Annotated in this window: 222 protein-coding genes, 3 tRNA genes, 2 pseudogenes and 1 other annotated feature (1 of these 228 cut by a window edge); of the genes and pseudogenes, 114 read left to right on the top strand and 113 right to left on the bottom strand. The window is 59.3% G+C overall.

Going from position 1 to position 229,389, the window contains the following annotated elements; all coding sequences use genetic code 11:
* Positions 1-34 precede the first annotated feature (34 nt).
* The 4 genes from hupB to clpP all read right to left on the bottom strand — a co-directional run bounded on the left by hupB (position 35) and on the right by clpP (position 5,632).
* A complete protein-coding gene (hupB, locus tag GSF67_RS04835; RefSeq protein WP_006312721.1) occupies positions 35-310 on the bottom strand; it encodes a DNA-binding protein HupB in 276 nt (91 codons plus the stop codon).
* A gap of 289 nt (positions 311-599) precedes the next feature.
* Positions 600-3,017 carry an endopeptidase La gene (gene lon, locus GSF67_RS04830; RefSeq protein ID WP_006312722.1) on the bottom strand — a complete coding sequence of 806 codons (2,418 nt, stop codon included), beginning with the start codon at positions 3,015-3,017 and terminating at the stop codon, positions 600-602.
* Between the two features lie 413 nt (positions 3,018-3,430).
* Positions 3,431-4,708: an ATP-dependent Clp protease ATP-binding subunit ClpX gene (clpX, locus tag GSF67_RS04825; RefSeq protein WP_006312723.1), complete on the bottom strand. Its 1,278-nt coding sequence runs from the start codon at positions 4,706-4,708 to the stop codon at positions 3,431-3,433.
* A 291-nt stretch (positions 4,709-4,999) separates the two neighbouring features.
* The gene (clpP, locus tag GSF67_RS04820; RefSeq protein ID WP_003496491.1) at positions 5,000-5,632 is read right to left on the bottom strand and encodes an ATP-dependent Clp endopeptidase proteolytic subunit ClpP; all 633 of its coding nucleotides are present in this window, start codon (positions 5,630-5,632) and stop codon (positions 5,000-5,002) included.
* Between the two features lie 451 nt (positions 5,633-6,083).
* Here clpP and GSF67_RS04815 point away from each other — a divergent pair, with 451 nt between their 5' ends.
* Together GSF67_RS04815 and GSF67_RS04810 are read left to right on the top strand one after the other, a co-directional pair.
* On the top strand, positions 6,084-7,331 hold the full coding sequence (locus GSF67_RS04815) for a diguanylate cyclase (protein ID WP_006312728.1): 1,248 nt from the start codon (positions 6,084-6,086) through the stop codon (positions 7,329-7,331).
* 89 nt (positions 7,332-7,420) lie between these two features.
* The gene (locus GSF67_RS04810; RefSeq protein WP_006312729.1) at positions 7,421-8,668 is read left to right on the top strand and encodes a cytochrome P450; all 1,248 of its coding nucleotides are present in this window, start codon (positions 7,421-7,423) and stop codon (positions 8,666-8,668) included.
* A 23-nt stretch (positions 8,669-8,691) separates the two neighbouring features.
* On the opposite strand, the gene GSF67_RS04805 is transcribed toward GSF67_RS04810, so the two are convergent.
* Positions 8,692-9,462 (bottom strand): SDR family NAD(P)-dependent oxidoreductase, encoded by a 771-nt coding sequence (locus tag GSF67_RS04805; RefSeq protein ID WP_006312730.1) that lies wholly within the window; start codon positions 9,460-9,462, stop codon positions 8,692-8,694.
* Between the two features lie 90 nt (positions 9,463-9,552).
* Here GSF67_RS04805 and GSF67_RS04800 point away from each other — a divergent pair, with 90 nt between their 5' ends.
* A complete protein-coding gene (locus GSF67_RS04800; RefSeq protein WP_006312731.1) occupies positions 9,553-9,867 on the top strand; it encodes a transcriptional regulator in 315 nt (104 codons plus the stop codon).
* Between the two features lie 23 nt (positions 9,868-9,890).
* Here GSF67_RS04800 and GSF67_RS04795 read toward each other — a convergent pair whose 3' ends face one another.
* The 4 genes from GSF67_RS04795 to GSF67_RS04780 form a co-directional block, all read right to left on the bottom strand.
* On the bottom strand, positions 9,891-10,232 hold the full coding sequence (locus GSF67_RS04795) for a cupin domain-containing protein (RefSeq protein WP_006312732.1): 342 nt from the start codon (positions 10,230-10,232) through the stop codon (positions 9,891-9,893).
* Between the two features lie 175 nt (positions 10,233-10,407).
* A complete protein-coding gene (locus GSF67_RS04790; RefSeq protein WP_006312733.1) occupies positions 10,408-10,923 on the bottom strand; it encodes a hypothetical protein in 516 nt (171 codons plus the stop codon).
* A 223-nt stretch (positions 10,924-11,146) separates the two neighbouring features.
* Complete coding sequence (locus tag GSF67_RS04785) at positions 11,147-12,430, bottom strand: O-acetylhomoserine aminocarboxypropyltransferase (protein ID WP_006312734.1); 1,284 nt, start codon at positions 12,428-12,430, stop codon at positions 11,147-11,149.
* A gap of 73 nt (positions 12,431-12,503) precedes the next feature.
* Positions 12,504-12,938 (bottom strand): CoA-binding protein, encoded by a 435-nt coding sequence (locus GSF67_RS04780; RefSeq protein WP_006312735.1) that lies wholly within the window; start codon positions 12,936-12,938, stop codon positions 12,504-12,506.
* A gap of 903 nt (positions 12,939-13,841) precedes the next feature.
* Here GSF67_RS04780 and GSF67_RS04775 point away from each other — a divergent pair.
* From GSF67_RS04775 to GSF67_RS04740, 8 genes are all read left to right on the top strand, one after another.
* Positions 13,842-14,678: an EamA family transporter gene (locus tag GSF67_RS04775; RefSeq protein WP_006312737.1), complete on the top strand. Its 837-nt coding sequence runs from the start codon at positions 13,842-13,844 to the stop codon at positions 14,676-14,678.
* 252 nt (positions 14,679-14,930) lie between these two features.
* Complete coding sequence (gene rplM / locus GSF67_RS04770) at positions 14,931-15,395, top strand: 50S ribosomal protein L13 (RefSeq protein ID WP_006312738.1); 465 nt, start codon at positions 14,931-14,933, stop codon at positions 15,393-15,395.
* A 2-nt stretch (positions 15,396-15,397) separates the two neighbouring features.
* Positions 15,398-15,865, top strand: a complete 468-nt coding sequence (gene rpsI / locus GSF67_RS04765) for a 30S ribosomal protein S9 (RefSeq protein WP_006312739.1) — start codon at positions 15,398-15,400, stop codon at positions 15,863-15,865.
* A 116-nt stretch (positions 15,866-15,981) separates the two neighbouring features.
* Complete coding sequence (locus GSF67_RS04760; protein WP_006312740.1) at positions 15,982-16,347, top strand: type II toxin-antitoxin system RelE/ParE family toxin; 366 nt, start codon at positions 15,982-15,984, stop codon at positions 16,345-16,347.
* On the top strand, positions 16,337-16,669 hold the full coding sequence (locus tag GSF67_RS04755) for an XRE family transcriptional regulator (RefSeq protein ID WP_006312741.1): 333 nt from the start codon (positions 16,337-16,339) through the stop codon (positions 16,667-16,669). Before GSF67_RS04760 ends, GSF67_RS04755 begins: the two co-directional genes overlap by 11 nt.
* Entirely contained in the window at positions 16,669-17,622 is a 954-nt protein-coding gene (gene speB, locus GSF67_RS04750; protein ID WP_006312742.1) for an agmatinase, read from the top strand. The genes GSF67_RS04755 and speB overlap by 1 nt, the downstream gene beginning before the upstream one ends.
* A gap of 70 nt (positions 17,623-17,692) precedes the next feature.
* On the top strand, positions 17,693-18,625 hold the full coding sequence (gene argC, locus GSF67_RS04745; protein WP_035215213.1) for an N-acetyl-gamma-glutamyl-phosphate reductase: 933 nt from the start codon (positions 17,693-17,695) through the stop codon (positions 18,623-18,625).
* Positions 18,622-19,467, top strand: coding sequence for an aminoglycoside phosphotransferase family protein (locus GSF67_RS04740; protein WP_006312744.1), 846 nt, complete (start codon positions 18,622-18,624; stop codon positions 19,465-19,467). Before argC ends, GSF67_RS04740 begins: the two co-directional genes overlap by 4 nt.
* Positions 19,468-19,473: 6 nt before the next feature.
* On the opposite strand, the gene GSF67_RS04735 is transcribed toward GSF67_RS04740, so the two are convergent.
* On the bottom strand, positions 19,474-20,577 hold the full coding sequence (locus tag GSF67_RS04735; RefSeq protein ID WP_162854810.1) for a COX15/CtaA family protein: 1,104 nt from the start codon (positions 20,575-20,577) through the stop codon (positions 19,474-19,476).
* Between the two features lie 142 nt (positions 20,578-20,719).
* Here GSF67_RS04735 and GSF67_RS04730 point away from each other — a divergent pair, with 142 nt between their 5' ends.
* Positions 20,720-20,932 (top strand): DUF2842 domain-containing protein, encoded by a 213-nt coding sequence (locus GSF67_RS04730; protein WP_006312746.1) that lies wholly within the window; start codon positions 20,720-20,722, stop codon positions 20,930-20,932.
* 97 nt (positions 20,933-21,029) lie between these two features.
* The gene (gene uppA, locus GSF67_RS04725) at positions 21,030-22,259 is read left to right on the top strand and encodes a polysaccharide biosynthesis GNAT family N-acetyltransferase UppA (protein ID WP_006312747.1); all 1,230 of its coding nucleotides are present in this window, start codon (positions 21,030-21,032) and stop codon (positions 22,257-22,259) included.
* 18 nt (positions 22,260-22,277) lie between these two features.
* Here uppA and uppB read toward each other — a convergent pair whose 3' ends face one another.
* On the bottom strand, positions 22,278-24,539 hold the full coding sequence (gene uppB / locus GSF67_RS04720; protein ID WP_006312748.1) for a polysaccharide biosynthesis protein UppB: 2,262 nt from the start codon (positions 24,537-24,539) through the stop codon (positions 22,278-22,280).
* A 210-nt stretch (positions 24,540-24,749) separates the two neighbouring features.
* On the opposite strand from uppB, the gene uppC reads away from it, so the two are divergent.
* From uppC to GSF67_RS04690, 6 genes are all read left to right on the top strand, one after another.
* On the top strand, positions 24,750-25,322 hold the full coding sequence (uppC, locus tag GSF67_RS04715; protein WP_006312749.1) for a polysaccharide export protein UppC: 573 nt from the start codon (positions 24,750-24,752) through the stop codon (positions 25,320-25,322).
* A gap of 16 nt (positions 25,323-25,338) precedes the next feature.
* On the top strand, positions 25,339-26,481 hold the full coding sequence (uppD, locus tag GSF67_RS04710; RefSeq protein ID WP_035215232.1) for a polysaccharide biosynthesis type 4 glycosyltransferase UppD: 1,143 nt from the start codon (positions 25,339-25,341) through the stop codon (positions 26,479-26,481).
* A 223-nt stretch (positions 26,482-26,704) separates the two neighbouring features.
* Positions 26,705-28,258 carry a polysaccharide biosynthesis glycosyltransferase UppE gene (gene uppE / locus GSF67_RS04705; protein ID WP_006312752.1) on the top strand — a complete coding sequence of 518 codons (1,554 nt, stop codon included), beginning with the start codon at positions 26,705-26,707 and terminating at the stop codon, positions 28,256-28,258.
* Complete coding sequence (gene uppF, locus GSF67_RS04700; protein WP_006312753.1) at positions 28,255-29,496, top strand: polysaccharide biosynthesis O-antigen ligase family protein UppF; 1,242 nt, start codon at positions 28,255-28,257, stop codon at positions 29,494-29,496. The genes uppE and uppF overlap by 4 nt, the downstream gene beginning before the upstream one ends.
* A 77-nt stretch (positions 29,497-29,573) precedes the next feature.
* On the top strand, positions 29,574-29,723 hold the full coding sequence (locus GSF67_RS04695) for a hypothetical protein (RefSeq protein ID WP_003496532.1): 150 nt from the start codon (positions 29,574-29,576) through the stop codon (positions 29,721-29,723).
* Positions 29,724-29,858: 135 nt separating this feature from the next.
* Positions 29,859-30,536, top strand: coding sequence for a hypothetical protein (locus GSF67_RS04690; RefSeq protein ID WP_006312754.1), 678 nt, complete (start codon positions 29,859-29,861; stop codon positions 30,534-30,536).
* A gap of 73 nt (positions 30,537-30,609) precedes the next feature.
* Here the strand turns inward: GSF67_RS04690 and GSF67_RS04685 are convergent, their stop codons facing one another.
* Positions 30,610-31,146: a DUF1269 domain-containing protein gene (locus GSF67_RS04685; RefSeq protein ID WP_006312755.1), complete on the bottom strand. Its 537-nt coding sequence runs from the start codon at positions 31,144-31,146 to the stop codon at positions 30,610-30,612.
* A 228-nt stretch (positions 31,147-31,374) separates the two neighbouring features.
* On the opposite strand from GSF67_RS04685, the gene GSF67_RS04680 reads away from it, so the two are divergent.
* The 3 genes from GSF67_RS04680 (at position 31,375) to GSF67_RS04670 (ending at position 32,266) form a co-directional block, all read left to right on the top strand.
* Positions 31,375-31,451 (top strand) — tRNA-Pro (locus GSF67_RS04680).
* A gap of 138 nt (positions 31,452-31,589) precedes the next feature.
* A complete protein-coding gene (locus tag GSF67_RS04675; RefSeq protein WP_006312756.1) occupies positions 31,590-31,850 on the top strand; it encodes a hypothetical protein in 261 nt (86 codons plus the stop codon).
* A gap of 212 nt (positions 31,851-32,062) precedes the next feature.
* Positions 32,063-32,266: a hypothetical protein gene (locus tag GSF67_RS04670; protein ID WP_006312757.1), complete on the top strand. Its 204-nt coding sequence runs from the start codon at positions 32,063-32,065 to the stop codon at positions 32,264-32,266.
* Positions 32,267-32,477: 211 nt separating this feature from the next.
* Here GSF67_RS04670 and GSF67_RS04665 read toward each other — a convergent pair whose 3' ends face one another.
* Positions 32,478-33,032, bottom strand: a complete 555-nt coding sequence (locus GSF67_RS04665) for a dual specificity protein phosphatase family protein (RefSeq protein WP_006312761.1) — start codon at positions 33,030-33,032, stop codon at positions 32,478-32,480.
* Between the two features lie 138 nt (positions 33,033-33,170).
* Positions 33,171-33,758: a YqaA family protein gene (locus GSF67_RS04660; RefSeq protein ID WP_006312762.1), complete on the bottom strand. Its 588-nt coding sequence runs from the start codon at positions 33,756-33,758 to the stop codon at positions 33,171-33,173.
* A 508-nt stretch (positions 33,759-34,266) separates the two neighbouring features.
* On the opposite strand from GSF67_RS04660, the gene GSF67_RS04655 reads away from it, so the two are divergent.
* Complete coding sequence (locus GSF67_RS04655; RefSeq protein ID WP_006312763.1) at positions 34,267-34,911, top strand: exopolysaccharide biosynthesis protein; 645 nt, start codon at positions 34,267-34,269, stop codon at positions 34,909-34,911.
* Between the two features lie 5 nt (positions 34,912-34,916).
* Here GSF67_RS04655 and GSF67_RS04650 read toward each other — a convergent pair whose 3' ends face one another.
* Entirely contained in the window at positions 34,917-35,192 is a 276-nt protein-coding gene (locus GSF67_RS04650) for a hypothetical protein (protein ID WP_006312764.1), read from the bottom strand.
* A 176-nt stretch (positions 35,193-35,368) separates the two neighbouring features.
* On the opposite strand from GSF67_RS04650, the gene GSF67_RS04645 reads away from it, so the two are divergent.
* Positions 35,369-35,443 (top strand) — tRNA-Asn (locus tag GSF67_RS04645).
* Positions 35,444-36,413: 970 nt separating this feature from the next.
* On the opposite strand, the gene GSF67_RS04640 is transcribed toward GSF67_RS04645, so the two are convergent.
* Positions 36,414-36,818 (bottom strand): DUF2934 domain-containing protein, encoded by a 405-nt coding sequence (locus tag GSF67_RS04640; RefSeq protein WP_006312766.1) that lies wholly within the window; start codon positions 36,816-36,818, stop codon positions 36,414-36,416.
* Positions 36,819-36,986: 168 nt separating this feature from the next.
* On the opposite strand from GSF67_RS04640, the gene GSF67_RS04635 reads away from it, so the two are divergent.
* The gene (locus tag GSF67_RS04635; protein ID WP_006312767.1) at positions 36,987-37,226 is read left to right on the top strand and encodes a hypothetical protein; all 240 of its coding nucleotides are present in this window, start codon (positions 36,987-36,989) and stop codon (positions 37,224-37,226) included.
* Between the two features lie 66 nt (positions 37,227-37,292).
* Here GSF67_RS04635 and GSF67_RS04630 read toward each other — a convergent pair whose 3' ends face one another.
* The 3 genes from GSF67_RS04630 to GSF67_RS04620 all read right to left on the bottom strand — a co-directional run bounded on the left by GSF67_RS04630 (position 37,293) and on the right by GSF67_RS04620 (position 38,838).
* Entirely contained in the window at positions 37,293-37,736 is a 444-nt protein-coding gene (locus GSF67_RS04630) for a TIGR02594 family protein (protein WP_035215217.1), read from the bottom strand.
* 113 nt (positions 37,737-37,849) lie between these two features.
* Complete coding sequence (locus GSF67_RS04625) at positions 37,850-38,407, bottom strand: methylated-DNA--[protein]-cysteine S-methyltransferase (RefSeq protein ID WP_035215237.1); 558 nt, start codon at positions 38,405-38,407, stop codon at positions 37,850-37,852.
* Between the two features lie 149 nt (positions 38,408-38,556).
* The gene (locus tag GSF67_RS04620; RefSeq protein ID WP_006312770.1) at positions 38,557-38,838 is read right to left on the bottom strand and encodes a DUF982 domain-containing protein; all 282 of its coding nucleotides are present in this window, start codon (positions 38,836-38,838) and stop codon (positions 38,557-38,559) included.
* 188 nt (positions 38,839-39,026) lie between these two features.
* Here GSF67_RS04620 and GSF67_RS04615 point away from each other — a divergent pair, with 188 nt between their 5' ends.
* The 4 genes from GSF67_RS04615 (at position 39,027) to sseA (ending at position 43,814) form a co-directional block, all read left to right on the top strand.
* On the top strand, positions 39,027-40,466 hold the full coding sequence (locus tag GSF67_RS04615) for a deoxyribodipyrimidine photo-lyase (protein ID WP_006312771.1): 1,440 nt from the start codon (positions 39,027-39,029) through the stop codon (positions 40,464-40,466).
* A 122-nt stretch (positions 40,467-40,588) separates the two neighbouring features.
* Positions 40,589-41,626 (top strand): cysteine synthase A, encoded by a 1,038-nt coding sequence (locus tag GSF67_RS04610; protein ID WP_006312773.1) that lies wholly within the window; start codon positions 40,589-40,591, stop codon positions 41,624-41,626.
* A gap of 12 nt (positions 41,627-41,638) precedes the next feature.
* Positions 41,639-42,376, top strand: coding sequence for an alanyl-tRNA editing protein (locus tag GSF67_RS04605; protein ID WP_006312774.1), 738 nt, complete (start codon positions 41,639-41,641; stop codon positions 42,374-42,376).
* A gap of 16 nt (positions 42,377-42,392) precedes the next feature.
* Positions 42,393-43,814, top strand: coding sequence for a 3-mercaptopyruvate sulfurtransferase (gene sseA / locus GSF67_RS04600; RefSeq protein ID WP_006312775.1), 1,422 nt, complete (start codon positions 42,393-42,395; stop codon positions 43,812-43,814).
* 134 nt (positions 43,815-43,948) lie between these two features.
* On the opposite strand, the gene GSF67_RS04595 is transcribed toward sseA, so the two are convergent.
* Together GSF67_RS04595 and GSF67_RS04590 are read right to left on the bottom strand one after the other, a co-directional pair.
* Entirely contained in the window at positions 43,949-44,593 is a 645-nt protein-coding gene (locus tag GSF67_RS04595; RefSeq protein WP_035215248.1) for a dihydrofolate reductase family protein, read from the bottom strand.
* 51 nt (positions 44,594-44,644) lie between these two features.
* Positions 44,645-45,529: a DUF4344 domain-containing metallopeptidase gene (locus tag GSF67_RS04590; protein ID WP_006312777.1), complete on the bottom strand. Its 885-nt coding sequence runs from the start codon at positions 45,527-45,529 to the stop codon at positions 44,645-44,647.
* Positions 45,530-45,692: 163 nt separating this feature from the next.
* Here GSF67_RS04590 and GSF67_RS04585 point away from each other — a divergent pair, with 163 nt between their 5' ends.
* The 3 genes from GSF67_RS04585 to GSF67_RS04575 all read left to right on the top strand — a co-directional run bounded on the left by GSF67_RS04585 (position 45,693) and on the right by GSF67_RS04575 (position 48,768).
* Positions 45,693-46,160, top strand: a complete 468-nt coding sequence (locus GSF67_RS04585; protein ID WP_006312778.1) for a DUF1203 domain-containing protein — start codon at positions 45,693-45,695, stop codon at positions 46,158-46,160.
* Positions 46,161-46,259: 99 nt separating this feature from the next.
* Positions 46,260-46,595: a PilZ domain-containing protein gene (locus GSF67_RS04580; RefSeq protein ID WP_010972652.1), complete on the top strand. Its 336-nt coding sequence runs from the start codon at positions 46,260-46,262 to the stop codon at positions 46,593-46,595.
* 184 nt (positions 46,596-46,779) lie between these two features.
* Entirely contained in the window at positions 46,780-48,768 is a 1,989-nt protein-coding gene (locus tag GSF67_RS04575; RefSeq protein WP_006312780.1) for a bifunctional 2',3'-cyclic-nucleotide 2'-phosphodiesterase/3'-nucleotidase, read from the top strand.
* A gap of 195 nt (positions 48,769-48,963) precedes the next feature.
* On the opposite strand, the gene GSF67_RS04570 is transcribed toward GSF67_RS04575, so the two are convergent.
* Positions 48,964-49,932: a LysR family transcriptional regulator gene (locus tag GSF67_RS04570; protein ID WP_006312781.1), complete on the bottom strand. Its 969-nt coding sequence runs from the start codon at positions 49,930-49,932 to the stop codon at positions 48,964-48,966.
* Positions 49,933-50,082: 150 nt separating this feature from the next.
* Here GSF67_RS04570 and GSF67_RS04565 point away from each other — a divergent pair, with 150 nt between their 5' ends.
* The gene (locus GSF67_RS04565) at positions 50,083-50,700 is read left to right on the top strand and encodes an FMN-dependent NADH-azoreductase (protein WP_006312782.1); all 618 of its coding nucleotides are present in this window, start codon (positions 50,083-50,085) and stop codon (positions 50,698-50,700) included.
* Positions 50,701-50,739: 39 nt separating this feature from the next.
* Here the strand turns inward: GSF67_RS04565 and GSF67_RS04560 are convergent, their stop codons facing one another.
* The 3 genes from GSF67_RS04560 to ilvA all read right to left on the bottom strand — a co-directional run bounded on the left by GSF67_RS04560 (position 50,740) and on the right by ilvA (position 53,883).
* Entirely contained in the window at positions 50,740-52,005 is a 1,266-nt protein-coding gene (locus tag GSF67_RS04560; RefSeq protein WP_006312783.1) for a diguanylate cyclase, read from the bottom strand.
* A gap of 217 nt (positions 52,006-52,222) precedes the next feature.
* Positions 52,223-52,534, bottom strand: a complete 312-nt coding sequence (locus tag GSF67_RS04555; RefSeq protein WP_006312784.1) for an HlyU family transcriptional regulator — start codon at positions 52,532-52,534, stop codon at positions 52,223-52,225.
* 74 nt (positions 52,535-52,608) lie between these two features.
* A complete protein-coding gene (gene ilvA / locus GSF67_RS04550; protein WP_006312785.1) occupies positions 52,609-53,883 on the bottom strand; it encodes a threonine ammonia-lyase in 1,275 nt (424 codons plus the stop codon).
* Positions 53,884-53,963: 80 nt separating this feature from the next.
* On the opposite strand from ilvA, the gene GSF67_RS04545 reads away from it, so the two are divergent.
* Positions 53,964-55,421, top strand: a complete 1,458-nt coding sequence (locus GSF67_RS04545; RefSeq protein WP_006312789.1) for a TrkH family potassium uptake protein — start codon at positions 53,964-53,966, stop codon at positions 55,419-55,421.
* 107 nt (positions 55,422-55,528) lie between these two features.
* The gene (locus GSF67_RS04540) at positions 55,529-55,783 is read left to right on the top strand and encodes a heavy-metal-associated domain-containing protein (RefSeq protein ID WP_006312790.1); all 255 of its coding nucleotides are present in this window, start codon (positions 55,529-55,531) and stop codon (positions 55,781-55,783) included.
* 332 nt (positions 55,784-56,115) lie between these two features.
* Here the strand turns inward: GSF67_RS04540 and GSF67_RS04535 are convergent, their stop codons facing one another.
* From GSF67_RS04535 to GSF67_RS04460, 16 genes are all read right to left on the bottom strand, one after another.
* Complete coding sequence (locus GSF67_RS04535) at positions 56,116-57,609, bottom strand: ABC transporter substrate-binding protein (protein WP_006312794.1); 1,494 nt, start codon at positions 57,607-57,609, stop codon at positions 56,116-56,118.
* A gap of 237 nt (positions 57,610-57,846) precedes the next feature.
* On the bottom strand, positions 57,847-58,857 hold the full coding sequence (locus GSF67_RS04530; RefSeq protein WP_035215251.1) for an ABC transporter ATP-binding protein: 1,011 nt from the start codon (positions 58,855-58,857) through the stop codon (positions 57,847-57,849).
* 11 nt (positions 58,858-58,868) lie between these two features.
* Positions 58,869-59,936 (bottom strand): ABC transporter ATP-binding protein, encoded by a 1,068-nt coding sequence (locus tag GSF67_RS04525; RefSeq protein WP_006312797.1) that lies wholly within the window; start codon positions 59,934-59,936, stop codon positions 58,869-58,871.
* Positions 59,937-60,073: 137 nt separating this feature from the next.
* Positions 60,074-60,979 carry an ABC transporter permease gene (locus GSF67_RS04520; RefSeq protein WP_006312798.1) on the bottom strand — a complete coding sequence of 302 codons (906 nt, stop codon included), beginning with the start codon at positions 60,977-60,979 and terminating at the stop codon, positions 60,074-60,076.
* Positions 60,969-61,913: an ABC transporter permease gene (locus tag GSF67_RS04515; protein ID WP_006312799.1), complete on the bottom strand. Its 945-nt coding sequence runs from the start codon at positions 61,911-61,913 to the stop codon at positions 60,969-60,971. Before GSF67_RS04515 ends, GSF67_RS04520 begins: the two co-directional genes overlap by 11 nt.
* Positions 61,914-61,987: 74 nt before the next feature.
* The gene (gene cueR, locus GSF67_RS04510) at positions 61,988-62,476 is read right to left on the bottom strand and encodes a Cu(I)-responsive transcriptional regulator (protein ID WP_006312800.1); all 489 of its coding nucleotides are present in this window, start codon (positions 62,474-62,476) and stop codon (positions 61,988-61,990) included.
* Positions 62,477-62,487: 11 nt separating this feature from the next.
* Positions 62,488-63,498: a 2Fe-2S iron-sulfur cluster-binding protein gene (locus GSF67_RS04505; RefSeq protein ID WP_035215258.1), complete on the bottom strand. Its 1,011-nt coding sequence runs from the start codon at positions 63,496-63,498 to the stop codon at positions 62,488-62,490.
* Positions 63,499-63,510: 12 nt separating this feature from the next.
* On the bottom strand, positions 63,511-66,015 hold the full coding sequence (locus tag GSF67_RS04500) for a heavy metal translocating P-type ATPase (RefSeq protein ID WP_035215260.1): 2,505 nt from the start codon (positions 66,013-66,015) through the stop codon (positions 63,511-63,513).
* A 227-nt stretch (positions 66,016-66,242) separates the two neighbouring features.
* Positions 66,243-66,328: transfer RNA gene (locus GSF67_RS04495), tRNA-Leu, on the bottom strand.
* 126 nt (positions 66,329-66,454) lie between these two features.
* A complete protein-coding gene (locus GSF67_RS04490) occupies positions 66,455-67,183 on the bottom strand; it encodes a thermonuclease family protein (RefSeq protein WP_006312803.1) in 729 nt (242 codons plus the stop codon).
* An 85-nt stretch (positions 67,184-67,268) separates the two neighbouring features.
* Positions 67,269-67,802: a MerR family transcriptional regulator gene (locus GSF67_RS04485; protein WP_010971449.1), complete on the bottom strand. Its 534-nt coding sequence runs from the start codon at positions 67,800-67,802 to the stop codon at positions 67,269-67,271.
* 274 nt (positions 67,803-68,076) lie between these two features.
* A complete protein-coding gene (locus GSF67_RS04480) occupies positions 68,077-68,415 on the bottom strand; it encodes an integration host factor subunit alpha (RefSeq protein ID WP_006312805.1) in 339 nt (112 codons plus the stop codon).
* Between the two features lie 242 nt (positions 68,416-68,657).
* The gene (locus tag GSF67_RS04475) at positions 68,658-69,629 is read right to left on the bottom strand and encodes a beta-ketoacyl-ACP synthase III (RefSeq protein ID WP_003512529.1); all 972 of its coding nucleotides are present in this window, start codon (positions 69,627-69,629) and stop codon (positions 68,658-68,660) included.
* Positions 69,630-69,633: 4 nt separating this feature from the next.
* Positions 69,634-70,695 carry a phosphate acyltransferase PlsX gene (plsX, locus tag GSF67_RS04470; protein ID WP_006312806.1) on the bottom strand — a complete coding sequence of 354 codons (1,062 nt, stop codon included), beginning with the start codon at positions 70,693-70,695 and terminating at the stop codon, positions 69,634-69,636.
* Between the two features lie 99 nt (positions 70,696-70,794).
* Positions 70,795-71,358: a DUF177 domain-containing protein gene (locus GSF67_RS04465; RefSeq protein ID WP_035215262.1), complete on the bottom strand. Its 564-nt coding sequence runs from the start codon at positions 71,356-71,358 to the stop codon at positions 70,795-70,797.
* 11 nt (positions 71,359-71,369) lie between these two features.
* Positions 71,370-71,906: a ubiquinol-cytochrome C chaperone family protein gene (locus GSF67_RS04460; RefSeq protein ID WP_006312818.1), complete on the bottom strand. Its 537-nt coding sequence runs from the start codon at positions 71,904-71,906 to the stop codon at positions 71,370-71,372.
* Between the two features lie 271 nt (positions 71,907-72,177).
* Between GSF67_RS04460 and GSF67_RS04455 the strand changes: the two genes are divergently transcribed.
* Positions 72,178-72,711: an outer membrane protein assembly factor BamE gene (locus GSF67_RS04455; RefSeq protein ID WP_006312820.1), complete on the top strand. Its 534-nt coding sequence runs from the start codon at positions 72,178-72,180 to the stop codon at positions 72,709-72,711.
* Positions 72,712-72,785: 74 nt separating this feature from the next.
* Here the strand turns inward: GSF67_RS04455 and GSF67_RS04450 are convergent, their stop codons facing one another.
* The 12 genes from GSF67_RS04450 to GSF67_RS04395 all read right to left on the bottom strand — a co-directional run bounded on the left by GSF67_RS04450 (position 72,786) and on the right by GSF67_RS04395 (position 85,212).
* Positions 72,786-74,924, bottom strand: coding sequence for a sodium-translocating pyrophosphatase (locus tag GSF67_RS04450; protein WP_006312821.1), 2,139 nt, complete (start codon positions 74,922-74,924; stop codon positions 72,786-72,788).
* Positions 74,925-75,143: 219 nt separating this feature from the next.
* A complete protein-coding gene (locus tag GSF67_RS04445; RefSeq protein ID WP_006312822.1) occupies positions 75,144-76,367 on the bottom strand; it encodes an MFS transporter in 1,224 nt (407 codons plus the stop codon).
* 21 nt (positions 76,368-76,388) lie between these two features.
* Positions 76,389-76,886, bottom strand: coding sequence for a transcription antitermination factor NusB (nusB, locus tag GSF67_RS04440; protein ID WP_010971444.1), 498 nt, complete (start codon positions 76,884-76,886; stop codon positions 76,389-76,391).
* 4 nt (positions 76,887-76,890) lie between these two features.
* A complete protein-coding gene (locus tag GSF67_RS04435) occupies positions 76,891-77,337 on the bottom strand; it encodes a 6,7-dimethyl-8-ribityllumazine synthase (RefSeq protein WP_006312824.1) in 447 nt (148 codons plus the stop codon).
* Between the two features lie 176 nt (positions 77,338-77,513).
* A complete protein-coding gene (locus tag GSF67_RS04430; protein ID WP_006312825.1) occupies positions 77,514-78,146 on the bottom strand; it encodes a LysE family translocator in 633 nt (210 codons plus the stop codon).
* Between the two features lie 293 nt (positions 78,147-78,439).
* A complete protein-coding gene (locus GSF67_RS04425) occupies positions 78,440-79,051 on the bottom strand; it encodes a riboflavin synthase (RefSeq protein WP_006312826.1) in 612 nt (203 codons plus the stop codon).
* Positions 79,051-80,187: a bifunctional diaminohydroxyphosphoribosylaminopyrimidine deaminase/5-amino-6-(5-phosphoribosylamino)uracil reductase RibD gene (ribD, locus tag GSF67_RS04420; RefSeq protein WP_006312827.1), complete on the bottom strand. Its 1,137-nt coding sequence runs from the start codon at positions 80,185-80,187 to the stop codon at positions 79,051-79,053. Before ribD ends, GSF67_RS04425 begins: the two co-directional genes overlap by 1 nt.
* Before the next feature lie 2 nt (positions 80,188-80,189).
* On the bottom strand, positions 80,190-80,669 hold the full coding sequence (gene nrdR / locus GSF67_RS04415; protein ID WP_006312828.1) for a transcriptional regulator NrdR: 480 nt from the start codon (positions 80,667-80,669) through the stop codon (positions 80,190-80,192).
* Between the two features lie 12 nt (positions 80,670-80,681).
* Positions 80,682-81,971 carry a serine hydroxymethyltransferase gene (gene glyA / locus GSF67_RS04410; RefSeq protein WP_006312829.1) on the bottom strand — a complete coding sequence of 430 codons (1,290 nt, stop codon included), beginning with the start codon at positions 81,969-81,971 and terminating at the stop codon, positions 80,682-80,684.
* A 354-nt stretch (positions 81,972-82,325) separates the two neighbouring features.
* Positions 82,326-83,657, bottom strand: a complete 1,332-nt coding sequence (locus tag GSF67_RS04405) for a murein L,D-transpeptidase (RefSeq protein ID WP_006312830.1) — start codon at positions 83,655-83,657, stop codon at positions 82,326-82,328.
* A gap of 373 nt (positions 83,658-84,030) precedes the next feature.
* The gene (ldtR, locus tag GSF67_RS04400) at positions 84,031-84,540 is read right to left on the bottom strand and encodes a transcriptional regulator LdtR (RefSeq protein WP_169539083.1); all 510 of its coding nucleotides are present in this window, start codon (positions 84,538-84,540) and stop codon (positions 84,031-84,033) included.
* Positions 84,541-84,774: 234 nt separating this feature from the next.
* Complete coding sequence (locus GSF67_RS04395; protein ID WP_006312832.1) at positions 84,775-85,212, bottom strand: DUF6163 family protein; 438 nt, start codon at positions 85,210-85,212, stop codon at positions 84,775-84,777.
* A 173-nt stretch (positions 85,213-85,385) separates the two neighbouring features.
* Here GSF67_RS04395 and hemB point away from each other — a divergent pair, with 173 nt between their 5' ends.
* The 4 genes from hemB to GSF67_RS04375 all read left to right on the top strand — a co-directional run bounded on the left by hemB (position 85,386) and on the right by GSF67_RS04375 (position 88,193).
* A complete protein-coding gene (gene hemB, locus GSF67_RS04390; protein WP_006312833.1) occupies positions 85,386-86,399 on the top strand; it encodes a porphobilinogen synthase in 1,014 nt (337 codons plus the stop codon).
* A 97-nt stretch (positions 86,400-86,496) separates the two neighbouring features.
* Positions 86,497-86,955, top strand: a complete 459-nt coding sequence (locus GSF67_RS04385; RefSeq protein WP_006312834.1) for an RDD family protein — start codon at positions 86,497-86,499, stop codon at positions 86,953-86,955.
* 177 nt (positions 86,956-87,132) lie between these two features.
* Entirely contained in the window at positions 87,133-87,891 is a 759-nt protein-coding gene (locus GSF67_RS04380) for an arginyltransferase (RefSeq protein ID WP_006312836.1), read from the top strand.
* Between the two features lie 59 nt (positions 87,892-87,950).
* Positions 87,951-88,193, top strand: coding sequence for a hypothetical protein (locus tag GSF67_RS04375; protein WP_006312837.1), 243 nt, complete (start codon positions 87,951-87,953; stop codon positions 88,191-88,193).
* A gap of 74 nt (positions 88,194-88,267) precedes the next feature.
* Here the strand turns inward: GSF67_RS04375 and parC are convergent, their stop codons facing one another.
* Entirely contained in the window at positions 88,268-90,520 is a 2,253-nt protein-coding gene (gene parC, locus GSF67_RS04370; protein ID WP_006312838.1) for a DNA topoisomerase IV subunit A, read from the bottom strand.
* A 229-nt stretch (positions 90,521-90,749) separates the two neighbouring features.
* Here parC and GSF67_RS04365 point away from each other — a divergent pair, with 229 nt between their 5' ends.
* Positions 90,750-91,889, top strand: a complete 1,140-nt coding sequence (locus tag GSF67_RS04365; RefSeq protein ID WP_050813481.1) for a hypothetical protein — start codon at positions 90,750-90,752, stop codon at positions 91,887-91,889.
* Here GSF67_RS04365 and GSF67_RS04360 read toward each other — a convergent pair.
* From GSF67_RS04360 to aspS, 4 genes are all read right to left on the bottom strand, one after another.
* Positions 91,828-93,291, bottom strand: coding sequence for a SulP family inorganic anion transporter (locus GSF67_RS04360; protein ID WP_006312843.1), 1,464 nt, complete (start codon positions 93,289-93,291; stop codon positions 91,828-91,830). The two genes, GSF67_RS04365 and GSF67_RS04360, sit on opposite strands and share 62 nt — an antisense overlap.
* A gap of 74 nt (positions 93,292-93,365) precedes the next feature.
* Positions 93,366-93,421 (bottom strand) — a sequence feature (sul1 is cis-regulatory element that is thought to sense ions involved in sulfur or methionine metabolism; They are found in Alphaproteobacteria).
* 78 nt (positions 93,422-93,499) lie between these two features.
* Positions 93,500-94,942, bottom strand: a complete 1,443-nt coding sequence (gene creD / locus GSF67_RS04355) for a cell envelope integrity protein CreD (RefSeq protein ID WP_006312844.1) — start codon at positions 94,940-94,942, stop codon at positions 93,500-93,502.
* Positions 94,943-95,172: 230 nt separating this feature from the next.
* Positions 95,173-95,649 (bottom strand): FUSC family protein, encoded by a 477-nt coding sequence (locus GSF67_RS04350; protein WP_006312845.1) that lies wholly within the window; start codon positions 95,647-95,649, stop codon positions 95,173-95,175.
* Positions 95,650-95,651: 2 nt separating this feature from the next.
* A complete protein-coding gene (aspS, locus tag GSF67_RS04345; protein ID WP_003512477.1) occupies positions 95,652-97,439 on the bottom strand; it encodes an aspartate--tRNA ligase in 1,788 nt (595 codons plus the stop codon).
* Positions 97,440-97,619: 180 nt separating this feature from the next.
* Here aspS and GSF67_RS04340 point away from each other — a divergent pair, with 180 nt between their 5' ends.
* The 8 genes from GSF67_RS04340 to GSF67_RS04305 all read left to right on the top strand — a co-directional run bounded on the left by GSF67_RS04340 (position 97,620) and on the right by GSF67_RS04305 (position 105,439).
* Positions 97,620-98,909, top strand: a complete 1,290-nt coding sequence (locus tag GSF67_RS04340; protein ID WP_006312847.1) for an MFS transporter — start codon at positions 97,620-97,622, stop codon at positions 98,907-98,909.
* A gap of 82 nt (positions 98,910-98,991) precedes the next feature.
* Positions 98,992-100,158, top strand: coding sequence for a ribonuclease D (gene rnd / locus GSF67_RS04335; RefSeq protein ID WP_006312848.1), 1,167 nt, complete (start codon positions 98,992-98,994; stop codon positions 100,156-100,158).
* Positions 100,159-100,239: 81 nt separating this feature from the next.
* Complete coding sequence (locus GSF67_RS04330; RefSeq protein ID WP_006312849.1) at positions 100,240-100,845, top strand: hypothetical protein; 606 nt, start codon at positions 100,240-100,242, stop codon at positions 100,843-100,845.
* A 180-nt stretch (positions 100,846-101,025) separates the two neighbouring features.
* On the top strand, positions 101,026-102,054 hold the full coding sequence (locus tag GSF67_RS04325) for an adenylate/guanylate cyclase domain-containing protein (RefSeq protein ID WP_006312850.1): 1,029 nt from the start codon (positions 101,026-101,028) through the stop codon (positions 102,052-102,054).
* 143 nt (positions 102,055-102,197) lie between these two features.
* Positions 102,198-103,556, top strand: a complete 1,359-nt coding sequence (locus GSF67_RS04320; RefSeq protein ID WP_006312851.1) for an esterase-like activity of phytase family protein — start codon at positions 102,198-102,200, stop codon at positions 103,554-103,556.
* A 238-nt stretch (positions 103,557-103,794) separates the two neighbouring features.
* Positions 103,795-104,142 carry a hypothetical protein gene (locus GSF67_RS04315; protein WP_006312852.1) on the top strand — a complete coding sequence of 116 codons (348 nt, stop codon included), beginning with the start codon at positions 103,795-103,797 and terminating at the stop codon, positions 104,140-104,142.
* Positions 104,143-104,310: 168 nt separating this feature from the next.
* Complete coding sequence (locus GSF67_RS04310) at positions 104,311-104,658, top strand: hypothetical protein (protein ID WP_006312853.1); 348 nt, start codon at positions 104,311-104,313, stop codon at positions 104,656-104,658.
* A gap of 148 nt (positions 104,659-104,806) precedes the next feature.
* Positions 104,807-105,439 carry a DapH/DapD/GlmU-related protein gene (locus GSF67_RS04305; RefSeq protein WP_006312854.1) on the top strand — a complete coding sequence of 211 codons (633 nt, stop codon included), beginning with the start codon at positions 104,807-104,809 and terminating at the stop codon, positions 105,437-105,439.
* A 31-nt stretch (positions 105,440-105,470) separates the two neighbouring features.
* On the opposite strand, the gene ppx is transcribed toward GSF67_RS04305, so the two are convergent.
* From ppx to GSF67_RS04285, 4 genes are read right to left on the bottom strand one after another with little or no spacing between them, the layout of a single operon-like run.
* A complete protein-coding gene (gene ppx / locus GSF67_RS04300; protein WP_006312855.1) occupies positions 105,471-106,994 on the bottom strand; it encodes an exopolyphosphatase in 1,524 nt (507 codons plus the stop codon).
* Positions 106,991-109,294 (bottom strand): RNA degradosome polyphosphate kinase, encoded by a 2,304-nt coding sequence (locus GSF67_RS04295; protein ID WP_371814441.1) that lies wholly within the window; start codon positions 109,292-109,294, stop codon positions 106,991-106,993. The genes ppx and GSF67_RS04295 overlap by 4 nt, the downstream gene beginning before the upstream one ends.
* Positions 109,291-110,019, bottom strand: coding sequence for a DnaA regulatory inactivator HdaA (hdaA, locus tag GSF67_RS04290; RefSeq protein WP_006312857.1), 729 nt, complete (start codon positions 110,017-110,019; stop codon positions 109,291-109,293). Before hdaA ends, GSF67_RS04295 begins: the two co-directional genes overlap by 4 nt.
* Before the next feature lie 2 nt (positions 110,020-110,021).
* Complete coding sequence (locus GSF67_RS04285; protein ID WP_006312858.1) at positions 110,022-111,179, bottom strand: AI-2E family transporter; 1,158 nt, start codon at positions 111,177-111,179, stop codon at positions 110,022-110,024.
* Between the two features lie 283 nt (positions 111,180-111,462).
* Between GSF67_RS04285 and purM the strand changes: the two genes are divergently transcribed.
* The 3 genes from purM to GSF67_RS04270 all read left to right on the top strand — a co-directional run bounded on the left by purM (position 111,463) and on the right by GSF67_RS04270 (position 114,277).
* A complete protein-coding gene (purM, locus tag GSF67_RS04280) occupies positions 111,463-112,536 on the top strand; it encodes a phosphoribosylformylglycinamidine cyclo-ligase (RefSeq protein WP_006312859.1) in 1,074 nt (357 codons plus the stop codon).
* Complete coding sequence (purN, locus tag GSF67_RS04275) at positions 112,533-113,207, top strand: phosphoribosylglycinamide formyltransferase (RefSeq protein WP_006312861.1); 675 nt, start codon at positions 112,533-112,535, stop codon at positions 113,205-113,207. The genes purM and purN overlap by 4 nt, the downstream gene beginning before the upstream one ends.
* 134 nt (positions 113,208-113,341) lie before the next feature.
* Positions 113,342-114,277 (top strand): omptin family outer membrane protease, encoded by a 936-nt coding sequence (locus GSF67_RS04270; RefSeq protein ID WP_035215220.1) that lies wholly within the window; start codon positions 113,342-113,344, stop codon positions 114,275-114,277.
* A gap of 254 nt (positions 114,278-114,531) precedes the next feature.
* On the opposite strand, the gene GSF67_RS04265 is transcribed toward GSF67_RS04270, so the two are convergent.
* Positions 114,532-115,155: an NUDIX domain-containing protein gene (locus GSF67_RS04265; protein WP_006312864.1), complete on the bottom strand. Its 624-nt coding sequence runs from the start codon at positions 115,153-115,155 to the stop codon at positions 114,532-114,534.
* A gap of 58 nt (positions 115,156-115,213) precedes the next feature.
* On the bottom strand, positions 115,214-117,436 hold the full coding sequence (locus GSF67_RS04260) for a molybdopterin-dependent oxidoreductase (RefSeq protein WP_006312865.1): 2,223 nt from the start codon (positions 117,434-117,436) through the stop codon (positions 115,214-115,216).
* Positions 117,437-117,477: 41 nt separating this feature from the next.
* On the opposite strand from GSF67_RS04260, the gene GSF67_RS04255 reads away from it, so the two are divergent.
* The gene (locus GSF67_RS04255) at positions 117,478-118,341 is read left to right on the top strand and encodes a 23S rRNA (adenine(2030)-N(6))-methyltransferase RlmJ (RefSeq protein WP_006312866.1); all 864 of its coding nucleotides are present in this window, start codon (positions 117,478-117,480) and stop codon (positions 118,339-118,341) included.
* Between the two features lie 4 nt (positions 118,342-118,345).
* Here the strand turns inward: GSF67_RS04255 and GSF67_RS04250 are convergent, their stop codons facing one another.
* Positions 118,346-119,293: a lysylphosphatidylglycerol synthase domain-containing protein gene (locus GSF67_RS04250; protein ID WP_006312867.1), complete on the bottom strand. Its 948-nt coding sequence runs from the start codon at positions 119,291-119,293 to the stop codon at positions 118,346-118,348.
* Between the two features lie 198 nt (positions 119,294-119,491).
* On the opposite strand from GSF67_RS04250, the gene GSF67_RS04245 reads away from it, so the two are divergent.
* Both GSF67_RS04245 and GSF67_RS04240 read left to right on the top strand, forming a co-directional pair.
* On the top strand, positions 119,492-120,250 hold the full coding sequence (locus GSF67_RS04245; RefSeq protein ID WP_006312869.1) for a ribonuclease: 759 nt from the start codon (positions 119,492-119,494) through the stop codon (positions 120,248-120,250).
* A 31-nt stretch (positions 120,251-120,281) separates the two neighbouring features.
* A complete protein-coding gene (locus GSF67_RS04240) occupies positions 120,282-120,878 on the top strand; it encodes a glutathione S-transferase (protein ID WP_006312870.1) in 597 nt (198 codons plus the stop codon).
* 116 nt (positions 120,879-120,994) lie between these two features.
* Here the strand turns inward: GSF67_RS04240 and GSF67_RS04235 are convergent, their stop codons facing one another.
* A complete protein-coding gene (locus GSF67_RS04235; protein WP_006312871.1) occupies positions 120,995-121,651 on the bottom strand; it encodes an outer membrane protein in 657 nt (218 codons plus the stop codon).
* A 349-nt stretch (positions 121,652-122,000) separates the two neighbouring features.
* On the opposite strand from GSF67_RS04235, the gene GSF67_RS04230 reads away from it, so the two are divergent.
* From GSF67_RS04230 to GSF67_RS04210, 5 genes are all read left to right on the top strand, one after another.
* On the top strand, positions 122,001-122,789 hold the full coding sequence (locus tag GSF67_RS04230) for an SDR family oxidoreductase (RefSeq protein WP_006312872.1): 789 nt from the start codon (positions 122,001-122,003) through the stop codon (positions 122,787-122,789).
* A complete protein-coding gene (gene uvrC / locus GSF67_RS04225) occupies positions 122,786-124,831 on the top strand; it encodes an excinuclease ABC subunit UvrC (RefSeq protein WP_006312873.1) in 2,046 nt (681 codons plus the stop codon). The genes GSF67_RS04230 and uvrC overlap by 4 nt, the downstream gene beginning before the upstream one ends.
* A 103-nt stretch (positions 124,832-124,934) precedes the next feature.
* Positions 124,935-125,522, top strand: a complete 588-nt coding sequence (gene pgsA / locus GSF67_RS04220; RefSeq protein ID WP_006312874.1) for a CDP-diacylglycerol--glycerol-3-phosphate 3-phosphatidyltransferase — start codon at positions 124,935-124,937, stop codon at positions 125,520-125,522.
* The gene (moaD, locus tag GSF67_RS04215) at positions 125,522-125,776 is read left to right on the top strand and encodes a molybdopterin converting factor subunit 1 (protein ID WP_035215222.1); all 255 of its coding nucleotides are present in this window, start codon (positions 125,522-125,524) and stop codon (positions 125,774-125,776) included. Before pgsA ends, moaD begins: the two co-directional genes overlap by 1 nt.
* A gap of 4 nt (positions 125,777-125,780) precedes the next feature.
* A complete protein-coding gene (locus GSF67_RS04210) occupies positions 125,781-126,245 on the top strand; it encodes a molybdenum cofactor biosynthesis protein MoaE (protein WP_006312876.1) in 465 nt (154 codons plus the stop codon).
* A 52-nt stretch (positions 126,246-126,297) separates the two neighbouring features.
* On the opposite strand, the gene GSF67_RS04205 is transcribed toward GSF67_RS04210, so the two are convergent.
* Positions 126,298-127,194, bottom strand: a complete 897-nt coding sequence (locus GSF67_RS04205; protein ID WP_006312877.1) for a branched-chain amino acid ABC transporter permease — start codon at positions 127,192-127,194, stop codon at positions 126,298-126,300.
* Between the two features lie 60 nt (positions 127,195-127,254).
* On the opposite strand from GSF67_RS04205, the gene GSF67_RS04200 reads away from it, so the two are divergent.
* Together GSF67_RS04200 and GSF67_RS04195 are read left to right on the top strand one after the other, a co-directional pair.
* Positions 127,255-127,806, top strand: coding sequence for a CGNR zinc finger domain-containing protein (locus GSF67_RS04200; RefSeq protein ID WP_035215273.1), 552 nt, complete (start codon positions 127,255-127,257; stop codon positions 127,804-127,806).
* Positions 127,803-128,312, top strand: a complete 510-nt coding sequence (locus tag GSF67_RS04195) for a hypothetical protein (RefSeq protein WP_128821986.1) — start codon at positions 127,803-127,805, stop codon at positions 128,310-128,312. Before GSF67_RS04200 ends, GSF67_RS04195 begins: the two co-directional genes overlap by 4 nt.
* Positions 128,313-128,436: 124 nt before the next feature.
* Here the strand turns inward: GSF67_RS04195 and ndk are convergent, their stop codons facing one another.
* Together ndk and GSF67_RS04185 are read right to left on the bottom strand one after the other, a co-directional pair.
* Positions 128,437-128,859 carry a nucleoside-diphosphate kinase gene (gene ndk / locus GSF67_RS04190; protein ID WP_003502118.1) on the bottom strand — a complete coding sequence of 141 codons (423 nt, stop codon included), beginning with the start codon at positions 128,857-128,859 and terminating at the stop codon, positions 128,437-128,439.
* 103 nt (positions 128,860-128,962) lie between these two features.
* A complete protein-coding gene (locus GSF67_RS04185; RefSeq protein WP_006314611.1) occupies positions 128,963-129,658 on the bottom strand; it encodes a glutathione S-transferase family protein in 696 nt (231 codons plus the stop codon).
* Between the two features lie 255 nt (positions 129,659-129,913).
* Between GSF67_RS04185 and GSF67_RS04180 the strand changes: the two genes are divergently transcribed.
* Positions 129,914-130,960: a GGDEF domain-containing protein gene (locus GSF67_RS04180; protein WP_006314610.1), complete on the top strand. Its 1,047-nt coding sequence runs from the start codon at positions 129,914-129,916 to the stop codon at positions 130,958-130,960.
* Positions 130,961-131,029: 69 nt separating this feature from the next.
* The gene (locus GSF67_RS04175) at positions 131,030-132,913 is read left to right on the top strand and encodes an ABC-F family ATP-binding cassette domain-containing protein (protein ID WP_035216094.1); all 1,884 of its coding nucleotides are present in this window, start codon (positions 131,030-131,032) and stop codon (positions 132,911-132,913) included.
* A 58-nt stretch (positions 132,914-132,971) separates the two neighbouring features.
* On the opposite strand, the gene GSF67_RS04170 is transcribed toward GSF67_RS04175, so the two are convergent.
* The 4 genes from GSF67_RS04170 to GSF67_RS04155 form a co-directional block, all read right to left on the bottom strand.
* Positions 132,972-133,454, bottom strand: coding sequence for a heme-binding protein (locus GSF67_RS04170; protein WP_006314608.1), 483 nt, complete (start codon positions 133,452-133,454; stop codon positions 132,972-132,974).
* Between the two features lie 89 nt (positions 133,455-133,543).
* Entirely contained in the window at positions 133,544-134,152 is a 609-nt protein-coding gene (locus GSF67_RS04165; protein WP_006314607.1) for a response regulator transcription factor, read from the bottom strand.
* Positions 134,149-135,810, bottom strand: coding sequence for a sensor histidine kinase (locus GSF67_RS04160; protein WP_006314605.1), 1,662 nt, complete (start codon positions 135,808-135,810; stop codon positions 134,149-134,151). The genes GSF67_RS04165 and GSF67_RS04160 overlap by 4 nt, the downstream gene beginning before the upstream one ends.
* Before the next feature lie 84 nt (positions 135,811-135,894).
* Positions 135,895-137,832 carry a GGDEF domain-containing phosphodiesterase gene (locus GSF67_RS04155; RefSeq protein WP_035216091.1) on the bottom strand — a complete coding sequence of 646 codons (1,938 nt, stop codon included), beginning with the start codon at positions 137,830-137,832 and terminating at the stop codon, positions 135,895-135,897.
* A 460-nt stretch (positions 137,833-138,292) separates the two neighbouring features.
* Between GSF67_RS04155 and GSF67_RS04150 the strand changes: the two genes are divergently transcribed.
* A complete protein-coding gene (locus GSF67_RS04150; protein ID WP_006314601.1) occupies positions 138,293-139,219 on the top strand; it encodes a Gfo/Idh/MocA family protein in 927 nt (308 codons plus the stop codon).
* 30 nt (positions 139,220-139,249) lie between these two features.
* On the opposite strand, the gene GSF67_RS04145 is transcribed toward GSF67_RS04150, so the two are convergent.
* The 3 genes from GSF67_RS04145 to GSF67_RS04135 form a co-directional block, all read right to left on the bottom strand.
* Positions 139,250-140,278, bottom strand: coding sequence for a diguanylate cyclase (locus GSF67_RS04145; protein WP_006314599.1), 1,029 nt, complete (start codon positions 140,276-140,278; stop codon positions 139,250-139,252).
* Positions 140,279-140,432: 154 nt separating this feature from the next.
* Complete coding sequence (locus GSF67_RS04140) at positions 140,433-140,882, bottom strand: DNA polymerase III subunit chi (protein WP_006314598.1); 450 nt, start codon at positions 140,880-140,882, stop codon at positions 140,433-140,435.
* Between the two features lie 25 nt (positions 140,883-140,907).
* Positions 140,908-142,401, bottom strand: a complete 1,494-nt coding sequence (locus GSF67_RS04135; protein WP_035216088.1) for a leucyl aminopeptidase — start codon at positions 142,399-142,401, stop codon at positions 140,908-140,910.
* 297 nt (positions 142,402-142,698) lie between these two features.
* Between GSF67_RS04135 and GSF67_RS04130 the strand changes: the two genes are divergently transcribed.
* From GSF67_RS04130 to GSF67_RS04100, 7 genes are all read left to right on the top strand, one after another.
* Positions 142,699-143,868: an LptF/LptG family permease gene (locus tag GSF67_RS04130; protein ID WP_006314591.1), complete on the top strand. Its 1,170-nt coding sequence runs from the start codon at positions 142,699-142,701 to the stop codon at positions 143,866-143,868.
* Entirely contained in the window at positions 143,865-144,953 is a 1,089-nt protein-coding gene (lptG, locus tag GSF67_RS04125; protein ID WP_006314590.1) for an LPS export ABC transporter permease LptG, read from the top strand. Before GSF67_RS04130 ends, lptG begins: the two co-directional genes overlap by 4 nt.
* Positions 144,953-147,334, top strand: a complete 2,382-nt coding sequence (locus GSF67_RS04120) for an LPS-assembly protein LptD (RefSeq protein ID WP_006314589.1) — start codon at positions 144,953-144,955, stop codon at positions 147,332-147,334. Before lptG ends, GSF67_RS04120 begins: the two co-directional genes overlap by 1 nt.
* A 295-nt stretch (positions 147,335-147,629) precedes the next feature.
* Entirely contained in the window at positions 147,630-148,577 is a 948-nt protein-coding gene (locus GSF67_RS04115) for a peptidylprolyl isomerase (protein ID WP_006314587.1), read from the top strand.
* Between the two features lie 26 nt (positions 148,578-148,603).
* The gene (gene pdxA, locus GSF67_RS04110; RefSeq protein WP_006314586.1) at positions 148,604-149,626 is read left to right on the top strand and encodes a 4-hydroxythreonine-4-phosphate dehydrogenase PdxA; all 1,023 of its coding nucleotides are present in this window, start codon (positions 148,604-148,606) and stop codon (positions 149,624-149,626) included.
* Complete coding sequence (rsmA, locus tag GSF67_RS04105) at positions 149,626-150,456, top strand: 16S rRNA (adenine(1518)-N(6)/adenine(1519)-N(6))-dimethyltransferase RsmA (protein ID WP_006314585.1); 831 nt, start codon at positions 149,626-149,628, stop codon at positions 150,454-150,456. Before pdxA ends, rsmA begins: the two co-directional genes overlap by 1 nt.
* 71 nt (positions 150,457-150,527) lie before the next feature.
* Positions 150,528-151,151 (top strand): alpha/beta hydrolase, encoded by a 624-nt coding sequence (locus GSF67_RS04100; RefSeq protein WP_006314584.1) that lies wholly within the window; start codon positions 150,528-150,530, stop codon positions 151,149-151,151.
* Between the two features lies 1 nt (position 151,152).
* On the opposite strand, the gene gmk is transcribed toward GSF67_RS04100, so the two are convergent.
* The 7 genes from gmk to fabD all read right to left on the bottom strand — a co-directional run bounded on the left by gmk (position 151,153) and on the right by fabD (position 158,222).
* A complete protein-coding gene (gene gmk / locus GSF67_RS04095) occupies positions 151,153-151,815 on the bottom strand; it encodes a guanylate kinase (protein ID WP_006314583.1) in 663 nt (220 codons plus the stop codon).
* 5 nt (positions 151,816-151,820) lie between these two features.
* A complete protein-coding gene (locus GSF67_RS04090; protein WP_006314582.1) occupies positions 151,821-152,708 on the bottom strand; it encodes a YicC/YloC family endoribonuclease in 888 nt (295 codons plus the stop codon).
* Between the two features lie 66 nt (positions 152,709-152,774).
* Complete coding sequence (mltG, locus tag GSF67_RS04085) at positions 152,775-153,995, bottom strand: endolytic transglycosylase MltG (protein ID WP_006314581.1); 1,221 nt, start codon at positions 153,993-153,995, stop codon at positions 152,775-152,777.
* A 364-nt stretch (positions 153,996-154,359) separates the two neighbouring features.
* Positions 154,360-155,622 (bottom strand): beta-ketoacyl-ACP synthase II, encoded by a 1,263-nt coding sequence (gene fabF / locus GSF67_RS04080; protein ID WP_006314579.1) that lies wholly within the window; start codon positions 155,620-155,622, stop codon positions 154,360-154,362.
* A gap of 251 nt (positions 155,623-155,873) precedes the next feature.
* A complete protein-coding gene (locus tag GSF67_RS04075) occupies positions 155,874-156,110 on the bottom strand; it encodes an acyl carrier protein (protein ID WP_003502080.1) in 237 nt (78 codons plus the stop codon).
* A gap of 351 nt (positions 156,111-156,461) precedes the next feature.
* On the bottom strand, positions 156,462-157,199 hold the full coding sequence (gene fabG, locus GSF67_RS04070) for a 3-oxoacyl-[acyl-carrier-protein] reductase (protein ID WP_006314577.1): 738 nt from the start codon (positions 157,197-157,199) through the stop codon (positions 156,462-156,464).
* A 78-nt stretch (positions 157,200-157,277) separates the two neighbouring features.
* Positions 157,278-158,222, bottom strand: a complete 945-nt coding sequence (fabD, locus tag GSF67_RS04065) for an ACP S-malonyltransferase (protein WP_006314576.1) — start codon at positions 158,220-158,222, stop codon at positions 157,278-157,280.
* Positions 158,223-158,442: 220 nt separating this feature from the next.
* Between fabD and GSF67_RS04060 the strand changes: the two genes are divergently transcribed.
* The 5 genes from GSF67_RS04060 (at position 158,443) to rplI (ending at position 162,249) form a co-directional block, all read left to right on the top strand.
* Complete coding sequence (locus tag GSF67_RS04060; RefSeq protein ID WP_006314575.1) at positions 158,443-159,486, top strand: aldo/keto reductase; 1,044 nt, start codon at positions 158,443-158,445, stop codon at positions 159,484-159,486.
* A gap of 291 nt (positions 159,487-159,777) precedes the next feature.
* A complete protein-coding gene (gene rpsF / locus GSF67_RS04055) occupies positions 159,778-160,239 on the top strand; it encodes a 30S ribosomal protein S6 (RefSeq protein WP_006314574.1) in 462 nt (153 codons plus the stop codon).
* 13 nt (positions 160,240-160,252) lie between these two features.
* The gene (rpsR, locus tag GSF67_RS04050) at positions 160,253-160,501 is read left to right on the top strand and encodes a 30S ribosomal protein S18 (protein ID WP_003496832.1); all 249 of its coding nucleotides are present in this window, start codon (positions 160,253-160,255) and stop codon (positions 160,499-160,501) included.
* 183 nt (positions 160,502-160,684) lie between these two features.
* Positions 160,685-161,659 carry a DUF2232 domain-containing protein gene (locus tag GSF67_RS04045; protein WP_006314573.1) on the top strand — a complete coding sequence of 325 codons (975 nt, stop codon included), beginning with the start codon at positions 160,685-160,687 and terminating at the stop codon, positions 161,657-161,659.
* 14 nt (positions 161,660-161,673) lie between these two features.
* Positions 161,674-162,249, top strand: coding sequence for a 50S ribosomal protein L9 (rplI, locus tag GSF67_RS04040; protein ID WP_006314572.1), 576 nt, complete (start codon positions 161,674-161,676; stop codon positions 162,247-162,249).
* 268 nt (positions 162,250-162,517) lie between these two features.
* Here the strand turns inward: rplI and GSF67_RS04035 are convergent, their stop codons facing one another.
* Genes GSF67_RS04035 through GSF67_RS04025 form a run of 3 tightly spaced genes read right to left on the bottom strand, consistent with a single transcriptional unit; the run spans position 162,518 to position 165,808 of the window.
* Positions 162,518-163,585, bottom strand: coding sequence for an HlyD family secretion protein (locus GSF67_RS04035; RefSeq protein WP_006314571.1), 1,068 nt, complete (start codon positions 163,583-163,585; stop codon positions 162,518-162,520).
* A gap of 19 nt (positions 163,586-163,604) precedes the next feature.
* Positions 163,605-165,356: an MFS transporter gene (locus GSF67_RS04030; RefSeq protein WP_006314570.1), complete on the bottom strand. Its 1,752-nt coding sequence runs from the start codon at positions 165,354-165,356 to the stop codon at positions 163,605-163,607.
* Positions 165,353-165,808, bottom strand: a complete 456-nt coding sequence (locus GSF67_RS04025) for a MarR family winged helix-turn-helix transcriptional regulator (RefSeq protein WP_006314569.1) — start codon at positions 165,806-165,808, stop codon at positions 165,353-165,355. The genes GSF67_RS04030 and GSF67_RS04025 overlap by 4 nt, the downstream gene beginning before the upstream one ends.
* Positions 165,809-166,120: 312 nt before the next feature.
* Between GSF67_RS04025 and GSF67_RS04020 the strand changes: the two genes are divergently transcribed.
* Positions 166,121-167,617, top strand: a complete 1,497-nt coding sequence (locus GSF67_RS04020; RefSeq protein ID WP_006314568.1) for a replicative DNA helicase — start codon at positions 166,121-166,123, stop codon at positions 167,615-167,617.
* A 185-nt stretch (positions 167,618-167,802) separates the two neighbouring features.
* Here the strand turns inward: GSF67_RS04020 and GSF67_RS04015 are convergent, their stop codons facing one another.
* The 4 genes and pseudogenes from GSF67_RS04015 to GSF67_RS04000 form a co-directional block, all read right to left on the bottom strand.
* A complete protein-coding gene (locus GSF67_RS04015; RefSeq protein ID WP_006314567.1) occupies positions 167,803-169,488 on the bottom strand; it encodes an ABC transporter ATP-binding protein in 1,686 nt (561 codons plus the stop codon).
* 189 nt (positions 169,489-169,677) lie between these two features.
* On the bottom strand, positions 169,678-169,980 hold the full coding sequence (locus GSF67_RS04010) for an AzlD family protein (protein ID WP_006314566.1): 303 nt from the start codon (positions 169,978-169,980) through the stop codon (positions 169,678-169,680).
* Positions 169,977-170,681 carry an AzlC family ABC transporter permease gene (locus tag GSF67_RS04005; protein WP_006314565.1) on the bottom strand — a complete coding sequence of 235 codons (705 nt, stop codon included), beginning with the start codon at positions 170,679-170,681 and terminating at the stop codon, positions 169,977-169,979. Before GSF67_RS04005 ends, GSF67_RS04010 begins: the two co-directional genes overlap by 4 nt.
* A gap of 98 nt (positions 170,682-170,779) precedes the next feature.
* A pseudogene (locus tag GSF67_RS04000) lies at positions 170,780-171,636 on the bottom strand (AraC family transcriptional regulator).
* A gap of 86 nt (positions 171,637-171,722) precedes the next feature.
* On the opposite strand from GSF67_RS04000, the gene alr reads away from it, so the two are divergent.
* From alr to rarD, 13 genes are all read left to right on the top strand, one after another.
* Complete coding sequence (alr, locus tag GSF67_RS03995; RefSeq protein WP_006314562.1) at positions 171,723-172,898, top strand: alanine racemase; 1,176 nt, start codon at positions 171,723-171,725, stop codon at positions 172,896-172,898.
* A gap of 65 nt (positions 172,899-172,963) precedes the next feature.
* The gene (locus tag GSF67_RS03990; RefSeq protein ID WP_006314561.1) at positions 172,964-173,233 is read left to right on the top strand and encodes a type II toxin-antitoxin system ParD family antitoxin; all 270 of its coding nucleotides are present in this window, start codon (positions 172,964-172,966) and stop codon (positions 173,231-173,233) included.
* On the top strand, positions 173,187-173,540 hold the full coding sequence (locus tag GSF67_RS03985; RefSeq protein ID WP_338143285.1) for a type II toxin-antitoxin system RelE/ParE family toxin: 354 nt from the start codon (positions 173,187-173,189) through the stop codon (positions 173,538-173,540). Before GSF67_RS03990 ends, GSF67_RS03985 begins: the two co-directional genes overlap by 47 nt.
* 6 nt (positions 173,541-173,546) lie before the next feature.
* Complete coding sequence (radA, locus tag GSF67_RS03980) at positions 173,547-174,953, top strand: DNA repair protein RadA (protein ID WP_006314560.1); 1,407 nt, start codon at positions 173,547-173,549, stop codon at positions 174,951-174,953.
* Positions 174,954-175,042: 89 nt separating this feature from the next.
* Positions 175,043-175,630: a CvpA family protein gene (locus tag GSF67_RS03975; protein ID WP_006314559.1), complete on the top strand. Its 588-nt coding sequence runs from the start codon at positions 175,043-175,045 to the stop codon at positions 175,628-175,630.
* A gap of 138 nt (positions 175,631-175,768) precedes the next feature.
* Entirely contained in the window at positions 175,769-177,277 is a 1,509-nt protein-coding gene (purF, locus tag GSF67_RS03970) for an amidophosphoribosyltransferase (protein WP_006314558.1), read from the top strand.
* Positions 177,278-177,422: 145 nt separating this feature from the next.
* A complete protein-coding gene (locus tag GSF67_RS03965; protein ID WP_006314557.1) occupies positions 177,423-178,163 on the top strand; it encodes an SDR family NAD(P)-dependent oxidoreductase in 741 nt (246 codons plus the stop codon).
* Between the two features lie 212 nt (positions 178,164-178,375).
* Positions 178,376-179,761: a cysteine--tRNA ligase gene (gene cysS, locus GSF67_RS03960; RefSeq protein WP_006314554.1), complete on the top strand. Its 1,386-nt coding sequence runs from the start codon at positions 178,376-178,378 to the stop codon at positions 179,759-179,761.
* A 258-nt stretch (positions 179,762-180,019) separates the two neighbouring features.
* Positions 180,020-180,388, top strand: a complete 369-nt coding sequence (locus GSF67_RS03955; protein WP_006314553.1) for an endonuclease domain-containing protein — start codon at positions 180,020-180,022, stop codon at positions 180,386-180,388.
* Positions 180,385-180,858, top strand: coding sequence for a GFA family protein (locus tag GSF67_RS03950; RefSeq protein WP_006314552.1), 474 nt, complete (start codon positions 180,385-180,387; stop codon positions 180,856-180,858). The genes GSF67_RS03955 and GSF67_RS03950 overlap by 4 nt, the downstream gene beginning before the upstream one ends.
* The gene (locus GSF67_RS03945) at positions 180,858-181,316 is read left to right on the top strand and encodes a GFA family protein (RefSeq protein WP_006314551.1); all 459 of its coding nucleotides are present in this window, start codon (positions 180,858-180,860) and stop codon (positions 181,314-181,316) included. The genes GSF67_RS03950 and GSF67_RS03945 overlap by 1 nt, the downstream gene beginning before the upstream one ends.
* A 3-nt stretch (positions 181,317-181,319) precedes the next feature.
* Positions 181,320-182,276: a prolyl aminopeptidase gene (gene pip / locus GSF67_RS03940; RefSeq protein ID WP_006314550.1), complete on the top strand. Its 957-nt coding sequence runs from the start codon at positions 181,320-181,322 to the stop codon at positions 182,274-182,276.
* Positions 182,277-182,502: 226 nt separating this feature from the next.
* The gene (gene rarD, locus GSF67_RS03935; RefSeq protein ID WP_010971374.1) at positions 182,503-183,411 is read left to right on the top strand and encodes an EamA family transporter RarD; all 909 of its coding nucleotides are present in this window, start codon (positions 182,503-182,505) and stop codon (positions 183,409-183,411) included.
* A gap of 36 nt (positions 183,412-183,447) precedes the next feature.
* On the opposite strand, the pseudogene GSF67_RS03930 reads toward rarD, so the two are convergent.
* Together GSF67_RS03930 and GSF67_RS03925 are read right to left on the bottom strand one after the other, a co-directional pair.
* A pseudogene (locus tag GSF67_RS03930) lies at positions 183,448-185,207 on the bottom strand (peptidoglycan D,D-transpeptidase FtsI family protein).
* 261 nt (positions 185,208-185,468) lie between these two features.
* Entirely contained in the window at positions 185,469-186,089 is a 621-nt protein-coding gene (locus tag GSF67_RS03925) for a TIGR00730 family Rossman fold protein (RefSeq protein WP_080817300.1), read from the bottom strand.
* A 156-nt stretch (positions 186,090-186,245) separates the two neighbouring features.
* Here GSF67_RS03925 and GSF67_RS03920 point away from each other — a divergent pair, with 156 nt between their 5' ends.
* From GSF67_RS03920 to GSF67_RS03900, 6 genes are all read left to right on the top strand, one after another.
* Entirely contained in the window at positions 186,246-188,270 is a 2,025-nt protein-coding gene (locus tag GSF67_RS03920) for a LysM peptidoglycan-binding domain-containing protein (RefSeq protein ID WP_006314546.1), read from the top strand.
* Between the two features lie 111 nt (positions 188,271-188,381).
* A complete protein-coding gene (locus GSF67_RS03915) occupies positions 188,382-190,268 on the top strand; it encodes an ABC transporter ATP-binding protein/permease (RefSeq protein ID WP_010971371.1) in 1,887 nt (628 codons plus the stop codon).
* A gap of 175 nt (positions 190,269-190,443) precedes the next feature.
* Complete coding sequence (locus GSF67_RS03910) at positions 190,444-191,142, top strand: phosphatidylserine decarboxylase (protein ID WP_010971370.1); 699 nt, start codon at positions 190,444-190,446, stop codon at positions 191,140-191,142.
* Between the two features lie 23 nt (positions 191,143-191,165).
* On the top strand, positions 191,166-192,032 hold the full coding sequence (gene pssA / locus GSF67_RS03905; RefSeq protein ID WP_035216083.1) for a CDP-diacylglycerol--serine O-phosphatidyltransferase: 867 nt from the start codon (positions 191,166-191,168) through the stop codon (positions 192,030-192,032).
* A gap of 171 nt (positions 192,033-192,203) precedes the next feature.
* Complete coding sequence (locus GSF67_RS26210) at positions 192,204-192,335, top strand: hypothetical protein (RefSeq protein ID WP_006314540.1); 132 nt, start codon at positions 192,204-192,206, stop codon at positions 192,333-192,335.
* A gap of 386 nt (positions 192,336-192,721) precedes the next feature.
* Positions 192,722-194,014 (top strand): PleD family two-component system response regulator, encoded by a 1,293-nt coding sequence (locus tag GSF67_RS03900; protein WP_006314533.1) that lies wholly within the window; start codon positions 192,722-192,724, stop codon positions 194,012-194,014.
* Positions 194,015-194,060: 46 nt separating this feature from the next.
* Here the strand turns inward: GSF67_RS03900 and GSF67_RS03895 are convergent, their stop codons facing one another.
* Both GSF67_RS03895 and GSF67_RS03890 read right to left on the bottom strand, forming a co-directional pair.
* Complete coding sequence (locus GSF67_RS03895) at positions 194,061-194,822, bottom strand: SOS response-associated peptidase (RefSeq protein ID WP_006314531.1); 762 nt, start codon at positions 194,820-194,822, stop codon at positions 194,061-194,063.
* A gap of 10 nt (positions 194,823-194,832) precedes the next feature.
* Positions 194,833-195,156, bottom strand: coding sequence for a YnfA family protein (locus GSF67_RS03890; protein WP_035216073.1), 324 nt, complete (start codon positions 195,154-195,156; stop codon positions 194,833-194,835).
* Positions 195,157-195,289: 133 nt separating this feature from the next.
* Between GSF67_RS03890 and GSF67_RS03885 the strand changes: the two genes are divergently transcribed.
* The 9 genes from GSF67_RS03885 (at position 195,290) to GSF67_RS03845 (ending at position 201,262) form a co-directional block, all read left to right on the top strand.
* The gene (locus GSF67_RS03885) at positions 195,290-195,706 is read left to right on the top strand and encodes an NUDIX hydrolase (RefSeq protein WP_006314525.1); all 417 of its coding nucleotides are present in this window, start codon (positions 195,290-195,292) and stop codon (positions 195,704-195,706) included.
* Between the two features lie 98 nt (positions 195,707-195,804).
* On the top strand, positions 195,805-196,242 hold the full coding sequence (locus tag GSF67_RS03880) for a TIGR02301 family protein (RefSeq protein ID WP_006314523.1): 438 nt from the start codon (positions 195,805-195,807) through the stop codon (positions 196,240-196,242).
* Between the two features lie 105 nt (positions 196,243-196,347).
* Positions 196,348-196,605 carry a hypothetical protein gene (locus tag GSF67_RS03875; protein WP_006314521.1) on the top strand — a complete coding sequence of 86 codons (258 nt, stop codon included), beginning with the start codon at positions 196,348-196,350 and terminating at the stop codon, positions 196,603-196,605.
* Positions 196,606-196,619: 14 nt separating this feature from the next.
* Entirely contained in the window at positions 196,620-197,387 is a 768-nt protein-coding gene (locus GSF67_RS03870; RefSeq protein ID WP_006314519.1) for a hypothetical protein, read from the top strand.
* A 122-nt stretch (positions 197,388-197,509) separates the two neighbouring features.
* Positions 197,510-198,358 (top strand): folate-binding protein YgfZ, encoded by an 849-nt coding sequence (locus GSF67_RS03865; RefSeq protein WP_006314517.1) that lies wholly within the window; start codon positions 197,510-197,512, stop codon positions 198,356-198,358.
* Positions 198,359-198,360: 2 nt separating this feature from the next.
* Complete coding sequence (locus GSF67_RS03860) at positions 198,361-198,984, top strand: YfbR-like 5'-deoxynucleotidase (RefSeq protein ID WP_006314515.1); 624 nt, start codon at positions 198,361-198,363, stop codon at positions 198,982-198,984.
* Positions 198,981-199,499, top strand: coding sequence for a tyrosine phosphatase family protein (locus GSF67_RS03855; protein ID WP_006314512.1), 519 nt, complete (start codon positions 198,981-198,983; stop codon positions 199,497-199,499). Before GSF67_RS03860 ends, GSF67_RS03855 begins: the two co-directional genes overlap by 4 nt.
* 77 nt (positions 199,500-199,576) lie before the next feature.
* Positions 199,577-200,398, top strand: coding sequence for a mechanosensitive ion channel family protein (locus GSF67_RS03850; RefSeq protein ID WP_006314510.1), 822 nt, complete (start codon positions 199,577-199,579; stop codon positions 200,396-200,398).
* Between the two features lie 180 nt (positions 200,399-200,578).
* Positions 200,579-201,262, top strand: a complete 684-nt coding sequence (locus GSF67_RS03845) for a metal-binding protein ZinT (RefSeq protein WP_006314508.1) — start codon at positions 200,579-200,581, stop codon at positions 201,260-201,262.
* Positions 201,263-201,313: 51 nt separating this feature from the next.
* On the opposite strand, the gene GSF67_RS03840 is transcribed toward GSF67_RS03845, so the two are convergent.
* The 3 genes from GSF67_RS03840 to GSF67_RS03830 all read right to left on the bottom strand — a co-directional run bounded on the left by GSF67_RS03840 (position 201,314) and on the right by GSF67_RS03830 (position 204,211).
* Positions 201,314-202,132: an ABC transporter permease gene (locus tag GSF67_RS03840; RefSeq protein WP_006314506.1), complete on the bottom strand. Its 819-nt coding sequence runs from the start codon at positions 202,130-202,132 to the stop codon at positions 201,314-201,316.
* A complete protein-coding gene (locus GSF67_RS03835) occupies positions 202,129-202,917 on the bottom strand; it encodes an ABC transporter ATP-binding protein (RefSeq protein WP_035216069.1) in 789 nt (262 codons plus the stop codon). The genes GSF67_RS03840 and GSF67_RS03835 overlap by 4 nt, the downstream gene beginning before the upstream one ends.
* 250 nt (positions 202,918-203,167) lie before the next feature.
* Complete coding sequence (locus GSF67_RS03830; RefSeq protein WP_035214837.1) at positions 203,168-204,211, bottom strand: ABC transporter substrate-binding protein; 1,044 nt, start codon at positions 204,209-204,211, stop codon at positions 203,168-203,170.
* A 291-nt stretch (positions 204,212-204,502) separates the two neighbouring features.
* Here GSF67_RS03830 and GSF67_RS03825 point away from each other — a divergent pair, with 291 nt between their 5' ends.
* From GSF67_RS03825 to GSF67_RS03810, 4 genes are all read left to right on the top strand, one after another.
* Positions 204,503-206,062: a VOC family protein gene (locus tag GSF67_RS03825; RefSeq protein ID WP_006311558.1), complete on the top strand. Its 1,560-nt coding sequence runs from the start codon at positions 204,503-204,505 to the stop codon at positions 206,060-206,062.
* Positions 206,063-206,194: 132 nt separating this feature from the next.
* Positions 206,195-208,963, top strand: a complete 2,769-nt coding sequence (locus GSF67_RS03820) for a DUF2339 domain-containing protein (protein WP_006311559.1) — start codon at positions 206,195-206,197, stop codon at positions 208,961-208,963.
* Positions 208,960-209,604 carry an HD domain-containing protein gene (locus GSF67_RS03815; RefSeq protein WP_006311560.1) on the top strand — a complete coding sequence of 215 codons (645 nt, stop codon included), beginning with the start codon at positions 208,960-208,962 and terminating at the stop codon, positions 209,602-209,604. The genes GSF67_RS03820 and GSF67_RS03815 overlap by 4 nt, the downstream gene beginning before the upstream one ends.
* Positions 209,605-209,615: 11 nt before the next feature.
* A complete protein-coding gene (locus GSF67_RS03810; protein ID WP_006311561.1) occupies positions 209,616-210,458 on the top strand; it encodes an MOSC domain-containing protein in 843 nt (280 codons plus the stop codon).
* 284 nt (positions 210,459-210,742) lie between these two features.
* On the opposite strand, the gene GSF67_RS03805 is transcribed toward GSF67_RS03810, so the two are convergent.
* Positions 210,743-211,477: a bifunctional 2-polyprenyl-6-hydroxyphenol methylase/3-demethylubiquinol 3-O-methyltransferase UbiG gene (locus GSF67_RS03805; RefSeq protein WP_006311543.1), complete on the bottom strand. Its 735-nt coding sequence runs from the start codon at positions 211,475-211,477 to the stop codon at positions 210,743-210,745.
* Positions 211,478-211,641: 164 nt separating this feature from the next.
* On the opposite strand from GSF67_RS03805, the gene GSF67_RS03800 reads away from it, so the two are divergent.
* The gene (locus GSF67_RS03800) at positions 211,642-212,856 is read left to right on the top strand and encodes an MFS transporter (RefSeq protein ID WP_035214829.1); all 1,215 of its coding nucleotides are present in this window, start codon (positions 211,642-211,644) and stop codon (positions 212,854-212,856) included.
* A gap of 54 nt (positions 212,857-212,910) precedes the next feature.
* On the opposite strand, the gene recO is transcribed toward GSF67_RS03800, so the two are convergent.
* From recO to rpoZ, 11 genes are all read right to left on the bottom strand, one after another.
* Positions 212,911-213,675, bottom strand: a complete 765-nt coding sequence (recO, locus tag GSF67_RS03795) for a DNA repair protein RecO (protein WP_006311541.1) — start codon at positions 213,673-213,675, stop codon at positions 212,911-212,913.
* 56 nt (positions 213,676-213,731) lie between these two features.
* A complete protein-coding gene (locus tag GSF67_RS03790; protein ID WP_006311540.1) occupies positions 213,732-214,109 on the bottom strand; it encodes a response regulator in 378 nt (125 codons plus the stop codon).
* Between the two features lie 134 nt (positions 214,110-214,243).
* Positions 214,244-214,996 carry a Crp/Fnr family transcriptional regulator gene (locus GSF67_RS03785; protein WP_006311539.1) on the bottom strand — a complete coding sequence of 251 codons (753 nt, stop codon included), beginning with the start codon at positions 214,994-214,996 and terminating at the stop codon, positions 214,244-214,246.
* A gap of 148 nt (positions 214,997-215,144) precedes the next feature.
* Complete coding sequence (era, locus tag GSF67_RS03780; RefSeq protein ID WP_006311538.1) at positions 215,145-216,095, bottom strand: GTPase Era; 951 nt, start codon at positions 216,093-216,095, stop codon at positions 215,145-215,147.
* A 74-nt stretch (positions 216,096-216,169) separates the two neighbouring features.
* Positions 216,170-216,889, bottom strand: a complete 720-nt coding sequence (gene rnc, locus GSF67_RS03775; RefSeq protein ID WP_006311537.1) for a ribonuclease III — start codon at positions 216,887-216,889, stop codon at positions 216,170-216,172.
* A complete protein-coding gene (gene lepB, locus GSF67_RS03770) occupies positions 216,886-217,632 on the bottom strand; it encodes a signal peptidase I (RefSeq protein ID WP_006311536.1) in 747 nt (248 codons plus the stop codon). The genes rnc and lepB overlap by 4 nt, the downstream gene beginning before the upstream one ends.
* A gap of 206 nt (positions 217,633-217,838) precedes the next feature.
* Positions 217,839-218,243, bottom strand: coding sequence for a holo-ACP synthase (acpS, locus tag GSF67_RS03765; protein ID WP_006311535.1), 405 nt, complete (start codon positions 218,241-218,243; stop codon positions 217,839-217,841).
* Positions 218,240-218,818 (bottom strand): DUF2062 domain-containing protein, encoded by a 579-nt coding sequence (locus GSF67_RS03760; RefSeq protein WP_006311533.1) that lies wholly within the window; start codon positions 218,816-218,818, stop codon positions 218,240-218,242. Before GSF67_RS03760 ends, acpS begins: the two co-directional genes overlap by 4 nt.
* A 267-nt stretch (positions 218,819-219,085) precedes the next feature.
* Positions 219,086-219,232 carry a hypothetical protein gene (locus GSF67_RS03755; protein ID WP_035214828.1) on the bottom strand — a complete coding sequence of 49 codons (147 nt, stop codon included), beginning with the start codon at positions 219,230-219,232 and terminating at the stop codon, positions 219,086-219,088.
* A gap of 196 nt (positions 219,233-219,428) precedes the next feature.
* Complete coding sequence (locus tag GSF67_RS03750) at positions 219,429-221,663, bottom strand: bifunctional (p)ppGpp synthetase/guanosine-3',5'-bis(diphosphate) 3'-pyrophosphohydrolase (RefSeq protein WP_010971343.1); 2,235 nt, start codon at positions 221,661-221,663, stop codon at positions 219,429-219,431.
* A 132-nt stretch (positions 221,664-221,795) separates the two neighbouring features.
* Complete coding sequence (gene rpoZ, locus GSF67_RS03745) at positions 221,796-222,185, bottom strand: DNA-directed RNA polymerase subunit omega (RefSeq protein ID WP_006311530.1); 390 nt, start codon at positions 222,183-222,185, stop codon at positions 221,796-221,798.
* Between the two features lie 392 nt (positions 222,186-222,577).
* Here rpoZ and GSF67_RS03740 point away from each other — a divergent pair, with 392 nt between their 5' ends.
* Positions 222,578-223,147, top strand: a complete 570-nt coding sequence (locus tag GSF67_RS03740; protein ID WP_006311529.1) for an NYN domain-containing protein — start codon at positions 222,578-222,580, stop codon at positions 223,145-223,147.
* A gap of 217 nt (positions 223,148-223,364) precedes the next feature.
* Positions 223,365-224,864: a methyl-accepting chemotaxis protein gene (locus GSF67_RS03735; RefSeq protein WP_006311528.1), complete on the top strand. Its 1,500-nt coding sequence runs from the start codon at positions 223,365-223,367 to the stop codon at positions 224,862-224,864.
* Positions 224,865-225,014: 150 nt separating this feature from the next.
* On the opposite strand, the gene smpB is transcribed toward GSF67_RS03735, so the two are convergent.
* The 3 genes from smpB to GSF67_RS03720 form a co-directional block, all read right to left on the bottom strand.
* The gene (gene smpB / locus GSF67_RS03730) at positions 225,015-225,497 is read right to left on the bottom strand and encodes an SsrA-binding protein SmpB (protein WP_006311527.1); all 483 of its coding nucleotides are present in this window, start codon (positions 225,495-225,497) and stop codon (positions 225,015-225,017) included.
* A 163-nt stretch (positions 225,498-225,660) separates the two neighbouring features.
* Positions 225,661-226,545 (bottom strand): 4-hydroxy-tetrahydrodipicolinate synthase, encoded by an 885-nt coding sequence (gene dapA, locus GSF67_RS03725; RefSeq protein WP_006311526.1) that lies wholly within the window; start codon positions 226,543-226,545, stop codon positions 225,661-225,663.
* A gap of 64 nt (positions 226,546-226,609) precedes the next feature.
* The gene (locus GSF67_RS03720) at positions 226,610-226,906 is read right to left on the bottom strand and encodes a hypothetical protein (RefSeq protein ID WP_006311524.1); all 297 of its coding nucleotides are present in this window, start codon (positions 226,904-226,906) and stop codon (positions 226,610-226,612) included.
* On the opposite strand from GSF67_RS03720, the gene GSF67_RS03715 reads away from it, so the two are divergent.
* Complete coding sequence (locus GSF67_RS03715; protein WP_006311525.1) at positions 226,905-228,977, top strand: lytic transglycosylase domain-containing protein; 2,073 nt, start codon at positions 226,905-226,907, stop codon at positions 228,975-228,977. The genes GSF67_RS03720 and GSF67_RS03715 overlap by 2 nt on opposite strands.
* A gap of 157 nt (positions 228,978-229,134) precedes the next feature.
* Here the strand turns inward: GSF67_RS03715 and GSF67_RS03710 are convergent, their stop codons facing one another.
* Positions 229,135-229,389, bottom strand: the 3' portion of a protein-coding gene (locus GSF67_RS03710) for a porin (RefSeq protein ID WP_006311520.1). Its footprint extends 840 nt past the window's final position; the window shows 255 of its 1,095 coding nt (coding positions 841-1,095); the start codon falls outside the window, past its right edge; it ends in the stop codon at positions 229,135-229,137.

The raw sequence follows: 229,389 nt of genomic DNA, 5'->3' as shown, positions 1-229,389 counted from the left end.
GCCCGCCGCCGGACATCGCAACTTTCCGGAAACCTTACGAGTTGACGGCGTCCTTCAGGCCCTTGCCTGCGGAGAACTTCGGCACGTTGCGAGCCGGGATATCGACTTCAGCACCCGTGGAAGGGTTACGGCCCTTGGAGGCTTCACGACGGCTTACGGAGAAGCTGCCGAAGCCGGCGAGACGGATGTCGCCACCGTTCTTCAGTTCGCCCTGTACGGTTTCGAATACGGCATCAACAGCGGAAGCAGCATCTGCCTTCGTGAGACCAGCCTTTTCGGCAACAGCAGAGACGAGCTCGTTCTTGTTCATGTTTCCACCCCTTTCAATGGTTTGAAACGACTAAAATTAAGCCGGCGCAGAATACATTCGCATCCGCGCACAGCAACTCAAAAGCGCTGGAATCGCCTGAAAAACAAGGGGTCTGAGATTTTTTTCACAAAAAAGGCCGACATTTCTGCCGGCCTTCCACATATTCGTGCCAATTTGGCATCAGTTGCGCGGAGCTGAGCGCCGCGCACGCGCTCTGACACCTAACGCATTGATTCTATGCACTGCCCATCGCGAAAGGCGATTCTCGCCCCCGCGACGATGCGCACCATCAATGCGCGATCGTCTGGTTGCCGTCGTCGACACCTTCGACCGTTGCAATAACAGGCGTCTCGATGCTGCCATCCCACTCGATGGGTTCCGGCTGGCGAATAAGGGCGTGCTTGATAACCTCGCCCATGCGCGACACCGGAATGATTTCCATCTCGTTCTTCACATTGTCCGGAATCTCCGCCAGATCCTTGGCATTTTCTTCCGGAATCAGCACCTTCTTGATGCCGCCGCGCAGAGCCGCAAGCAGCTTTTCCTTCAGGCCGCCGATCGGCAGCACGCGACCACGAAGTGTGATCTCGCCCGTCATCGCCACATCCTTCGAGACCGGAATACCGGTCATGATGGAGACGATGGCGGTTGCCATGGCAACACCGGCGGACGGACCGTCCTTCGGGGTTGCCCCTTCTGGAACGTGGACGTGGATGTCGCTCTTGTCGAAGCGCGGCGGTTCGATGCCGAAGTCCACGGCGCGCGAACGGACATAGGATGCCGCCGCGGAAATGGATTCCTTCATCACTTCCTTGAGGTTGCCGGTGACCGTCATGCGGCCCTTGCCCGGCATCATCACGCCTTCGATGGTGAGCAGCTCACCGCCGACTTCCGTCCACGCCAGACCGGTGACGACACCAACCTGATCCTCGCGTTCGGCCTCGCCGTGTCGGAACCGCGGAATGCCCAGATAATCCTCGATGTTTGCAGCGGTGACCGCAACCGACGTGGATTTACCCTTGATGATCTCGGTCACCGCCTTGCGGGCAAGCTTCATCAGTTCGCGTTCAAAATTACGAACACCGGCTTCACGGGTGTACTGCTGGCTGATGGCCATCAGGGCATCGTCGCTGACCGAGAACTCTTCCGGACGCAGGGCATGTTCCTTGATCGCCTTTGGCAACAGATGACGCTTGGCGATTTCGCGCTTTTCGTCTTCGGTGTAGCCGGCGATGCGGATCACTTCCATACGGTCCATCAGGGGACCCGGAATGTTCAGCGTGTTGGCCGTGGTCACGAACATCACGTCGGACAGGTCGTACTCCACTTCAAGGTAGTGGTCCATGAAGGTGGAGTTCTGTTCCGGATCGAGAACCTCCAGAAGCGCAGATGACGGGTCGCCACGGAAATCCATGCCCATCTTGTCGATTTCATCGAGCAGGAAGAGCGGGTTCGCCTTCTTGGCCTTCTTCATCGACTGGACAATCTTGCCCGGCATGGAGCCGATATAGGTGCGACGGTGACCACGGATTTCCGCTTCGTCACGCACGCCACCGAGCGCCATACGCACATATTCGCGGCCGGTCGCCTTGGCGATCGACTTGGCGAGCGAGGTCTTGCCGACGCCGGGAGGACCAACGAGGCACAGGATAGGTCCGCGAATCTTGGTAGCGCGCGCCTGGACCGCCAGATACTCGACGATTCGTTCCTTGACCTTGTCCAGACCGAAGTGATCCTGATCGAGGATCGTCTCGGCGGCATTGAGATCGGTCTTGATCTTCGACTTCTTGCCCCAGGGCAGGCCAAGCAACCAGTCCAGATAGTTGCGCACGACGGTCGCTTCGGCGGACATCGGGCTCATCTGGCGCAGTTTCTTCATTTCCGCGTCGGCCTTTTCCTTGGCCTCCTTGGAAAGCTTGGTCTTGGCGATGCGCTCTTCCAGTTCGGCCATCTCGTCACGGCCGTCTTCGCCGTCGCCGAGTTCCTTCTGGATCGCCTTCATCTGCTCGTTCAGGTAATATTCGCGCTGGGTCTTCTCCATCTGGCGCTTGACGCGCGAGCGGATGCGCTTTTCGACCTGAAGCACGGAAATTTCGCCTTCCATGAAGCCGAGCGCCTTTTCAAGCCGCTGCTTCACGCTGACGGTTTCAAGCATTTCCTGCTTTTCGGTGATCTTGATCGACAGGTGCGAAGCAACCGTATCGGCAAGCTTCGAATAATCGTCGATCTGACCGGCAGCGCCGACAACCTCGGGCGAAATCTTCTTGTTGAGCTTCACATAGCTCTCGAATTCCGAAACGACCGAACGCGACAGCGCCTCGATCTCGACCGGATCTTCAGCGGGTTCCTGCAGCGGTGTAGCGGAGGCTTCGTAGAAATCCTCGCGGCCGGTATAGCTGTCGATCTGGGCGCGGCCCTTGCCTTCCACCAGCACCTTCACGGTGCCATCAGGAAGCTTCAGAAGCTGCAGCACATTGGCGACCGTGCCAACCTTGTGGATGGCCTCGGGAGCCGGATCGTCATCGCTGGCGTTGATCTGGGTGACAAGCATGATCTGCTTGTCCGAGCCCATGACTTCCTCGAGCGCACGAATGGATTTTTCCCGCCCGACGAACAGGGGAACGATCATATGCGGGAAAACGACAATGTCGCGCAGGGGAAGTACCGGATAGGTACCGCCAGATGCCGCAGACGTGATGTTCGTCATATCATTTCCTTTCCTGGTCCCTTTCGGGACACTTTGCCGGACATCTTGGGGGCATCCGGCACATTCATTTCTCGAGACTGAAAGTGGAGTTTCGAAACACCGATTTCAAGTCGCCGGAAGAGACGGTCCCGCCCACCGGCAGAACCGTGAAATTCAACAAAACCCAGCGCCGGCTATACTCCCGACATTTCCGGTTATCCTTGAAGGCCAGGAACCGGGTCGCCGACGGTAATTCACATTTCCGTCATATCGCGCTGCAAATCAGTTGTAAGACTTTATCAGCAAAGCGCAATCCGCTCCAAACGCAAAATCGGATAACGCCAAGTTAGGCGCAAGTTTCGCAACCGGACATAATAAAAAAGGCCCGCACGGATGCGGGCCTTCGAAATTCGTCAACGCGGCGGATCAGCCGATCAGGCCGAAACGTTGGCCTTTTCTTCCTGACGATCCGCATAGATGTAGAGCGGACGAGCGACGCCGCTGACGACATCGTTGGAGATCACCACTTCGCGTACGCCTTCCAGCGTCGGCAGTTCGAACATGGTATCCAGAAGGATCTTTTCCATGATCGAGCGCAGACCGCGGGCACCCGTCTTGCGGGTGATCGCCCGGCGGGCAATCTCGCGCAGCGCGTCCTCGTGGAATGTCAGCTCCACATCTTCCATCTCGAACAGGCGCTGATACTGCTTGACCAGCGCATTCTTCGGCTCAGACAGAATCTGGATCAGCGCATCTTCATCAAGGTCTTCCAGCGTCGCGAGAACGGGCAGACGGCCGATGAATTCCGGAATAAGACCGAACTTCACCAAATCTTCCGGCTCCAGCTCGCGCAGCACCTCGCCCACACGACGGTCGTCTTCCGCCTTGACGGTCGCACCGAAGCCGATCGAGGTCTTTTCACCACGGGCCGAGATGATCTTGTCGAGGCCGGCAAACGCGCCGCCGCAGATGAACAGAATGTTGGTCGTATCCACCTGCAGGAATTCCTGCTGCGGATGCTTGCGACCGCCCTGCGGCGGAACGGAAGCGACCGTACCTTCCATGATCTTCAGAAGCGCCTGCTGAACGCCCTCGCCCGACACGTCACGCGTGATGGACGGGTTGTCCGACTTGCGGGAAATCTTGTCGACTTCGTCGATATAGACGATGCCGCGCTGGGCGCGCTCGACATTGTAATCCGCAGCCTGCAACAGCTTCAGGATGATGTTTTCCACGTCCTCGCCGACATAACCGGCTTCGGTCAGCGTCGTTGCGTCTGCCATGGTGAAGGGAACGTCGATGATGCGGGCGAGCGTCTGGGCAAGATAAGTCTTGCCGCAACCCGTCGGACCCACGAGCATGATGTTCGACTTCGCAAGCTCGACATCGCCGTTCTTGGAGGCGTGCGCGAGGCGCTTGTAATGGTTGTGAACGGCCACCGACAGGATTTTCTTCGCCTGCTTCTGACCGATGACATATTCGTCGAGGATCTTGATGATGTCCTGCGGGGTGGGAACACCCTCACGCGACTTCACCATCGACGTCTTGTTCTCCTCGCGGATGATGTCCATGCACAATTCGACGCATTCATCGCAGATGAATACCGTCGGTCCGGCAATGAGTTTCCGGACTTCGTGCTGGCTCTTGCCGCAGAATGAACAATAGAGTGTATTCTTAGAGTCGCCGCCGTTGCTGCCGCTGACTTTGCTCATATCACTTTCCTTCCAGCACGCCGCAGGTCCGCCAAACGGATCGCGGTCAACTTACCGCCCGCCGATACGGCTCGCCTTGGGGTGCATCGCCGTATCCGCCTCGTTTCCCGGGGTACTAACCGGTATCAGATACATGAGCTGACCACCGGCTGCAACGAATTCCCCATCAAACAAGGCTACGTCATAAAAACTCAACATAGCCTTTATATATACTAATATCGCTTTCTGTTGCGGTTGAAAGCCCCGAAATTACTTTTGCGGGGTCAAACAAACGTCAGAGAGCGGCGCGCCTCAATTCGCGGCGGCGCCTTCCATTTCCTGGCGCGAGGTCAGGATCTTGTCGATCACGCCCCAGTCCTTCGCCTCGTCTGCATCCATGAAATGGTCGCGATCAAGGGTTTTTTCAACCTCTTCGAGCGTGCGGCCGGTGTGCTTCACGTAGACTTCATTGAGGCGACGCTTCATCTTGATGATGTCACGAGCGTGACGTTCGATATCCGAAGCCTGCCCCTGGAAACCGCCGGAAGGCTGGTGCACCATGATGCGGGCGTTCGGGGTGGCGAAACGCATGCCCTTTTCACCGGCGGCCAGAAGCAGCGAACCCATCGATGCGGCCTGACCGACGCACAGCGTCGAAACCGCGGGGCGGATGAACTGCATCGTATCGTAGATCGCCATGCCGGCGGTCACGACGCCACCCGGCGAATTGATGTAAAGCGCGATTTCCTTCTTCGGGTTTTCAGCCTCGAGGAAAAGCAGCTGCGCGCAGACGAGCGAGGCCATCTGGTCTTCCACCGGTCCGGTGAGGAAAATGATGCGTTCCTTGAGAAGACGGGAAAATATGTCGTAGGAGCGTTCGCCGCGATTGGTCTGCTCAACGACCATCGGCACCAGAGCCATGGCGGTATCAACTGGATTTTTCATGTCCGTCCTTTGTCAACTCTGCCCTTCGCGGATAACCGCTCCGGAATCACTTCTAACCTTCATTCTCCCTACATAGAGTGTCCCTGCCCCGCACTTCAAGACACGAAGCCGCATATCCTTAACGGCTCAACAGCGTTTGCAGGCCGTCGAGCCCGGCGTGGCAAGGGTTTTGAACCGGACGAGGCCTGCCGAGGCCCTTTCACCTGCCGCCACCATTTTTTTACTATGCCGGGCAACGACGGCAAAAATTGCCTGCCATGCACAGATATAACTTCTCACCGGCAAGAACTCGTTAGGTATTTGCTGCTGATATTGCCCGGCGAATTTCCGGTTCCCGTCAGGGAATGGGCCCTTCCGGGCGAAATGGCAGCTCAACAATTCCAGCGGGCATAACGCACCTCGTGCGAAAGGTCCCGCTTTTACCGCATGATGGCGCAGATAGGATTTTGCAATGCTGGATGCAAAGACGAGCACGCTACTGTGGGCGGCGGAGACGTTCACCCTTGCCGTGCTTTTGGGAACGCTGTGGCTGCACCGCCCTTCGCGCCGGCATAATCTCTATTTCGCAGCCGGTTTCCTCGCCACAGGATTCGGTACCGTCATGGTGGCGCTTCGCGGGGATATTTCGAGTTTTCTGTCCATTCAGGTCGGCAATACGCTTGCACTTTCCGCCTTCGGTTTCTGGCTCGCGGGCCTGCTATCTCTGGAGCAGCGCAAACTCGGCGGCTGGATCGCCATTCCGGCGCTATTGTGGATCGCCGGAATGTTCGTGCCATCAGTGCCTGAAGACATGGTCGCTCGCATCCTCCTTTATCATGCCAGCGCGGCCACGGGATATTTCATGCTCGCCGGCGTGCTTCTGGGCAGCAGGGCACGTGCTTCACGCAGCCGAAAGGTGCTGGCCACGATCCTGATCCTGCAGGCCTTTGCCGGAGCGATCGTCGCCTCCATCGTCATCCCGGCCAATGCCGCGATTCCCAACGCCATCCCCATGACCTCGGCGCTCTCCATTTCCGGCATGCTCGGCTTCACCGCCATCATCATGATCAGCGCCAAGATCATCATGGAAGACACGGAAATCCGCCTTCACCGGCTCGCTATGACCGATCATCTGACCGGTGTCCTCAACCGGCGCGGTCTGCTGGAGGAGTTCGACCGCATCAAGAAGCGCTCGCACGGCTCCGACCGCTACGTGGCGCTGGTTCTCTTCGACATCGACCATTTCAAGAAGATCAATGACAGATACGGACATCAGTCCGGCGATGCCGTGCTTGTGCATTTCTGCAATATCGCACAACGCGTGATCGGCGAGCGCGGCCTTTTCGTCCGGATGGGCGGCGAGGAATTTGCGCTGGTGGCCGAAGTCGAGAGCCCGTCCAGCACCGTCACACTTGCGGAGGCCATCCGTAGCAATCTGCGCCTCTCGAAGATCACCGCACGCAACGAAGCCATCAAGGTGACGACCAGCGTCGGCATTTCCGAAGCAATGATCAAGGACGCCGACCTGAGCGTGATGATGACCGAGGCCGACCGCGCACTTTATGCCGCCAAGAAAGCGGGGCGCAACCGGACCGTCATCCATGTGAATTCGGCCAATGTCGTCGTGCCCGCCCCGGACCGGGACGAAAACCCGATGGACAACAATGCAGACCGGCAGGTCGCGGCGCTGAACCGGATATCCGCCATCGCCAGCCGGTGAGGATGTCACCGTACAGCGACAGATGACGGCGAACGCACTGGCCATTTCCCGCCCTTTTCAAAGCACCACACGCGGACTAAACCATCAGCATGACAGCGACATTTCCCTTTCTCAAAATCGACCCCGCCACCCGCCGCGTTTCCCTTGATGCCCGAGATCCGGCCTTCTACAACGATCCGAACCCGGTTTATGCCGCCCTGCACGCGCAATGTCCCACCTTCTACTGGGAAGAGCAGCGGCAATGGTTTTTCACCTCCTATGACCATGTCAGCACCCTGCTGCGCGATCGCCGGTTCGGGCGGCAGATATTGCATGTCGCAAGTCGTGAAGAGATCGGCTTGCCGGAGCCGCTTGAGCATGTGAAGCATTTCGACCTGGCCGAGCAGCATTCGCTCCTGGAGCTGGAGCCGCCGGAGCACACGCGGCTGCGCACGCTGATCAACCGCGCGTTCGTTTCGCGGCATGTCGACAAGATGAAGCCGGAAATCGAGGAACTCGCCAACCGCCTGATCGAGGCCTTTGAAGCGAATGGCGAGACGGAGCTGCTCTCCTCGTATGCCGACATCATTCCGGTGACGATGATCGCCCGCATGATCGGCATTCCCGAAGAGATGGGGCCACAGCTTTTGAAGTGGTCGCATGCCTATGTCGGCATGTACATGTTCAAGCGCACGCCCGAAGACGAGCTTCTGGCCGACAAGGCCGCGCAGGAATTTTCAGATTATGTGCGCAGCGTCATCGCCGAGCGGCGTGCGGAGCCCAAGGACGATCTGCTGAGCCACATGATCCATACGGAGCACAAGGGCCAATACCTGACAGACGACGAGCTGGTCTCCACCACCATCGTGTTGTTGAATGCCGGTCATGAGGCGACGGTGCACCAGATCGGTAATTCCGTGCGCATCATTCTGGAAAGCGGCCTCGACCCCGAGACCCTGTTCCATGACGAGACCGCCACGGAACGCACGGTCGAGGAAACGCTTCGCATCTGCGCGCCGGTCCACATCTTCCAGCGCTGGGTTCTCGAACCGGTCGAGATCGACGGCGTGCAGTTCAAGCGTGGCGATAAAGTCAGTCTCATCCTGGCCGCTGCCAACCTCGATCCGGCGAAATTTTCCGATCCTCTGGCCTTCCAGCCGGATCGGAACGAGGGCGCCAACGTCTCCTTCGGCGCCGGCATCCATTTCTGCATCGGCGCGCCGCTTGCAAGACTGGAGCTTAATCTCGCCCTGCCCCTGCTTTTCAAACGTCTGCCGGGCCTGAAGATTGCCGAGCCGCCCAAGGTGAAGGACGTCTATCATTTCCATGGTCTGGAGCGGCTCGATCTGGCGTGGTAGATCGGGGTAACGAAGCTTCGCCTTTAGATCTGCGCCAGCCCACCATCGACGGAAAGTTCCACACCGGTAATATAGCTGGCCTTGGAAGACGCCAGAAACAGCACCGCCTCGGCAATTTCGTCGGGGTCGGCCATCCGGCCGATCGGTGCCGCATCCTTCAGATAGGCCTTGAAACCGGCGATCTTTTCATCGTCCATCTTCAGTCCATTTTCCATGATCGGCGTGCGGGTAACACCCGGGCTGACCGTATTGACGCGGATGCCACGCCCCTTCAGGTCATTGGCAAAGCTGCGGGCGAATGACCGAACCGCCGCTTTCGAGGCATTGTAAGCACTCAGCCTTTCCATGCCCTTGTTGCCGACGATCGACCCCGTCAATACGATCGAACCGCCGTCGCGCAGCACGGGCAACAAAGTCTGCACCGTGTAGAATACGCCCTTCACGTTGATATCGAAGATCCGGTCGTAAAGTGCCTCGTGGGTCTCGCCAAGATCGTTATTCTCCGCGATGCCGGCGTTGGCGACCAGTACATCCACTTTCCGCCCGTCTGCTTCTAAGCGGCTCTTGAGCTGCTCCAGGTCGGAGAGCTTCGCAACGTCGGAAACGAAGCCGATTGCCCCCTTCCCAAGTTTGGCGACAGCGGCATCGAGATTGGCCGAATTGCGGCCCGTCACATAGACCGTAGACGCCCCACCTTCCAGAAACAATTTGGCGACTGAAAAGCCGATGCCGGTCGATCCGCCCGTGACGACGACCACTTGCCCGCTGAATATTCCAGACATTAAAAACTCCATAAAATATCTAAATTTCCGAATAACCGTAATTCGGTATTTCGGTTTTATTGAAATATTGAAGCGTGTCAATCCATATGCTAGAGCCGAGCCATGGTTCAGTTTTTTCATCCCGCTCGCGAGGACATATCGCTCACGGCCGTGCTGGCTGCCCTCGGCGAGCCGGCACGAATGGGCATCATCCGCAAATTATGGGGGTCCGAGTCCGGGCAAAATTGCGGCGCGGCAGCGCCCTGTCAGGATATGCCGCGCTCAACCCTCTCCAGCCATATGCGAATTCTGCGTGAGGCCGGATTGATCCGCACCCACAAACAGGGCGTCGAAAATATCAGCGTCGTCCGTCTCGAGGATATGGAAGCCCGCTTTCCCGGGCTCCTTCCATCAATTCTCAAATTCGATGGGCAATAGCAGCTTCAAACAGTCATCCCGCCTCAAAGCCGGATGACGTAATCCTTCCGCGTGGTTTCCAAAACTTCCCAGGTGCCGGTGAAGCCCGGGCGCAGGACCACCCTGTCACCCGGCCTCAGATCGCGCGGTGCGCCGCCGTCTTCGGTCAGGATGGAATGGCCTTCGAGAATGCTGAAATATTCCCATTCATCATAGACCACCCGCCATTTTCCAGGCGTGGACTGCCAGATGCCGGCATAGATACCACCGGAAGCCTCTTCGAGATTCCATGTCGTGAATCTGGGATCACCGGAAATCAGTCTTTCCGGCGCGGGTGCGCCGTGCTCCACTGCGGTGACATCATCAAAAGACAGAAAATTCGTCATGGTATCCCGGTCCGTCAGATGTGGTTGGTCCCATAGCTTTGCGCGATTGTGAGCGCTTCGTCAAACGGCTTCAACCCAATATACAACTTAAAATTGCTTTTCAACTTGACAACGATGAATGCTTGCCTGGCATCCCTTGCCCCGGCGGGCTATCGCAGCCGGGAAAAGATGCGGCTTACTCCATCTTGGTCCAGCCAAACACCAGCCATTTGTATTTCGACTTCTTGTCGGGTTCGGCGGTGTAGGTCATCTGCATATCGCCGCCCTTCGCATAGATATCGAGCCTCGGCGCGGTATCCAGCTTGAGCCATAAGGAACTCTTATTAAACGACCATGTCCCGCACCAGACGCATGCGGCGGACGGTGGATCACCGGCTTGATGGAAATTGTAACGTCCGTCCGCCGTGATCTCCAGATAGTCGAAGGCGGAGTAAAAAGTCGTTACCGTTTCCTGAAACTGCGTGGCGTCCGCTTCCTGCTGGGCCGTTGGCGCCGTCTTCATATCCCGCGGCGGGCGGCTGGTCGCACCGGTGAGCTTCCATTTCCCGACAAAATCCTGCTGGGTCGGGAGATATTCCGCCTCGGCCTGCGCCTTCGGGACCGGGGCAATGCCCGGCACGTCGGCCATAGCAGCAATTCCGAACGCAAGGAAAAAGCTGACAATTCGAAGCAGTCCGGTTCGGTTTTCCATATTGCACGTCTTTCGTGATGGGAATGCGAGAGCGTCTGTCTTAGGCGGATTCGGCGCTTGAAGCGACTATGCGCAACCTCAATTTCCCGCCAATTTCGCAATCATAATGAACAGGAAGAGCACGGTCGCAGCTGCCGAAAACACCTTGTTTTCAAGGGGCTTTCCGGCGGCTGCGTGGTTACAAGTCGGCCGTCACGCGGGTAGACGTGCGTGACGAAACTCCTCACACCTTGGCAAATGACTGTTCGAGATCGGCGATGATGTCCTTGACGTCTTCGATGCCGATCGACAGGCGCACCACGTCTGGCCCGGCGCCGGCTGCCGTCTGCTGTTCCGGTGTCAGCTGGGCGTGGGTGGTGGAGGCCGGATGGATGACGAGCGAGCGCGTATCGCCGATATTGGCCAGATGGGAGAAAAGCTGCAGCCCCTCCACCAGCGCCTTGCCGGCGGCATAACCGCCCTTGACGCCGAAGGTAAAGACGGAGCCCGCCCCCTTCGGCGAATAATGCTGCTGGATGGCGTGGTTGTCGCTGTCCTCCAGGCCCGCATAATGCACCCAGCCGACCTTTGGATGTGCCTTCAGCCATTTCGCGACGGCGAGTGCATTGTCGGAATGGCGCTGAACGCGCAGCGGCAGCGTCTCGATGCCGGTCAGGATAAGGAAGGCGTTGAAGGGCGAGATTGCCGGGCCGAGATCACGCAATCCCAGAACGCGGCAGGCGATGGCAAAGGCGAAATTGCCGAAGGTCTGGTGCAACAGGACGCCGGAATATTCCGGCCGCGGCTGCGACAGCGCCGGAAATCTGTCTGTCGCCGACCAGTCGAAGGTGCCGCCATCGACAATGATGCCACCCATGGAATTGCCGTGTCCGCCAAGGAATTTCGTCAGCGAATGCAGCACGATGTCAGCGCCGTGTTCCAGCGGCCGCAGCAGATAGGGGCTCGCCATGGTATTGTCGACGATAAGCGGCAGGCCGTGACGATGGGCGACATCGGCAATCGCGGCAATATCGACGAAGGTGCCGCCGGGATTGGCGAGGCTTTCGATGAAGATGGCGCGCGTGCGCTCATTGATCTGCGCCTCGAAGCTCGCCGGGTCTGCCGCGTCCGCCCAGCGCACCTGCCAGTCGAAACCCTTGAAGGCGTGGCCGAACTGGTTGATCGAGCCGCCATAAAGCTGGCGGGCCGCGACGAAATTATCACCGGATTGCATGAGCGTATGGAAAACCAGCAATTGTGCTGCGTGACCGGAAGCGACAGCGAGCGCCGCCGTGCCGCCTTCGAGCGCCGCCACGCGCTCCTCCAGAACTGCCTGGGTGGGGTTCATGATGCGGGTGTAGATATTGCCGAACTCTTTCAATCCGAACAAAGCGGCGGCGTGATCGGCATCGCGGAAAGCATAGGCCGTCGTCTGATAAATCGGCGTCGCGCGCGCGCCGGTGGTCGGATCAGGCTGCGCACCGGCGTGAACGGCCAACGTCGAAAATCCGGGATTGTTGCTCGACATTATGTTTCCTCCATTGGAATTTTGGAGGGATCATAATGCCTTGGCGTCAAATGATAAGTGCAATCCGTACCAACTATCGCGCAATATTGAGACGCGGATACTCAATTGCCGGGCAACGGTCCATCACCACGTCCATGCCATAGGCTTCCGCCTTGGCGGCGGCATTGTCGTCACGAACCGAAAGCTGGCCCCAGATCACCGATGGTCGGTCGGGCAGCAATATCGCCTCTTCGACAATGGCCGACAAATATTCCGGCGCGCGGAAAACATCGATCATGTCGATCGCCTCAGGGATATCGGCAAGCCTGGCATAGACCTTCTGCCCTAATATCTCCTTGCCCGCCTGGCCGGGATTGACCGGAAACACGCGATACCCCTTGGACAGCAGAAAGCGCATCACGCCGTGGCTCGGCCTGTCGGGATTGGGTGAAGCACCGAGCAGGGCGATGGTTTTGACGTCAGTCAGAATTTTTCTGAGATAGTCGGGCTCGTAAGTATCATGCTGCATGTCAACTTATCCCTTCTGGAACGTCACCTGGTTTGAAGAATGCCAGCGCAAGTTCGCCATCCGAAAGCCCCGCCAGGATAGCGTCTCCTGCATGATTTCGCGAACACATCCCTGACGCCGGCGATTGCGCCCACCCTTCCCATCTAGGAAGCCTCTCCGTTCTCTTGAACCCCTGCCCGGCCAAAAATCGCTGCCACGGAAAGTTCATCGTCCTGCAGCGGTCGCTTTTTGTCCACGCAAAATGATTTCACCAAACACGGGAATTCGGATTTTATTGACTATTTCTGTCCAGTTTTTAAAAGCGGTGGAGACAGGCCTGGATATCGGCGCAAACAACATTGACGTGCAATTCATGCGCCGTTCGTCTCCTGTTTGTTTTCATTCCGTTCGCAGTTGAATTAGACATATCTAATTTTCAAGAAGTTATGTCGTAAACCAATCAATATACCGATCTGCAACGTTATAGTTAGTCATTATATGAATCTGTGAAATTTATTTTCAAAGATGTCATCTGCGAATTGATACACCTTCGCTCAAATACTCATAGAGGATCAGCGGGAACATTTAGTGAAACAGTTCATGCTTCCGGCCCAAAATGCACCCCTTGACGGAACGACGAGCCGTGCATCCAGCACTGGTGCCCGCGCCCGACAGATGAAATCCTGAGCAGAACCCTGCATCGAGCCCGCGCAAAATCATTCCGCCTTCCGACGACATGAACAAAGCGCAAATTTTACGCGTGTAGCAATATCTGCAGCAGACGCATCCCACTCGCATGGTTCGCGCGGTCGAAAATCGTGTGCATGGGCAATCGGAAAAGGCTTGTTGCCCGCGGGAAATCGATTCCGGTTTGCAAACCAATGGTATAGGTTGCCCAAATTAGCCGGCGAGCGAGTCTCTATCGTGACATTTGACATTCTTCTTCTGGTGCTCCTGGGCGCGGTGCTGCATGCCGGATGGAATGCGCTGGTCAAATCCGGATCCGACAAATCGCTGGACGCCTCGCTGATTGCGGCAGGGGCTGCGGCCTGCTCCTTGCCCTTTCTGCCTTTCCTGCCCTTTCCCGCGCCGGTGGCCATTCCTTTTCTGATTGCCTCGGCGGTTCTGCAATTCGCCTATTTCCGCCTTGTCGCCGCCGCCTATACGATCGGCGATATCGGCCTCGTTTATCCCGTCATGCGCGGTGTGGCGCCTTTGATCGTTGCCGCAACGAGCAGCCTGTTCCTCAGCGAGGCGTTAAGCCCGCTCGCACTCGCCGGCATCGCCGTCATTTCCGGCGGCATCCTGACGCTGGCTTTCGAAGCGCGGCGCGGCGGCGGAAAGGCGATCCTGGTCGCTCTTCTCAATGCCTTCGTGATCGCCTCCTACACCTTCGTCGATGGTGTCGGCGCCCGGCTTTCCGGCAATGCGATCTCCTATACGCTGTGGATGTCGCTTCTGCCGCCGGTGCTGCTGTTCGGTTTTGCCTTTTACCAGCGTGGCGTCGGCCCGGTCGCGCGGCATGTGCAACGCAACTGGTGGCGCGGCCTGATTGGCGGCGGCGGCTCCATTCTGTCCTACGGTCTGGCGCTCTATGCCATGACCAAGGCTCCCGTCGCCGTCGTCGCTGCACTCCGGGAAACCTCCATTCTCTTTGCGCTGGTGATCTCCGTCGTCATCCTGAAGGAACGCGCCAGCATTTGGCGTTATCTCGCCGGCGGTATCATTGCAGCGGGTGTTCTGGTGATGCGGCTCGGCTAAAAAGGGTCAACTTGATGGGGTAAAATAATACCACATATCTAACATGCTGTTTTTATTTATTTATTTTTACGGTCAGCGAAATCAGTCATATTGACGCTTTCACGCACACACCGTATAAGCGCGCCAGATCGGATTCCAGCCGGAATAGGGTCATTTACGGTTGCCTCTAACGGCAACCAAATCAAGCAACAAGAAACGCCCGTATACTCTTTAATCAAGAGTGTGACGGGTCCACGTTAGAAAGTGAAATCCATGTCTACTTTCGTTCAGAAGCCCGCTGAGGTGGAGAAGAAGTGGATCATCATCGACGCCGAAGGCCTCGTTGTTGGTCGCCTCGCCACCATCGTTGCAACCCGCCTGCGCGGCAAGCACAAGGCTACCTTTACCCCCCACGTTGATGATGGCGACAACGTCATCGTTATCAATGCGGAAAAGGTTGCCTTCACCGGCAAGAAGTATTCCGACAAGAAGTATTACTGGCACACCGGTCACCCGGGTGGCATCAAGGAGCGCACCGCTCGCCAGATCATCGAAGGCCGCTTCCCGGAGCGCGTCGTTGAAAAGGCTATCGAGCGCATGATCCCGCGCGGCCCGCTCGGCCGTCGCCAGATGAAGAACCTGCGCGTTTACGCCGGCTCGAACCACCCGCACGAAGCACAGCAGCCCACCGTTCTCGACGTGGCCGCGCTTAACAAGAAGAACGTAAGGAGCGCCTGATAATGGCCGATCTTTCCTCTCTGAAAGACCTCGCCCCGGCATCGGAAGCTTCGGCTCCCGTGCACGTCCGCAAGGTTGATACCCTCGGCCGCTCCTACGCGACCGGCAAGCGCAAGAACGCCGTAGCCCGCGTATGGGTGAAGGCCGGTTCTGGCAAGATCATCATCAACGGCCGCGATTTCACCACGTATTTCGCACGTCCGGTTCTGCAGATGATCCTCCAGCAGCCGCTGGTCGCAGCTGCCCGCGCCGGTCAGTTCGACATTATTGCAACGGTTGCAGGCGGCGGTCTTTCCGGCCAGGCCGGTGCCGTTCGTCACGGTGTTTCCAAGGCTCTCACCTACTTCGAACCGGGCCTTCGCCCCGTTCTGAAGAAGGGTGGCTTCCTGACCCGCGACAGCCGCGTTGTCGAGCGTAAGAAGTACGGTAAGGCCAAGGCGCGCCGTTCGTTCCAGTTCTCCAAGCGTTAATCGCTTATCGGAACAGTTCGTTCAGAACTTCAAAAGGCGGGGCTTCGGCTCCGCCTTTTTTATTTTGATGATTGGCGACGGCTTGAATTATTCCCCCAAGGGAATAATATTGCTTTATGAGCTATCTCGTCGAGTATACGAATGAATTCGGAACATGGTGGGAGGCGCTTGACGAGAGCGAGCACATCAGTATCGACGCCTATGTGCAGAAACTCGAACAACGCGGCCCTCACCTTCCGTTCCCTTACTCGAGCGGCATTCATGGCTCGCGGCATGCGCATATGCGAGAATTACGTATCCAAAGCGGCGGCAAGCCGTTGCGGATTTTTTATGCCTTCGATCTCCGTCGAGCGGCAATCCTGCTGATCGGCGGCGACAAGACGGGCGACAAGCGGTTTTACGACCGTATGATCCCGATTGCCGACGGCCTTTATGACGAGCATCTCGCTGAGCTTGAAAAGGAAAAACACAATGAGCGGTAGACACAGTTTTGCGCAGTTACGCAACCGGATGTCGGGCGACGCGCGTGTTAAGTCGAAAGCCGATGCAGATCGTCTGGAAGAAGAAATGAACCTTGCGGATGTTCGCCGGGCGCTGAAACTCTCGCAGGACGAAATAGCGCAGGCGCTGGATATCGGTCAAAGCTCTGTCGCCAAATTGGAAAAGCGTGCCGATATGTATGTCGGTACGTTACGCCGGTTCATCGAGGCGATGGGCGGCGAACTGGAAATCATCGCACGCTTCGATGGCCGCTCGATCAAAATTCGCAATTTCTCAGATCTCGCCGAGAAGGCCGATAAGTAATGCCTAGCAAAACAATCGACCATGCCTTTACCGCGACAACGCTGACTTCGGCCGCAACCGACCCAACCCATGCGGGCGTCCTCTCCTTCATGCGACGCAAGTATACAAAGAACCTCAAGGGCGTTTCGACGGCGATCTGGGGTATTCCGTTTGACGCGGCAACCTCCAACCGGCCGGGTGCGCGCTTCGGGCCGCAGGCGATCCGCCGCGCGTCCGCGATCTTCGACAATGATCCGCAATATCCCTTCGCGCGCGATCTTTTCGCCCATATGCCGACCATCGATTATGGCGACTGCCTGCTCGACTACGGCAACCATTGGAAAACGCCTGACACGATCGAAAAGGAAGCGCGCAGGATCATCTCCAAGACGGATTATCTGCTGACGCTCGGCGGTGATCACTTCATCACCTGGCCATTGCTGAAAGCGCATGTGGCCAAGCACGGGCGTCTGGCGCTAGTGCAGTTCGACGCGCATCAGGATACATGGTTCGATGATGGCAAGCGCATCGACCACGGCTCCTTCGTGGCGCGCGCCGTGCGCGACGGACTGATAGATCCTGACCGTTCGATCCAGATCGGTATTCGCACCCATGCGCCCGACGATTTCGGCATCCGTATTCTCCACGGTTACGAGGTGGAGGATATGCGGGCGAGCGATATTGCCTCGCTGATCGTCAAGCACACGGGCGGCATGCCTGCTTACCTCACCTTCGATATCGATTGCCTCGATCCCGCTTTCGCACCGGGAACCGGCACACCCGTCGCCGGCGGACCGACCAGCGCCAAGATTCTCTCGGTTCTGCGCGGGCTCGGCCGGCTTGATATTCGCGGCTCTGACGTGGTGGAGGTGGCACCCGCTTACGACCATGCGGATATTACCGCCATTGCCGGGGCCACCGTTGCAATGTATATGCTTGGCCTGCGTGCCGAAAGGCTGGCGAAGGCTGGCTGACGAATAAAACGGCACTTGCCGAACTGATTCCGAATACCCTCACAACCCTTTGAAAAGGCAGGACAAGGACATGACAGCGAAGATCTTCATCGATGGCGAACACGGCACCACGGGTCTGCAGATCCGCACGCGCCTTGCCGGTCGCCGCGATATCGAGCTGCTGTCCATTCCAGAGGCCGAGCGCCGCAACGCGGCGATGCGCGAGGATATGCTCAACAACGCCGACATTTCGATCCTCTGCCTGCCGGATGATGCCTCGAAGGAGGCTGTCTCCATGGTGGCCGGCAACAACAATGTCCGCATCATCGACACCTCCACCGCCTATCGCGTCCATCAGGACTGGGCTTACGGTTTTGCCGAAATGGACCGAGACCAGGGCGACAAGGTTCGCTCGGCCCGTTTCGTCGCCAATCCGGGCTGCTATCCGACCGGCGCAATAGGCCTCATCCGTCCGCTGCGCGCCGCGGGCATCCTGCCCGACGGTTATCCGGTCAGCGTCAATGCGGTCTCCGGTTACACCGGAGGTGGAAAGCAGATGATCGCGCAGATGGAAGACCAGAGCCGCGACGATGCGATCAGCGCCAATAATTTCCTGTATGGCCTGACGCTGAAGCACAAGCACGTGCCGGAAATGACCATTCACGGTCAGCTCGACCGCGCACCGCTGTTTGCGCCCTCCGTTGGGCGTTTCCCGCAGGGCATGATCGTGCAGGTTCCGCTGTTTGCAGCGGACCTTGCGGAAGGCACCACGATCGAAACCATCCATGCGGCGCTAACCGCCCATTATGCGGGCCAGGACATCGTCAGCGTCGTGCCGCTTGCCGAAAGCAAGGGGATTTCCCGCATCGACGCTGAGGAGCTGGCGGGCAAGGACACGATGAAGCTCTTCGTTTTCGGTACGCCGGGCGGTGAGCATATCAATCTCGTGGCGCTGCTCGACAATCTCGGCAAGGGTGCCTCCGGCGCTGCGGTACAGAACATGGAATTGATGCTCTCGGCATGATCAGCAATACGCCGTCTTTTCCGGCCTCGTGGAATATCGAGGCCGCAAAACGCATCGCCGATACACCGGCCGGCATCGTTTACGAACTGACGCGCAAGGACGGCTCCCTTGCCATTGCCAAGGTTCTGAAAAAGAAGGTGCTGAAAGACAGCCTTCGCGGCGCGGATTTCATCGCATGGCGCGCGGGTATCGGTTGCGTCGAACTGCTCGACCAGTCCGACAATATTCTGCTAATGGAACATGCCGGCACGGAGACCCTTCGCGACCTGCTGTTCCGCGATGGCAACGACGATGCCACCACGGAAATCGCCGCCGAGGTTCTGCTTAGATATCACCAGCCACCGGAGCAGTCGCCGCCGTCCAGCCTGCTGACGCTGCCGCTCTATTTCGAAAGCCTGTTCCGCAAGGCCGAACAGGATCGTTCCGACGGCGTCGACAGCCCCTTTGTCGAGGCAGCAAGGCTTGCGCAGACGCTGATTGACCAACAGCGGGATATCAAGCCGCTGCATGGCGACCTGCACCATGAGAATATCATGCACAGCGATCGCGGCTGGATCATCATCGATCCGGCCGGCCTGATCGGCGATGCGGCGCTTGATGTCGCCAACATGTTCTCCAATCCGCTCGACCGTTTCGACCTCACCCGCAGCGAAGCCCGCATCGCCTCCATGGCAGCGATCTTTTCAAGGGCGCTGCAACGGGACGAACGGCTATTGCTGCAATATGCCTTCGCCTATGGCTGCCTTTCGGCCACGTGGCACGAAGAGGACGGCAATGCGGAAGAACGCGACAACGAACTCGCCGTCGCGGCAACCATCAAGGCAGTCCTGAAACATTTTTGAGCGGGGTCAGTCCCTGACTTCGACAGCAACGGGCGCCGGATATTCACCGATGAAACCGCGCCAATGGGCGACCGAAAAGCCGAGCAGGATCAGTGCCATGCCCTGATGGGCGAGCGCCACATGGATATCGACATGCATCAGCAGCGTGGTGATGCCTAGCCCCGCCTGAACGGAGATGAGCACAAAGAACAGGACCGCGCGGCGGGCATGTGGCGTGCCGGGCAAGGCGCGGGCCATCGACACCATATGCCACAGCGTGGCGGCAAACAGCGTGTAGGCACCCAGGCGATGGACGAATTGCACCGTCTTCGGGTTTTCGAACAGGTTTATCCACCAGGGCTGTTGCAGGAAGAGATCACCCGGCACCAGCGAACCATCCATCAGCGGCCAGGTATTATAGGAAAGGCCGGCATTCAGCCCCGCCACCAGTGCGCCGAGATAGATCTGGAACAGACAGAGCACCGTCAGCAGCGCGGCAAAGCCCCTGCCAGTCCGCTCATCCGCCGCATCAGGCGAATGATGCGACAGGCCTCGCAATATCCACATGCAGCCCGCGAAGATGAGGCAGGCGATCGTCAAATGGGTGGCGAGGCGATATTGCGAAACATCCGTGCGGTTGACGAGGCCTGATGACACCATCCACCAGCCGACGAAGCCCTGAAAACCGCCAAGCGCCAGAAGGCCGACGAGCGGCAGGCGCAGGCGCTTTTCGACCCGGCCGGTGAGCCAGAAGAAGGCAAGCGGCAGGGCGAAGACGAGGCCAATGGTGCGGGCGAGCAGGCGATGGGCCCATTCCCACCAGAAAATCGTCTTGAACTCATCAAGCGACATGCCCTTGTTGATTTCCTGATATTGGGGAATGCGCTTGTAGAGCTGGAATTCCTCTTCCCACTCTGCGACGGAAAGTGGCGGAATGGCGCCGTGGATCGGCTTCCATTCCGTGATCGACAGGCCGGATTCGGTGAGCCGCGTGGCGCCGCCGACGAGGACCAGACAGAACAGTGTGAAAAGTACGACGCGCAGCCAGATGCGCAGCAGGCGGCGGTCCTTTTCCTGTTTCTGCAGGGCGGCCTCTACCACCATGTCCACAGAACCATTTGCCATCGTCATGCCGTTCGAACGCATCTTTCAGGTCTCCCTCATACAGTCATGTTGATTAGCCTCAACCGGCACTACAAAACAAGGCCTCAGGGTTTGCGGCATGGGGTCGCGGCGCTATAGTCGCGCCACATGTTCAATTACGGAAGATTTCATGCACCCTCGCCTCAGATCGCTCATCGGCACCGTCGTCATTATCTGCCTCGTCGTCATTTACGCCGTCGCGGCGACGGCCATTGCATCGGCGACGCTGGCGCAATCGCCGTGGTGGGTGCATCTCGCCTATTTCGTGCTGAGCGGGGTCCTGTGGATCCTGCCGGCGATGCTGATCATCAAATGGATGGCCGGTTCAAAAAAACAGGGCTAAGCGCAGTCGGCTACAGGACACCCTGAGGTCGCAATTTTATAAACAGATTGTTTGCTGCTCAACGATATAGTCCGACCGAAACAACCGGAGAGAGTGGATGGTGGCTGAGGGGCCGGTCACAATCAGCGAGGATAAAGCGCCGACCGCCGTGCACAACGAGCGGCGCGGTGCCGATCGTCTGGTGATCGACCTCGTCGATGATGCCACGACCATTCGCTCCGGCTGGGAACAGCTGGAAAACGACCCGCTCAATTCGCTGCATCAGGGATTCGGCTGGTGTTCCATCTGGGCGCAAACCCAGGAGAGCGCCCTTCTGACCCTGCGCGGCCGGCAGGATGGCAGGACCATCTTCCTGCTGCCGCTCGAAATCGTGCAGGAGGGCGGCATCCGCAAGGCGCGTTTTCCCGGTGGCCGTTTCAACAACATCAATACCGGGCTTTTCGAACCGGCATTTGCCGCGCGCGCCGGCCAGGAAATCGCCGCCGCGATTGCCCGCGAGGCGCGCAAGCTGCTTGATGGCCGGGCCGATATTCTCGCGCTGCAGAACATCCCCCTGATCTGGCGCGGCAGGACCAGTCCACTCTCCTATCTGGCTTCCGTCGAAAACCAGAACCCGGCCTTCCAGCTTCCGCTGCTCGACAGTTTCGAGGCCACGCTTCGGCAGGTCAATGCCAAGAGACGCCGGAAGAAATTTCGCATCCAGAGCCGTAGGGCCGAGGAAATGGGTGGCTACAGCCATGTGATCGCCCGATCCCCGAAAGAAAAATGCGAATTATTGCAGACATTCTTCCGGCAAAAGGCCAACCGTTTTGCCTCGCAGCGCATTCCCGATGTGTTTCGTGACCAATCGGTGAAAGACTTCTTCTACGATCTCGCCAATTTTCCGGAAACCGGGACGGACACACTGCTGGAGCTGCATGCCATTCGCCTGCATGGCGTCCATGAAGGCATCATCGCTGCCGTGGCCGGTCTGTCGCGCAAGCAGGATCACATCATCTGCCAGTTCGGTTCGATCGATGAATCTTTTTCAGAACTCAGCCCCGGCGAATTGCTGTTCTGGCTGATGATCGAAAGGGCATGTCGCGAAAAGGCGGCGATTTTCGATTTCGGTGTGGGTGACCAGCTCTACAAACGCAGCTGGTGCCCGCTTTTCACCGCGCAGCACGATATATTCCTGCCGGTAACGTTGAAGGGCCGGGCAGCGGCTTCCGCCTATGCCGCCATCGCCCGGACAAAGAGCCTGATCAAATCCAATCCGGCGCTTTATGCATTGATCCAGCGTTTTCGCGCCGGACGGCCAAGAGCGGAAGCCTCGGCCGCCGACTGAGCGGGGTTTCGCGGCCAGTCAGGCGGCGCTCAGATGATCCGGCTTGCGCATACCCGTCATCGGTAACGCCTGCTTATAGCCCTGTGCTACAAGGTCATCGAGCGTCTTTTCCAGCATCTCACCATCCCGGCCGGGAACGGAAACGATGATTTCCGCCGGCAGATTGCGCAGCATTTTCTCAAGACTCGCAATCTGTACCGCGCCGCATTCGACGAGAACCGTATCGTAGGCGTCCGACAACGCGCTGAGGATCATCGTCAGGCGGTCTATGGCGCGCATGGCCTCACGCGGCTGGGCATTGCCGCGCGGTACGATATGGGCGTCGGACAGGCGGTCTCCGTGAATGGTTTCACCAAAGGCGGCCGCACCGGCCAGAAGGTCCATGACACCGGGAAGCCCGGCTTCGGGTGCCATCAGCCGCGTCGGACAACCGGACGCCGTCATATCGACGAGAACGACCGATCGGCCCATTTCGGACAAGGCGCGCGCCAGCATCACGGTTGAGGTTGAACCGCTATCACCGGCCGGGGACACGACGGCGGCGACCGGTTTGGCAAGCCGCGTGGTCAGGAAACCCGCAACGGCATCGATCGAAAAATCGTCTGACGTGTCGACGTCCTCTTCTGCCGCCACCTCTTGAGCTGTAACCACCTCTTCTTTTGGCAAGGCCGGTATCGCAGCCATGGCCGCGACGGGCATCTGCCGCTCCTCCTCGGCGACCTTATGGTGCGCCGCGACCGGAATGGCCTGGGGAGCTGGCTGGATTGCCTCGTGACGCGCAGTAACGGGCTGTTCCGGCACATCCGTGGCCCCATCCGTCTCGACCCGCGCGCGTGTCGGTGGCGGATCGGAGAGCGGCGGAACCTGGCTCCGGCCCACTGGCTTCAGAGCCCGGCCGGTGAAGAGTTCCACCAGCATGACGACAATACAGGAGAGCAGAAAGGCTGCGAGCGTCACGACGATGGTGATGGCGCCGGTTTTCGGGAAATAGGGTTCGCGCGGCTCAACCGCCGCCGAAATGACACGCGCATCGGCCGGCGTGGAATCCACCGAACCTGCCCGCGACGTCGCTTCGCGATAACGGGCGAGATAGGTTTCGAGGAGCTGCCGCTGGGCCGAGGCCTCGCGCTCGAGATCGTTGAGGCCCACCTGCTGTTCGCCGGCGCGCACGCTTTCCGATTTCAGCACGTTCAGTTGCTGAACGAGTTGCCGCTCGCGCAGGCGCGATAGGTTTGCCTCGTTTTCAAGGCTTGCGAGTACCTTGCGGGTCTCTTCCTGAATCTGCCGCTCTATGCCGGCAAGCTGGTTGCGCAGCGCCCTGATGCGCGGATGGCCTTCCAGCAACGAGGAGGTGAGATCGGAAATCTGGCTGCGGATCGACGTTTCGTTTTCCTTCAGCCTCTGGATCGTCGGGGAGGCAACGACATCGGGGAAGGTATCGAGCGCGCGGCCGCTTGCCAGCGCATTACGCACGCCTTCGGCCCGGGCTTCCGCATTGGCGCGCTCGCCACGGATACGGCCGAGTTCGGTAGAGATATCGCTGAGCTGGCGGGTGGCGAGCGTTTCGCCCTGCCCAGCCGAGAGAAGGTCGGACGAGGCGCGATAATCCGCGACTTTTCTGTCCGCATCGCGCACCTTCTCGCGCAGACTGGCGATTTCCGGCTCCAGCCAGCGTGCCGCTTCTGTGCTGGTGCCCAGCTTCGCGCCGCTCTGCAACGCAATATAGGCCTTCATCATCTCATTGGGGATGGCGGCGGCGAGCTTCGGATCCTTCGAGGAGAATTCGACCGTGATGACGCGCGAGCTTTCGACCTGATAGACCTGCAGCTTCTCCCGGAAAGCCGTCAAGACACGCTCCTCGGGCAGCACCTGCAGCGGATCCTTTTTGAGACCGACCCCGACCAGTAGCTGCGAGACGAAGGAAGGATGGGCTTCGGGATCGAACTCATCAAGCTCATAAAGCTTCATGTCTTTCGCGACCTGCTTGATGAGGTCGACCGATTGCAGGATCTGCACCTGGCTGGAAACGGTCAATTCATCGAGCACGGGTTCGGCGGGCGCATTTGACTGCTGCGACGCGCCGAAAGAGGCCGCACGGGATTCGATGAGCACGCGCGCCTCGCCCTTATAGGCAGGCGACATCATGCTGGCAGCCACAAAGGCGGCGCCTCCGGAGAGAAGGGTGATCGCCGCGATCCGCCCCCTGCGTCGCCATATCGCCGCAACAAGTTGCGCAAGGTCGATATCCACATCCCTGTCGTCAATACGATCGCCGTTCATGCAAGCTCCGTAACCGAGACAAACCTCGGGCGCTCAAATATAGATGGCCAATTTTCGCGAAGTTTAAGTCTTGCCGGTAACACAACCGTTAATCTCGGAGAATCCGACGAAATAAAGCCGATATTACCATCGCTCGCGCCTGATGTTTACCGGCCATTAACCCTAACAGAACGATAAGAATGGTCAAAGATCGACTCGGAGCCAGATGAGATGCCGCTCGCCGGATCACGACATGTCACCGCACTGACGCTAGCCGTTTTAACGGCCCTTTCCGGTTGCGCGGCATATCAACCCGCACCGCGCTCATTTAATGAGGCCGCGCTGCAATCCTATCACGTCGATAGCGGCGACAGGCTGCGCATCAACGTTTTCGAACAGGTCGGGCTGACCAATACCTATACCGTCGATCAGGCGGGTTACGTCGCCTTCCCGCTTGTCGGCCAGGTTCCCGCCCGCGGCAAGACGCTGCCGCAGCTCGAAGCCGCGATCGCTGCGAAGCTCCGGCAGGGGTATCTGCGCGATCCCGACGTGACCATCGAAATCGACCGTTACCGTCCCGTTTTCATCATGGGTGAAGTCGGTCGCCCCGGCCAATATTCCTATGTGCCGGGCATGACCGTGCAAAACGCCATCGCCATTGCCGGCGGTTTTTCCCCGCGCGCCAACCAGGCGGATGTCGACATTACCCGCAAGATCAATGCCGAGGTGATGACTGGCCGCATCGGGATCAGCGCGCCAATTCTGGCGGGCGATACCGTCTATGTACGCGAACGCTTCTTCTGAAAACGGAGCGGTGAACGTGTCGGATGACGGCCCTCCCCTGCGCATCATTCATTGTTTCCGCTCCCCGGTGGGCGGCGTTTTCCGCCATGTGCGCGATCTGATCGAGGAACATGTCAGGCAAGGCCACAAGGTCGGCATCGTCTGCGACAGCTCTACCGGCGGTGCGCATGAGGAACGGCTTTTCGCACAGATCACCCCTATGCTGGAGCTTGGCCTCACCCGCCTGCCCATCCGGCGGTCGATCAGCCCCGGCGATCTCCTGGCGCTGTGGAAATCCTACAAGCACATCAAAAGTTTGCGGCCGGACATTCTGCACGGGCACAGCGCCAAGGGTGGCGCTCTTGCCCGGCTGATCGGCTCACTCCTGCGGGCGAACAGGTATCGCGTAGCCCGCCTCTACTCACCGCATGGCGGCAGCCTGCATTATGCCCGAAACAGCCTGAAAGGGCAGCTCTTCCTGCGGCTGGAGCGGTTTCAGGAGCATTTCACCGATGCGCTCTGTTTCGTCTGCAATTTCGAGCAGGAGACTTACGAAACCAAGGTCGGCAAACCGCGCACCCGCACCGCGATGATCTATAACGGCGTTCAGGAGAGCGAATTCGAAACCGTCCCTCCCCGCGAAGGTGCCGCCCGTTTCCTCTATATCGGCATGCTGCGTGACCTTAAGGGGCCGGATGTCTTTATCAGAGCCTTCGCAAAAATGGAGCGCAGCATCGGCCAGCCCATGTCCGGCGTCATCGTCGGCGACGGACCCGACAGGGACAAATATGCGGCGATGATCGCCACGTCCGGGCTTTCCCGGCGGATTTCCATGCATGCGGCGATGCCCGCCAGACAGGCCTTCGAACTCGCCACCACGGTGGTGGTGCCTTCGCGCGCCGAAGCCATGCCCTATATCGTTCTGGAAGCGCTTGCGGCGGGGAAAACCGTCATCGCCTCGCATGTTGGCGGCATTCCAGAGGTTCTTGGAGAAGACAGCGAGGCGCTTGTTCCGGCCGGCGACGCCGATGCGCTGGCGCGGACCATGGTCAAGGATGCGGAGGATGCCGACTGGGCGCAGCGGGTCATGCCGCATCCCGACAGCTTCAAGGCGAAATTTTCAACCCCTGTTATGGCCGATGAGATGATGAAACTCTATCGTGACCTGCTGACGACCTAAAGTCATTTCAAAAACACGATTTTTAATTGTATATTCCAGCCGTCCTGTAGAAATCCATCATAAACGTTTCTTAGCATGTTTCGGCTAGTTTCCAGCTCGTAGAGCGCCCTTTCGACCATCCAGACGTGACCGGGAGGCTCTACCACTTAGAAGTTGCGTATCGTCCGGTCGAAAATCGAATGCGAGTTTCGGGCCGATGCGCTAGAGGGTGCGGACCAAAGCAATGACCAAGACTGACAAGGACAGACTGCAATTCGATCTGGCGTCATTGCGCAAGAAACTCTCCGACTACGAAGCCGGGGGTGCTGCGGCATCCGAAACCATCGTTCTCAATCCGCTTGCACGGCAAATTGCCAACCAGCTTCGCGCCGGTAACCATTCACCTAACATGGTGATCGGGCAATTGCGGCTTCTCGAATTCACGATGCTCGTGATCATAGCTGCCGTCGTCAACGGTATTGCAGCCGATCGCGGCCTTGAAACCTTCCTGAAGGTTTTCAGCGGCGGCGTGCTGGGTGCGGCACTCTGCGTCTTCCTGCTGCAGGCAGGTGATTGCTATCAGCTTCCCACGCTGCGCACGCCGCTGAAAATGTTTGCCCGCATTCAGGGAGCCGTCTGCCTTTCCTTCGTGGGAATTGCCTGTTTCCTTCTCATCTTCTTCCCGGAAACGCTGCAGTCCTGGCAGGCCTTCGCCATCTGGTATGCAACGGGCGCGATCGCGATTTTCGCCGGTCGGTTGATCCTTGGCTTTGCCATCCGCCACTGGGGCCGCAACGGCGTGATGGAACGCCGCGCCGTCATCGTCGGCGGCGGCGATGCCGCGAGAGACCTTATCCGTTCGCTGGAGCAGCAGTCCGACAACGACATCCGCATCTGCGGTATTTTCGACGACCGGAAAAGCGAGCGGTCTCCCGAAGTTGTCGCCGGTTATCCCAAGCTCGGCACCTTTGCGGAACTGGTGGAATTCGCCCGCCTGACGAAGCTCGACATGCTGATCATCGCCCTGCCGCTCAGCGCCGAGGCGCGCATTCTCCAGCTTCTGCGCAAGCTGTGGGTTTTGCCGGTCGATATCCGCATTGCCGCCCATGCCAATAAATTGCGCTTCCGCCCGCGCGCCTATTCCCATGTCGGCAAGGTGCCGATGCTCGATGTGTTCGACAAGCCGATCCGCGACTGGGATTCGGTGGCGAAACGGCTATTCGACATCACCTTCAGCCTCATGGGGATCGCCCTTTTCTGGCCGGTGATGCTGGCTGCGGGAATTGCCGTGAAAGCGACCTCCAAAGGTCCGGTCCTCTTCAAGCAGAAGCGCCACGGCTTCAACAATGAGACCATCAACGTCTGGAAGTTCCGTTCCATGTATACGGAACTCAGCGATCCCACGGCGAAAAAGGCCGTCACGAAGAACGATCCGCGCGTCACGCCGGTCGGCCGCTTCCTGCGCAAATCCTCGATGGACGAGTTGCCGCAGCTCTTCAACGTTCTCTACGGCGACCTCTCTTTGGTCGGTCCGCGCCCGCACGCCGTTCACGCGCAGACGGGCGATCTGAAATATACCGAGGTGGTGGAACATTATTTCGCCCGCCACAAGGTCAAGCCCGGGGTGACCGGCTGGGCACAGATCAATGGCTGGCGCGGCGAGATCGACCACGGCGACAAGATCAAGTTTCGAACCGAATATGATCTCTATTATATCGAGAACTGGTCGCTGTTTCTCGATCTGAAGATTCTGTTCCTCACGCCGATCCGGCTGCTCAAATCGGAAAATGCCTATTGACCCATACCGGTTACCAGCACACGGCAGATTTTGACGCACCCTTGGCCACCATGCGGCTCATCGGCGCGTTCTTCATCGCGTTTGGGGTGTTTCTCTCCGGTTTCGTCATTTCCGAACCGGCGCCTTACGAGCTGATGATGGTGGGACAGGTGGCCTTGTGGTTCCTGCTCGGCCTTCGCCTTTCGCGCACCGTCGTCCTGCTTTTATGCCTGCTGCTTGCCTTCAACGTCGGCGGTTATCTTTCGCTCACCACGATGGCCGATCTGGATGAGGGACCGCTTTATCTCGCCGTCTCGACCTTTCTGGCGCTGACCTCGGTGTTTTATGCGGCGATCGTGGAGGACAAATACCAGCGGCTGCTGCTGATTTTCCGGGCCTGGCTGACGGCAGCGCTCATCACCGCGCTGCTTGGCATCATCGGTTATTTCCACGCGATTCCGGGCTTCGAGGTCTTCACCCTTTACGATCGTGCCAAAGGTGCCTTCCAGGACCCCAACGTCTTTGGTCCCTTCCTGGTGACACCGTCGCTTTACCTTATCTATGGGCTTCTCACCGGCAAGGCGATGCATGCGCCCTGGCGCATTCTCGGGCTGCTCATTCTCGCGCTTGGCATCTTCCTGTCGTTTTCACGCGCGGCCTGGGGCCTTTTTCTGTTCGCCACCATTCTCCTCGTCTTTGTCATGCTCCTGAAGGAGCGGACGGCGGCATTTCGCCTGAAAATCCTTGTGTTGTTCCTCGTCGCGGCTGGCCTGATGGTCGCAGCTGTCATCATCGCGCTGCAGTTCAAGCAGGTGGCGGATCTGTTCTCCAGCCGTGCATCGGCGGTGCAATCCTATGATGGCGGGCATCTCGGGCGTTTTGCCCGCCACTATCTCGGCTTCCTGCTTGCCATGGAACATCCGCTCGGCATCGGCCCGATGGTGTTCGACGATATCTTTCCCGCCGCCGAACATAATATCTGGCTGAAAAGCCTGACTACCCATGGCTGGTTTGGTTTCGTCATCTATCTCACCCTCATCTGCTGGACGATCGCCGCCGGTTTCCGACATCTGCTGCGGCCACGCCCCTGGCAGTCGTTCCTGATCATTTCCTGGGTGACCTTCGTCGGGCATGTGATGATCGGCGCCGTCATCGATACCGACCACTGGCGGCATTTCTTCCTGCTGCTCGGCATATTGTGGGGATGCATGGCGCTGGAAAAACGTGAAAGCCTGCGCCGCCGCCCGCGCGCCGCATAAAGTCCTTCCCTTACGGAACCTTACACCATTTCATGCGTTTAGCCCCCGATTCTGATCGTCAAACGGGGAGACATCTTATGACGCAGACCAATAATCTCTATCTCATCATCGGCGCACTCCTTGTGGTCCTCGTTGGCCTTGGAGCCTATGTCTGGCATGAGGAAAGCAAGCCGAAGGGGATCGAGATGAATATCGGCCCGAACGGCGTTTCCGTTCAGGAGAATTAAGCCGCAAGCGTCGCGCAAAGTCCGGCCTTTAAGACCGGGTGCATCCCAAGCCGAAATATGGCCTGGATGCACCCGGTCTTCTTATGAGAGGAGACGAAAGGCGGGATCGATTTCCGCCGAGCCGGTTCGGTACGAATGATGCGTATCGCCCGATCATGGACACAGCTCGTTATGGTCTCCTCCATCGACCTTTCCACCCGCCTCACCGCCACCAGACTGGCCCTCAAAGCCATCAAGGAGCAGGAAGACAATTCCGTCGCCCAATCGTCTTCGACGCGGACGGCCCTTCTCGGCTCCTATGGGCTCGACAGCTCTTCTTCCACCAATACCAGGCTGACACAGCTTCTGGCACAATATAGCCAGGCCTCCGGCGACGACACACAGACCGAGGTCACGGATACGCAGCCTTCTTCCGGCGACATCACCAAGGCCGATTTCATGAAAGGGCTGAAGGGGATGCTGGAGGAGCTGAGCAAGGATCCGGACAAGGCATCGCAGGCCAACGCCATGCTGGAGGCTTTGAAGGCCGGCACGCTGACGGTCTCCGATCCCGCCGAGGGTTTACAGATCAAGGCCTGGGATGTGGCATCCGATACAGAAACCACCTCCAAACCTTCGATTGAGATAACCACGACCGGATGGAGCGAATTTCTGAAGGACCATCTGAAACGCGATGGCTCGACCTATGCCAAGGGCGCCAGCGGTGCCTATGTCGACACCGTCTCCGGCGACAATGCGTTTTTCGGCAGTGTCGGTAGCCGTTATTATTATCTCACCTGGCCACAGGCGAAAAACGGCAGCCTGACTATCTAGTCCATGGCTCCGGCACCCCGAACGAAACACTGCGGCATGGAGGACCATGCCGCAGTGTTGTTGGTGTGCTCCTTCAGACCGCTGGCGCGGCAGCCGGTTCGCCTCCGCCGGACAGCGCCTTTTGCAGCTGTGCCTCCTGCTCCGGCGACAGCGAGGTCTTGATGACGCGCCCACGCAGGCCTTCCAGTTCGGCCAGCACCTTTTCCGGCTGCACCTTGCGGATCAGCACGAAGAGCGCCGAGGAGCCATTCGGAATGGTCTCACCCAGCGACTTGATGAAATCGTCATCGATGCCGAAATCCGTAAGCGACCCCGCCAGTGCGCCCGTGCCGGCGCCAATCGCCCCGCCAATGGCAAAGCCCGCCAGCGGATTGAGGAATAGCAGGCCGACGAGACCGCCCCACAGGCCGCCGGACAGGAAACCGGAGCTTGCGCCGATTGCCGTCAGATTGACGCTCTGTTTCAGATGCACCTTGCCGTTTTCATCACGGACGACGACCACGGCATCTTCCAGATCGACCAGATATTCCTTTTTCAGACCTGCAAGCTTCAGAAGGACCCGATCGGCCTCTTCCGTTCCGTCAAAACCAACAACGACGAGTTCGGACATGGTTGTCTCCCTGAGTTTCAATTCCGTTGCGATTGAACGCCAAACAAGGTGGCTTGTTCCGGCCATGATGGGAAGAGGATATGTCAAGCGTTTGACGGTTGTTCATCTGGAGGAGGCATTGCCCGTTTCCGGCCTCCCCGGCCATCCACACCCTTTGATCCTTTTTTTATGAAAAGACCATTTTCCACTTGCGCCCTAACAGGCTTATATATAAACGGCTTTCAGGTTCGGAGCGTAGCGCAGCCCGGTAGCGCACTTGACTGGGGGTCAAGGGGTCGTGGGTTCGAATCCCGCCGCTCCGACCATTAAAATCAGATAGATAGCCAGTTCCCCCAGAGCTGGCTATATTTGTTTCAGCTATCTGTAGACGGCGCTATGCGCGAATTGAAAAGACCCGTTTCGGGTGTGCATTTGTCCAAGCCTTGATAATCAGGTGTGCTGAGATGGCAAAAGAACCAAAAATAGAACACTCGGAATTCTCGGGCGAGTTTGAGGATGACGGTATCACCGTTCTCGTTGATATCTACCGGCCCGCCGGCACCCAGCAGGACTGGACGCTCGAGGTTATCAGCGAGCACGACGACGTCACCACCTGGGACGAGCCTTTCGCGACCGACAAGGACGCCTGGGAAGAATTCCTGGCCACCTGCGAGAAAGATGGGATTCGCAGCTTTCTGGATGGCGAGGATCCATCGGTGCATTGACGGGAATCGGTGACACTAAACCTTGGAGTTTGGGCTCAAGTCCCCCGCTGGCCATTGGCTCCATCGTCCTTTGCTCAGGCGTTCTCCGGTTAAATCCCCGAAAATATGAGCTCAATTTCAACCTGGCCGACCGTGGAAGGACGGCGCACATTGCCTTGTTGACTCTCTGCTAAAATTAGAACATTTAGTGAACAAAAGAGAGGTCACCCAATATGCCCGACGCTGAAAAAATCATCCCCATCAGGCCTGACGACATCGCGGGATACGTTATCCAGTGTCACGACGGCGATGCGAAGGCGGCCATCGAGGCCCTTCTCGGCGAAATCGAGCATTTGCAGGAACAACTTTCCCTTGCCGTCGCCATCATGGGAAAAGGATATACACGCGGATGGAAGCCCGGCACGGGGCGAGATTAAAATTACCATCTTCGCAGGCGGCCCCTGGCAGGCGCCCCTGACGCAGGCAAGCCTGCATGATGGAGCCGTTACGCATTCAGGCAAAAGCCCCCGCCCTGTCGACGTTAGACCACAGGACGAAGGGGCAATTTCAGGGCAACATAGCCGCTAATTGGATTTAGGGATAAAGAAGGGCGACGGCATCCGCTGCGACGCAGGCCTGAAGCCGTGCTCAATATTCGTTGGATGCGATGGCGAAGTCGTCAGTGATCGGCATTTTTTCCGCATTTTCCCAGGTGCGGTCCATGGCGTAAGCTGCGGAAAGGTAGGGAATGCTGACATGTCCATAACGAATGGAAAGTTGGCTCTCCGCTTCCTCTTCACCGAGACGTGCGACGCGGCTAAGATAGAGCGCCGTCGCAAGCCCGGTTCTGTCCGCGCCCGACTTGCAATGGATGAGAATGGGTTTAGGCGCATCGCGCATGATGGCAACCAACTGGTTGACCTGATTCATGTCCAGCTCCCGGCTGGCCGACATGCCGAAATCGATGTGGTTCAGGCCGAGCTTCTTCGACGTTTCCACCTCGTCGCGATACCAGCTCTCCGCTTCGTTGGAACCGCGCAGATTGATCACGGTCTTTATTCCGTGATCCTCGGTATAACGAACCAGCTCTTCACTGCTGGGCTGGTTGGAGCGATAAAACTGTCCCGCGACAACCTCGTGAAAATTACCGAGGAGCTGGATTGCGTAGAGGTAACCGCCTGCCGCAAGCACAACAAAACCCATGCCCCAAAGCGAGCACTTCCAGAATCTTCGCATAATAAAACGGTTCCCTCATTGGACGAGAGAACGGATACATGTAGATTCTGACAGTAAGCTGAAAGATATGCGACAGTATTGTAAGAGTGAAAAAATTGCGTTTGATCAACGCACGAAAACGTAAACCGCATAGATGGCGATGAGGGCAGCAGCGGCGGCGGCAGTTATGGCACCGAGACGTTTTTCGATGAAGTGGCGCACCGATTCCCCGTATCGCTGCAGCAATCCGGCGAGGATGAAAAAGCGGGCACCGCGTGCGACGATGGCCGAAAGAATGAACAGGCCGAGGCTGATATTGGCCGCGCCGGAGAGGATCGTCACGACCTTGATGGGCGGCAGATGCGCGAGCCCCGAGGTCACCAGCAGAAGAACGATGGTTTCGTAGTTCACCGAGTTTTTCAATTGCTCGAAGCTGTCGAGCTTGCCGTAAAATTCAAGAATGGGCCGGGCGATGCTTTCAAAGGCATAGTGGCCGAGAAACCAGCCGGCAATGCCGCCGAGAACCGAAGCGACGGTGGCCACGAGCGCATAAAACATCGCCTTTTTCGGCTTGGCCAGCACCATGGGCAGGAAAAGCACATCCGCAGGCACGACGAAAACCGAGCTTTCCACGAAAGCGACGATTGCCAGCCACCACACGGCGGTTTTGCGCGCGGCGAGCGCCATCGTCCAGGCATAGATGTTTTTCAGCATTTAGTGTCCCCGGAAAGAATGTTGCGAAGGGAGGCAGGCATATCGGTGGTGCTTCACGCGGCTTGTCGATCGCAAACCGAAGGCCAGCGCGCCCGGCTTGCGGATGAGGATTAGACACAACGCAACAGAATGGCAAATGTTGGAAAATTTATTTTTGCATCGCAAAAAATCATAAAGCCAAGCATTTCCAGCTCCCAGCAAAGCCGGTTGCTGCAATGCGAAATTTCAGCCTGCGGTAGATTAACTCGCCCTTTTGCCGTAGAATGAGAGGTGGAGGAATGAGGAGGAAGTTATCATGGAATATGTAAGCTTCGTTACATCAATCAATCCGGTCATACTTGTCATACTGCTGGTGGTTCTTCTCGCAGGCGCCTACAGCAGCTGGGTTTCGCACTGATCTTACCGGGATCACTCGACCAAATGTGAAGGCTGCGTTTCTATCGGTGATAGGCATTGGGCCGGATGAATGTTATCAACCCCGGAGGTAAAACAACTCCCGGGAAGTCGCATGACGAACGAATTCGCATTCACTGACACGTCTGAAAAGCTCAGCACGACGCTTGAAAAGCTGATAGCAAAACTGCAGGGCCAGACGATCACGTTGCGCGAGTTGATGGAAGCGATCGGCGAACAGGGCCTTTTGCTTATCTGCGCGATCGCGTCGCTGCCATTTCTCATTCCGGTTTCCATTCCGGGCGTCAGCACGGTCTTTGGTGCGGCAATCATCCTTGTCAGCCTGGCAATCACGCTGAACCGCATGCCATGGCTGCCGGCAAAAATCCTCGACCGCGAGATGGAAACGGCAAAGCTTGTTCCCGCGCTGCAGAAAGGCGTCGCGATCGTCTCCAAGCTCGATGGTTATATCCGCCCGCGCATTCCAGCCCTGACGACAGGCGTCGTCACAAATCGGATAAACGGGCTCGCGCTGATGACGGCGGGTGTGCTGCTGATGATGCCGCTTGGCTTCATTCCCTTTTCCAACACATTGCCTGGCGTCGCGATCCTGCTTCTTTCGGCCGGCATGATCCAGAGGGATGGCGTCACCGTGCTCGGCGGTTATCTGTTTCTGGGACTGACGGTGATTTATTTTACCGCGCTCGCATATGCCGCTTTCTGGGCCGGACAGGGCATCAGCAGCTCTATCGGCAGCTAAGCCCTTCAGCGGTCCCTGTTGCGGGTCTCGCGGCGGTTCTGCCGCGATGCCCACCACACCGTCAGCCGCCGCCGCCTGCGTCGCACCGCCGGCAGATCATGCGAGAGTACGATGAGACCGAGCGGAATCATCCAGAAACCGAGGATGGGCAAAAACCCAAGCGTTCCGCCAACCACCAGAGCGGAACCGGTGGCGATCCTGCCGACGCGCGAGCGCGGCATGGCAAGGCTCCATTTTCCGACGTTGAGGCGACCCGTCCTGTGGTCCATACCGAATTTCATTCCCTGCTGCCCTTTTTGATCTGGCCTGTGGATAATTTTTTCAGTGCCGATAAGCCCGGAAAATCGGGACTCCGGCGAGATAAAACAAGAGGAATGCGTTTTTTTTGAAAAAACCGCTTGGCAAATCGGAAAAGCATTTGTATTACCCCGCTCACACCGCGCCAAGCGGCGTACGTTCCCTGGTAGCTCAGCGGTAGAGCATTCGACTGTTAATCGACAGGTCGCCGGTTCGAATCCGGCCCGGGGAGCCACTTTTCTACGAATGAGAAAAGTAACATACCGCTCATTATCCCATCGCAATAATCCACTGACCTAGCACATACTCGCGAGACGGTGTCTTTCACCAATTCTGTTGCTGCTATTTCAGATACTTTTTGGCTACATTTCCGTTTACACGTGGGAAACGGACGAAGTCGGAAGATGTTTCAAAATAGGTGCTGAAAGATTCATTGCGCGGTATCTGGCAGGACCGACGGTAGATTTCTGGTGACCTTTTCCAGCATCATTGCCTTCATATGCTCCGCAACAACCGCGGGCCGGTTTGGCATAGACCAGCCGCCCTCCTCGCCAAAAACATAGGGTCGAGAACGGAGGAAAGCGTTCCCGAGCCATGTTGTCCTCCTGATTGTGGTTATGGCGCTGTGTTGCGCTAATCGCGGAAGTAAATTTGTTCAGCCGCGGTTCAGCACGACAGTCCCACTCTCAGGGCAATGGAACTGAGCAGATCAGGGCGCGTTAAAGTCGCTCATTGGGAGACGAGATCATGAAGCTTCTAACCGCAGCAATCTGCCTTGTATCAGTCGGCATCCTGAGCGGATGCGTTGACGACAGTGGATACCGGACGGGCGGGTATTACTCGTCTGGCATCTCTTATCGTTCCTATGATCGAGACAGATATTATCGCGACTATGACCGCCGAGACTGGCGACACCAGAGAGAATGGCGCGATCGCCGAGATTACCGCGGTGATTATCGTTACCGTCCCCGCGGGCCCTCTGACACTCAGATGTACGGCGTGATTGTCCGTTAACGACCGCACCGTTAGTTTTGGCCGGCCCAAGTGACCGGCCGAGCCGTAGATGCGCTTCGCGGCAGGAACTGAGTGACTGTCGGCCAATGACGCCAGCTGCGCGTATCTCGTTGAACACGCCGCACAGCCGCAATTTGTCCGATCCTACCCGGGGATCTTTGTCTCTGCCCAGTCAAACGCCGGTCAGACGATCAGCTTTTCTTGACCGCCCGTTTCGTCGCCTTCGCGGCGTTGGTCAGCGCTGGCGGATCACTGGCAGGAAAGCTCTCCTCAAGGCTCTCGGTCAGATCGTCTTCCTTGTTGTTTTTCCCAGACTTCTGTTCCTTCTCAAGCGATTTCACCGCCGGGGATTTGGCTTTTGCTGCGGGCGCCTTTTTCGCTGGCGTCTTCTTTGCGGGCGCCTTCTCCGTCGAAGTCTTCGCGGCAGCGGATTTCTTCACGCCATTCCCGCTTTTAGACTTTGCTGCTTCCGCTTCTGCGGAGAGCTGCCGTTCCGCCTCTATCCAGTGTCTTTCATGATGCCCGTCGGGTCTTCCTTCCCTCTCCCATATTGCGCGCGCTTTTTCACGGATTGCGGCTTCGCGGTCATGGCTCATAACGGACCTCCTCTTCCTGTTGCACCGGTTTCGATTGTGCCACTGAAAAAACAGAAAAAGCCAGAGTTTGTTCCGCACAGGCCCCCAACGAATGCGCATTTCCGCGTGAAGGGAACCGTCATCGACCTGGGATCGTTTGTCCTGCAGAAACCCGCAGGAGATAATTTCATGACCACCCCGAAAAAGCCTGAAACCGAACCGCTCGACATTCGCGATGAGGACGTGGCACGCTTCGAGACAGACAGTGAACTGAAGGGCAAGGACGGAGAGATTTATCCGGATGAATCGATGAACCTGCGCGCCCGCCGGCAGGCAGCTAGACAGCACGAGGATGCCTTCATCGTCGCCACGGACCTTGAGGACGACGACCAGCGCGAGGCGGCACCTGGCGTCAGGGAGCAGCCATAAGCGTCTTGAAATGAATAAGGCGGGTCAGAGCCCGCCTTTATCAGAAAATATGCTGCTGCCGCGTCTTTAGCGGCGGACAGAAACGATGGCCTTGCGGTTGAAATTGGAGACCTGCACCCGGCCGGACTGGTTGCCGCCGAGTATCTGGGCCGTCTTGCCGCTCATGCTCTTCAGAATGCCGGCATGATAACCACGGCCGTTGCGAATGACGACGACATCGCCGGGTTTGGCCTGGTTGACCGGAACGGCATAACCGAAAGATGTCCAGGATTTCGCAAATCCAAAGGATTTGGGAGACTGCCGGCCTGCCTTGCTAGCGACGGCATGAAGGAAAAGGCCACACCAAGGGGTGCTGCGCGGATTTGCGCCAAGAATATTCTTGAGGCTCTTATTGTTCTTGGACTCATGCAGTCCGGTGTATTTTTCTGCCTGGTTCAGCATGCCTGCCGAGGCTGATGCCACGACTGTAAAAGACAAAGCAACGGATAGAATTAACACGGATACTCTCAAACGTCTCGCCCTTGTGTTAGAGGGCGCTCGTGTATTGTGACAATTTAGCGACAATTTGACGAGAAATGGGCAAAAATCAGACGCCTATTCATGCGCACTGATCTGTCATTGCTTTAAAACAGGCTGCCCTGCGCCTCATCGGCGCGGCTGCGGCCGGAATTTTCAAGATCGAGCATCCGCAATTTGGTGGTGGTTCCGCCCGGTGCGGAGAAGCCGCCGAGCCTGCCGCCGGCGGCCAGAACACGGTGGCAGGGAATGATGAGCGGCACCGGATTTTTCGCCATGGCCTGACCGACATCGCGGGCTTTTTCCATGCTGAGGCCGAGGTCTTTCACGATGCCGCCATAGGTCGTCGTGCGGCCCCAGCCGATCTGCCGCGCAACCGCGTAGACATCGAGGAAGAAGCGCTCCTGCCCGGCCAGATCGAGCTCCACGGTGGTGAAATCGATCGCCTCGCCGCCGAAATAACGGGTGACCATCGCGATCACTTCGCGCGTGCGTGTTTCCGGCACCGCAATCGTGGATGACGGCAGACGTCGCAGGAGAAGCTTTTCGGTTTCGCCGGCGTCGGCGCTAGGCAATTGCAGACGGGCGATGCCACGCCTTCCCCATGCGAGGCCGCAATGGCCGAGCGCTGTGGGAAAAACAATATAGCCGTAATGGTTGGTCATCGCATTCATCATCCGTTTTCGGGCGCACACGATGCCATATCCTGCGTCCGAAACAACCCGTTTCCTGATCTCCCAAAAAGCCTATCTCAAAAAAATAAGGCCACCCGATTTTGCCGGGTGGCCTTCCAGTGCATCGGTCGTGAATACGTTCAGGATGCGATCGTATTCGGTGCCTCCGCATTGTCCTCCATCAGGCAATGCGCCTGCCGGCTGGCGGCGACAAAGGCGGTGCGGGCGATTTCACCCGCCACGTCGCCCATCAGCGAGGCGCGGCACAGGCGCAACGCCTGCTCATGCGCCCTGTCGCCGCGCGCAGGCCATTCGTGCTGGAGAAAATCGAAGGCTTCGTAAACGCCGTTGAAAATCCGGGGAGCACCGTTTTGAAGGGATATGGTAACGGGCTTTTCCCACTTAACATCATTCAGCAACATTGATTGCACTTCCATGCTTCATTAACCCGCGACAAACGCCGGCTCCTCCAGTTGGTTCCCTCCGCCTGTGGTTTCAAGAGCGAAAAAATAACCCTCGAAAAACCATGTGCCCCGTCTTCTCATTGTAGCCGATTTGCGGAACAAAGCGGTTCAACACTCGTTCAAGCGGAAGTGAACCGGGACCTCTCATGTCGCTAAAAACCGCCCCCGTCATCGTCTGGTTCCGCAAGGATCTGCGTCTTTCTGACAATCTTGCTTTGCTCGCCGCAGTGGAGCATGGCGGGCCAGTTATTCCGGTCTACATCAGGGAAAAATCCGCCGGTCCCTTAGGGGGTGCGCAGGAATGGTGGCTCCACCATTCGCTTGCCGCTCTCTCCTCCTCGCTTGAAAAAGCCGGCGGCCGCCTGGTGCTCGCAAGCGGCGATGCAGAGAGGATACTGCGTGACCTGATATCCGAAACCGGGGCAGACACCGTGGTCTGGAACCGCCGTTATGATCCGACCGGCATGGCCACCGACAAGGCGTTCAAACAGAAGCTGCGGGACGACGGGCTGACGGTTCAAAGCTTCTCCGGCCAACTGCTGCATGAGCCATCGCGGCTGCAGACGAAATCGGGCGGGCCTTACCGCGTCTATACGCCATTCCGGCGGGCGCTGGAGGGGGGCGAAGAGCCCCATGCGCCGGCGGATGCGCCCAAGAGCCTCAAGGCGCCAGAGGTGTGGCCGAAGTCCGAGAAACTCGCCGACTGGAAGCTGCTACCCACCAAGCCGGACTGGGCAAAGGATTTCAGTGATATCTGGACCCCCGGCGAGAACGGTGCGAAGGACAAACTCGACGATTTCATCGATGGTGCCCTGAAAGGTTATGAAGAAGGCCGGGATTTTCCGGCAAAACCCGCGACGTCGCTGCTTTCATCGCATCTTGCCGCGGGTGAGATATCGCCGGCGGCCGTCTGGCACGCCACGAAAGGGCTTTCGCGACATATCGCCTCCAACGATATCAGCCGTTTCCGCAAGGAAATCGTCTGGCGGGAATTCTGCTACCATCTGCTGTTCCATTTCCCGGAGCTGGACGAGAAGAACTGGAACGACAGTTTCGACGCATTTCCATGGCGGGATGATGAGACGTCCTTCAAGGCGTGGACGCGCGGCATGACGGGTTACCCGATCGTCGATGCCGGCATGCGACAATTGTGGCAACATGGCATCATGCATAACCGGGTGCGCATGATCGTGGCGTCCTTCCTCATCAAACACCTGCTGATCGACTGGCGGAAGGGCGAGAAGTGGTTCCGCGACACGCTCGTTGACGCCGATCCCGCCTCCAACGCCGCCAACTGGCAATGGGTGGCAGGTTCGGGGGCGGATGCCTCGCCGTTCTTCCGTATCTTCAACCCCATATTGCAGGGAGAGAAATTCGACGGCGATGGTGATTATGTGCGCCGGTTCGTGCCCGAGCTTGAAAAGCTCGAGCGGAAATACATCCACAAGCCGTTCGAAGCGCCCAAAGATGTGCTCAAAAAGGCGGGCGTCGAACTCGGCAAGACCTATCCGCTACCGATCGTTGACCATGGAAAAGCGCGGGAAAGAGCGCTTGCCGCCTATGCCGCAGTGAAGAAGACCACATAAAACTGGGTATCGGCAAAATTTTGCGTGGCTAAGCCGAAGCCGGGAAGATAATTTCTTGCCTTGAGGCGGTTGTAACAGGACATAACGGCACCTAATTTCCGCTCAGACAAGAAGGCTCGATCATGACCATTCATTCCTCTGCGCTCAGTGCAATCGGCAACACGCCGCTCATCCGTCTGAAGGCTGCCTCTGAAGCGACGGGGTGCGAAATCCTCGGCAAGGCGGAATTCCTCAATCCCGGCCAGTCGGTGAAGGATCGTGCAGCGCTCTACATCATCCGCGACGCCGAACGGCGCGGCCAATTGCGCCCGGGCGGCACCATCGTGGAAGGCACGGCCGGAAATACCGGCATCGGCCTGTCGCTGGTCGCCAATGCGCTCGGCTACAAGACGGTGATCGTCATTCCCGAGACGCAGAGCCAGGAGAAGAAGGACGCGCTGAAGCTTCTCGGCGCCAAGCTGGTCGAAGTGCCGGCCGCTCCCTATTCCAACCCGAACAATTACGTAAAGGTCTCCGGCCGGCTTGCAAAACAGCTTGCGGCAACCGATGAGAACGGCGCGATCTGGGCCAACCAGTTCGACAATATCGCCAACCGGCAGGCGCATATCGAAACGACGGCGCCCGAAATCTGGGACCAGACGGATGGCAAAGTCGATGGTTTTATTTGCTCGGTCGGTTCGGGCGGAACACTGGCCGGCGTCGCCGACGGCCTGCGCGATTTCAACCCTGATATCAAGATCGGCCTTGCTGACCCCGAAGGTGCCGCCCTTTATGAATTTTACAAACACGGCGTCCTGAAGTCCGAAGGCTCCTCCATTACCGAAGGCATCGGACAGGGGCGCATCACCGCCAATCTGGAAGGGTTCGCACCGGATTTCTCCTATCGTATTTCGGATGCGGAAGCGCTGCCGGTGCTGTTCGATCTGGTCACGAAAGAAGGCCTGTGCCTAGGTGGGTCTTCAGGCATCAACATTGCCGGCGCAATCCGCCTTGCCCGTGAGCTCGGTCCGGGGCATACAATCGTGACGATACTGTGCGACTACGGTAATCGTTATCAGTCGAAGCTCTTCAATCCGGATTTCCTGCGCTCCAAGGGGCTTCCCGTGCCGCAGTGGCTGGCGACCAAGAGCGAGATTCCGGTTCCCTACGAAACCGTTTGAGGACATGCCGAAATGCCTGTGAATGCCCTGTTCCGTGACGATTTTTATCTTTCTACCGCAGAAGCGATCGTCACGGCGGTGCATGAGGATGGCGGCATCGAACTGGACCAGACCTGCTTTTACGCCACATCCGGCGGCCAGCCCGGCGATAGCGGCTTTCTCGAGCGGGCAGACGGTTCCCGCATCGAGCTTGGCATCACCAGAAACGGTGCCGACAAGAGCGTGATCGTCCATGTGCCACTCGAAGGCCAGCCTTCCCCCGAGATCGGCGAGAAGCTGACCCTGCATGTGGACTGGCCGCGTCGCTACAAGCTGATGCGCATGCACACTGCCTGCCATTTGCTCTCCGTTGTCTGCCAGTGGCCGATCACCGGTGCGGCGGTCGGCGAGGACGAATCGCGTGTCGATTTCGACATGTCGGAGACCATCGACAAGGATGAAGTGACGGCCAAGCTGATGGAGCTGGTGAAAGCCAACCATCCGGTTTTCCTGCAATGGATCACCGACGAGGAGTTGCAGGCCAATCCGGGCATCGTCAAATCCAAGAATGTGCGCCCGCCAATGGGCCTCGGCCGGGTCAGCCTCGTGTGCATCGGCGAGAATTCCAGCATCGACAGCCAGCCCTGCGGCGGCACCCATGTTTCCGAAACGCAGGAAGTCGGCGATATTCACATTGCCAAGATAGAAAAGAAGGGCAAGGAGAACAGGCGGTTCCGCATTCGTTTCGGCGCGCCTGAAGCTGCTGCCTGAAATCAGGAGAGACATCGTGAGCACGGATAAGAGCCGTTTCGTCGTTTCGGCGGACTGGGTGGAAAAACAACTCGGCACGGCCGGGTTTCGTGTCGTTGATGCGTCCTGGTATCTGCCGGCGCACAAGCGCAATGGCGCGGAGGAATATGCCGCCGGCCACCTGCCGGGTGCCGTGTTCTTCGACCAGGACAAGATCGCCGATCACACGACCGGCCTGCCGCATTCCCTGCCCTCGCCGGAATTCTTTGCGCAAGAGGCCGGCGAACTTGGTCTTAGCGAGAATGATACGATCGTGGTCTATGACGGCCCCGGTTTCTTCTCCGCGCCGCGTGTGTGGTGGATGCTGCGGGTGATGGGCGTGCGCAAGGCCTATGTGCTGGATGGCGGCCTCGACGGCTGGAAACGCGAAGGCCGGCCGCTTGAAACCGGCACGCCGGAGATCGAACCCGCCACCTTCACACCCGATTTCAACGACAAGCGCGTGACCTCGCTATCGACCATGCGCGGTATCGTCGACAGCGGTGAAAAGCAGATTGCCGATGCCCGGGGCGCCGGACGTTTCACCGGCGACGAGGCCGAACCGCGTGCCGGCATGCGCTCCGGCCACATGCCGGGCGCGCGCAGCCTGCCTGCGACGGCCTTTTCCGAAAACGGTCACTTCAAGGATCTGACCGCCATCCGCAAGATGGTCACCGATGCCGGCATCGATCTTTCCAAGCCCGTGGTCACAAGCTGCGGCTCGGGCGTCACCGCCGCCGTCGTTACGCTGGCGCTGGAATCGCTTGGTCATCACGATAATTCGCTCTATGACGGCTCCTGGTCGGAATGGGGTGGGCTGGAAGATACGCCCGTCGTCACCGGCGCTGCCGATCCCCTGCCCGTCATTTCCCATGGCCCGCTGAAGGCGCATGTGACACAGCTGGAAATGACCGCACCGCCAAAGGTCAGCCTGCCGATCCCGGTCAACCTCCAGACGGCGCTGATGCGGGTCAACAATATCCCCCTGCACTTCTACCGCTATCTCTACTGGCGGGTGGGGAAACGCTGGCATTGGCAGAAGCGCATGCGCATGAGCGATGCCGAGCTTTCCGCCATCCTGCGCGATCCGAAAAACAGCGTCACGGTTCTCTATATGAACGGCGCGCCCGCCGGTTTCTTCGAACTGAACAAGGCGAGCGACGAAGTGACCGAGCTTTCCTATTTCGGGCTGCTCGAAGAGGCGATCGGCGCCGGCGTCGGCAAATGGTTCCTTCTGCAGGCGCTTTACGCCGCCTGGCAGGACAATCCGCAGCGGGTGACGGTGACCACGAATACGCTCGACCATCCGCGCGCATTGCAGCTTTACCAGATGATGGGCTTCTCGCCCGTCGGCACCTATGAGGCCTGGGTGGAACCGCTTGCCGATACGGAGCTTCTGGAAATTTCGCTGCGTAACTGAGGGTGTAGCTCTCCCAGCCTGCCGCATATACCGCTCTCAATTAGGGTGCGCCCGACCCCACTCCCTCATTCCTGTGCTCGTCACAGGAATGAGGGTGGACGGAAACCTCAGCACGTAAAGCCTATGAGCAGCAATCAAACCTTCTCGATAATCAGATGCGTTGCGCCCTCACCCGCCACCGTTCCCGTACAGCGATAACCGAGTGCTGGCAAATCCAGCCCTTCGAAAAGCTGCTCTCCCTTGCCGAGAAACACCGGTGCAAGCGCCAGATGCAACTCATCGATCATGCCCGCCGCCATATATTGCCGGATGGTCGAGACGCCGCCGCCAATGCGGACATCCTTGCCATTCGCCGCCGTGAGCGCCCGATCGAGCGCTGCCTCGATGCCATCGGTGACGAAATGGAATTCCGTGCCGCCCTTCATGGTGAAGGAAGAGCGCGCATGGTGGGTGAGAACGAAGACTGGGACATGATAAGGCGGTTCCTCGCCCCACCAGCCCTTCCAGCTATCATCCGGCCATGCACCGCGCACAGGGCCGAACATGTTACGTCCTAGAACCCAGGCGCCGATATTCTCGAAGCTCTTTTCGGAAAAATTCTCGTCCGTCCCGGTCGAGCCACCCTCCTTGCCGAACATGCGGTGGAAGGTGCGGGTCTTGAAGGCCCATTGGTGCAGCTCTTCGCCCTTAACGCCCAAGGGGTTCTGCAGGCTCTGGTCTGGTCCTGCGCCATATCCGTCAAGCGAAATGGCGAAATTGCGAACGACGACCTTCGGCATGGCATTCTCCTCCATCAGCGAGGCCAGCTCACCAGCGTCCGGCAACCGACCTCAGATTTCGCGTTCCAGATTGACGGCCGTGGGGATCTGCCCACCGGCCGCGCCCTTGTCTTCCGTGACACTGTTCAGGAGATGATCGGCGATCAGCTCCGCCTGGAATTTACCAAGCTCGTAGCAATAGGTGATTTCGCGCTTTTCGGCCGACCAGTAGACATCGGGGCGGCCGCAGGACTTGGCCGTCAGCTTCACATCGCCCTTCAGGCCATAACCACCGAAACTACGGCTGATGAGATCGAGAACCTTCGATTCCTTGACCATGATGGCATAAGGCTCGAGTTCCGGATCGCGCGGCGGTACGTAGCTGACGGAAAATTTCGAGGGTGTCTGGCTGCGGTGAGGAGCGAGGAAATTCTCCCAGGCCGAGGCTACACTCGGATAGGCGGCAACACATTTGTCGAATTCGGTATTGGGAAGCCCCATCATCGCGGCCAGATCGCCATAACCGTCCTTGTCGCGGCCCACCATCAGGCAGGCCATGTTGCGATCCCGGCTCCTGTCCGGCACCAGCGCGGAAAAAACGGGGGCCTCATGCTCGGGCAAGGTCTCCGCCTCGCGCGCCAGATACCAGCTGTCGGTGGCATTGACGAGTGCGGTATCGAGCCATTCCTCGTTCGCCTGGAGAATCAGCGTGCCGGCCAGCTGATCGGCCGGCGACTGGACGCTTGCGGTCTCCGCCGTCCCGAAATCCGAAATCAGCATGCGCGCACCCTCATGATAGAGCGAGAAGATCGCGTTGCCGATGACGAAATTGACCGACTGCTGCAGTTGATCGTCTGAGAGGCCATCAAGACCGGAGGCAACCTGCGCGCCCGCCTCGATCGGAAGCGTCAATGAGACGAAAGCCAGCGGAACGGCGGCCAGAAAACGACGCAACATAAAATCAGACCTTCCGGAAACGAGGAGCGCCACTGATTCCCGAAGCTAACGAGTCACGCAATGGGCTGGTTGCATCACTTGTCAAGAATCGGGTGGATAGTGCTCCATTTCGGGATCATAGCTGCAAACAAGCAACGCCGATCCCAATCCAAGAGGCCCCGCCATGACCGATCTCGTCTTCACTGCAATGCCGGCTAAGGAAGCTGAGGCCTTCCGGGCGGGTGCTCCCGACGCCTATGGCCTCATGCCGGAAAAGGCCGTTTCGCCGGGCGGCATGCCCTGCCGCCACTGCCTGTCGCAGATCGGTGAAGGCGAAGCGATGCTGATCCTCGCCTACCGGCCCTTTCACTCGCTTCAACCCTATGCGGAAACCGGGCCGGTCTTTCTGCATGCGCAAGCATGTAAGCGTTATCCGCAGACGGCGGCCGTTCCGCCGATGCTGGACAGCCCGGATTATATCGTGCGCGGATATGGAGCCGACGACCGCATCGTCTACGGCACCGGCGCGGTGACTGCGACGGGTGAGATCGTGTCGCGGGCGCGGCATCTTCTTGAGCGTGCGGATGTCGCTTATGTACATGTGCGCTCCGCCCGCAACAATTGCTATCAGTGCCGTATCGATACAGCATAATCGGCAATTACCTGCAATTTTAACTGAAGAACTAAATGGCTCTCAAGCTTTCCGCAGCATGATGCATGGTATCGGAAACAAATTGATTTGAGCAGCAACATGACAAACAACCTCAATATGGCGACCCGCAGTGCAGCCCGCAGCAAGACGAGGATCTTCGCGACGGTGTTTTATTTCAGCCAGTCCACCCGCGGCCGTGTGGTTGATCTTTCCGCCACCGGCATGGCACTCGAACTGGACGGACCTTTCGCCGCCGCCAAGGGCAGCCGGGTCAAGGTGCAGAGCGACGATCTGGGCTTCATCGAGGGTGTGGTGCAGTGGCAGCACCAGAACCGCCTCGGCCTGCAGCTGAAGCTTTCCACCAACACGCTGGCGCAACTCACCTCCTATTTCCGCTTCTTCCACGAAGAAGTGAAACCGACCCTCGCCCGCTGATCGCTTGGTGCCGAAACCAGAATGCGCCGACATGTCCGTCGCGCTTCCCTGACAAAAAAATTTATCAAACGGTTGAAAACAGGCCCGACTGTCACGGGCTTGTCATTTTGGTGATGGACTCCTCGGCGATTGCTTCTACCCTGTCGTTTTCCTGACAGAGCAAGCTTCATCCGAAGGAGTTCCCATGTCGTCGCTTCTCGCTCTCCACCCCATCACCCGCCGTTCGCTTCTCGGCGGCATTGCGGCCTCTTCGGCACTGGTGTTGCTGCATCCCTTTGCCGCACGCGCAGCGGCCAATCAGGCGCATCTGCGCATCATGGAAACGACTGACATCCATGTTCACGTCTTTCCCTATGATTATTACGCCGACAAGCCGAACGACACGATGGGACTTTCGCGCACCGCCTCGATCATCGACAAGATCCGCGCCGAGGCCGGAAACTCGATGCTGGTGGATAATGGCGACTTTCTGCAGGGCAACCCGCTCGGCGACTATATCGCCTATGAGCGCGGCATGAAGGCCGGCGACAAGCATCCGGTCATCAACGCCATGAACGTGCTGGGCTATGATTGCGGCACGCTTGGCAACCACGAATTCAATTACGGTCTCGACTATATGTCGAACACGCTGGCGGGCGCCGGTTTCCCCTATGTCTGCGCCAACCTCACCAAGGGCCAGCTCGCTTCCGATCCAAAAAACGACGAGCTGTTCTTCAAGCCCTATGTCATTCTGGAAAAGCAGATCCGCGATGGCGGCGGCGTGACGAGCCCGGTCAAGGTCGGCATCATTGGCTTCGTGCCGCCGCAGATCATGATGTGGGATTCCAAGAATCTCGAGGGCAAGGCCCAGACGCGCGACATCGTCGAGGCGGCGAAAGCCTGGGTGCCTGTCATGAAGGAAGAAGGCGCCGATATCATCATCGCCCTTTCCCATTCCGGTATCGACGGCAAGGGCCAGACGGAGCGCATGGAAAACGCCTCGCTTTATCTGGCCGCCGTCGAAGGCATCGATGCCATCTTCACCGGCCACCAGCATCTTGTCTTCCCCGGTCCGAAGACCTGGGACGGCATCGAGGGTGCTGATGCGGTCAAGGGCACGCTGATGGGCAAGCCGGCGGTCATGGCCGGTTTCTGGGGCTCGCATATGGGCCTCATCGACCTCTTGCTCGAAAAGGATGGCAAGAGCTGGAAGATCGTCGACTTCACCTCTGAGGCCCGGCCGATCTATCACCGCGATGACAGTCGCAAGGTCGTCGCCGATTTCACTGACAAGCAGGAGGTTCTCGCCGCCGCCAAGGCTGACCACGAGGCAGCGCTTGCCTATGTGCGCCGTCCCGTCGGCAAGACGTCCGCGCCGCTCTACTCCTATTTCGCGCTGGTGGCTGATGATCCGTCCGTGCAGATCGTCTCCAACGCCCAGACCTGGTACATCAAGGATATGCTGAAGGAAGGGCAATATAAGGATCTGCCGGTGCTCTCCGCAGCAGCGCCCTTCAAGTCTGGCGGTCGCGGCGGCGCGGATTATTATACCGATGTCCCCGCCGGTGACATCGCCATCAAGAACGTCGCCGACCTCTATCTCTATCCCAACACGGTGCAGGCGGTGCTGATCAACGGCGCGCAGGTGAAGAACTGGCTGGAAATGTCGGCCGGCATGTTCAACACGGTGGAGGCCGGTGCCAAGGACGCGCCGTTGCTCAACGCCGACTTCCCGTCCTATAATTTCGATGTGATCGACGGTGTCACCTATCAGATCGACATTTCCAAACCGGCGAAATTCGACAAGGACGGCAAGGCGGTCAATCCCGACAGCAACCGCATCGTGAACCTCCAGTTCAACGGCAAGCCGATCGATCCCGAGCAGAAATTCGTGGTGGCCACCAATAATTACCGCGCGAGCGGCGGCGGTAAATTCCCCGACATCGCCGGCGACAAGGTGATCTTCGTAGCGCCCGATACCAACCGCGACGTGATCGTGCGCTATATCATCGATCAGGGCACCATCAATCCGTCCGCGGATGCCAACTGGTCGTTTGCACCGGTGGCCAATACCACGGCAATCTTCGAGACCGGTCCCAAAGGCCGCCACTATGCGGCGGAAATCAAGGGCGCGAAAATCGAGGATGCTGGTGACGGTGCGGAAGGTTTCGCGAAGTTCCGTCTGGTTCTCTAGGGAACACGGCTCTCCCGGTGATATATCGGCGGGAGAGCGCTTCTTCAGAACCGATGCGCCAGACCGACTATCGCCGTGCGGTGATCGCGCCGAGGCAAGGGCCCTACGCCGCCGCTTGTTCCATCTCCCTGCCGGGGAGGAGAAGCAAGCGGCACCTTCTCGATCCAGATATAACGGTTGTGGCTGCAGCCAATGTCACTCTGCGGCGACAGCCATTGTTCTCTGCTTGCTCGCCTCCAGCATCCCGTTGAAATCCTTGTGGTTCGGGCAGGCCGACAGGCGCTCTTGGAAAGCTTGCGCGAGCCATTGGCCGGCGGGTCCCGCCGGTGAATCGACGCGCCGCAGCGTGAAGAGCGGATATTCGCCCTGCTCATAGGCTTCGAGTTCAAGCGCCTTCAGGCTGCCATTGGTGAGATCATTACGCACGATCGAGGCAGGCAGACCGCCCCAGCCGAGGCCACCCTTGATGAGCTGGTATTTGGTGGCGATGTCGCTGACGCGCCATGTCTTGTAGGACAGCACGTTGAAATCCCGTCCCTTGGTCAGGCCCGAGGCATCCGTCACCACGAGTTGAACTTCCTCGCGCACATCAGCGAGAACCAGTGGCCGTTCGATCTGCGCCAGCGGGTGATCGGCCGCAACCACCGGCAACATGAAGGAATGGCCAACCTTTTCCATGACGAGGTCATCGTCCTGGCGCAACACCGCCCCGCCGATGCCGATGCCGGCCTTTCGGGAAAGCACCATATCCATGACCATGCCCAGCTCGCCGACATTGAGGCTGAGCGTGACGGTGGGGAACTGTTCGCGAAAATCCCGCAACACGGCGACGACTGCCTCAGCCGGCACCATGGTGCTGATGGCGACGGAAAGCTCCGCTTCAAGGCCCTGCTTCAGCCCCTTGGCGCGCGCACGCATTTCCTGCAAACCGGCAACGATGCGCCTTGCATCCTCCAGCATGGCGCGGCCCTCATCGGTCAGCTTGGGCTGGCGCACGCCGTTGCGCTCGAACAGAACCACCTCAAGCTGTGCCTCAAGATTGGCGATGGTGTAGCTGACAACCGACTGGGCGCGATTGAGCGCTCGTGCGGCAGCAGAAAAACTTCCGGTCTCGGCAACCGTCAAAAACACCTGCAATTGATCGAGCGTCGGGTTCGCGTCCATGTGCCATCCATTTCATCGATAGATTGCTTCCACATTATCACGGTTTTCTTGATGGCAGTAATTTTTCATATAGAGCGCAAAGGCAGGGCATCGTGCTCTCCCGCCCTCCCAAGGCGCCCGTCAATTCATCGCATAAGCAAGGAAAAGACCATGTCCAACATTCTGCTCATCACCTCCAGCCCGCGCGGCGACGAGTCCGTTTCGAACAAGTTCGCCGGTGAACTGGCTGGCAAGCTGAAGGCCAAGTCGGCTTCCAACACCCTTGTCCACCGCGATCTCGCCGCTGATCCGATCCCGCATCTCGACACCGTCAAGACCGCCGCGATCCGCAAGCCCGCCGACCAGCGCACGGCCGAAGAATCGGTTGCTGCCGATTACTCCGACAAGCTCGTCACCGAGCTTCTGGCCGCCGACACGGTCGTCATCGGCACCGGCCTCATCAACTTCAACATCTATTCCGGCTTGAAGTCGTGGATCGACAATGTCGCCCGCGCCGGACAGACCTTCAAATACACCGAAACCGGCCCGGTTGGCCTCGCCACTGGCAAGAAGGTCTATATCGTGCTTGCTGCTGCCGGCGTTTATTCCGAAGGCCCGGCCGTTTCGATGAACCACGCCGTTCCCTACCTCAAGACCGTTCTTGGCTTCATGGGCATGACTGACGTGGAAGTCATCTATGTCGAAGGCCTGGCGTTCGGCCCGGAAGCCGTCGAAAAGGCCGTTGCTGCTGCCGAAGCCAAGGTCGAAGAACTGGCGCAGGCCGCCTGATTCCCGTTGAATGAAGGCTGATGCGGGCTATCGCCTGTATCAGCCGACCCACATGCCATGACGGCCGTGGACCTGGTCCCGGCCGTTATTTTTTGCCGCGTAGAGCCGCGCATCGGCCTCCGATAAAAGCGCGCGGAAAAGCTGCCCATCCTCGAAGGCGGTAGCGACGCCGATACTGACAGTCAGCGGCGAACCGTCCGGCCGTTGCAGCTCCGCGAGGACCGCCACCCGGAGACTGGCCGAAAATGCGAGCGCTGTTTCATGCGTCATCGCCGGCAGGAGCGCTACGAATTCCTCGCCGCCGAAACGGTAAAGATGTCCCAGCGGCTGCACAGCGCGTTTCAGTACAGCGGCGAATTCCCGCAAGATCTCATCGCCCTGCAGGTGCCCGAACGTGTCGTTGACGGTCTTGAAATGGTCGATATCGACGATCAGCACGCTGACCGGCCGCCGCTTCTCCAGGCACTCCACGACGAGGGAGGGCGCATCAAGTTCCATGCGGGCGCGGTCCGATACGCCGGTCAGCATATCGCGTCCCGAGCGGGACAAAAGCTCCTCATAGCGTTCCCGGAAGGTCAAGTCGTTGAAGACATCGGCAACACTGCGGCGTGTCAGAAAGCGGCCCTTGGCCGCTGTCAGCCAGAGATAGGTGGCAAAGAGCAGCGAATAGATGCCGACCGCCGCCATCTTCGCCTTCCAGCCATCGTAAAAGACATCAACAGGTGCGTTGAACAACAACCGCAGCGCCCCATAAAAACCCGCCTGATCGAAGCTCAGGATAACGACGCCGCAGATCGCGAAGCGCAGCACGATATGGCGCTGCAGATAACGTCCGAGCTTCTCGTAAAACAGGATGATGGCGATGGCATCGATGTAGAGAAGGCTGGTTCCCCAGACCATCAGGATGCCCATCTCATCGAGAAAGCCGGTACTGACCGACTGGCCGGGAACGATCGCCACCGTTTGGTGAAAACGGATGATCTGCGCCATGATGACGGTCACTATATTGCCGAGAAACAGGCCGTATATCGGCTGTCGAACCACGGCGGCATCCTCGCGCATATAGAGCATGAGGATCATCATCAGCTTGCCGGCAAAAAGGATCGAGGAGCCGGGCGATGCCACGCCAAAGGGCAGCTGCACGTAAAAAACGGCGGCGAGATAGGTTTCAAGGAAATGCATGACGCCCAGCGCGGTGAGAAAAACACCGATGCCGAGAATATGCCGGTAATGAAGGAATGCCGTCATTACCGAAAAATAGACGATGGCCTCCGTCAGAAAGAGGGCCAGATTTGCCCATTGCATCGGCACACGCCCTATCGATCCATATCGCGCTGGTTGATTGACGCGACTCCACGCCCTCTAGAGCAATTGCTGTGAACGCGGTTCACCGGAATTGCTCTAACTCTTTGTTCTGCGCATTTCCGGACGCAAAACCGAGTACACTTTTGCTGGAAATGCTCTAGAAACGATAGGCCGAAGCAAACAACGGAATCTTAATGTCCGGAGCAAGAAAACGTCATCATTTTCCTGGGAAAAGTGATGCGCCGTTCTGATCGATGATGAGTTTCGCCTTGCGGATCGTGAACTCCACCGCATCGTCCAGGCTGGTGAAGACATCGGCGCGCACGAATTCATGCACCAGCACTTCGTCACCGGCCTTTTTTTCGATACGGCCCGCCAGGCGGAACTGGCCGCCTTCCTTGATCGGGGTCGCATAGATCAGATAGTCGCCATGCGCATGCGGCTCGGCCTGCGCCACCTTCTGCGGCGCGTCGGAAGACGGCTGGCCGGAGCCGAAGGCCGAGAGGATTTTGGAAAAAAACGATGCCATGGCTTTCACTCCCTCAATCAATATCACGTTTGAAGGGCGGAGGTGATCTGCCCTTCCCTGTCATCCGTTCCCGATCAGATGATCAGGTTCGACAGGATGTCGTTTTCGGTAATATCCTCATAGCCGAGACCGGCTGCCTCGAAGCGCTCCAGAAGCCCCGCGAAGTTTTCCTGCGCATTGGTTTCGATGCCGATCAGGATCGAGCCGAAATTGCGGGCGGATTTCTTCAGATATTCGAAACGGGCGATATCGTCGTCCGGACCGAGCAGGTTGAGGAAATCGCGCAGCGCGCCGGGGCGCTGCGGCAGGCGCAGGATGAAGTACTTCTTCACGCCGGTGTAACGCATGGCGCGTTCCTTGACGTCCGGCAGGCGCTCGAAATCGAAATTACCGCCGGAGACCACGGCGATGACCGTCTTGCCTTCCAGCCTCTCGCGGCCGAGCCTTTCCAGCGCGGCGATGGACAGGGCGCCCGCAGGCTCCAGCACCACGCCTTCTAAGTTCAGCATCTCGATGATCGTCACGCAGATCGCATTTTCCGGGATGAGCATCACCTGCTCGGCCGGAAAATCCTTCAGCGCCTTGAAGTTCAGGTCGCCGATGCGGGCAACGGCGGCACCATCGACAAAATTGTCGACCTTGTTCAGCGTCACCGGTTCGCCACGTTCCAGGCTCTTCTTCAGGCTGGGCGCGCCTTCCGGCTCGCAGAACACGAAGTTCTCCTTCTTCACCGTGCCGGCCAGAAACCCGGTGAGGCCGGCCGAAAGACCGCCACCACCGACAGGCATCACGACGATGTCAGGTTTGGTGCCTTCGGGCAGCTGGTCCATGATCTCGGCGGCGACCGTCGCCTGGCCTTCGATAATATCCTGATGGTCAAAGGGCGGAACCATGTAGCCGTCATTGTCCTGCACATGCTGACGCGCAGCGGCGTAACACTGGTCGAAGATATCGCCCACCAGACGGATCTTGATGAACTCTCCGCCAAAGATGCGGGTTTTTTCGATCTTCTGCTGCGGTGTCGTCACCGGCATGAAAACCACGCCGTGAACGCCGAAATGGCGGCAGGCGAAAGCAAAGCCCTGGGCGTGGTTGCCGGCGGACGCGCAGACGAAAACCTTGTCTTTGCCAGCCTTGGCCACCGCCTTGCGGAGAAAATTGAATGCGCCTCTAATCTTGTAGGAACGAACCGGGGACAGATCCTCACGCTTCAGCCAAATCGACGCGCCATACCGACGGCTGAGATGTTCATTCAACTGCAGCGGCGTTTCCGGGAATATTTCCCGCACTTCCCGCCGCGCTGCTTCCACAAGCTGCTTGTCCACGATAGTCAATCCATTGAAATTCATAATGGCACCCGCTATGCCATAGGAAGGCGTCGGAGACAAAGACTCATTTCAGCGCGGCCACGAACTCTGGGTTTCATTTCTTGAACAGCAACCTCCTGCGCTCCGTCATCTATGTGGCGTCCATCTTCGGGCTCTACCTTGCAACGGCCATGTTCCTGCCGGCGCTGACCGATCTTTATTACGGCAATGACGACTGGATGGTGTTTGCGCTTTCGGGTTTCATGTGCGGCGGCTTCTCGCTGGCCTGCGCGCTCGCCACCCGCGGCCCCATCACCTCCTTCAACAAACGTTTCGGTTTCCTGCTCGTCAACCTGCTGTGGCTGGTGTTTTCCATCGTCGGCGCGGTGCCGCTTTACCTGTCCGAACTTGGTCTGACGCCCGGTCAGGCGCTCTTTGAATCCGTTTCCGCCATCACCACGACAGGATCGACCGCCATATCCGGGCTAGACCACGCGCCGCAGGGCATTCTCCTCTGGCGGTCGCTGCTCTGCTGGCTCGGCGGCATCGGTATCGTCGCACTCGGTCTCTTCATCCTGCCGCTCCTGCGTGTGGGCGGCATGACCTTCTTCCGTATGGAGTCTTCCGATACCGGCAACGACCGGCCCTTCGCGCGGCTGGCAAGCTTTACACGGGCTTTCGTGGCGATCTACATCATCATGACGCTCGCCTGCACCATGGCCTATGACTTTGCCGGCATGTCACATTTCGATGCGCTGAACCATGCAATGTCGACGGTCGCGACCGGTGGGTTTTCCACCCACGACGCCTCCTTTGCCTATTTCAACAATACCGCCCTGCTGTGGATCGCCACCATCTTCCTGATCTTCGGCAGCCTGCCCTTCTCAGTCATGATCCTGCTTGCGGTGCGCCGCCGGCTGGAGACGCTGCGTGACCCGCAGATCGCCGTCTTCCTTGGTTATCTCTGCGCTATCTCGATTGCGGTCGGCGTTTATCATCATTTCAGGAACGGCGTGCCGCTGGACGACGCGCTCAGCCATTCCTTCTTCAACATGACCTCGATCCTCTCGACCGGCGGTTTTGCGAGCGATGACTATACGCTCTGGGGTCCCTTCGTCGTCGTCGTGGCCTTCTTCGCGACCTTCATGGGCGGCTGTTCCGGCTCGACGGCGGGCGGCATCAAGGCCTATCGTTTTCTCATCATGTTCAACGTGGTGCGGGCCGGCCTCAAAAAACTGATCTATCCGAACGCCGTCTATTCCGTGCGTTACGGCCAGCAGGTGGTCGATCCAGACACGATCCGTACGATCTTCCTTTTTGTCAGTTGTTTTATCGCCCTGTGGATCGCCGGTAGCCTTGCCATGAGCCTGATGGGTTATGATTTTCTCACCGCCACCTCGGCCGTTGCGACCTCGCTTGCCAATGTCGGCCCGGGTATCGGCCCGATCATCGGCCCGGCCGGCAATTTCTCGACCATCAGCGAACCGGCGCTCTATCTCCTGTCCGTCCTGATGCTGCTCGGGCGCCTGGAAATCCTGACGGTGCTCGTGCTGCTGATGCCGATTTTCTGGCGCAGCTGATCCGGCGAAACAGATGTTGCGCAGGGGCGAATAAAGCACTTGACCTTCCCACGTTGGAATAGTCCAGGCTCCGTCCTGTTAGAATTCCAAACCATGGAGAACCGCCTATGTGCACCGCTCATCAGCATCATGCCGAAACCACCACCGCACCTGATAATGCAGGCCTTTCTTTCCACGTTGAAGACATGACCTGCGGTCACTGCGCCGGCGTGATCAAGGGCGCGATCGAAAAGACCGTTCCCGGTGTTGCTGTGCATGCAGACCCTGCAAGCCGCACGGTCGTGGTCGGCGGCGTCTCCGACGCGGCACACATTGCTGAAATCATCACCGCCGCTGGTTATACGCCGGAAGCGCGCGCCTGATCCGAAGAGATACCGGCGGCGGCTTTTCCATGCGGCCGTCGGTTTGCCCTGTGCCCGAGTGCACGCTCCATTTGCGTGGCGCCGTTGGATGCCTTCAACGATCGCTCCATCCTTCCCGGCAGATATCTTCTCCTCTTCATCGGACAAGACGGCAGAACGTTGCGCCAATCCAAAAGGTGCCGCCGCGTAATATCGGTCGTGACAAAACCCCGCGCTTGCTGCCGGGCTTATGCGCGTGCAAGAGCGGGGAACATTGATCGGGTTTTCAAAGTCCGGACTACGTCTTTGTGGAACCCGGCTCCTGGAAGCCGGGTCTTTTTCATAACGTCGATCTACTTGATCGACAGTTCCTTCGTCAGCACGAAATAGTTGATCGGGTGCGGTCGGAAATTTTCGAGTTTCTCGGAATAGGCATCGAACACGGTCTCGTGGACGAGGAAGACCGAGACGGCATCGTCATAGATCTTCTTCGCTATCTGACCATAGATCGTGTAACGCTTTGCTGGCTCGACTTCGGCATAGGCGGCCTTGATCAACTTGTCCGTTTCTTCATTGCAATAATGCGAGATGTTGTACGTTCCGGTGCAGGAATAGTCGGCGTTGAGATATCCAGCCGGCTCGATGACATCCGTAGCGTAACCGCGGGAGAGCAACACCATGTCGAAGTTGCCGGCGAGAAGGTCGGGCTCGATCGCGCTATATTCTGCGACGCGGACATCGGCCTTGATACCGATCTCCTCCAACTGCGCCTGAATAATCGCAGCCACATCTTTCAATTCGGTCTTCATCGTGTAAGCAAGAATGGTGACTTTCAGGCTGCCCGGCGCGATGCCGGCTTCCTTGAGGAGAGACTTTGCCTTTGCCACGTCATAGGTCGATGTGGGCTCTTCCGCCGCCCAGGGCTGCCCAGGCGCAAACGGCATGCTCGCGCTTTTGACCTTCTCTTCGTAAATGCTGCTGGCGATGCCGGCGGCGTCGATTGCCGCACGCACGGCCTCACGAACTTTTTTATCGTTGAACGGTGGCCTGGAATTGTTCAGCAGCAACTCTGTAATGCGCGGCACTGAAATAGCGGCGACCTTGACACCCTTTGTGGATTCGATGGTTTTGATCGACCATGGGGGCACCAGACGAGAAATCTGCACTTCGCCCGTCCTTATCTGGGTGGCGCGAGTGTCGGCGTCGGGAACGAAATTGACGCGACCACCGTCCAGTTTCGGCATGCCACCCCAGTATCCGTGGTTGGCCTTCATGACCATATATTGGTTGGGATCGACCTCCGTGATCTCGAACGGTCCAGTGCAGGTACCGATCGGATTGATCTTGCCGTCTTTATAGGCCGATGGCGCAAGGATGGCGGTGGCGGGGCTTGCCAACTGCGCGGGCAACAGCACCGATGGTTCGATCGTCGTTACCTTCACAACATCATCGCCAACGGCTTCCACCCCAGCGATCTGTTTCGGCGAAAAGGCACGGGCAGGAACAGATGCCTTCAGAAGAAGGGTGAGGGCATTAACGGCCGCAGCGGCATTAAGGTCTTCGCCGTTCTGGAATTTAACGCCCTTGCGCAGCTTGAACTCCCACACCTTCGGTTCCGTTTGCTTCCAGGATTCCGCAAGTGATGCCTCCAGCCTCATGTCGAAGCCAATTCGGACCAGGCCTTCGTAACACCCCACGCGCATGCCGAGAGTAGAGTCATCTGACGCCATCTGCCACGCAGCTTTCACGGCGTAGTTATCGTCATAAGTTACGGTGCCGGCATTTGCGGCATTAGCCCCAAAAGCGCCAGCAATGGCGCAGGTGGTTAAAAGTGCGTGCTTTATCATTGGATATTCCCCTTTTATTTTTGATGGTAACGCTCTCAATTCACATATCTTACGAATTTTCACTCAATACTTGCAATAATTCAATAGACAAAAATAATACCCATGGATATCTTTCGATAATCCATCTGAATATTATTCATTTTATGTTTTTATACTCGGAATTTTATTCCGATATTAATCCGCAAACACACAATTCATCTGTTTTTACCGCAACAGAAAACTGTAACTGCGTTGCCCTCAGCCCAATTCCCGCCAGCGGTGGCAGCGCGCGAAATGCTCCCCGGAAACGCCTTCCAGGACCGGCTCCACCTCACCGCAGATCGCGGTCGCATATTTGCATCGGGTGTGAAACTTGCAGCCACCCGGAGGGTTAAGCGGGCTCGGCAGATCGCCGTCGAGAAGCATTTCGGGCGCATATAGTCCGGTCTCGTCAAGCATCGACGAGGCGATGAGAGCTTTGGTATAGGGGTGCTTGGGCGCCCGGAAAAGCTCTTCGCGATCAGCGATTTCAACGATGCGTCCGAGGTACATCACCGCGATGCGATCACAGAGATAACGCACGACGCGCAAGTCATGGGAAATCATCAGAACCGTCAGGCCGTGACGGCGCTTCATGTCCATCAGGAGGTTCAGAATCTGCGTCCGCATCGAGGCGTCGAGTGCCGATGTCGGTTCGTCACAGACAAGGAAACTCGGATTGAGAAGAAGCGCGCGGCCGATGACGACGCGCTGCAACTGGCCGCCGGAGCACTGGCTCGGATACCGATCATAGAAGGAACCGTCCAGACCGACTTCCTCCAGCATGCGGAAGACACGCGCCGTGCGCTCCGCGCGGGTGCCGATACCATGCTGGGCAAGCGGCGCTTCCATGCTCTGGCCAATGCGCATACGCGGATCGAGCGCGGAATAGGGATCCTGAAACACCAGTTGCACGACCCGGCGCACGCGCCGCAACGCTTCGCCCTGCATATGCAATATGTCGTGATCCCCGATGCTGACCTCACCCCGCGTCGCGTGCGTCAGGCGCGTGATCAATCCGGCAACAGTGCTTTTGCCGCATCCGGATTCACCGACGAGGCCCAGCACCTCCCCCTCGCCGATCGTCAGGGAAAGATCATCGACGGATTTCACCACGCGGTGACCGAGGCCCGATATGGGATAATATTTGCAGAGGTTCTTCGCGACCACATAGGGCCGGCTGCCGTTCTCCGCCGATGGCGGCGTCTGTGTCATTGGTTTGGAAAACATCATCGCCTCCTTCAACAAACCGCGTGACTGGAATGGTCGTGATCGGCATGGTCGTCGCCGACTGCCCAGCACCGCGCCTTGCGCCCTTCAGGCAAGGCGTTCAAAGCCGGTTCGGTCGCCATGCAGCGACCTCCCATGCCTGCTGACTTGGCAAGCGCGCAGCGCGGATGAAACCGGCAGCCGCAGGACATGTCATGGGCCTGTGCGCTTGAGCCGGGGATCGTCAGCAACTGTCCCTCGCTGTCCGTGGTCAGCAGGGAACAACTGATGAGCGCCTTGGTATAGGGGTGCTGCGGCGCCTTCAGGATCGCCTGCGTTGGCCCCTCCTCGACGATGCGGCCGGCATACATGACCGCGATCCGGTCCGCGAAAGCGGCGACGACCGAGAGATCGTGGGTGATGAGTAGCGTTGCCAGCCGGCGCTTGCGACGTTCATCGTCCAGCAGGCGCAGGATTTGTGCCTGCACGGTGACATCGAGCGCCGTCGTCGGCTCATCGGCGATCAACAGCTGCGGATTGCCCGACAATGCTGCGGCAATCATCACGCGTTGCGCCATGCCGCCGGAAAGCTCATGCGCGAAACATTGCGCCCGCGCCGAGGGGTCGGGAATGCCGACATCGGACAGGAGACCGACGACCCGGTTCAGCGCCGCGCTTCGGCTCATCTTGCGATGGATCCAGAGCGGCTCGGCCACTTGCGTCCTCACCCGGCTGGTCGGGTCCAGCATGGCCTGCGGCTGCTGGAACAGCATGCTGATATCGGCGCCGCGCAGCGCATCGAGTTCGGAGGATGAAAGAGCGAGAATGTCGCGTCCGGCAAAGGAAATACGGCCGGAATCGATTTCCACGCCCTGCGGCAGAAGCCGCATCAGCGACAGAGCCGTCATGCTCTTTCCCGATCCGGATTCGCCGACAAGAGCGACGACTTCACCGGCATTGACGGAAAGCGTCAGGCCCGAAATAACAAACTTGCGGCCATTTGGCGTCGGCACCGAAACGTGCAGATCCTCGATTTCCAGAAGCGGTGCGCGCTCGGGAGACAGGGCCGTGTTGGCAAGCGTTTGCCCTTCGATATTCATAAGAGTTCCCCTTATTTTTATTGAATCGGAGGCATTTGCGTATTCATGCGGCTTCAGACGATATTACTCTCCTTCCGGCCCTGCGGCCTCATCTATGTTTGACATTAGTCAAATCTGTCCTTGCCTGTTTGCAGACATCAATGATTGTTCGTTTTCTTCGTTTCCAGGTTGAGGCCATGGCCGATCCACGTCACGCTGAGTGCCGACAGGAAGATCGCGAGACCCGGTGCGATGACGAGAATTGGCATGCGCTCGGCATAGGCCTGTGCATCTGACAGCATCAGCGCCCAGTCGGCGGCCGGCGGCTGCACGCCGAGCCCCAGGAATGACAAACCGCCTACTGTGATCAGCTTGTGGCCAAATCGCAGGAACGCCACGGCCGCGATCGGCCAGATCGTATTGGGAATGATATGCCGGAAGATGATGAAGCGCCGCGTGCAGCCCAGCACCTCGGCGGCGCGGATATATTCGCGGGAATTGATCGCGAGCGTCAGTCCCCGCGCCAGCCGCGCAAAAGGCGTCCAGCCGACGATCGTTAGCGACGCGATCAACGTTCCGTATCCGGGACCAAAGATGGCGACCAGGAAAATCGCAATCACCACATCGGGTATGGCGATAAGCAGATCGACCACGCGCATCAGCACTTCATCGAGGATACCGCGGCTGCGGCCGCTGATGATGCCGATGAAGGTTCCAATACCGACCGACAGAATGACAGTGATAGCGGCGATCGTGACTGTGAAACGGCCGCCGATCAAGAGCCGGCTCAGGACATCGCGACCGAGATGATCTGTTCCAAGCCAATAGGTGGCGCTCGGCGCATTCAGCCTGAGGCGAAGGTTCTGCTGTGCCGGATTATAGGGCGAAATCCAGGGCGCGATCACCAGGAGCAGGACGATGGCGAGAAAAATTGCCGATCCCGCATAGAAGGTCCAGTGCCGCCGGCGGATGAAATCCGTGAACCGGGAGAGTGTCGACGGGCGTGTGGGCAAGGTCATGGGCATGGCGGCGGCAGGCGCGCTCGGGAAAAGACTAGTGGTCATGTTGACCTCGCATGGCTGGATTGATCAGAACATAGAAGCTGTCGGCCAGGGTATTGACCAGGATGGACAGGGCCACGATGCAGATGAAACCGCCCTGCAGCATCGGGATGTCGCGATTGATCACGGCGTCGTAGAGGAGCCGGCCCATGCCGGGAATGGCGAAGATCACTTCCACCACCACCGATCCGCCAAGCAGGCCCGCAAGCCAAAGCGCAAAGAAGGTGACCACCGGCAACGAGCCGTTGCGGATGCCGTGGCGCATGACCGTGCCATGCATGCCGAGGCCGCGGCTGCGTGCCGCCGTGATATAGGGCGCGCGCAAGACCTCGGCCATGGCGGCACGGGTGACCTGGGTGAAATAGGCGAGCGGCCGCAGTGTCAGGGTCAGCGCAGGCAGCACCAGCGAACGCCAGCTGTCCCATCCGGCCGAGGGCAACCAGCCGAGATAAAGCGCAAAGACCAGCGCCGACATGGGTGCAAACCAGTATTCCGGTGTCGCGACGAAGGTCTGGATCATCAGCGTCGCGAAATTGTCGAGCCGTCCGCCCGGACGCATGGCCGCCAGCGTGCCGAGCGGCAGCGCCACGGCGACCGCGACGGCCAATGCCGTCAGCGCCAGGGTCACCGATACGCCGAGAGAGCGCAAAAGCTCGTTGGCGACAGGCTGACTGCTGGTGAAGGAAAAACCGAGATCACCGCGCAGTGCATTCCACAGCCACGTGAAATATTGCACGTAAAGCGGCCGGTCGAGCCCAAGACTGACCCTCAACGCCTCCACCGCATGCGGATCGAGCGCGGTATCGTGCATGCGCGAGAAGAGGATCGTGCGTGCCGGATCCCCGCCCGTCATATAGGGCAACAGAAACGCGATGATGGAGACAATGGCCAGCATCAGGCACAGAATAAAGAAGCGCTGTATTATCTGTATCCACATGGCCTGCTCTCCTTCATCAAGATTGGCAGTTTACACTGCATTCGGTGCCCGCTCCCAAAAAGGGAACCGGCGGCTTATTTCGCCTGGCGCTGTAAATCCATCGCCGGGCCTGATGTCCCCTTCAGCATGCCGGTGCGTTTGGGCACGACGGCAACCGTCGAAAATTCGAGGTCTTCCGCATGGGCGAGGTCATGAATGATCGGGCACTCCGGCTCACCATTGTCAGGGCAATAGGTCGCGAGGTTCCGGAGGGTATCGGCCATTTCCCGCAGCGTATCCATCTTCGCTTCCAGGTCGATGACATGTTCCATGACGATGCGTTTGACATCGCAGGAGGCGCCGCCCGGATCGCGCCAGAGGGTCATGAGTTGCCTGATCTTTTCGATGGAAAAACCGAGATCGCGTCCGCGCCGGATAAAGCGCAGCGTTTCCAGATCATTGGCCGTATAGACCCTGTAGCCGGAATCCGTGCGGTTTGCCGATTTGATCAGGCCGATCATCTCGTAATGCCTGATCATCTTTGCAGAAACACCGGAGGCGGTGGCGGCTGTGCCAATGTTCATCGATCCTGCTCCTATCTTTCCGGGGTGAAAAATACATCCGCATGAATGTCGGCCGTCCGCATGCCGCGCGCCAGCAGCTGCGGCACCGTTGCCTCGATCATGGCCGGCGGGCCGGCAATATAGGCTTTCCAGCCATCGAGATCGTCGAAATCATCCGCCACCGCGGCGCCGACATAACCGCGACGGATATTGGCATGGTCCTCATTCGACAGAACCGGAACGAAGCTCAGATTGCCGTGCCGAGTGGTGAGGTCCTGAAAACGGTCGAGCATATAAAGGTCGCGCTCGGCGCGGGCGCCGAAATAGACGTGAACCGGGCGTTCACGGCCGGTTGCGAGCGCCGCTTCGACCACGGCCTTCACGGGGGCAAGCCCCGAGCCGCCGGCAATACCGAGGATCGGTCCGCAATGTTTTTCCCGCAGGAAGGAGGAGCCAAAAGGCCCCACGATCGCGACGGGATCACCCGCCCTGGCGAGCGAGAAGATGCGGCCGCTCGTCATACCGCCGGGAACATGCCGGATGTGAAATTCAATCAGCTCCTCGTCCACCCTGCTCGCGATCGAATAATCGCGCGGCGAACAGTCCGGATAAAGCAGGCGCACATATTGCCCGGGTTTGAAGGTGAACTGCGCGCGATCCTCGAGCCTGATGCGGATGAGCTTGATATCATGGGTCGCATCCAACGCTTCCTCAACCACACCCTCGAAACGGCCGGTCGGGATATCGGCAAATTCATCCTCGCCGTCGAGCCAGCCGATCGTCACGTCGCTCGCGGGCACAGCGCGGCAGGCAAGTGTAAGGCCTTCAGCCTTTTCCTCTTCGGTCAATGAGAACGGTGTATGCTTGAGAAGATCGATCTCACCGGAGATGAGGTGCGATTTACAGGCCCCGCAGCGGCCCATGCGACAGCCATGCGGATAGGCAATTCCGGCGGCGAGCGCGGCCTGAAGCACGGTCTCACCCTCAGCCGCCATGATGCTGCGGCCGATCTGTGGCAGATAGATTGTGTTGCCAGGCATCACCACATCCGCCTCCTATTCCGCCGCTGCGAGCTGCAGGTCGGACGATCTGTCCACCAGCGGTGCACGGAAGCTTTTAAGACGCAGCGCATTCGTCAATACGAAGACGCTGGAAAGCGCCATGGCTCCGGCAGCAAGGACTGGCGACAGCAGAACGCCGTTGACAGGATACAATATGCCGGCCGCCACGGGAACAAGCGCGGCATTGTAAGCGAAGGCCCAGAAGAGATTCTGGCGGATATTGCGGATCGTCGCCTTGGAGAGAGCAATCGCGTTGGCAACACCGCGCAGATCGCCGGACATCAGCACCAAGTCGGCACTTTCAATCGCGACATCCGTGCCCGTGCCGATGGCAAGCCCGACATCGGCTGCGGCAAGCGCCGGCGCATCATTGATGCCGTCCCCGACAAAGGCGACCCGTCGCCCGCCGGCGGCTAGCCTCTTGACCGCCTCAACCTTGCCGTCGGGCAACACTTCGGCCACCACCTCGTCAATGCCGAGGCGACGGGCAATGGCTTCCGCCGTGCGGCGATTGTCACCCGTGATCATCGTGACCTTGAGGCCCAGCGCATGCAGCGCCGCAATCGCCTCAGGTGTCGTCTGCTTGATGGGATCGGCAACGGCGATGATCGCGGCCAGCCGGCCATCGACGGCGGCATAAAGCGGCGACTGCCCTTCCCTGCCCATCCGCTCGGCATCCGTGGCAAAGGCCCCGACATCATAACCGAGTTTCACCATGAACCGGTCAGCACCCGCCTCTACCCTGCGACCATCGACCGTCGCCGCGACACCGAAGCCGGGGGTCGCCTCGAAAGCTTCAGCTTCGGCAAGCGTCAGGCCACCATGTTTTGCAGCCTCGACGATCGCCTCGGCAATCGGATGTTCAGACCGGTTCTCAAGCGAGGCGACGAGCCGCAGCACCTCATCCGCATCGAAACCCTGGGTCGTATTAAAATGCACCAGTTTCGGCTTGCCGAGTGTCAGCGTGCCGGTCTTGTCGACCGCGATGACGTCGGCGTCACGCAGCGTCTGGAGCGCATCGCCGCGCCGGAACAGCACGCCCATTTCAGCCGCGCGACCGGTGCCGACCATGATCGACGTCGGCGTGGCGAGGCCCATGGCGCAGGGACAGGCGATGATGAGAACCGCAACCGCGTTGATAAGCGCGAAGGTCAAGGCCGGATCGGGTCCGAAGACGAACCAGACGGCGAAGGTGACAAGTGCCGCCAGCATGACGGCCGGCACGAACCAGTTGGTCACCTTGTCCACCAGCGCCTGAATGGGCAGCTTGTCGGCCTGCGCTTCTTCCACCATGCGGATGATCTGCGCGATCAGCGTATCGCTACCGACCTTGGTGGCGCGGAAGGTGAAGGAGCCATTGCGGTTCACCGTGCCACCGACGACCACGGAACGCTCCGTCTTGGTAACCGGAACCGGCTCACCCGTGATCATCGATTCATCGACATAAGAAGAGCCGCTGAGAACCAGACCATCGACCGGCACTTTCTCGCCGGGGCGAACGACGATCACATCGCCCGTTCGCACACCCTGAAGAGGCACGTCGATGGTTTCACCATCGCGCAGCACGCGGGCCGACTTGGCCTGCAGGCCGACGAGCCGCTTTATCGCCTCGCTGGTGCGGCCTTTGGCGCGCGCTTCAAGGAAACGGCCGAGCAGGATAAGCGTGACGATGACCGCCGCGGCCTCATAATAGACATTGGCCGTGCCGCGCGGCAGGATTTCGGGCAGGAAGGTCGCGACCACCGAAAATCCCCAGGCGGCGGCAGTGCCCAGCACCACAAGCGAATTCATGTCCGGCGCGAGCCGCATAAGGGCGGGTATGCCCTTCTTGAAAAAGCGCAGGCCGGGGCCAAACAGGACCAGCGTCGTCAGCACGAATTGCAGATACCAGCTTTCCCGCATGCCAACCGTTTCCATGACGAAATCATGGATGGCAGGCACCAGGTGCGAACCCATTTCCAGCACGAAGACCGGCAATGTCAGGACAACAGCGACGGCAAGGCTGATTTTCAGGCTACGCATGTCCGCTGCGCGCCTATTCTGTTCAGCATCGCCGGCTTTGTCGGCGACGATCTCTTTCACCTGATAGCCCGCCCGCTTGATCGCCTCCGCCAGGGTGGCGGCGGAAGCGGCATTGCCCGCCACACGAATGGTGGCGCGCTCGGTCGCGAGATTGACGCTTGCATCGGAAACGCCGGAAACAGCCTTCAGCGCCTTTTCGACACGTCCGACGCAGGAGGCGCAGGTCATGCCTTCAATATCGAGCTCGACGGTTTTTTCTTCGACGCCATAACCCGCATGACGGACCGCGGCAATCACCGCGGGCACATCGGGCGGCCCGGAAAAGGCGATATCGGCGCGCTCCGTCGCAAGGTTGACCGAGGCCTTGAGAACGCCCGGCACCTTGGCAATCGCCTTCTCCACACGACCCACACAGGAGGCGCAGGTCATGCCGTCGATCGCAATCTGATGACTGGCCCGGATCTCCATTTGTGACATGCGCATGACCCCTCTTTTCTTGTGTTAAAAAAAAGATAGGGCTTCCCATCGTGGCAAGGTCAAGAGGTTCTTTTGGGTGATTTTCGAAGAAATGTGCCGCTTGATTGAGCAGGCTTATTTTTTGGGCGCCGCATTGGGAGTGAAGGCAACTGAAGCCCGAATAGCAATCACGCCCTAGCGATCTGTCCTCGCCGCATCTGCGTTGAACGGGCGCACTCTGTTGAAGGTGGTGCGGACGGCGGGACTTGAACCCGCAAGACCAATGGTCGGCAGATTTTAAGTCTGCTGCGTCTACCGATTTCGCCACGTCCGCATTACCGCGCCTTACGACCAAGGCACTGCAAAAAGCCGTCATCCCCAGGGCGCCCGGCCAGACGGCCGATCCCAAACGCGACGGAGCCTCATCTACACAGGCAGGGCGGTTTCGGTCAACGGGGCCTCAGCCACACCAGGACTGATTTTTTACCGAGGCCGGATGCGCGAGCCCCTCCCGCACGAGCTGATCGGCAAAAGAAACACCCGAACGTGAAAGCCGTTTGCGTTCCAGGGCTTGTCCCCCAGCTTCGCCGGAGGACGCCACATCGAAGGTGCCGGCATTCAACATGTCGCGAAGCCTGACCTTTGCAATGAAACCACGCTGGCGCTCTTCCATGCAGCGCGCCCGGTCGATCTGCGGGACATCGATGCCGGCGAGTTGCATCTTCACGCCCTTCATCCAGAAAGTATTGCCATCGGCCACACAATTATTGAGGCCGGAGCGGCCGCAGAAGGCAAAGGCACCGCTTTTTTCGCCGAGCGAGATTTTTTCGACCGAGGGACGCGTTTCCGGCAGGATGCCGGCAACCTGGCTTGGCGGTGCGACGGATGGCATGGCGATCGAACGCGGCGGCACAGGGCCGTTGCCGGGCAGAACGGGTGATGCGGGGCGAATGGATGCCACTTTCTCGGTGGTGACGGTATCACGCCTGGCGGCTGTCGCGACTTTCGGGGAATTTGTGGCTGACGACGTCGCCTTCGCAGCATGCCGTTGCGGCAGAAGGCTGTCACGATATTCGTAAGCCTGAATGCCGCCGGCAACGACGCCCAGCATCAGCACCCAGGGCCAAACGCTGCCGCCGTTCGATTTCTTCGCCGTGCGGCGTCGTGCTGTCGATTTTCGGTTGCTCACGATCGGACTCCTTTCAACGGAGCCGCATTATCGGCCAAAGGAGTTTCCGAAAGGTTGGCATTTCAAAACAGCTGTGGATAAACCTTCAGCGGACCTGATCGAGCAGACGCTTGCATTCGAGCAGGTCGAACAGCGCTTCCTGCAACAGCGCCTGGTCGTCCTTGCCGATGCTAGACTTGCCCACCGATATTTCGGCATCGCTGTTGCCGCCACCGAAGCCGAAAAAACGGCCGCTCGGCCTGGCCTTCGGACGGCCAACGACCTCGTCCCCGTCCGGATCGACGACGCGCGGTTCGGCGACTTCCTTTTCGCCGCTCGCCGCCATGATGGCTTCCATGGTTGCCAGATCGCCGGAAGCGATTGCCGCCACGAAACGGTTGCCATTGGTTTTCAGAAGCTTCTGCACACCCTTGATGGTGTAGCCATGGTCATAAAGAAGGTGACGGATGCCCTTCAGAAGGTCGATATCGTCAGGACGGTAATAACGGCGGCCCCCGCCCCGTTTCATCGGCTTGATCTGCGGAAAGCGCGTTTCCCAGAAACGCAGCACGTGCTGCGGCAGGTTCAGCTCATCCGCCACTTCACTGATCGTCCGAAACGCGTCGGGGCTTTTGTCCAAATTTCCACTCCCATCCGAACTGAGGCGCCATGCATCCGGCCGGACACTGAACGAGAACGCTTTACACTCACCGGTCAAATACCACGCGCAAGTCCATCAGACCCTCGCGCCGGCGCCATTGCGGCGAGATACAAATCACTAAAATTGATTATGATGTGAGTCGACCGGATTTCAACGGCTTGCACGTTGAAATTCAAGTATGTTCACAGGAAGAATGGATAAAAAGGCTTGCGATACGGCAAAAAGCGCGTGTCGCGGCGGCTTCAAGTCCGGCTTATACCCCGGCCTTCTGGCCCTTCTGCTTGGCCTTGCGGGCCGTATGGGCCTTGAGAATACGCTGTTTCAGCACATTCGAAGCCTTGAAGGTCATGACTCGGCGCGGCGAAATCGGAACTTCCTCACCCGTCTTCGGGTTGCGGCCGATACGCTCGTTCTTTTCCCGGATCTGGAAAGTTGCGAAGGACGAAAGCTTGACCACCTCACCGCGGGTGATCGCATTGCAAATCTCGTCGATGATCGTTTCGACCAGTTCGGCGGATTCGGTGCGGGACAGCCCGACTTTACGAAACACAGATTCTGCAAGATCTGCGCGTGTCACTGTCTTCCCGGCCATTTTTCCCCACAAACCGTGTCTGAATTTTTCTCTAGGAGCCGCCGAGATTATTTCCCTTGTGGCGACCGGTCAAGGGATTGTTCCAGATTCATTTTAGGCTTTCGGCAATCAGTGCAAGGGCTTAGAGCAGCCGGTACCGTTTTGCCACAGGCTGGTGCCGCTTGGAGCCATCTGAGCGGGGCGTGAGCGCGAAAAACATAACCGATTTCGCGCCTGCACCCGTCAGTGACGGGAATACGCCGTTACCAGCGCAGCAGCACTGCACCCCAGGTGAAACCGCCGCCCATGGCCTCCAGCATCACCAGATCGCCCTTCTTGATACGGCCGTCACTGGCCGCGACGGCAAGCGCCAGCGGAATGGATGCGGCCGAGGTATTGCCGTGTTTGTCGACGGTGATGACGACCTTTTCCGGATCGATATTGAGCTTCTTCGCCGATCCGTCGATGATGCGCTTGTTGGCCTGATGCGGAACGAGCCAGTCGAGATCGTCCGCCGTCGTGCCCGTCGCCTCGAAGGCCTGCTCGATGACGTCGGTGATCATGCCGACAGCATGCTTGAACACTTCCCGGCCTTCCATGCGCAGATGGCCGACCGTGCCAGTCGTGGACGGTCCGCCATCGACGTAGAGCTTGTCCTTGTGCGAACCGTCGGAGCGCAGCTGCGAGGTGAGGATGCCGCGATCGCTGGAAGTGCCCTCGCCTTCCCCGGCCTCGATAACGAGTGCGCCAGCGCCATCACCGAACAGAACGCAGGTGGTGCGATCCTTCCAGTCGAGAATGCGCGAGAAGGTCTCGGCGCCGATTACCAGCACGCGCTTGGCCATTCCGCCGCGAATATAGAGATCGGCGGTCGCCACGGCGTAAACGAAACCGGAGCAGACGGCCTGCATGTCGAAGGCGAAACCATGTGTCATGCCAAGACGGTTCTGTATGTTCACCGCTGTTGCCGGAAAGGTGTTGTCCGGGGTCGAGGTGGCCAGAATGATGAGGTCGATATCGTCGGGCGTTAGACCGGCATTGTCGAGCGCCGCACGCGCCGCCGCCTCGCCGAGAGACGCGGTGGTTTCACCTTCGCCGGCGATATAGCGTTGCCTGATGCCCGTGCGCTGCACGATCCATTCATCGGAGGTCTCGACGACCCCTTCGATTTCACTGTTGGTCATGACACGCTTCGGCAGCGCTGCCCCGAAACCACGGACTATAGAGCGGATCATTCCCTTATTCCTCGTCAGCCACGAGAGCTTCGGGCGCCGGGGGCGGAAGCCGTCTTGCGTGGTAAATTTTCAGATCATTTTCAATTTTTGCCGTCAGTCCGTTGTGGACCATGTCGTAGCCGACATCGACGGCGGAGGCAAAACCGATGGCATCCGTGCCGCCGTGGCTCTTGATGACGATGCCGTTCAGGCCGAGAAAGACGCCGCCATTGACCTTGCGCGGGTCCATCTTTTCCCTGAGCACATCAAAGGCGCTTTTTGCGAGAATATAACCGATCTTGGCGAAGAAGCTGCGGGAGATCGCCTCACGCAGAAGCGTGGTGATCTGGCGCGCCGTACCTTCGGCGGCTTTCAGCGCGATGTTGCCGGTGAACCCTTCCGTCACCACGACATCCACTGTGCCCTTGCCGATATCGTCGCCTTCGACGAAACCGCGATAATCGATGGTGCCGAGATCGGCCTCGCGGATCAGGCGTCCGGCCTCACGCACCTCTTCCTGACCCTTGACCTCCTCAACGCCGACATTGAGCAGGCCGACGGTCGGACGGTCGATATCGAAAAGTGCGCGCGCCATGGCGCCGCCCATCAGGGCGAAATCGAGAAGCTGCTGGGAATCGGCACCGATGGTGGCGCCAACATCCAACACGATGCTTTCGCCCTTCAGAGTCGGCCAGATGCCGGCAATCGCCGGGCGTTCCACCCGCGCCATGGTGCGCAAACAGAACTTCGCCATGGCCATCAACGCGCCGGTATTGCCGGCGGAAACCGCAACATCCGCCTCGCCGAGTTTCACCGCCTCGATGGCGCGCCACATGCTGGAGACATAGCGGCCACGGCGAAGCGCCTGGCTCGGCTTTTCGTCCATGCTGACCGAAACTTCACAATCGTGAAAGACCGACTTTTCCCGAAGGGCGGGATATTGTGCCAGAATGGGGTCGCATTTGCTCTTCTGCCCATAGAGCAGAAAAGTTACATCGTTGTGCCGTTCAAGCGCCTTGGCGGCACCGGGTATGGCAACATCTGGGCCGAAATCGCCACCCATGACGTCAATTGCAATTCTGATCACTCGTCCCTTATCCTTCTTGCCGCCAATCAAGCGGATTTCGCGCGAAAATACCTTTTCCGGCTCTTGTTACAATAAAATTATTTCAGCCCGGCTGGCCATTCAGTCTTTTTTCCAATCTTTCAACACGGCAAAGGGCGATGGCGGCCTGTCATCGTCGATTTCTTTTTCAGCCTTTTCGGCAAACTCCACGTCCGGCTTGCGCGGATAAGGGTCGATGGCAAGGGCCGCAAATTCGGCAACCACGGCACCGACATCGATGCTGTCGCCGGTGAACTGGTCGGGAATGTCAGGGCCATCGGGATCGAGTACGATCTCGCCTTCTTCATTCGTCACCATCCGCGCCAGCTTCGATCCTTCCGGCACGAAAATATGTTCCACGGTCTCGTCGATCTTGCTGGAAACCGGTTCCAGCGTGACGACGCAGGATTGAGTGACCGCCGCATGCACCTCGCCCTTGATCTTGATGCCATCCCTCTTCCAGCGGGTAACCTGCAGCTCCGCCTTCAGATATTCGACGGAGACCACATCCCAAAATTTCGCCAGCGCCTTCAGCTCCTCGGCACTGGCTTCGAGACCAATCCTGACCGGATTGGCGGAAATATGGCCTACCTTGACGGGATAGGAAAAAGGCAGGTCGTCATTTGCGGCGTGTCGCGCGTTCATCGTGAACCTCATCATATAGGCAGGGGCAGCGTCAGGCTTCCGGTTGCTATCGTCTCTTCGGACTGGGCGGCAAGGGCATCGGATGTTTCCATCATCCAGCCCGCCAGCCCCTCCATCTCGGGAGCCTCGTCGTCTACCTGCGGATATATATTGCGCCGGAGCGCTGCGGCAAGAGCGGCGCAGTCGGATGCATCCAGTGCAGCCGCATAGGATTCGAGCCGCCCATAGAACATGCCGGCGAATTTCTTCATGCGTTTCGGCACGCCCTGATCACCTATCCCCAATTCACGGATGGAGTGATCGATATCCTGGAAAAAGGCATCGACGATCTCCTGGGCGATCTCCTGCCCGCTGACACCTGATGATTTGGTGCGGCGGAAATAGAGAATCATGATGACCGAGAGCATCTCGAAACGGCCCATGACGGTATCGGGAACACCTAGATCGAGATAAAAGGCGGGCGTGCGCGCAGCCGCCGTCAAGGTCGCATATTGCCGGTCGACTATGGCGCGGTTGTTGTTTTTCTTCTTGAACAGCCCGAATATCATCGTTTTTTTTCCGAAGGGGACGGGTGAATGCGCTTACCGCCCATCGCACTTGTTGCATGATCGTTAAAGCTGGTTTACCGAAGCATCCACGAATTGCAATGCTGTCACGGTCACGTTCGTCTTTTGGCTGAAACAGTCGAAGAGAACCGGAGGAGTTCCAAAAGGCCGGGAAAGCATTGAATTTGGGGGGTGATCGGGATTTTCCGTCCCCGGATTGACACAATCATGTGCACAGACACTGTGCACCACGCAATGCCGGAAGGTGCCATTCATGATCGCAGTCGGGGAAAAGCAGTTGAGCAAGCAGAAATCCGCAAGTCACGGCAAAATTCTGAGCAAAACCGCCATCGCAATCGTGCTCGCATCCGGCCTGCTTTCCGCCTGCACCAGCACGACAGATGTGTTCCACAATGGTTACGTCATGGACGATCAGTCGCTGCAGCTGATCCCGGAAGGCTCGAGCCGTGAGCAGGTTCTCCTGACCATGGGCACGCCCTCCACCACCGCGACTTTCGGTAACGAGGTGTTCTATTACATCTCGCAGAAGCGCGTGCGCCGCGCGGCCTTCCTGAAGCCGTCGCTGGTCGAGCAGAACATTCTCGCGATCTATTTCAACAAGGACGGCGTCATCGAGCGCAAGGCCAATTATACGCTGCAGGACGGCAAGGTCTTCGACTCGATTTCGCGTACCACGCCGACCGGCGGCAAGGATCTCACCTTCCTGCAGCAGCTGCTCTCCGGTGGCACCTCGGGCGCCAATATCGCCAAGAGCATTCTCGGCCAGGGCGGCAACAACGCCCCCTGACCGCAGCAGGAACGGAAAGTTCAAAGGCCCGGGGATCACTCCCCGGGCCTTTTCATTTGTTGGAACCGTAGCCTTCAGTGGGCAAGAACTGCCAGCAGCAGCAGCGCCACGATATTGGTGATCTTGATGGCCGGGTTGACGGCTGGACCCGCGGTATCCTTGTAGGGATCGCCGACCGTGTCGCCCGTTACCGATGCCTTGTGCGCCTCGGAACCCTTGACGTGGCGCACGCCGTCCTTGTCGATGAAGCCATCTTCGAAGCTCTTCTTGGCGTTGTCCCAGGCGCCACCACCCGACGTCATGGAAATTGCCACGAACAGCCCGTTGATGATGACACCCAGCAAGGAGGCACCCAGCGCGGCAAAGGCCGACGCCTTTGAGCCCGAGATAAGCAGCACGCCGAAATAAACCACGAGCGGCGCCAGAACCGGCAGAAGCGACGGGATGACCATTTCCCTGATTGCCGCCTTGGTCAGCAGGTCCACGGCCCTGCCGTAGTCAGGTTTTTCCGTGCCGGCCATGATGCCGGGCTTTTCGCGGAACTGGCGGCGGACTTCCTCAACGATGGCGCTTGCTGCCTTACCCACCGCCGTCATGGCGATGCCGCCGAAGAGGTAGGGGATGAGACCGCCGAACAGCAGACCGGCAACCACGTAAGGATTGGCGAGGCTGAAGGAGATTTCTCCGATATCCTTGAAGTAAGGATAGGTATCGCCATTGGCGGCGAAATAGGACAGGTCGTTGGCATAGGCCGCAAACAGCACCAATGCGCCGAGACCGGCCGAACCGATGGCATAACCCTTGGTCACCGCCTTGGTGGTGTTGCCGACGGCATCCAGCGCGTCGGTCGCCTTGCGCACATCAGGATCGAGACCCGCCATTTCGGCGATGCCACCGGCATTATCCGTGACCGGGCCGAAGGCGTCGAGCGCGACGATCATGCCCGCCAGCCCGAGCATGGCGGTCACGGCGATGCCGGTGCCGAACAGGCCGCCGAGCTGGTAGGTGCCGATGATACCGCCGACGATGACGATGGCCGGCAGCGCGGTCGATTCCAGCGAGACCGCAAGACCCTGAATGACGTTGGTGCCGTGGCCGGTAACCGATGCCTGGGCGATGGAATTGACCGGCCGCTTGTTGGTGCCGGTATAATATTCGGTGATGACGACGATCAGCGCCGTCACGACAAGGCCAACCAATCCGCAGAAGAAGAGGTTGGTGCCGGTGATCTCCATGCCGGCAACCGTGCCGATCGTTCCCCAGCCGACCGTGGCATAGGTTGCCACGGCAAGGCCGGCGACGGAGAAGATGCCGGTGGCGATGAGCCCCTTGTAGAGAGCGCCCATGATGGAATTGTTGGTGCCGAGTTTCACGAAGAAGGTACCGGCAATCGAGGTCAGGATGCAGGCGCCGCAGATCGCCAGCGGATAGACCATGGCGCTTTCCAGAATCGGCGTTCCGGCAAAAAAGATTGCGGCGAGAACCATGGTCGCGACCACGGAGACGGCATAGGTTTCGAACAGGTCTGCCGCCATGCCGGCGCAATCACCGACGTTATCGCCGACATTGTCGGCAATGGTAGCAGGGTTGCGCGGATCATCCTCGGGAATGCCCGCTTCCACCTTGCCGACGAGATCGCCGCCGACATCCGCACCCTTGGTGAAGATGCCGCCGCCGAGACGGGCGAAGATGGAGATCAGCGAAGCGCCGAAACCGAGCGACACCAGCGCGTCGATAACGGCGCGTGATCCGGGCGGATGACCAAGGACGGACGTCAGAACGAAATAATAGATTGAAACGCCAAGCAGTGCGAGGCCGGCAACCAGCATGCCGGTAATGGCGCCCGACTTGAAGGCGATATCGAGGCCGGCTCCAAGGCTATGAGATGCGGCCTGCGCGGTGCGCAGATTGGCGCGCACGGAAACATGCATGCCAACGAAACCGGCGACGCCTGACAATACCGCGCCGATAACGAAACCGATGGCCGCGATGGCCGACAGCAGATACCAGGCGAGAACGGCAACGATCAGTCCGACGATGGCGATGGTGAGATATTGACGGGTGAGATAAGCCTGTGCGCCTTCACGGATATAACCTGCTATTTCACGCATACGCTCGTTGCCCTGATCGGCATCGAGAACACTCTTGGTGGTCCATACCGCGTAAACCACGGACAGGACACCGCATAAAATTACTATGGGTATTACGGTCATGCGCACTTACCTCCCAAAAGGCCGGGTCTCACTCCCTCCCCGGCGTGGCGAACCATGTGCAAGGACCAGGCGATGAAACGCACGCCGGGTCCTGTCTTGGCCAATTCTTCCCCTCCCAAGGAAAAACGACCTGCGCGGCAAGATTGCGTTGGCGAAAGGTGCGGCGTCAAGCCCACAAATTTGCCTGAAACATGAAAGGGGTAGAGAACGAGCGCGACCTTACGCGACGTTCCTGCGCTGCCTCAGCAGAAGCGACAGGACGAGCAGCAGGCAAAGGCCCGCAACCGGCCAGATGACAAGGTTCATCACCGACCAGCCCCATGCCGTAAACACCTTGCCGGACGAGAAGGACGACAACGCCACCGTGCCGAACAGCACGATATCGTGGAAACCCTGCACCTTGTCCGCCTCATGCGGGCGGTAGCTTGACGTGATGATGGCGGTTGCGCCGATAAAACCGAAATTCCAGCCGAGACCGAGAAGGATGAGCGCTGCCCAGAAATTCCACAGTTCTATGCCCATATGCGCGACGATGGCGCAGGCCATCAACACGATGAGGCCAGCCGCCACGATTTTTTCCGCGCCGAATCGGGAAATCAACATGCCGGTGAAGAAGCTCGGGGCGAACATGGCCAGAACGTGCCACTGGATGCCGAGCGTCGCGAGTTCGGTCGGGAAACCGCAGCCGACCACCATGGCAAGCGGTGCACCGGTCATCATGAAGGTCATCAAGGCGTAAGAGCCGATACCGCAGATCATGCCGGTGACGAAACGCTGGGTGCGGACGATTTCCGAAAGCGGCCTCACCGCCTCAGCATGGGTGGACGCGGTCTTCGGGTCGGGCAATTTCAGAAATGACAAAATGGCGATCGAGACGAGACCGAGCGGCACCAGTGCGATGAACGCGCCGGCGAAGGTGACCGGTGCAAGCAGGTCCTTGCCGAAGATGGCAAGCTGCGGCCCGACAATGGCGGAGATGATGCCGCCCGCCAGAATCCACGAGATTGCCTTCGGCTTGTAAAAGGACGGCGATGCATCGGCCGCCGCAAAGCGGATTTTCTGCGTGAAGCCGCCGGAAATGCCGATCAACAGTAGACCGACGGCAAACAGCCAGAAATCGGAGCGGAAAAGCGCGACCGCGGCGATGCCGCCACCGATGGAGCACATCAGCGCGCCGACCATGAACCCAGCCTTGCGGCCGAGGAATCGTGAGGCCGCCGCAACGCAGATGGCCCCAAGCGCCACGCCGATATTGAAGCCGGTAAGCGGCGCAGTTGCCAGTGACTTGTCGGCGCCGAGCAGTTGATACCCTGCGAGCGCACCGACCGAAAAGCTCAAGGGCGCGGCCGATCCCATGATCGCCTGCGCCATAGTGAGGAGAAAGACATTGCGCTTCGCCTCGTCCAGTTGAACCTCTAGTCCGGGGACGGAAACTGCGCTCATCTCTTCCTCACCTGTTTTACTTCAGCGTTTTGCCTCGCCGCGCACCTGCTTGGCGATGCGGTCAAGCACCGCATTCACCAGCTTGGGCTCGTCATGTTCGAAGAAAGCGCGAGCGATTTCGACATATTCGGTGACGATGACGGCAACCGGCACGTCCTTGCGCTCGAGAATCTCGAAGGTGCCGGCACGCAGGATGGCGCGCACGGTGGCATCGAGACGCGAGAGCGGCCAGTCTTCCAGGAGGGCGGAGCGTACCAGCGGGTCGATCTTCGTCTGATCGCGCACGACGCCAGAGACGATCGAACGGAACCATGAAGGATCGGCCTTCAGATAGGTATCGCCATCGACTTCCTGGCCGAGACGGTGCGCCTCATATTCGGCAACGACTTCCATCACGCCGGTTCCACCGACATCCATCTGGTACAGCGCCTGCACGGCCGCAAGACGGGCCGCACCGCGCTGGTTGGCGGGCTTTACCGAAGGCTGGCGCGGTTCGCCGCCGTTTTCAACATCCGACATGCGTTCAGCCACCCAGTTTCTTTTTCAGCTCGATCATGGTGAGCGCCGCGCGGGCGGCAAAACCGCCCTTGTCCTTGTCGGAGCGGCGCACGCGCGCCCAGGCCTGCTCGTCATTTTCGACGGTGAGGATGCCGTTGCCGATCGGCAGCGATTCGCTGACGGCGAGATCCATCAGGGCGCGGGAGGATTCGTTGGAGACGATATCGAAGTGATAGGTTTCGCCGCGAATGACCATGCCGAGCGCAACGAAACCGTCATATTCGGTGCCGTCATTGTCTGCACCATCGAGCGCCATGGCGATAGCGGCGGGGATTTCCAGCGCGCCGGGAACGGTGATGACGTCATAGGTGGCGCCGGCTTCCTCAAGCGCGAACTTCGCGCCTTCGAGAAGGGCATCCGCCATATCGTCGTAAAAACGTGCTTCCACGATAAGAAGATGGGGTTTGGACATGTGAGGGTTCCTGGGGGATTTTCCCGAAAAGCTTTACGCCGGATCATACCGGCATTTGCGGCGGTCAAACCACGGCTGGCCGTTCTTGGCAAGTATTTTCATGCATTGCCCGCGCAGCATGACCCGTTTGCACGGGCTGCTGCAAGGCTTAATGTCTGTGCGGCAAGGCTGAAAAATCAGCTTTTCTGGAAAGCCAGATGGATACCAAGCCCCATTAGCACCGTTCCGGCGGCATGTCGGGCCAGAGCCTGCACGGCGCTGGACCGTTTCAGACGCCCGACCATGGCGCCCGCCAGAAGCACGCCGACCAGATCGGCGGAGGAGAAGATGAAATTGACGGCAATGCCGAGGATCAGGAACTGTAGCCAGACGGGAAAGGCGGCCGCCGGATCGACGAATTGCGGCAGGAAGGCCAGAAAGAACAGCGCGGTCTTCGGGTTGAGCACATCAACGATGATGCTGTCGATGAAGGCGCGGCGGGCCGATTTCGGCTCGACGGTCAGATTGACCGCCTCGCCCTCCATCTTGCTGCGAAGCATCGAAAACCCAAGCCAGATGAGATAAAGCGCGCCGCAGAGCTTCACTGCAAGGTAAAGCCAGGGCACCGCCTGAAACAATACCGAGAGGCCCGCAGCCGCCGCGAAAATGTGAAAATAGCAGCCGACATGGATGCCGAGCACCGCCATCAGCCCGGCAAACCGGCCACGCGCCATAGTCTGCGCCGCCGCATAAAGCATGGCTGGGCCGGGAATGTAGGCAAACAGGGCGGTGGTGATGAAAAAGGCTGTCAGCAGTTCAAAAGACGGCATGATGTATTTCCCCTACCCCGTTCGCTGGCAGTCGATTTCAAACGATAGAACGACGTCTTTACAATCTTTCCGGTTCGACAGGAAGCGGAGCAATTGCACGTGTGCCAGCGTCGATGCCGATCATTCTCCTCCGCCATACCGGCCTCGAGCCGGTATCCAGTCGATGAGCGTCTGCGCGGCGAAAAGACTCTTTTCAGCCCAAGGACTGGGGCTGGCTGGATTCCGGCTCAGGGCCGGAATGACGGGTGGATGAGGCGTCAGCGAGCATTATAACCCGCCGTGTCCCTGTCGGTTTACGCAGACGGAAATTCCGCAAGCCTTGCGGCATAACGGGCCATCGTATCGACCTCGAAATTAACGAAATCACCCGGCTGACGTTCGCCCCAGGTGGTGACGGCAAGCGTGTGACGGATCAGCAGCACGTCGAAATCGGTGCCTTCAACAGCATTGACGGTGAGCGACGTACCGTCGAGCGCCACGGAGCCCTTGGGAGCAACGAATTTCGCCAGATGCTCCGGCGCGCGCAGGCGGATGCGCACCGCTTCGCCTTCCGGCTCAACCGACAGGATTTCCGCCCTGCCATCAACATGGCCAGAGACGATGTGGCCGCCGAGTTCGTCGCCGATCTTGAGCGCCCGCTCCAGATTGACATGCGTGCCTTGTCTCCAGCCTGCAATCGTGGTGAGGCGCAGCGCCTCTTCCCATGCCTCGACCTCGTACCAGCGTTCATTGCTGCCATCATCAGGCAGCTTCGTCACCGTCAGGCACACGCCGCCATGGGAAATGGATGCGCCCATATCGATGGTCTTCGGATCGTAATTGGTCGCCACGCGCAGGCGAACACCCTCGGGCAGTGCTTCCAGCTCGGATACGGTTCCGACATCGGTGACAATTCCGGTAAACATCAAATCGGCCTTTCATAATCGAAGCAGCGATCCGGCCCATAGGCTGTTTCGCTGACAAGAGCATAGTCGCCCGTGATATCGGCACGGCGCAGCGGCGTTTCAATGCCGCCTTCGCCGATCACGACAGGGCTTTCGAACAGCATGATACGGTCCACCAGCCCGGCTTCAAGGAATGATTTTGCGGCAAAAGCGCCGCCTTCGACCAGAAGTTCCGACATGCCGCTTTCGGCGAGGATGTGGAGGAGGTTTTCGAGGGTTGATGCTTCGAGGATATGGACGCCTGCGTCGGTCAGGAGTTGGCGCTTTGATTCGCGGTTACCCCCCTCTGCCCTGCCGGGCATCTCCCCCTCAAGGGGGGAGATGCCCGGCAGGGCAGAGGGGGGTAACGCCGCAACGATCACCGGCACCTCGCGCGCGCTCCGCACCAATTTGGACATCAGCGGCAACTCAAACTGCCGATCCAGCACGATCCGCACCGGCGAACGGCGCTCCATGCCGGCAATGCGCACCGTCAGTTCCGGATCATCCGCAATCGCGGTACGAATACCGACAAGAATGCCATCGCAGCGCGCCCGCAGTTCATGCACCACACGGCGCGACTCCGCCCCGGTAATCGCCACCTGCCCCTCGCCTTCCCGGCCAATCATGCCATCAGCGGAAACAGCAAGCTTCAGAATCACATGCGGGCGTTTTTTCATCTGGCGTGTGAGGTAACCTGCAAGCGCCCGCTTACCCTCATCACGCAGCAGGCCGGTTTCCACAACAATACCGGCATCGCGTAAAATCGTATAACCACGGCCGGAAACACGCTCATCCGGATCGTCCACCGCCACCACGACCCGCGCCACGCCGTATTCGACCAGCGCGTTGGCGCAGGGCGGGGTTTTGCCCCAATGGGAACAGGGTTCGAGCGTTACATAGGCAGTCGCGCCACGCGCCACCTCTCCGGCGATTTCCAGCGCCTGGCGTTCGGCGTGCGGCCGGCCGCCGATGGCGGTCACCGCTTCGGCAATGATTTGTCCGTCTTTTACGAGAACACAGCCAACCGAGGGATTGGTCAGCGTCTGGCCCTGGTGGCGAAGCGAAACCTCGATGGCGCGGGCCATGAATTTTTCGTCATCGGCACGGCTCGTCACGGCTACACTCCGGCGTCTGTATCTCGGGCGATCTTGGCATTGATTTCGGCAATCACGTTTTCGAAATCCTCGGCATGGCTGAAATCGCGATAGACCGAAGCGTAGCGCACGAAGGCCACGTCATCGAGACTCTTCAGCGCCTCCAGAACCTGAAGGCCGATTTCTTCCGAGGGAATTTCCGTCTCGCCGGAACTTTCCAGACGGCGGGCAATGCCGGAAACGGCCCGCTCGATCCGGTCGCGATCGACCGGGCGCTTGCGCAGCGCGATTTCGAAGGAGCGAACCAGCTTTTCCCGGTCAAACGGCAGCTTGCGGCCGCTTTTCTTGATGACCATCAGCTCGCGCAGTTGCACGCGCTCATAGGTCGTGAAGCGGCCGCCGCAATCCGGGCAGATGCGCCGCCGACGGATGGAGGTGTTGTCCTCCGCCGGACGCGAGTCCTTGACCTGTGTGTCTTCGGAACCGCAAAATGGGCAGCGCATCTTTTTCTTTCCTTACATGTACGGATACATCGGGAAACGGTCGGTCAAACCGACGACCTTTTCGCGCACGGCAGCCTCGACGGAGGCATTACCTTCATCCGAATTGGCAACCTTCAGGCCGTCGAGAACCTCGACGATCAGCTTGCCGATTTCGCGGAATTCCGCTTCCTTGAAACCGCGCGTCGTGCCGGCCGGCGTGCCGAGACGGACACCCGACGTGACGAAGGGTTTTTCCGGGTCGAAAGGAATGCCGTTCTTGTTGCAGGTGATGTAAGCGCGGCCAAGGGCTGCTTCCGCGCGCTTGCCGGTGGCGTTCTTCTTGCGAAGATCGACCAGCATCAGGTGGTTGTCGGTGCCGCCGGAGACGACATCGAGACCGCCTTCGATCAGGGTTTCGGCCAGCGCCTTGGCGTTCTTCACGACCTGCGCGGCATAGTCCTTGAATTCCGGCTGCAGCGCTTCGCCGAAGGCAACGGCCTTGGCGGCGATGACATGCATCAGCGGGCCACCCTGCAGGCCGGGGAAGACGGCCGAGTTGAACTTCTTGGCCAGATCCTCGTCATTGGTGAGGATCATGCCGCCACGCGGGCCGCGCAGAGACTTGTGCGTGGTGGTGGTGGCAACATGGCAATGCGGGAACGGCGACGGATGCTGGCCACCGGCAACAAGACCGGCGATGTGGGCCATGTCGACCATGAGATAAGCGCCGACTTCATCGGCGATCTCGCGGAAGCGCTTCCAGTCCCAGACGCGCGAATAGGCGGTGCCGCCGGCAAGGATCAGCTTCGGCCGGGTTTCCTTGGCCTTGCGCTCCACTTCGTCCATGTCGAGCAGGTTGTCGCCTTCACGCACGCCGTAGGACACGACGTTGAACCATTTACCGGACATATTGACCGGCGAACCATGCGTCAGGTGGCCTCCCGAGTTCAGATCGAGACCCATGAAGGTATCACCCGGCTGCAGGAGCGCGAGGAACACGGCCTGGTTCATCTGCGAACCGGAGTTCGGCTGGACGTTGGCGAAGTTGACGCCGAACAGCTTCTTGGCGCGCTCGATGGCAAGCTCTTCAGCGATATCGACGAACTGGCAGCCGCCGTAATAACGCTTGCCCGGATAACCCTCGGCATATTTGTTGGTCATGATCGAACCCTGCGCTTCAAGCACAGCGCGGGAAACGATGTTTTCCGAGGCGATCAGTTCGATCTCGTGGCGCTGGCGACCCAGTTCCTTCTCGATCGCGCCGAAAATATCCGGATCGACTTCGGCAAGCGGACGGGAGAAGAAAGCATCTGTGTTCGACATGGTGAAGGCTCCTGAAACAGTAATGCGATGGCGTCTTAGCGCCCTGCCCGAACAAGAGCAATACGGCCAGCGAGATTTGCCCGTCAAACTGCGACGTTGCGGCGAAAAGTGACAGATGTTTTTATGAAAAACAGGATACGACGGAAAATAAAGGCGGCGCTTCGATGATGCGCGGCCAAGCCACACACTCGCGTCATCCTCGGGCTTGTCCCGAGGATCTGCAACGCTTCTATTTTACGATAGGTGATTAGATCCTCGGGACAAGCCCGAGGATGACGGCGGAGGGACTGGCCGGCTTTCCAGCGATCACCTCTCCCCTCGCCCACAATTCCAAGCTGACGGCAAAAAGCCCGATCAGTTGCGCGGCAGCAGATCGTCGTCCACCGCACCTGCCGGCTGCTCCATGCCCGCAGTGGTGTTGAGCGCCAGTTCGGCATTGCCGTCCTTGCCGTAGATATCGTCGCGGAACTGAACCACGCCGTCCTTCGCCGACCATGCGGTGATGTAGACGAAATAGACAGGCACTTCCTGCGCGAGCTTGATCGGCGTGTTGACGCGCGATGCGATGACGCGTTCCATCTCCTGGCGCGACCAGCCGGGCGTGTCACGCAGCAGCCAGGACGTCAGGTCGCGCACGTTCTGCACACGCACGCAGCCGGAGGACTCGAAGCGCATCAGCTTGTTGAACAGGCCCTGCTGCGGCGTGTCGTGCATATATTCGTTGTTCGGATTGTGGAAGTTGATCTTCGTCGAGGACATGGCGTTGATCTTGCCGGGGTCCTGGCGGAACATCAGGTTCGGAGCCTTCGGCGCGAACCAGTCGACCGTGGTCGGCGAGACTTCCTGTCCCTTGCCGTCGATGAGGCGGATGTTGTTCCGCTCCAGATAGGTCGGGTCCTTCTGCATCAGCGGCACGATGTCCTTTTCGACGATCGAACGCGGCGCAGTCCAGTAAGGATTGAGGATGACCTCGTAAACCTTGGAGTTGATGACGTGGGTCGGGCGGCTGGCGCGGCCGACAACGGCGGTATTGCGCAGCACGACACGTTCATTTTCAACGGCTTCGATGGCAGCGGCCGGGATATTCACCATCATGTGACGTTGGCCGAGATCGCCCGACATGGACTGGATGCGCACGAGGTTGGTCTGCAACTGCGCCAGACGGATCTGCGCGGAAACATTGAGCGCCTTGGTGGTGTATTCGCCGCTGACGCCGTCAGCCGGAAGGCCGTGACGCGCCTGGAAACGCTTCAGAGCGCCATCGACATAGGAATCGAAGGCGCTGGAAATGCCGGCTTCACGCGGCAGGTCGCCCGATACCATCAGTCGCTGACGCAGCGCCTGCACGGAAGGGTCGGAAACGCCGATCTGGAGACGCTGCTGGGAAGTGGGTACGTCCGGCCAGCCACCATTCTGCACGATCTGCTGATATTGCATGATCGCCTGCTGCATGTAGACAGGCGCTTCCCGTCCGAGTACCGGGTTGTTGGAAACGACACCCACCGCCGAACGCGAGGTATTGGCGTCGAACTGGTCATCCCAGTTGCCGCGGCGCGAAGAGCCCATGAGATCGTTGAGCGCGTTCTGCGCCAAGGCCGGCGCGGCAAGTGCTGCAACACCAACGGAAACGGCCGAACGCAGAAGCGCACGGCGCGATACGGAATCGGAAACGGATTTCTTTGTCATTCTACCTACCAGCCACTCTCTTCGGCATTCTGAACAATGCCTAAATCAATATGATTAACAAACACGTACAACGTGTCTGCCGGCCGGTAATACCCGATACGCATAGTCAGGGCGCTGATGTCTGGCAGTACAGTCGACAACTTGCCGCAACAACAGGAGAAACAGCCGGCTCCTTAGACTTGCGCGTCCCATATCAATATGGCCGATTCGTGTCACTGCCCTCTTCTCACGAAGCTGTGTTCCCCTGAAAAACAGGGCGAATGCCTGGCGGGCGGTCGGGCTTGACAGGCAAAAAAGCGTGGCGGCACGGCGCGGAATCCGCAAGCCGGGAGCAAAGGATGCCCCCGGCTTAAACAGTGAAACCGTCGCAGAATTACAGGCGGTAAGCGATCGAGTCGTTCCAGAAACGATCGAGGCGCTGCAGCAGCTTGTTCATTTCGGAAAATTCGCCGGTGCCGATGCCGCCGACCTTTTCGATCGAGCCGACGTGGCGTTCATAAAGGCGGGCAACCGTTTCGGCGATGGCCTGGCCCTCTTCGGTCAGGCTGATGCGGACCGAGCGGCGGTCGACACGCGAACGCTGGTGGTTGATGAGACCGAGGTCGACCAGCTTCTTGACGTTATAGGAGACGTTCGAGCCGAGGTAATAACCGCGGGAACGAAGTTCGCCGGCCGTCAGTTCGGAGTTACCGATGTTGAACAGCAGGAGTGCCTGAACGGCGTTAACGTCATCGCGACCCTGACGGTCGAACTCGTCCTTGATGACGTCGAGGAGGCGGCGGTGGAGGCGTTCCACCAGGTGCAGCGACTCCATGTAGAGCGAACGGATGGTATCTTCGTGTGCGTCGGCAACAACGGCCTGCGGCTTAACTTTGCTATTGATCATGACTGCCTCACTGTTTTGTTTGGCGGTGTGTTTGTTTGTCTCCCGCCTTGAGTGAGAACCTAATCAATGCGCATAAAATTCTACTTAAAAGCTACGATTAACAAATGGTTACCTGCATTTTCCCAAAGGCGCCGAACTTGTGGCGAAGCGGGAATGCTCAGAGCCAGTACATTATAAATCAATGACTTAAGCGGAAAAATCGGCCTGAAAACAGGCCGAATTGCTTTATTCTTATGGTAAATCAATTCTTGCGCGCTCTTCATTTTGGCGGTGATCCAGCCAGAAAGCGACCAGGAATAGTATATAAATGGTTGCCACGAGACCGTGCATGACGGGCACCAACGTGTTGGCACCGAAGATATGCGGCCATACCTTATACATGGCGATCTGCGTGCCGGCGCCCATGACCCACATGACCGCCCCCCAGGAGGCACCGAGCCACAGGCCGAGAGCTGCCACCGGGAAAATAACCGCCAGCGCGCTGCCCGCTACTCGCCAGGGCAGGTTCAGCATATCGAAGCGCCCGTGACCGCCAAGCGAATAGCCGGTCAGCATCGCCCAATATTGCAGGCCGAACCAGAAACAGGAAACCGCAACCAGTCTCATGAAGACCAGAAACAGGATTTCCGTCAGCGGGCGTTTCGGCAGAGGTTGAGAATCAGGTTCCATGGCCGGAAGATAAGGTCTCAACGGGCGGGCGACCAGTCCATATTGAATCCCGCCGCCTGCCTTGTCAAAACATCATCATCAGTCAGGCTGGCAATGAGGGAAGATTGTCGCATTCGCATGGGCCAAGGTTCATGGTATGCAGCTTTCCAAATTTGATCGAAGGACATTCTGACATGCAGGACAAAACGCATCTGGTCGACGAGATCACCGGCCATCGCCGCATGCGGCGGAATCGCAAGGCGGATTGGACGCGCCGTCTGGTTCAGGAAAATCGCCTGACCGTTGATGACCTCATCTGGCCTGTTTTCATCGTGCCTGGCAGCAATATCGTCGAGCCCATTCCGGCTATGCCCGGTGTCAACCGCATGAGCGTCGACCGGCTGGTGGAAGCGGCGAAGGAAGCCGCCGATCTCGGCATTCCCGCAATCGCCACCTTTCCCAATATCGAGATGGAGCTGCGCGACGAGACCGGCTCGAATGCGCTCGAAGCCAACAATCTCATCAATCAGGCGACGATTGCCGTTAAAAAAGCCGTTCCAAATATCGGCATGATCACCGATGTCGCGCTCGACCCCTTCACCAGCCATGGGCATGACGGCATTCTGCGGGGCGACGAGATCGTCAATGACGAAACCGTCGAGCAGGTGGTCACGGCCGCCATCCTGCAGGCGGATGCCGGTTCGGACATTATCTCCCCCTCGGAGATGATGGATGGCCGCATCGGCGCCATCCGTCGCGGCCTAGATGCCGCCGGGCACCAGAATGTCGGCATCATGGCCTATGCGACGAAATTTTCATCCGGCTATTACGGTCCCTATCGCGAGGCGATCTCCACCGCCGGCCTGCTGAAGGGCGACAAGAACAGCTATTACATCAGCCCCGCCAACGGCATGGAGGCAATCCGCGACGCCGCGCTCGACGTGGAGGAAGGTGCCGACATGTTGATGGTCAAGCCCGGCCTGCCCTATCTCGATATCTGCTGGAGGCTGAAGGAGAATTTCGGCCTGCCCACCTTCGCCTATCAGGTGTCCGGCGAATATACCCAGATCAAGGCCGCGGCCATGAATGGCTGGATCGACGGCGAGCGCGTGATGATGGAGACGCTTCTCTGTTTCAAGCGTGCAGGTTGCGACGGCGTCCTTACCTATTTCGCCATCGAGGCAGCGCGCAAACTGGCAAAGGGCTGAGGCCGGCGCTTATTGTATTCGGTCGTTTTCTTCCCATATTGTCTGCTGACACGGCGAATATGCCGCGCTGTCAGACCCTCTCAGGAGAAAACGACCGATGAGCCTCGAACAGAACCCCACCTATGCCGCACCGGATGACTGGCGCGCCTATAGCGGCGTCCTGAGCCGGCGCATCTTTGCGTTCCTGATCGATTACGCGATCGTTCTCCTGCTGTGCATCCCGGCCGCCGTGATTGTCTTCTTTCTCGGCATTATCACGCTGGGTCTCGGCTTCTTCCTCTATCCGGCACTGTTCGTCATCGTAGCGGTGCTCTATTTCGGCATGACGCTCGGCGGCCCGTCGCAGGCCACCCCCGGCATGCGGGCGATGGGGATTGCCATGGCGCGCATGGATGGGCAGCGAATCGATTTCCTGCTCTCGACGGTTCACATCGTGCTTTTCTGGGTCATCAACTCGGTTTTGACGCCGCTGATCCTGCTCGCAGGCCTGTTTACCGAGCGCTCACGCCTCGTTCATGACTTCCTGCTCGGCACCGTCATCGTCAGAACGCGCTGATATCGGGGAAAGCCACGCAAACGTGGCTTTCTACCCGTCCAATAGCTCATCCCGCAGTTGACGTTTTCCGTCATTTTGCCATTCTGTGACATTATACATGTCGCTTGAAGCGCCGCCGCCGGCCCCGTGAAAACGCGGCGCGCTTTCATAACTGACGCAGGAGGCGATCACGGTTCGATGAACACGCAGGCGACGCCCTCTCCTCAATTCTATCTTACGGCGCCAGCCACCTGCCCCTATCTGCCGAACCAGATGGAGCGGAAGGTCTTTACCCATCTCGTTGGCCCGCGCGCCCCGGAAATGAACGACCTTCTGACCCAGGGCGGTTTCAGGCGCTCACAGAACATCGCCTATCGCCCGGCCTGTGAAACCTGCCGCGCCTGCGTTTCCGTTCGCATCCTGACCGAACAGTTCCAGCCGACGAAATCGATGCGGCGCGTTCTTGCCGCCAATAGCGATGTCGTCGCCACGGTTCATGCTGCCGAACCCTCCACCGAACAATTCGCCCTCTTCCGCCGCTACCTCGACCACCGCCACCAGTCCGGCGGCATGTCCGACATGTCGGCGCTGGACTATGCGATCATGGTGGAAGACACACATGTGAACACCCGCATCATCGAATATCGCGTGCGCGAACCCGGCTCCGGCATCGATTCCAGCAAGCGTGGCGAGCTTCTGGCCGTGGCGCTCAGCGATGTGATGAGCGACGGCCTGTCGATGGTCTATTCCTTCTTCAATCCTGAGCTTGAAAAACGTTCGCTCGGCACCTTCATGATCATCGATCACATCACCCGGACCCGCGCCCTCGGCCTGCCGCATGTCTATCTCGGCTACTGGGTCGATGGTTCGGAAAAGATGGGCTACAAGACCCGCTACCATCCGCAGGAGCATCTGACGCCGCGCGGGTGGGAGGTTTACGTGCCGGAAGAAAAGTAATGCCTCGATAAATTCGGTAAAAATATTGTGCTATACTCCATTTAAAAAGGAGTATTTTCATGAAGACAACTCTTACGAAGATCGGCAAAGATGCAGGCTTTGCGATCCCGAAAGATATTCTTGACCGGCTGGGATGGAAGGTCGGCGACGTTCTCAACCTGTATTTTGATGGCACTGTGCTTGAGTTGCGAGCTGATAGCGTAAGCGAACAATCAACCGACGATTTTAATCGTCAGCTCGAACATGCTCGGCATGCGATGCGTAAGTATCACGTTGCCTTAACAGAGCTCGCGAAGTCATGACGTTCCAATTGGTGTTGTAACTATACCAAGAGAGTAGAGCCGCCCCGGTCAAAAGCTGGAGCGGCACTAAAATATCACCCGCCAAACTTCCCGCTGCGCGGAAAGCCCTTCGGCACGGTGCGGCCCACCGTTGCGCGGTCAGCCAGCCATTCACGCAACTCTTCGCCGACCTTGGTGAAAGCGCGGCCGGCCGTATCGGACCAGCTGAGGCCATCCGCCAGCGCAAAGCACTTAACGTCCACCACGCCGCCATCCTTGTAGCGTTGCAGGCGCACGCCCTTGCCGCGTGACATTTCCGGCACCTGCGACAACGGGAAGGCAAGCAGCTTGCGGTTCTCGCCAACGACGGCGACATGGTCGCCCGTCACCGGCACCGCGAGCTTTGCTTCATCGGGCATCGAGACGTTCATGATCTGCTTGCCCTTGCGGGTATTCGCGATCATTTCGCTTTCGGCGACGATGAAGCCGTTGCCGCCAGTCGAGACCAGCAGCAGCTTGCGCGACGGATCGTGTACGAAGGCCGTCAGGATATCCTGATCGTTCTCCATATCGACCATGATGCGGATCGGCTCGCCATGGCCACGCCCGCCCGGCAGCTTGTCGGCGCCGAGCGTATAGGCCTTGCCGCCTGTCGTCAGCAGCAACAGCTTGTCGGTTGTCTGCGCCGGGAAGGCGAGCTTCGGTCCGTCGCCTTCCTTGAAGGTCAAGGCCGATGTGTCGGACATGTGCCCCTTCAGCGCCCTGATCCAGCCCTTCTGCGAGATGACGATGGTGACCGGTTCCTTTTCGATCATCGCCTGCTGGATGGCCTCGATGTCAGCATCCGGCGCATCCGCGAACTGCGTGCGGCGGCGGCCGATTTCGGTTGCCTTGGCGTATTTCTTTTTGACCTCGCCGATTTCCCAGGCGACTGTCTGCCACTGCTTGTCATCGGAGGCGAGCAGCCCTTCGATCTCTGACTTTTCCTTGCTGAGGTCGTCGTGTTCCTTGCGGATCTCGAATTCCTCGAGCTTGCGCAGATTGCGCAGCCGCATGTTGAGGATGGCTTCGGCCTGATTGTCGGTGAGCGACCATCTGGCCATCATCACCTGTTTGGGCTCGTCCTCCTCGCGGATGATGCGGATCACCTCATCCAGATTGAGATAGGCGACGAGCAGGCCGCCCAGAATCTCAAGCCTGCGGTCGATAGCTGCCAGACGGTGGCGGGAGCGGCGGACCAGCACGTCCTTGCGGTGTGCCAGCCACTCGCTCAGTACCTCGTTCAGCGCCATGACCTTCGGCACCTTGCCAAGCGACAGCACATTCATGTTGAGCGGCAGGCGGCTTTCGAGGTCGGACAGGCGGAACAGCGATTCCATCAGCAGCGTCGCGTCGACGGTGCGGTTTTTCGGCACCAGAACGATACGCACGTCTTCGGCGGATTCGTCTCTGACGTCTTCGAGCAAAGGCAGCTTGCGGGCGATCAGCAGCTCGGCGATCTTTTCGATCAGCCGCGATTTCTGCACCTGGAAGGGAATTTCGGTGATGACGATCTGGTAGCCGCCACGGCCGAGATCTTCCGTTTCCCATTTGGCGCGCACGCGGAAACCGCCACGCCCGGTCTTGTAGGCATCGAGAATATTCTCGCGACTTTCGACGATGACGCCACCCGTGGGGAGATCGGGGCCGGGAATGAACTCCACCAGCTTTTCAACCGTCGCATCGGGGTGCTTGATGAGATGCAGCGCGGCGTCGCAAAGTTCGTGGGCATTGTGCGGCGGGATCGATGTCGCCATGCCCACGGCAATACCAGAGGCACCGTTTGCCAGGAGGTTCGGGAAAGCGCCCGGCAGGACCACCGGTTCTTCGTCTTCCTCATTATAGGTGGCGCGGAAATCCACCGCGTCCTCGCCGATGCCTTCCAGCAGCAGTGCCGCCACATCGGTCATGCGCGCTTCGGTGTAACGATAGGCGGCGGCGCCGTCGCCATCGATGTTGCCGAAGTTGCCCTGCCCGTCGACAATCGGATAACGCTGCGAGAAATCCTGCGCGAGACGCACCAGAGCATCATAGACCGACTGGTCGCCATGCGGGTGGAACTTACCGATCACATCACCGACGATACGCGCGCATTTCTTGAAGGCCGAGTTGGGACGAATACCCATTTCACTCATGGCGTGAATGATGCGGCGGTGCACCGGCTTCAGGCCGTCGCGCACATCCGGCAGCGCACGATGCATGATCGTGGACAAGGCGTAAGCGAGGTAGCGCTCTTCAAGCGCCGCCTTCAAATCGACCGGATGAATGTTATCGTCTCCGCCGGACGGAGGTACAAGATCTTTTCCCATGGTGCTTGACTAGCGGAAATGCCGATAACCGGCAAGAAACCAAGGGGTCTGCGCTGTGGATGAAAACACATGCCAAGCAAGGTTTTTTGTTAACCGCGTTGTAAATGCCGCAATGCCGCCGTCATGGGAATCGATCTAAATTCTGTAGACCTTTGAATAATCGTGAATATAAGTATCACCATTAGCATTCTGACACGGTGCACATCCGTACGTTGAGGGAAGAAACATCATGAGACTGAAATCCACCCGGCAGGTTCTTTTCGCGAGTGCCGCGCTTCTTACGCTTTCGGCGCCGGCTTTTGCGCTGGATGGCGGTGATGTGCTGAAGAAGATCAATGCAGCTTATGCCGCACAGGGCGGTGAAATCGCCGCCGGCTCCGTCGCCGTCAACGGCGACACGGTGACGCTGAACGGCGTGACCTTCAACGCGGCCGCCGATCCGGCCAAAAAGATCCCGGTTGGCAATATCACGCTTGAAGGCGTCGAGGAAAACAACGGCGGTTACAAGATCAAGAACGCCCGCTTCGACAACATCGACTACAAGCAGGAAAAGGTAGAAATCAAGGCGAGCGACATTTACATGTCCGGTCTCGTCATCCCGGCCGATGCGACCACGGGCAATGTCGATGCGCTGATGTTCTATGACGAAGCCCATAGCGGCCCGATCTCCGTTTCCGTCGACGGCAAGCCGGCTTTCTCGCTTGAGGAAACCAGCGCAACGATGTCCGTCAGCGATGACAAGAGCTCGATCGGTTTCGAACTCGACGCATCCGGCTTCAAGGCCGATCTCAGCGAAGTCACCGATCCGGCGACCAAGGATGCCATTGAAAAGCTGAAGCTGCAGGCGCTTTCCGGCGACATGACCATGAGCGGCAGCTGGGAAGTCGCTTCCGGCACTGTTGATGTCGAGGAATACGCCATCGACCTCGATGACGTCGGTCGCCTCAACATGTCGTTCGGTTTCTCCGGCTACACGCTCGCCTTCATCAAGTCGATGCAGGAGACGGTGAAGGCACAGGCGGCAAACCCGAACAAGGAACAGGCGGACCAGGCGGCAAGCCTTGCCATGCTCGGCCTGATGCAGCAGCTGTCCTTCGTCAACGCCGAAATCAGCTTCGAAGATGCCAGCATCACCAAGCGCGCCATCGACTATGCGGCAAGCCAGCAGGGCATGACGGGCGACCAGCTTGCCCAGACCATCAAGGGCATGGCGCCCATCATGATGGCCTCGCTCAACGTTCCGGAATTGCAGAACATGGTGTCGACGGCCATCAACGCCTATATCGACAACCCGAAGAACTTCTCGATCACGGCCGAGCCGGAAAAGGCAGGGCGAAGCGGTCGATCATATGGGCGCTCGCCTCATTGACGCCGATCACTTCGACCCGCTTGCCGACCTTACGGAACTTCAGGACCACCTTGTCCAGCGCGCCAACCGCCGAAATATCCCACAGATGCGCCTGCGTGACGTCGATCGTCACCGCCTCCACCTCTTCGGCAAAATCGAAGGCGGCGATAAAGTTTTCCGTCGAAGCGAAGAAAATCTGGCCGTCGACGCGATAAATCCGCTCCCGGCCATCGGCTGAAAGCTCCGGCCGGACGTGGAAAAGCTTTGAAACCTTGCCCGCGAAAAATACGCCGGAGAGAAGGACGCCGGCCAGCACGCCTTTTGCAAGATCATGCGTTGCGAGCACCGTGCCGACCGTCGCCAGCATGACAATGCTTGATGATGGCGGGTTTCGGGTGAGATCGAGGATGGAACGCCACGAGAAGGTGCCGATGGAGACCATGATCATGACAGCCACCAGCGCTGCCATGGGAATGATACGTACGAGATCATCCAGCACCAGAATGAGGAACAGCAGGAAAGCACCGGCCACGAATGTGGAGAGCCGGCCGCGGCCGCCGGAGCGGACATTGATGACGGACTGGCCGATCATGGCGCATCCACCCATGCCGCCTATAAGAGCCGACGCGATGTTGCTGGTCCCCTGCCCGATGCATTCCTGGCTTTTGTTGCTGCCCGTATCCGTCATGTCGTCGACGATCTGGGCCGTCAGCAGCGATTCCAGCAGGCCGACAGCAGCCAGTGCAATCGAATAGGGAAAGATGATCTGCAGCGTCTCGAAGGTCAGCGGCACCTGCGGCAGGGCAAAGATCGGCAGCGTCGAGGGCAACTCGCCGAGATCGCCGACCGTGTGGATGTCCATGCCAGAGAAAACCGCCACGCAGGTCAGGGCGACGATGGCGACCAGCGGTGATGGGATGATCTTCGTCACCAGCGGAAAGAGATAGATTATCGCAAGACCGGCTGCGATCATGACATAGGTTTCTACCGGCACGCCGATCAGTTCGGGCAACTGCGCCATGAAGATGAGGATCGCCAGTGCGTTGACGAAACCGGTCATCACCGAGCGCGACACAAAGCGCATCACCCGGCCGAGTTTCGCAAAACCCGCCGCAATTTGCAGCACGCCCATGAGGATGGTGGCGGCAAAGAGATATTGCAGCCCATGTTCCTTGACGAGCGTGACCATCAAGACCGCCGTTGCGGCGGTGGCCGCGGAAATCATGCCCGGTCGCCCGCCGGTGAAGGCGGAAACGCAGGCGATGGCGAAGGAGGCGAACAGCCCCACTTTCGGATCGACACCGGCAATGACGGAAAAGCCGATGGCTTCGGGAATGAGGGCGAGTGCCACGACGATGCCGGAAAGCACATCGCCGCGAATATTGGAAAACCACTCACGTCTGTAAGTCTGAAATCTGTTCATCTGATTTTTTCGCAAAGAATGACGCACCGGCCGGAGCCGTGTCCGGTAGATTAAAAAGGAATGTCGGTGCTTTGCGTTGTCTGGCGGATCGGCGGCCAGAAGAGCCACCCGGGATTTCACCGGGTCCGTGGTGAGTAATCCACCTATAAACAGCAAAAAAGCGGGCCGCAAGTTAAGCAGCCCGCTTTTCAGACCATGCGGTCTCGCGTCAGGTGCGGCTGGAGAACTCGCTGTTCGCGGCGGTGCCGGCTCCAGACCAATCGACTTTGCGCGTCGCAAACATGGTTGCAGCGATGGCGATAAACGATATGACCGCGCCCGCCAGCAGCGCATATTCGTCTTCGTTCAGAACCAGATACATCACACCGTAGGCCACCGCCAGAACACTGAAAAGTGCAAGACCGTTCCTGCGACTACGGGTGGCACTGCCAAGATAAAAGGCAATCAGGGCCGCCGTGGAAAAGGAGGCAGCGGCATAGGCAACGGTGAAACCCGTATGTTCGGCTAATGCGAGCAGCAGCACATAGAAGACGATGAGCGCCAGACCCGTCAGCACATATTGTATCCAGTGCACAACGCTGCCGCCCTTGAGTTCCACAATGAAGACGGCGAGGAAGACAAGCGAGATGAAGCCGATGGAATATTTCAGTGTCCGGGCGATGACCTGGTAGAACTTCACCGGTTCCACGAGATTGATCGTCATCAGGCTGTTGGAGAGCGGCAGTCGCGGACCCTCCACCACGCGATCTATTCCCCTTGCGAGATAGGGAATCGTCCAGCTGGCGTTGAAATCCGCAGCCGTGACTGTTTTGACCTCCGGCAGGAACAAACCTTCAAAACCGGGATGCGGCCAGTCGGCTTTTGCCGTAAAGCTCGTTGTCTGGCCGGCCGGCGCAACTGCGAAACTGCCAGAACCATTCAGCGAAAATGCGATATCGAAATCAAAGCCACTCTCGATGAGGTTCCTGTCGATCGGCCTGTGCACACCCGCATCTGATCTTATGGAGTTATTTTCAAGGGCGCGGCTTGCGATAACGGACATATCGCGCATGCCGGGATCGAAGGGCAAAACTGCGCCGCCGTTTATGCGAACCCCGGCGCTCGATCTTATGCCGGTAATATCCCCTATGCTGAGGACGAGGATGGCATTGTCGAGACGCGGTGTGCCGGCAAAACGGGCGAGATCTTGCAGGACGCCCTGTCCGAAGCGGCCCTTGAGCACGAGAGCACCGTTATAGACAGGCAAGCTGTAGATCGAGAGCTTCTTTTCCTCGGTCTTGAGGTCGGCCGTCGCCTGCAGCGTTTCCGGCATGGCCAGCGCCCACTCTGTCGTGCGGTCCACAATGGTTCGGCCATCGACCTCGCGGCGGCGATCGACATCGAAGGGTACGGCGAGATAGGGGCCGTTCACAACCTGATCGCCGCCCCACCCGTTCGCGATCCGGGCGGAAACCTCCCTCGCCCGCGAGGCGCGCTCTTCCGTCAGCCCCCAGACGAGCATGAGCGGAACGAGCAGAACCAACGAAATGAAACCTATCATCAGAAACTTCGCGCCGGGTGAACGCAGGCTGGCAGCAAAATTGCCGCGCGGCATGGCTGAAGCAAGCGGCCCGACCGCCGGCGCCGGGTCTTTGTCCGTCTCGTGTACCATTCGGAAATCCTCTTAAATATGATCGCGCCAGAACCGGAAAAAGATTGGCTGGCGCCGTCCCGGATTAAAATCGAGTTGCTTTGCGTGCCCAAGCGGACACAGGAGCTATACTGGAATGGGATTTCGGCTGATTATTCGCGGAATTCTGCAAATCTCGCGGTAAAACTGTGGCGATGCCGGGATGAGCATTCGTGGCTATAAGCCACAGACCAGCAGTAGCGATTGCGGAGCTAGAGTTTCAGACGCTCGCGGAAAAACACCAGTGCAACAACGACGCCGACTGCCACACCGACGATGACGTCGACAAACCGGACAAAACCGGCGATCTGCGGCCCCATCAGCAGGACGAGCATGGCCGAAGCGCCAGCCTGTATCGGGACGACGGCAGGCAGGCCGAACAGGGTCGCGAGGATCATGGCGATGAAGGTTGCAGAGGCCAGCCGGATTTCAGCGAAATCATGCGGAACGAGAAGCGCGACCTCCCCGACAAGAATGCCGATGGTGACGCCGACCATCAGCCCAAGCCCCTGACGCACATGGCTTGGAATGCCGGGAGACAGGCAGATCAGCGCACTGATCGCGGCAAAGACGGGTTGCGGATGGCCGAGCCACCGATGCGCGACCCAGAACGCAAAAGCGGCCGCAAGCGCGGCCGCCAATGCACGGGTGAAGGCTGCGCGAACACGGTCGAGCAGCGTCTTCAACATGATCAGTCCTTCTTGGACGGAACGACGCGCAACGCCAGTTCGCGAAGCTGCGTCGGCGTTGCCGGCGACGGCGCATTCATCAGAAGGTCCTGCGCCTGCTGGTTCATCGGGAACAGCGTGATTTCGCGCAGGTTCTTGGCGCCGACCAGAAGCATGACCACACGGTCGATGCCGAAGGCGCAACCGCCATGCGGAGGCGCGCCATACTGGAAGGCGCGGTAGAGACCGCCGAAGCGCTCTTCCACATCGCTTTGCGAGAGGCCGACCTTCTCGAAAGCCTTGACCATCAGCTCGGGGGACTGGTTACGGATCGAACCGGAAGCGATTTCGAAACCGTTGCAGACCGCGTCATACTGGAAGGCCTTGATGGAGAGCGGATCCTGCCCTTCCAGCGCTTCCATGCCACCCTGCGGCATGGAGAATGGGTTGTGGGCGAAATCGATCTTCTTTTCTTCGTCGTTGTATTCGAAGAAGGGGAAATCGACGATCCAGCACATTTCGAAACGGTCGCGGTCAATCAGGTTCAGCTCGTCGGCGGCACGGGTGCGCGCCTCGCCGGCAAACTTGTAGAACTTGGCGGGATCGCCCGCGACGAAGAAGCAGGCGTCGCCCGCCTCAAGGCCAAGCTGCTGGCGCAGCGCCTCGGTGCGTTCCTCGCCGATGTTCTTGGCAAGCGGACCGGAGCCGGCAACCTTGCCTTCTTCTTCCTTCCAGAAGATGTAGCCGAGGCCCGGCTGGCCCTGGCTCTGCGCCCAGGCGTTCATGCGATCGCAGAATGCACGCGACCCACCGGTCTTGGCCGGGATAGCCCAAACCTGCACCTTGGGGTTGGAGGCGATCATGTTGGCGAAAACCTTGAAGCCCGAGCCATCGAAATGTTCGGTCACGGCTTCCATGACAATCGGGTTGCGCAGGTCCGGCTTGTCGGAGCCGTATTTACGGATCGATTCGTCATAGGGAATGCGCGGCCATTCTTTCGTCACCGGCTTGCCTTCGGCAAACTGTTCGAAAACGGCCGTCATCATGGGCTCCATCGTGGTCCAGACGTCTTCCTGGGTCACGAAGCTCATTTCGACGTCGAGCTGGTAGAATTCGCCCGGCAGACGGTCTGCACGCGGGTCTTCATCGCGGAAGCATGGAGCGATCTGGAAGTAGCGGTCGAAACCGGCCACCATCAGAAGCTGCTTGTACTGCTGCGGGGCCTGCGGCAGCGCGAAGAACTGGCCTTCGTGGATGCGCGAGGGAACGAGGAAGTCGCGCGCGCCTTCCGGCGAGGATGCGGTGAGGATCGGCGTCGTATATTCGGCAAAGCCCAGATCGCCCATACCCTTGCGCATGGAGGAGATGATCTGCGTGCGCTTGACGATGTTCTTGTGCAGGGTTTCGCGGCGCAGGTCGAGGAAGCGATACTTCAGGCGAACATCTTCGGGATATTCAGGCTCACCGAAGACCGGCAGCGGCAGTTCCTTGGCAACGCCCAGAACCTCGATCTCCTGCGCATAAAGCTCGATCTCACCAGTGGCCATGCCCTTGTTGATGGTGTCCTCGGACCGCGCCTTGACGAGACCGTCAATGCGGATCACCCATTCACCGCGCACCGTCTCGGCAACCTTGAAGGCCGGGCTATCGGGGTCGGCCACGACCTGGGTAATGCCGTAGTGGTCGCGAAGGTCGATAAAGAGAACGCCGCCATGATCTCGCACGCGATGAACCCAACCGGAAAGGCGAACGGTTTCGCCGACGTCGGACTTGCGGAGAGCGGCACAGGTGTGGCTGCGGTAACGATGCATTTTAATATCCTGGAGCGTGTCGTGGGCCAGATGGGCGGCACTGTCGAAATTTGCCGGAAAAGCGCATGACCAGCCCGATTTGTCAAGGCAAAGCACAACAATGTCGCGTTCAGCCTGTCCTTTCGCGCACCTTCGCTTTAGATAGTGCTTATTCAGCCCGCCAAACCGAGTCGGCCCGCAATGAGCCAGATCAGACCTCTTATCCCGCTTCTCGTTACCGCCGGCATTCTGATTGGCGGCAACGGTCTGCAGGGAACCTATATCGCGCTGCGGGGCCTTTCCGAAGGGTTTTCGGCCAGCACCATCGGCCTCATCAGCGCCGCCTACAGCATCGGATTCGCGCTCGGCTGCATTTCGGTGACGCGCCTTCTGCGCAAGATTGGCCATATCCGCACCTTCGCCACCATGGCGGCGGTCGCATCGGCCGCCTCGATCGCCATGCCGCTTGTTCTTCATCCCTTGTTCTGGATGTTGATGCGCTTCGTCATCGGTATTGCGGTCGCCTGTCTTTTCGCCGCGATCGAAAGCTGGATCAATGCGCAGGTGACGAATTCCAACCGTGCGCGCACGCTGTCCATCTATCGTTTCGTTGATCTCGGTTCCGTAACGCTCGCCCAATATATCATTCCCGTCGCCGGCATTGACGGGCCCGTGGTGTTTTCGCTGATCGCCATGGCACTGACGCTGTCGCTGGTGCCGATCTCGATTGCCGACAAATCCAACCCCACGCCGCCGAAGCAGATTCCCTTCAATCTGTTCGCGGTCTGGCGCATCTCGCCGCTTGCCGTCGTCGGTTGCGTGGCCGTCGGTCTCAGCATGGCGGCGTTTCGCAATATGGGGCCGATCTATGCCGAACAGATCGGAATGTCCGTCACCGCCATCGCCACCTTCATGAGTGCCGGCATCATCGGCGGCGTGGTGCTGCAATATCCGCTCGGCGTCTACTCCGACCGCTACGACCGGCGCATCATCATTCTCGCCACCACCGCCGGCTCGGTCGTGGTCGGTCTGTTTCTCGCCTTCTTCGCCGGCACCGACGAGTGGAGCAACATCATCGGCGTCTTCGTCTTTGGCGCCTTTGCTCTGCCGCTCTATTCGCTGAGTTCCGCGCACGGCAACGATCACGCCAGGGAAGGCGAACATGCGATGATGTCCGCCGGGCTGCTGTTTTTCTGGTCGGTCGGCGCGACGGTCGGACCGCTGCTCGCTTCGCTGCTGATTGACCAGTTCGGCCCGAAGGCACTGTTCAGCTATACGGCCGCGATCCAGATCGTTTTCATCGCCTACACGCTGTACCGGCTCCAAGTGCGCGAAGGTGTTCCCGTCGAGGAGAGGAACTGGCGGTTCCGTTCGCTATTGCGCACATCCGCCTATTTCCAGAAGCTCGCCGCCCCCACCCCGCCCCAAAAGGCCGACCACCCCAAAAAAGATGAACCGGAGCCCGATCCGCCCGAGAAAAACGATCCTTGAGGCCGGAAAAGCGGGCTTTGTATTGACATGCGCCCGGCAAAGGGAAAGTAAGACGGATAATTTTCACGAGTGGCCATTTGCAATGATTGAAACGACTGCCGCCCTCGCCGAAGCCTGCACGGAACTGGCGAAATCGGAATTCATTACCATCGACACCGAATTTTTGCGGGAAACAACCTTCTGGCCGGAACTGTGCCTCGTACAGATGGCGAGCCCGACGCTCGAAGTACTGGTTGATCCGCTGGCCAAGGGTATCGATCTTACGCCGATGTTCGAACTGATGGCCAATCCAAACGTCGTGAAGGTTTTCCACGCCGCACGGCAGGACATCGAAATCATCTATCATCTCGGCGGGCTCATTCCCCATCCGATCTTCGACACGCAGGTCGCCGCCATGGTGTGCGGTTTCGGCGATTCGATCTCCTACGACCAGCTGGTCCAGAAGATCAAGAATGTGCAGATCGACAAATCCTCGCGTTTCACCGACTGGAGCCGCCGTCCTCTCACCGAAAAGCAGCTGGATTACGCGCTGGCCGACGTGACGCATCTGCGCGATGTCTATCTGGCGCTGAAGGCGCAGCTGGAGCGCGAAGGCCGCTCCCTGTGGCTGACCGAAGAGATGAACATTCTGGAATCGCGCGACACCTATGACATGCATCCCGATGATGCGTGGCTGCGGCTGAAATCGCGCCTGCGCAAGCCGACGGAACTCGCCATCCTCAAATTCGTCGCCGCCTGGCGCGAACGTGAAGCGCGGTCGCGCAACGTGCCACGCTCCCGCGTGCTGAAGGATGATGGGATCTTCGAAATCGCCCAGCAGCAGCCGAAGGACGCCGAGGCGCTGTCGCGGCTTCGCACCATCCCGAAGGGCTGGGAACGGTCCGCCTCCGGCACCGCCATCATCGAAACGGTGAATGCGGCGCTGGCGCTGCCGAAAGAAGAGATGCCGAAGGCACCCCGCCACAGCCACGCACCGGAAGGTTCCGGCGCTGCCGTGGAACTTTTGAAGGTTCTCCTGAAGCTGACGGCAGACAAGCACGGCGTCGCGGCCAAGGTCATCGCCAACAGCGACGATCTGGACAAGATCGCGTCCGAAGGTGAAAACGCGACCGTTGCGGCGTTGACCGGCTGGCGGCGCGAGCTGTTCGGCGATGTGGCGCTGAAACTCATCAATGGCGAAGTGGCCCTGCGTTTCGCCGGCAAGAAGGTCGAGGCCGTGGAAGTTGAGGCGGCAGCGAGCGAGTCGTAACCGCCCGCCTTTCTCACCCCAATTTTGCCCGCATCGCGTCCCATTTCTCTACCGATGGTCACGCGATTTGAGGGTCTTGCCATGAAAACTGCCCGCACTTTGCTGCTCGCCGTGCTTCTCGCGGCGGCAGGCATTCTCCCCTCTCTTCCAGCCCGGGCCGCCGAGGACAAGGTCGATCTGCAGGGTGAATGGACGACCGAGTGCCTGAAGATCGGCAAAAACGACCGCCACGGCATCATCACGCGCATCACCATTCGCGATAGCCGCATACATGCGGTGTCGCAGATTTATGCCAGCAACGGCTGCCAGCGGCCGACGGTGCAGGTGCGTTACGAGGGCACGCTGGATGGCGGCCTGAAAGATCAGAACAGCCTGCTCTTTGCCCACACCGTCACCTCGATCACCATGACCCCGAATGATGGCGATGTCGTCGAACACTATAATCGCGATCCGAAAGGCATGGGCTGTGGCCTGAGCGACTGGAAAGAGAATATTGCCCTCGACGTCGATGGCCGAACCTGCGCCGCCATCACCTTTGCCCGCAAAGGGGAAACCCTGTTCGACCGCGCCTGGATCGATGGCAACAAGCTTCGTTTTGCCGCCTTCCCGGTCAAATGGTCGAACCACACGCCGGACGACCGGCCACAATCCCCGCTTGAAACCGTCTATTACAGAACATCCTATTAGAAGTAGCGCCTCATCGGCAGGCGTTTGCGGCAACCGCGCAACAGCCTTACCAATCCTTCATGCAACCTTACCGATTGCTCACTTTTTGCGGCGCTTTTTCCACACTAATGTCGCATATCATCTGAACAGAAGCTTTGCCCGAAGGGAGCGCCGGCTTCCCTTTTCGAGATCAGAGCTGACATGAGAAAATTGCTGCCCATTCTGGATTACGTGGTGCTCTTCGTTGCCGTGGCCGGCGCCGGGGTGGCCTACGCCTTTCTGGAATATGGCGGCGGCGCGTTGATCGGCGCGACCTATGCGCTTTTCGCCTGCGCACCGATTCTCGCCTTTGAGCGCGGTTACATCTTGCCCGGCCTGTCGCGGCAGGTGAGCGCCTTGCCGACTCCGGCCTATATCGCCGTCGGCCTCATCATCTATGCCATTCTCGTCTTCTGCGGCTTCGGGCTCGGTGGCACGATCCTGTGGCTCAGCGGGATATTTCCCGGCACCTGGAAACGGGCGGTGCATGCCGAAGTGCAGACGCTGATCTTTACGCTCATCGTCTGCGGCATCATCGTCTTCATCATGCGCGTGCGGGAGCTTCTCGGTCGCGATATCTTCATCGACCTCATTCTTGGGCGCTATCGCCGCCCGGTCAGCGAAGACCGCGTCTTCATCTTCATCGATCTCGTCGGCTCCACCTCCTTCGCCGAAACCCATGGCGATCTGAAGGCCCAGGAATTCCTCGGCGAAATCTTTGCCAGCTATGCCGCACCAGTGAGACGGCATGGAGGCGTCATCGATGATTACATTGGCGATGCCGCCATCATCACCTGGCCCTATCACATGGCGATCCGGCGGGCGGCCTGCGTGCGCTGCGTGTTCGACATCCAGGCGACCATGGAGGAAAAACGCGACATGTGGCTCTCCCGCTTCGGCGAAGTGCCACGCCTGCGTTTCGCCATCCATGGCGGGCCGGTCATCACGGCAGAAATCGGTGTCGATCACCACAAGATCACCTATTTCGGCGATACGGTGAACACGACATCCCGGCTCGAATCGCTGAGCAAGATGCTCGGCCATCCGGTGCTGATTTCCGCCGATCTCGCCCACCAGCTGGTGCTTCCGAAGGGCGTACGCAGCGAATATCTCGGCGAACATGCGGTGAAAGGCCGTGGCCAGACGCTCGGCGTCTGCACGCTCAGCCAATATCAGGCTCCTGCCGCATAAGGCTTATCGGCGCCCGGAGGCTATTTGCGGGCGACGGCCGTCACAAAATTTCATCAAAGCTTCAAACGGCAATCACCTGCCTGTCATGCGGCGACCCTATCGCGTCAATCCTGTCTTCAACAGGTATTGAGAGGGGTCTCCACATGAAGCACATTCTTTTTGCGTCCTGCGCCATCCTTGCGTTCGCCTCCATCTCGCACGCGGCCGAACAGGAATTCCCTGCAAAGCTGGTCTCCCACGCCATCCTGCCGGCGAACACCATCATCCCGGCGCCCACTGACGCGCCTGGACACCTCAAGACCTCCGCCAAGTTCACCACCGCCGACCGCAAGCGCGCGGAAGGTCTCGGCACCGTGCCGGGCAAGGATGGCGTGCGACTGACCGGTCTTTCCATGCCGTTTAACGGCCAGCCGATGCAGGGTTTCTCCGGCATCAAGGCGATGCCCGACGGCAGCTTCTGGAGCCTTTCCGACAATGGCTTCGGTTCCAAGCTCAATTCCAGCGACGCCATGCTGATGCTTCACCACCTGAAGTTCGACTGGGACGCCGGCAAGGTCAACGCGCTGGAAACCGTGTTCCTTTCCGATCCCGACATGAAAGCGCCCTTCCCCATCGTTCTCGAAGGGTCGAGCAAGCGTTATCTGACCGGTGCGGATTTCGACGTGGAATCCATTCAGCCGGTTGCCGATGGTTTCTGGGTGGGCGAGGAATTCGGCCCCTATATCCTGAAATTCACCCGCGACGGCAAGCTGACCGATGCCATCTCCACCAAGGCCGGCGACATCGAGGTGAAGTCTCCCGATCATCCCACGCTCGCCCTGCCCGGCAACCCGACGCAGAAAATGCCGGCCTTCAACCTGAAACGATCTGGCGGTTATGAGGGCATGGCGCTCTCCAAGGATGGCTCGAAGCTTTACGGCCTTCTGGAAGGCCCGCTTTACATGGCCGATGGACAGGTGGAGAAGACCGAAGACGGCGCGACCGCGCTGCGCATCATCGAACTCGACACCGCCAAGAAAGAATGGACCGGCCGCACCTGGCTCTACCCGCTGGCGCAGGGCGGCGAAGCCATCGGCGACTTCAACATGCTTGATGACAGCACCGCACTGGTCATCGAACGCGACAACGGCGCCGGCACCGCCGACAAGGCCTGCGCCGACCCGAAGAAGCCGGAAGCAAACTGCTTTGCCTTGCCCGCCAAGGTGAAGCGCATCTACAAGATCGAATTTAATGACGCCAAAGTCGGCAAGGCCGCCCGCAAGATCGGCTATATCGATCTTCTGAAAATCTCCGATCCCGACAACAAGAAGCGTCAGGGCGGCGGCAATGGTTATTACGACATGCCTTTCGTCACCATCGAGAATGTCGACCGTGTCGATGCCACGCATATCATCGTCGGCAACGACAACAACCTGCCCTTCTCGGCCGGCCGCGCGCTGGATAAGGCTGACGACAACGAATTCGTCCTGCTCGAGGTCAAGGATCTGCTGGACGCGAAGTAAGACCAAGGCTGCTGCCAATCGCTTTGGCAGCCGCGAATGATCCCCACGGAGCGCCCCGCAGACCAATATCTGCATGGCGCTCCGTTCCGATTCTCCAGAGCCAGGGCAATTCCGGTGAACACCGGTTCAACTCCATTGCTCTCACTCTTTGTTTTTATGCGTTTCCGGACACAAGACCGAGCACAGTTTTGCCGGAAATGCTTTAACCGAAACATGCTTGCGGAAAAGAAGACATTTCATGCAGGACCATGCAGAGAGACTTTATTACGCCCTAAAGAAAAGCTGGTCGGGTGAGACCAGCAACCTTTGGTCGCGTGAAAACCCCTCCAAGGGGCAAGGCAGCGTTACCGCGCTGGTGGTCCAGGACATCTTCGGCGGCGAGCTTGCCAAAACCGCTGTCAGCGGTGCCGAGCATTTCTACAATATCGTCGAGGGCACCCGTTGGGATTTTACCTTCGCGCAATTCGATATTCCGGTCGGTTATCAGGACCGGCTCGCCAGCCGTACGGAAGCCATGGCGACGATAACGCCGCTGCAATATGCCTATCTCAGCGCCTGCATCCGCAAGGCGTTGGGGCATGGGTGAGCCTTTTGCACGGCAGTGCCGGCCGTGCGCGTTTGTCAGGCGATTTCAGGCATGCGGTCAGGCATCCCGCCTCATCCACAACCGCGATTTCTATCTTTCCGCAAAGCGGTCACAATCAATGCGATAATCCTCGCCGGCGCAATGGATGCTCCAACAGGAGAGACGTTGATGAGTGAGAGTTGCCCGGTATTGACGCCGGCGGAACGGCAAATTCAGGATATACTGGAACGCAAGGAAGCGGCGATGATGGCCACCATTCACGTAGCGCTTGAGCGTGCCAGCAAAGAGGTTAATGACGCATTCCAGGCCGTTGATTCAGATATGCAGCCACCGCCTCACGACTATTTTGCCGCTGTCGCACATCAGCAGTTCTTTCTGATGTTATGTGGGGCCGATCCGAAAACCTTCGAGGGCGGAGACCCCGAAATCGCTGGTCATATCATTCGGAACGCTCAGAACATAACTGAGCATTACTGGAAGAAAAAGGATTCGGCGGCCAATATCACCGATGAGTGACATTCATCGATGACGAGAAGATGCTGCATGAGGAAACCCACCTGATCCGCACTTGAAAAAAAGCTTGTTACGACCGGACTGCTTTGCCACCTCACGTCACAGGCTCTTCATCATCCCCGGTTAAGCAAGCGCAAAACCGGAGACTGGAATGGACTCGACCGTACAGATCAAGCGCCCGAAACTCGCAGAGACCGTCATTGATGCGACTGCGAGCATAAGAGATTCGAACATTGGCAGATGCTGCGAGGTCCTGGCTGACACCTCGCTGCACAATGTTGAACTTGGGAATTACTCCTATCTCGGGTCGCGCTGCATGGTGGGTGATGCGATAATCGGAAAGTTCTGCGCCATTGCTGCGGAGGTCAGGATAGGCGCTCCGAACCACCCGATGGACCGGCCATCCACGCATCGTTTCAGCTACTGCCCGGAATATTACGCTGCCGATGCGGTGCGCGACGACGCCTTCTTCGCCCAGCGAAAGCAGGATCGCGCCATCATCGGTCACGATGTCTGGATCGGCCACAGGGTCATCGTCTTGCCGGGTGTAACGGTTGGAGACGGCGCGGTTCTTGCCGCCGGTGCCGTTGTCACCAAAGATGTGCCGCCCTACACCATCGTCGGCGGCGTTCCCGCAAAAATCATTCGCGAGCGCTTTTCACGATCCATCGCGGAGAAGCTTGCCGCCATCGCCTGGTGGGACTGGCCATTCGAGACGATCATGGCGCGGCTTGCCGACTTCCAGTCAGGCGATATCGAAGCCTTTTGCGAGCGCTGGTCGTAGCCAGCGCCGCAAAACAGGGCATTGCCGTTCGTTACTCAAACACAAACGCCAGCCGCTTGCCCGTCAGCTTCGCCAGCTGTTGCAAACGGCCATCCAGCCGCTCGCCGGCGAAATCGCAATAATCATGCGGCACCACGAATTCCAGATCTATATCGGGGTTGTCGGATTTGCGGAATTTCAGGTGGTCAACGACACCAGGCATCGAGGCCGAGAAGAGGTAAACGACGCGCAGCAAGCCGCCCAGCAGCTTGCCGAGTTCCTGCAGACGGTCGCCCGCCATGGCGGCGAGCGGTTCCGTCGTACCGTTATCGTTCAGGCCTTCGAAGCGATAATAATTGGCAAGCGCAATATAGGCACGGCCGGGATGGGTGATCGCCACGAAAGACGAATGGGCGATGATGTTGAGCGCCTGCAACCCACGATAATCGGGATGGGCGCGCCAGCTGATATCGGCCAGCAGGCAGGCCGCCTGCCTGTAGCGGCTTTCTTCTTCCGTCTCGTCGATACCGAAGACAGGAAAGGTGCGACCGCTCCAATCCGCCAGTTCGCGCGCATGTTCGGGCGAACGGGCGCGCAAAATGGCAAGCTCATCCGCCGCGACCAGCAGCGGATCGGATTCGCGCTCGGCTTCCGTCAGCAGCGAATAAAGATACCCTTCACGCACGCCCTGCGCGGAGAAGGCAATCTTGGCCGGCTTCATCGCTCTCAGAACTTCCCGCATGGCGATGGCGCCAAATGGCAGGAGCGAACGGCGGTTCTTGGAGACCGCCTGCCAGGCCGGGTCCTTGCTATCCCGGGAGACGATGACCTCCTCGAGAAAATTCAGCATTTCTTCCAGCGGCAATTCATACCCCTGCATCATATGCAGTGGATAGCCTGAAATCTCCATATGCAGCTTGGCGATGTTTCGCCATGTACCACCGACCGCATAAAAGGTGCGCCCCTCGCCCGCCGCCAGAAGCTTCGCGAAGGATTTGACGTGTTTTCTGGCGATCGTGGCCGCCTTTTCCAGCGAACCGTCCGATTGTTCCGATAGCCGAAGGCCACCGAGCGGCAGGGTGATGCCCTCGCCGCAGCTCTTGTCCTTGATGTCGATGAGTTCGAGTGAACCGCCGCCAAGGTCGCCGGCGATGCCATCGGGTTGATAAAAACCGCTGATCACGCCATAGGCCGAATAAAGCGCTTCCTTCTCGCCTGACAGCACCTCGATCTCGCAGCCGAGAATGGCTTCGGCCTCGCGGATGAAATCCGGGCCGTTTTCCGCCTCACGCGCCGCCGCCGTGGCAAGCACATAAAGCTTCTGCGCCTGCGCCTGTTCGGAAAGCACATGAAAGCGCCTCAGCGCCATCAGAGCGCGGCTGACGCCTTCCTCATGCATGCGGCCCGTCAATGCCAGTCCCTTGCCAAGGCCGCACAGGACCTTTTCGTTGAACAGCACCGCGGGCGCGCGGGAAAGACCTTCATATACGACAAGACGAACGGAGTTCGAACCAATATCTATGACGGAAACGGGGGCAAGGCCGGTCAGCCGCCCCTGTGCTTCTGATCGAGTCATTCAGCCTGTTTCTTGCGGGACGAAATCAACCCGGCAATCAATTTGGGCGCACTGGATTTCAAGGCTTCACCACGTCCGGAAAGGCTGGGATTGGTCATGAAATAGTGCTGCGCGTTGAACGGTTCTTCGCCTTTACGCACCTCGATGCGCCTCGACGTTCCGTCCGCAAGTATCTCGTAGCTCTGCTGGTTGTCAATGAGATTGCCAAGCATAATCTGTGAAAGAACCTGCTCATGCACGGTGGGATTGGTGAGCGGCACCAGCGTTTCCACGCGCCGATCAAGGTTGCGCGGCATCATGTCGGCAGAGCCGATATAGACCAGAGCCTTGTCGGATGGCAGGCCGAAACCATTGCCGAAGCAGAAGATACGGCTGTGTTCCAGGAAGCGGCCGACGATGGATTTGACGCGGATATTATCCGACAGTCCCGCCACCTGCGGGCGCAGGCAGCAGATACCGCGGATCACCAGATCGATCTCAACGCCCGCCGCACTGGCACGGTAAAGCGTATCGATGATTTCAGGGTCGACCAGCGAATTCATCTTCATCCAGATCGCCGCCGGCGCACCGCGCTTGGCGTGCTCGATCTCTTCGTTGATGTGCTTCACGATGCGGGCGCGCAGCGTGTAAGGCGAAATGGCGAGCTTCATGCCCTCTTCCGGTTCGCCGTAACCCGTGATGAAGTTGAAGATATTCGCCATGTCATGGGCGATCTTCGGGTTGCAGGTGAAGAAGGACAGGTCGGTATAAATCTTCGCCGTGATTGGGTGATAGTTACCGGTGCCGAGGTGGCAATAGGTTCTGAGCTTGCCGTCTTCGCGGCGCACCACCATCGACATCTTGGCATGGGTCTTGAGTTCGATGAAGCCGAACACGACCTGCACACCGGCGCGCTCCAGATCGCGCGCCCAGCGGATGTTCGCCTCTTCGTCGAAACGCGCCTTCAACTCGACAAGCGCGGTCACGGATTTGCCGGCTTCCGCCGCGTCGATCAGCGCACGAACGATCGGGCTGTCGTTGGAGGTGCGGTAAAGCGTCTGCTTGATGGCAAGCACTTCGGGATCGCGCGCAGCCTGCAACAGGAACTGCACAACCACGTCGAAGCTTTCATAGGGGTGATGAACCACCATGTCCTTTTCGCGGATGGCAGCGAGGCAATCGCCGGCATGTTCGCGTACGCGCTCCGGGAAACGGGCGTTGTAAGGCTCGAATTTCAGGTCGTCGCGCGGCGCACGCACGATTTCCGAGATGGTGTTGAGCGCGAGCAAACCGGGCAGAACGGCAACGCGATTATCAGGCACGCCAAGCTCATGCACCACGAACTGGCGCAGCGACGGCGGCATTTCGCTATCGGTCTCGATGCGGATGACCGAACCGCGGCGGCGGCGCTTCAGCGCGCTTTCGAAAAAGCGAACCAGATCTTCCGCCTCTTCCTCCACCTCGATATCGCTGTCTCTGATGATGCGGAACGTGCCGAATCCCCGAACGGTATAGCCCGGATAAAGCCGGTGAATGAACAGGCCGACCACATCTTCCAGCGTGATGTAACGGATGGCGTTTTTTTCATCCGGCAAACGAACGAAGCGGTCGAGCGCCGTGGGGAGACGCAACAGCGCCGTCATCGGCTCGCGGCCGTTGACGCTGTCGAGCTGCAGGCCCATCGAGAAACCGAGGTTCGGAATGAAGGGGAACGGGTGCGCAGGGTCGATGGACAGCGGCGTCAGCACCGGGAAAATGCGTTCCTCGAATTCGGTACCCAGCCAGGTACGATCCGCTTCGGAAAGTGCGGCAGGCCGCACGATGAAGATTTCTTCCTTGGCGAGATATTGCTGCAGGACGGCAAGCGAGGCCTGCTGCTCCATCTGCAGATTGTCGATTTCCTTTAGAATATCTTCCAACTGCTCGGCCGGGGTCTTGCCGTCGGGCGTCCTGACGGTGATCTTCTGGCGCACCTGGCCTTCGAGACCGGCGACGCGGACCATGAAGAATTCATCAAGATTGGCGGCCGAGATGGACAGGAAGCGCAGCCGTTCCAGAAGCGGGTGATCCGTGTTCAGCGTTTCCTCGAGAACACGGCGGTTGAACTGCAGCCAGGAGAATTCGCGGTTGATGAAACGCGCCGGGCTGTCCCAGAGGTTCTCGACCTCAGCCACCGGCTGCACCTTGTTGAAGTCTTCCTGCGCGATAGCGTCCATGCCCTGTTCCGTCCCCTGACCGATTGCCGTCCCGTGATCCTGCTGCATCGCGTGATCGTCCTTCTTGCCCGTATAACAGTTTGACGACGGAACTGTGACAGTCAATCGATGTCCGAACCGTCGCCCGCCGCCGCCTTGTCCATTGCGTTGAGGACTTCCGCCACCAGCGGGCGGGTGATCCTCGTGGCGCGCGAAAGCGCCAGATGGTCGATCTGCTCCACGATTGTCTGCGCCGTGTCGAGCGAACGCTCCATCCTGTTGACGATGTAGCCTATGAGTTTGTCATCCATATAAAGCTGCCGGTCGGCAAAGAGTTTTACCAGCACCTGCGCCAGCAGCCCCTCGTCCGGCTCACCTGTTTCCACCACGGTGACGGCTTTCAGGCGCGAACGCAGGTCCGGCAGCGTCACCGGCCATGCGGCGGGCCATTGCCGGCTGGTCATCAAAAGCGTCGTGCCATGCTGGCGCACGCTGTTGATGACATGGAAAAGTTCCGTATCGTCAAAACCCCGCCGGTCGGCATCCTCGAAAAGAACCGGTCCCGTTTCAGCCGCACGCGCGGCATCCGCGCCCGCCTCCGGGTGAATGTCGCGGGCATCGCTGATGTTTTTCCAGATATTGGCGAGATGGGATTTTCCCGAACCCGGTGGCCCGGCCAGCACCACGACGGGCGACGGCCAGTTCGGCCATTCATCGACGAGGCTGACGGCAGCCGCAAGCGAGGCGGAAACGAGGAGATCCTCCCTGCCGGAAGCGGACTGGTGCGAAAATGCGAGCGGCAGCTGCTCGGCCTTCGACCGGGCGTTGTCGGTTTTGATTTGGTCAGTCATCGTCAGCTCTGAGAGTCAATCTTACCAGCGGACGCTTCCCGTTCTTCCAGGGCAGGGTTGGCGTCCCAGGGAAGATTGGCGGCGTGCCCATGGTAAAGATCGCTTTCAAGATACCGCGACAATGCAAAGCGGACAAGCACGCCGACCGCAGCGGCAGCGGGAACCGCGACCAGAAGGCCGACGAAACCGAAAAGCGCACCGAAAGCGAAGAGCGCGAACATCAGCCAGACCGGATGCAGGCCGACGCTTTTGCCGACAAGCTTCGGTTGCAGGATGTTGCCTTCGATGAACTGGCCGGAAAAGAACACGACGAGCGTCAGGAAGACATAGATATAGTCCGGCCAGAACTGCACGATGGCGACGCCGACCGCGAGGATGAGGCCGACCATGGAGCCGATATAGGGAATGAAGCTGATGAGGCCGGAGAAAAGGCCGATCAGCAGACCGAAATTCAGGCCCACCAACGACAGGCCGACGGCATAATAAACCCCGAGAATGAGGCAGAGCGACCCCTGCCCGCGCACGAAGCCGGCAATCGTCTTGTCCATGTCGCGAGCAATCTGGCGGACGGTATGCACGTAGTCACGCGGGATCCAGCTGTCGACCTTGTCGATCATCCGGTCCCAGTCGAGCAGCAGATAAAAGGCGACGACGGGCGTGACGACCAGAAGCGACAGGACATCGACCAGCGATTTGCCGGAATTCCATATCTGCGTCAAAAGCGTGCCGATGAAACCAGCGCCCTCGGTCAGGAGCTTTGAAAAATTCTCCTTTACCGAGTTGATCTGGCCGCTCACCCAATCCGGCAGAAGATTGGTATCTGCACCGGCGATCAGCTGCTGCAACGAAGAGATATATTGCGGGATGCGTGTGATGAATTCCGATGCCTGGGCGACGATCAGCGGAATGATGATGATGAGCGACAGCGCAAAGATCAGCACGAAGGAAACGAGGATGACGACGGTCGCCATCAACCGGCTCAAACCCCGCCGCTCCAGCCAGTCGGCCACCGGATCGAGAAAATAGGCAAGCGCCATGCCCGCCACGAAAGGCAGCAGAATGGAGCTGAAAACCATCAGGAAGAGGACAAAGACGGCAAGCACGCCAATCCAGAAAAACACCTGTCGGCGCAGACTCGTGCCGCTCACATGGGGTTGCATTCGTTCATCCTTCTGTCGCCGATGCCGTCATCGCCCATCATGGAGATAGGATGCGCATATGCATATGGTCAAGACTGCAGCATCAAAGCCATGGACGACTTGTCGATTGAAAGACGCCACGGGGCCGCTGCGGCCTGCCCCGCCACAGGCTCAGCCATGGCGACGCCCGGTCACCGCCGATGCCAAAGCCGTTAAAAACCGGAGCTTTTGCCACGCAAACCCTTGCATCAGGCCCCGTCCCGTGCGAATGGCGACGCCAAAGGAACCAGCGGAGACGAGAGCCATGAGCCAGTCGGGCAAGAACGGTCTTACCTATAGCGATGCGGGTGTGGATATCGACGCCGGCAACCTGATGGTCGAGAAGATCAAACCGGCGGTGCGCTCCACGCGGCGTCCCGGCGCGGATGGCGAAATCGGCGGCTTCGGCGGCCTGTTCGATCTGAAGGCCGCAGGTTTCACCGATCCGGTTCTGGTCGCCGCCAATGACGGCGTCGGCACCAAGCTGAAGATCGCCATCGACGCTGACTATCACGACACCGTCGGCATCGACCTCGTCGCCATGTGCGTCAACGATCTCGTCGTCCAGGGCGCAGAGCCGCTATTCTTCCTCGATTATTTCGCCACCGGTAAGCTCGATCCCGATCAGGGTGCTGCCATCGTTTCCGGCATCGCCGCCGGTTGCCGCGAATCCGGCTGTGCGCTGATCGGCGGCGAAACCGCTGAAATGCCCGGCATGTATTCCGATGGCGACTACGATCTCGCCGGCTTTGCCGTGGGCGCGGCCGAACGCGGCCAGCTTCTGCCGGCCGGCGATATTGCCGAAGGCGACGTCATTCTCGGCCTCTCCTCCTCCGGCGTGCACTCCAACGGATTTTCGCTGGTGCGCAAGATCGTATCGCTCTCCGGTCTGGAATGGAGCGCTCCCGCACCCTTTGCCGATGGCAAGAAGCTCGGCGAAGCGCTGCTGACCCCGACCCGCATCTATGTGAAGCCGCTTCTGAAGGCGATCCGCGAGACCGGCGCGCTGAAGGCGCTGGCACATATTACCGGCGGCGGTTTTCCTGAGAATATTCCGCGCGTTCTGCCCAAGCATCTCGCCGCCGAGATCGATCTTGCAGCCATCAAGGTTCCGGCCGTCTTCTCTTGGCTCGCCAAGACCGGCGGCGTCGAAGCCCATGAAATGCTACGCACCTTCAATTGCGGCGTCGGCATGATCGTCGTCGTTTCGGCTGAAAATGCCACCAAGGTCACCGAGGCGCTCACGGCGGAAGGCGAGACCGTCTTCCCGCTCGGCCGCATGGTCGCCCGCGAAGACGGCGCGCACGGCACGATCTACAAGGGCACTCTCGGCCTATGATGAGCGCCGCCTTGTCGTCCGGTCGCAAGCGTGTCGTCGTTTTCATCTCCGGCGGCGGCTCCAACATGGTGTCGCTGGCCAAGGCCTGTCAGGCGAAGGATTTTCCGGCCGAAATCGCCTGCGTGATCTCGGATAAGGCGTCCGCGGGCGGGCTGGAAAAAGCCCGTGACCTCGGCATTCCGACGCTGGTGTTCGAACGCAAAACCTATGCAAGCAAGGCCGAACATGAAGGCGCCATTCTGGCCGCCCTTGGCGAGATCGCGCCTGATATCATCTGCCTTGCCGGGTACATGCGGCTGATATCGGGGGATTTCATCGCCCCCTATGAAGGCCGGATCATCAATATCCACCCTTCTCTGCTGCCGCTTTTCCCCGGTCTTCACACCCATCAGCGCGCCATCGACAGCGGCATGAAGATTTCCGGCTGCACCGTGCATTTCGTCACCGAAGGCATGGATGAAGGCCCGACCATCGCTCAAGGGGCGGTGCCGGTGCTTTCCGGCGATACGGCCGAGACGCTTGCGGCACGCATCCTCACCGTCGAGCACCAGCTTTACCCGCTTACGTTGAAGCGGCTTGCCGAAGGCAAGGTTCGGATGGAAGACGGCAAAGCCGTCTCCACGGACAATGAAAGTAAATCAGAGTATTCAAGCCTGATTTCCGCTTTCTGATAGAGTTACTTCTAAAGTACAAAAATAAATCAGAAGTGGTGTTTTTCGGGAAAATAAACCGATCATTTACCATAATCACTCTTAATGCCCGCAACGGCCCCTATTTCAGGCCCTCCGGTCATTCAGGAGCGATCATGCGATTTTCGAGATTTTCCCTGCCGCTTTCTGCGGCTCTGCTGATGGGCACCTGCCTGCCGGTCATGGCCGAGCCAGGCGGCCTCACAGCCTCGCTGGATGCCGGTGTTCTCAATCTCCGTGCGACGGAAACCGTTCATCTGGGCGGACGCAAGGTGAGCGAACTCGAATGGGAAACCAGGAACGCCATGGCGCTGCGCGGCTCCCTCGGACTTGAGCTCGCGCCCGGTTGGCGCGTCAAGGCGGAAGGCCGCGTCGGCTTCGAAGGCGACGGCTATATGACCGATTATGACTGGATATGGCCGTTTTCAAGAGATAGCTCCAAGGAGAATTGGAGCAGCCGCTCTCAGCACGACGATACGCGGCTCGACCATTATTTTTCGGGAAGCCTCGAACTCAATCGCATGTTGCTGGACGATCCCCAGCAATATCTGAGCGCCGGTGTGGGTTTCCGTTACACGGATGTGCAATGGTCTGCCTATGGCGGCAAAGGGGTCTATAGTCTTTTCTCACCACGGGATCTGAGTGTAAGATTCAATGATGATGTCAAAGGCATCACCTACCGTCAGCAAATCCCGGTTTTCTACGGCAATTTGGCCGGCGGCCAGAGGTTCGGTAACTGGTCACTGAATGCCGGCCTCGAAGGCGGCGCGATGGTCTATGGCAAGGCAACGGACGACCATCATCTGCGCGACATGCGCTTCACCGACAAATTCGATGTCGCCGGCATGTTCGGGGTGAAGGCAGGCGTTGCCTATGACCTGACCCAGAACGCTTCAATCTACGTCGATGGCGCCTATGAATATACCAGCCTGGGGCGCGGAGATACCCATTACAGCGGCGCAGGTGCGGAAAATCTCGCCTCGGAAAAAAATGCCGGCGGCGGTGACCTCCAGTCGATTTTCGTGGGAATGGGCGTCAAGGGACGGTTTTGATCAGACAGTGTCGCTCATCCCAAGAACGCACTTGACCAAAGCTGCCTCAACCCTATCCTCACATAAATATGGGCAAAAATTACGACGAAGAGGTTGCGGTGCATTATGTGAAAGCAATTGATCTGCGGGCAAGGCGAAACATCATCGCCACGATCCGGACAGCGGGCACGACGAAAACAGATACCCGCGGATCAGATTAAAGTATGGAAGCACAAGGGGCAGAAGTAGCCCCATTTCATACTATACCGCGGTCATCAATTTCTGAGCCGCTCGCGGTTCAACATTGCCCATTGCAACAGAATGATCGTCTTGGAATCGGTTATTTCACCGGATGCGATCATCGCGAAGGCCTCGTCGAGGCCATAGGTCAGAACCTCCAGATCCTCGCCTTCGTCCTCCAGCCCGCCGCCGTTGCCGGCCTGCACGTCGAGGTCGATGCGCGCGACGAAGAGGCTGACCTTCTCCGTCAGCGTGCCGGGGCTCGCATACATGTCGAAGAGATACTCGACCTTTTCGACAGCATAGCCTGATTCTTCCATTGCCTCGCGGCGAATGGCATTGGCGGCATCGTCGTCATCGAGAAGCCCCGCCGGCACCTCGATCATGAAGCTCGGATCGCCGTTCACGAAAGCGGCGGGGCGGAACTGGCGTACCATCACCACGCTGTCGCGTTTCACGTCATAAAGAAGAATGGCGGCGGCGCTGCCATGGTCATGCACTTCTCGCACGATGCGCATCGTCCTGCCATCCGGCATGCGCTGGTCGAAAATGAGCTTCTGCATATGCACGAAGCCCTTCCACACCGTTTCTTTTTCCACGAGCCGGATTCTGCCGGAATCGATGTCGGCCGGAACGTTTTTCGCCTGCGTTTGTGTCACCGGATATGTCCTTGCCTGTCGTGGGATTGCTTCAGATTGTCTGTATGGCGGCGCAATATCAAGCCTCGCCGGCCTCGTCGTCGCGGCGGAGCCATACTTTGTTGTCGTGGAAGGCCGCTCCCCCGTAAGGCGCAACGGCGTCGCCACCGGTCAGAACATTGATGCCCTCGCCGTCCAGATGCGCCTTGTTCGGCCACAGACCCTCGGCAATCAGCACACCGGGCCGTGCGCCCTCCACGATCTTTGCATGGAGACGCACTTCGCCGCGTGTATTGCCGATACGGACGATATCACCATCCGCAATATCGTTGCGGGCAGCATCCTCGGGACAGACCATCAATTCCGGACGCCCTTCCTTCTGCACGGAGGTTTTGGTTTCGGCGAAGGTGGAGTTCAGGAAGTTGCGCGCCGGTGACGTCGCCAGCCGGAAGGGATGGTCCGCATCCGCAACCTCGATGACATCGACCTGATCCGGGAATTTCGGAAACTCCGAAACCGGCCCCATGACGCCGATGTTCTTCGGCGGCTTGTTCGGAGACGGTCCGTTTGCCCAGTCGGGGCTGAAGCGGAATTTTCCGTCGCCATAACCAAAACCCTCGAGATAATGCGCCACCTCGAAAGGCGGCTGCGCATCGATCCATTTCTCTTCCGCCAGGCTTTCGAAATCGCCCCAGCCGCTGACTTTCAGCATGCGATCAACATGCTCGCGGGCAGAGAGGCCGAAGCCGGGCATATGGTCGACACCGAGGCGCCTTGCCAGTTCCTCGATGACAAAGAGGTTGGTGCGCACCGTTTCCGGCGGCTCCACCAGTTTGGGACCGAGCAGAATGTGGTTCTGGCCGCCGGCGCGATAGATATCGTCATGTTCGAGGAACATGGTAGCGGGCATAACGATATCGGCCACCTCGGCCGTCTCCGTCATGAACTGCTCGTGCACCGCAACGAAGAGATCGTCGCGCAGGAAGCCCTGTTTCACCAGCCGCTGTTCAGGCGCGACAGTGACGGGATTGGTGTTCTGGATGAGCAGCGCCGTCACCGGGCCGCCATGGCGCAACGCTTCCGCGTCCCCCGTCAGCACGCGGCCGATCTGCGACTGGTCGAGCTGGCGCACGTCGGGGTCGGCATAGGCTGTGCCCATCAGCTCCGCCTTGTTGAGCCGGAAGATATCGCCATTATTGTGGAATGCGCCGCCGCCCTCATATTGCCAGGAACCGAGAACCGTGGCGATGGAAAGCGCCGCATGCATCGCGACTGCGCCATTGCGCTGGCGGGCAAAACCGTAACCCAGCCGGAAGAAGGTCTTTTTCGTCGTGCCGACGAGCCGCGCGAAAGCCTCGATTTCTTCCACGGAAAGACCGGTGATCTCGGATGCCCATTGCGGCGTCTTTGACTTCAGATGCGCTTCGAGCCCCGCCGGATCGTCAGCAAAGCGGGCCATGTAATCGCGATCGGCGTAACCGTCGCGGAAGGCGATGTGCATGATGGCGCAGGCGAGTGCCGCATCCGTACCAGGGCGCAGGACGATGCGCATATCCGCCTGTTTCATGGTCGGATTGTCGTAGATATCGACAACGACGATCTTTGCGCCACGCTCCTTGCGGGCTTTCACCGCATGGGTCATGACATTGACCTGGGTGGCCACCGCATTGGTACCCCAGATGACGACGACATCGGCCTTGCCGATCTCGCGCGGATCGGGGCCGCGCAGCGCGCCGGTGCCCATCACATAGCCGGTCCAGGCCATGTTGGTGCAGATGGAACCGAAAAAGCCGGAATATTTTTTGGCGTGGCGTAGCCGTTCAATGGAGTCTCGCTGCACCTGCCCCATCGTGCCGGCATAAAAATAGGGCCAGATGGCCTCGGCACCATGGCGGGCTTCAGCCTTGACGAAAGCGTCGGCCACCTCGTCCAGCGCCGCTTCCCAGGAAATCTCCTGCCAGTCGCCCGCCCCTTTTGAGCCCGTGCGGCGCTTCGGCGTCAGCAAACGCCCGGGATGGTAGATGCGCTCGGAATAACGCGCCACCTTGGCGCAGATGACGCCGGCGGTATATGTATTGGCATTGGCGCCGCGCACACGGCCGATGCGGCCATCGGCGTTTATATCGACCTCCAGCGCGCAGGCGCTCGGACAGTCATGCGGACAGACCGTATGGCCAATACGGACTTCGGCCTTGGAGGCGGCTTTTTCAGCGGAAATCGGGGTCGCAACGTTCATGTCTTTTGTATATTGCATCAACGATGCGGCAAAAAGGCCGAAGTGACGTCCATCAAGAATATTCATCCTGACCATTCATCCCGATAAACGCCAAGCGAGACACATCCATGAACTACCGCCACATCTATCACGCCGGCAATTTCGCGGATGTCCTCAAACATGCCGTTCTCGCCCGCCTCGTGCGTTATCTCCAGAACAAGGACAAGGCGTTTCGGGTGCTGGACACCCATGCCGGCATCGGGCTTTACGACCTCTCCTCCGAAGAGGCACAGAAAACCGGCGAATGGCAGACCGGCATCGGCAAGCTGATGGAAGCCGACCTGCCTGCCCCCATCGCCGAATTGCTGGAGCCCTATCTTGCCGCCGTCAGGGAGCTTAACCCGGAAGGCGGCATGCAATTCTATCCCGGCTCGCCGAAACTCGCGCGCATGCTGTTCCGTCCGCAGGACCGGCTTTCGGCCATGGAACTGCATCCGGACGACGCACGTGCCCTGTCGCGTTTGTTCGAGGGGGATTATCAGGTTCGCGTCACCGAACTGGATGGCTGGCTATCGCTCGGCGCACATCTGCCGCCAAAGGAAAAGCGCGGCCTCATCCTCGTCGATCCGCCTTTCGAGCTTGAGAACGAATATCAGCGGCTGGCCGATGGTCTGAACAAGGCTTACCGGCGTTTCTCCACCGGCACCTATTGCCTGTGGTATCCGTTGAAAAAAGGCGCTCCGATCAGGGATTTCCATGAGCGGCTGCAATCCTTCGATATTCCGAAGATGCTGTGTGCGGAACTATCCGTCAAAAGCGACCGGCTCGAGGGCTTGAGCGGTTCGGGCCTCATCGTCGTCAACCCACCCTATACGCTGAAGGAGGAGCTACACACGCTGCTGCCCTTCCTGAAAACGGTGATGGCGCAGGACCGGTACGCATCGCACCGCGCCTTCTGGCTGCGCGGCGAGGAGAAGCCGGAAGAGGATTGAGGTTCTACCGCAACCCTTCCCGTTTCTGCGCCTGCGCAAGCTGTGATCGTTCAAAGAACAGGATCACGAACAGCGCCATGATGAAGGGTATGATGAGGTAGAACAGGCGGAACACCAGAAGTGCCGCAATGACGTCGGCGGGGTTCATATCCGGCAGGCCGGTGACGAAGACCAGTTCCAGAACGCCGAGCCCGCCCGGCGCATGCGAGATGAGCGCCGCCGAAAAAGACACCAGAAAAATGCCGAGAATGACCATGTAGCCGGGGTTTCCGGCCTCCGGCAGGGCAAAATAGATGATGCCAGCCGCGCCGATCAGCTCGATCGGACCGATGACGAGCTGTTGCGCCACCAGCTTCGGCGCGGGGTAAGGCAGCATGAAGGAGCCGATTTTCAACGGCTTCAGCCTGAGCAGACTGCCAAGGACATAAAGGCTGACGAAGAGAAGCAGCACGATCCCCGTCGTCGTCGAGGCTTCGACAGGCAGGATGCCGGTAAACCGTTCGGTGATGTCAGGCTCGTATAACAGCACCAGACCGATCAGCATGATGGTGCCAATGAGGAAGGTGAAGGAGCAGAGGCCGACGAGAATGCCGACTTCCGCGACGCTCAGCCCCTTTGACGTATAGGCCCGGTATCGCACCACGGCGCCCGAGAATACGGATGCCCCGACATTGTGGGACAGCGCATAGGTGGTGAAAGAGGTGAGCGTGATGAAGAACCAGTTCACCTTGCGGCCAAGGTGTTGCAGCGCGATGCGGTCATAACCGGCAAGCGCGGCATAGGCCAGCAGGGTTGCAAGGCCGGAACACAGCCAGTCCCGCACACGAATGGCTTTCAGGCTGTCCCAGAGATCATCAAGCGACAGGCCACGCAATTCGTGGAAGAGCAACCAGGCGGAAAAACCAATCGTCGCGAAACCAACGACGGGCCAGATGTATTTTTTGAATTTCATGCGGTCATGCCGCCTATTTCCCCCAACATCGTCCCAGCCCTGTTTCCGTCTTTCGCGGAAGATTCGCCAGACTCTATTCGTTATGCGGCGAAGCTTTCAACCTTTTTGCCCGTTTGCCTCGTTCACAAATTTATGTAAGACCGGATCGTCGCCCGACGGCGATATGGGGTGGTCCAGTTTCCGGGGAACATGCACGGAATGAAACGGTATGCAGGTTTCATCGCCTTGGGTCTTCTGTCGCTCGCAGCGCTGTGGTTTGCGCAGGAAAAACCCGTTTCGAAAGGGCCGGAAAACGACCGGCATACGCCCGCTCAGCAGCAATCCGCTGCACGCCCTCAACAGAATACAGCCCGGCAGAATGCGGACAATGCCCAACCTCCTCGTGGTACCGGCTTCGATTTCTACGTGCTCTCACTCTCCTGGTCGCCGGCCTTCTGTGCCAGCTCCGAAGGTTCCGGCAACCGCCAGCAATGCGGCAGCGACAGGCGTTACGGTTTCGTGGTGCACGGGCTGTGGCCGCAGAATGAAAACGGCTATCCCGAATTCTGCCAAAGCAGCGAGCCTGAGCGGGTTCCCGATGCGATCGGCCGCAGCATGTTCGACATCATGCCGTCGATGGGCCTGATCGGCCACCAGTGGCGTAAACACGGCACCTGCTCCGGCCTGTCGCAGAAAGATTATTTTGCGGCAACACGGGCGGCGTTCGACGCCATCAGGTTGCCGGGGAAAATTTCCTCCGGCGCGCAGACCAATACGCTCTCCGCCGATGCCATCGAAACCGCCTTCACCGACGCCAATCCGGGCCTGTCGAAACGCGCCGTCTCGATCAGCTGCGACGGCAGGCGCCTTGAGGAAGTGCGCATCTGCCTCAACAAGGACATGACATTTCGCGATTGCCCCGAACTGGACCGCAAGGGCTGCCGCGCCAGCGCGACCGAGATCATCCCCATACGCTGATTACCCCATATCAACCCCATAGGACCCAACCATGGAACTGCTTTATTCACCCGCCTCCCCTTATTCCGCCAAGGTGCGCATGGCCGCCCGCCATCTCGAGATCGATGTCACCTCCGTGCGCGTCGACACCAATGCCGAGCCGGCCACGCTGATGGACAACAATCCGCTCGGCAAAATCCCGGTCCTGCTGCTGGACGAAGGCGGCTCTGTCTATGACAGCGTGACGATCATGCATTATCTCGACCGTCTTTCGGGCGGCAAGCTTTACCCCAAGAAGAACGGCAAGCGCACCGAAGCGGAAATTCTGGAAGCTCTGTGCGACGGCATCATGGATTGCCTGCTCGCCATCGTCTACGAGCGACGTTTCCGCCCGGAAGACAAGATCCACCAGCCGTGGATCGACAAGCAGTGGAGCAAGGTGGTCCGCGGGCTCGATCACCTCAACGCCAACCTGCCGAAAACCGGCAAGAAGCTGCATGGCGGCCATTTCGCCCTTGCAGCGATGATCGGTTATCTCGACCTGCGTTTTGCCGGTGAGTGGGCCGAGGGACGTGATGCGCTGGCAGCGTGGCCCGAAACCTTCGGCAAGCGTTTCGACGCCTATGCGGAAATGAAAGCCGCCGCCTAAACCCGCCGTACAAAACGCCTGGTTCTTTCCGCCGGGCGTCAAGGCGATGGCAAATCACAGAAACAAAAAAAGCCGGGGCGTAAACCCCGGCTTTTCCTTGACCGATCCGAGAAGGATCAGAACTTGACGCCGATACCGGCCTTGACCGAGTGGTCGTCGAAACCACGCGAGAAGGCGTCGTTGCCGAGCGTGTAGTCCTTCTTCTGGTAATCGCTGTAGCGATATTCCAGACGAGCGGTGATGTTGTCGGTCACCATGGCTTCAACACCGGCACCAACCGTGTAACCGAGAGCCGTGGCGCTGTCCTTGTTGACGCCGTCACGAACCTTGTTGTCGGAGACAGCAAGACCGGCCGTACCATAAAGCAGGAACGGGTTCATGTCGTAACCGACGCGGCCACGCAGCGAGCCGTTGACGCCCTGCTTGCCTTCGACGGCGCGACCGGCAACCGTACCGGCGGAGCCCTTCTCGTCGCCCATGTTCACGTCTGCTTCAGCACCGTAAACGATCTGGCCGCTCTGCATGTTGTAACCACCATAGACACCGCCACCGAAGCCCTTGGCGTCACGACCGTCATTGCTGGAGCTGAAACGGCCCCAGTCATAGTTGACCGTACCACCGAGGTAGGCGCCGGACCAATCCTTGACCGCGGCGGGCTGGTCGTAGGCTACCGGTGCCTGCGGCACTTCATTTACGGCATCAGCGGCGTAAGCAGCCGAAAAACCGGCGGCTGCCATGGTCGAAGCCATAAGGGTTGCTACGAAAATACGCATGTTATTCTCCTTTCAGGACCGCTCTGCACTCAAAACATTGTTTTCAGACGCGGTAAAAATCGTCGGGTTAATTTGCCCCTCTGGAAACTGAACTTGATGGGAGAATGCGGAGATCAAAGAGCCAAAATGTGAATTGTTTGGGGCAGAGACGTGACTAGAATTAGACGTTGCCTAATTGCCACAAGGGTTATATTAACCCTAACAGAAGCCTAACCAGCAATATATCGCCTTTAAACTTAGTTATATTCAAATTAAACCGAAATTGCATTGTGAATAAAAAATCGCCCAATTCTTTTGGGGCTGAGTGACAGCTTGCGATTTGCATTTATATCCAGCAAATAGGGCGTGTATGAGCAAATGCAGGTCCGCCGTGAAAGAACATATACCGAAGACAGTCTTGATAACGGGCGCCGCCCGCCGGCTCGGGCGGGCAATCGCCTCCGATCTCGCAGCCCACGGCTTTGCGATTGCCGTCCATGCCAATGAATCCATGGCGCAGGCGGAGGAATTCGCTAACGAAATAAGGCAAAAGGGTGGCAGAGCCACGGCCGTTCAGGCGGATCTGACACAATCTGCGCCCACCATGGCGCTTGTCGAAAAGGCCGCCGCCGCGCTTGGCCCGATCGGCGTCGTCGTCAATAATGCATCGGTTTTTCTCGCCGATACCGCCGAAACGCCCGATCCGGCCGTTTTCGATGCCCATTTCGCGGTGCATGTGCGGGCCCCTTCCCTCATCGCCGCCGCCTTTGTCGAGCAACTGCCCGCGGAGAAATCCGGCCTGATCGTCAATATCATCGACCAGCGTGTGCTTGCGCTCACGCCGCGTTTTTATTCCTACACGCTTTCGAAATCGACGCTGTGGACCGCCACACGGACTATGGCGCAGAGCTTTGCGCCGCGCGTGCGGGTCAATGCCATCGGCCCTGGTCCCACCTTCAAAAGCGAAAGACAGGCGCCCCAGGACTTTCAGGCGCAGATCGACGGCCTTATATTAAAGCGTGGTCCCGCGCCGGATGAGTTCGGCCGGACGATTCGCTTTCTTTACGATACGCCGTCGATCACCGGACAAATGATCGCGCTCGATGGCGGCCAGCATCTTGGCTGGGAAACCCCTGACGTGGCGGAGATACCTGAATGAACGGAAAGAAGCTGCCTGATGGCGGTATTCTGTTCGATGAAACCGACGACGAAGACGACGATGCCAACCTTGCCGCAACCGACACGGCCGAGGCATCGCGCAGCGTTGCCGGCATGGACTGGAATGCGGGCTGGAAGAACGAATCCGGCCTGAAGGGCATGGATCTCATCGGCGAATTCGTCAAACACCTGCCGAATTCGCCGGGTGTCTACCGCATGTTCAACGAAGCGGGCGACGTTCTTTACGTCGGCAAGGCGCGTTCGCTGAAGAAGCGCGTCGGCAATTACGCACAGGGTCGCGTGCATTCCAACCGCATCGCCCAGATGGTGCGTTTTACCACCCATATGGAATTCGTCACCACCCGCACGGAGACTGAGGCGCTTCTCTTGGAAGCGAATCTGATCAAACGCTTACGGCCGCGCTTTAACGTGCTTTTGCGTGACGACAAGTCGTTTCCCTATATTCTGATTACCGCCGACAATCGCGCGCCGGCGATCTTCAAACATCGCGGCGCCCGGGCGCGAAAAGGCGATTATTTCGGCCCCTTTGCGTCGGCCGGCGCCGTTGGCCGCACGATCAATTCGCTACAACGCGCCTTCCTGATCCGCACCTGCACCGACAGCGTGTTCGAGACTCGCACGCGTCCCTGTCTTCTCTACCAGATCAAGCGCTGTTCCGGGCCCTGCACCCATGAGGTGAGCGACGAGGGTTATGCGGAACTCGTCAAGGAAGCCAAGGATTTCCTCTCCGGCAAGAGCCAGGCCGTCAAGACCGCGATCGCGCGGCAGATGAACGAGGCATCAGAGGATCTCGATTTCGAGCGCGCTGCCATCTATCGCGACCGGCTGGCGGCACTTTCGCACGTCCAGAGCCATCAGGGCATCAATCCCGCCGGTATCGAAGAAGCGGATGTCTTTGCCATCCACCATGAAGGCGGCATTTCCTGCATTCAGGTGTTCTTTTTCCGCACCGGCCAGAACTGGGGCAACCGCGCCTATTTCCCGAAGGCCGATCCATCCTTGCCCGGTTCCGAAATCCTCAACGCCTTCCTCGCACAGTTCTACGACGACAAGCCGGTGCCGAAACAGATCCTGCTGTCCGAAACGGTGGAAGAACAGGAACTGCTGGCCGCAGCACTTGGCGAAAAGGCGGGCCACAAGGTGACGATCAGCGTGCCGCAGCGTGGTGAGAAAAAGGACATTACCGACCATGTTCTTGCCAATGCCCGCGAGGCGCATGGCCGCAAGCTGGCGGAAACCTCCTCACAGGCGCGACTGCTGAAAGGCTTTGCGGAAACTTTCAACCTGCCCTATATGCCGCGCCGCATCGAGATTTACGATAACTCGCACATCATGGGCACCAATGCCGTGGGCGGCATGGTGGTGGCGGGGCCGGAAGGTTTTGTGAAAAACCAGTATCGCAAGTTCAATATCAAATCGACCGACATCACCCCCGGCGACGACTTCGGCATGATGCGCGAGGTGATGACCCGTCGCTTCTCGCGCCTGTTGAAGGAAGAGGGCAAACCTGATCGCGCGCAGACGCCGACACCGGAAGAAGCAGCCGACCTGCCCTTTCCCGCCTGGCCGGATGTGATCCTGATCGACGGCGGCCAGGGGCAGATGACCGCGGTGCGGGCTATCCTCGACGAACTCGGCATTCGCGACTGCGTGACGGCCATCGGCGTGGCGAAGGGTGTGGACCGCGAGGCGGGCCGCGAGCGCTTCTTTGCGGACGGGCGCGGCGACTTTTCTCTGCCGCCGCGCGATCCCGTGCTTTATTTCATTCAGCGCATGCGCGACGAGGCCCACCGCTTCGCCATCGGCTCGCACCGGGCGCGACGCAAGAAGGAAATGGTGCGCAATCCGCTGGATGAAATCTCGGGAATCGGGCCGGGGCGCAAGCGTTCCCTGTTGCAGCATTTCGGCACGGCCAAGGCGGTTTCCCGCGCCGGCCTCAACGATCTGATGACGGTTACCGGCATTTCCGAGACGGTAGCGCGGCAAATTTACAATCACTTCCACGAGAGCGGCAGCGATTGACGCAGAACGGTAAGACCGATCTGCTAAAAAACCATAATAACGTGTTGACCCTATGCGTCAGGGACGGCATCAAGGCAGCTGATCTTAGACTGACAGGTTTCCCATGGCTTCGCGCGCATACAACATTCCCAACCTCCTCACTTATGCCCGCATTCTTGCGGTTCCTGTCATCGTTTTGTGTTTCTTTATCGAAGGAAAGCTGGAAAGCTCTGACTTCGCGCGCTGGACGGCGCTCTGGCTGTTCATCGTCGCTTCGCTGACCGATTTTCTCGATGGCTATCTCGCCCGCATCTGGAACCAGACGTCGAATATCGGCCGCATGCTGGACCCGATAGCCGACAAGCTGCTGGTCGCTTCCGTGCTGCTGTTGATGGCGGCGGATGGGACCATTGCCGGCTGGTCGCTCTGGGCAGCAATTACCATTCTCTGCCGTGAAATTCTGGTTTCCGGCCTGCGCGAATATCTGGCGGCGCTGAAGGTCAGCGTTCCCGTCACCCAGATCGCCAAATGGAAGACGACGATCCAGATGGTGGCCATCGCCTTTCTTCTCGCAGGTCCTGCCGGCGACAAGGTGCTGCCCTATACGACCGAGATGGGGATTACGCTTCTGTGGCTCGCCGCGGCGCTGACCATGTATACCGGTTATGATTACTTCAAGGCGGGCCTCAAGCACATCGTGGACGAAGAATGATGACGCGGATCGTTTATTTCGCCTGGGTGCGCGAGAAGATCGGCACGGATCAGGAAGAGCTGGATATCCCTTCCTCCGTCACCACCGCCGGCGAGCTGATCGCCTATCTTGCGACACGCGGTGAAAATTACGAAGCAGCCTTTGAGTTTCCCAATGTCATCAGGGTCGCCGTCAATCAGGAACATGTCGAGCATGACGAGAGCATTGTCGGCGCACGCGAGATCGGCATTTTCCCGCCCATGACGGGGGGATGAGCGGATGCAGAAAGTCGCTCAGCCGACGGTTCGCGTGCAGGCAGAAGACTTCGACGCCGCTGACGAAACACGCCTGTTGACGCAAAGCGACAGAAGCATCGGCGCCGTCGTGGCCTTTACCGGGCTCTGCCGGGACGATGGCGGCACGCTGACCGCACTGGAACTCGAACATTATCCCGGCATGGCGGAAGCGGAAATCACCCGCATCGCCAAACTTGCGGTAGAGCGCTTCGGCCTGCTTGGCCTCACCGCCATCCACCGCCATGGCAAGATCGCCACCGGCGAGAACATCGTCCTTGTCGTCGCCGCTTCTTCTCATCGACAGGCCGCCTTCGACGGTGCCAATTTCGTGATGGACTATCTCAAGACCTCAGCCCCGTTCTGGAAAAAGGAACATGGCAGGGATGGCATAACGGGCGACTGGGTGGCAGCGAAGGCGACCGACGATACGGCGAAAGACAAGTGGTGATAGCGTCTGTTTTCGCGGACGGAAAACCGGAGTGCGCTTTTCCTGGAATTCCCTAAGGCGCTTCCACCCTGCTGCGCATGACGATCAGCCAGCCGACAAGCAGCGCTAGAACCGCCGCATCCCGCCAGGCGACCGGGCCGTAACCGACCCAGAATGTTTCCGCAAAACCGACGGCAGCAGCCCCGAGGCCGCAGATGAGCGGGCTGGCATATCCGCCCGCCGCCGAGATCAGCACGACTTTCAGCCCGAAAACGAGACCGGCGCCGAAATCCATGGTGCCGTAATAAAACGTGGCCAGCACACCGGCGATGGCCGCAACGAGACCCGCCGCGCAATAGGACAGCAGAAATATTCTTCCCGCATTCACCCCGAAGAGCGAGGCGGCAAAAGCATCATCCGACACCGCCTTCCAGCGCCTGCCAAAGGCGGAATGGCTGAGATAAAGCGAGCCTACGAGAATGAGCAGGCAGAAGATTGCCGTGTTCAGCATCTGCATCCGTGTGAGGGTCACGGAAAAGCCGCCCTCGGTCCAGAAACGCACCGGCTGCGATAAAAGCGGCGGCAACCACAATTGCTTTGTATCGGCGGCAAGCCTTGCGCTTTCCGTGAGCGCGATCAGTACGCCGACGGCCGCGACGGTCACCGCGTTGGGAGAAGCCTTTGCCAGCGGCCGCATCACCGCTCTGCCGATGAAACCCGCGGCCCAGAGCCCGCCGAACAGGCCGGCCCCTGCCCCCAGCGCCAATGTTGCCGGCAGAACGAGCCACAGCCGGTTCCAACCGAAATCGGCAAACAGGAGGCACGTCTGGCCGGCAAAGGCGAATATGGCGCCATAGGTCACATCGGCGCGTTTCGTGACCGAAAAAGCGATGGCATAACCGAAGGCCAGAACCGCATAAATGGCTGCGATCGGCACGGCATTCAGCAATTGTTGCAGGAAATAAGCCAAGCCCGTCCTCCAGCCACGATTATAACTGTTAAAACGTATTTTGATAGTTATAATATGCGCATGACATTTCGCTGGACGGAACATCGTTTTGCAGGGGGAGCATTGGCGCTCGATGTCGCCAACAGCGTGATCCTGCGCTCGGACGCGGCAAGGACGCTCGACCGTTTTGCCGTGCCAGAGCAGATCGCCGCCTTTGCCGACGCGGCGACGCTGCTTGGTGCGGAACGGGACAGGTTTTCTATCCTCATCGCGCCGGAGGCGGACAAACGGCCCATTTTTCTCGAACTGCGCGAGGCGATCGACGATCACTTCCGTTCGTCTGTTTCCGGCGGAGCCGATGATGATGGCAAGCTGGCGCGGTTTCTCTCTGCGGGCGGCACGGCGCTACGGTTATTCCCGGCGTCCGAAAGTCTCGCCAACGCCACCGTCCATTCCGCTCTGTCGCTGCTTGCCAGCGAGACACGGGAACGGCTGCGGATCTGTGGCAATTGCGGCTGGCTGTTCATCGACCGCAGCAAAAACAGAAGCCGTGTCTGGTGCGACATGGCGGTGTGCGGCAACCGGCAGAAGGCCAGCCGGCATTATCACCGCAAGAAGGAGGTGCAGCCATGAAAATTGCCCTGCCCCTGCTGGCGATTGCAGCAATGCTTTCTCTTTCCGGTTGCCAGCGCGATGAACCGCGTGAAGTGGCCAAGCTGTCCGGGCGAATGTTCGTCTTCAATTACCGCGTCGCCATCGCCACCTATCTGGTGACGCTTCAGCGCATCGCCCCCATCCGCGACGGCAGCAGCGTGGAGGCGGTTTTCGAAAACCCGCGCGGCGGCCCCGATCTCACGACCAGGGAGAGAATTTTTCCGAAGGACGAAAAGATCACTGTTCAGAGCCCGCCGGTCGAATGCGTGAAGCAGGACCGGCCCTACAAGGTCACCATCCGCATCAAGGGCCCGGATGGCGATGTCATGCAGACAATCGAGACCACGATCCGCTCCGACACCGATCAGTCGGCTCTACCGGCCAAGCCGCTGGTGATCGGCCCGCTCTATACGCCCAATCCGGAGGTGTTCAAGTCAGACGGCACGACGGATATGCGCCCGGTTCAGGGGTGCCCGGCGTCGTAGGGAGTGGCGTTGCTTTACCGCCTGTCAAACAAAAAACGGAGCCTTTCGGCCCCGTTTCTTCGAGTCATTTCAACGGCCTCGGCCAATCGCTTGCAACAGCGATTCAAGCCGTTGAGATTTTGAATCAGCCGACGATTTCGGTTTCGGCGAACCAGTAGGCGATTTCCTGTGCAGCGGTTTCCGGAGCGTCGGAACCGTGAACGGAGTTTTCGCCAATGGAAAGCGCGAAGGACTTGCGGATGGTGCCTTCAGCAGCCTGGGCCGGGTTGGTGGCGCCCATGATTTCGCGGTTCTTGAGGATGGCGTTTTCGCCTTCCAGAACCTGTACGATGGTCGGGCCGGAGGTCATGCCTTCAACGAGTTCGCCAAAGAAGGGACGCTCTTTGTGAACGGCGTAGAAGCCTTCGGCTTCGCGCTTGCTCATCCAGACGCGCTTGGACGCGACGATGCGCAGACCGTTGTCTTCAAATACCTTGGTGATCGCGCCCGTGAGGTTACGCTTGGTTGCGTCCGGCTTGATCATCGAAAATGTGCGTTCAATCGCCATGTGTCCGTTTCCTTTTCCTTCAGAGAAAGTGGGCGGTCTTTACCCGCCCAAAGGCCCGAAAACAAGGGGGATCAACGAGATTGCGACGATGACGTCGGACATTTCACGCCGCTGTCACACTGCGGCCCCTCGCATCGTAGAGATCGAGGCAGCCTTCGAACCAGTCCCGCACCGGATCACTATCGGCAAACAGATCCGCCCCTGACGTGATGCGTGCCCATTGCAGTGCGCCGAAGACGATATAGTCCGCAAACAGCGGCGACGTGCCGCCAATGAAGGGCTGGAAGCTCAACATGCGGCGGATCGGCGCCAGCAATGCGGGAAAGGCAGCGATTTCCGTCTCACGGTTCGCCGTTACTTCCTCAAGCGGGCGGCCAAGCGCTTTCGTCCTGCTGTCACGGAAATAACGGCGATCCGGCTCATCCAGCATGTTATGGATATCCAGCAGAGCAATACGGGTGATAGCCGGATGAAGCACCGTCTGTGACCAGCTTTCAACAAAGCGGGCCATCGCCTTGCCACCCTCCCCGTCGAACAGCGACGGCCGCTCCGGATAGGCGTCATCCAGATAAAGCGCGATTTCGAAACTGTCGCTCACCAGTTGGTCGCCATCGCGCAGGATCGGCACCGTCTTCGAAAACCCATCCTCCACCGTCGGAATGACCGTGAAGGGCAAGGGGCGCTCCTCGAAATCCAGCCCCTTATGGGCCAGCGAAAGCACGGTTTTCCAGCAATGGGGAGAAAACGGTCTGGAAATATCGCTTCCGCACAACGAGTAGAGCGTTCTGGAATTCGTCATAAGCTACCCTCTTCTGCAATATTGATGAAACGATATAAGAACGGCCGGGCCATGAAATCAAATCAGGATTTGTCATGTGATCGATCAGGAAACGCGTGCGGTCCGCGCGTCTGTCCGGCGTGAAAATTTTCGCTTCGCAGCGCCAAAACTTTTCGCGGATTCAGTCAATTTTAAACCGTTGCTTGTAAGAATAAACCCATTCAACAATCGGTTATCGCCGGTCTATTCATAATAATCTCGGTATTGGGGCTGTCAGTGACGACATCGGCGGGCGATAAGAAACGTGATCAGGCAAGAAGTTCTCTTGTCGTTACCAAAATCACCCAATTCATCGCCAAGATGAACATTGCGCCATTGCCGCGCAATTACGAACTGATCTATGAAATATTGTCAGGACACAACCCGGCCATGGGCCGCGACATTCTCGCGCTCGGCAATGCGCCGCAGCAGCACGAGATCGATATTATTGGCCAGCGGCACAATCTGCCCGGCTTTTCCCGGATCGAAGCCGAACAGATGGCGAGCGCGACCTTCGACACGCTGACGCAGATTTCCGCGCGGCTGGAGGCAAGCCTTAAACGCACCGAGACCTTCATGGACGCCCTCCAGCAGGATGAGGACAGCGAGCCGCCGGCAACGGAGCGTTTCCTGGAGCTTCTGGGCGACATTCACGAGGAGCAGACGAGCCTTCGGCATTTCATTGCCATGGGGCTGGTGAAAATCCGTGAAGCCGAAAGAAACCGGGTGGAACTTCAGGCCGCCTCCCTGCGCGACAGCTTGACGGCGCTTCCCAACCGGGCCGCCTTTCTGGAAAAGCTCGGCGCCCTTTTTGCAAAGGATCGGGCCGCGTCCGCCACCTCGCTGGTATTGCTCGACATCGATCATTTCCGGGAAATCAACGGCAAATATGGTTCTTCCGCCGGCAATAAGGCACTGCGACGGCTCGCCGCGCTGTTTCGCAAGACCATCAAGAAGGACGATTTCGTCGCTCGCATCGGTGGCGATGAATTCGCCTTTCTGTTTGCCGGGGTACCGCAGAATACGGCCGAGGCGATCGCCGAGCGGCTGCGGCAAAGCGTAGAGGCCCTGCACTTCGCGACCAGTGGTGGCGATGGCGAGCATCTGACGGTTTCGATCGGTGTCGCGGCGGTGGATGGCACCGCCACAGCCGCCGAATTTTTCGGCCATGCCGAACTCGCTTTGCTCTCGGCCCGCAGCGGCACGCGCAACTGCGTTATCGGCTACTCGCGGGAGGTGGCGCAGCACAGCCGCAACAGCTATCTGGCACAGCTCGGCTCCTGAAGCGGCAATCTCTCGCGGTGTGGCGCAGAGGCTCTTGCCTTGGCCAGACAGTTCGGCCAAAACGGCGCCATGATTACGATTACCGATCTTTCCGCCCGCATCGCCGGGCGTCTGCTTCTTGACCATGCCAGCGTGGCGCTTCCCGCCGGTGTGAAGGCGGGTCTCGTCGGCCGCAACGGTGCCGGAAAATCCACCCTGTTCCGGATCATCACCGGCGATCTTGCGGCGGAAGGCGGTTCGGTGACGATCCCGAAACTCGCCCGCATCGGCCAGGTGGCACAGGAAGCGCCGGGCACGGAGGAATCACTGATTTCCATCGTGCTTGCCGCCGACAAGGAGCGCAGCGCGCTTTTGGCCGAAGCGGAAACCGCAACCGATCCTCACCGGATCGCTGAAATCCAGATGCGGCTTGTCGATATCGATGCCCATTCGGCGGAAGCGCGCGCCTCCAGCATTCTCGCCGGTCTCGGCTTCGATCACGAGGCGCAGCTTCGCCCCGCCTCCTCCTTTTCCGGCGGCTGGCGAATGCGCGTGGCGCTCGCCTCCGTGCTGTTTGCCGAACCCGACCTGTTGCTGCTCGACGAGCCGACCAACTATCTCGACCTCGAAGGCACGCTCTGGCTGGAAGACTATATCCGGCGTTATCCGCATACCGTCATCATCATCAGCCATGACCGCGATCTTCTCAACAATGCCGTCAATTCCATCGTGCATCTGGACCAGAAGAAGCTGACCTTCTATCGCGGTGGTTACGACCAGTTCGAGCGGCAGAAGGCCGAGGCTGACGAATTGCAGATGAAGGCCAAGGTCAAGAACGATGCTGCACGCAAACATCTGCAAAGCTTCATCGACCGTTTCCGCGCCAAGGCCACCAAGGCGCGCCAGGCCCAGAGCCGCATCAAGGCGCTGGAGCGCATGGGCACCGTTGCCGCCGTGATCGAGGACCATGTCCAACCGATCACGTTTCCCGAGCCGGAAAAGCAGCCCGCCTCCCCCATCGTCGCCATAAATGGCGGTGCCGTCGGTTACGAGCCGGGCAAATCCATCCTGAAACAGCTCAATCTCAGGATCGACAATGACGACCGCATCGCGCTGCTCGGCTCGAACGGCAACGGCAAGTCGACCTTCGCGAAATTCATCTCCGGCCGGCTTGCGCCGCAGGCGGGCGATCTTCGCGTCGCCTCGGGCCTCAAGATCGGTTTCTTCGCACAGCATCAGCTCGACGACCTCGTGCCAGATGAAACGCCGGTCGAACATGTGCGTAAGCTGATGCCGCTCGCTCCTGAAGCACAGGTACGTGCCCGCGTGGCGCAGATGGGTCTTGCAACGGAAAAAATGGCGACGGCAGCGAAGGACTTGTCCGGTGGTGAAAAGGCCCGGCTGCTGATGGGGCTTGCGGCCTTCCATGCGCCGAACCTGTTGATCCTCGACGAACCGACCAACCATCTCGACATCGACAGCCGCCGGGCACTGATCGAGGCACTGAACGATTATAGTGGCGCGGTCATCCTCATCTCGCACGACCGCCACCTGATCGAAGCGACGGTGGACCGGCTGTGGCTGGTGGCCGACGGCACGGTCAAGACCTTCGAAGGCGACATGGAGGAATATCGCGATCTCGTTATTTCCTCCGGCAGGAAGAAGGACGACAAGACCGAGGCCGCCGCCGACCAGACCTCGAAAGCCGACCAGCGCAAGGCCAACGCTGAAAAGCGCGCCCAGCTGGCGCCGCTCAAGAAAAAGATCAACGAAATCGAATCCCTGACGGCAAAGCTTGAGACACTGATTCAGGCGCTCGACAAGGAGTTGGCGGACCCTGCTTTGTACGAAAAAGCCCCCGCCAAAGCCGCGCTGAAAGTAAAGGAGCGCGGCGAGGCCGCGAGCAAGCTTTCCGACGCCGAGGAGCAATGGCTGATGCTTTCGAGCGAATACGAGGATGCCATGGCGCAGTGATGCGCGATGGTGCCGAGCGTCCGGCGGCCTCAAGCCGCCGGAGCGTATCTGACGGTGCTTATTTCGCGCCGATGGCGTTGAGACCTTCGCGGGCGCATTCGGCATCAATCGCACCCGACGGCGCGCCGCCGACACCGATGCCGCCGACCAGCGCATCGCCGATCTTGATCGGCAGGCCGCCTGCCTGAATGACCAGGCGCTCATCCATGTTGCGAAGGCCATCATTGGCGGGCTTGGAGGCAATGAATTCCGCGATTTCGCCGATGTCACGTCCAAGCGATGCGGCTGCGAAAGCCTTGCCGGTTGCGCTTGAGACGGTGTGCGGGCCGGAACCATCCGCCTTCAGCACGGTCTTGGTGGCACCATCACGGGTGACGATGGCAACGGTGACGGCATTGCCCTTGGCGGAGCAAGCCTGAAGCGCTGCCTTGGTCGCTTTTTCCGCCATGTCGAGCGGCAGATAGGGCGCGGTCGGCAGCGTTTGCGCCAAGGCGGCTGAAGGAGCGATCAGAGCGGAGACGATGAGAAGGGTGCGGATCATGAAAAGGTCCTCTTGTTTGATGAGGACCCCAGATTAGGCGGACGACGCGAACCTGCGAATCCGTAAGATTTGCCGGCTGCTCGGTAGTTTTACTGATCCGCGCCGGCTTCCAGCCACAACCGCGTCATTTCTGCCTGCGAGGTGGTGCCGAGCTTGAGGCCGATAGCGGCGCGATGGCTGTCCACCGTGCGCGGCGACAGGCCAAGCCCATCGGCGATCTGGCGCGAGGTGAAACCAAGGGCGATACGTTCGAGGATTTCACGCTCACGTGTGGTCAGCTGCGCCAAAAGCGCCCTCGTCTCGGCATGCAGCGCTTTCGCGTCGAGCGTGCGGGCCAATATCCGGTGCGCCTTCTGGATCGCATCGATGAGATCCTGCTCATCCACGGGCTTGGAGAGAAAATCCACCGCGCCATTATGAAAGGCACGGCGACAGGCCTCGATATTGCCATGGCCGGAAATGACGATGACCGGCCAGTCGACACCCTCCTCCGCCAGCTTTTCCTGCAGCTTCAATCCGGTGATGGCAGGCATGCGGATATCGAAAATGAGGCAGCCCGGCTCGAGAGCGGGCAATTGACCGAGAAAAACCACCGGATCGGCAAAGCCCTTCGCCTTGATGCCGACGGTGGACAGGAGCAAGATCAGCGCCTTGCGCACGGCGTCATCGTCATCGACGAGATAGACGGGCAGCGTCATGGGTTCCGCGCCTCCGCCGCGACAGGAAGGATGACGCGGAAAAGCGCGCCATTCTGACTGTCGACGTAGAGGATTTCACCGCCGGCGCGCTCCACCAGTCTTTGGCTGAGGGCAAGCCCCAGACCCATGCCGTCCTTTTTCGTGGTTACGAAAGGCGTAAACAGGCGGTCGCGCAAATCCGGTGCGACGCCGGGGCCATTATCGGCCACCTCGAACACGGCGAAATCACCTTTTCGGCTCAATGTTGCGGTGATGGCTTTCCTGCCTTCGACGGTCGTGAGCGCATCGAGAGCATTACGCAGCAGATTGAACATCACCTGCTCCATTTCCACAGGATCGGCCCGCACCGAAAGCGGCGTCTCCGGCATGGCGATATCGATGCTGGCCGCGTGCCGTGCCGCCTCACCGGCAAGCAGCGCATCGACATTGCGCAAAGCGGCGCGCAGATCATGCGCGGCGGCCGGTTGACGGTGCGGCAGCGACCAGTTGCGAAACCGGACGAGCATGTTGGCGGCACTTCGCGCCTGATCGATCATGTCATCCAGGGCGCCGGAAAGGGCAACGGTATCCTGGCGGGCAAGCAACCGTCGCCCGGCCTGCGCCTGCGCCAATATCGCCGTCAAAGGCTGGGTCAGCTCATGCGCCAGACCGCTCGCCATCTCACCCAGCGCATTGACCCGCGAGGCATGGGTAAGTCTCGCGTCCATGCCGCTCAGTTCGGCCCGTCTTTCGGCGGCACGCATGCGCGTCCGCTGTTTCGCCATCATAATGCCGAGCAGGAAAACTACGGTGGCGCCGGCCATTCCCGCCAACAGGGCGCGGCCCGGCAGAAGATCCCGCCAGGTAATCGAAAGAGCGGCTTCGAGAAGCAGGGGCTGGGTGGCGCTGCTCAACTGCCGGACATATTGCGGCTTTTCCGGCAGTGTCGGTGGACCGAACAATATCGTGCCATCCGGCATTTTCAGACGGATCACCGCCTGTTTCGTCGACCAGAAAGGATCATTGGATGCCAGAAGCTGCGCCGCGTCGATTGCGAGCACCAGAACCTTCGACGCCGTCTCGCTGTTGGGGCTGCGCTTCACGATCATGTAATGCCCGGGCCGGAGGGCGCTTGCCACCAGGACCGGGTGGCCGGAAAACACCGATGCCGCCTTGCGGATGACTATCGCCAGCTCGTTTTCCAATGGCCGGGTGCCAACCACGGGGCCTCCCTCATTGAGGGACACCAGTTGAAGCTCGTCAATGCGCGGATAAAACTGCAGAATGGGAGCGGCAACGTCGAGCAGCAAGCCGTAATCCGCGCCCTGCTCGGCCTGCGCCACCGCCGAAAGCGCGGTGACATGGGCGTCATGCTGGTCGGCCCGGCGGGACACCTCGGCCTGCAACGCGTCGCTCTGCCGCTCCAGCTCGCCGAGCAGGCTCACATATTGGTAAGCCGCCAGTGCAGAAATGACGGCCGCCATCAGCAGCGCCCAGACCAGAATCACCCCTGGCAAGGACCATATTGCCTGCGGGCGCGGATCGTCCGGCAAGGGCTGAGCCGGTTTTCCGGGCATGTCACTCCATGCATCGTCGTTTTCAGGCATCGTCATTTTCAGGCATTGGCTCACTCGCGTGACCGGAAAAAGCGGTCGCACCATCGGTTCGTCAAGGAACATTCCTCAGCACAGACCGGGGAAACATTCAATCCGGCTACGACGGAATTCATGCCCTCGCCATTGGCCGGTGAGGTTCCCGACGCGCTAGGCGTATGCCCGGCGGGGCAGCAACCGATCAAGCGGCACGGCGGGCGAATAAAGATAACCCTGACCGAAACGAATGCCCATTTGCATGAGAATCCGGCACTGTTCTTCGGTTTCTATGCCTTCCGTTACAAGCTTGGCGCCGTAGCGCTCGGCGCTTTCGAAGGCGAGCACGACGGCGTCCCTGAACCGTGCCTGATCGAGCCGGGATGTCATCCATTGATCGATCTTGACCTCCTCGAAGGGAAATCTTGCCAGCAGGGTGAGCGCGGCATAACCGGTGCCGAAATCATCCAGCGCCAGCCGGACACCTGCGGCAATCAACGTATCGAAATTCTGCTGCACGGAATCTGTGGTCGGCATCCTGCTCATCTCCGTCACCTCGATCGACAGGCGATGCGCAGGCACCGTCATCTCCTGCAGCAACGCCACCACCCGGTCTGCAAAACACGCGGTCGCAAAAGACGAGGCGGAAATATTCACCGCCAGATGAAAATCCGGATCGAGGCCAGGCAGTTCGGCGAGGTCGCGGACCACCGCTTCGATGGTTGACCACTCGAATTCCACGAGCAGCCGGTGGCGTTCGGCAATTTCCAGCACATAATAGGGCGAAAGCGCCTGCCCGTGCGTATCGATCGCCCGCAAGAGCGCTTCGGCGCCGATCATGCGGCGATTGTGAATTTCAAACTTCGGCTGGTAAAATATCGGCGGCTTTCCATTTTTGATCCAGCGGACCAGCATCTGGCGCACGCCCTCGTCCCGCGCCGCTTTCTCGGCGAAAGAAAAGGGAAAAATCTGCACGGGATTTTCACTCCGCCTCAGCGCCAGGCTGAGATGTCTGAGAAAGGAGGCCACGTTCTGGTGCGAGACCATTTCCAGATTAGCCGCCCCGATTTTAAGATGCGGAACCGGTCCTGCCTCAGCAGACCGGAAAAAGGCGATCAATCCCTCGTGGAGATGCAAGACGAGGCCGGCGCTTTCCGACTTCTCCAGCGAAACTCCCTCGATGACAACCGCAAGTGTCGCGTCGCCGAACATGAAGCTGCGCGGGTCATTAAATTTCGACAACAGCCCATTCTCACCATCGCAGATTTCCCGCGCCAGTTTTGGCCAGAAGAGATCGGCCCAATCATCGCCCTGATAGGCCGCGACATCAGCGATATTGACGATTTCGATCAGGAGGAGAGCGTGCGGCACGGCCGGCGCCTGACGAGTCGTCATTTCGATATGGTCTTTGAGGGCGCGCCGGTTGGGCAGACCGGTCAGAGAATCCGTCCGCGCCGCAACCTCGCGTTTTTTCACCGCTTCACGCGCCCGCGCTTCGCTACGCAGGAGCAGGAAGAGACAGGCGATCATCGGCAGGCCGACGGTCGCGCCGACAATACGCCGTCCAACATTGCTCAAAAACACGTCCTGACCGACCATGCCAAGACCATAGGTCAGGCAAATCGCGAACAGCGCGGCGAAAATCCTGATCGCAAAAACCCCGGCGATCTCCCGCATGCCAAGTTCGGTCAGACGGCGCCGGCGCACCCAGCCATACATGGCGATGCCGAAAGCGGAAATGACGCTCATATCCAGAAAAGCCGCGCCAAAGAGGGCCGGACCGCCGAACAGGAAGCGCCCGGCGGAAATCAGCGCCAGACTTATCAACCCGCCCTGCCAGGACCCGACTACCCCCGCCAGAAACAACAGATCCGAACGAATATAAGGCTTGGAGGGCAGTTGAATGAACTCGGACACCAGCAGCGTCAGCAGAAAGCCGGTCGCTCCAAAAACAACTCCATAGTAGATTTTATACCGGACGTCATCGAAAGCTATGTGTCGTTGCAGAAGCATCAGCATGGACACCATGCCAACCACGGCTGCGGCCTGAAGCAGCAGAAATGGCAGTTCGGCGGCCGATGCGGCCGCTTGAGCGACGATCAATTCCATCATCTGCGATTCACCGTAAAATATCGGCGCCGGCACCGGAACTTCAGCATCTGACAATCAAAAATCCCACTGCTACGCAGGGAAAGTATAAGATTACCACCATTCGCCCCGTTGGCCCATGCCACTCGAACAGCCCGCCTGAAATAAAAGCCTCACGCGCCCCACCCGCCTAAAGAAACCAATATAAAAACAAACTTATAAAACAATAATTCAAAAATTCGTCTTTAAACTTATCATTTAAGATTGCACTAGGGCAACGACAAAAATAAACGTTAACAACAATACTTGTAAAATTTAAAATCATCTGAATTTTCGAATATACATTCAAATATTCTGCCATGGCATTGCGATATGAAAAATGACGCCTCGTGCGGAGACGATCGCCTTGCCCCTTCGGTTGTTTCTGCTAAAAACCTGTAAAGTCACACTTTATCCCATGAAGCACTCAAACGGATCCCTCTCCATGTCAGCCATCAAGCTTGCCATTGTCGGCGTCGGCAAAATCGTTCGCGACCAGCATCTCCCCGCCATCGCAGGCAATCCGGATTTCGAATTGATCTGCACCGCGAGCCGCCACGGAACCGTGGACGGTGTTTCTTCCTATGGCACCATCGAGGCCATGCTGGAGGCGGAACCGGCAATCAATGCGGTTTCGCTGTGCATGCCGCCGCAATATCGTTACGAGGCAGCTTACGCGGCGCTGAATGCCGGCAAGCATGTTTTCCTTGAAAAGCCACCGGGTGCTACGCTTTCGGAGGTGCAGGATCTCGCTCGTCTGGCGGATTCGAAGGGTCTTTCGCTGTTTGCCAGCTGGCATTCCCGTTATGCGCCGGCGGTGGAGGCGGCGAAGGCGTTTCTGGCCTCGACGACAATCGACAGCGTGCATGTCATCTGGAAAGAGGATGTCCGCCACTGGCACCCGAACCAAGCCTGGATCTGGCAGGCGGGCGGTCTCGGCGTGTTCGATCCCGGGATCAATGCGCTGTCGATCATCACCCATATCCTGCCGCGCGCACTGTTCCTGACCAAGGCGACGCTGGAATTCCCGGAAAACCGAGACGCCCCGATTGCCGCCGACCTGCATTTTTCCGACGTTGAAAAAACGCCCGTCCATGCCGAATTCGACTGGCGCCAGACCGGCAAGCAGAGCTGGGATATCGTTGCTGAAACGGCAGCGGGACGGATGGTGCTTTCGGAAGGCGGCGCAAAGCTCTCGATCAACGGCGAGGAAAAACTGTCCCAGCCGGAACGGGAATATCCGGCCCTTTACGAACGCTTCGCCGAAATCATCAAGGCGGGCCGCTCCGACGTCGATCTCGCGCCGCTGACCCATGTGGCTGACGCCTTCCTGCTCGGCCGCCATAAATTCGTGGATTCGTTCTACGACTGAGAAGCCTCAACGCTTCCAGACATACAAGCCTCAGAGGGCGCGGCTGACAAAGCGGTCGCGCCCTGATTTTTTGGCCTGATAGAGGGCTTCGTCGACGCTGCGCAGCAGTGTCGGGCGATCGGCACCGGCCTGCGGCGCAATTGCGCCGCCGATGCTGAGACGTGCAAGCACGTCTTCGCCCTCCACATGAAACGGCTGCCGAAACGCTTCAAGCAGCCTTTCCGCCAGACTGCCAATGATGGATGCCGACGTCGGACGCGGAACGAATATCGCGAATTCGTCACCACCCATACGGACCACCGTATCTTCAGCTCTGACAACGTCGCGAATGCGTGCGGCCGCCTCGACAAGCACTTTGTCTCCTGCGGCATGACCCAGCGTATCGTTGATGGCCTTGAAACCGTCGAGATCGAGATAAAGAACGCCAAAGGTTTCCCTCTCGCAAAGCGCTGCGCCAAGTTCCAGGTCAACGATGGCATCCAGAGCCTTGCGGTTATAGAAACCCGTGAGAGGATCGGTCATGGCCGCGTCGCGCAATTCACGAGCGGCAAGGCTCATGGTGAAATTGGCCTTTTGCAGTCTCAGAAGCGCTCCGGCAAGTGTTGCGAAATATCTCAGATTGTCGATCTCGGCCGGTGAGAATTCACGCACGTTGGGGTCGAGCAGGCAGAAGGTGCCGACAACGAGACCGGGCTCAAGTTCGATCGGCGCGCCCGCATAAGAGCGCAATTCAGGGCTACCTTTCACATAGGGGAGCCAGCCGAATTCCGGGTGGACGCTCAGATCAGACACCGTCAAAACATTCTGTGTCACGACCACGCGGTCGCAGATGGCGATATCCCGGGAGCACTCCTGAAATTGCAGGCCCGCCTGCTCGGCGATATGCAGCCAGTCCTCGTCCAGAATGTGAACCGCCGCGCGCGCCACGTCGAACACGCCCTGTGCCAGCTGAGAGATTGCCCTCAATTCGTCAGTTTCGGCATTCTTGAAGGCGACAACCGACCGCACGGCCACAAGACGCTCCACCTCCCGATCCGGTCTAGAAATCGCCTGTCCCATGCCAGATCCTTCTATTTTACCGCGCCGCAAACGCTTTTGCCCTGCGCCGCCGATTACTTAAGCACTTCATAAAGCAAAAGGTTGCAAGCGACGCCACATGCGATTTCTTACCAGTCCATTCCAGTGGGCTGGTCTGAATATGGCCGGGCGGCAGTCAGGCCTTTTTTTGCCAGCGACCTTCGGGAGACTGCTGCCAATAGGTCAGCGAATGCCCCTCTGCCTTCAGCGTTTTCCAGTGGTTACGCGCCATTTCCAGCTGGTAGGCGTCGTATCCGTCGAACATGAAGACGACGCGCTCATAGGTCTCCACCGCTGGCGGCTCGGCGCCGTCGACCAGAAAGCGTACGTTCGCCGCATTGCCGTTCTCGCTCGACGCCGTCAGAAGAATCGGCTGGTTCTGCGGCGCTGACGACGCATCGGTGGCGTGCGGCAGGAAACTATCGTCACGAAAGGTCCACAGATGCGTGTCGAGGAAATCACGACGCTCATCGTCGACAGTCTGGATCGCGACCTTCCAGCCGCGTTCCAGCGATTTCTCGAGCAAAGGCGGCAGCGCATCCTCCAGCTTCGATTCCGTCAGATGGTAGAACAGAATTTCAGTCATTCGCAGACGCGCCGCTCCGCTCGCTTCAATCTTCGTAATGGGCACGAACGAGTTCGTTCAGCAGACGCACACCGTAGCCCGATCCCCAGGACTGGTTGATCTCGGTCAGCGGCGAGCCCATGGCAGTACCTGCGATATCAAGATGCGCCCACGGCGTTTCGCCCACGAAACGCTTGAGGAACTGCGCGGCGGTGACGGAACCCGCCAGCCGGCCGGAGCTGTTCTTCATATCGGCGAATTTGGAATCGATGATCTTGTCGTAGTCCTTGCCGAGCGGCATGCGCCACAGCTTCTCGGCCGTCGCCTCTCCCGCCTCCGCAAGCCGTGTAGCCAGTTCGTCGTCGTTGGAGAAAAGACCTGCCTGGAGATTGCCGAGCGCAACGGTAATCGCGCCGGTCAGCGTGGCGAGGTTGATCATGAATTTCGGGTTGAAGCGATCCTTGGTGTACCAGAGCGCATCGGCCAGAACCAGCCGGCCCTCGGCATCAGTATTGATGATCTCGATGGTCTGGCCGGACATGGAGGTGACGATATCGCCGGGACGCTGGGCATTGCCATCAGGCATGTTTTCCACAAGGCCGATGACGCCGATCACGTTTGCCTTGGCCTTGCGGGCTGCGAGCACATGCATCAGGCCGGTCACCGCCGCAGCCCCGCCCATGTCGCCCTTCATGTCTTCCATGCCGAGGCCGGGCTTCAGCGAAATACCGCCGGTGTCGAAAACGACGCCCTTGCCGACGAAGGCAATGGGTTCATCTTTCTTGGAACCACCGTTCCAATGCATGACTGCCAACCGCGGCGGGCGAGCCGAACCCTGCGCAACACCGAGAAGTGCATTCATGCCGAGCTTCTTCAGCTCCTTTTCGCCGAGGATTTCGACATCGACGCCGAGCTTGCGCAGCTCCTCCGCCTTTTCGGCGAATTCGACCGGGCCAAGCACATTCGGCGGCAGGTTGACGAGGTCACGCGCCAGAATCACGCCGCCCGCAACGGCTTCCGACACGGCAGAGGCCTTTTCCGCGTCCTTATGGGCGGCGGTTACGATGGTGACATCGACTTTCTTCGGTGTCTTTTCATCGTCGGATTTCTTCTTGGTCTTATAGGCATCGAAACTATAGGCGCGCAGCAGCAGGCCAAGCGCGAAATCCGCAGCCGCTTCGGCGCTCACCTCAACGCCCGGGGCATCGAGGTAGATAACGACCTTGTCCGCTTTCTTGAAATGGGCAGCCGCGGTGCCGCCGGCGCGCAGCCAGTCATGGGCGACCAGCTTCGACGGCTTGCCAAGCCCGATGACGAGCAGCCGGTCGGCGGACGAACCCTGCGGCGCGATGACGTCGAGCGTCGCCATCGACTTTGCGGAAAAGCCGGAAATCTTCGATGCCCTCTCGATCACACCACCCGGATCAGCCTCGGAAGCACCGGCAACGGCCTGCGCCTCGCCCGAGGCCTGCAGCACGATGGCCAGGGCATTTTCCAGCGAGGCGGAATTGGCGAAAGAAATATCGAATTTAGCGGACATGTTTTCCTGCTCTTCTTGGACGACTTGCGCGATGCGCGTGATCATGGCCTTTTCGGCCCGGGGCGCAACCCGCATTCTTTAAAGGCCTACAGTCGTTAAAGGAAAGGCATTTTTGTGGAAGACGACATCACGTCATGAAACCGACAGCTTGTTCCACAAAAAGACACAGGGCGTGGAAAAATCATCGCGCAAAACATATTTGTGAGCATGCCGGAATAGCCAATTGCCAACGATGCGATTAGATAGGCGGAAATTCGGCGAGCGATCGCACGTAAAAACAATATCGAACAGGGCCGTATGAAGCTTCTCGAGAACTATATCCTGCGGCGGACAACGCAGATGTTTCTGGTCGCGCTGTTGCCGGTGCTGGCCATCATCTGGACCATCCAGGTTCTCCAGAGAATCAATCTCGTGACCGATACGGGACAGTCGATGGGTTCCTTCATGGCGCTCGCGACGATGATCCTGCCGACGCTTATCCCCGTCGTGCTGCCTTTCGCACTTGTCATCGGCATCACCCAGATCTTCACGACGATGAACAATGATTCCGAGCTTGCCATCATCGATGCGGCCGGAGCGCCGCGTTCAGTGATGTATCGCCCGGTTCTCATTCTGGCCGCCGTTCTGAGCCTGTTTTCCTTCACTATCACCAATTTCATCGAACCGCCGGCCCGCAACTCCGCCCGGCAGATGGTGGCCGCCGCTTATGCCGACCTGCTGTCTTCGGTCATCGAGGAGAAGACCTTCCGCACCATTCAGGACGGCCTTTACGTGCAGATCGCCCAGCGGCAGGGCCGTATCCTCAAGGGCCTGTTCGTGGCCGACCGCCGCGATCCGAATTTCGACCTCATCTATTATGCCAAGGAAGGCATGATCGATGAAAGCGGCACGTCGCTGACCATGCGCGACGGCGAAGTGCAGCAGAAGACGCCCGACGGCAAGGTCTCGATCGTCAAGTTCCTGTCCTACGCCTTCGACCTTTCGACCATGTCGGAAAAGCAGGATTCGGAGCCGTCGCTTTCGCCCGGTGATGCGAGCCTCGGCTTCCTCCTCTCGCCGGACGAGAACAATGCGAGCTACAAGCGCTCGCCGGAGACCTTCCGCAGCGAGTTGCACAAGCGCCTGTCGGACTGGATGTTCGCCTTCGCCTTCGCGCTGATTTCGCTCACCATCGCAGCCGATTCCCGGTCGCACCGCGAAGCGCGCCTGCATCCGATGGTCGCCGCGCTGGTAACGGCATTCATGCTGCGCTGGCTCGGTTTTTACGTCACCAATCAGGTCAAGCAGAGTGCTGCCTTCATTCCGCTGGTCTATGCCGTGCCGGGTCTCAGCGGTGCCGCTGCCGCCTTCGTGCTGATGACCGGCCGCAAGCCGAAAATGCCGAAGGTGATCGTGGATGCGGCGGGTCGCCTGCGCCGTCTCTTCTCCAGCCGGATGGTGAAAAACTCGGGGAGCGGTAACACATGATTTTCAACACGCTCGCCCGGTATTTCCTGAAGCGATATCTGATGACGACCATCTGGTTCGTGCTCGGCGTGTCGTCGATCATCTATCTCGCCGATTTCAGCGAGACGGCACGGCGCATGTCCGGCCTGCCCGGTTATTCCGTTCCGGCTGCGCTTGGCCTGACCGCGCTTCGCCTGCCGCTGATCCTGCAGCAGACCGTTCCTTTCATCGCGCTTTTCGTCGGCATGACGACGCTGATCTCGCTCAACCGGCGTTACGAACTGGTGGTGACGCGTGCCGCGGGCATTTCCGCCTGGCAATTCATCCTCCCCTTCGTGCTCGGCGCGGTTTTCATCGGCATCCTGTCCGTCATGGTCCTCAACCCCATCGCCGCGTGGGGCCAGAACAAGTCGCTGGCCATGGAAGCCGGCCTGCGCAACGACGCAGGTGGCGGTCGCCAGCAGGAGATCATTCCGTGGATGCGCCAGTCGAGCGGCGGCAAGGATACGATCATCGGCGCCAAGAGCTTCGAAGACAACGGAACGATGCTTCTCGACGTGGTTCTCATCGACGTCGACAAGGACGGAAACATCGTCTCGCGGAAGGATGCGAAGTCGGCTAAATTGGAAGATGGTTACTGGCTTCTTAACGGCGTTTCGGAAACGCGCGCCGGACATGTGCCAGTTCGGCAAGAAAGCATGCAGATCAGTACCAATCTGAGACGGGAATTCGTCCAGGAGCGCATGACGCAGACGGAAACCGTTGCTTTCTTTGACCTTTCTCACAAGATCGAAGTTGCAAAGTCCTTTGGACTATCTTCAAAGGCGCTTGAGACGCAGTATCATTTCCTGCTATCGACGCCCCTTCTTCTGGTCGCGATGACCTTGATCGCCGCGACCGTTTCATTAAAGTTCAGCCGCTTCGCCCAGTCGCGCTCCGTGATTCTGGGTGGAATCGTTTCCGGCTTCGTGCTTTATGTAGTAACCGTGCTCGTAAGGGCATTCGGGAGTGGTGGTGTTGTCCCTCCCACCGTTGCGGTCTGGGTTCCAGTTATCGTGGCGTTGGCTTTGGGGGCAACCATTCTGCTTCATCAGGAGGACGGCTAGTGGCGGTATATGACCGCGGGAATATCAGGCGGCTTTGGACGGCCCTTCTGACAGGTGCCGCTGTGTGCGCGTATTTGGCATCCAGCCCGGTCGCTTTCGGCCAGGATGGACTGCTTGCGTCGGCAAGCCAAGACGATTCGAAACTCCTGCTTACAGCAAATGAACTGACCTATAACCGCGATTCCCAGCGCGTCATCGCGAAGGGTGTGGTTCGCATGAATTATTCGGGCTACCGCATGGTGGCCCAGCAAGTGGAATACAACCAGCAGACCGGTCGCGTGATTGCCCATGGCAACATCGAACTGATCGAGCCGGGCGGCAACAAGATCTATGCCGACGAAATGGACGTCACCGACGATTTCGGCCAGGGCTTCGTGAATGCCCTGCGCGTTGAGACCACGGATAATACCCGTATCGCGGGTGAAAGCGCTGAGCGTCTCAACAGCGACACGATGGTCCTCAATAACGGCGTTTACACCGCCTGCCTGCCCTGCGCCGAACGCCCCGAAAAGGCGCCGCTGTGGCAGGTCAAGGCTGAGCGCGTCATTCAGGACGGCAAGACCCATACGGTGCGGCTGGAAAAGGCCCGCCTGCAACTCTTCGGCCATTCGATCGCTTATATCCCGTTCCTCACGGTTCCGGATAATACGGTCAAGCGGAAGTCCGGTTTCCTGTTCCCGCAGATGAGCATGACCAACAAGCTCGGCTTCGGTATCGGTGTTCCCTATTTCCAGGTTCTGTCCGATACGTCCGACCTCACGGTCACGCCGACCTACTACACAAAACAGGGTCTGCTCCTTCAGGCCGAATTGCGCCAGCGTTTCGAGACCGGCATGCACACGCTGACGATCGCCGGCATCAGCCAGCAGTCTTCGGATACCTTCATCTCCGGAACGAGTGACGCGTTGAACGATCAGCGCGGCATGGTGGCGACCAAGGGTGATTTCAGCATCAACCCACGCTGGGCTTTCGGCTGGGACGCCATGGTGCAGTCCGACAACAACTTCTCGCGTACCTATAGCCTGAAGGGCTACAAGAACGACGTCCAGACCAATCAGATTTATCTGACGGGCACTGGCGAGCGTAACAGCTTCGATGCCCGCGGTTATTACTTCAATGTGCAGGACACGGATAATTCGGAGCTGAAGGAACGCAAGCAGGCGATCGTTCATCCTGTTGTAGACTATCGTTACTTCCTGCCGGATCCGATCTATGGCGGCGAACTTTCGCTGACGACGAACTTCACGAGCATCAGCCGCTCCACGCAGGATTCCTACGCGATGGGCGGTTTCCCGCGCTTCAACGGTCTGGAAGGGTCGTATACGCGCTGGACCACCGAAGCGGAATGGAAGCGCACCATCACGATGGATAGCGGCCTGCAGATCACGCCGATCCTCGCGGCGCGCGGCGACGCGTTGTGGACCGACATGACCGCGGCAAGCTTCACCTCCGGCGGTACGTCCTATGCCTATGAAGGCATGATCAATGACGACGCAGCTTTGCGCGGCATGGTTACCGGGGGCCTCGAACTGCGTTACCCATGGCTATTCACGGCGCTGAACAGCAATCACGTCATCGAGCCGATCGCGCAAATCTTCGTGCGGCCGAACGAACAATATGCCGGTCGTTTCCCGAACGAGGATGCGCAGGCCTTCGTGTTCGACGCCACCAACCTGTTCGAGCGTGACAAGTTCTCCGGCTTCGACCGGATCGAAGGCGGCACGCGTGCGAATATTGGCTTCCGTTATAACGGCACGTTCGACAATGGTTACGGCATCCGCGCCATTGCCGGTCAGTCCTTCCATCTGGCGGGCGAAAATTCCTTCGCCTCCTACGACCTGCTGAATGTCGGCGCCAATTCCGGCCTCGAATCCGATCGTTCGGATTATGTCGCCATGGCCGCCTTCGATGCACCGATCGGTCTTTCGCTGTCCTCGAGCCTGCGTCTCGACAAGGACAATTTCGAAATCAACCGGTCTGAAACGGGCATCAGCTATTCGGATCGCCGCATCAACGGCAAGCTCAGCTATACGCAGGTCAAGGCACAGCCGGAATACGGATATAACGAAAACCGCGATATCATCCAGGCTTCCGGTTCGCTGCGCATGGACGACAACTGGTCGCTGTTCGGCTCGATCAATTACGATCTGAACGGAAAATTTGCCGCAGAGCGTCGTATCGGCATTGCCTATCAGGACGAATGCACGATCTTGACGGTCAGCTATTCCGACGAGGGCAATATCAATTCCAGCCGTCAGGCCGCCAATGACTGGTCGATCAATGCGCGCCTCGCCTTCCGCACGCTCGGCGACGTCAGCGTCGGTTCGGCCAATGAGGACTGGAACGACATGGACATCGGCTGGAAACCAAACAACTACTGAGTTTAAAGGCAGGTCACGCAGCATCGTGGCCTGCCTTTTTGCCATTTGCTCAGTAAAGCCACGGTTTTGCCGCAACAACACGCCAGTGTCGGCCGGACATGAAACCTATAGGGTTTTCTTTCAACAAACCGACACATTGCCGTCTTGCGGATCGCGATGATATATACGTGGCAAATTCGCGGTGCGGATGCGCAGGTGCAGGTCTGAAAAGCCGGGGAGTTGAATACTCCCCGCTTCGGGCGGAACAGATTGGCGGAACAGGGCAAGGACCCTGGCCGACGAAAGGGAGAAGCATATGATGAATTTCGGAAAGTCGGCTTTGCGTGGCGCTGCTTTTGCCTTTGCGATTTTCGCCGTTCCCATGGCCGTTGTGCCTTATGCCGGCCAGGCCTTCGCCGACAGTACCGTCAAGATCGTCGTCAACAAGACGCCCATCACCAACGATGATATTGCAAGACGTGTTGCCTTCCTGAAGCTGCAGCGCCAGTCGGGCAATCTCAACGAAAAAGCTCGCGAACAGCTGGTCGACGAGGCTCTGAAGCGCGAAGAGATTGCGCGCGTGAAGATGTCGGTCAGTACGCAGGACGTCGATGCAGCCTTCGCGCGATTTGCCGGCAATAATAAAATGAAGCCCGAGCAACTGACAAAAGTTCTTGCACAGGCGGGTGTTGGCGCCGAGCACTTCAAAGCCTTCATCGCCGTTCAGATGAGCTGGCCGCGCCTCGTCAACGCCCGTTATGGCGCCCGCGGCAAGATGTCGAACCAGGATCTCGTCACCCGCCTGAAGGAACGCGGCGAAAAGCCCGTAACCACGGAATATTTTCTGCAGCAGGTCATCTTCGTCATCCCGGAAGCAAAGCGCAACGCCATCACCGGCAAGCGCAAGGCCGAGGCAGAAGCCTCGCGCAAGCGTTATCCTGGCTGCGACCAGGCCATGAGCTTTGCCGCGACCATGCGTGACGTGGCGATCAAGGATCTCGGACGCATTCTCGCGCCGGAACTGCCGGAAGACTGGAAGGCGCTGGTGGAGAAAACCAAGGAAGGCGGCACCACCGGCACGCGTGTGACCGAGAAGGGCGTCGAATATCTGGCCATCTGCAAGCAACGTCAGGTTTCCGACGACTATGCCGCGGAAATGGTGTTCAAGTCTGAAGACCTGATGAAGGCCAAGGACGGCGAAAACCCGAACGAGAAGAAATATATCGAGGAACTGCGCAAGAAGGCGCAGATCGTCAACACCTGATATTGATACGAGAGCCGGGTCTTTCCGTGACACATGCATCCCTGCCGCTTGCCCTGACCCAGGGAGATCCAGCCGGTATCGGCCCCGATATCGCCATCAACGCCTGGGCAAAGCGCAGGGAGAACGGCGTGCCGCCATTTATCTTCATCGGCGATCCCGATGTGGTGGCGAGCCGTGCGGCGCTGATCGGCGTGCCGGTCAATATCGAGACCTGCGATCCGGAAAGCGCCGTTAGCCTGTTCGAGCGCGCTTTCCCCATCCTTCCTCTTCCTGTCGGGTTTGACGTGCAGGCGGGTCAGCCGCATGTCGGCGCTGCCCACGCGACGATCAAGGCCATCGAGATGGCCGTTTCCCTGACGGTTGAAGGCAGGGCTGCGGCTGTCGTCACCAATCCGATTGCGAAATCCGTGCTTTACGAAGCCGGATTCGGTTTTCCCGGCCATACGGAATTCCTGGCCGATCTCGCGCTGCGTCAGACGGGCAAGCCGGTAACACCGGTGATGATGATCGCCGGCCCCAAGGTTCGGGTCGTGCCTGTCACTATCCATATCCCTATCAAGGATGTGCCAACCGCGCTGACTGAAGAGCTGATTGTAACAACCTGCCGCATTATCGATACGGACCTTCGGGAAAAATTCGGGATCGCGGCGCCACGCCTCGCCGTCGCCGGTCTCAACCCGCATGCGGGTGAAGATGGCGCGCTCGGCACCGAGGATCGTGATGTGGTTCATCCCGCGACCATACGGTTGCGGAAGGACGGCATCGACGCCTTCGGCCCCCTGCCCGCCGACACCATGTTCCACGATGCCGCCCGCAAGCGTTATGACGTGGCGGTGTGCATGTATCACGATCAGGCACTCATTCCGGCCAAGGCGCTCGGCTTTGACGATTCGGTCAATGTCACGCTCGGCCTGCCCTTCATCCGCACGTCACCCGACCATGGCACTGCCTTCGGCATTGCCGGCCAGGGCATTGCCAGTGAGACGAGCCTTGTCGCGGCGCTGAAGATGGCAGCGGAGATTTATGCCCGCAGCCGGGTTGGCGCGTAATGGCCGCCATCGATGGACTGCCGCCGCTGCGCGATGTCATCCAGCGCCACGGGCTCGATGCGAAGAAATCGCTTGGTCAGAATTTCCTGTTCGACCTCAACCTGACCCAGAAGATCGCCCGCACCGCCGGACCGCTCGATGGGGTGACGGTGATCGAGGTCGGTCCCGGCCCCGGCGGCCTCACCCGTGCCATTCTGTCGCTTGGCGCGAAAAAGGTCATAGCCGTCGAGCGCGACAGCCGCTGTCTGCCCGTTCTCGCGGAAATCGAAGCGCATTATCCCGGACGACTCGAGGTCATCGAGGGCGACGCGCTGAAGACGGATTTCGAGGCGCTGGTTCCCGCTGGCGAGCCTGTGCGCATCATTGCCAATCTGCCCTATAATGTCGGCACGCAATTGCTGGTCAACTGGCTACTGCCGAGGGAGTGGCCGCCCTTCTGGCTCTCCATGACGCTGATGTTCCAGAAGGAAGTGGGCCAGCGCATCGTGGCCGAAGAAGGCGACAATCACTACGGCCGCCTCGGCGTTCTCGCCGGCTGGCGCACCGTTTCCGAAATGGCCTTCGACGTTCCGCCCCAGGCCTTCAGCCCACCGCCGAAGGTGACCTCGACGGTCGTGCATCTGCTGCCCAAGGACAAGCCGTTGCCCTGCGACGTCGCCAAACTTGAAAGGGTTACGGAGGCGGCCTTCGGCCAGCGCCGCAAAATGCTGCGCCAGAGCGTCAAGAGCCTTGGTGGAGAAACCCTGCTGGAAAAGGCGGGCATCGATCCCACGCGGCGGGCGGAAACGCTCTCGGTGGAAGAATTCGTGACGCTGGCGAACTGCCTGTAAATTCTGCACTTGCTCGCTGTTCCGAACGGCGCCAAGGGCTCGTGGATACCTGCGAATAGAGGAACAAGTGCGTGGAGAGTGCCGGTTTTCACTATAAGCTCGATATTCCCGCCGGAACGCCCGATTGCGCTATCGTCCTGCTGCATGGATCGGGACGAACGGAAGATGACCTCATTTCTTTTGGCCGTGCGGTCTTTCCCACGGGTGCACTCTATGCGCCGAGAGGCGCTGTTGCCTGGGAGAATGGTTTCGCATTTTTTCGCAGAAAACCCGACAGAGAACTCGATATTGACGATCTGAAACATCAGGCAACCAGACTGTGCCACTTCGTCGCCTTTGTGTTTCAGCAAACGGGGCGAAGACCGATTCTCGTCGGATATTCGAACGGCGCGATCATCGCGGCTGAAACGATATGTCAGGCGCATCACCTGTCCAAAGGCGCCATCCTGCTTCGCCCGTTATCTCCGAGGAAGGATCAATCTCTTCCGAACCTTGCGGGGTATCCCGTACTCCTGCTTGCGGGCGCCAGCGACGATCGGCGTCACCCCTCCGATGCTCCGCATTTGTCCGAGCAACTGACGTCAGCCGGCGCTGATGCCGTGCTGGAGACGATCAATACGGGCCATGGCTGGGCGGAAGACGCGGCAGACGAAAGATTGTCACGTCAATGGCTGGCACGCTTGCCTATCGCGTAAATCAGAGCTTCGGCTCTTCCTCGAGCAATGACCGCACGAAGTCGAACATGCCGTGGCGGCGGTCGCGGCGGACGCGTTCGGCCTTGACGATCGCCTCTATGCCCTCGAAGGCGGCCTGCAGGTCGTCGTTGAGGATGACATAGTCATAGTCGCGCCAATGTTCGATCTCTGCACGGGAGTTGAGGAGGCGGGTCTTGATGACCTCTTCGCTATCTTCGGCGCGACGGTGCAGGCGTGACTGCAACTCGGTCATGGTCGGCGGCAGTATGAAGATCGAGACGATGTCGGCCTTCATCTTGTCCTGAAGCTGCTCGGCGCCCTGCCAGTCGATATCGAACAGCATGTCGCGGCCGGCGGCCATCGCCGCTTCGACCGGTTCGCGCGGCGTGCCGTAGAAATTGCCATGAACTTCTGCCCATTCCAGCAGCTCGTCACCATCGCGCATGCGCTCGAAATCACGCTTGGAGATGAAGTGGTAGTGGATGCCTTCGATCTCGCTCTGGCGGCGCGGACGCGTCGTCACACTGACGGACAGGCTGATATTCTTGTCTTTTTCGAGCAGGTTACGCGCGATCGTGGATTTGCCTGCGCCCGATGGCGAAGAAATCACCAGCATCAGCCCTCTACGGGCAATCGTGACGGGAGAATTATTCACCGGGACCATGGGGTCTACTCCAGATTTTGGACCTGTTCGCGAAACTGGTCGATCACCACTTTCAACTCTATGCCCGCTGCGGTTACCGCACTGGCATTCGATTTGGAACAGATTGTATTCGACTCGCGGTTAAATTCCTGTGCAAGAAAATCGAGCTTGCGACCGACAGGTCCGCCATTCTCCAACAGTTCGCGTGAAGCCTGGACATGGGCGTGCAACCGGTCGATCTCTTCACGCAGATCCGCCTTGGTGGCGATCAGCGCCGCCTCGGCATGCAGGCGGTCGCGGTCGAGCCCGTGCATGCCGTCGCCGATGAGGGCGATCTGCTGGGCGAGCCGTGCCGCGATCTGCTCGGGCTGGCGGGATGGATCATTCTCGATGATGTCCACGAGCTGCTCGATACGGTTGATATGGCCGGAGAGGATGGCAAACAGCGACGCCCCTTCCCGCTCGCGCATGTCCTTCAGCTTTTCCACGGCAGCGGCGAAACCGGCAAGCACATCGCCATTGCGCGCTGCCTGCGCTTCTGCATCGTCTTCCGCCTCACGGAAATCGACCAGACCGCGCAAGGTGAGCAAGGTATCGAAGCTCAGCGGCTTGTCATCGACGACATCACCGAGCTCCTTCTTGAGTGCCAGAACGGCGGCCAGCGCATCGCGGTTGATCACCGCCTCAAGCCGGTTTTCCGCAATCGCCAACGTCAGGCCCGCCTGAATATTGCCGCGGGAAAGATGCTCGCTCGCAATTTCGCGCAGGCCGGTTTCGAGTGCTTCAAGACCGGTCGGCAGACGCAGGCGCACATCGAGCCCCTTGCCGTTCACAGAACGCAATTCCCAGGCCCAGCGGTAACGGCCGGAGGTTCCTTCGCTGCGCGCAAAGCCGGTCATCGATTGCAATGTCATATCTGGAAGCCCCCCGTCATGCAGCGCAAAACGGGCCTTGTGGATGACAAGGCCCGGTAGAGATTATCAGTTGTTGGCAGGTTTTTCCGCCTCGGCGCCGCCGGGTTGGCCATCCACGACAACATCGGGATTGCCACCGGAAGCAGCCTTTTCGGCTTCGATCTTGCGCCAGCGGCGGACATTGGCGTTGTGCTCGTCAAGCGTCTTGGCGAAGACGTGTCCGCCGGTGCCATCGGCCACGAAATAAAGGTCATCCGTGCGCCATGGATTGGCGACTGCCTCAAGTGCTGCCCGTCCCGGATTGGCGATGGGCGATGGCGGCAGGCCCTTGATGACATAGGTATTGAACGGCGTCTGCTTCTGCAGGTCCGACTGGTAGATCGGCCGGTCGGAAGGCTTACCGTCGCCACCGAACAGACCGTAGATGATCGTCGGGTCGGATTGCAGGCGCATGCCCTTCTTCAGGCGGTTATAAAAGACGGAGGCGACATGGGCGCGCTCGTCATCCTTGCCGGTTTCCTTCTCGACGATCGAGGCGAGCGTCACGAATTCCTCGACGGTCTTGATCGGCAGGTCGGGATCGCGTCGCTCCCAGATCATGTCGATCAGCTTGTCCTGCGCCGCGCTCATCTGGCTGATGATTTCTTCGCGCTTGGTGCCGCGGGTGAAACGATAGGTATCCGGGCGCAGGCTGCCTTCCGGCGGCAGCGTCGCGGGCAGTTCGCCATCCAGCACCTCGTCTGCGGCAAGGCGCGCGAACATCTGCTTCACGGTCAGGCCTTCCGGCAGCGATACGGAATAAAGGATCGACTTGCCGGATTCGAGCAGTAGCATGATGTCCTTCATCGAAGCGCCGGCCTTGATCTCATATTCGCCGGTTTTCAGCGTCTGATCCTTCTGCAGATAGCTTCCGGTCATGAGGCGGAAAACGCGGGCGTTGGAGATGATGTCGTTGCGTTCGAGATTATTGGCGATCTCGATGAGGCCAGCACCGTTGCGGACGGTGAAATGGGTGTTCGTTTCGAGTGGACCGGGCTCCTGAAACGCATTGATCATGTAATAGAAGGCGGCAATGGCCAGCACGCAGACGGCAACGGCAAGCGTCATCAGAAAATTCAGGAAGATCACCAGCTGGCCATGAGCCTTGCGGGAACGCTTCGGCGGCGCCGGCACTTTTTCCGGCCGCAGCGCCTCGGTCGGGGACTTTGGGATGATCGGGCCGCGATTGCCTTCGCCCGCGCCGTTTTGTCCTGATGGTCCCTGGCTGTTCTGATTCGTGTCGCTCACCGTCGGTCCTTTTCAGTTCGGCGTTGTCAGCGCTTTTTGCGCAGGTAATGCGGCAAAAACAGGTTCGGAATGCCGTCCCGCACCACATGGAGATATCGTGAAGCCCTGATATTGCGCTTCACGACCATCGTTTCGGACAAAGCCGCTGGAGAAAGCCGTTCGCGGCCGGATGATATCCCGAACCGGCAAACGCCTTCCATAAACGACTACAATATCGGCGCGAAAAGCGGAATGGCTTTCGCAAGCCGCAATCTGTTCTTCAAAGGAAAGAACATGCTTGTCAGTGCCCCGCAGGGAGCGCCGCAGAAACCACGAACGGCTTGCGGCGCGGGACACCCTCTGCGACGGCGGGTCGCCGCCGCGATTATGCTTCGTAACGACGCAGCACGAGCGATGCGTTGGTGCCGCCGAAACCGAAGGAATTCGAAAGCGCCACATTGACCTGCCGCTTGCGGGCTTTGTGCGGCACGAGGTCTATCTTCGTCTCGACATCGGGATTGTCGAGGTTGAGCGTCGGCGGAACGATATTGTCGCGGATCGCAAGCGTCGCGAAAATCGCCTCGATCGCGCCGGCAGCGCCGAGAAGATGGCCGGTGGCCGACTTGGTGGACGACATGGAAATCTTCGGAGCCGATTCGCCGACAAGCCGTTCGACCGCGCCGAGTTCAATGGTGTCGGCCATGGTGGAGGTGCCGTGGGCGTTGATATAGTCGATATCGTCAGGCGTGAGGCCAGCGCGCTTCAGCGCCATGGACATGCAGCGATACGCACCGTCGCCGTCCTCGGACGGAGCCGTGATGTGGAAGGCATCGCCGGACAGGCCATAACCGACGACTTCGGCATAAATCTTCGCGCCGCGCGCCTTGGCGTGTTCGAGTTCTTCGAGAACAACGATGCCGGCACCCTCGCCCATGACGAAACCGTCGCGGTCGCGATCATAGGGGCGCGAGGCCTTTTGCGGATCGTCATTGTGCTGGGTAGAGAGCGCCTTGCAGGCGGCAAATCCGGCGAGCGAAATGCGGCAGACCGGCGATTCGGCCCCACCGGCGACCATGACCTCGGCATCGCCAAGCGCGATCAGTCGGGCGGCGTCGCCGATAGCGTGTGCGCCGGTCGAGCAGGCCGTTACCACGGAATGATTCGGTCCACGCAGCTTGTGGCGAATGGAAACCTGACCGGATACGAGGTTGATCAGACGGCCGGGAATGAAGAATGGAGAAATGCGACGTGGGCCCTTGTCGCGCAGCGTGTAACCCGCCTCGACAATGCCTTCCAGACCGCCAATGCCGGAGCCGATCAGAACGCCGGTAGCGATCTGATCATCGTCCGTTTCCGGATGCCAGTTTGCGTCGGCAAGCGCCATGTCGGCGGCAGCCATGCCGTAGAGAATGAAAGGATCGACCTTGCGCTGTTCCTTGGGCTCCATCCAGTCATCGGCATTGAAGGTGCCGTTGGAGCCGTCGCCGACGGGAATGCGGCAGGCGATCTTTGCGGGCAGGTCTTCGACCTCGAATTCAGTCACGAGACGGGCGCCGTTCTGGCCGGCCAAAAGCCGCTCCCAGGTCACTTCCGTTCCGCATCCAAGAGGAGATACCATGCCGGTACCGGTGATAACGACACGCCTCATCGCCAATGCTCCGCCCTTATCCAAATCATCGGTCTTTCTGCAACACCGGGCACCATGGGATAGCACGCACGGCAGGCTGCAGTATGTCTAATCTTTGTATGAAGGTTACAGGCAGCGCCGTCGCGGCCCGTGACCCATTGCGACATCGGGAACGCACACCCTTCGGGGCACGTACCGGCTGCCTATAAAACATTGGCCCGGACAAGCCGGGCCAAGACGGGAAGATATGTCACCTTCCCGATGAAGGTCGATCAGGCCTGGGCCTTCTCGATGAACTTGACGGCGTCGCCGACAGTCAGGATCGAGTCAGCTGCGTCGTCGGGAATTTCAACGCCGAATTCTTCTTCGAAAGCCATGACCAGTTCAACGGTGTCGAGCGAATCAGCGCCCAGATCGTCAATGAAGCTGGCGCCTTCGACAACCTTGTCGGCGTCAACGCCAAGATGATCAATTACAATTTTCTTTACGCGTTCTGCGATATCGCTCATGTCGGTTTCCTCGACCTTTATTTTGAAAGGGAATGCCTTTCGGCACCCTGCCCTGTTAGAAGCCCTCATGCGCCGTTCAAATCCGGCACCGCTGGCAAACCCGTTCAACCCGGTCCAAGCTAGACATCGTCACGCAAAATCGCAACGGCTTCCTGTCTCTCCGGGACGACTGTTCACAGTCTTGGCCCGCTTAACATGGTTTCAATCGGTCGAAAAGCCTGAAAACGCGCTAAGCACAGCGTATGACAGGCAATTTCGCCGAAAACCGGCAAGTCGGGCCTTGCGGCGCAAGCTACCCAAGAAGGTGCTTAAACAGCGCCGCAATCCTTTTCACGACGGCGTGGAGCGCCGTTAGATCATCGCCATGCCGCCATTAACGTGCAGGGTCTGGCCAGTCATGTAGGCTGCCTCATTGGAAGCCAGATAAAGAACGGCCGACGCAACCTCGGCACCGGTGCCCATGCGCTTCATCGGAATGGCGCCCATAATGGCGTCTTTCTGCTTGTCGTTCAGCTTGCCGGTCATCGCGCTTTCGATGAAGCCCGGTGCCACGCAGTTGACCGTGACGTTGCGGGTGGCGATTTCCTGCGCCAACGACTTCGAAAAACCGATCATGCCGGCCTTGGAGGCGCAATAATTGGCCTGGCCGGGGTTGCCGGTGACGCCGACGATGGAGGTGATGTTGATGATACGGCCGAAACGGCGGCGCATCATCGGATGCGTCAGTTCACGCGTCAGGCGGAACATCGCCGTCAGGTTCACCTCGATGACGTTGTCCCAGTCCTCGTCGCTCATGCGCACGAAGAGGCCGTCCTTGGTGATGCCGGCATTGTTGACGAGAATATCGACGCCTTCCAGCTCGGCTTCGGCCTTTTCGCCGAGCGCCTTGACCTCAGCGCGGTCGGCAAGGTTAGCCGGGAAAATCTTGACGCGGTCGCCAAGTTCCGCCGCCAGAGCCTCGAGCTTTTCAACGCGCGTGCCGTGCAGGCCGACGGTTGCGCCCTGCTTGTGCAGAAGGCGGGCGATTTCCTCACCAATGCCGCCGGTCGCGCCGGTTACGAGGGCTTTGCGGCCTGTCAAATCTAACATGTCCTATTCCTTCTTTAGAGCTTCGGACCAAATGGTTGGCGCTGTCGCGCCCGATGAATATTATGGGGCTCTTCCGCCTTAGCCGATAAGCGTGGCTAGCAGCTGGTCGATATCGGCCGCACCGTTGACGGCAACGCCGTTCACCGTCTTGTCGATACGGCGGGCAAGGCCCGTCAGCACCTTGCCGGAGCCGATTTCGTAAAGCTGGGTCACGTTGTTGGCGGCAAACCATTCCACCGTCTCGCGCCAGCGCACCTGGCCCGTCACCTGCTCGACCAGCAAAGCGGCAATCTCATTGGCGTCGGAAACGGGAGCGGCGCGCACATTGGCGACAACAGGCACGACCGGATTGTGCTTTTCAACTTTCGCCAGCGCCTCGCGCATCGCTTCCGCCGCCGGCGCCATCAGCGCGGAGTGGAAGGGGGCGGAAACCGGCAGCATGATGGCGCGCTTGGCGCCCTTTTCGGACGCAATCGCCGCCGCCTTTTCGACGGCAGACTTGCCGCCTGATATGACCAGCTGGCCGCCGCCATTGTCGTTGGCGATCTGGCAGACGCCGAGAATGCCGGCTTCCTCGCTGATGGCGGAAACGGCATCGTGTTCGAGCCCGATGATTGCAGCCATGGCGCCCTCGCCGACCGGTACGGCGGCCTGCATGGCATTACCGCGGATGCGCAGAAGACGGGCGGTATCGGCGATCGAGAACGTGCCAGCTGCACAGAGCGCCGAATATTCACCGAGCGAATGGCCGGCCACATAAGACACCGTATCGGACAGCTTCAGGCCACGCGCTTCCAGAACGCGCATCACTGCCATCGAGACGGCCATGAGGGCCGGCTGGGCGTTGGCCGTCAGCGTCAGCGTTTCTTCCGGTCCGTTCCACATGATATCGGAAAGCTTCTGGTCGAGCGCGTCGTCAACTTCCTGAAACACGGCGCGCGCTTCCGGATAGGTATCCGCCAGCTCCTTGCCCATGCCGACGGCCTGGCTTCCCTGACCGGGAAATGTGAATGCAATACCCATGGGATGTCGTCCTTCTTGTCTGGCCTTGCCTTTATTCTTTCGGACTTCCATTCACATTCCCGCCGGCGAAGTCAAGCTTGAAGCCCTATAACGCGCCATTGTCCGGGGTTTTACAAACCTGTTTTCCCCTTTCTTTTAGTCATATTTTTTCTTGCACTGCGGCAATTCCCGATTAGTTTCACACCACCTTCCAAAACTGGCCAAGCACCGGGATACCTCCATGAAACAGAAACTATTGGGTCGCACGGGCATCTCCGTGTCTGAAATCTGCCTCGGCACCATGACGTGGGGCACGCAGAACACCGAAGCCGAAGCGCACGCGCAGATGGATTACGCCATCGAAAACGGCGTCAATTTCTTCGATACGGCCGAGCTTTATCCCACCACCCCCGTTTCCGCCGAAACGCAGGGACGAACGGAAGACTATATCGGTGCGTGGTTCGAAAAGACCGGCAAGCGTGACCAGGTCGTGCTCGCCACCAAGGTCGCCGGTTCGGGCCGCGACTATATTCGCGGCGGTCGCGACATCGATGCCGCCTCGATCCGCGAGGCGGTGGATACCAGCCTCACGCGGCTGAAGACCGATTACATCGACCTTTACCAGATTCACTGGCCTAACCGCGGCACCTACCATTTCCGCGGCGCCTGGGGTTTCGATGCTTCCGGGCAGGATACGGTGCGCACGCTCGCAGAAATCACCGAAAAGCTCGAGACGCTCGGCGAACTGGTGAAGGCGGGCAAGATTCGCGCCATCGGCCTTTCCAACGAAAGCGCCTGGGGCACACAGAAATATATCGACATTGCCGAGGCCAACGGCCTGCCGCGCGTCGCCACCATCCAGAACGAATATAACCTGCTCTATCGCAGCTTCGACCTCGATATGGCGGAAGTCGCCCATCACGAAGATGTCGGCCTGCTCGCCTATTCGCCGCTGGCGGCGGGTCTACTCACCGGCAAATATCAGAATGGCGCCCGCCCGGCGGGATCACGCGCCACCATCAACAAGGATCTGGGCGGCCGGTTGCAGCCGCATCAGGAAGCGCCGGTCAAGGCCTATCTGGACCTTGCCGCCGCACACGGGGTAAACCCGGCCCAGCTCGCCATCGCCTTCTGCCTCACCCGCCCGTTCATGGCCTCTGCCATCATCGGCGCGACCACCATGGAACAGTTGAAGGTGGATATTGCGGCGGCGGATGTGGCCCTGTCGGAAGACCTGCTGAAGGGTATTGCGGCGATCCACCGGCAATATCCGATGCCGATCTGACACGATTACAGCGCGCTTTTTCGCCCTTTGTCCTTGCATTCCGGGCAAATTTGCGTATAAGCGCGCTGTTCACAACACCCGGTCCAATTGGCTGGTGGCTGAACGGAGGGCTGGTTCCGGTAACGGAACAGCAGGAACCATAAGGTTTTTCCGGCCTCCCGTGTCTCCGCTCTCGACCGTCTCGAACAACGCTTTTCTTGCTTTAAGGCTTTATCGCCTAACCAGGAGCAGTCGTTGAGGCTTAGCGCCGTTGCCGGGTGAAGGACGAAACGCAAGAAAGGCAAAGCTTAAATGGCTCTTTACGAACACATCTTCCTTGCCCGGCAGGATATTTCTGCCCAGCAGGTCGACGCACTTGTCGAGCAGTACAAGGGCGTTATCGAATCGTTCGGCGGTAAAGTCGGACGCGTCGAGAACTGGGGTCTGAAGTCCCTCACCTACCGCATCAAGAAGAACCGCAAGGCTCACTACGCTCTCATGGACATCGACGCTCCGGCGGCTGCAGTTCATGAAGTCGAGCGCCAGATGCGCATCAACGAAGACGTTCTTCGCTACATGACCATCGCCGTCGAAGCCCACGAAGAAGGCCCGTCCGCGATGATGCAGAAGCGCGACCGTGACGACCGTCCGCGCCGTGACGGCGACCGTCCGGACCGTGGCCCGCGTGAAGATCGTGGTCCGCGTCCGCCGCGCGAAGGTGGCTTCGGCGACCGCGAAGACCGTCCGCGCCGTCCGCGCGAAGACCGTGCATAAGGAGAATTGACCAATGGCTGATACATCCTCTTCCCAGGCACGCCGCCCGTTCCACCGCCGTCGCAAGACGTGCCCCTTCTCCGGCGCAAACGCTCCGAAGATCGACTACAAGGACGTTCGTCTCCTGCAGCGCTACATTTCCGAGCGCGGCAAGATCGTTCCTTCCCGCATCACGGCCGTTTCCCAGAAGAAGCAGCGCGAACTCGCCCAGGCGATCAAGCGCGCCCGTTTCCTCGGCCTGCTGCCTTACGTCGTAGCGTAATGAATTGAAGCGAGGCTGCGTTTTTTGACGCGGCCTCGTTTTCTCGATCAGCTGACTCTTAATCAGCCGGTCGAAATTGTAATCCTTCCGCGTTGGGCGCGGATCGATACCATAAAACCCATGTTGGGGATGAGGCTCTCAGGAGCGATCCTCTAACTGCTTTAGTTTCAGCAGGACAGCGACGTGCAAAAGTTGAACCAGACAGTGCTGATCTCCGGCGTTCTCGCCGGCATATGCGCCGCGTTTCTGACGCTTGGCGCAACGGCACAGTCGTCGCTTTCTTTCCTGCTTTACGCCGGTTCGGCCATGCCCATCTTCATCGCTGGCATGGGCTGGGGCAACCGCGCCGCTATTATCGCGATCATCACCACCGCCATCATCGGCGCGCTCGTCATGTCGCCGCTTTTTGCGCTGACCATTGCGATCTTCACGTTGATCCCGGCGGGCTGGCTTTCGCATCTCGCCAATCTGGCCCGTCCAGCCTCCGAACTCGGCGGCCCGGATGATCTGCTCGCCTGGTATCCGCTGTCCGGCATCGTGCTGCATCTGTGCATTCTGGTCTCCGTCGCCGTCGTCATTCTCGGCTGGATGATTGGTTACGGTCCCGATCTCGTCGCCCGCATGGTCGATATCATGATGACCTCGGTGCAGAACCGCGAACCCCTGTTCGAACCCAATGCCGAAGCGCTTACCCAGACGAAGTCGCTGCTGGTGCTGATGTTACCGATCGTCCAGGGCGGTCTTTGGGTCATCCTGCTGTTTGCGGCCTATTATGTCGCGACCCGGCTGGTCGGCTCCTTCGGCAAGGGCCTTCGCCCGCGCGAAGACATTGCTTCTGCGCTGCGCATGCACCGCAATGCGATCTTCATCTTTCTTGGCGGCATCGTCGCCATGTTCTTCGGGGGCGTCGCCGCCATGGTTGGTGCCGTCATCTGCGGTACCTTCGGCGCTGGCTTCCTGATGGCGGGTTACGCCTCGCTGCATAAAAAGGCGCGCGGCAAGGACTGGCGGCTGCCGGTTCTCATCCTCGCTTATCTCTCGGCGGTCTTTGTCTTTCCGCTGTTCATCATTCTCGTGCTCGGCCTGAGCGACGTGCGCAGCACGATCTCTCTGACGCCGGCACGGAAAAACGACACAACGAACGAAACCAAACCATAGAAAGGATCAAGAAGATGGACGTTATTCTTCTCGAACGCATCAACAAGCTCGGTCAGATGGGCGAAACCGTCAAGGTTCGCGACGGTTATGCCCGTAACTTCCTGCTGCCGCAGGGCAAGGCGCTGCGCGCCAACGCCGCCAACAAGACCCGCTTCGAAACCGAGCGCGCAACGCTTGAAGCCCGTAACCTCGAGCGTAAGTCGGAAGCCCAGACGGTTGCCGAAGCGCTTGCAGGCAAGTCCTTCATCGTCGTCCGTTCGGCTGGCGAAACCGGCCAGCTCTACGGTTCTGTTGCTGCCCGCGACGTCGTCGAAATCCTCGGCGCCGAAGGCTTCAACATCGGCCGCAACCAGGTTGAACTGAACACGCCGATCAAGACCATCGGCCTGCACAACGTTACCCTGCACCTGCACGCCGAAGTCGAGCTTCAGGTCGAGCTGAACGTTGCCCGTTCCGCCGAAGAAGCCGAACGTCAGTCCAAGGGCGAAAGCCTCACCTCCGCTGACGCCATCTACGGCGTTGACGAAGATGCCCTGCGTCCGGAAGACTTCTTTGATCCGGAAGCTGACGGCAACGAAGACGACGAATAAGATCTGGCCCTTGTGGTCATAGGAAAACCCCGGATGGCGACATCCGGGGTTTTTGTTTGCAAGCTTCGAGTTTGCGGAGAGGTTTACCCCCCTCTGCCCTGCCCGGGCATCTCCCCCTCAAGGGGGGAGATCGACCCGCGGCGAGGTCGCGGCAATCTCGACATTTGAGAATGAAGCAACGGGAGAGCTTCTTGCTGATCTCCCCCCTTGAGGGGGAGATGTCCGGCAGGACAGAGGGGGGTGAACCACACCCTCCAACCTTTACCAACTACCTCGCCGCCGTCTCCGCCCCATCAGGCGCCTTGCTCTTATCCAGATGCACCACCACCGACATACCAGGTGAAAGCTCCGCCGCGAGCGGCTGATCCGCATCGATCACGATCCGCACGCCGAGACGCTGGGCGATCTTCACGAAATTGCCGGTCGCATTGTCGGGCTTGATAACGGCGAATTCCGAGCCGGTGGCGGGCGAAAAGCGCTCCACATGGCCGGTCAGCTTGCGGCGATGCAGCGCATCGACCGAAATCGTCACCGGCTGGCCCACCTGCATACCGGCGAGCTGGGTCTCCTTGAAATTGGCGATAACCCAGACATCATGCGGAACGACGGCCATCAGTTGCGTGCCAGCGGTGACATATTGGCCGGTGCGCACGCCGACTTCGCCGAGCCTGCCATCCACCGGCGCGCGAATCTCGGTATTGGCAAGATCGATGCGGGCGAGTTCAACGGCGGCCTCGGCATTGGCGACGGCCGCCTGTAACGAGCTGCGGTTGACGATGATGGTCTGCAAATCCTGACGGGAAACCTCGAGCGCCGCTTTCGCCTGGGACAGTGATGCGCGCGCCTTTTCAAGCGCCGCATGGGCTTCTTCCTGAAGGCTGGAAGTTCCCACGCCGCTCTTGATCAGATTATCCTGCCGGTCGGAGGCGAGCTGCGCCTGCTTCAGTGAGGCTTCGGCACTGTCGACAGCCGCCTCGCTGGAGCGGATATTGGCATTGGCGGCATTTTCCTGCTGGCGGGAATTGTCGAGTGCTGCCTTGTGGGTATCGAGCGTGGCTTCCGCCTGCGCCTGTTTCTGGTGGTAGATGCGGTCATCGATCTTGGCCAGCAGCGTCCCCTGCTTGACTTCCTGATAGTCCTTCACCGGGACATCCACGACATAACCGCTGACCTGCGGGCTCATGGTCGTCACATAACCGCGCACGAAGGCGTTGTCGGTCATTTCGACGGTGGACAGGAAAGGCGGCAGCCGCCAGGCGTAAAGCACGAGCGCAACGCCGGCGATGCCGCCGAGCAGCACGAGGATGGAAACGGGGGTAAAAAACTTCTTCAGCATTTTGTCACTCTTGGAATTTTCATGACTGTAGCGCCGGCGCGGTATCGGTCTTTTCCCGCGACAGGAAAGGCCGGACACGCATCCAGACAAGGTGGATTAAAAGCACTGCCAGCGCCAGCGCGGAAACGACGGAGATGAGCAGAAACGTATCGTTATAAGCCAGCACATAGGCCTCCCGGCTGACCTGCTGGGCAAGCAATGTCAGGCCCTCGGCCTTCAGCAGCGCCGGATCGGTAATGACGTGGCTGTAAGCCCCGGAAAGCTGGGACACGCGCTGGGCAACCAGCGGATTGGTAAGGAGAATGTTTTCCACCAGAATATTGGAGTGAAACTTTTCGCGCAGCGTCACGAAGCTGCCGAGCAGACCGGTCATCAGCATCGAGCCGGTGATCTGGGTGAACAGAAAGATGGCGATGAAATTCACCAAATAGGGCGCTCCCCGACCGAGGGCCGCCGCAAAGCCCTTGGCCATGACCGGCGGCAGGAACATGGCTGCCCCGAAGGCGATCATCATCTGGCTGAAATACATCTGTTCCGGCCGAGTCATGTTGGTGGACTGGCTGTCTAAAAACGAACCGGCAGCAATCAGGGTGAGCGCAATGACATGGGCGGTATCGACATATTTGCTCAACATCAGCCAGGCGCAGGCCGCACCGCCCAGTACGGTCGCCAGCAGCACAAGGGCGTAGAGCGTTGTCGTCTGGTCGTTCAAAAGACCGAGTTGCTGATAAAAGCTGACGGCGGTTGAGGACTGTTCGGAAGAAACCGCGCGGTAGATAAGCAGCACAGCCATCACATGCAGGTTGGTTTTGGAAAAAATCCAGCGCAGGTCAAGCAGCGGGTTCTTGCGCGGCAGTTCGATGAAGGCCATCAGCGTCAGAAGCGCAATGGATGCCGCCAGCAGCGCCCCAAGCCACCACGTTTCAAACCACCAGTAAAACCTGCCGAGCGTGAGCATGACCGCGAGGCAACCGAGACCACCCGCAAACAGCACGTAGCTCAAGATATCCATGCGCTCGATGACTTTCGCGCGCGGCGGCGGCGTGACTTTCAGAACATAGATCACGGCGAGCGAGATCAGCGCAAAACCCACTTCCATGGAATACAGCGCGTTCCAGCCGTCGATTTCCAGCAGGGAGGGTGACACGATGCGGGCGAGTGGCGCCGACAGCAAGGTGCCTGTCAGCGCGATGCTGAAGCCGAGCGAGAATTTCCGCGCCGGCGGAAAGGCCTCGAGAATATAGAGAAAGCCGAGCGAGGAGATCGGCGCCGCCGCCATGCCGCTGACGAAGCGGATGACGATCGCCGAATGCAGGTCCGTCACGAAAAGATTGAGGCAGGAGGCAACGACGAAAGCGATGATCGAGAGTTCGGCAAAGGGCCGCAGGCCATATTGTGCCCGTACCTTAAAAAGCGCGATGGAAAAGGTGGCATAAGGCGCCATGTAGGCGGCGGAAAGCCAGGCGACCTCGGCCACCGTCGCGGAGAACTCACCCTGCAACTGGTAGATATTGGCCATGACGAGGTTCATGCCCAGACCTTGCGTGATGAAAAACGACAGGCCGGCAAAGATGAAACAGAGCCGGAGCCATAACGGCCGCTCCACCGGCTGTGGCGCGGCGGGAATGGCGGCTTCCACCATCGTCTCGGCCGTGCTGGCAGTATCTGGCGGTACAGTCGCGTCCTTTTCCGGAAGCTCGGAGGATTTGGCGGTCACCTCGGTATTTTGGGAAGTGGCATCGCCTGTGGTCTGCGGCAATGTGCTGCTCACGATTGTGCCCTCCCGGCTGCGAGGTTTTGCAGATTGGCCGAAAGGCGGCGCATCACGTCGAGCGCCATGGCCAGATCTTCAGACGAAATATCGGCGGTGATTTCCGAACGCAGCGACTTTGCCACCGCCTGCACCGTGCCCGAAGTCTTCTCACCTTCTTCAGTCATATGGATGCGCTTGGCGCGGCGGTCGTTCTCATCGGAGCGGCGTTCGATAAGGTTCTGTTTCTCCATGCCGTCAAGCACCCGCACCAGCGTCGGGGTTTCGATTTCCATTTCCTCGGCAAGTTCCGTCTGCGTCAGCGGACCGCGCCGCGAGAGCGCAAAAAGCGCCCGCGCACGGGCAAGCGTCAGGCCGCTTTCCCCTACCCGCGCATCGAAAAACGCGCGCAGTTTGCGGGTGAAAGCGGAGACTTCATCCAGAAGCTGCTCCTTGTCGGTCTCGCGGGACATGTCAGTAAGCCTTATAATTAGCACACTACTTATTTTCTGCCTATTTATTCTTAAGCCTGACGATTTTCAAGTTTCTTTCATGCCGGGTCTGCCATGCGGTAAACTCATGGCAGCGAATCACGTTGCCGGAAAATTCCCGGCACCTTGTCCCCACCCCCCTGTGGATTGCTGGGGACAACTGAAGATGTGATCCAGCTTTGCGGACCGGACACCAGCCTGCCGTATAGTGTTGCAACAATATCATTGACTGCCATGCCCCAGGAAGCCAAACCCGAGGTTTAAGGACAAAGGCAAAGGGAGATCGCGCAAACCATGAACGACGCTGTGAGAAAGATCACCCCCGCGCAACCGGCGGAACCGCATTACCGCGAGGCGCCGAACAATATCGAGGCCGAACAGGCGCTGCTTGGCGCCATCCTCGTCAACAACGACGCCTATTACCGCGTCTCGGACTTCTTGAAGCCCGTGCATCTCTACGAGCCGCTGCATCGCAAGATTTTCGAGGTGGCGGGCGATATCATCCGCATGGGCAAGACCGCCAATCCGGTGACGATCAAGACCTTCCTGCCGGCAGATGACAAGATCGGCGACCTGACGGTGGCGCAATATCTCGCGCGCCTTGCGGCCGAAGCCGTATCGATCATCAACGCGGAAGATTACGGTCGGGCGATCTATGATCTGGCGCTGCGCCGCGCGCTGATCCAGATCGGCGAAGATGTCGTCAACATCGCCTATGACGCGCCGCTCGACATGCCGCCGCAGGCGCAGATTGAAGATACCGAGCGCCGCCTGTTCGAACTGGCGGAAACCGGCCGCTACGACGGCGGTTTCCAGTCGTTCAACGATGCTGTGGCGCTGGCAATCGACATGGCGGGCGCCGCTTTTGAGCGCGATGGCAACCTCTCCGGCATTTCCACCGGCATTCATTCGCTCGACGGCCGCATGGGCGGCCTGCAGCGTTCCGACCTTATCGTGCTGGCGGGTCGTCCGGGTATGGGCAAGACCTCGCTTGCGACCAACATCGCCTATAATATAGCAGCCTCCTATGAGCAGGAAGTGCAGCCTGATGGGTCGTTCAAGGCGAAGAACGGCGGCGTCGTCGGTTTCTATTCGCTCGAAATGTCGTCCGAACAGCTGGCCACCCGTATCATTTCCGAGCAGACGGAAGTCTCCTCCTCGAAAATCCGCCGTGGCGACATCACCGAGGCCGATTTCGAAAAGCTCGTCGCCTGCTCCCAGATGATGCAGAAGGTGCCGCTTTATATCGACCAGACCGGTGGTATCTCCATCGCCCAGCTTTCCGCCCGTGCCCGCCGCCTGAAGCGCCAGCGCGGCCTCGATGTTCTGGTCGTGGACTATATTCAGCTGATGACCGGCGCCGGCAAGAGCGGCGAAAACCGCGTGCAGGAAATCACCCAGATCACCACCGGCCTCAAGGCACTGGGCAAGGAACTCAACGTCCCGATCATCGCGCTGTCACAGCTCTCCCGTGCGGTGGAAAACCGTGAAGACAAGCGCCCGCAGCTTTCAGACCTGCGTGAATCGGGCTCGATCGAGCAGGACGCCGACGTGGTTCTCTTCGTGTTCCGAGAGGAATATTACGTCAAGAACATGGAACCGCGCGATATTTCCGATCCCAAATATGCCGAGTGGGAAGCGCTGTTCGACAAGGTGAAAGGCACGGCCGACGTCATCATAGCCAAGCAGCGTCACGGACCGACCGGTACCGTGAAACTCGCCTTCCAGTCCGAATTCACACGCTTCGCCGATCTGGCCGATCCGAGCTTCACCCAGTACGAAGAGCACTGAACGGGACGGTGCTGCGCCAGTTGACGCGGCTGTATGGCCTTTGCAGTGAAGGCGTCCAGTGTTCTGCGTTGGGCGTCATGGATAAAAGCAACGAGATAGAGCGCGTCCGACGCTCCCATTCAATCTGGATGCGCCCCAGACATTTATATCGCCAGCTATCCGCGCCGCAGCGACGCGGAATCTTATCAAGAGGTTGCGGCGGGCTCAGACGTCGATTGATCGCGGCCGCCCGGCAAGACGATCACCTGATCCGCCTCGCGGATACTGCTTTGGCGATGGGTAATGGCGATGATCGTCAAGTCGCTGTCGACGGCGCGCAACTGATCCATGATCTCGCGTTCAGTTTCCTCATCGAGCGCGGAACTCGCCTCGTCGAGGAGCAGGATGGTTGGCTCCGCATAGAGAGCGCGCGCAATGGCCACACGCTGGCGTTCGCCACCTGAGAGTTTCAAGCCTCTCTCCCCGACGATGGTGTCGAATCCGTCCGGCATCGCTTCGATACGGGTGAGAATTGCAGCGCGCCGGGCCGCGCGGCGTAATCTCTCATCGTCCGGCATCCGACCCAGAATGATATTACTGCACAGCGTATCGTTGAGTAACTGCACCTCCTGAGGCACGATGCCGGCGGCGGCGAACCAGTCCTCACGAGAAATAGTAGAAAGATCTGCGCCGTCGACTTGAATGCGGCCTTGCTGCGGCGCCATCGTCTTCTGAAGCAGCTTGAAGAGGGTCGATTTTCCCGATCCGGTTTCGCCGGTGATGAAGGTCAAGCGACCGGGCGCCGCGGTAAAAGAGACGCCATCGACACCGCGGCCATTGGCGTAACGATAACCGACCTCTTCAAGCGTGAGTGTCCGCATCGCGCCTTTTGGCACGCTTGAGCCTGACAAGGCTTCCTCTTCGGGCGCGCGCCACATCTGCGCATAAGGCCCGAATTGAGCGAGCGCCCGGGCCGTCTCGGAGATCGAGTGTCCGATGAGTTCGAACGGCACGTTGAGCTGCAGTAACAAGGTGTTGAAAAGAACGATATCGCCAATCGACAGATCGCCAGCCTGGTATCGCGGCAAAAGAAGATAAAAGCCGATGATGATCTGAATTCCCAGCGCCAGTGAGATCGTCAAGACGAAACCAATTCGACGCAGCGAATAAAGCCGCCAGTTCTGATAGATCAGCCCGGCGCTTTCGGCGAAGCGACGTTTCATCCAGGCGTTGCTGCCGGTGTGTCGCAAAGGTTCGATCATGCCGATGGCATTACCGACAAAACCGGCATTGTCCTGTCCGGCATCCATGGCTTTCTCGAGATAAGGCGTCGTCAGGCGATTGGAGGCAAGGGTCAGGGCGACGAAAACGACGCCATAGGCGACCACGATCAGCACCAGATCGGCGCTCAGCACCGCTCCCATGAGCGAGATACTCAGAAGAAATGTCGCCATGCCGGGAATGAAGGAGATCAAACCGATTTGCATGAGCGTGGAGACTGACGAAGCGCCCCGCGCCTGTGCGGACTGAATCTCCACCGGATTATGATCGTTGAAAAACGACGGGTGTTTTTGCACAATGCGATCGAAGAAGCGGGTTGCAGCAACAAACTCGAGACGTTCCGAGTGAATGACCGTGAGATATTGTGTCGAGCGCTCCAGGCCGGAGGCCAGGGCTGTCAAAATGGCGTAAAGAGCAAAGCCGAGCATCCATTGCTTCGGATCGTCAGGCAGATCATCGATGAGGCGCGAAAAAAGGTAGGGCGCGGCCGCACTCAATGAAGCGCCGACAAGAATCGAAACCAGCAGAAAGCCTATTGATGGCCACGAGCTTTTAAGGTCCTCGGCATAAATGCTGGAGAGCGGACCGATCACAATATGCTGCTTGCCCACGCTCACTCTCCCCTGCCTGCGCCAATTGAAAGCTATCAAGCAGGTGAATAGCGATACAAAAACGACACCTCAAGAGCTTTGGGAAGGTCGTCTTATAGATTGTATTTCAGGCAAAATAGATGTTGCGGTCATCGCAAGGTCCAGGCGTTTCAGGACCTCGAATCTTTTCAACATCTTTCGCCATTTCCCTCACAAACCGATTCCACGCAGCAGCGCCACCGATAAGACGCCCAATGATGCCGCCGGCAGCAGGCTGAGGCGCAGGGCGGCGATTGCTGTGATGGCGCAGGCGGCGGTTTCGGCCGCCCCGCTGGCGAGTGCCGTCGGCGTGACCACGGCCATCAGGACGGCAGGCGGCACCACGCCGAGCGCCTTTTTCAGACGCGGCGTCAGGGTGAAATGACTGACCAGCAGCAGGCCGCCAAGGCGCGTTGCAACAGTTGCCGCCATCATGGCGAGGATCGTCAGGAGCGTGTTCGGATCGAGCGTCATGCCGGCTGCTCCACCTGTTCCGCACGGCCGAAGGCGGCGACGGCAAGCCCCGCCATCGCGCCGGCGGCGATATACCAGGCGCCCGGGACCAGCGCGTGGGTAAGACAGGCAGCGGATGCGCTTGCCAGAAGCACCAAGCCGGTTTCCCTGCCCTTCCAGAAGCCCATGAGCAACACGATGAAGACGGCTGGAAAGGCGAAATCCAGACCGATGACCGACATGTCCCCCACCACCGCACCGAGTAGCGCGCCGGCGAGGGTTGCAAGATTCCAGACCAGATAGATGGAGAGCGCGGCACCGGCGAAAAAGGCTGCCGTGAGCCTGCCGGCAATGACCCGGAATTCCGCAAGGGCCCAGGATTCATCCGTCAGCACCAGCATGGCCGCGTATTTCCGCCAGCGCTTGAAATCATCCAGCTTGCCGGCAATGGAGGCGCTCATCAGCACATGGCGCAGATTGACCAGTAGAGCCGCAAATCCGAGTGCGGTCCAGCTGGCCGGGTGGGTCCAGAGATCCATGGCGACGAATTGCGAGCCGCCGGCAAAGACCAACAGCGACATCAGCGAGGCCTCGAGCGGCGACAGGCCCTTGCCGATGGCAACCGCGCCGAACACCACGCCGATCGGCACCATGGCAACCAGCAAAGGAGCGGCGCACCTCAGCCCCGCAATCAACTCTGCGCGTTTTTCCGATGTGGACATCGCATTCTCCCTTTCAGGCGGGAGGAATTACGCCGGGGACGCCAGGGTGGTCTTGAACGAAAGTGCTGCCGCACGGTTTTTATGGAAAACCGTTGCCCTTACCCAAGCCGAAATTGGCCCGGCGTGACGCCGGTGCGCGCCTTGAAATGCCGGGTAAAATGCGCCTGATCGGCAAAACCGCACAGTGCCGCCACCTCGGCCGGCATCTCACCGGCGCGTAGCAGGCGGCGCGCCTGCCGGATGCGCACATCCGTCAGATAGGCATGTGGGGTGATGTGAAACTCCTTGCGAAACGCGCGGATGAGGTGGCACGGCTGAGACCGGCGATGGACGCCAGTTCCTCCAAGCCGATATCGGTTTCGTAATTATCGGTAAGATAGTCGCGGGCGTTATAGACCGCCGTTTTTTCGCGGGTTTCGACGGCCAGGATGATGGCGCTGCCGTGCCTGCCGAACAGGGCGGCGAGAACCGAGAACATGCCCTCATCCGCTTCCAGCGCGCCGGTTTTGGCTTCCAGCCGCCGATGCGCCATCTGGAAGGAGGCGGCCATCTGGGGATCGCGCGGCAGAAATTTCGGGAAGGACGGCATGCCGTGAAAGACCCTGCCCGTCACGTCCTCGATGATGTCGCGCAACAGTTCCGCGTCGGGATAGATCATCCTATAACGATAACCGCCACCGCCCGGCGCACCGTCGTGAACCTCGTCGGGATTGATGAGATAAAGGTGCCCCGGCCCCGTCTGTTCGGTGGTGCCCTGAATGGTGGAAATCTGCGAGCCGCTTTCGATGGCGCCTATGGAAAACGTGTCATGCGCATGCGGCGAATATTCATGGGTGAGGAACGTCGCGCTCAGGCATTCCATGCCGCCAAAACGCCGGTCACGCCAGAAACGCGTGGTTTCCGTCGTGGCAACGGGCATGACATCCAGAGCCTGTTCCTGCGAAACATTGTGCATGAGTCAAGTTTAAAGCATTCGATCCTTACCGTCTTGAACAAAAGTGCTAGGGTCTGGCCGGTTCCAAATCAACCGGACGCAATGGCATGACAGACGACTTCGAAGACAGCTTTCCCGACAACGAAACCGATGCTTTCGAGCAAGCCCCGCTGCGATTGACCGTCGATCTCGGCGCACTCGCCGACAATTGGCGGGACATGAATAAGCGGTCCGGAAGAGCCCGCACGGCCGCCGTCGTCAAGGCCGATGCCTATGGTCTCGGCATCGAGGATTGTGGTGCGACGCTTTACCATGCCGGCGCGCGGGACTTCTTCGTGGCGACGGTGGCCGAGGGCGCGACCCTTCGCTCCTATGCTCCGGAAGCGCGCATCTTCGTATTGTCAGGCATCTGGCAGGGCCAGGAACGGCAGGTGTTCGACAATGATCTGGTGCCGGTGCTGGCCTCCGAGGAGCAACTGTCCTTCTGGATGGCGACGGTCGCCGAGCGGGGCGACCACCCCTGCGCGCTGCATGTGGACACCGGCTTCAATCGCCTCGGCCTGCCGCTGGATGACGCGCTGTTTCTGGCCGACGACGTGACACGGCCGGCGAGTTTCGACCCGGTTCTGGTGCTGTCGCATCTCGCCTGCGCCGATACACCGTCCTCCCCCATGAACAGGGCGCAGCTCGAATCATTCCGCAGGGTTAGCGCCGCCTTCGAAGGTATCGAATCAAGCCTTTCGGCATCCGCCGGTATCTTTCTCGGTCCCGACTATCATTTCGACCTCACCCGCCCCGGCATCGCCCTTTATGGCGGCGAGGCGGTCAACGATGTGGCCAACCCGATGCGGCCCGTCGCCAAGGCCGAGGCCCGGATCATCCAGATACGCGAAGCGGGCGAAGGCCAGACGGTGAGCTATGGCGGCAGCTTCCTGCTCAAGCGCGCAAGCCGGCTCGCCATCGCATCCGTCGGTTATGCGGATGGCTATCAGCGTTCGCTATCCGGCTCGGGCATTCCCTTACGTGAAATGGGCCATGGCGGCGCCTATGGCGTCGTCAACGGCCACAAGGTGCCCGTCGCCGGCCGCGTGACCATGGACCTCACTATTTTCGACATGACGGATGTGCCGGCAAATGCCATCCGCGCTGGCGACTATATCGAGCTTTTTGGCCCCAACGTTCCTGTCGACGAAACCGCACGGGCGGCCGGCACGATCGGTTATGAGATGCTGACGGGGCTCGGCCTGCGTTACGAACGGCAATATCTGATGGCGGATGACTGAGAGCCGCCTTTAGCTCTTGGAAAGCCGACGCGACCTGTGTTAAAAGAGAACAAAAGGAGATCGAAATGCCCGAAATCCATTTGAGCGAGCAGGACGAGAAGTTCATTGAGGAGCAGGTTGCGGCGGGCATCTATAGCGATGCAGATGCCGTTATTCATGCGAGCTTGCAATTGCTGAGCAGTGACGAAGGCAAAAGAGCCGCGCTGAAGTTGCTGATACAGGAAGGCATTGACGACGCTGAGGCTGGACGGGTTCACCGCTATGCCTCACAAAACGACTTTCTGAGCGATATCAAACGCGTTTCCGCCCAGCAAAAAACGGGGACCGACCATTAAAATTCGGACCCCTATCTGGACCACGCGGGCAAGGCGCGATCTTGCCGAAGACCATGCTTACATTGAGACCGAAAATCCCGTTGCTGCGGATCGCCTCGTTCTCGATATCTACAACAAAATCGAATCGATAGCGGCACTTGGTTTAACCGGCGTCTCAAGACATGGATACGGGACGGGGCTTCGCAGCATTGCGTATCGAGATCGTGTGATTTTCTTTCGTGTCAACAATGGCGAACTAACCGTAATGCGCGTGCTGCACGGCCATCAAGACATTTCCGCCGACGATTTTAAACAAGAAGAAAACTGACGAAACATGGCCAAAGCCAAGACCCAATTCGTGTGCCAGAACTGTGGCACGGTGCATAACCGCTGGGCGGGGAAATGCGAAGGCTGCGGCGAGTGGAATACCATCGTCGAAGAGGATCCGATGGGCGGCATCGGCTCCGGGCCCGGCAAGGTGCCGAAAAAGGGCCGTGCGGTAACGCTCACCTCGCTTTCGGGCGAAATCGAGGAAGCGCCGCGCATTCCGACCGGCATCAGCGAGCTGGACCGGGCGACCGGCGGCGGTTTCGTGCGCGGTTCGGCTGTGTTGATCGGCGGCGATCCGGGCATCGGTAAATCCACCCTCTTGATGCAGGCAGCGGCGGCCCTTTCGCGGCGCGGGCATCGCGTCATCTATGTCTCGGGCGAAGAGGCGGTGGCGCAGGTGCGCCTGCGCGCCCAGCGGCTCGGTTCGGCGGATACCGACGTGCTTCTGGCGGCGGAAACCAATGTCGAGGATATTCTGGCCACGGTTTCCGAGGGCAAGCGGCCCGATCTCATCATCATCGATTCCATCCAGACGCTGTGGAGCGACACGGCTGATTCCGCCCCCGGCACGGTGACGCAGGTGCGCACCGGCGTGCAGGCGATGATCCGTTTCGCCAAGCAGACGGGTGCGACCATGGTGCTTGTCGGCCATGTCACCAAGGAAGGCCAGATCGCCGGGCCGCGCGTGGTGGAGCACATGGTCGATGCCGTGCTTTATTTCGAGGGCGACCGCGGCCACCACTATCGAATCCTGCGCACCGTCAAGAACCGCTTCGGGCCGACGGACGAGATCGGCGTGTTCGAAATGTCGGATGGCGGTCTGCGGGAAGTCTCCAACCCCTCCGAATTGTTCCTCGGCGAGCGCAATGAAAAATCCCCCGGTGCTGCGGTTTTTGCCGGTATCGAAGGCACGCGACCCGTGCTGGTCGAAGTGCAGGCGCTGGTCGCGGCGACGTCGCTCGGCACCCCGCGCCGCGCCGTGGTCGGCTGGGACAGTTCGCGGCTCGCGATGATCCTTGCCGTGCTGGAGGCCCATTGCGGCGTGAAGCTCGGCCAGCATGACGTCTATCTGAACGTTGCCGGCGGATACCGCATTTCCGAACCGGCGGCGGATATGGCGATTGCCTCGGCTCTGGTTTCCTCGCTTGCCGGTCTTGCCCTGCCCGCCGATTGCGTCTATTTCGGCGAAATCAGCCTGTCGGGTGCCGTCAGGCCAGTGGCGCATACGGTGCAGCGATTGAAAGAAGCTGAAAAACTTGGCTTTTCTGCCGCACTTCTGCCGTCAGGTTCGGCTGAATTGCCGAAAGCGGGCAAGGGTCGCTGGACGGAAATTGAAAGCCTTCCGGACCTCGTGGCCCGCATCGCCGGCTCCGGCAACCGGTTCAAACAGGTTGAGGACGACGAATATTGATCCTTTCGCCAAGGGAAACAGTGGTGTAAGAGGATCGCAAAATTGGCAAGGCAGCGTCTGACAAGGCGTCGCACCTCCGGAGTTGGTATATGCCCATTACAATTTTCGACGGCATCGTCATCGCCGTTGTTCTTTTCTCCGCCCTTCTTGCGATGGTGCGCGGTTTTTCCCGCGAGATTCTGTCGATTGCGAGCTGGGGCGGTTCGGTCGCCGCGGCCTATTATCTTTATCCGGTCCTGCTGCCCTATGCGCGCAACTATACCGATGACGACAAGATCGCCATTGCCGGTTCGGCAGGCGTGGTCTTCCTCGTCTCGCTGATCGTGATTTCCTTCATCACCTCGCGCATTGCAGATTTTATCATCGACAGCCGCATCGGCGCGCTGGATCGCACGCTCGGTTTCCTGTTCGGCGCGGCGCGCGGCATCCTGCTCTTGGTCGTCGCCGTCGCCTTCTGGAACTGGCTCGTGGATGTGAAAACGCAGCCGCAATGGGTGACGCAGGCCAAGTCCAAGCCCTTCCTCGACGGGCTGGTGGGTAAGCTTGAGGCGGTTCTGCCTGACGATATCGAACCGCAGATCCGCGCCCGCATCCTTGGAAAACCACAGGAACCGGCAGCCGCGCAGACGCCTGCGGAAGATGTGCCGGCAACAAATCAACCGGCAACGAATAATTGACACAGTGTCGCGCCTTGCAATGCATGCAAGGCGCGCTATTTGTGCTAAATATCAAGCACGACACAGATGGGCCGACCGGAAGAGATACTTACCGGAGGGGTCTTTCTTTTTTCTCGGTAGAGAGCAAGGGCAAGCCGGATGATTGAGCCGCTTTCGCATTCCCCGTTTTCTGGGTCCACTTTCAAGGAAGAGATCGACGGCGATACGCTGCATGAAGAATGCGGCGTTTTCGGCATTCTCGGCCATGACGATGCCTCGGCGCTGACCGCTCTCGGCCTGCATGCGCTTCAGCATCGCGGCCAGGAAGCAGCCGGCATCGTCTCCTTTGATGGCAAGCGCTTCCATCAGGAGCGCCATATGGGCCTCGTCGGCGATCATTATACCGATCCGGCTACCCTTGCCCGCCTGCCCGGCTCCATCGCGATTGGCCACACCCGTTATTCCACGACAGGCGAAGTGGCGATGCGCAATGTGCAGCCGCTGTTTGCCGAGCTGGAAGAAGGCGGCATTTCGATTGCCCATAACGGCAATTTCACCAATGGCCTGACGCTGCGCCGCCAGATCATCGCCACCGGCGCCATCTGTCAGTCGACATCGGATACCGAAGTCGTTCTCCACCTCATCGCCCGCTCGCGCCACTCTTCCACCGCCGATCGTTTCATCGATGCTATCAGGCAGATGGAAGGCGGTTATTCGATGCTCGCCATGACGCGGACCAAGCTGATCGCCGCCCGCGACCCGATCGGCATTCGCCCGCTTGTCATGGGCGAGCTTGATGGTAAGCCGATCTTCTGCTCGGAAACCTGCGCTCTCGACATCATCGGCGCGAAATTTGTGCGCGACGTCGAAAACGGCGAAGTCATCATCTGCGAAATCCAGCCTGACGGTTCGATCACCATCGATGCGCGCAAGCCGTCGAAGCCGCAGCCGGAGCGTCTCTGCCTGTTCGAATATGTCTATTTCGCCCGTCCCGATTCCGTCGTCGGCGGCCGCAACGTCTATACGACGCGCAAGAACATGGGCATGAACCTTGCCAAGGAAGCGCCGCTGGAAGCCGATGTCGTGGTTCCGGTTCCCGATGGCGGCACGCCGGCAGCGCTCGGTTTTGCGCAGGCAAGCGGTATTCCCTTCGAATACGGTATCATCCGTAACCATTATGTCGGCCGTACCTTCATTGAGCCGACGCAGCAGATCCGCGCTTTCGGCGTCAAGCTCAAGCATTCCGCCAACCGGGCGATGATCGAAGGCAAGCGCGTGGTGCTGGTGGATGATTCCATCGTGCGCGGCACGACGTCGGTCAAGATCGTGCAGATGATCCGCGAGGCGGGCGCCAAGGAAGTGCATATCCGCGTCGCCAGCCCGATGATCTTCCATCCGGATTTCTACGGCATCGACACGCCTGACGCTGATAAGCTGCTCGCCAACCAATATGCCGATGTGGACGCCATGGCGAAATTCATTGGTGCCGATTCGCTGGCTTTCCTGTCGATTGACGGGCTGTACCGCGCCGTTGGCGGTGAAAACCGCAACCACGCGCGCCCGCAGTTCACCGACCATTATTTCACCGGCGATTATCCGACCCGTCTTCTCGACCAGAACGGCGAGGCCATGGGCAGCAAGATTTCCATGCTGGCCAGCAACGGCTGATTTTTAACAACGACAAAGCGGCCACCGGCTTCCGGGGCCGCTTTTTTCTTGCCTATTGTTCAGGCCGGCGTATGCGACGATATGATCGCTTGCGAAAGGCCGGCAGCGCTTCGTAGAAGGAAGCGCAATCATTTCGGGGGAGACCATGACTATCGATCTCAAGGGCCGCATCGCTCTCGTTACCGGCGCTTCGCGCGGCATCGGCTATTTCACGGCGCTGGAACTGGCCAAGGCCGGCGCGCATGTCATCGCCTGCGCCCGCACGGTCGGCGGCCTTGAGGAGCTTGACGACGCCATCAAGGCCGTTGGCGGCACGGCGACGCTGGTCCCCTTCGATCTCGCCGACATGAAAGCCATCGATGCGCTGGGCGCCAATATCTACGAGCGCTGGGGCAAGCTCGATATTCTGGTCGCCAATGCCGGCGTTCTCGGCGTGATTTCCCCGGTTGGCCATATCGAGGCGAAGGTCTTCGAAAGGGTCATGAACATCAACGTCACCGCCACCTGGCGGCTGATCCGTTCGGTCGAGCCGCTGCTGTTGAAATCGGATGCCGGCCGTGCGCTGATCCTGTCTTCGGGTGTGGCCCATAGCTGTCGCCCCTTCTGGGGCGTCTACGCCACCTCCAAGGCCGCCGTGGAAGCGCTCGCCCGCACCTGGGCTGCGGAAACGCAGAAGTCCCCGCTGCGCATCAACAGCATCAATCCCGGCGCCACGCGCACCGCCATGCGCGCCCAGGCCATGCCTGGCGAGGACCCGGCAACCGTGCCGCATCCGTCAGAAGTTGCCGCCGCCATCCTTCCCCTCGCCTCGCCCAACCTTACCGAAACCGGCAAGCTCTTCCTGGTGCGCGACAAGAAATTCGTGGAATATCGCCAGCCGGAATAAGCTTTTGGCCAGCGTCATTGCGGCACCGGCGAGAAACGCTTGACCACACAGAACCGCCGCGCCATAAGGCAAGGTATGAAAACAACGATCTGCACCTGCTGCTGAATAATTTTTGCTGGTTCGCCACCGGCCAGATCGTTTTCGTCTTCCCGCAAGGTCCAACAGACAAACGGTCCGGTCAGGACAATTGACTGCCTTTAGGGAACACCCGCATGTCCTTGCGCCTGAAACTCCACAACACCCTGACCCGCGAAAAGTCGGAATTTGCGCCGATCGACGCTGATAATGTGCGCATGTATGTCTGCGGGCCAACGGTCTATGATTTCGCCCATATCGGCAATGCGCGCCCGGTCATCGTGTTCGATGTTCTCTTCCGCCTGCTACGCCACGTCTATGGCGAAGACCACGTAACGTATGCCCGCAACATCACCGATCTCGACGACAAGATCAACGCGCGGGCACTGCGCGACTATCCGCATCTGCCGCTCAACGACGCCATCCATGCGGTGACGAAAAAGACGGCTGACCAGTTCCACGATGACGTCGCCGCACTCGGCTGCCTTCAGCCGACTGTGGAGCCGCGCGCCACCGACTATATTGCCGAGATGATCTACCTCATCGAGAGGCTCATCGAACGCGGCCACGCCTATAAGGCGGGCGGCGAGGTTCTGTTCGACACACGGTCGATGGCCGACTACGGCCAGCTTTCCAAACGCCCGCTGGACGAACAGCAGGCCGGCGCGCGTGTTGCGGTGGAGGCCCACAAAAAGAACCCCGGCGATTTCGTGCTGTGGAAGCTCTCCTCCGAGAGCGAACCGGGCTGGGAGAGCCCATGGGGTCTCGGTCGCCCGGGCTGGCACATCGAGTGCTCGGCCATGGCTGGCCGCTATCTCGGCGAAGTCTTCGATATTCACGGCGGCGGGCTCGACCTCATCTTCCCGCACCACGAAAACGAAATCGCGCAATCGCGCTGCGCCCATGGCACACATGTCATGGCCAATGTGTGGATGCATAACGGTTTCGTGCAGGTGGAAGGCCGCAAGATGTCGAAGTCCGAGGGCAACTTCGTGACGATCTACGAATTGCTGCACACGGATAAATTCGGCGGACGGCAATGGCCGGGCGAGGTTCTGCGCCTCGCCATGCTGATGACGCATTATCGCGAGCCGATCGATTTTTCGGTCAAGCGCCTGGAAGAGGCCGAACGCCTGCTCTCCAAATGGCCGGCAGCCGAGACCTCCGACGCCGCGCCGGATGAAACCGTGCTGGAGGCGCTCGCCGACGACCTCAACACGGTTGCGGCCGTGCAAGCACTGCATGCGCTGGCACACGCGGCAAACACCGACCCATCCAGGCTGCCCGCCTTCGCCGCAAGCGCCGCCCTGCTGGGCGTCCTGCCGAAGAAGACGGAAATGGACGAGGCCATCGTTTCGGCCGTGGATGCACTGGTGGAATTGCGCCTTGAAATGCTGAAGGCGAAGAACTTTGCGGAGGCCGACCGGTTGCGGGATGAGCTTTCCGAGAAGGGTATTCAGCTGAAGGATGGTAAGGACAAGGAGACCGGGGAGCGGACGACGACGTGGGAGTTGAAGCGGTAGGCCTGCGTTGGTGGTTGGGGCTTACCCCCCTCTGCCCTGCCGGGCATCTCCCCCTCAAGGGGGGAGATCGGCAAGAGGCGCTCCTACCACTGCATTCGCCAACGTTGAGATGGGCGAAACCTAGCGGCATATCGATCTCCCCCCTTGAGGGGGAGATGTCCGGCAGGACAGAGGGGGGTGAGGCCGCACGACGAGCCCTTGCTTTCACCCTGTCGATGTTTCAATCTCGCCGCAACCTGTCAAGCCGCGAGCAGACCCATGCCCCACGCCAAGGTCAAACCCCAACACCGGGAACATGCGCGGCAAATGCGAAAGGCTCTGACCGACGCCGAACTGAAATTCTGGAACGCGGTCCGTGCTCATCGTCTTGCAGGTCTCTCCTTCAGACGCCAGCTGCCAGTCTCCGGATATATCGTTGATTTCGCCTGCCCGTCACATAAGATCATCGTCGAACTGGATGGGTTTCAGCACGCTGAAGACGCTGCGGCAGCTTACGACCGGCAGAGAACACGGACACTTGAGGAACTAGGCTGGACCGTCCTCCGTTTCTGGAACGATGATATCCTCAAAGACATCGACAACGTCTGTCTTCACATTATCCGAACGGCAGAGGAGAACCAACCATGACCACCCACACCGGCGGATGCCAATGCGGCGCGGTCCGTTTTCGCGCCACGGGCGACCTGCAAGACAGCTCCATCTGTCACTGCCGCATGTGCCAGAAGGCCTTCGGTGCCTATTACGCGCCGCTCGTTTCGGTGCGCAACGTGGAATTCGAATGGACGCGCGGCGAGCCGAAACGGTTTCAATCCTCCAGTGTCGTCAAACGCGGTTTCTGCCCGGAATGCGGCACGCCGCTGACCTATGAGGCACCGGATGGCGTGGCGGTTGCGGCCGGCGCGTTTGACGATCCAGCAGCCCTGCCGCCAACCATTCAATGGGGCGTGGAACGCAAGATCGATTTCGTCGACACGCTTCACACCCTGCCCGCCGTCGCCACCGAGGACGACCTGACGCAGGTAGACTATCTCACCAACCTCGTTTCCTACCAGCATCCCGACCACGACACTGAAAACTGGCCACCGGAGAAAAGATAATGAGTGAAAAAGGGTTTTCCGGCGGCTGCCAATGTGGTGCCGTGCGGTTCCATGCGGGCAAACTCGGCCGGCCCTCCATCTGCCATTGCCGCATGTGCCAGAAACATTTCGGCAATTTCTTCGGCGCGCTCGTTACCGCCGATCAGGCGCATCTGGCCTGGACGCGCGGCCAGCCTACCCTCTTCCGCTCATCGGCAAAAATCCATCGCGGCTTCTGCAATAAATGCGGTACGCCGCTCACCTATCATTATCCCGGCGGTGTGGAGATCGCCATCGGCGCCTTTGATCATCCGGAACAGATCGAGCCGCAGGTGCAGGTCAATATCCACAAGCGCATGCCTTGGATCGAGCAGCTATTCTCCAAACCGGCAATCGAGCAGAGCGTCGACGAGGCGGAGATCGCCTCCTACCAGCACCCGGATCACGACACGGCCACGTGGCCGCCCGAAGGACCATAAGACATGACTGAAGAACTGCGCGGCTTTTATCCCGAGATCGAACCTTTCGAAACCGGCATGCTGGATGTCGGCGACGGGCATGTGATCTATTGGGAGCGGGTGGGCACCCGTGGCGCGAAACCGGCGGTTTTCCTGCATGGTGGGCCGGGTGGCGGGGTAAACCCCACCCATCGGCGGGTTTTCGATCCCGCACTTTACGATGTCATCCTGTTCGATCAGCGCGGCTGCGGCCGCTCCACGCCGCATGCGGCGCTTGAGGCCAACACCACGTGGCATCTGGTTGCCGATATCGAAAGGCTACGTGAACTCTGCGGCTTCGAAAAATGGCTTGTTTTCGGCGGCTCCTGGGGTTCGACGCTGGCGCTCGCTTATGCCGAGACCCATCCCGACCGCGTCAGCGAACTCGTCCTGCGCGGCATTTACACCGTCACCAGGCCGGAGCTGGACTGGTATTATCAGTTCGGCGTTTCCGAAATGTATCCGGACCACTGGGAGAGATTCATCGCGCCCATTCCGGAGGGGGAGCGCGGTGAGATGATGCAGGCCTATAATCGCTATCTTACCGGCGCCGACGAAGCGAAAAAGCTGGAATGCGCCAAGGCCTGGAGCCAGTGGGAGGGTGCAACCATTGCGCTCGTCACCGACCCCAGCCGTGTGGATGATTTCGGTGAGGATAAATACGCCATCGCCTTTGCACGCATCGAGAACCATTTCTTCGTCAATGACTGCTGGCTGGAAGAAGAGCAACTGCTGCGGGACGCCGGCAGGCTGAAAGATATTCCCGGCGCCATCGTGCACGGGCGTTATGACATGCCCTGCCCGCTGAAATATGCCTGGCAGTTGGCCAAGGCCTGGCCGAAGGCGGATTTCCACATCATCGAAGCGGCCGGGCATGCGCTGAGCGAACCCGGCATTCTTGACCAGCTGATCCGCGCAAACGATCGCTTTGCCGGGAAATGAGAGTCTTTTCAGATGCTTGAGGCGTCCTGATGAGACATTGATTCACACGTGATTTAAAGCAGGGTTCCTGGGAAGATCAGCCGGCGTATTGCGACGTGAGCTCATTTCAAGGGCACGGCGCCTGTTATTCGTGCAGTTTTTCTCATGGACCCTTCACGGAAATGAATTGGCCGCCGCAGTGCCGATCCGGTATAAAATATTATCCGAACAATTGGCGGCACTCCCCATGGCACTCGACAAAACGCTCCCGGCCCAAGAGGGCGGCGATAGCGCGCGCGGTTTTGCTTTCGCGCTCTCTGCATATCTGCTGTGGGGTTTCCTTCCCTTTTACATGAAAGCGGTCGCGCATATTTCGCCGATCGAGGTCATCGTGCATCGCGTCATCTGGTCGGTGCCGATTGCGGCGGTCGTGCTGATTGCGCTCGGGCGCACGGCGGAAATCAGAACCGCGCTGAGAAATCCGAAAATGCTGGCCATGGCGAGCCTGACAGCCGCCCTCATCAGCATCAACTGGGGCGTCTATATCTGGTCGATCGGTGCGGGCCGGGCGCTGGACGCCGCATTGGGTTATTTTATCAATCCGCTGTTCAGCATCTTCCTCGGCGCCGTTCTCCTGAAGGAGAAACTTTATCCGGCGCAGATCGCCGCCATCTGCCTCGTGGGGCTGGCCGTTGCGATCCTCACCTGGCATGCGGGCAGCCTGCCGTGGGTATCCATCGCGCTCACCGTGTCCTGGGGTTTTTACGCCTTCTTCCGCAAGACATTGCCGATCGGCGCCACACAGGGCTTCCTGCTGGAGGTCATGCTTCTCTCCATCCCCGCCGTGCTGGTCATGATCTGGCTTGCCTTCAGCGGACAGGCGCATTTCATGGGCGGCAATTCCGCCGACACATGGCTTCTGGCGGCAAGCGGCGTGATTACCGCCGTTCCGCTTATTCTCTATGGTAATGGCGCCAAGCTGCTGCGGCTGTCGACCATCGGCATCATGCAATATATCGCGCCGACGATGATCTTCCTCATCGCCATCTTCATCTTCAAGGAACCCTTCGACATGGTGCGGATGGCAGCCTTTGCGATGATCTGGGTGGCGCTGGCGATCTACACCGGCTCCAGCCTGATGCGGCTCAAGCGGTAGGCGGACGTATTGCCGCCTCCCTCACCAAGTCGGGGCTCAATAATCCACCAGCAATTGCGGCGTCGCGTCATGACCAAAACGCGGCTTCACACCGAGAAGCCCTGCCGTCTGGGCGATGATCTCGCGGGTCATGGGGGCAGCTGTCGATGCCGCCGTGCGTCCACCATTCACGCCGGTCTTCGGGGCGTCGATCATCGTCAGCACGACGTATTTCGGCTTGTGCATGGGGAAACCGGCGACGAAGGCGTTGAAATTGATATTCTTGGCGTAACGGCCGTTGATCACCTTGTCGGCCGTTCCGGTTTTGCCGCCCACATGAAATCCCTCCACCTGTGCGCCACGGCCGGAACCCTTGATGCCGTTCCAGTTGAACAGGTAGCGCATATCCGCGCTCGTCTTCTGCTCGATGACGCTGCGTGAAATCGAGGCCGCATCCTCTTTCGAACGCGGCAGGAACGTTGGCGACATCAGGTTGCCGCCATTGATGAGGGCTGCGGCCGCCACCGCCGTCTGCAGCGGCGTGGTGGCAACGCCATGGCCGAAGGAGATGGTAACGGAATTGATCTTCTTCCACACTCTCGGCTGGGTCGGCGTCGCTACTCCAGGCATTTCCGTGTCCATTTTCGTCAGCAGCCCGAGTTTCGTCAGGAACTGCTGGTGGCCTTCGACCCCAACCTTGTCGGCCACCGCCGCCGTGCCGATATTCGATAAATATTGAAACACTTCCGAGATCGATAGCGGGCGGTTCCGGCCCTTGAAATCCTTGATGGTGAAGCCGCCCATGCGGATCGGCCGCGAGGCGTCCACCACCGAATTGAGGGTGATCGCCCCGACATCCAGCCCCATGGCGAGCGTGAAGCTCTTGAAGGTGGACCCCATTTCGAAGGTGGCGTTGCTCATGCGGTTGAACCAACCCTTTTCATAGTCCCTGTCGATGCTGCCATCGGCAAGGGTGCGGGACGGTTCGTTGGGGTCGTAGTCCGGCACCGAGGCCATGGCCAGCACCTCGCCGGTCTCCACATCGAGGATGACCGAGCCCGCAGCTTCCGCCTCATAGGCGCTCTTCGCCTTCACGACGACCTCGCGGACGATGTTCTGCACCCGCATATCGATGGAAAGCTTCACGGGCTCCAGCGGTGCGCCGCTGGCAAGGCCGACGGCGCGCAGATCAGCCAGCCCCTGCTGGTCGAGATATCGCTCCATGCCGGCAAGACCCTGATTGTCGACATTGACGTGGCCGATAATATGCGAAGCGGCCGGCCCGCCCGGATAGAACCGTCGTTTTTCCGGCCGGAAACCGATACCCGGTATGCCGAGATTGAGAATATCCGCCTGTTGCCGGGGCGTCAGCTGGCGCCGCAGCCACTGGAAGCCGGTGTCCGAACGCAACCGGCGATGCGTTTCACGCCAGTCGAGATTGGGGATGACGCTTGCTAGCTTCTCCACCACCTCATCGGGATCAACCACCCGGCGCGGATCCGCATAAAGCGACACCATGTTGAGATCGGTCGCCGAAGCATGCCGTTGCGGTCGACAATATCAGGCCGGGAGGCGACGGCATTGGCCCCGGTATTGATCCAGGCCGTCGCCACGGGTTCGGCAAGGCCATATTGGACGAGCCGTGCAGCGACGACGACATAGATGGCGGCGAAGACGGCGATCACGATACCAAGCCTCACCCGCGCATCGACCCGACGGCGGGCGGCGGAACCGAGGATGGCATCGCCAGTCTTGCCGGGATGTCTCTGAATAATAAAATGCGCCCGGCTCCTGAGCCGCATCACAAAAGCAATCATGTCTGATGCCACCCACTTCATGGCGGCAGAAGAAAATTCCGCAACACCAACGCCTCTGGAGAGGCTGGCACAGGATCAGTCGCGGGGCCATGAAAAGAGCGGGTGGAACGATGCCGCTGTTAAATCTGTATTAATATACACTTAAAATTGTAACGAGCCGCCAGCGGCCGTTAACAATCATCGCGTCCATCGCCTGTCTGCCAAAATATGCAGCGGTTTTGGACGAGCGCGTTACATGAATACGACTAGACGCGACGCGCTCTAGAGCCGGGAAATCACCGAAGGATCGCCTTCGGGGTTCTGCTGCGCCAGCGCCCGGTCGATGATGGCGGGCACGATGTCCTTTACCTCGTCGACGATGAGCGGGTTCAGAAGATGGGCGCGGTGGATGAAACCCTGGTCGCGCATGTGCTGCACCAGTTCCAGCATGGGGTTCCAGAAACCGTTGATATTGGCGAAGACCATCGGCTTGGCATGGCGGCCGAGCTGCGCCCAGGTCATGATCTCGACGATCTCTTCCAGAGTGCCGACGCCGCCGGGCAGGGTCACGAAGGCATCCGAGCGCTCGAACATCATATGTTTGCGCTCATGCATGTCCTTGGTGATGACAAGCTCGTTCAATTGTCCGAGAGAATGGCGTGTTGCCTCCATATCGACCAGAAATTCCGGTATGATGCCGGTCACTTCGCCGCCATTGGAGAGAACGCCGCTGGCAACCGCGCCCATGATGCCCTTGGTGCCGCCGCCGTAGACGAGGCGAATGCCGTTTTCGGCAATGGATTTCCCAAGCGCGCGGCCTGCTTCCATATGAGCCGGGTCACGTCCGGGCTGGGAGCCGCAATAAACGCAGATGGATCGAATCGCTGTATTTTTGTCCGTCATGGAGGGAAGGAACAATGTGCGATGCGGCACGTCAAGAAAATTTGGGAAATCCCTTGCAAATATGGCCTTTTGCCCACTCGCCGCTTGTCTGGCGAAGGGTAAGACGCTAGCAATCTCAACTCGTGTGAAAAGCTTGAAATACCCGGAGCACTCAGGATGAAAAACAATAAGGCCGGTTTGCTGGCGCTGATCGTGCTGGGCATTGCGTCCCTGCTCATGATCTTTTTCGTCCTGCCGAGGATTTCCAACGACGGCAAACCGATCGGCGACGCCATCAACGAGGCTGGCAACGCCGTGAAGAACAGCGTTGAAATGGGAGCCGACAAGGCGGGCGACATCCTCTCCGACGCGGCCGAGGAGACGGCCAGCATTGCCGACAAGGTCGGCCGTCGGGCGGCTTCCGCAACCCAGTCGATCAAGGACATGGCCTCGCTTTTCGCCGACAACAAGGTTCCGTCCGACGCCGATTTTGCAGCGGCCCGCAAAAAGGTCGAGGCTTCGCTGAAGGAACTGACCAATATCGACATTCCAGAGTCGCTGGACGAAACCACGTCGCGGCTCATCACCACGGCGCGTGCCGCGGCCGAACGCACTACCGCCTTCCTGCGCGGCCTGCCTGACAATGCGGCTGCCGCGGCAGCACAGGTCCGCCGTCTGGCTGGCGTATTTGCCGGCACCGACGATGGGGCGCCAGAAGCCGCAAAACCGACCGCCGCCCCCGCCGATGCCGCCCAGGCCTCTTCCGGCACACCGACATTCGACGTGCTGCGCGTCGAGCCCGATGGTTCGGCCGTGATCGCCGGCAAGGCGCAGCCCGGCGCAAAGCTTGAAATTCTGAGCAACGGCAAGGTGATCGCCCAGACGACCATCGACGGCACGGGCGATTTCGCCGCCGTTTTCGACAATCCCCTGCCGCCCGGCGATCATGAACTGGTGTTGCGTTCAACCGATGCCAACGGCAAGGCGACGCAGTCCGAGGAAGTGGCGACCGTTTCCGTACCGCAGAACAAGTCGGGCGAGCTTCTGGCCATGGTTTCCAAACCCGGCAAGGCAAGCCGTGTGCTGGCCATGCCCGAGGCAGCACCTCCAGCGCTCCAGCCGCAGCAGGCCACGCCGTCGCAACCGTCTGCCGCAACCTCCGAAACCACCGCCAACAATACGCCCGTGCCCTCTTCGGGCACTGCCGCTCCCGCCGCTGCCGGATCGACTGCCGTTGCCCCGCTCACGTCGAGCGTTCAGGTCACCGCCGTCGAATTCGAGGGATCGAAGATCTTCGTCGCGGGTTCCGCGCCCGCCGGTTCGAGCGTTCGCGCGCTTGTCGATGACAAGGAAATCGGCAAGAGCACGACTGAGGCTTCTGGCCATTTCGTCATCGAAGGCGATGTTGAGCTGGCCGTCGGCAGCCACATCATCACCGTCGAGGAACTGAATGCCGATGGCACGGCGAAGGTGCGCGTGCGCGTTCCCTTCGAGCGGCCACAGACCGATCAGGCAACCGTTGCCATGCAGGCCCCATCGGCCTCATCGTCCGCCAACACGACCGCGGCACCGGCTGAAAACCAGAGCACGGCGAGTGACCGCGCCGCATTTGAAAAGCTGCGCACCGATGTCGCCAAGGCGTTCGGCATCCTCTCCAATCTTTACAAGGATCAGGCGACGCCGGCGCTCGATCAGGCCATTGCCGGCCGCTCCGCGGTGGTGATCGCGCTGAAATCGCTCTCCGAGTTCCGCACTGCCGCTGCCACGGAGCCTGACTTCACCGCTTTTGCCGGCGATATCACGGGCAAGGCGCGTCAGCTGCTTGCGACGGTCGAAGCCTGGCCGAACGATGTGGCCGCCATCGGCAAGGGCATCGCCTCGCTGGCAAGCCGCCTCGCCGAACTGCACATCATCGCTCCGCCTGCGCCCGCGCCGCAGGCCCCTGCCGGCCCGCAGACCTTCGAGCAGGCACCGCTTGCCGAAAGCCAGAACAGCGTCATCATCCGCCGCGGCGACACGCTTTGGCAGATTTCCCGGCGCGTTTACGGACAGGGCGTGCGTTACACCACGATCTACCTCGCGAATGAGGACCAGATCAGAAACCCCGATCTGATCGAGCCCGGCCAGATTTTCGGCGTGCCGAAAGAGGCACTGCCGAACGCGGAGGAACTCCACCGCAAGCGGCTGAAGAGCGGCTCCTGAGGATGTGAAGGCGTTGCGGTGAACCCGCAACGATCCTATCTGTGACACGCGCGGCGGCTTGACCAAAGCCGCCGTCCTGCTGTCGGCTTCCGGCAGTGACCGGAGAGAATGATGGCCACGAAGAAAAAAACCATTTCGGCGGATTCCAGCAATCCGACCCAGACCCTGATTAATCTCTGGCCCTATATGTGGCCGGAGGGCCGGTGGGACCTGAAGATGCGGGTGATCTGGGCAACCGTATTCCTCATCGTCGCCAAGCTGGTGCTGATCGCGGTTCCTTATTTCTTCAAATGGGCGACGGATGCGCTGAACGGCAAGCTCGACATGGCAGGGCTGGTTCCGGCCTTCCTGCTCGGCGCGGTGGCGCTGGTCATCGCCTATAATCTGACGCGGCTGATCCAGGTCGGGCTCAACCAGCTGCGCGATTCGCTGTTTGCCAGCGTCGGCCAACATGCGGTGCGCCAGCTCGCCTATCGTACCTTCGTGCACATGCACCGGCTTTCGCTGCGTTTCCATCTGGAGCGCAAGACCGGCGGGCTTTCGCGGGTGATCGAGCGCGGCACGAAGGGTATCGAAACCATTGTCCGCTTCACCATTCTCAATACGGCGCCGACCTTCATCGAATTCCTGCTGACGGCCATCATCTTCTGGGCGTCCTACGGTTTTTCCTATGTGCTGGTCACAGTCGTCACCGTCTGGGCCTATATCTGGTTCACGGTCAGGGCCAGCAACTGGCGTATCGGCATCCGCCGCGCCATGAATGACAGCGATACCGACGCCAATACCAAGGCGATCGATTCGCTTCTCAACTTCGAGACCGTGAAATATTTCGGCAATGAGGAGATGGAAGCCCGGCGTTTCGACGTCGCCATGGAGCGTTACGAGAAATCTGCGATCTCGATCTGGACCTCGCTCGGTTGGCTGAACTTCGGCCAGGGCGTGATTTTCGGCATCGGCTCCACGATCATGATGGTGATGTCGGCACTGGCCGTGCAGCGCGGCGAGCAGACCATCGGCGATTTCGTGTTCGTCAATGCGCTGCTGCTGCAGCTTTCCGTGCCGCTCAATTTCATCGGCTTCGTCTACCGCGAAATCCGCCAGGGCCTGACTGACATCGAACAGATGTTCGATCTTCTGGAAGTAGAGGCCGAAGTTACCGACAGGCCGGATGCGAAGCCGCTTGCAGCAGGCCCCGGCGCGATCTCCTTCCGCGACGTACATTTTGCCTACGACCCTGAAAGACCGATCCTCAAGGGCGTTTCCTTCGATGTGCCGGCGGGCAAGACGGTGGCGATCGTCGGCCCTTCCGGTGCGGGAAAATCGACGATCTCGCGGCTGCTTTATCGTTTCTACGATATTCAGGAGGGCGCCGTTACCATCGACGGGCAGGATATTCGCGACGTGACGCAAAAGAGCCTGCGCTCGATGATCGGCATGGTGCCGCAGGATACCGTGCTGTTCAACGACACCCTCGCCTACAATATCCGCTACGGCCGCCCCTCCGCCACCGACGAAGAGCTGAAGGCAGCGGCGGATGCGGCGCAGATCAGCGCCTTCATCGGCAAGCTGCCGGACGGTTACGCCACCATGGTCGGCGAACGGGGACTGAAGCTTTCGGGTGGCGAAAAGCAGCGCGTGGCGATTGCCCGGACCATTCTCAAGGCACCGCCGATCCTGATCCTCGACGAGGCGACCTCGGCGCTCGATACGCATACCGAGCAGGAAATCCAGAGCGCCCTCGACATCGTCTCGAAAAACCGCACCACGCTGGTCATCGCCCATCGTCTTTCCACAGTCATCCATGCGGACGAAATCATCGTGCTGAAGGAAGGGCTGATCGCCGAGCGGGGAACGCATGCCTCGCTGATGGCGCATGATGGCCTCTACGCCTCGATGTGGAGCCGCCAGCGCGAGGCGATCCGCGCCGAAGAGATGCTGCGCCATGTTCGCGAAAGCGACGATCTCGGCGTGGTGGACCGCGGCGAACCGGCGCATTGACGGCATAAACTCGGCATAAACTCCGGGGGAACCGGGGTGGGAGACCCGCCGGGCCATTGCCGGGCGGGACGTTTGGCTGTAACCAGCAAGGCGAAGTTTGTCGCATGCCCGTATGGATCGTGTCGTATGAAGACCACATATGGAGGCGCAGACAAAAACCGGAGCAAGGAACCATATGAATCTGTTCGACACCATTCGCAACACCATCGTACCGATCCACAAGGAAGGTTATGTCTTCGTGGCGGCCTTCTTCGTCGCATCGCTGGTGCTCGGCTGGATCGCCGAACCGCTCTTCTGGGTCGGTCTCGTGCTGACGGCCTGGTGCGCCTATTTCTTCCGCGATCCCGAGCGTGTCACGCCGCAGGATGACGACCTCATCATCAGCCCGGCCGATGGCAAGGTTTCGGCCGTGCAGAGTGTCGTTCCGCCGCTGGAACTGGAACTCGGCAAGGAACCGATGGTGCGTATTTCGGTGTTCATGAACGTGTTCAACTGCCATGTGAACCGCGCGCCGGTACGTGGCCGCATCGTCAATGTCGCTTACCGTCCCGGCCTCTTCCTCAATGCCGAAGTCGACAAGGCTTCGGAAGACAACGAGCGCAACGGCCTCGTCATCGAGACCTCGCATGGCAAGGTCGGCGTGGTGCAGATCGCCGGCATGGTCGCCCGCCGCATCGTCTGCTGGGTGAAGCCGAATGAACCTGTTGATGCCGGTGAGCGTTTCGGCCTTATCCGTTTCGGTTCGCGCCTCGATATCTTCCTTCCCGCAGGTTTCGAGCCGCGTGTATCGGTTGGCCAGACGGCAATCGCCGGTGAGACCGTGCTTGCCGAATTCGGCTCGGCCAAGGGTCCGGTCCTTAGCCGTCGCGGCTAAGGATAAACAGGAAGGGCATGCGCATGGAAACGCCGGCAGCAGAGTCACAGCAGAACGGAAAACAGGATGGCCGCAGTGATAGCGGCCGTGGGCCCCGGCTGCGGGAGATTCCCTTTCGGCTCCTGGTGCCCAATCTGATCACCGTTCTCGCGATCTGCGCAGGCTTGAGCGGCGTACGCCTTGCCATCGAAGGCCGCTTTGAACTCGCCGTCGGCATGGTGCTCCTCGCCGCCTTTCTCGACGGCGTGGACGGGCGTGTTGCCCGCATGATGAAGGCGACCTCCAAATTCGGCGAGCAGATGGATTCGCTTGCCGACATTGTCAATTTCGGTGTCGCTCCTGCTCTCGTCGTCTATATCTATCTGCTCGACCAGGCGCGTTCGATCGGCTGGATCGGCGCTCTCATCTATGTCATTGCCGCCGGCCTGCGCCTGGCGCGCTTCAACGTCATGATCGAGCGGCCGGTGAAGGCGCCCTGGCAGAGCGAATTTTTTGTCGGTGTTCCGGCCCCGATGGGCGCGATGCTGGTGCTTCTGCCAGTCTATCTCGGCTTCCTCGGCGTGGAGCCGGACAAGCCCTTCGCTTACGTCGCCGCCGCCTATACGGTCCTGATCGGTTATCTTCTCATCAGCCGCCTGCCGGTCTGGTCGGGGAAGTCCAGTACCCGCATCCGCCGTGATCTGGTGCTACCCATGATCCTCGTCGTCGTGCTCTATGTGGCGATGCTGATGAGCTTCACCTGGGAAGTTCTGGTTCTGACGGTCGCCGCCTATCTCGTCTTCATTCCCATCAGCGCCCGCCTCTGGCATCGCCGCTACGGTACGCTGACCATCGAGGAAGACGCGCATGACGATGCCAATGGCGGCAACGGCCTCGATCGCGGCATTTAAAACCGCAGGTTTATTTTTTGCCAGACAAGCCGGTGCAGGATGTGACGCAAAATGTCGCAGCCTGAAAAACCGTCTTCGTCTCTTTCGCCTCGAATCCGTCAAGATTAGCCTCGAAAGAAGGGGCTCACACGCATCGCAAAGGCGATTGGCGTGAATTGTGGAGAGAGAGAAATGACGAACGAGACGAAGGCACAGCCGCAGGCGAAGCCCGACCTCAAGAGCCACTACCGCCCGCTCGGACTGAAGGCCGTTGCTGCCGCAGCCCTGATGCTGAAGCGTAAGCCCACCGCCAAAACCGCCTGAAAACATTCATTTTTCTGATATCAGCGGATATTGGGGATTTTCCGGAAAACGGAGAAATCCTGACGGAAGATCAACAATCGCGCGGCGCCTTTTGCAGGCGCCGTTTTTGTTTCTTGCACCCCGCGATATTGTCGATCGCAAACTATTCATAGAAATGGCCGACTTCCGTAACGAAGCCGCAACGAAACTGCAGTACAAAGCCCGCCTTCGACAAGAAGGCTATACGAGCGCCAACGTATAGATTAGTGAATACAAAAGAACTTTTCTATTCCGCATTTTTCCACAACAATGCATAAGCTGGCCTTCGAATTCGCGGATACGCGAATGACGAATATTCGGCGTTGAGGAAAGACTGGGGAGACGGGCCAGGGGGGCTTGGGACGGCCATGCAGGATAAAATCCTTCTGATTGAAGATTCCGTTGCTCTTTCCATGCTGCTGAGGACGCGGCTTTCGGATGAAACGGAAGCCGAGGTCGTCCATTGCGCCAGCATGGCCGAGGCCGATGCCCTGATGCAGGCCAATAATTTCACGCTGGCGCTGACGGGTCTCAACCTGCCCGATGCGCCGAAGGGGGAAATTCTGACGCTTCTATCCGAGCGCAAGGTGCCGGCCATCGTCTTCACTGCAACGGTGGATGAGGAAGCGCGCAAGCGTTATGCCGAAAAGAAGATCATCGACTATATCGTCAAGGACGGCCATCGCACCGTTGATGCCGTGGTCAAGACGGTCGACCGGATTATGACCAACAAGCGTTTTTCCGTTCTGGTGGTCGATGATGCGCGCACCGCACGCTCCGGCCTCGTGGAAATTCTGGAGCGGCAGAATTTCAAGGTCAGCGAGGCCCATTCGGGCAACCGGGCGCTGGAAATCCTCTCGCAGGACCCGTCGATCCAGCTCGTCATTACCGATTACCACATGCCTGATATGGACGGTTATGAACTGACGCGACGCATCCGCGACAGCAGGTCCTCCGAAGACCTGCGGGTGATCGGCATATCCTCCTCCACGGACCGCCTGCTTTCGGCAAGCTTCCTCAAGGCCGGCGCGTCGGATTTCGTCTACCGCCCCTTCGTACCGGAAGAATTGCAGTGCCGCATCGACAACAATATCGAGACACTGAAGCAGCTCAAGCGCCTGCGTGAACTGGCCGAACGGGACCACCTCACCGGCCTGCCCAACCGTCGCTCCTTCTTCGAGCGCACGCGGGCGCTGATGGATGTCATCAATGCCAATGACGAAAGCGGCGCAGTCGCCATTCTCGATATCGACCATTTCAAGAAGATCAACGACACGCTGGGGCACGATGCCGGCGACAGGGCGCTGAAGAAGCTGGCCGAACTGCTGCAGGGCATGTGCGACGAGCGACGCCATATCCCGGCCCGTCTCGGCGGTGAGGAATTTGCCGTGTTCCTGCGCGGGCTGGATGCGCGGGCTGCCTATGCCTTCTGCGAGGAACTGCGCGAACAGGTGGAAAAGAACGGCCGGCAGCTGAGCGGCAGCAGCCTGGCACTGACAATTTCACTCGGTGTCGTGGAGATCGAAAAGGGAGAGCCCTTCGACAACCAGCTGAATGCGGCGGATCAGTTGCTCTATCTCGCCAAGGCGAATGGCCGCAACCGCGTTTATTCCGACATCATGATCCAGGAAGGCCTGCAGAAAATCGGGCTGAACGGCTGAAGGCCGCGGCAACGCTCAGCTCTAGTCTCTAGGCACAGAAAACGCCTCAAAACAGCGACATCTGCCCGTCATCCTTCGCCGGCCTGACCTTCGCCAGCGGCGCGCTTTCCGGCACCGGATCGATGAGATCGGCCCCGACATTGGCGACCTTGTTGACCTTGTCAGAGACCGGAATCATCTCGAAGAAATCATCCTGAACCGGTCGCATCAGATCAGCGACCTCGCGTGGCTCCTGGGTCTTGCAGTCCAGCCAGCGGCTGAAATCCTCCGGCGCAATGACAACGGGCATACGATCGTGAATACGGCCGATCGCGGCATTGGCGGCGGTGGTGAGGATCGCGCCGGTATCGACCTCCGAGCCGTCGGCAGAAGACCAGGTTTCCATGAGGCCGGCGAAAGCAACGATGCCGCCGTTTTTCGGGCGGATAAAATAGGGCTGGGCTTTGCCGCCCTCCTCCTTTGGCGGGCGTCGCCATTCGTAAAAGCCGGTTGCCGGGATGAGCACGCGGCGATGGCGCATGGCGGCTCGGAAGGAGGCCTTGCCGATTGCGGTTTCGGAACGGGCATTGATGAGCAGCGGAAAGTCCTTCGGATCCTTCACCCAGCCCGGCATGAAACCCCAGCGCACCAGCACGGCCCGGCGGTTGGGCAGGTTGCTGCCGCGCTCCTGCCGCTCGCCTTCCATGACGACCAGAATGGGTTGGGTCGGCGCGATGTTGAAACGGGCGGGAAAATCCTCAAGGCCGATAAGATCGAGATAATCGGCGATCTCTTCGGGCGTTGCCTTTAGCACGAAACGTCCGCACATGGCCTTCTCCTCAACCCCGTGGTCCGAACAGGATGATGGCGGTGCCGGCAAGGCAGACGACGCCGCCGGCAATATCCCAACGGTCCGGCGCATGGCCTTCCACGCCCCAGAGCCAGAACAGCGAGGCGGCAATATAGATCCCGCCATAGGCGGCATATGCCCTGCCCGCCGCCTCTGTCGGGACCAGTGTCAGAAGCCACGCAAAAGCGGCCAGCGCCACCATGCCGGGCAGCAATATCCAGCCGGTCTTGCCGAGTTTCAGCCATGCCCAGAAGGAAAAACAGCCGGCGATTTCGGCAACGGCCGCCAGAACATAGATAAGATAGACCTTCATTCCACCGTCTTTAGTCTGCACAATCTCGCCTGTTCCGGACTATAACCATCGGCGCGGAAACCGGAATCGATTTTTCCGGGCCACGATACCACGATAGACAGGCCGGAAACGGCCGAAACAAGCGAAACCATTCATGACCCTTCGTATCAAGCCCCGTGCCGCCTCCTCCGCCATCGTCAGGAACGGAGATCGGCTGCTTCTGGTGCGCCGTATCAACCCGCCCTCCAAGGACATGTTCGCCTTTCCCGGCGGACGGGCCGAAGAAGGGGAAACTCCGGACGAAACGGCATTGCGCGAACTGCACGAGGAAACCGGTATCATCGCCCGCAGGCCGCAGCTTTTCGCGACCTACGATCTTCCCACCCGTGACGCTAAAGGCGTGCTGACGAGCCACTATTTCCTATCAGTCTTCACCGTGGAAACAGATGCAGATCCGCTGGTGACAGTGGGTGATGATGCGGCGGATGCGGGCTGGTACACCTTGGCGGAGATTCGCCTTCTGCCGGCGCCCGAAAGCGTTGTCGAATGTGCCGAGCGCCTGCTTGCATGATTGCCAGCCAGCCAGAATCGCTATTATCTAGGACCGATCCGCCCGCCGGATGGTCACGAGCCAACAGTTCACGAGTATGTGTGGGGCAGAATAGAATTTTGATACGACCAACCATCTTCCTGTCTCTTTTTCTGACAATGCTTGCCATATCAGGGCAAGAAGGCGTCGCTTATGCGCAGCCTTCAAAATCCGCTTCCGAGGCACGTCCTGCGGAAGCGGCGCCGCCCAAACCTGCCCCTTATGACGACAAGCTGGCGCGGCTTTCGGAAATATTGGGCGCGGTGCAATATCTGAGAACGCTGTGCCCCTCTTCCGGACCGGAGGACTGGCGCAAATCGATGAGCGACCTTCTGGCTGCGGACACGGCGAGCGAACCCGAACGACGCCAGCGCATGACGGCTGCATTCAACCGTGGATACCGCTCCTTTGCAGCCATCCACACCAGTTGCACACGTGCCGCCATCATGGCAGAAGAGAACTACCGTAACGAAGGGGCAACACTCGCGCAGGAAATCGCGTCCAGGTTCGGAAATTAAAGGTTTATTAACCTCTTTTCGCCGCAGCCCGTGCCGTTTTGATAAAAGGCTGCTAGTGTTGTTAACAGGGTGGTAAGGACTTGCCCGCCCTGTCGAGGATGAAAAATGCAGACGAGCCGTAACGAAATCGACGATATGATCGTGCATGAAAAGATGCAGGTCGCTCTGGAGCACCAGAACGAGGCATGGGCTGACGGCATGGCCGACGGCATCGAGCCTGAGATCATCGCCGATGCCGCGATCGCTCTGGCCATGCGTGAAACCATCCGTATCCACGGCGAGGCCGGCGCGGAAGCAATGCTGGAATCGCTGCGCCAGCGTATGCTTCAGGGCGAATTTTCGCCGCAACGGATCATACAGTAAAGCCGGAGTCTATCATGTCTTGCCTGAGCAAGGGGCTTTTGCGCTCTTCCGCCCTGCTGTCCATCCTGCTTGCGCTCACCGCCGGCCCTATCGGCCTGCCTGAGAAAGCCTTTGCCCTTTCCGAGCTGAAGCCGGCGCAAAAGGGTGAAAGCGAACCGCAGGCACAAAACGGCGAACAGCCGCAGCAGGCACAGCCTGCGGAGCCCGACGAAGTCGAAGGCGATTCGGATGGCATTCCCCTGCCCGACCCGCTGGTCGACCGTTCCGCCGGCAAAGCGAACCAGCAATCCGCCAAGCCCGACACGACGCCGGAAATGTCCGTTGTCATCGAGCACGATATTTCCAAGGCGCCCGAGCCCGTGCGCAAGCTGCGCCAGCAGATCATCGATGCCGCCGCGTCAGGCGATATCGAGAAATTGCGGCCCTTCATCGTTGCCGGACAGAATCAATTCCGCATCGACGGCAGTGACAGCGAAGACCCGATCGCGGCGCTGAAAAGCTATTCCGGTGATCCTGATGGCCTGGAAGTGCTGGCGATCATCATCGATTTGCTATCGACCGGTTACGCCCATATCGATGCCGGCACCCCTGACGAAGCCTATGTCTTCCCCTATTTCGCCGGAAAACCGCTGAATACGCTGACTGCGCCGGAAAAGGTCGAGTTGCTGCGCATCATCACGGCGGGCGATCTGGCGGACATGCAGGAATATGGCAATTACAGCTTCTACCGCATCGGCATTTCGCCCGATGGCAAATGGAAGTTCTTCACCGCCGGCGATTGATCGCATCCCGGCGCTTGCCGTTCTCGGGTAAAAATCCTAACTGTGCGAAATGAGCATTCCGGCAAAGTGCATCTGCATTTTGCCTGATATCGCGCAGTCTCGATGAACCGAACGGTGACGCCATGCCTTCCGCCTTTCTTGTCGACCGCCGCCTGATCCGGGTTTCCGGCACCGGCACCGAAGAGTTTCTGAACAATCTCATCACGGCCGATATCGAAAATCTGCCGGAGGGCGAAGCCCGTGCGTCGGCGCTTCTCACGCCGCAGGGCAAAATCCTGTTCGATTTCCTGATCTGGCGCGACGGTGGAGATTATCTTGTTGAAACGGGTGCCACCGAACAGGACGCGTTGCTGCGCCGCCTGACCATGTACAAACTGCGCGCGCCCGTCGAGCTGAAAGCCGAGACCGTTGAAGGCATCAGCGTTTTCTGGGGGGACAGCGCGGCGGAGGCAGGCGTGCGCGATGACCGTTTCGCCAAGGCGAGTGTCGATCTCTGGCGTGTGCCCGGCGCATCCGCCTCTGGCGAGGCTGCAGCTTATGAGGCGCTGCGCGTCGAGCACGGCATTGCCGAATCCGGCCGAGATTATGCGCTGCAGGATGCTTTTCCCCATGATGTGCTGATGGATGTGAATGACGGCGTTTCCTTCAAGAAGGGCTGCTTCGTTGGCCAGGAAGTCGTTTCCCGCATGAAACATCGCGGCACTGCAAGACGGCGCGTCGTGACCGTTTCGGCCGATGGCACGCTTCCCGCCAGCGGGACGGAGATTACCGCCAATGGAAAACTCGTCGGTGCACTGGGAACCGTCTACGGCAACAGGGCCCTTGCCATCGTGCGGACCGACCGCGTTGCCGATGCGCTTGCCGCCGGCACGCCGCTTCTTGCCGACAATGTCGCGGTAAGCGTGGCCCTGCCAGCGTGGAGCGGGCTTTCATTCCCGGCGGCCGATCCGGCGGCTCGGGCGGAGGACTAACAGTGGCCCCCGCAAAAAGTCCGCGCGCCTGGCAGCGCATGCTATCGGGACGACGGCTCGACCTGCTCGACCCTTCCCCGCTCGATGTGGAAATTTCCGACATTGCTCATGGCCTTGCCCGCGTCGCCCGCTGGAACGGCCAGACGCGCGGCGACCACGCCTTTACCGTCGCCCAGCATTGCCTCATCGTCGAGACCATTTTCTGCCGCATGTGCCCGGGTGCCACGCCTGACGAGATGCAGATGGCGCTTCTGCACGATGCGCCGGAATATGTGATCGGCGACATGATCTCGCCGTTCAAATCCGTGGTCGGCGGCGGTTACAAGACCGTGGAAAAGCGGCTGGAAGCCGCCGTGCATCTGCGTTTCGGCCTGCCGCCGCATGCGTCCCGCGAGTTGAAGGATCGCATCAAGAAGGCCGACACAGTGGCCGCCTTTTTCGAAGCGACCGAGCTTGCCGGTTTTTCCACCGCCGAGGCGCAGAAATTCTTCGGCCTGCCGCGCGGCATCACCCGCGATATGTTCGATATCATCCCCCTTCCCTCGACGGAGGCGCAAAGACTGTTCATCGCCCGCTTCGAGGCAATCGAGACGCTGCGCGTGACCAGAACCGGGGGCGCAGTATGACCTGCATCGTTGTATCGCCGCTGTCGCGGATCGCCGAAATGGCCGTAAAGCACAAGGCCCGCGAAATGGTGACGCTGATTGCCAGGGAGCAGAGCTTTCACCGCCCGGCCGTCATCGCCGCCGAGCGGCATCTGACGCTTGCCATGAACGATATCGCCTTCAAGGGCACCGGCGATCTCATTGCACCCGATGATGCACATGTATTGAAGCTGATCGATTTTGCGGGGGAATGGGATCAGTCCGCGCCGCTGCTCATCCATTGCTGGATGGGGATCTCGCGCTCGCCGGCCGCCGCTGTCATCGCCACACTCAGCCTTTATCCTGATCAGGACGAGACTGAGCTTGCGCAACGCCTGCGCACCGTTTCACCCTATGTCACGCCCAATTCCCGCATCATCGCCATCGGCGACCGGCTGCTGCGGCGCGAAGGTAGGCTTATCAAGGCGATCAAGGCGATCGGCCGCGGGGCGGATACCGATGGCAACGTGCCTTTCGTGCTGCCGCTTGCCGGCTGAGGCCCGATTTTGGGCGGAACCGCTGCGGCACCCATTCGTTACCAAACCTGAACGGCAATAAAATCACGGGATAATTCATGGAACAACAGGCAACCGATATCCTCGTCGCATCGCAGACGGCCGTACGGCAGGCGAGCGCGCTGGCGGTGCAATATTCCTTTTCGGTCATTGGTGCGCTGCTGCTGCTGATCATTGGCTGGCTGGCCGCCGCCTTCCTGCAACGCTGGGCGTTTCAAGGCCTGTCACGCATTCGCGGTTTCGATGCGACGCTCGCCGGTTTCTTCGCGGGCGGCATCCGTTATGTCGTGCTCATTCTGGTCATCGTTATGGTGCTTGGCCAGTTCGGGGTGCAGACTGCCTCGATTCTCGCCGCCCTCGGCGCTGCCGGCCTCGCCATCGGCCTTGCGCTGCAAGGCACGCTGCAAAACATTGCCGCCGGCATCATGCTGCTTGTGTTGCGCCCTTTCCGGGTTGGCGAATATATCGAAACCAGCACGGTCAGCGGCACGATCATCGAAATCGGGCTTTTCGCCACCGAACTCAAGACCAGTGACGGGCTTTACCGGCTTGCGCCGAATTCCACACTCTGGAACGTGCCTATCACCAATTACAGCCGCTTTCCTTCACGCCGCCACGAACTCAGCCTGACTGTCAAGAACGACGAGGATATGGCTGCCGCGCAGGATATGCTGATGACCGTGGTGCGTTCGGAAAGTCGTATCCTGCTCGACCCCGCCCCGGTTACATTCGTGGATTCCGTTACCGCCGACAGCGCCACCGTTAAATTGCGGTATTGGGTGCGCAGCGACAACTATTTCGTAACGACGCGCGACGTGACAAAAGCCATGCGGCTCGCTTTTGACGAACGCAAGGCTGAGGTGAGCGCACAGCCTGCCTGAGGCCTGACGGTTAATCCTGCCCGCATATTTTAAGCGCGGTGGCTCAATAGCCATCGCGTTTTTCATGATCCGACGTCAACACCCACCCTTGCATCCTGTCAAAGACGCCTCTATAGGTCGAAATGTAATGTTATTACGTTACTCACTTTTTTTGATCGCAGACTGAAGAGGGCCGAAACAATGCAGAAGACACTGACCCGCGTCACCGGCGCGCTCGCACTTGGTTCCATGCTGGTGGCGGCTGCCGCGGCAACGGCTGCCGGCGGCGACAAACCCGCTGCCCACAGCCATGACCATGGTCATGACCACAGCCAGATGACCGAGGCTGAAACGCAGATTTACAAGGGATATTTCGAAGATGCGCAGGTGAAGCCGCGCCCGCTGACCGACTGGGAAGGCGACTGGCAGTCGGTCTATCCTTACCTGCTGAACGGTTCGCTGGATTCCGTCATGGCTGAAAAGGCAGCTCATGGCGACAAGACCGCCGCAGAATACCGCGCCTATTACGAAATCGGCTACAAGACCGATGTCAACCGCATCGTGATCGCGCCCGACAGCGTTACCTTTTATAAGGAAGGCAAGCCGACCAAGGGCACCTATGTCAGCGACGGCCAGGAGATTTTAACCTACAAGAAGGGCAACCGCGGCGTTCGTTACATCTTCAAGAAAACCGCCGGCGATGAGGCCGCACCGCAGTTCATCCAGTTTAGCGACCACACCATCGCACCGAAGAAGGCCGGACATTATCATCTTTATTGGGGCAACGACCGCAAGGCGCTTCTGGACGAAGTTACCAATTGGCCGACTTATTACCCCTTCCTGATGGACGGCGCTGACATCGTTGAGGAAATGGCGGCGCATTAATTTTGTACCCCATGGTCAGCACGGGTGTTTTTTGCGCCCGTGCTGCATCTCTCACTGCCCCATGGTCGAACGATGGGCCCAGCCAGTCATGCGCTTTTCCAGCCAGGCCATGACCGCATACATGGCAATACCCTCCACTGCGAGCATCAGCAGGCCGGCAAAGACCAGCGGCACGTTGAACTGGCTCTGCGCCGAACTCATCATATTGCCGAGGCCGTAATTGGAGGCGACGGTTTCCGAGACGACCGAGCCGACGAAGGCGAGCGTGATGGCGATTTTCAGCGACCCGAAGAAATAGGGCATGGATCGCGGAATGCCGACCTTCAGCATGATGTCCATCTTCTTTGCGCCGAGTGCGCGCAACACGTCTTCGGTCTCCGGCTCGATGGTGGCGAGCCCGGTGGCGACATTGACGACGATGGGAAAGAAGGAAATCAGGAAGGCGGTCAGAACGGCGGGAACCGTGCCGATGCCGAACCAGATGACGAGGATGGGCACCAGCGCCACCTTCGGGATGGCGTTAAAACCGATCATCAGCGGATAAAGACCCGCATAGATGGTCTTCGACCAGCCGATGAACAGGCCGATAGCGAGACCGGCGGCGACGGCAATGGCAAAACCCAGTGTCGTGGTGTAGAGCGTCTGCAACGAATTTTTCCAGATCGGCGACCAATATTGCACGATGGCCTGCCCGACCCTGATCGGCGACGGCAGAATAGTTGGCGGCATTTTCAACGCATAAACGAGCAGTTCCCACAATGCGAAAAGCGCCAGCGTATAAAGCCATGGCGCGGCCTTCACCCAGTTGACCCGCTCAATCAGCGGCTTGCGCGGTTCGGCCGCCACAGAGCTTTCCATGATCGCGCTCATGCCGCCACCCTCGCATGCGCGATTTCGCCATGCAGTTCCTGCACCATGTCGTTGAAACCCTTGTCATACATGATATCGAGCTGGCGCGGACGGGCGAACGGCACGCGGTGTTCCGCCAACACCCGGCCGGGCCTTGCGCTCATGACGAAAATCTTGTCCGCCAGAAAGGTCGCTTCGCGCAGATCATGGGTCACGAGAATGATGGTGACGCGCTGCGCAGCGTGCAGATCGCGGATGACGCACCACAGCTCTTCGCGGGTGAAGGCATCGAGCGCGCCGAAAGGCTCGTCAAGCATCAGCAGTTCCGGTTCGTGGATCAGCGCCCGGCAGAGATTGGCGCGCTGCTGCATGCCGCCGGAAAGCTGCCAAGGGTATTTGGAGCCAAACCCCTTCAAGCCGACGATTTCCAGAAGACGCTCGGCTTTCGCGACATAGCTCGCCTTGTGGGCGCGCAGCCGGCGACGGTGTTTCTCAACGATTTCGAGCGGCAGCAGGATGTTTTCCAGCGTCGTGCGCCAGGGCAGCATCGTCGGGTTCTGAAACGCCATGCCGACGATGGAGACGGGTTCGGTGACCTGCCGTCCGGCGACGATGACATTGCCCCTCTGCGGAATATGCAGCCCTGTCACCAGCTTCATCAGCGTGGACTTACCGCAGCCCGACGGGCCGACGACCGCCGCGAATTCACCCTTGTCGACCGTCAGGTTCAGGCCGGAGACGGCAAGCGTGCCGGCAGAGCCACCGTAGCGCATGTCGACACTGTCTATTTCCACGAGATGTGACAACGAAGTCCCCTATGTCTTCGGCAGGAATGGGCGCTTACGGCCTTCGTTTTCCTGCCCATTTTCAAAGGCAGCGGCCGTACTCGGCATCGCCGCCAGTTTCTTCTCCCCGCCGGGGAGAAGGTGGCCCGAAAGGTTAGATGAGGGGCAACGGCAGAGACGTCAGGAGAGCTTGCCCCCTCATCCCGCTGCCGCGGACTTCTCCCCGGCGGGGAGAAGAAGCAGGCCGCACCCACTCGCGCTACAATCCTCTTCAGGGAAGCATGCGTTCTTCCTTGGGCGGCAGGTAGGCCGCATCGAAGACCTGCTCGGCCTTGACGTTGCCCTTCAGGCCCATGGAAACCTTGAGTGTATCCAGAGAGGCGGCAAGCCGGGCCGGATCGACGCCGCCCATGCCGTTCTCCACCACGTAGGGCGTCTTGATATTCATGCTGTTGGCCATGTTGAGGCGTTCAAGCTCAATGGCGCTATCAAGCGTCTCGTTGCGCTTCAGCACCGCCGCCACGCCCTCTTCCGGGGTCTTGACCGAATCGGCAAAGCCCTTGGCCAGTGCTTTCAGAAAACCCTTGACGGCATCAGGGTTTTTCTCAGCGAAATCAGTGTTTACCAGCACCGCATTGCCATAAAGATTCAACCCGTGCTCGGCCATCAGAATGGTCGAGATATCGTCATCGGCAATGCCCTGTTTCTTGAGATTGAGAATGACGGAAAAGGCAAAACCGAAAACGGCATCGACATCGCCCTTGGCGAGCATCGGTTCACGCACCGGAAAACCGATCGATTCGATCTTGATCTTGCTGTCATCGAGGCCCGCCACCTGCTTGAAGGCCGGCCATTGCGCGAAGGCGCCATCCGGTGGTGGTGCGCCGAGCTTCTTGCCTTCCAGCGATTTCGGATCGCCGGTGACGCCGAGCGATTTGCGGCCGACCACCGCGAAAGTCGGGCGCTCATAGACCATATAAACGGCCTTGATCTTCTGGCTAGGATCCTCGTCGAGGAACTTCATCACCGAGTTGATATCGCCAAATCCCATCTGATAGGCACCGGTCGCAACACGCGGGATCGCCTCGACCGAGCCGTTGCCGCTGTCGATGGTGACATCGAGGCCTTCGGCCTTGAAGTAGCCCTTGTCGAGCGCCAGCAGGAAACCGGCGGCCGGTCCCTCGAATTTCCAGTCAAGCGTGAATTTCACCGGCGTTTCAGCATGAGCACCCGTCACCGGCAGCGAAAAGCCCGCGACCGCACCGAAGGCGGCAATCGCCAACGTTCTAGACAACAACCTGCGCGTTAAAATCATCTATTCCCCCTGATGGTTTTGCTTGATTGGTTGCATAAGACCCAATTCCAACCCTCAAGGCAAGATAAAATTGCACACAAAATAGCCGTTATTTTGTATGCTTATTTTATATGCATAGATGATCGATACACAGGCAAACTGCTGGCAATTCTGCCCATCCCGCGTGCAACGAAGGCGCGGAAATATCGTTCACACGGAGAACACATCGTTCTCATTTGCCAGGGTTGCGGATCAGGGGCAGCGTAGGACAAATAGAGCCACAAACAGCAGGCGAAACGGCGGGACGGCAACATGAATTCTGCACTTGGCATACACCACATCACCATGATCACCCGGAAGGTGCAGGCGAATGTGGATTTTTACGCCGGCTTTCTGGGGCTGCGGCTGGTCAAGCGCACGGCCGGCTTCGAAGACGCCATGCAGCTGCACCTGCTTTACGGCGACGATATTGGCTCTCCCGGCTCGCTATTGACCTTTCTGGTCTGGGAAGATGGCGGCCAAGGCCGCGTCGGTTACGGGCAGACGCTGGAAATTTCCGTGGCGATCGATCCCGCGGCGATCGGATTCTGGCTGACACGGGCGCTGAAATTCGGCCTGCGCGCCGGGGGACCGTCGGATGAATTCGGCGCGCCCGTCCTTCGGTTGAAAGACCCCGATGGCCTGATTGTCAAGCTGGTTGGCACCCATGCCTTTGCCGATGCGACGCCGCATGTGACGGCCGATATCTCCGCCGAAGATGCCATTCGCCGAATCTATGGCGCAACCATGCTGAGCGAGGTGCCGGAAGAAACCGTGGCGTTTCTGGAAAAACACTTCGGTTACCGGCAGGAAAGCCAGGCGGGCGCGATCCGCCGGCTCGTTTCCGATAGCGGCGACATCATCGATGTGCGCGACGCGACCGGCTTCTGGTCCAGCGCGCCCGGCACCGGCACGGTCGACCACATCGCCTTCCGTGCGAAGGACATGGATGAGCTGAACACGGTTCTCACCGGCTTGAAATCGCTGAATTCCAGCACCACCAATGCCCATGACCGGAAATATTTCCACTCGCTCTACGTCCGCGAACCGGGCGGCGTGCTGATTGAAATGGCGACCGATGCGCCCGGCATGACGGTGGACGAGCCGCTGGCGACGCTTGGCGAAGAACTGTTCATTCCACCGCTGTTCATGAAGGATGAAGCGGATGTACGCGTTGCCCTGCCGCAATTTGCGATGCCGGGCGAAGAGCGGATCGTTTATCGCGACCTGCCCTTCGTGCACCGTTTCTACACGCCGGAGGAGCCTGACGGCAGCACCATCATCCTGCTGCACGGTTCCGGCGGCAGCGAAACGAGCCTGATGCCGCTGGCGCACCGGGCGGCCCCCGGCGCTACCCTTCTCGGCGTGCGCGGACGCAGCACGGAAGAAGACATCGCCCGCTGGTTCCGGCGCTTCCCCGATTTCAGCTTCGACCAGAAGGATATCCTCTTGGAAGCGGAGGCCTTTGCCGCCTTCGTGGAAGGGGCAATCCGCGCCTATGGTCTCGATCGCTCGAAACTGCGGTTCATCGGCCATTCCAATGGCGCGAACTTCTATGCGGCCTTTGCCGCGCTTTATCCGGAGCTTGCCGGCGACGCCCTGCTCTACCGCCCGATGCCGGTTCTTGAAACATGGCCGCAGAGCGATCTTTCCGGCCGCAATTTCGTGCTCGTTGCGGGAGAACGCGACAAATACCGCGATGGGGCAAGCGAGCTGCAAGGCAGACTTGCGGCAAGCGGCGCGAGGGCTGAGTTGGAAACGGTCGAGGATGGACACGAATTGGGGCTTCCCGATATCGAAGCGGCACGGCGCTGGCTGGCGGATGCTTCCTGATACGAGGCGGTTAGGGTGTCACCCACGAGTGGCACTCGCTCGCTCTCCCCGTTACCCACACCTCCATCAACCGGGCCTTGCATAAATTCACCAAAAGGGCTTTAAAAACAGCTTCGTAATTGGAGAGTCCGTTTGGAAATCCCGCTGTTTATCCTCGCCCTCGTCGCGGCCTTCATCTACACGCTGGTCGCGAGCATCCGCAACTCAGGCCGAATCAAGTCTCTGGAACGGGAGGTTCACAGCCTCAAGCGGCTGATGGCCGCGGGTGTCTCTCCCGTGATGACGCAGGCAGAGGGCGCGGAAGCAGCGGAAAAACCGGATTTCTCAGCGGAAGCGGAAAGCGAAGCCGCACCGGAAGCAACAGCCTTCCAAGCTGAAGAAGCATCCGAGCTCGGCGAAACGGTAGCCCCGGCAGCACCGGAAGAAGTCGCACGCGAAGAAGCACAGCCTGCGCCTGCCGCGGCGATTGTCGAAACACCGGCAGCGAAGGAGAGCTTTGAAAGCCTGCTCGGCGCCCGTTGGGCGGTCTGGGCGGGCGGTCTGGCGCTGGCGCTTGGCGGCATTTTCCTCGTCAAATATTCGATCGAATCGGGGCTCTTGAGCCCGGCGGTCAGGCTTTCGCTCGCCGCCATTTTCGGTCTTTTCCTCGGGCTTGCCGGCGAGGCGATCCGCCGCAAGGCGGTGCCGGGCATTGCCACCGCCTATTCCAACGCGATGATACCGGGCGTGCTGACGGCAGCCGGCGCATTGACGCTGTTCGGCGTGGTCTACGCGGCCTATGGCATTTACGATTATATCGGATCTGGAACGGCTTTCATCCTGCTTGGGCTTGTCGCCTTTGCCACCATCGGACTATCGCTTCTGCACGGACAGGCGCTGGCCGGTCTCGGCCTTCTCGGTTCGATGCTGACTCCGGCGCTGATTTCCAGCGAAACGCCAAATATCTGGGCGCTTTTCGTGTTCCTGACGATCTCGTGGCTGGCGACCGCAGCAGCAGCGCGCCGGCAGGGCTGGACCGCCGTTCCATCGCTTGCCAATGCCGGCATCGGTCTCTGGGCGCTGGGTTATATCGGTTTTTCCGATACGATCAGTGCCGAACCGCCGACGCTTGCCCTGCTCGTCATGCTGGCCGGCACGATCTTCCTGTGGCCCGGAAAGCAGCTCGACACCCCGCCCGCAGAAGCAGCCGAAACCGCAGCTCCCGAGCGGCGCGCGGTCCGCATCATGCGGCTTCTGCTGCGCCCGTCGCTCGCCATCAATCTCACGGTATCCATGGCCGTGATCCTGCCGGCCATCGGCTTCCTCTTTGCGGAGGGCAGCGTCGACACCCATCCGGCCCTGATCGTTTCGGCGCTCATCGCTGCACTTGCCGCCCTTGGCGCCGCCCGCCACTATGCTGTCTGGCCCGCGATCATCGCCGCGCTCGGCGCCCAGACTGCGGTGTCGCTGATGTCACGGCAGGGCATCGACTTCATCGGTCTCATCAATGATACCGGCGTAACGCTTCCGCCCGTCGGAACAGGCTACACCGCGGAAATCGCCATGGCGCTCGGCCTCGGCGTGATCCTGGTGCTGTGTGCCTTCTCCTTCCTCAAACGCAAGGGCGCCGAAGATGCGGATTTCGCCCAGCTCTGGGCCGGTATCGCAGCACTTTTCCCGGTCTGGCTCGCCACGGCAAGCTTCGTCGAATATGGCAATCTCGGCCGAGACTGGCTGCACGCTGCCTACGGTCTCGGGCTTGGCTTCGTGCTGCTTGCAGGTGCCGAATGGCTGCACCGGCAGAACGATGAGGCCTATCGCAAATCGCTCAACATTCTCGTGCTCGGTTCCTTCGCTGCCTTCGCGCTCAGCCTGCACACGCTGACGGAAGGGCTTGCGACAACCGTGCTGCTTTCCGTCATCGGCTTCCTCTATGTGCTGGCAAGCCGCAAGCGTAACTGGGAGGTGCTGCCCTGGGTGATGGCGGTGGCAAGCGTTGCCGTTCTCGGCCGCATCGCCTGGGAACCCACCATCGTCGGGCCGCAAAATCTCGGCACCACACCCGTCTTCAACGCGCTTCTGCCAGGTTATGGCATTCCGGCACTGTTGGCCGTCGCCTCTGCCTGGCTGCTGCGCGACTGGCCGGGGGTCAGAGCCAAGAACTTCCTGCAGGCGATTGCCAGCGTCATGGGCCTTCTGGCAGTCGCCATCCTCATCCGCCACGCGATGAATGGCGGCACACTTGACAACAGCGTGCCGACGCTCGGCGAACAATCGATCTACACGCTGCTGACCATCGGTTTTTCGGGCGTGCTGATGACGCTTGATCTCAAGAGCCCCAGCCCCGTCTTCCGTTACGGTTCGATGATTGCCGGCGTTATCGCCGTCATCAACGTGCTGACGATGCATTTCTTCACGCTCAACCCCTATTTCACCGGCGAAAATACCGGCCGCATACCAGTCCTCAACCTGCTGCTGATCGGTTACCTGTTGCCGGCGCTCGCCTATGGCGGCCTTGCCTATTATGCGCGGAGGAAACGTCCCCCGCCCTATGTCAGCATGCTGGCGGTGGCGGGTGCGGCGCTCGGTTTTGCCTGGGCGACGCTTTCGGTGCGCCGTTTCTGGCAGGGCGAGAACATCGCCGACTGGAAAGGCTTTATGCAGGGCGAGACCTATAGCTATTCGGTGGTCTGGTTGCTGATCGGCGTGTTGCTGCTCGTGCTCGGTTCGCGCTTTAATGCCCGCAGCCTGCGTCTGGCATCAGCCGCCTTCGTGCTGATCTCAGTTGCCAAGGCCTTCCTCATCGACATGAGCAACCTTGAAGGTGTGCTGAGAGCCCTGTCCTTCATCGGCCTCGGTGCGGTGCTGATCGGTATCGGCCTGTTCTACCAGAAAATCCTGACCCGGAAGCCGCAGGCATGATCGCGGCCGAGGCTTTCGCGCCCCATGCGGCGCTTGCGCAGGAGCTGATACCGCACGCCGCCGATACCGGCGACGGCTCGCACGACCTTGCCCATATTCACCGCGTCTTCCGCAACGCCATGCGCATCCATGCGGGCGAAGGCGGCGATGGCAATGTGCTCGCGGCAAGCGTGCTGCTGCATGATTGCGTCGCGGTGGAGAAGAACTCACCTTTGCGGGCACAGGCCTCAAGGCTTGCGGCGGAAAAAGCATCAGGCATTCTGGCCGGGCTTGGCTGGCAGAAGCAGGATATCGAAGCCGCCGCGCATGCCATCACCACCCACAGCTTTTCCGCCAATATCGAGCCGCAGACACTGGAGGCAAAAATCCTTCAGGATGCCGACCGGCTGGATGCCATCGGCATGGTGGGGGCGGCCCGCTGCTTTTATATTGCCGGGCGCATGGGCTCGGCGCTTTACGATCCGGCCGATCCGCTGGCGAAGGAGCGACCGCTTGACGACCGCGCCTTTGCCATCGACCATTTCGAAACAAAGCTGTTCAAACTGGCCGATGGCTTCCGCACCGAAACCGGGCGGCAGATGGCCAAAGCCCGGCATGAGCGGCTGAAACAGGTGCTCGACCTGTTTCTCGACGAGATTTGAGGATATCGAAGATGCGCGTGACCGAACTCAACATCTATCCGCTGAAGAGCGCGCGCGGCATTGCGCTTAAGGAAAGCGCCGTTTCGGCCGAAGGCCTGCCGGGAGACCGCCGCGCCATGCTGACCGACCCTTCCGGCCATTTCATCACCCAGCGCGAGTTGCCCGCCATCGCCACCGTGCTGGCGCGGCATGAGGATGGCGGCATGGCGCTTTCGCGCGAGAGGAGCGGCGAGATTTTCGCAAGACCCTCCGGGCAGCGTATGGATGTGGCGGTGTGGAAATCAATCGTCAGCGCCAATATCGCCGATGATGAAACCAACGACACACTCTCGGCCTGGCTTGGGCGCGAGGTGAAGCTGGTATTCTTTGACGATGCCGCAAAACGCATCGCAAGCCTTGAATGGACGGGCAATGAGACACCCGTCACCTTTGCGGATGGCTACCAGATCCTCGTCACCACCACCGCCTCGCTTGCCGCACTCAACGACAACATGCGCGGAAATGGCGAAGACGCCGTGGGCATGGAGCGGTTCCGGCCGAATATCGTGCTGGAGACGGAAGAGGCCTGGGCGGAGGACCGCTGGGCTGCCATCGAGATCGGCGGCATTCGTTTCGATCTCGTCAAACCCTGCGCCCGCTGCATCATGACCACGCAGGACCAGATGACCGGCTCCCGCGACGTGCCCTCCCCCATGAAAGCCATGGGCCGCATTCGCATGTCCGGCGACCGGCGCGTGCCGGGTCCACTGTTCGGCTGGAATGTGACGCCGCGCGGAGAAGGCAGGCTGTCCGTCGGCGATGTAGCAAGAGTGGTCGAGGAACGGCCGGAGGGCTGGGCGATCAAGCGGCGGTAGGCCGGCGGCTTGGTTCTAACGGGACCCGCAGCAGGCTCCATGTTCTCATAGATGGCACACCCTCTCTCCCTCATTCCTGTGCTCGTCACAGGAATCCAGCCGACGCGCGGCGGCGCGGCGGAGAGACTCTTTTCAGCCCAAGGACTTGGGCTGGCTGGATCCCTGTGACGAGCACAGGGATGAGGAGGAGCGCGCTACTGTCATCGATCAACAACCAGCTCCGAGCCGGACCCGCCGATCTCCATCATTGTTTCACACTCGCAAATGCGATGCGTAGTCTCAAGTCACGGCTTCTTCGCCCCGACAATCAGAAAGATCGGGCGGCGATCCTCGTGCTTCAGTTCTGGCCGCTCGGCCATCAAAGCCGGATCAGGCCGTGGTTCCGCCAGCTGCGCAAGGGCAAAACCGGCAGACAGCAAGCCATTGAGAATGCCTGACACGGTGCGGTGATATTTGACCACATCATCCGCCATCCAGTTGGAGTGGCGCACGCCCTCGCTCTGGTAGTTGTCGAGCGGCCAGTGCAGGATTTCGCCACCCTCGCCATAAAACCAGTCCTGTTTTTCCAGCGCCGTGAAGACCGGATGCTCAATGGAAAACACGAAATCGCCGCCCGCCTTCAGCACAGCGAAAATCTTTGCGAATGCCGCGTCGAGATCACGGACGTAATGGAGCGCTAGCGAACTCAGCACCACGTCGAAACTCTCCTGCGGAAAATCGATGTCTTCGATCGCCGCCCGGCGATAATCGATGCCCGGCCCGCCATTGATTTCGGCAGCGCGGCGCAGCATGTTTTCCGAGAGATCGACGCCGACAATGCGGGCCGCCCCCTGCTCCGCCGCATAACGACAATGCCAGCCGAAACCGCAACCGAGATCGAGAAAAGACCTGCCTTTCAGGTCCGGCAACATGGCGCGCAGCTCATGCCATTCGCCGGCCTGGCGCAAACCCTCGATGGAACGCGGCATGGCGCTATAACGTTCGAAAAATCCTGCGTCGTCGTAGATATTCTGTTTCATCGTCGTCGCTCCGACCGTATTCCATCAATGCCATGAATAATGGCCGTCAACAAAAGTCGCTAGTGGGACAGCCTGACAAAAGATAATATTCATCCCATCATAGAGGAATCCGCAGCAAGCCATGGCCCTTCTTTTTGGGTGCGCGCTGCGATGGGGGAATGTTCATGTCGCAAGCCACACGCCAGACCATGCCCTGGCTGATCATCGCAGCCGGGTCGCTGATTGCGGTCATGACCTTCGGTCCCCGATCGGCCATGGGGTTCTTCCAGTTACCGATGCTTGCCGATACCGGCTGGGATCGTTCCACCTTCGGTCTTGCCATGGCTTTGCAGAACCTGTTCTGGGGTCTTGGCCAGCCGTTCTTCGGCGCGATTGCGGATAAATACGGCACGGGCCGCGTGCTCGTTCTGTCAGGCATTCTTTATGCCGCGGGTCTCGTCTGCATGTCCTTCGGCACCTCGCCCTTCTGGCTGCATTTTGGCGGCGGCGTGCTTGTCGGGCTTGGCATTGCCGCCGGTTCCTTCAGCGTCATTCTTTCCGCCTTCGCGCGCCACGTCACGCCGCAGCAGCGCTCACTTGCCTTCGGCATCGGTACGGCGGCGGGTTCGGCCGGCATGTTCCTGTTTGCACCCATCAGCCAGGGGCTTATTTCCGCCTATGGCTGGTCGGACAGTCTCGTCTGGCTGGCTGCCATGATGGTGCTCGTTCCGCTGCTGGCATGGCCGATGCGCGGTAATTCCTCTTCCGGCAGCCAGTCGCAGGCGCAGTTCCAGCAGACGGTGGGCGAAGCGCTGAAGGAGGCGCTTGGCCACAAGAGCTATCTGCTTCTGACCACCGGTTTCTTCGTCTGCGGTTTTCAGGTGGCCTTCATAACAGCGCATTTCCCGGCCTATCTCGGCGATATCGGCATCGAACCACGTTACGCGGTCATCGCCATGGCGCTGATCGGCTTCTTCAACATCATCGGGTCGCTCGCCGCCGGGGTTATCGCCCAGCGTTATTCGAAACCCTATCTGCTCGCCTATATCTATATTGCCCGCTCGGTCGTGGTCACGGCCTTCCTGCTGCTGCCGCAATCGCCGCTTTCGGTCATCCTCTTCGCCTCCTTCATGGGCATTCTGTGGCTTTCCACCGTGCCGCCCACCAATGCGCTGGTGGCGATCATGTTCGGCACCCGTCACCTCGGCATGCTGGGCGGCGTGGTTTTCCTCACCCACCAGATCGGCTCGTTCCTCGGCGTCTGGCTGGGTGGCTTCCTTTATGACCGGTTCGGCACCTACGATATCGTCTGGTGGCTCGGCGTTGGCATGGGGATTTTTGCGGCCATTGTGCACTGGCCCATTCAGGAGCGGCCGGCACCACGGCCAGCAATGGCATGAGACTGGAGCGCATTTCCTGACGGAAAACCGGGGTCCACTTTTCCTGGAAATGCTCTAGACCGCTTTATCGAGAGCGGGCGGCTCAGCCTTTCGCTCCAGCGCCTTCAGCGCCGCCTGCACGAAACCGTCGCGGGCGGCGTTTTCATTGAGGCCGCGCGGATCGTAAACATGCCGGTGGAGGAAATGGTCGGTCAGCCGGAACGCCGCCGCGAGGCTTTCGGGATCGGCGGCCGTCGACTGTCCTTCGCCGAGAAAGGCGGGAAGCGCAAGCATCCTTGCCGCATAGGGCGCGCCCGCCGTGCGGCAGACCGCCCTGCCCGTCTTTGGCGAGACATAGATGAGATCGCTGCGCAGCCCCGTCGCCGCACATTCGCTGAGGTCGAGGCCGAAACCGAGATCGTTCAGCACCGCCAGTTCGAAGCGCACGAACAGTTCGCCGGCATCGACGGGATCGTGGAGATTGTCGAGAATGACATCGAGCGCCTGGTAAAGATGCGGATGCGGATCACGCTCCGGCAGAAGCCGAAGCAAAGCGCCCATGGCCTGCACGCCATATACGGCTGTTGCCGTCTCCATCAGCTGTCCTGCGCGCAATTGCAGCGGTTCGATACGGAATTCACCGAGATGATCGTGCAGGCGGGCGCGCCAGATGACATCCACCCGGTTTCCGGCCTGCAGCACCGGCTGCATGGTGCGGGATCGGCCGGAGCGCACCATGCCCAGATGGCGGCCGCGCGAAGGGGTCATCACCTCGGCGATGACACTCGTCTCGCCATGGCGTTTAACGCCGAGAATGATCGCCTCATCCTGCCACTGCATGAAACCTGTCCGAATTTCGATTCAAGCCCGATCATAACCGATCTGGCGGCGAAACGTTATTCTTTTACGGCGTCGCGCGGCATGCCGACGAGTTTGAGAACAAAATCCATGATTTCCGTTTCCCCGAAGGGCTTGCCGAGCAAAGGCGAATGCAAGAGATCATCGGGAAACCCCGTCGTGTCGCCGTAACCGCTGACGAAACCGAAGGGAATTCCCGCCATCCGCAGCTGGCGCGCAAAATCGTAGCTCTTGCCGTCGGAAAGGCTGACATCGAGAAGCACGCAATCGGCGCCGTCCTGTTCAACGACCTGTCTTGCCTGCGCAAGCGTCGTGGCGATGATGATCGATTCGACACCCATGGACTGGAGAACCGCTTCAACATCAAGCGCCACCAGATATTCATCCTCAACGACGATAACCCGTTGTGGCACCATAATTTTTTCATCCTAATGACGAGACCGCATGGCTAAAAAAAGCAGTCTCCAGTATAATTCTCGCGGGAGATATGATCACAGCAGTCGCAAATTGCGGCCTCACCGTCATTTAAAAAAGACATGTCGTAAAACAATCAGATGAACGGCCTTTGCCGCTTTTCGTCGCTTTCCCAGCCCGCCACATGGCTCAAGCCTGCCTCGTCCAGCACCAGGCAACCCTTGTCAATCCAGCGAATGAGGCCGCGATCGACCAGCTTTCTCAACGTCTTATTGGTGTGGACGATCGAAAGACCGAGTGTGTCGGCGACATGCTGCTGGGTGACGGGGATCGGTGTTTCACCAGGCAGCAAATTGGCTGCTTTGGCCTTGCGATAAAGGAAGGCAATGAGATAGGCGGCACGTTCGATGGCAGTGCGACGCCCGATGCTGAGGAGGTGATTGTCGAGCATGCGTTCTTCGCTTGCCGCAATCCACGTCAGGTCAAATGCGAGCGTTGGGTGATCAGTGAAGAGATTGTTGAGGCGGGAGCGCTCGAAGACGCAGAGCGTGACCGGCGACAGCGCTTCGACGGAGTGCTCCATTTCCCCCATCACCGTGCCCTGAAGGCCAACAAGGTCGCCCGGCATCACATAATTGAGGATCTGTCGGCGCCCGTCCTCCAGCGTCTTGTATCGGAAAGCCCAGCCATGCAGGACAGTATAAAGATGAGCGCTGTGTGAGCCCTCCATCAGAATGACGGAGCCGCTTTCCACTGCGAGTTCCCCCGTCTTGAAACGGGAAACAAAATCGAGTTCGGAGGAGGAAAAGTCCCGGAAATGCGGCAGGTCGCGCAAGGGACATTGCTGGCACGGGGTAGTGGAAATTCCGTTCGGTTTTTTTGGCGACATGAATATCCATCATCAAAAAAAGGTTGCGCCCAATTGTTTTGGAACAACCGGCCCGAACGTGTTCGGTTCCCGGTGGTAGACGAAGATATTCCCACCTCATTCCTGCGCTTGTCACAGGAATGAGGTGCCGGAGAAAACCGGGAGTGCGTTAACCCCGCGGGAATTCGAGACCCATTTCACGGAAACGCTCGGGGTCGTCGCCCCAGTTCTCACGCACCTTCACGAACAGGAAGAGATGCACCGGCTGCTCGAGGATTTCTGACAGCTCCTTGCGCGAGGCGGTGGAGATGGCCTTGATCGCATCGCCGTTCTTGCCGAGCGCGATCTTCTTCTGGCTGTCGCGCTCGACATAGATCACCTGTTCGATGCGCACGGACCCGTCCTTGCGCTCTTCCCACTTTTCCGTCTCGACATGCGAGGCATAGGGCAGTTCCTGATGCAGGCGCAGGAAGAGTTTTTCGCGGGTGATTTCGGCGGCGAGCTGGCGCATCGGCAGATCGGAAATCTGGTCTTCCGGATAATACCACGGGCCTTCCGGCAGGGTCTCCACCAGATAATCCATCAGGTCTTCGCAGCCCGAACCGTTGGTGGCGGAAATCATGAAGGTGCGGTCGAACGCGACCTTTTCGTTGGCGGCGGCGGCGAGCTTCAGAAGGTCTTCGCGCTTCACCTGGTCGATCTTGTTAAGGCACAGGATTTTCTTCTGCGGAACGTCCTTCAGGCCTTCGAGAATGGCCTCGGCATCACCCTTCAGGCCGCGCTCGCTGTCGATCAGCAGCAGAATGAGATCCGCATCCTTCGCACCACCCCAAGCCGAAGTGACCATGGCGCGGTCGAGCCTGCGGCGCGGCTTGAAGATGCCGGGCGTGTCCATGAAAACGATCTGCGCATTCTTGTGAATGGCGATGCCGCGCATGACCGCGCGCGTCGTCTGCACCTTGTGGCTGACGATCGAGACTTTGGCGCCCACCAGCCGGTTCACCAGCGTCGATTTTCCGGCATTGGTCGGGCCGATGAGGGCGACGAAACCGGAACGGGTCGGAAGGGCATTGTCTTCGCCCGTTACGGCGGGATTTTCGTGATCGGTCATGATATCCATCAAGGTCAGAGGTATTCAACATGCGGCCAAAGGGTCCGCCATGCGCTCGGTTGCAGCACCCTGTCGTCGGGTGCTCAGTTTCCGGTGGGGCTTTTCCGCCAGACGCCTTCGCGTTCCAGCAATCTGGTTGCCGCCACCTGTTCGGCCGCGCGCTTGGAGCGCTCAACGCCGGTTTCCGGCTTCACGCCGGGAATTTCCACCGTCACGGTGAAGCTGGGATCGTGATCCGGTCCGGAGCGATCGTCAACCCGGTAAGCGGGCGTCGCCGCAAATCGGGCATGCGCCCATTCCTGCAATTCGGTCTTGGCGTCACGCCGCCCGGCATCCACGCTGGTTGCGCGGCCCTGCCAATATTTCAGAATGAATTTGCGCGACGCTTCCAGCCCGCCATCCAGATAGATGGTGGCGATCAGGCTTTCGACCACATCGGCGCGCACGTTCAGCATCGCCTTGCCGGTCAGCTTCTTCACATCTGATCCAGTGCGAATGAAATTATGCAGGCCCATTTCGTCGCCGATTGCGGCGCAGGATTCAGCGCTGACAAGCTGGTTCAGCCGGACGGACAATTCGCCTTCGCTGGCATTACGGAAGGTGGAAAACAGCAGTTCGGCGACGCAGAGACCGAGAACGCGGTCGCCTAGAAATTCGAGCCGCTCGTAATTTCCGGCGGCGGCGGAACGGGCGCTGGCATGGGTCAAGGCCCGGTCGAGCCGGGCCTTTTCCTTGAATTCATATCCGATCAACGCTTCCAGACGGGAAATTTCGTCCGCGGAAAGCGGCTTGGTCTTGCTCATCCCACAACCTTGAACAGGCGGTCCCAACGCATGTTGGCAGGCCATTCCCAAATGCGGCTGAACGGCGTGTCGTTGCCCAGCGAGAAGAAGATGACGCTGGCGCGGCCGATCAGGTTTTCTTCCGGTACGAAACCGACGTCGAAACGGCTGTCGAGCGAATTGTCTCTGTTGTCGCCCATCATGAAATAATGGCCTTCCGGCACCACGAATTCACGAGTGTTGTCGCCGCGCGAGTCGGGCGACTGGTCGAGCGTGTCGTAGGTGACGCCATTGTCGAGCGTTTCGCGGAAGACCGGCACATTGGTGCCCGGATCGGCGCGGTAATCGGAGGTGAAGGTGCCATCGGGCTGCTTCGGAACCGGCTGGCCGTTGATGAACAGCACGCCGTTCGTCACCTGCACGCGGTCACCGGGCAAGCCGACCAAGCGCTTGATGTAATCCACTTCAGGATTGGGCGGCAGGCGGAAGACCACGACATCGCCGCGCTTCGGCTTGCTGAATTCGAGGATGCGGCCGGAAAAGAGGTTCGGCGAAAAGGGCAGCGAATATTTCGAATAGCCGTAGGAGAACTTGTTGACGAACAGATAGTCGCCAACCAGAAGCGTCGGCATCATCGAGCCTGACGGGATCGTGAAGGGCTGAAACAGCACGGTGCGGATGACCATTGCCAGCAGCAGCGCCTGAATGATGACCTTGACGTTCTCCCAGAGGGCGTTCTGCTTCTTCTCAGCTTTTTCGGACACTTATAGACCTGCCTGATTGTTCCCCGGCTCCTTCGATTTCAGAAGCTCCCGGGCCGTTGCTTATCGCGCCTGCGGCGGGTGATGCTGTTTCACGCAGCCGGCAACGCTTTCATATTTCTGCGACTTCTCTAGAACCTTTCCAGCCCGAAGGGAAGCGCTTCTGTGACACCTCTGCAAATAGAGCGCCTTTACGGCGGCAGCGCGCCTCACCCATTCACGGGAAGCGCCTCGATGATCACAAATGCCTGAGCATAGGGAAAGTCGTCCGTGATCGTCAGATGGATATTGGCGCGGTGACCGGCGGGCAGCATCGCCGCCAGCCTCTCCCCTGCCCCGTTGGTCAGGATCATCGTCGGTTTGCCGCCCGGCAGATTAACGACGCCCATATCCTTCCAGAAAACGCCGTTCGCAAGCCCGGTTCCAAGCGCCTTGGAACAGGCTTCCTTGGCGGCGAAACGTTTGGCATAAGACGCGGCACGGTTTTTCCGGCCGTCCGATTTCGCCCGCTCTATATCGGTGAAACAGCGATGGGTGAAACGTTCGCCGAAACGTTCGATCGATTTTTCGACGCGGCGGATGTCGATCAGGTCGCTGCCCAATCCAATGATCATTTCAACATCTCCAGAGAAGCATTCTTATTGGCGGCGCGGTGGGCGAGATTTTCCATCTTGCGCCGCTGGAAGCCGCTGATGAGGCCGTAGACGGCGATATAGGTAATGACAGCGCTGATGGCGGCGGGAAACAACGCGCCGATGGTCATGGGCTCCAGAACCGGCGTCCATATCTGCCGGAATTCAAGATGGCTGAACAGCGCGACGAAATCCACATGCGCCACACTTGCCGTCTTCTGCCGGCCGAGGATGAAGTGGCCCAGTTCCCAGGTGGATGCCCAGATAAACGGAAATGTCAGCGGATTGGCGAAGGTGGTGCCGAGCGCGGCTGCCACGAGATTGACGCGCAGGAGGAAACCGAGCGCCATGGCGATGACGATGTGGACGCCGAGAAAGGGTGTCCACGCCACGCCCACACCGATGGCGACACCGGCGGCAACCGAATGGGGAGAAGCGGAAAGCCTGAGCAGACGCAGCTTCATATAGCGCAGCGAACGGGAAAAACCCGTGCGCGGCCAGAAGAGGTCACGAATCTTCTCTGAAAAACCAACGGGTTCACGGCGACGAAATGACATGGGGTGCAGTTTATTTCATCGCCCGGGCCGCGCCAAGAGGTTGGTAGACGGCAAAGAACTTTTGCCGGACATTCTTCTCAGCTTCATTTCGGTGTTGAGCCGGAATGTTCCGGGGAACGGGAGTAAGAAGGATGCTCCCGTTATGGATGCGCGCTTGTTGGTGCGCATCCGCATTGTTTTTCTGGCAGAGCACGAGACCGCGTCACAATGGCTGCGAAACTCGTGAACCACATACGCATGGCGAAGGGCTGCCATGCGCTGAGTGCATTACCGGCGGAACAGGCCGCGGTCGATTTCGCGCTGGCGGAACTCGAGGTCGACATTCGACACGGAGCCGCTGAGATAATCGAATTCGCGTTCCTGGGTGGTCTTGCCACGAACGGCGCGGGCGATCTTGCGAAGCGGAGTAAACATGATTTCATGTCCTTTCAGTTTGGAAATGGCGTTTCTCATCGGTGTAGGACCACCGGCACGCCGCGTTTTCCGTTTTCAATTTCTGAAAGGAAGATAATCGCAAACCCCATCAACGACCAGAGACAGGAAAAGGCCGCTGCCATGCACTCAACGCATAACAACGGCCTTTTGGTATTTGCAGAAGATCAAAAATGCCTCAATCGAAGGCACGCGCGACAGTCGACACGCAATCGAGATCCTTGAGTTGCGACAGCAACTGGTTCAGTTGCCGCAAATCCCACACTTCGACATCCAGCGCCAGCTCGGAGAAGTCAGTGCCGATGCGGACCATGTTGAGTCCGCGGATGTTGACATCTAGCGTCGCGATCGATTGCGCGACGGAGGCGAGCGTGCCCGGCTCGTTCAGCGCATTGATCATCACCCGCGCCATGAAGCGCGACTTGTTCGCCTCGTCCAGATCCCAGCGCACATCGATCCAGCGTTCCGGTTCATCGTCGAAGCGTTGCAGCGCCGGCGCCTGAATGGGATAGATGGTGATGCCCTTGCCTTTTTCCATGATGCCGACAATGCGGTCCCCGGGAACGGCGCCGGCGGCACTGAAATGCACGTCGACATTGCCGGAGAGGCCACGGATGGGCAACGGGTCGGGTCCATCCAACATCTCGGCCGCGCCATCGTCCTCCAGAACGGAGCGCGACTTGCCGGGAATCTTGAAGACCATGCCAGAAGCGCTACGCATGTTGAACCAGCCGTCATCACCGGTCATCTTCACCGTGACGCGCTCATCCTGATAATCCGGGAACACCGCACGCAGCACATCGAGCGACGAGACCTCACCACGGCCGACGGCAGCGATGGCGTCTTCGACATCCTTCTGCGCCAGGCGGTGCAGCACGGGTTTCAAAGCTTCCCGCGAGAAGGCCTTGCCGGCGCGCTCGAAGGTGCGCTCCAGAATGCGATAACCGAGGCCGGAATATTGCTTGCGGATGGCCATGCGGGTGGCACGGCGAATGGCCGAGCGGGCCTTGCCCGTTACCACCACCTCCTCCCAGGCGGCAGGCGGTACCTGCACGCCGGAGCGGATGATCTCCACCTCATCGCCATTGTTGAGCCGGGTGACGAGCGGCATGATCCGCCCATTGATCTTGGCGCCAACCGTGGTGTCGCCGATATTGGTGTGCACCGCGTAGGCGAAATCGATGGGGGTGGCGCCCCGCGGCAGGGCAATCAGCTTGCCCTTGGGCGTGAAGCAGAACACCTGGTCCTGGAACAGTTCGAGCTTGGTATGCTCCAGGAACTCTTCCGGGCTGTCGCCTTCGGCCAGCGATTCGATGGTGTGGCGCAGCCAGGAATAGGCATTGCTTTCTTTCGAAAGCAGATCGCCCTCCCCGTTTTCGCCGTCCTTATAGAGCGCATGGGCGGCGATGCCGAATTCGGCGATCTCGTGCATGCGCTTGGTACGGATCTGCAGCTCGATACGCTGGCGCGACGGGCCGACGATCGTGGTGTGGATGGAGCGATAATCGTTCTGCTTCGGGGTGGAGATATAGTCCTTGAAGCGGCCCGGCACCACGCGCCAGCGGGTGTGCACGATGCCCAGCGCCCGGTAGCAGCCGGGAATATCATCCACCAGAATACGGAAACCGTAAACATCGGAAAGCTGCTCGAAGGAGAGCGACTTCGACTGCATTTTACGGAACACCGAATAGGGCTTTTTCTGACGTCCCTTGACGTGGGTGCCGAGCAACCCGTTGGCCACCAGCAGCTCACGCAGCTCGTCCTCGATCTTCTTGATGAGGCCTTCATTGCGCGTTTCCAGTTCCAGCAGGCGGTTGGTCACCGTCTCATAGGCTTCCGGATTGAGATAACGGAAGGACAGGTCCTCCAGCTCGTCGCGCATATCCTGCATACCCATGCGCCCGGCGAGCGGCGCATAGATTTCCATCGTCTCCTCGGAAATGCGGCTGCGCTTGTCGGCCGGCATATATTCCATGGTACGCATATTGTGCAGGCGGTCGGCGAGCTTGACCAGAAGGACGCGCACGTCGTCGGAAATGGCGAGCAGCAGCTTGCGCAGGTTTTCCGCCTGCTTGGCCTTGCGGGTGACGAGATCGAGCTTCTTGAGCTTGGTGAGCCCCTCCACCAGCCGGCCGATGTCTTCGCCGAAGAGTTCATCGATTTCAGCGCGGGTGGCGGTGGTATCTTCGATCGTATCGTGCAGCAACGCCACCGCGATGGTCGATTCGTCGAGATGCATTTCAGTGAGGATCGCGGCAACTTCAAGCGGATGCGAGATATAGGGGTCGCCATTGGCCCGCTTCTGCTGGCCATGTTTCTGCATCGCGTAAACATAGGCCTTGTTCAGCAGGGCCTCATTCGCATCCGGTTTATATTTTTGAACCCGCTCGACGAGTTCGTATTGCCGCATCATGCGATATTCCACAAAAAGAAAGCGCGCCAACCTTGGGGTCGGCGCACAATGCTGCATCAATAGGGATCAGATTATGACGGCAACTATTGACAGACGGTAACCACCGCCTGCCAAAGGCATCATAAAACCGGATCAATAGTCGTCATTTTTTTCCGGCGGCACAAGGCCTTCGATACCGGCCAGCAGTTCTTCTTCCGACATCTGGTCGAAAGTAACCGTTTCCGGCTGATCATCGTCTTCGCCATCGGCAGCGGAGGCGGCGAGCGTGACCGGATCGGGCTCGGGCTCGTCCACTTCCACATGCTTCTGCAGCGAGTGGATGAGGTCTTCCTTCAGATCATCGGGAGACAGCGTCTCGTCGGCGATTTCGCGAAGCGCCACGACCGGGTTCTTGTCGTTGTCGCGGTCAACCGTGATGGAGGACCCTTGAGAAATCTGGCGCGCACGGTGGCTCGCGAGAAGCACCAGCTCGAAACGGTTGTCTACTTTATCAATGCAATCTTCAACTGTGACGCGGGCCATTGCCTGTCCTTTGCGAGTCGTAATGTCGTGGATCAGAGCGCCGTGCTTTCTTCGGGATGCACAAGGGATGCTCTAACCTATTGAATCTGCGCTTCGTGCCTTGCGAAAAACGCTTGGGATTCCTCGCGACGAAGCCTTCCAGCTTCCGATACAGCCATTGGCCGCGGAATTCAAGTTTTTCCTGTCTTTGGCGTCTTTTGGCACCTTATTGCCCTTGTTTGGCGTCTGATGAACAAAATGTCTAGAAGAATTGTCTTGGAATACGGGTGAAGTTACCTTACTTAAAACGCAACGGCGCACCGTAAAATTCGTTGATACCACATGATTTTTTGCATTTGCGACCGGAAATAAAAGCCAGATAATGGCCTTTCCAAAAAAAGGAATGGGATGGAATGTTCGATCCACGGGAGAAAATTGCGCTCTTCATAGACGGAGCCAATCTTTATGCAGCATCAAAAAGCCTGGGGTTCGATATCGACTATCGCAAGCTTCTGAAGGCATTTCAGAAGCGTGGCTATCTGCTGCGCGCCTATTATTACACCGCGCTTATCGAGGATCAGGAATATTCCTCGATCCGTCCGCTGATCGACTGGCTGGATTATAACGGCTACAAGGTCGTGACGAAGCCGGCGAAGGAATTCACCGACGCGCTCGGCCGCCGCAAGATCAAGGGCAATATGGATATCGAACTTGCAGTCGATGCCATGGAACAGTCCGAGACGGTCGATCACTTGGTTCTGTTCTCGGGCGACGGCGATTTCACCACGCTGGTGGACGCGCTGCAGCGCAAGGGCCGCAAGGTCTCCGTTGTTTCGACCATGGCCACACAGCCCGCCATGATCGCCGACGACCTGCGCCGCCAGGCCGACCACTTCATCGATCTGATGACGCTGAAGGCCGAAATCGGGCGCGATCCGAGCGAGCGCCCTGTGCGTCACGCCGAAGGTCCGGAGACGGTCTGATCCGGGCTTGCCCTGTTGACATTAAGAAACGCGCCCGTCGAAAAACGGGCGCGTTTTTGTTTGCGCATACGCCGCCCCGTGGCCGGAAAATCGCCGCTTTAATTAACAAACGTCAAATCCGGCCAGTCAAAATTATATCTTGGTTAATTTTAGACGTGTCTAAATCACGCACCGGCGCCAGAGACATGATTTGGGCGCCAAAGCAGGATGATTAGACATGCACGGCCAGGCCAAAAACGACCGACAACTCGATGAAAGACTGAATTTTCTGGGGCTTGGCCACGGTGAGCGGCAAAATCTTTCAGACATGAAGGGTGTGATCACCGGTTCACTCGATGCGTCTCTAGATCGTTTTTATACAAAGGTTCGCGCGGTGCCGGAGACGGCGAAGTTTTTCTCCAGCGAGGCCCATATCCAGCACGCCAAGAGCATGCAGCTCAAACATTGGTCCAGGATCGCCTCCGGAACGTTCAATGAGGACTACACCAATGCCGTGACTGCCATCGGCCGCACCCATGCGAGGCTGGGGCTGGAGCCCCGCTGGTATATTGGCGGTTACGCCCTGATGCTTGATGGCATCGTCAAGGCGATAATAGACTCCGAACTGAAGGGCCTTTTCATGGAAAAGAAGGCCAGAAAGGTGAAGGAGGCCTTGTCCGCCACCATCAAGGCCGCCCTTCTCGACATGGATTATTCGATCTCCGTCTATCTCGACGTGCTCGCCACCGAACGGCAGAAGGTGGAGGCAGAGCAGGCGCAGATGAAGAAGGAGCAGGATCACGTTCTCGAGCTGCTCAACAACGCCCTCGACAGGCTGGCCAATGGCGATCTCACCTCCAGCATCGCCGAAAAGACCGCGCCGCAATTCGAAGGGCTGATCGCCAATTTCAATGCCGCGGTCGGCAATCTCTCCGGCGCCTTTGCGCAGATCGTCGAAGAGGCCAACAAGATTTCCGGCAACACGCGTGAACTGACCGCCGCGACCGACGACATGGCCCGCCGCACGGAGCAGCAGGCCGCCGCGCTGGAGGAAACCGCCGCCGCCGTCGAGGAAATCACCACCATTTCCAAACTCTCGGCGCAGCGCTCCGAAGAGGCCAAGGCCATTGTCGAAAGCTCGGCCGTGGAGGCCGCGCGCTCGCGCGACGTGGTGACGGATGCGGTGAAGGCGATGGGCGCGATCGAGGAATCGTCGCAGAAGATCACCCAGATCATTTCCGTCATCGACGAGATTTCATTCCAGACCAATCTTCTGGCGCTGAACGCCGGCGTGGAGGCCGCACGCGCCGGTGAGGCCGGCAAGGGTTTCGCCGTTGTCGCCCAGGAAGTGCGCGAGCTCGCGCAGCGCTCCGCCAACGCCGCCAAGGAAATCAAAACGCTGATCGCCAAGTCTTCCGAGGATGTGACGCAGGGCGTTTCGCTGGTCAACAAGACGGGCGAATCCTTGAATACGATCGGTAACAAGGTCGATCACATCAAGGATCACATCACCTCGCTAACCAAAGCGGCGCAGGAACAGTCCGTCGGCATTCAGGAAATCAGTGCGGCGATCAACAGCATGGACAATCTGACCCAGAAGAACGCGGCGATGGTGGAAGAAACCAATGCGGCCACGCATAATCTGAGCGATGTCAGCGCCAATCTGGCGGCGCTGGTGAGCCGGTTCAGCGTTTCGGCAACGCGGGCGCATGTGGAGCGGACGTATCGGGCTGCTTGAAGGGTAGCAGGTATCCTCACTCTCCTCATTCCTGTGCTTGTCACAGGAATCCAGTTGACGCGCGTCTGCGCGACGAGAAGAGTCCTTTCAGCCCAAGGACTTGGGCTGGCTGGATTCCTGTGACAAGCACAGGAATGAGGGAGGCAGGTTTTAAGCGTTGCCACCCTTCAACAGCCGCGACTTCTGTCGGTTCCAGTCGCGTTCCTTCTCGGTCTCGCGCTTGTCATGCAGCTTTTTGCCCTTGGCAAGTGCCAGTTCCAGCTTCGCACGACCCTTCTCGTTGAAGTAGACCTTCAGCGGTACCAGCGTCATGCCGTCGCGGTTGATGCCGGCGCGCAGGCGGTTGATCTCGCGCTTGTTCAGAAGCAGTTTGCGGCGGCGGCGCGGCTCGTGGTTGAAGCGGTTGGCCTGCAGATATTCCGGCAGGTGGGAATTGATCAGCCAGATTTCATCGCCCTCGTCCGAGGCATAGGATTCGGCGATATTCGCCTTGCCTTCGCGCAACGATTTGACCTCGGTGCCGGTCAGTACCAGCCCCGCCTCATAGGTATCGATGATTTCATAGTTGAAACGAGCCTTGCGGTTTTCCGCAACGATCTTGTTCACCACGCGCTGGCTGCCTTTGGGGGCCATGATATTTCAATCCCTTGTTTTTCTTATTGCACCTTCGGCCTTGCCGCCGAAAGCGGTTTTCGAACATCTATTTAATGTTGTCGCCGCAAAAAGAAAAGGCGCGCGGGAGGGCTTCTGTTACGAAGCGGTCCATGGCGCGCCTTTCAATCTTTTCAGGCGTATCTCAGTTCATCAGGCCGGCATGCTTCAGCGCCGCATCGATCGCCGCTTCCGTTGCCGGTTCCAGCGTGCTCATCAAGGGCGAACGGACCCGGCGGTTGCCGCCGCGTGTCTTCGACAGCGCGTATTTGGTGCCGCAGACGCCGGGCTCCATGAAGATTGCCCTGTGCAGCGGCATCAGGCGGTCCTGATACTCAAGCGCCTTGGCGTAATCACCGGCAAGCATTGCCGCCTGAAACTCGGAACAAAGGCGCGGCGCGACATTGGCGGTGACCGAAATGCAGCCGACGCCGCCATGGGCGTTAAAGCCGAGCGCCGTGCCATCCTCGCCCGACAGCTGGACAAAATCCTTGCCGCAGGAAATGCGCTGTTCGGAAACCCGGTCGAGCTTGCCGGTCGCATCCTTGACGCCGATGATATTCTTATGCGCCTTGACCAGCGCACCCATGGTTTCCGGCGACATATCCACCACCGAGCGCGGCGGGATATTGTAGATGACGATCGGCAGTTTCACCGCTTCGGCGACAGCGGAAAAATGCGCGAACAGGCCCTTCTGCGTCGGCTTGTTGTAATAGGGGGTGACGACCAGCAGGGCATCCGCACCGGCTTCCTGCGCGTGCAGCGCAAGCTCGATTGCTTCATCGGTATTGTTGGAGCCAGCACCCGCAATGACCGGAACCCGTTTCGCCGCAACCTCGATGCACAGCTCAACGACCCGTTTGTGCTCATCGTGAGAGAGCGTCGGGGATTCCCCCGTCGTGCCCACGGGCACAAGGCCGTTGCTGCCTTCGGCGATCTGCCATTCCACATGGGCGGCAAAGGCCTTTTCGTCCACGGAACCATTGTCCGTGAACGGGGTAATGAGGGCGGGAATTGATCCCTTGAACATGCAAAGCTCCTGGCGCCGAGCGGTTCATGCTTCGGCCGCATTCGATGGTTAAAACCGGCACACATTAGAGCCAGCCCTTGGCGCCGACAAGCGCAAAGGCAGCGTATTTTGTCCGAAATTGTCGGAAGTGTGACAGTCTCCGGGCCGGGATCGGCGAGCGCAAAAAGCTGACGCCAAAAAGCGACGTCGCTCGCGGGCCGGTGAATAAAAGTTGATCGAATTGCAGGGCGGAAATTAAGATTTCATTAAGCCTGAAATCCCAAGATTCCGGTGCGGGACTGAAAACCTTCTCGGCAATCCCGCTGCAATGAAGCGATATTACAAGAAAGTCGACAAATCCGTACACGATGAAGAGCGGCATGAAAAAGACAGTCTGGGGATTAATGGCGGCGGGGCTTGCCGCAACCGTTTGGAACGCACTGGCCGGACCATTGCCGGAAGGTGCGGCCCCCCTTCCCTATGTCAAGCCAAACGCGCCGGCCGTTCCCGCTTTCATGCCCGCCTCGCCCGAAATCACCGGCGCCATACCGCGCCTCAACCGTCCCGATGATACCACCCAGTTGAAGGCCGGCCTCGACGCGCTTTCCAGCCGCGATGCCGCCAGGGCAATCGCGCTGCGCAACACCATGCCGAGCGGCAGCCTCGACCGGCATATTCTCTCTTGGGCGATTGCTGTCTCCGGCCAGAAGGACGTGCCATCAGCCGAGATCGCCACCGCCCAGCGCGAACTGGCCGGCTGGCCCGGTGCCGCCACCCTGCGGGCGAATTCCGAAAAGGCGCTTTACCGGGAAGATCCGCCGGCCGCTCAGGTGCTTTCAGCCTTCGGCAGCAGCCGGCCGGAAACGGCAGAAGGTACGGTCGTGCTTGCCAAGGCGCTCGCCTCCTCCGGCAAGACAGACGAATCGCAACGTCTCATTCGCCAGCTCTGGGTCAGCGAAGGCATGGACAAGGACATGGAAGACCGTGTGCTTGCCGAATTCCCTGCCTATCTGACGCCGGTCGATCACAAGGCGCGGATGGATTATCTGATGTATCGCAGCCGCATCGGACAGGCGAAGCGTTTCGGCGATCTCGGCAAGGCGCAGTCGCTTTATAATGCCTGGGCGGCGGTGCTGCAGCGATCCGCCAATGCCACAGCGTTGCTGGGCAAGGTCGACGCCTCCTGGCGCAACGATCCGACCTATCTCTTCGCGCGCATCGAGAACCTGCGCAACCAGCAGAAATATCCCGAAGCCGCCGTCCTTCTGCGGCAGGCGCCGAAGGACACGGCCAAGCTCGTCAATCCCGGCGAATGGTGGAATGAGCGCCGCATCATCGCGCGTGGTGTTGCCGATCTCGGCGATTTTGCCGAGGCCTATCGTATCGTCGCCAATCATTCGGCCACCTCGTCCGTCGATATTGCCGATGCCGAGTTCCATGCCGGCTGGTATGCGCTAAGGGCGATGCGTGATCCGGCGACGGCGGCGCGCCACTTCAATACGCTGCTGCAGACCTCGAACCGGCCGCTTTCGGCCTCGCGCGCCTATTATTGGCTTGGACGGACGGCGGAAGCCGGCGGGCCGGGCAATGCCCGTGATTTCTTCGCCAAGGCAGCGGCCCATCCCGGCACCTTCTATGGCCAGCTTGCCGCCGCGCGAATCGGCACGAAGACCCTGAACGTCAGCTACCCCAACCCCAGCAACGGCGACCGGGAACGTTTTGCCGGCCGTGAGGCCGTGCGCGCCATCGACCGGCTGGAGGCAGCGGGTTACGGCTGGCGCGCCGACAGTCTTTACCGGTCGCTTGCCGAACAGCTCGACAGCCCCGGCGAACTTGCGATTCTGGCGGCGCGTGCGGAGGGCAACGGCAATCATCAGGTCTCGCTGCAGATCGGCAAGACCGCCTTCAGCCGCGGCATCGATGCGGCAGCTCTCGCCTATCCGCTGGGCGTCATTCCGGCCAGCGCCAATATTGCCGGCTCCGGCAAGGCGCTCGCCTATGCCATCGCCCGGCAGGAAAGCGCCTTCAACCCGGCTGCCGTCTCCGCCGCCAATGCCCGTGGCCTGCTGCAATTGCTGCCTGGAACCGCCAAGGGCGTGGCCGGCCGCCACGGCCTGCCCTATACGCAGGCGATGCTGACCAGCGATGCCGGCTACAACGCCACGCTCGGCGCGCATTATCTCGGTGAGCAGATCGACAGCTTCGGCGGTTCCTACATCCTCACCTTCGTCGCCTATAATGCGGGGCCGAAGCGTGTGCCGGAATGGATCTCCCGTTATGGCGACCCGCGCGGCAAGCCCATCGACGAGGTGGTCGACTGGATCGAGCGCATCCCCTTCCCCGAGACGCGCAATTATGTGCAGCGGGTGATGGAGAATTATCAGGTCTATAAGACCAGGCTCGGGCAACAGGCCGATATCGTCGATGACCTGCGCCATGGGCGGGCGGGGTAAAGGGCGGCTCCATCGTCATCAGAGCATTCAGGCACGGGCTAGCCCGTGCTTTTTTGTTTCAACAGTCAGACGACACGCCGCATTACCTCTGGACCCCCAAATGAAAAAACCCCGGCATCTCTGCCGGGGTTTCCTTCACTGACTGCGTCAGATCAGATTAAAAGTCGCGCTGAAGGCGGACGAAACCGGTGACCTGATCGTCCTGACCGTCTTCGTCGTAGTAGTTTGCAGTGATCTTGGTGCTCAGACCATCGGTGATCTTGTAGTCGATCGTTGCGCCGGCGGTCCATGCGTCGCGATTGGACCAGTCGTTCGAAACGATTGCAGTTGCACCGGTGTTCACGACAGTGATCTTGTCGCCAACATTGCCGAGATACTGCACTGCCGGGGTGATCGTCAGGCGGTCGGTTGC

Origin of the sequence: Agrobacterium sp. CGMCC 11546, from assembly GCF_013365515.1 — a bacterium.
GTDB lineage: Bacteria > Pseudomonadota > Alphaproteobacteria > Rhizobiales > Rhizobiaceae > Agrobacterium > Agrobacterium fabrum.
Note: the sequence above shows the minus strand (reverse complement) of the source record. Positions and strands in the feature narration are given on the sequence as shown.

Coding starts and splice junctions, on each gene's coding strand:
- GSF67_RS03850 (WP_006314510.1), top strand. CDS start 199,577: ATGGAACAACAGGCAACCGATATCCTCGTCGCATCGCAGACGGCCGTA.
- GSF67_RS04365 (WP_050813481.1), top strand. CDS start 90,750: ATGAGACTGAAATCCACCCGGCAGGTTCTTTTCGCGAGTGCCGCGCTT.
- GSF67_RS03715 (WP_006311525.1), top strand. CDS start 226,905: ATGAAAAAGACAGTCTGGGGATTAATGGCGGCGGGGCTTGCCGCAACC.
- fabG (WP_006314577.1), bottom strand. CDS start 157,199: ATGTTAGATTTGACAGGCCGCAAAGCCCTCGTAACCGGCGCGACCGGC.
- rpoZ (WP_006311530.1), bottom strand. CDS start 222,185: ATGGCCCGCGTCACAGTTGAAGATTGCATTGATAAAGTAGACAACCGT.
- GSF67_RS03840 (WP_006314506.1), bottom strand. CDS start 202,132: ATGAGCGCGATCATGGAAAGCTCTGTGGCGGCCGAACCGCGCAAGCCG.
- GSF67_RS04075 (WP_003502080.1), bottom strand. CDS start 156,110: ATGAGCGATATCGCAGAACGCGTAAAGAAAATTGTAATTGATCATCTT.
- GSF67_RS04815 (WP_006312728.1), top strand. CDS start 6,084: ATGCTGGATGCAAAGACGAGCACGCTACTGTGGGCGGCGGAGACGTTC.
- GSF67_RS04585 (WP_006312778.1), top strand. CDS start 45,693: ATGACCGATCTCGTCTTCACTGCAATGCCGGCTAAGGAAGCTGAGGCC.
- GSF67_RS04465 (WP_035215262.1), bottom strand. CDS start 71,358: ATGAACGCGCGACACGCCGCAAATGACGACCTGCCTTTTTCCTATCCC.
- lptG (WP_006314590.1), top strand. CDS start 143,865: ATGATTTTCAACACGCTCGCCCGGTATTTCCTGAAGCGATATCTGATG.
- lon (WP_006312722.1), bottom strand. CDS start 3,017: ATGACGAACATCACGTCTGCGGCATCTGGCGGTACCTATCCGGTACTT.
- GSF67_RS03855 (WP_006314512.1), top strand. CDS start 198,981: ATGACCTGCATCGTTGTATCGCCGCTGTCGCGGATCGCCGAAATGGCC.
- uppE (WP_006312752.1), top strand. CDS start 26,705: ATGACCAAGACTGACAAGGACAGACTGCAATTCGATCTGGCGTCATTG.
- GSF67_RS04650 (WP_006312764.1), bottom strand. CDS start 35,192: ATGAAATTCGGTATGGACCACAGGACGGGTCGCCTCAACGTCGGAAAA.
- nusB (WP_010971444.1), bottom strand. CDS start 76,886: ATGTCGGATGTTGAAAACGGCGGCGAACCGCGCCAGCCTTCGGTAAAG.
- GSF67_RS04525 (WP_006312797.1), bottom strand. CDS start 59,936: ATGAATATCGAAGGGCAAACGCTTGCCAACACGGCCCTGTCTCCCGAG.
- GSF67_RS04145 (WP_006314599.1), bottom strand. CDS start 140,278: ATGGGACAGGCGATTTCTAGACCGGATCGGGAGGTGGAGCGTCTTGTG.
- GSF67_RS03925 (WP_080817300.1), bottom strand. CDS start 186,089: ATGACGGACAAAAATACAGCGATTCGATCCATCTGCGTTTATTGCGGC.
- GSF67_RS04285 (WP_006312858.1), bottom strand. CDS start 111,179: ATGCAACCCCATGTGAGCGGCACGAGTCTGCGCCGACAGGTGTTTTTC.
- GSF67_RS04150 (WP_006314601.1), top strand. CDS start 138,293: ATGTCAGCCATCAAGCTTGCCATTGTCGGCGTCGGCAAAATCGTTCGC.
- GSF67_RS04805 (WP_006312730.1), bottom strand. CDS start 9,462: ATGGAGTTTTTAATGTCTGGAATATTCAGCGGGCAAGTGGTCGTCGTC.
- GSF67_RS04340 (WP_006312847.1), top strand. CDS start 97,620: ATGAGCCAGATCAGACCTCTTATCCCGCTTCTCGTTACCGCCGGCATT.
- GSF67_RS03815 (WP_006311560.1), top strand. CDS start 208,960: ATGATCGCGGCCGAGGCTTTCGCGCCCCATGCGGCGCTTGCGCAGGAG.
- creD (WP_006312844.1), bottom strand. CDS start 94,942: ATGGTACACGAGACGGACAAAGACCCGGCGCCGGCGGTCGGGCCGCTT.
- purM (WP_006312859.1), top strand. CDS start 111,463: ATGAGCCAGTCGGGCAAGAACGGTCTTACCTATAGCGATGCGGGTGTG.
- dapA (WP_006311526.1), bottom strand. CDS start 226,545: ATGTTCAAGGGATCAATTCCCGCCCTCATTACCCCGTTCACGGACAAT.
- GSF67_RS03875 (WP_006314521.1), top strand. CDS start 196,348: ATGCAGACGAGCCGTAACGAAATCGACGATATGATCGTGCATGAAAAG.
- GSF67_RS04260 (WP_006312865.1), bottom strand. CDS start 117,436: ATGAATATTCTTGATGGACGTCACTTCGGCCTTTTTGCCGCATCGTTG.
- GSF67_RS03755 (WP_035214828.1), bottom strand. CDS start 219,232: ATGTTTACTCCGCTTCGCAAGATCGCCCGCGCCGTTCGTGGCAAGACC.
- GSF67_RS04480 (WP_006312805.1), bottom strand. CDS start 68,415: ATGGCCGGGAAGACAGTGACACGCGCAGATCTTGCAGAATCTGTGTTT.
- GSF67_RS04530 (WP_035215251.1), bottom strand. CDS start 58,857: ATGTTTTCCAAACCAATGACACAGACGCCGCCATCGGCGGAGAACGGC.
- rnc (WP_006311537.1), bottom strand. CDS start 216,889: ATGAGCAAGACCAAGCCGCTTTCCGCGGACGAAATTTCCCGTCTGGAA.
- GSF67_RS04730 (WP_006312746.1), top strand. CDS start 20,720: ATGCACCCTCGCCTCAGATCGCTCATCGGCACCGTCGTCATTATCTGC.
- GSF67_RS04695 (WP_003496532.1), top strand. CDS start 29,574: ATGACGCAGACCAATAATCTCTATCTCATCATCGGCGCACTCCTTGTG.
- glyA (WP_006312829.1), bottom strand. CDS start 81,971: ATGTCGAACACAGATGCTTTCTTCTCCCGTCCGCTTGCCGAAGTCGAT.
- GSF67_RS03785 (WP_006311539.1), bottom strand. CDS start 214,996: ATGTCGCCAAAAAAACCGAACGGAATTTCCACTACCCCGTGCCAGCAA.
- GSF67_RS03750 (WP_010971343.1), bottom strand. CDS start 221,663: ATGATGCGGCAATACGAACTCGTCGAGCGGGTTCAAAAATATAAACCG.
- argC (WP_035215213.1), top strand. CDS start 17,693: ATGACAGCGAAGATCTTCATCGATGGCGAACACGGCACCACGGGTCTG.
- GSF67_RS03810 (WP_006311561.1), top strand. CDS start 209,616: ATGCGCGTGACCGAACTCAACATCTATCCGCTGAAGAGCGCGCGCGGC.
- GSF67_RS26210 (WP_006314540.1), top strand. CDS start 192,204: ATGACGAACGAGACGAAGGCACAGCCGCAGGCGAAGCCCGACCTCAAG.
- cysS (WP_006314554.1), top strand. CDS start 178,376: ATGTCCTTGCGCCTGAAACTCCACAACACCCTGACCCGCGAAAAGTCG.
- GSF67_RS04375 (WP_006312837.1), top strand. CDS start 87,951: ATGAAGACAACTCTTACGAAGATCGGCAAAGATGCAGGCTTTGCGATC.
- GSF67_RS04175 (WP_035216094.1), top strand. CDS start 131,030: ATGATTACGATTACCGATCTTTCCGCCCGCATCGCCGGGCGTCTGCTT.
- pip (WP_006314550.1), top strand. CDS start 181,320: ATGACTGAAGAACTGCGCGGCTTTTATCCCGAGATCGAACCTTTCGAA.
- GSF67_RS04535 (WP_006312794.1), bottom strand. CDS start 57,609: ATGATAAAGCACGCACTTTTAACCACCTGCGCCATTGCTGGCGCTTTT.
- GSF67_RS04560 (WP_006312783.1), bottom strand. CDS start 52,005: ATGCAATGGGCAAATCTGGCCCTCTTTCTGACGGAGGCCATCGTCTAT.
- GSF67_RS04475 (WP_003512529.1), bottom strand. CDS start 69,629: ATGATCCGCTCTATAGTCCGTGGTTTCGGGGCAGCGCTGCCGAAGCGT.
- acpS (WP_006311535.1), bottom strand. CDS start 218,243: ATGATCATTGGATTGGGCAGCGACCTGATCGACATCCGCCGCGTCGAA.
- GSF67_RS04565 (WP_006312782.1), top strand. CDS start 50,083: ATGTCCAACATTCTGCTCATCACCTCCAGCCCGCGCGGCGACGAGTCC.
- GSF67_RS04060 (WP_006314575.1), top strand. CDS start 158,443: ATGAAACAGAAACTATTGGGTCGCACGGGCATCTCCGTGTCTGAAATC.
- GSF67_RS03975 (WP_006314559.1), top strand. CDS start 175,043: ATGCCCATTACAATTTTCGACGGCATCGTCATCGCCGTTGTTCTTTTC.
- hemB (WP_006312833.1), top strand. CDS start 85,386: ATGCAGGACAAAACGCATCTGGTCGACGAGATCACCGGCCATCGCCGC.
- GSF67_RS03955 (WP_006314553.1), top strand. CDS start 180,020: ATGCCCCACGCCAAGGTCAAACCCCAACACCGGGAACATGCGCGGCAA.
- rpsI (WP_006312739.1), top strand. CDS start 15,398: ATGGCCGATCTTTCCTCTCTGAAAGACCTCGCCCCGGCATCGGAAGCT.
- GSF67_RS04555 (WP_006312784.1), bottom strand. CDS start 52,534: ATGGCATCGTTTTTTTCCAAAATCCTCTCGGCCTTCGGCTCCGGCCAG.
- GSF67_RS04590 (WP_006312777.1), bottom strand. CDS start 45,529: ATGTTGCGTCGTTTTCTGGCCGCCGTTCCGCTGGCTTTCGTCTCATTG.
- GSF67_RS04090 (WP_006314582.1), bottom strand. CDS start 152,708: ATGACATTGCAATCGATGACCGGCTTTGCGCGCAGCGAAGGAACCTCC.
- GSF67_RS04675 (WP_006312756.1), top strand. CDS start 31,590: ATGGCAAAAGAACCAAAAATAGAACACTCGGAATTCTCGGGCGAGTTT.
- GSF67_RS03800 (WP_035214829.1), top strand. CDS start 211,642: ATGTCGCAAGCCACACGCCAGACCATGCCCTGGCTGATCATCGCAGCC.
- hdaA (WP_006312857.1), bottom strand. CDS start 110,019: ATGACTGACCAAATCAAAACCGACAACGCCCGGTCGAAGGCCGAGCAG.
- GSF67_RS04115 (WP_006314587.1), top strand. CDS start 147,630: ATGATGAATTTCGGAAAGTCGGCTTTGCGTGGCGCTGCTTTTGCCTTT.
- GSF67_RS04430 (WP_006312825.1), bottom strand. CDS start 78,146: ATGCCGTCTTTTGAACTGCTGACAGCCTTTTTCATCACCACCGCCCTG.
- GSF67_RS04350 (WP_006312845.1), bottom strand. CDS start 95,649: ATGTTGAAGACGCTGCTCGACCGTGTTCGCGCAGCCTTCACCCGTGCA.
- rsmA (WP_006314585.1), top strand. CDS start 149,626: ATGGCCGCCATCGATGGACTGCCGCCGCTGCGCGATGTCATCCAGCGC.
- GSF67_RS03790 (WP_006311540.1), bottom strand. CDS start 214,109: ATGGTGCCACAACGGGTTATCGTCGTTGAGGATGAATATCTGGTGGCG.
- GSF67_RS04380 (WP_006312836.1), top strand. CDS start 87,133: ATGAACACGCAGGCGACGCCCTCTCCTCAATTCTATCTTACGGCGCCA.
- GSF67_RS04165 (WP_006314607.1), bottom strand. CDS start 134,152: ATGACGCTGCCCGTCTATCTCGTCGATGACGATGACGCCGTGCGCAAG.
- GSF67_RS04315 (WP_006312852.1), top strand. CDS start 103,795: ATGCAGGACCATGCAGAGAGACTTTATTACGCCCTAAAGAAAAGCTGG.
- GSF67_RS04605 (WP_006312774.1), top strand. CDS start 41,639: ATGCCTGTGAATGCCCTGTTCCGTGACGATTTTTATCTTTCTACCGCA.
- GSF67_RS04305 (WP_006312854.1), top strand. CDS start 104,807: ATGGACTCGACCGTACAGATCAAGCGCCCGAAACTCGCAGAGACCGTC.
- GSF67_RS04195 (WP_128821986.1), top strand. CDS start 127,803: ATGAAAATTGCCCTGCCCCTGCTGGCGATTGCAGCAATGCTTTCTCTT.
- purF (WP_006314558.1), top strand. CDS start 175,769: ATGATTGAGCCGCTTTCGCATTCCCCGTTTTCTGGGTCCACTTTCAAG.
- uppA (WP_006312747.1), top strand. CDS start 21,030: ATGGTGGCTGAGGGGCCGGTCACAATCAGCGAGGATAAAGCGCCGACC.
- aspS (WP_003512477.1), bottom strand. CDS start 97,439: ATGCATCGTTACCGCAGCCACACCTGTGCCGCTCTCCGCAAGTCCGAC.
- pssA (WP_035216083.1), top strand. CDS start 191,166: ATGGAAACGCCGGCAGCAGAGTCACAGCAGAACGGAAAACAGGATGGC.
- GSF67_RS04005 (WP_006314565.1), bottom strand. CDS start 170,681: ATGTCCACATCGGAAAAACGCGCAGAGTTGATTGCGGGGCTGAGGTGC.
- GSF67_RS04130 (WP_006314591.1), top strand. CDS start 142,699: ATGAAGCTTCTCGAGAACTATATCCTGCGGCGGACAACGCAGATGTTT.
- GSF67_RS04245 (WP_006312869.1), top strand. CDS start 119,492: ATGAAACGGTATGCAGGTTTCATCGCCTTGGGTCTTCTGTCGCTCGCA.
- GSF67_RS04450 (WP_006312821.1), bottom strand. CDS start 74,924: ATGACCGTAATACCCATAGTAATTTTATGCGGTGTCCTGTCCGTGGTT.
- GSF67_RS04660 (WP_006312762.1), bottom strand. CDS start 33,758: ATGCTGAAAAACATCTATGCCTGGACGATGGCGCTCGCCGCGCGCAAA.
- uvrC (WP_006312873.1), top strand. CDS start 122,786: ATGAACGGAAAGAAGCTGCCTGATGGCGGTATTCTGTTCGATGAAACC.
- ilvA (WP_006312785.1), bottom strand. CDS start 53,883: ATGAATTTCAATGGATTGACTATCGTGGACAAGCAGCTTGTGGAAGCA.
- smpB (WP_006311527.1), bottom strand. CDS start 225,497: ATGGCCCCCAAAGGCAGCCAGCGCGTGGTGAACAAGATCGTTGCGGAA.
- GSF67_RS04025 (WP_006314569.1), bottom strand. CDS start 165,808: ATGTCCCGCGAGACCGACAAGGAGCAGCTTCTGGATGAAGTCTCCGCT.
- GSF67_RS03915 (WP_010971371.1), top strand. CDS start 188,382: ATGGCCACGAAGAAAAAAACCATTTCGGCGGATTCCAGCAATCCGACC.
- GSF67_RS04010 (WP_006314566.1), bottom strand. CDS start 169,980: ATGACGCTCGATCCGAACACGCTCCTGACGATCCTCGCCATGATGGCG.
- hupB (WP_006312721.1), bottom strand. CDS start 310: ATGAACAAGAACGAGCTCGTCTCTGCTGTTGCCGAAAAGGCTGGTCTC.
- clpP (WP_003496491.1), bottom strand. CDS start 5,632: ATGAAAAATCCAGTTGATACCGCCATGGCTCTGGTGCCGATGGTCGTT.
- rplM (WP_006312738.1), top strand. CDS start 14,931: ATGTCTACTTTCGTTCAGAAGCCCGCTGAGGTGGAGAAGAAGTGGATC.
- GSF67_RS04500 (WP_035215260.1), bottom strand. CDS start 66,015: ATGTCACAAATGGAGATCCGGGCCAGTCATCAGATTGCGATCGACGGC.
- GSF67_RS04575 (WP_006312780.1), top strand. CDS start 46,780: ATGTCGTCGCTTCTCGCTCTCCACCCCATCACCCGCCGTTCGCTTCTC.
- GSF67_RS03890 (WP_035216073.1), bottom strand. CDS start 195,156: ATGAAGGTCTATCTTATCTATGTTCTGGCGGCCGTTGCCGAAATCGCC.
- GSF67_RS04240 (WP_006312870.1), top strand. CDS start 120,282: ATGGAACTGCTTTATTCACCCGCCTCCCCTTATTCCGCCAAGGTGCGC.
- GSF67_RS04210 (WP_006312876.1), top strand. CDS start 125,781: ATGCAGAAAGTCGCTCAGCCGACGGTTCGCGTGCAGGCAGAAGACTTC.
- GSF67_RS03900 (WP_006314533.1), top strand. CDS start 192,722: ATGCAGGATAAAATCCTTCTGATTGAAGATTCCGTTGCTCTTTCCATG.
- GSF67_RS04595 (WP_035215248.1), bottom strand. CDS start 44,593: ATGCCGAAGGTCGTCGTTCGCAATTTCGCCATTTCGCTTGACGGATAT.
- parC (WP_006312838.1), bottom strand. CDS start 90,520: ATGGGAAAAGATCTTGTACCTCCGTCCGGCGGAGACGATAACATTCAT.
- GSF67_RS03910 (WP_010971370.1), top strand. CDS start 190,444: ATGAATCTGTTCGACACCATTCGCAACACCATCGTACCGATCCACAAG.
- uppB (WP_006312748.1), bottom strand. CDS start 24,539: ATGAACGGCGATCGTATTGACGACAGGGATGTGGATATCGACCTTGCG.
- GSF67_RS04455 (WP_006312820.1), top strand. CDS start 72,178: ATGATCGCAGTCGGGGAAAAGCAGTTGAGCAAGCAGAAATCCGCAAGT.
- GSF67_RS03950 (WP_006314552.1), top strand. CDS start 180,385: ATGACCACCCACACCGGCGGATGCCAATGCGGCGCGGTCCGTTTTCGC.
- GSF67_RS04405 (WP_006312830.1), bottom strand. CDS start 83,657: ATGACAAAGAAATCCGTTTCCGATTCCGTATCGCGCCGTGCGCTTCTG.
- GSF67_RS03870 (WP_006314519.1), top strand. CDS start 196,620: ATGTCTTGCCTGAGCAAGGGGCTTTTGCGCTCTTCCGCCCTGCTGTCC.
- GSF67_RS04740 (WP_006312744.1), top strand. CDS start 18,622: ATGATCAGCAATACGCCGTCTTTTCCGGCCTCGTGGAATATCGAGGCC.
- GSF67_RS03920 (WP_006314546.1), top strand. CDS start 186,246: ATGAAAAACAATAAGGCCGGTTTGCTGGCGCTGATCGTGCTGGGCATT.
- GSF67_RS04620 (WP_006312770.1), bottom strand. CDS start 38,838: ATGTTGCTGAATGATGTTAAGTGGGAAAAGCCCGTTACCATATCCCTT.
- GSF67_RS04800 (WP_006312731.1), top strand. CDS start 9,553: ATGGTTCAGTTTTTTCATCCCGCTCGCGAGGACATATCGCTCACGGCC.
- GSF67_RS04170 (WP_006314608.1), bottom strand. CDS start 133,454: ATGATCCGCACCCTTCTCATCGTCTCCGCTCTGATCGCTCCTTCAGCC.
- rpsF (WP_006314574.1), top strand. CDS start 159,778: ATGGCTCTTTACGAACACATCTTCCTTGCCCGGCAGGATATTTCTGCC.
- GSF67_RS03845 (WP_006314508.1), top strand. CDS start 200,579: ATGCAGAAGACACTGACCCGCGTCACCGGCGCGCTCGCACTTGGTTCC.
- GSF67_RS04185 (WP_006314611.1), bottom strand. CDS start 129,658: ATGACGAATTCCAGAACGCTCTACTCGTTGTGCGGAAGCGATATTTCC.
- rarD (WP_010971374.1), top strand. CDS start 182,503: ATGGCACTCGACAAAACGCTCCCGGCCCAAGAGGGCGGCGATAGCGCG.
- clpX (WP_006312723.1), bottom strand. CDS start 4,708: ATGAGCAAAGTCAGCGGCAGCAACGGCGGCGACTCTAAGAATACACTC.
- GSF67_RS03735 (WP_006311528.1), top strand. CDS start 223,365: ATGCACGGCCAGGCCAAAAACGACCGACAACTCGATGAAAGACTGAAT.
- rplI (WP_006314572.1), top strand. CDS start 161,674: ATGGACGTTATTCTTCTCGAACGCATCAACAAGCTCGGTCAGATGGGC.
- GSF67_RS03990 (WP_006314561.1), top strand. CDS start 172,964: ATGCCCGAAATCCATTTGAGCGAGCAGGACGAGAAGTTCATTGAGGAG.
- GSF67_RS04615 (WP_006312771.1), top strand. CDS start 39,027: ATGTCGCTAAAAACCGCCCCCGTCATCGTCTGGTTCCGCAAGGATCTG.
- GSF67_RS04640 (WP_006312766.1), bottom strand. CDS start 36,818: ATGAGCCATGACCGCGAAGCCGCAATCCGTGAAAAAGCGCGCGCAATA.
- GSF67_RS04320 (WP_006312851.1), top strand. CDS start 102,198: ATGAAGCACATTCTTTTTGCGTCCTGCGCCATCCTTGCGTTCGCCTCC.
- GSF67_RS04255 (WP_006312866.1), top strand. CDS start 117,478: ATGAACTACCGCCACATCTATCACGCCGGCAATTTCGCGGATGTCCTC.
- GSF67_RS04425 (WP_006312826.1), bottom strand. CDS start 79,051: ATGTTTACCGGAATTGTCACCGATGTCGGAACCGTATCCGAGCTGGAA.
- GSF67_RS04445 (WP_006312822.1), bottom strand. CDS start 76,367: ATGAGCGCAGTTTCCGTCCCCGGACTAGAGGTTCAACTGGACGAGGCG.
- cueR (WP_006312800.1), bottom strand. CDS start 62,476: ATGAACATTGGCACAGCCGCCACCGCCTCCGGTGTTTCTGCAAAGATG.
- GSF67_RS04785 (WP_006312734.1), bottom strand. CDS start 12,430: ATGTCGAGCAACAATCCCGGATTTTCGACGTTGGCCGTTCACGCCGGT.
- GSF67_RS03760 (WP_006311533.1), bottom strand. CDS start 218,818: ATGTCATTTCGTCGCCGTGAACCCGTTGGTTTTTCAGAGAAGATTCGT.
- purN (WP_006312861.1), top strand. CDS start 112,533: ATGATGAGCGCCGCCTTGTCGTCCGGTCGCAAGCGTGTCGTCGTTTTC.
- GSF67_RS04160 (WP_006314605.1), bottom strand. CDS start 135,810: ATGTTCCTTGACGAACCGATGGTGCGACCGCTTTTTCCGGTCACGCGA.
- GSF67_RS04360 (WP_006312843.1), bottom strand. CDS start 93,291: ATGAACAGATTTCAGACTTACAGACGTGAGTGGTTTTCCAATATTCGC.
- GSF67_RS04330 (WP_006312849.1), top strand. CDS start 100,240: ATGAAAACTGCCCGCACTTTGCTGCTCGCCGTGCTTCTCGCGGCGGCA.
- GSF67_RS04235 (WP_006312871.1), bottom strand. CDS start 121,651: ATGCGTATTTTCGTAGCAACCCTTATGGCTTCGACCATGGCAGCCGCC.
- GSF67_RS04270 (WP_035215220.1), top strand. CDS start 113,342: ATGCGATTTTCGAGATTTTCCCTGCCGCTTTCTGCGGCTCTGCTGATG.
- alr (WP_006314562.1), top strand. CDS start 171,723: ATGACAGACGACTTCGAAGACAGCTTTCCCGACAACGAAACCGATGCT.
- GSF67_RS04140 (WP_006314598.1), bottom strand. CDS start 140,882: ATGACTGAAATTCTGTTCTACCATCTGACGGAATCGAAGCTGGAGGAT.
- ppx (WP_006312855.1), bottom strand. CDS start 106,994: ATGACTCGATCAGAAGCACAGGGGCGGCTGACCGGCCTTGCCCCCGTT.
- GSF67_RS04625 (WP_035215237.1), bottom strand. CDS start 38,407: ATGACCAACCATTACGGCTATATTGTTTTTCCCACAGCGCTCGGCCAT.
- GSF67_RS03885 (WP_006314525.1), top strand. CDS start 195,290: ATGACCCTTCGTATCAAGCCCCGTGCCGCCTCCTCCGCCATCGTCAGG.
- GSF67_RS04325 (WP_006312850.1), top strand. CDS start 101,026: ATGAGAAAATTGCTGCCCATTCTGGATTACGTGGTGCTCTTCGTTGCC.
- GSF67_RS03825 (WP_006311558.1), top strand. CDS start 204,503: ATGAATTCTGCACTTGGCATACACCACATCACCATGATCACCCGGAAG.
- GSF67_RS04435 (WP_006312824.1), bottom strand. CDS start 77,337: ATGTCCAAACCCCATCTTCTTATCGTGGAAGCACGTTTTTACGACGAT.
- GSF67_RS04230 (WP_006312872.1), top strand. CDS start 122,001: ATGAGCAAATGCAGGTCCGCCGTGAAAGAACATATACCGAAGACAGTC.
- GSF67_RS04310 (WP_006312853.1), top strand. CDS start 104,311: ATGAGTGAGAGTTGCCCGGTATTGACGCCGGCGGAACGGCAAATTCAG.
- GSF67_RS04395 (WP_006312832.1), bottom strand. CDS start 85,212: ATGGAACCTGATTCTCAACCTCTGCCGAAACGCCCGCTGACGGAAATC.
- GSF67_RS04570 (WP_006312781.1), bottom strand. CDS start 49,932: ATGGACGCGAACCCGACGCTCGATCAATTGCAGGTGTTTTTGACGGTT.
- gmk (WP_006314583.1), bottom strand. CDS start 151,815: ATGGTCCCGGTGAATAATTCTCCCGTCACGATTGCCCGTAGAGGGCTG.
- GSF67_RS04540 (WP_006312790.1), top strand. CDS start 55,529: ATGTGCACCGCTCATCAGCATCATGCCGAAACCACCACCGCACCTGAT.
- nrdR (WP_006312828.1), bottom strand. CDS start 80,669: ATGCGCTGCCCATTTTGCGGTTCCGAAGACACACAGGTCAAGGACTCG.
- GSF67_RS04670 (WP_006312757.1), top strand. CDS start 32,063: ATGCCCGACGCTGAAAAAATCATCCCCATCAGGCCTGACGACATCGCG.
- fabD (WP_006314576.1), bottom strand. CDS start 158,222: ATGGGTATTGCATTCACATTTCCCGGTCAGGGAAGCCAGGCCGTCGGC.
- GSF67_RS04635 (WP_006312767.1), top strand. CDS start 36,987: ATGACCACCCCGAAAAAGCCTGAAACCGAACCGCTCGACATTCGCGAT.
- GSF67_RS03895 (WP_006314531.1), bottom strand. CDS start 194,822: ATGTGCGGACGTTTCGTGCTAAAGGCAACGCCCGAAGAGATCGCCGAT.
- GSF67_RS04665 (WP_006312761.1), bottom strand. CDS start 33,032: ATGGGTTTTGTTGTGCTTGCGGCAGGCGGTTACCTCTACGCAATCCAG.
- GSF67_RS04520 (WP_006312798.1), bottom strand. CDS start 60,979: ATGACCACTAGTCTTTTCCCGAGCGCGCCTGCCGCCGCCATGCCCATG.
- GSF67_RS04200 (WP_035215273.1), top strand. CDS start 127,255: ATGACATTTCGCTGGACGGAACATCGTTTTGCAGGGGGAGCATTGGCG.
- GSF67_RS03740 (WP_006311529.1), top strand. CDS start 222,578: ATGTTCGATCCACGGGAGAAAATTGCGCTCTTCATAGACGGAGCCAAT.
- uppC (WP_006312749.1), top strand. CDS start 24,750: ATGCCGCTCGCCGGATCACGACATGTCACCGCACTGACGCTAGCCGTT.
- GSF67_RS03830 (WP_035214837.1), bottom strand. CDS start 204,211: ATGATTTTAACGCGCAGGTTGTTGTCTAGAACGTTGGCGATTGCCGCC.
- GSF67_RS04020 (WP_006314568.1), top strand. CDS start 166,121: ATGAACGACGCTGTGAGAAAGATCACCCCCGCGCAACCGGCGGAACCG.
- GSF67_RS04795 (WP_006312732.1), bottom strand. CDS start 10,232: ATGACGAATTTTCTGTCTTTTGATGATGTCACCGCAGTGGAGCACGGC.
- GSF67_RS04515 (WP_006312799.1), bottom strand. CDS start 61,913: ATGTGGATACAGATAATACAGCGCTTCTTTATTCTGTGCCTGATGCTG.
- GSF67_RS04035 (WP_006314571.1), bottom strand. CDS start 163,585: ATGCTGAAGAAGTTTTTTACCCCCGTTTCCATCCTCGTGCTGCTCGGC.
- GSF67_RS03945 (WP_006314551.1), top strand. CDS start 180,858: ATGAGTGAAAAAGGGTTTTCCGGCGGCTGCCAATGTGGTGCCGTGCGG.
- pgsA (WP_006312874.1), top strand. CDS start 124,935: ATGGCTTCGCGCGCATACAACATTCCCAACCTCCTCACTTATGCCCGC.
- GSF67_RS04810 (WP_006312729.1), top strand. CDS start 7,421: ATGACAGCGACATTTCCCTTTCTCAAAATCGACCCCGCCACCCGCCGC.
- rpsR (WP_003496832.1), top strand. CDS start 160,253: ATGGCTGATACATCCTCTTCCCAGGCACGCCGCCCGTTCCACCGCCGT.
- GSF67_RS04135 (WP_035216088.1), bottom strand. CDS start 142,401: ATGTCCGCTAAATTCGATATTTCTTTCGCCAATTCCGCCTCGCTGGAA.
- ndk (WP_003502118.1), bottom strand. CDS start 128,859: ATGGCGATTGAACGCACATTTTCGATGATCAAGCCGGACGCAACCAAG.
- era (WP_006311538.1), bottom strand. CDS start 216,095: ATGGATATCATGACCGATCACGAAAATCCCGCCGTAACGGGCGAAGAC.
- moaD (WP_035215222.1), top strand. CDS start 125,522: ATGACGCGGATCGTTTATTTCGCCTGGGTGCGCGAGAAGATCGGCACG.
- speB (WP_006312742.1), top strand. CDS start 16,669: ATGCCTAGCAAAACAATCGACCATGCCTTTACCGCGACAACGCTGACT.
- GSF67_RS04735 (WP_162854810.1), bottom strand. CDS start 20,577: ATGACGATGGCAAATGGTTCTGTGGACATGGTGGTAGAGGCCGCCCTG.
- GSF67_RS04755 (WP_006312741.1), top strand. CDS start 16,337: ATGAGCGGTAGACACAGTTTTGCGCAGTTACGCAACCGGATGTCGGGC.
- GSF67_RS04155 (WP_035216091.1), bottom strand. CDS start 137,832: ATGATGGAATTGATCGTCGCTCAAGCGGCCGCATCGGCCGCCGAACTG.
- GSF67_RS03965 (WP_006314557.1), top strand. CDS start 177,423: ATGACTATCGATCTCAAGGGCCGCATCGCTCTCGTTACCGGCGCTTCG.
- GSF67_RS04760 (WP_006312740.1), top strand. CDS start 15,982: ATGAGCTATCTCGTCGAGTATACGAATGAATTCGGAACATGGTGGGAG.
- GSF67_RS04690 (WP_006312754.1), top strand. CDS start 29,859: ATGATGCGTATCGCCCGATCATGGACACAGCTCGTTATGGTCTCCTCC.
- GSF67_RS03865 (WP_006314517.1), top strand. CDS start 197,510: ATGCCTTCCGCCTTTCTTGTCGACCGCCGCCTGATCCGGGTTTCCGGC.
- rnd (WP_006312848.1), top strand. CDS start 98,992: ATGATTGAAACGACTGCCGCCCTCGCCGAAGCCTGCACGGAACTGGCG.
- GSF67_RS04580 (WP_010972652.1), top strand. CDS start 46,260: ATGACAAACAACCTCAATATGGCGACCCGCAGTGCAGCCCGCAGCAAG.
- GSF67_RS04460 (WP_006312818.1), bottom strand. CDS start 71,906: ATGATATTCGGGCTGTTCAAGAAGAAAAACAACAACCGCGCCATAGTC.
- GSF67_RS04610 (WP_006312773.1), top strand. CDS start 40,589: ATGACCATTCATTCCTCTGCGCTCAGTGCAATCGGCAACACGCCGCTC.
- GSF67_RS04780 (WP_006312735.1), bottom strand. CDS start 12,938: ATGCAGCATGATACTTACGAGCCCGACTATCTCAGAAAAATTCTGACT.
- GSF67_RS03805 (WP_006311543.1), bottom strand. CDS start 211,477: ATGAAACAGAATATCTACGACGACGCAGGATTTTTCGAACGTTATAGC.
- radA (WP_006314560.1), top strand. CDS start 173,547: ATGGCCAAAGCCAAGACCCAATTCGTGTGCCAGAACTGTGGCACGGTG.
- GSF67_RS04685 (WP_006312755.1), bottom strand. CDS start 31,146: ATGTCCGAACTCGTCGTTGTTGGTTTTGACGGAACGGAAGAGGCCGAT.
- GSF67_RS03720 (WP_006311524.1), bottom strand. CDS start 226,906: ATGCCGCTCTTCATCGTGTACGGATTTGTCGACTTTCTTGTAATATCG.
- GSF67_RS04385 (WP_006312834.1), top strand. CDS start 86,497: ATGAGCCTCGAACAGAACCCCACCTATGCCGCACCGGATGACTGGCGC.
- GSF67_RS04250 (WP_006312867.1), bottom strand. CDS start 119,293: ATGAAATTCAAAAAATACATCTGGCCCGTCGTTGGTTTCGCGACGATT.
- GSF67_RS04655 (WP_006312763.1), top strand. CDS start 34,267: ATGACGAACGAATTCGCATTCACTGACACGTCTGAAAAGCTCAGCACG.
- fabF (WP_006314579.1), bottom strand. CDS start 155,622: ATGAGGCGTGTCGTTATCACCGGTACCGGCATGGTATCTCCTCTTGGA.
- recO (WP_006311541.1), bottom strand. CDS start 213,675: ATGCAGTGGCAGGATGAGGCGATCATTCTCGGCGTTAAACGCCATGGC.
- GSF67_RS04790 (WP_006312733.1), bottom strand. CDS start 10,923: ATGGAAAACCGAACCGGACTGCTTCGAATTGTCAGCTTTTTCCTTGCG.